190 protein-coding genes, 2 tRNA genes, 3 rRNA genes, 8 pseudogenes, 1 CRISPR repeat array and 2 riboswitches (2 of these 206 only partly in view) are annotated in these 230686 nt (G+C 70.9%); of the genes and pseudogenes, 99 read left to right on the top strand and 104 right to left on the bottom strand.

Going from position 1 to position 230686, the window contains the following annotated elements; all coding sequences use genetic code 11:
- On the top strand, positions 1 to 2198 hold the 3' portion of the coding sequence (locus OG875_RS17450) for a helicase C-terminal domain-containing protein (protein WP_330175149.1). Its footprint begins 376 nt before the window's first position; only the last 2198 of its 2574 coding nucleotides appear in the window; its start codon lies beyond the left edge, outside the window; it ends in the stop codon at positions 2196 to 2198.
- A 150-nt stretch (positions 2199 to 2348) separates the two neighbouring features.
- On the opposite strand, the gene OG875_RS17445 is transcribed toward OG875_RS17450, so the two are convergent.
- Complete coding sequence (locus OG875_RS17445; protein ID WP_330175148.1) at positions 2349 to 3233, bottom strand: VanZ family protein; 885 nt, start codon at positions 3231 to 3233, stop codon at positions 2349 to 2351.
- Between the two features lie 208 nt (positions 3234 to 3441).
- Here OG875_RS17445 and OG875_RS17440 point away from each other — a divergent pair, with 208 nt between their 5' ends.
- Positions 3442 to 5085, top strand: coding sequence for a DNA repair helicase XPB (locus tag OG875_RS17440; RefSeq protein ID WP_330175147.1), 1644 nt, complete (start codon positions 3442 to 3444; stop codon positions 5083 to 5085).
- 332 nt (positions 5086 to 5417) lie between these two features.
- Here the strand turns inward: OG875_RS17440 and OG875_RS17435 are convergent, their stop codons facing one another.
- Positions 5418 to 5627 (bottom strand): hypothetical protein, encoded by a 210-nt coding sequence (locus tag OG875_RS17435; protein WP_330175146.1) that lies wholly within the window; start codon positions 5625 to 5627, stop codon positions 5418 to 5420.
- Positions 5628 to 5858: 231 nt separating this feature from the next.
- Positions 5859 to 6130: direct repeats of the CRISPR family, unit length 28 nt; unit sequence CGGAACACCCCCGCCCGTGCGGGGAAAA.
- Positions 6131 to 6650: 520 nt separating this feature from the next.
- On the opposite strand from OG875_RS17435, the gene OG875_RS17430 reads away from it, so the two are divergent.
- Together OG875_RS17430 and OG875_RS17425 are read left to right on the top strand one after the other, a co-directional pair.
- Positions 6651 to 8717, top strand: a complete 2067-nt coding sequence (locus OG875_RS17430) for a HelD family protein (RefSeq protein ID WP_330177780.1) — start codon at positions 6651 to 6653, stop codon at positions 8715 to 8717.
- Between the two features lie 14 nt (positions 8718 to 8731).
- Entirely contained in the window at positions 8732 to 9598 is an 867-nt protein-coding gene (locus OG875_RS17425; RefSeq protein ID WP_330175145.1) for a signal peptidase II, read from the top strand.
- A gap of 86 nt (positions 9599 to 9684) precedes the next feature.
- Here OG875_RS17425 and OG875_RS17420 read toward each other — a convergent pair whose 3' ends face one another.
- Both OG875_RS17420 and OG875_RS17415 read right to left on the bottom strand, forming a co-directional pair.
- On the bottom strand, positions 9685 to 10389 hold the full coding sequence (locus OG875_RS17420; protein WP_330175144.1) for a copper homeostasis protein CutC: 705 nt from the start codon (positions 10387 to 10389) through the stop codon (positions 9685 to 9687).
- A gap of 254 nt (positions 10390 to 10643) precedes the next feature.
- On the bottom strand, positions 10644 to 10883 hold the full coding sequence (locus OG875_RS17415) for a hypothetical protein (protein ID WP_330175143.1): 240 nt from the start codon (positions 10881 to 10883) through the stop codon (positions 10644 to 10646).
- Between the two features lie 158 nt (positions 10884 to 11041).
- Between OG875_RS17415 and OG875_RS17410 the strand changes: the two genes are divergently transcribed.
- The 6 genes and pseudogenes from OG875_RS17410 to OG875_RS17385 all read left to right on the top strand — a co-directional run bounded on the left by OG875_RS17410 (position 11042) and on the right by OG875_RS17385 (position 21698).
- Positions 11042 to 13408, top strand: a complete 2367-nt coding sequence (locus OG875_RS17410) for a heavy metal translocating P-type ATPase (protein WP_330175142.1) — start codon at positions 11042 to 11044, stop codon at positions 13406 to 13408.
- A gap of 195 nt (positions 13409 to 13603) precedes the next feature.
- Positions 13604 to 17194, top strand: a complete 3591-nt coding sequence (dnaE, locus tag OG875_RS17405) for a DNA polymerase III subunit alpha (RefSeq protein WP_330175141.1) — start codon at positions 13604 to 13606, stop codon at positions 17192 to 17194.
- A gap of 243 nt (positions 17195 to 17437) precedes the next feature.
- Positions 17438 to 18277, top strand: a pseudogene (locus OG875_RS17400) (ThuA domain-containing protein); the annotation flags it as partial.
- Between the two features lie 330 nt (positions 18278 to 18607).
- Positions 18608 to 19438, top strand: a pseudogene (locus tag OG875_RS17395) (YihY/virulence factor BrkB family protein); the annotation flags it as partial.
- A 90-nt stretch (positions 19439 to 19528) separates the two neighbouring features.
- Entirely contained in the window at positions 19529 to 20227 is a 699-nt protein-coding gene (locus OG875_RS17390) for an HD domain-containing protein (RefSeq protein ID WP_330177779.1), read from the top strand.
- Positions 20228 to 20357: 130 nt separating this feature from the next.
- Positions 20358 to 21698 carry a Cmx/CmrA family chloramphenicol efflux MFS transporter gene (locus OG875_RS17385; protein WP_330177778.1) on the top strand — a complete coding sequence of 447 codons (1341 nt, stop codon included), beginning with the start codon at positions 20358 to 20360 and terminating at the stop codon, positions 21696 to 21698.
- A gap of 577 nt (positions 21699 to 22275) precedes the next feature.
- On the opposite strand, the gene OG875_RS17380 is transcribed toward OG875_RS17385, so the two are convergent.
- Together OG875_RS17380 and OG875_RS17375 are read right to left on the bottom strand one after the other, a co-directional pair.
- On the bottom strand, positions 22276 to 22545 hold the full coding sequence (locus tag OG875_RS17380; protein WP_330175140.1) for a DUF4031 domain-containing protein: 270 nt from the start codon (positions 22543 to 22545) through the stop codon (positions 22276 to 22278).
- A 9-nt stretch (positions 22546 to 22554) separates the two neighbouring features.
- Positions 22555 to 22953: a hypothetical protein gene (locus tag OG875_RS17375; RefSeq protein WP_330175139.1), complete on the bottom strand. Its 399-nt coding sequence runs from the start codon at positions 22951 to 22953 to the stop codon at positions 22555 to 22557.
- A gap of 108 nt (positions 22954 to 23061) precedes the next feature.
- On the opposite strand from OG875_RS17375, the gene OG875_RS17370 reads away from it, so the two are divergent.
- From OG875_RS17370 to OG875_RS17360, 3 genes and pseudogenes are all read left to right on the top strand, one after another.
- Complete coding sequence (locus OG875_RS17370) at positions 23062 to 23979, top strand: MurR/RpiR family transcriptional regulator (RefSeq protein ID WP_330175138.1); 918 nt, start codon at positions 23062 to 23064, stop codon at positions 23977 to 23979.
- Positions 23980 to 24100: 121 nt separating this feature from the next.
- On the top strand, positions 24101 to 25063 hold the full coding sequence (gene murQ / locus OG875_RS17365; RefSeq protein WP_330175137.1) for an N-acetylmuramic acid 6-phosphate etherase: 963 nt from the start codon (positions 24101 to 24103) through the stop codon (positions 25061 to 25063).
- 73 nt (positions 25064 to 25136) lie between these two features.
- Positions 25137 to 25235, top strand: a pseudogene (locus tag OG875_RS17360) (Uma2 family endonuclease); the annotation flags it as partial.
- A 385-nt stretch (positions 25236 to 25620) separates the two neighbouring features.
- Here the strand turns inward: OG875_RS17360 and OG875_RS17355 are convergent.
- On the bottom strand, positions 25621 to 26412 hold the full coding sequence (locus OG875_RS17355) for a helix-turn-helix domain-containing protein (RefSeq protein ID WP_330177777.1): 792 nt from the start codon (positions 26410 to 26412) through the stop codon (positions 25621 to 25623).
- Positions 26413 to 26556: 144 nt separating this feature from the next.
- Here OG875_RS17355 and OG875_RS17350 point away from each other — a divergent pair, with 144 nt between their 5' ends.
- Entirely contained in the window at positions 26557 to 28158 is a 1602-nt protein-coding gene (locus OG875_RS17350; protein ID WP_330175136.1) for an NCS1 family nucleobase:cation symporter-1, read from the top strand.
- Positions 28155 to 28889 carry an aspartate/glutamate racemase family protein gene (locus tag OG875_RS17345; RefSeq protein ID WP_330175135.1) on the top strand — a complete coding sequence of 245 codons (735 nt, stop codon included), beginning with the start codon at positions 28155 to 28157 and terminating at the stop codon, positions 28887 to 28889. Before OG875_RS17350 ends, OG875_RS17345 begins: the two co-directional genes overlap by 4 nt.
- Before the next feature lie 195 nt (positions 28890 to 29084).
- Here OG875_RS17345 and OG875_RS17340 read toward each other — a convergent pair whose 3' ends face one another.
- A complete protein-coding gene (locus OG875_RS17340; protein ID WP_330175134.1) occupies positions 29085 to 30083 on the bottom strand; it encodes a superoxide dismutase in 999 nt (332 codons plus the stop codon).
- 136 nt (positions 30084 to 30219) lie between these two features.
- Between OG875_RS17340 and OG875_RS17335 the strand changes: the two genes are divergently transcribed.
- Both OG875_RS17335 and OG875_RS17330 read left to right on the top strand, forming a co-directional pair.
- Positions 30220 to 32145, top strand: coding sequence for an erythromycin esterase family protein (locus OG875_RS17335; RefSeq protein ID WP_330175133.1), 1926 nt, complete (start codon positions 30220 to 30222; stop codon positions 32143 to 32145).
- Positions 32146 to 32210: 65 nt separating this feature from the next.
- On the top strand, positions 32211 to 32453 hold the full coding sequence (locus tag OG875_RS17330) for a hypothetical protein (protein ID WP_330175132.1): 243 nt from the start codon (positions 32211 to 32213) through the stop codon (positions 32451 to 32453).
- A 122-nt stretch (positions 32454 to 32575) separates the two neighbouring features.
- On the opposite strand, the gene groL is transcribed toward OG875_RS17330, so the two are convergent.
- The 4 genes from groL to thrC all read right to left on the bottom strand — a co-directional run bounded on the left by groL (position 32576) and on the right by thrC (position 36941).
- Complete coding sequence (gene groL, locus OG875_RS17325; protein ID WP_330175131.1) at positions 32576 to 34201, bottom strand: chaperonin GroEL; 1626 nt, start codon at positions 34199 to 34201, stop codon at positions 32576 to 32578.
- 457 nt (positions 34202 to 34658) lie between these two features.
- Positions 34659 to 34862 (bottom strand): cold-shock protein, encoded by a 204-nt coding sequence (locus tag OG875_RS17320; RefSeq protein ID WP_005315736.1) that lies wholly within the window; start codon positions 34860 to 34862, stop codon positions 34659 to 34661.
- 359 nt (positions 34863 to 35221) lie between these two features.
- A complete protein-coding gene (locus OG875_RS17315) occupies positions 35222 to 35497 on the bottom strand; it encodes a ubiquitin-like small modifier protein 1 (protein WP_330175130.1) in 276 nt (91 codons plus the stop codon).
- Between the two features lie 85 nt (positions 35498 to 35582).
- Positions 35583 to 36941: a threonine synthase gene (thrC, locus tag OG875_RS17310; RefSeq protein WP_330175129.1), complete on the bottom strand. Its 1359-nt coding sequence runs from the start codon at positions 36939 to 36941 to the stop codon at positions 35583 to 35585.
- Between the two features lie 15 nt (positions 36942 to 36956).
- Positions 36957 to 37085, bottom strand: a riboswitch (SAM riboswitch).
- Positions 37086 to 37202: 117 nt separating this feature from the next.
- Here thrC and OG875_RS17305 point away from each other — a divergent pair.
- Genes OG875_RS17305 through OG875_RS17295 form a run of 3 tightly spaced genes read left to right on the top strand, consistent with a single transcriptional unit; the run spans position 37203 to position 39893 of the window.
- Entirely contained in the window at positions 37203 to 38219 is a 1017-nt protein-coding gene (locus tag OG875_RS17305; protein WP_330175128.1) for a glucosyl-3-phosphoglycerate synthase, read from the top strand.
- Between the two features lie 47 nt (positions 38220 to 38266).
- A complete protein-coding gene (locus OG875_RS17300) occupies positions 38267 to 38410 on the top strand; it encodes a hypothetical protein (protein WP_330175127.1) in 144 nt (47 codons plus the stop codon).
- 58 nt (positions 38411 to 38468) lie between these two features.
- Positions 38469 to 39893 carry an alpha,alpha-trehalose-phosphate synthase (UDP-forming) gene (locus OG875_RS17295; protein WP_330175126.1) on the top strand — a complete coding sequence of 475 codons (1425 nt, stop codon included), beginning with the start codon at positions 38469 to 38471 and terminating at the stop codon, positions 39891 to 39893.
- 95 nt (positions 39894 to 39988) lie between these two features.
- Here OG875_RS17295 and otsB read toward each other — a convergent pair whose 3' ends face one another.
- The 3 genes from otsB to OG875_RS17280 form a co-directional block, all read right to left on the bottom strand.
- Positions 39989 to 40831: a trehalose-phosphatase gene (gene otsB, locus OG875_RS17290; protein WP_330175125.1), complete on the bottom strand. Its 843-nt coding sequence runs from the start codon at positions 40829 to 40831 to the stop codon at positions 39989 to 39991.
- Between the two features lie 49 nt (positions 40832 to 40880).
- On the bottom strand, positions 40881 to 41099 hold the full coding sequence (locus OG875_RS17285; RefSeq protein ID WP_330177776.1) for a DUF3263 domain-containing protein: 219 nt from the start codon (positions 41097 to 41099) through the stop codon (positions 40881 to 40883).
- 615 nt (positions 41100 to 41714) lie between these two features.
- Complete coding sequence (locus OG875_RS17280; protein ID WP_330175124.1) at positions 41715 to 42935, bottom strand: ABC transporter substrate-binding protein; 1221 nt, start codon at positions 42933 to 42935, stop codon at positions 41715 to 41717.
- A gap of 301 nt (positions 42936 to 43236) precedes the next feature.
- Here OG875_RS17280 and OG875_RS17275 point away from each other — a divergent pair, with 301 nt between their 5' ends.
- The 3 genes from OG875_RS17275 to OG875_RS17265 all read left to right on the top strand — a co-directional run bounded on the left by OG875_RS17275 (position 43237) and on the right by OG875_RS17265 (position 46532).
- Positions 43237 to 44169: an ROK family protein gene (locus tag OG875_RS17275; protein WP_330175123.1), complete on the top strand. Its 933-nt coding sequence runs from the start codon at positions 43237 to 43239 to the stop codon at positions 44167 to 44169.
- Positions 44169 to 45356: an N-acetylglucosamine-6-phosphate deacetylase gene (gene nagA / locus OG875_RS17270; protein ID WP_330175122.1), complete on the top strand. Its 1188-nt coding sequence runs from the start codon at positions 44169 to 44171 to the stop codon at positions 45354 to 45356. Before OG875_RS17275 ends, nagA begins: the two co-directional genes overlap by 1 nt.
- 255 nt (positions 45357 to 45611) lie before the next feature.
- Complete coding sequence (locus OG875_RS17265) at positions 45612 to 46532, top strand: 1-phosphofructokinase family hexose kinase (protein WP_330175121.1); 921 nt, start codon at positions 45612 to 45614, stop codon at positions 46530 to 46532.
- A 236-nt stretch (positions 46533 to 46768) separates the two neighbouring features.
- Here the strand turns inward: OG875_RS17265 and OG875_RS17260 are convergent, their stop codons facing one another.
- The 3 genes and pseudogenes from OG875_RS17260 to cdgB all read right to left on the bottom strand — a co-directional run.
- Complete coding sequence (locus OG875_RS17260) at positions 46769 to 47767, bottom strand: CBM35 domain-containing protein (RefSeq protein ID WP_330175120.1); 999 nt, start codon at positions 47765 to 47767, stop codon at positions 46769 to 46771.
- 293 nt (positions 47768 to 48060) lie between these two features.
- Positions 48061 to 48582 (bottom strand): annotated as a pseudogene (locus OG875_RS31005) (GGDEF domain-containing protein); the annotation flags it as partial.
- 147 nt (positions 48583 to 48729) lie between these two features.
- Positions 48730 to 49956, bottom strand: a pseudogene (cdgB, locus tag OG875_RS31000) (diguanylate cyclase CdgB); the annotation flags it as partial.
- Between the two features lie 604 nt (positions 49957 to 50560).
- Here cdgB and OG875_RS17250 point away from each other — a divergent pair.
- The gene (locus OG875_RS17250) at positions 50561 to 51130 is read left to right on the top strand and encodes a flavin reductase family protein (protein ID WP_330175118.1); all 570 of its coding nucleotides are present in this window, start codon (positions 50561 to 50563) and stop codon (positions 51128 to 51130) included.
- 264 nt (positions 51131 to 51394) lie between these two features.
- Here OG875_RS17250 and arfB read toward each other — a convergent pair whose 3' ends face one another.
- Positions 51395 to 51826, bottom strand: a complete 432-nt coding sequence (gene arfB / locus OG875_RS17245) for an alternative ribosome rescue aminoacyl-tRNA hydrolase ArfB (RefSeq protein WP_330175117.1) — start codon at positions 51824 to 51826, stop codon at positions 51395 to 51397.
- Between the two features lie 234 nt (positions 51827 to 52060).
- Between arfB and OG875_RS17240 the strand changes: the two genes are divergently transcribed.
- On the top strand, positions 52061 to 52636 hold the full coding sequence (locus tag OG875_RS17240) for a TerD family protein (RefSeq protein ID WP_330175116.1): 576 nt from the start codon (positions 52061 to 52063) through the stop codon (positions 52634 to 52636).
- Between the two features lie 464 nt (positions 52637 to 53100).
- Positions 53101 to 53598 (top strand): hypothetical protein, encoded by a 498-nt coding sequence (locus OG875_RS17235; protein ID WP_330175115.1) that lies wholly within the window; start codon positions 53101 to 53103, stop codon positions 53596 to 53598.
- A gap of 391 nt (positions 53599 to 53989) precedes the next feature.
- On the opposite strand, the gene OG875_RS17230 is transcribed toward OG875_RS17235, so the two are convergent.
- Positions 53990 to 54736, bottom strand: coding sequence for a pentapeptide repeat-containing protein (locus tag OG875_RS17230; protein ID WP_330175114.1), 747 nt, complete (start codon positions 54734 to 54736; stop codon positions 53990 to 53992).
- A 154-nt stretch (positions 54737 to 54890) separates the two neighbouring features.
- On the opposite strand from OG875_RS17230, the gene OG875_RS17225 reads away from it, so the two are divergent.
- The gene (locus OG875_RS17225) at positions 54891 to 56120 is read left to right on the top strand and encodes an NAD(P)-binding protein (RefSeq protein WP_330177775.1); all 1230 of its coding nucleotides are present in this window, start codon (positions 54891 to 54893) and stop codon (positions 56118 to 56120) included.
- Positions 56121 to 56416: 296 nt separating this feature from the next.
- On the opposite strand, the gene OG875_RS17220 is transcribed toward OG875_RS17225, so the two are convergent.
- Both OG875_RS17220 and OG875_RS17215 read right to left on the bottom strand, forming a co-directional pair.
- Positions 56417 to 57010, bottom strand: coding sequence for a hypothetical protein (locus OG875_RS17220; protein WP_330175113.1), 594 nt, complete (start codon positions 57008 to 57010; stop codon positions 56417 to 56419).
- Between the two features lie 160 nt (positions 57011 to 57170).
- Positions 57171 to 57653 carry a GNAT family N-acetyltransferase gene (locus OG875_RS17215; protein WP_330175112.1) on the bottom strand — a complete coding sequence of 161 codons (483 nt, stop codon included), beginning with the start codon at positions 57651 to 57653 and terminating at the stop codon, positions 57171 to 57173.
- Between the two features lie 157 nt (positions 57654 to 57810).
- Between OG875_RS17215 and OG875_RS17210 the strand changes: the two genes are divergently transcribed.
- Positions 57811 to 59205, top strand: a complete 1395-nt coding sequence (locus OG875_RS17210) for an NAD(P)/FAD-dependent oxidoreductase (protein WP_330175111.1) — start codon at positions 57811 to 57813, stop codon at positions 59203 to 59205.
- Between the two features lie 347 nt (positions 59206 to 59552).
- On the opposite strand, the gene OG875_RS17205 is transcribed toward OG875_RS17210, so the two are convergent.
- Together OG875_RS17205 and OG875_RS17200 are read right to left on the bottom strand one after the other, a co-directional pair.
- Positions 59553 to 59987, bottom strand: coding sequence for a hypothetical protein (locus OG875_RS17205; RefSeq protein WP_330175110.1), 435 nt, complete (start codon positions 59985 to 59987; stop codon positions 59553 to 59555).
- A 409-nt stretch (positions 59988 to 60396) separates the two neighbouring features.
- Positions 60397 to 60876, bottom strand: coding sequence for a TlpA family protein disulfide reductase (locus OG875_RS17200; protein ID WP_330175109.1), 480 nt, complete (start codon positions 60874 to 60876; stop codon positions 60397 to 60399).
- Positions 60877 to 61979: 1103 nt separating this feature from the next.
- Between OG875_RS17200 and OG875_RS17195 the strand changes: the two genes are divergently transcribed.
- From OG875_RS17195 to OG875_RS17180, 4 genes are read left to right on the top strand one after another with little or no spacing between them, the layout of a single operon-like run.
- Complete coding sequence (locus OG875_RS17195; RefSeq protein WP_330175108.1) at positions 61980 to 63083, top strand: PLP-dependent cysteine synthase family protein; 1104 nt, start codon at positions 61980 to 61982, stop codon at positions 63081 to 63083.
- Positions 63080 to 64468 carry an MFS transporter gene (locus OG875_RS17190; protein WP_330175107.1) on the top strand — a complete coding sequence of 463 codons (1389 nt, stop codon included), beginning with the start codon at positions 63080 to 63082 and terminating at the stop codon, positions 64466 to 64468. The genes OG875_RS17195 and OG875_RS17190 overlap by 4 nt, the downstream gene beginning before the upstream one ends.
- Positions 64392 to 64760 carry a BlaI/MecI/CopY family transcriptional regulator gene (locus tag OG875_RS17185; protein ID WP_330175106.1) on the top strand — a complete coding sequence of 123 codons (369 nt, stop codon included), beginning with the start codon at positions 64392 to 64394 and terminating at the stop codon, positions 64758 to 64760. Before OG875_RS17190 ends, OG875_RS17185 begins: the two co-directional genes overlap by 77 nt.
- On the top strand, positions 64757 to 65659 hold the full coding sequence (locus tag OG875_RS17180; protein ID WP_330175105.1) for a M56 family metallopeptidase: 903 nt from the start codon (positions 64757 to 64759) through the stop codon (positions 65657 to 65659). Before OG875_RS17185 ends, OG875_RS17180 begins: the two co-directional genes overlap by 4 nt.
- On the opposite strand, the gene OG875_RS17175 is transcribed toward OG875_RS17180, so the two are convergent.
- The 3 genes from OG875_RS17175 to OG875_RS17165 form a co-directional block, all read right to left on the bottom strand.
- On the bottom strand, positions 65656 to 66693 hold the full coding sequence (locus OG875_RS17175) for a C40 family peptidase (RefSeq protein ID WP_330175104.1): 1038 nt from the start codon (positions 66691 to 66693) through the stop codon (positions 65656 to 65658). The genes OG875_RS17180 and OG875_RS17175 overlap by 4 nt on opposite strands.
- A 261-nt stretch (positions 66694 to 66954) precedes the next feature.
- On the bottom strand, positions 66955 to 67683 hold the full coding sequence (locus OG875_RS17170; RefSeq protein ID WP_330175103.1) for a DUF1775 domain-containing protein: 729 nt from the start codon (positions 67681 to 67683) through the stop codon (positions 66955 to 66957).
- A gap of 25 nt (positions 67684 to 67708) precedes the next feature.
- A complete protein-coding gene (locus tag OG875_RS17165; RefSeq protein WP_330175102.1) occupies positions 67709 to 68404 on the bottom strand; it encodes a hypothetical protein in 696 nt (231 codons plus the stop codon).
- 163 nt (positions 68405 to 68567) lie between these two features.
- Here OG875_RS17165 and OG875_RS17160 point away from each other — a divergent pair, with 163 nt between their 5' ends.
- Positions 68568 to 68975: a hypothetical protein gene (locus OG875_RS17160; protein WP_330175101.1), complete on the top strand. Its 408-nt coding sequence runs from the start codon at positions 68568 to 68570 to the stop codon at positions 68973 to 68975.
- Between the two features lie 1037 nt (positions 68976 to 70012).
- On the opposite strand, the pseudogene OG875_RS17155 reads toward OG875_RS17160, so the two are convergent.
- A pseudogene (locus OG875_RS17155) lies at positions 70013 to 72273 on the bottom strand (N-acetylmuramoyl-L-alanine amidase).
- 499 nt (positions 72274 to 72772) lie between these two features.
- Between OG875_RS17155 and OG875_RS17150 the strand changes: the two are divergent.
- Both OG875_RS17150 and OG875_RS17145 read left to right on the top strand, forming a co-directional pair.
- Entirely contained in the window at positions 72773 to 78793 is a 6021-nt protein-coding gene (locus OG875_RS17150) for a DNRLRE domain-containing protein (RefSeq protein ID WP_330175100.1), read from the top strand.
- 111 nt (positions 78794 to 78904) lie between these two features.
- Positions 78905 to 79273, top strand: a complete 369-nt coding sequence (locus OG875_RS17145; protein WP_330177968.1) for a hypothetical protein — start codon at positions 78905 to 78907, stop codon at positions 79271 to 79273.
- A gap of 150 nt (positions 79274 to 79423) precedes the next feature.
- Here the strand turns inward: OG875_RS17145 and OG875_RS17140 are convergent.
- The 4 genes and pseudogenes from OG875_RS17140 to OG875_RS17125 all read right to left on the bottom strand — a co-directional run.
- Positions 79424 to 79559 (bottom strand): annotated as a pseudogene (locus OG875_RS17140) (IS5/IS1182 family transposase); the annotation flags it as partial.
- Between the two features lie 99 nt (positions 79560 to 79658).
- Complete coding sequence (locus tag OG875_RS17135) at positions 79659 to 80588, bottom strand: transposase family protein (RefSeq protein ID WP_330175099.1); 930 nt, start codon at positions 80586 to 80588, stop codon at positions 79659 to 79661.
- A 62-nt stretch (positions 80589 to 80650) separates the two neighbouring features.
- Positions 80651 to 81472: a hypothetical protein gene (locus OG875_RS17130; RefSeq protein WP_330175098.1), complete on the bottom strand. Its 822-nt coding sequence runs from the start codon at positions 81470 to 81472 to the stop codon at positions 80651 to 80653.
- A gap of 313 nt (positions 81473 to 81785) precedes the next feature.
- Positions 81786 to 81859 (bottom strand) — tRNA-Thr (locus tag OG875_RS17125).
- Positions 81860 to 82065: 206 nt separating this feature from the next.
- Here OG875_RS17125 and OG875_RS17120 point away from each other — a divergent pair.
- The 3 genes from OG875_RS17120 to OG875_RS17110 all read left to right on the top strand — a co-directional run bounded on the left by OG875_RS17120 (position 82066) and on the right by OG875_RS17110 (position 84635).
- Positions 82066 to 83199 (top strand): ABC transporter ATP-binding protein, encoded by a 1134-nt coding sequence (locus OG875_RS17120; protein WP_330175097.1) that lies wholly within the window; start codon positions 82066 to 82068, stop codon positions 83197 to 83199.
- 258 nt (positions 83200 to 83457) lie between these two features.
- Complete coding sequence (locus OG875_RS17115) at positions 83458 to 83880, top strand: hypothetical protein (RefSeq protein ID WP_330175096.1); 423 nt, start codon at positions 83458 to 83460, stop codon at positions 83878 to 83880.
- A 38-nt stretch (positions 83881 to 83918) separates the two neighbouring features.
- Complete coding sequence (locus OG875_RS17110; RefSeq protein WP_330175095.1) at positions 83919 to 84635, top strand: nucleotidyltransferase family protein; 717 nt, start codon at positions 83919 to 83921, stop codon at positions 84633 to 84635.
- Positions 84636 to 84953: 318 nt separating this feature from the next.
- On the opposite strand, the gene OG875_RS17105 is transcribed toward OG875_RS17110, so the two are convergent.
- From OG875_RS17105 to OG875_RS17075, 7 genes are all read right to left on the bottom strand, one after another.
- On the bottom strand, positions 84954 to 86759 hold the full coding sequence (locus OG875_RS17105) for a DoxX family protein (RefSeq protein ID WP_330175094.1): 1806 nt from the start codon (positions 86757 to 86759) through the stop codon (positions 84954 to 84956).
- A 165-nt stretch (positions 86760 to 86924) separates the two neighbouring features.
- Complete coding sequence (gene rlmB, locus OG875_RS17100; RefSeq protein WP_330175093.1) at positions 86925 to 87875, bottom strand: 23S rRNA (guanosine(2251)-2'-O)-methyltransferase RlmB; 951 nt, start codon at positions 87873 to 87875, stop codon at positions 86925 to 86927.
- Positions 87876 to 88258: 383 nt separating this feature from the next.
- On the bottom strand, positions 88259 to 89677 hold the full coding sequence (gene cysS, locus OG875_RS17095; protein WP_330175092.1) for a cysteine--tRNA ligase: 1419 nt from the start codon (positions 89675 to 89677) through the stop codon (positions 88259 to 88261).
- 289 nt (positions 89678 to 89966) lie between these two features.
- Positions 89967 to 90374 (bottom strand): PPOX class F420-dependent oxidoreductase, encoded by a 408-nt coding sequence (locus OG875_RS17090; RefSeq protein WP_330175091.1) that lies wholly within the window; start codon positions 90372 to 90374, stop codon positions 89967 to 89969.
- 202 nt (positions 90375 to 90576) lie between these two features.
- Positions 90577 to 91134: a 2-C-methyl-D-erythritol 2,4-cyclodiphosphate synthase gene (ispF, locus tag OG875_RS17085; RefSeq protein ID WP_330175090.1), complete on the bottom strand. Its 558-nt coding sequence runs from the start codon at positions 91132 to 91134 to the stop codon at positions 90577 to 90579.
- Positions 91124 to 91870 carry a 2-C-methyl-D-erythritol 4-phosphate cytidylyltransferase gene (gene ispD / locus OG875_RS17080; protein WP_330175089.1) on the bottom strand — a complete coding sequence of 249 codons (747 nt, stop codon included), beginning with the start codon at positions 91868 to 91870 and terminating at the stop codon, positions 91124 to 91126. The genes ispF and ispD overlap by 11 nt, the downstream gene beginning before the upstream one ends.
- A gap of 676 nt (positions 91871 to 92546) precedes the next feature.
- Complete coding sequence (locus tag OG875_RS17075; protein WP_003953493.1) at positions 92547 to 93029, bottom strand: CarD family transcriptional regulator; 483 nt, start codon at positions 93027 to 93029, stop codon at positions 92547 to 92549.
- A 771-nt stretch (positions 93030 to 93800) separates the two neighbouring features.
- Between OG875_RS17075 and OG875_RS17070 the strand changes: the two genes are divergently transcribed.
- Complete coding sequence (locus OG875_RS17070; RefSeq protein WP_330175088.1) at positions 93801 to 94550, top strand: DUF461 domain-containing protein; 750 nt, start codon at positions 93801 to 93803, stop codon at positions 94548 to 94550.
- A gap of 341 nt (positions 94551 to 94891) precedes the next feature.
- Here the strand turns inward: OG875_RS17070 and OG875_RS17065 are convergent, their stop codons facing one another.
- On the bottom strand, positions 94892 to 95572 hold the full coding sequence (locus OG875_RS17065) for a response regulator transcription factor (protein ID WP_030353388.1): 681 nt from the start codon (positions 95570 to 95572) through the stop codon (positions 94892 to 94894).
- Positions 95569 to 96831 carry a sensor histidine kinase gene (locus OG875_RS17060; RefSeq protein WP_330175087.1) on the bottom strand — a complete coding sequence of 421 codons (1263 nt, stop codon included), beginning with the start codon at positions 96829 to 96831 and terminating at the stop codon, positions 95569 to 95571. The genes OG875_RS17065 and OG875_RS17060 overlap by 4 nt, the downstream gene beginning before the upstream one ends.
- Before the next feature lie 277 nt (positions 96832 to 97108).
- Here OG875_RS17060 and phoU point away from each other — a divergent pair, with 277 nt between their 5' ends.
- From phoU to OG875_RS17045, 3 genes are all read left to right on the top strand, one after another.
- Positions 97109 to 97789: a phosphate signaling complex protein PhoU gene (phoU, locus tag OG875_RS17055; protein WP_330175086.1), complete on the top strand. Its 681-nt coding sequence runs from the start codon at positions 97109 to 97111 to the stop codon at positions 97787 to 97789.
- Positions 97790 to 97977: 188 nt separating this feature from the next.
- Positions 97978 to 98127 carry a hypothetical protein gene (locus OG875_RS17050; RefSeq protein WP_330175085.1) on the top strand — a complete coding sequence of 50 codons (150 nt, stop codon included), beginning with the start codon at positions 97978 to 97980 and terminating at the stop codon, positions 98125 to 98127.
- A gap of 461 nt (positions 98128 to 98588) precedes the next feature.
- Complete coding sequence (locus OG875_RS17045) at positions 98589 to 99515, top strand: phosphotransferase family protein (RefSeq protein ID WP_330175084.1); 927 nt, start codon at positions 98589 to 98591, stop codon at positions 99513 to 99515.
- An 11-nt stretch (positions 99516 to 99526) separates the two neighbouring features.
- On the opposite strand, the gene OG875_RS17040 is transcribed toward OG875_RS17045, so the two are convergent.
- A complete protein-coding gene (locus tag OG875_RS17040; RefSeq protein ID WP_330175083.1) occupies positions 99527 to 100912 on the bottom strand; it encodes a helix-turn-helix domain-containing protein in 1386 nt (461 codons plus the stop codon).
- Positions 100913 to 101198: 286 nt separating this feature from the next.
- Here OG875_RS17040 and OG875_RS17035 point away from each other — a divergent pair, with 286 nt between their 5' ends.
- A complete protein-coding gene (locus OG875_RS17035; RefSeq protein WP_330175082.1) occupies positions 101199 to 101747 on the top strand; it encodes a bifunctional DNA primase/polymerase in 549 nt (182 codons plus the stop codon).
- Between the two features lie 778 nt (positions 101748 to 102525).
- Here OG875_RS17035 and OG875_RS17030 read toward each other — a convergent pair.
- Positions 102526 to 103287, bottom strand: coding sequence for a phosphoglyceromutase (locus OG875_RS17030; protein ID WP_330175081.1), 762 nt, complete (start codon positions 103285 to 103287; stop codon positions 102526 to 102528).
- A gap of 145 nt (positions 103288 to 103432) precedes the next feature.
- Here OG875_RS17030 and OG875_RS17025 point away from each other — a divergent pair, with 145 nt between their 5' ends.
- A complete protein-coding gene (locus tag OG875_RS17025) occupies positions 103433 to 104818 on the top strand; it encodes an MDR family MFS transporter (protein WP_330175080.1) in 1386 nt (461 codons plus the stop codon).
- On the opposite strand, the gene OG875_RS17020 is transcribed toward OG875_RS17025, so the two are convergent.
- The 3 genes from OG875_RS17020 to mshA all read right to left on the bottom strand — a co-directional run bounded on the left by OG875_RS17020 (position 104804) and on the right by mshA (position 108741).
- Positions 104804 to 106660, bottom strand: coding sequence for a glycoside hydrolase family 55 protein (locus OG875_RS17020; protein ID WP_330175079.1), 1857 nt, complete (start codon positions 106658 to 106660; stop codon positions 104804 to 104806). The genes OG875_RS17025 and OG875_RS17020 overlap by 15 nt on opposite strands.
- Before the next feature lie 160 nt (positions 106661 to 106820).
- The gene (locus OG875_RS17015) at positions 106821 to 107405 is read right to left on the bottom strand and encodes a YbjN domain-containing protein (RefSeq protein WP_330175078.1); all 585 of its coding nucleotides are present in this window, start codon (positions 107403 to 107405) and stop codon (positions 106821 to 106823) included.
- On the bottom strand, positions 107398 to 108741 hold the full coding sequence (gene mshA / locus OG875_RS17010) for a D-inositol-3-phosphate glycosyltransferase (protein ID WP_330175077.1): 1344 nt from the start codon (positions 108739 to 108741) through the stop codon (positions 107398 to 107400). Before mshA ends, OG875_RS17015 begins: the two co-directional genes overlap by 8 nt.
- 303 nt (positions 108742 to 109044) lie before the next feature.
- Here mshA and OG875_RS17005 point away from each other — a divergent pair, with 303 nt between their 5' ends.
- The 3 genes from OG875_RS17005 to OG875_RS16995 all read left to right on the top strand — a co-directional run bounded on the left by OG875_RS17005 (position 109045) and on the right by OG875_RS16995 (position 113319).
- Positions 109045 to 110013, top strand: a complete 969-nt coding sequence (locus tag OG875_RS17005) for a class I SAM-dependent methyltransferase (RefSeq protein ID WP_330175076.1) — start codon at positions 109045 to 109047, stop codon at positions 110011 to 110013.
- 447 nt (positions 110014 to 110460) lie between these two features.
- The gene (locus tag OG875_RS17000) at positions 110461 to 111645 is read left to right on the top strand and encodes a C40 family peptidase (protein ID WP_330175075.1); all 1185 of its coding nucleotides are present in this window, start codon (positions 110461 to 110463) and stop codon (positions 111643 to 111645) included.
- A gap of 354 nt (positions 111646 to 111999) precedes the next feature.
- Entirely contained in the window at positions 112000 to 113319 is a 1320-nt protein-coding gene (locus OG875_RS16995; RefSeq protein WP_330175074.1) for a PP2C family protein-serine/threonine phosphatase, read from the top strand.
- Positions 113320 to 113807: 488 nt separating this feature from the next.
- Here OG875_RS16995 and OG875_RS16990 read toward each other — a convergent pair whose 3' ends face one another.
- The 5 genes from OG875_RS16990 to OG875_RS16970 form a co-directional block, all read right to left on the bottom strand.
- Positions 113808 to 114149, bottom strand: a complete 342-nt coding sequence (locus OG875_RS16990; protein WP_330177774.1) for a DUF2516 family protein — start codon at positions 114147 to 114149, stop codon at positions 113808 to 113810.
- Between the two features lie 141 nt (positions 114150 to 114290).
- Positions 114291 to 114947: a hypothetical protein gene (locus tag OG875_RS16985; RefSeq protein ID WP_330175073.1), complete on the bottom strand. Its 657-nt coding sequence runs from the start codon at positions 114945 to 114947 to the stop codon at positions 114291 to 114293.
- Between the two features lie 17 nt (positions 114948 to 114964).
- On the bottom strand, positions 114965 to 115465 hold the full coding sequence (locus OG875_RS16980) for a helix-turn-helix domain-containing protein (RefSeq protein ID WP_330175072.1): 501 nt from the start codon (positions 115463 to 115465) through the stop codon (positions 114965 to 114967).
- 197 nt (positions 115466 to 115662) lie between these two features.
- Entirely contained in the window at positions 115663 to 117126 is a 1464-nt protein-coding gene (gene istB / locus OG875_RS16975; protein WP_330175071.1) for an IS21-like element helper ATPase IstB, read from the bottom strand.
- Positions 117127 to 117436: 310 nt separating this feature from the next.
- On the bottom strand, positions 117437 to 118384 hold the full coding sequence (locus tag OG875_RS16970) for an SDR family NAD(P)-dependent oxidoreductase (protein WP_330175070.1): 948 nt from the start codon (positions 118382 to 118384) through the stop codon (positions 117437 to 117439).
- A 108-nt stretch (positions 118385 to 118492) separates the two neighbouring features.
- Between OG875_RS16970 and OG875_RS16965 the strand changes: the two genes are divergently transcribed.
- The 4 genes from OG875_RS16965 (at position 118493) to metG (ending at position 122975) form a co-directional block, all read left to right on the top strand.
- Positions 118493 to 119155, top strand: a complete 663-nt coding sequence (locus OG875_RS16965; protein ID WP_330175069.1) for a TetR/AcrR family transcriptional regulator — start codon at positions 118493 to 118495, stop codon at positions 119153 to 119155.
- Positions 119156 to 119221: 66 nt separating this feature from the next.
- A complete protein-coding gene (locus tag OG875_RS16960) occupies positions 119222 to 119656 on the top strand; it encodes a VOC family protein (RefSeq protein WP_330175068.1) in 435 nt (144 codons plus the stop codon).
- Between the two features lie 182 nt (positions 119657 to 119838).
- Positions 119839 to 120768, top strand: a complete 930-nt coding sequence (locus tag OG875_RS16955) for a GNAT family N-acetyltransferase (RefSeq protein WP_330175067.1) — start codon at positions 119839 to 119841, stop codon at positions 120766 to 120768.
- 479 nt (positions 120769 to 121247) lie between these two features.
- Positions 121248 to 122975: a methionine--tRNA ligase gene (gene metG, locus OG875_RS16950; RefSeq protein WP_330175066.1), complete on the top strand. Its 1728-nt coding sequence runs from the start codon at positions 121248 to 121250 to the stop codon at positions 122973 to 122975.
- A 97-nt stretch (positions 122976 to 123072) separates the two neighbouring features.
- Here metG and OG875_RS16945 read toward each other — a convergent pair whose 3' ends face one another.
- Positions 123073 to 124125 (bottom strand): slipin family protein, encoded by a 1053-nt coding sequence (locus tag OG875_RS16945; RefSeq protein WP_330175065.1) that lies wholly within the window; start codon positions 124123 to 124125, stop codon positions 123073 to 123075.
- Positions 124126 to 124275: 150 nt separating this feature from the next.
- Positions 124276 to 125046, bottom strand: a complete 771-nt coding sequence (locus OG875_RS16940; protein WP_330175064.1) for an SAM-dependent methyltransferase — start codon at positions 125044 to 125046, stop codon at positions 124276 to 124278.
- Positions 125047 to 125980: 934 nt separating this feature from the next.
- Between OG875_RS16940 and OG875_RS16935 the strand changes: the two genes are divergently transcribed.
- Entirely contained in the window at positions 125981 to 127228 is a 1248-nt protein-coding gene (locus OG875_RS16935) for a DUF4037 domain-containing protein (RefSeq protein WP_330177773.1), read from the top strand.
- Here OG875_RS16935 and OG875_RS16930 read toward each other — a convergent pair.
- A complete protein-coding gene (locus tag OG875_RS16930; protein WP_330175063.1) occupies positions 127181 to 128434 on the bottom strand; it encodes an epoxide hydrolase family protein in 1254 nt (417 codons plus the stop codon). The two genes, OG875_RS16935 and OG875_RS16930, sit on opposite strands and share 48 nt — an antisense overlap.
- 113 nt (positions 128435 to 128547) lie before the next feature.
- Between OG875_RS16930 and OG875_RS16925 the strand changes: the two genes are divergently transcribed.
- Positions 128548 to 129300: a GNAT family N-acetyltransferase gene (locus OG875_RS16925; RefSeq protein ID WP_330175062.1), complete on the top strand. Its 753-nt coding sequence runs from the start codon at positions 128548 to 128550 to the stop codon at positions 129298 to 129300.
- On the opposite strand, the gene OG875_RS16920 is transcribed toward OG875_RS16925, so the two are convergent.
- The 3 genes from OG875_RS16920 to OG875_RS16910 all read right to left on the bottom strand — a co-directional run bounded on the left by OG875_RS16920 (position 129279) and on the right by OG875_RS16910 (position 131136).
- Entirely contained in the window at positions 129279 to 129869 is a 591-nt protein-coding gene (locus tag OG875_RS16920) for a GNAT family N-acetyltransferase (RefSeq protein ID WP_330175061.1), read from the bottom strand. The two genes, OG875_RS16925 and OG875_RS16920, sit on opposite strands and share 22 nt — an antisense overlap.
- 295 nt (positions 129870 to 130164) lie before the next feature.
- Positions 130165 to 130698, bottom strand: a complete 534-nt coding sequence (locus OG875_RS16915; RefSeq protein ID WP_330175060.1) for a GNAT family N-acetyltransferase — start codon at positions 130696 to 130698, stop codon at positions 130165 to 130167.
- 72 nt (positions 130699 to 130770) lie between these two features.
- A complete protein-coding gene (locus OG875_RS16910) occupies positions 130771 to 131136 on the bottom strand; it encodes a hypothetical protein (protein ID WP_330175059.1) in 366 nt (121 codons plus the stop codon).
- 151 nt (positions 131137 to 131287) lie between these two features.
- On the opposite strand from OG875_RS16910, the gene OG875_RS16905 reads away from it, so the two are divergent.
- The 4 genes from OG875_RS16905 to OG875_RS16890 are packed head-to-tail and all read left to right on the top strand — an operon-like array spanning position 131288 to position 133328.
- The gene (locus OG875_RS16905) at positions 131288 to 131641 is read left to right on the top strand and encodes a hypothetical protein (RefSeq protein ID WP_330175058.1); all 354 of its coding nucleotides are present in this window, start codon (positions 131288 to 131290) and stop codon (positions 131639 to 131641) included.
- Positions 131638 to 132648 (top strand): hypothetical protein, encoded by a 1011-nt coding sequence (locus OG875_RS16900; protein WP_330175057.1) that lies wholly within the window; start codon positions 131638 to 131640, stop codon positions 132646 to 132648. Before OG875_RS16905 ends, OG875_RS16900 begins: the two co-directional genes overlap by 4 nt.
- The gene (locus tag OG875_RS16895; RefSeq protein ID WP_330175056.1) at positions 132645 to 132893 is read left to right on the top strand and encodes a hypothetical protein; all 249 of its coding nucleotides are present in this window, start codon (positions 132645 to 132647) and stop codon (positions 132891 to 132893) included. The genes OG875_RS16900 and OG875_RS16895 overlap by 4 nt, the downstream gene beginning before the upstream one ends.
- 48 nt (positions 132894 to 132941) lie before the next feature.
- The gene (locus OG875_RS16890) at positions 132942 to 133328 is read left to right on the top strand and encodes a roadblock/LC7 domain-containing protein (RefSeq protein ID WP_330175055.1); all 387 of its coding nucleotides are present in this window, start codon (positions 132942 to 132944) and stop codon (positions 133326 to 133328) included.
- Between the two features lie 220 nt (positions 133329 to 133548).
- On the opposite strand, the gene OG875_RS16885 is transcribed toward OG875_RS16890, so the two are convergent.
- The 4 genes from OG875_RS16885 to OG875_RS16870 all read right to left on the bottom strand — a co-directional run bounded on the left by OG875_RS16885 (position 133549) and on the right by OG875_RS16870 (position 138411).
- Positions 133549 to 135087 (bottom strand): carboxylesterase/lipase family protein, encoded by a 1539-nt coding sequence (locus OG875_RS16885; RefSeq protein ID WP_330177772.1) that lies wholly within the window; start codon positions 135085 to 135087, stop codon positions 133549 to 133551.
- 53 nt (positions 135088 to 135140) lie between these two features.
- A complete protein-coding gene (locus OG875_RS16880; RefSeq protein ID WP_330175054.1) occupies positions 135141 to 136394 on the bottom strand; it encodes a GNAT family N-acetyltransferase in 1254 nt (417 codons plus the stop codon).
- Positions 136395 to 136657: 263 nt separating this feature from the next.
- Positions 136658 to 137680, bottom strand: a complete 1023-nt coding sequence (locus tag OG875_RS16875; protein ID WP_330175053.1) for an asparaginase — start codon at positions 137678 to 137680, stop codon at positions 136658 to 136660.
- A 50-nt stretch (positions 137681 to 137730) separates the two neighbouring features.
- Positions 137731 to 138411 carry an RsiG family protein gene (locus tag OG875_RS16870; protein WP_330175052.1) on the bottom strand — a complete coding sequence of 227 codons (681 nt, stop codon included), beginning with the start codon at positions 138409 to 138411 and terminating at the stop codon, positions 137731 to 137733.
- A gap of 146 nt (positions 138412 to 138557) precedes the next feature.
- Here OG875_RS16870 and dtd point away from each other — a divergent pair, with 146 nt between their 5' ends.
- On the top strand, positions 138558 to 138995 hold the full coding sequence (dtd, locus tag OG875_RS16865; protein WP_330175051.1) for a D-aminoacyl-tRNA deacylase: 438 nt from the start codon (positions 138558 to 138560) through the stop codon (positions 138993 to 138995).
- A 145-nt stretch (positions 138996 to 139140) separates the two neighbouring features.
- Here the strand turns inward: dtd and ygfZ are convergent, their stop codons facing one another.
- From ygfZ to OG875_RS16850, 3 genes are all read right to left on the bottom strand, one after another.
- Positions 139141 to 140121 (bottom strand): CAF17-like 4Fe-4S cluster assembly/insertion protein YgfZ, encoded by a 981-nt coding sequence (ygfZ, locus tag OG875_RS16860; protein WP_330175050.1) that lies wholly within the window; start codon positions 140119 to 140121, stop codon positions 139141 to 139143.
- Between the two features lie 21 nt (positions 140122 to 140142).
- Positions 140143 to 140643, bottom strand: coding sequence for a Fur family transcriptional regulator (locus OG875_RS16855; protein ID WP_330175049.1), 501 nt, complete (start codon positions 140641 to 140643; stop codon positions 140143 to 140145).
- Positions 140644 to 140767: 124 nt separating this feature from the next.
- A complete protein-coding gene (locus tag OG875_RS16850) occupies positions 140768 to 141340 on the bottom strand; it encodes an FABP family protein (RefSeq protein ID WP_330175048.1) in 573 nt (190 codons plus the stop codon).
- 330 nt (positions 141341 to 141670) lie between these two features.
- On the opposite strand from OG875_RS16850, the gene OG875_RS16845 reads away from it, so the two are divergent.
- Positions 141671 to 142033: a DsrE family protein gene (locus OG875_RS16845; RefSeq protein WP_330175047.1), complete on the top strand. Its 363-nt coding sequence runs from the start codon at positions 141671 to 141673 to the stop codon at positions 142031 to 142033.
- A gap of 104 nt (positions 142034 to 142137) precedes the next feature.
- Here OG875_RS16845 and OG875_RS16840 read toward each other — a convergent pair whose 3' ends face one another.
- From OG875_RS16840 to OG875_RS16810, 7 genes are all read right to left on the bottom strand, one after another.
- Positions 142138 to 142410 (bottom strand): DUF3099 domain-containing protein, encoded by a 273-nt coding sequence (locus OG875_RS16840; protein ID WP_330175046.1) that lies wholly within the window; start codon positions 142408 to 142410, stop codon positions 142138 to 142140.
- A gap of 142 nt (positions 142411 to 142552) precedes the next feature.
- Positions 142553 to 142840, bottom strand: coding sequence for a DUF1416 domain-containing protein (locus OG875_RS16835; protein ID WP_330175045.1), 288 nt, complete (start codon positions 142838 to 142840; stop codon positions 142553 to 142555).
- A gap of 74 nt (positions 142841 to 142914) precedes the next feature.
- Entirely contained in the window at positions 142915 to 143754 is an 840-nt protein-coding gene (locus tag OG875_RS16830) for a sulfurtransferase (protein ID WP_330175044.1), read from the bottom strand.
- Positions 143755 to 143907: 153 nt separating this feature from the next.
- On the bottom strand, positions 143908 to 144015 hold the full coding sequence (locus tag OG875_RS16825; protein ID WP_330175043.1) for a putative leader peptide: 108 nt from the start codon (positions 144013 to 144015) through the stop codon (positions 143908 to 143910).
- Positions 144016 to 144738: 723 nt separating this feature from the next.
- The gene (locus OG875_RS16820; protein ID WP_330175042.1) at positions 144739 to 145485 is read right to left on the bottom strand and encodes an LmeA family phospholipid-binding protein; all 747 of its coding nucleotides are present in this window, start codon (positions 145483 to 145485) and stop codon (positions 144739 to 144741) included.
- Between the two features lie 163 nt (positions 145486 to 145648).
- Positions 145649 to 147040, bottom strand: a complete 1392-nt coding sequence (locus tag OG875_RS16815; RefSeq protein ID WP_330175041.1) for a hypothetical protein — start codon at positions 147038 to 147040, stop codon at positions 145649 to 145651.
- 10 nt (positions 147041 to 147050) lie between these two features.
- Positions 147051 to 147305: a MoaD/ThiS family protein gene (locus OG875_RS16810; protein WP_330175040.1), complete on the bottom strand. Its 255-nt coding sequence runs from the start codon at positions 147303 to 147305 to the stop codon at positions 147051 to 147053.
- A 389-nt stretch (positions 147306 to 147694) separates the two neighbouring features.
- On the opposite strand from OG875_RS16810, the gene OG875_RS16805 reads away from it, so the two are divergent.
- The gene (locus OG875_RS16805) at positions 147695 to 148537 is read left to right on the top strand and encodes a response regulator transcription factor (RefSeq protein WP_330175039.1); all 843 of its coding nucleotides are present in this window, start codon (positions 147695 to 147697) and stop codon (positions 148535 to 148537) included.
- 292 nt (positions 148538 to 148829) lie between these two features.
- Positions 148830 to 149852: a LacI family DNA-binding transcriptional regulator gene (locus tag OG875_RS16800; protein ID WP_330175038.1), complete on the top strand. Its 1023-nt coding sequence runs from the start codon at positions 148830 to 148832 to the stop codon at positions 149850 to 149852.
- A 52-nt stretch (positions 149853 to 149904) separates the two neighbouring features.
- On the opposite strand, the gene OG875_RS16795 is transcribed toward OG875_RS16800, so the two are convergent.
- Positions 149905 to 150096 carry a hypothetical protein gene (locus OG875_RS16795; RefSeq protein ID WP_330175037.1) on the bottom strand — a complete coding sequence of 64 codons (192 nt, stop codon included), beginning with the start codon at positions 150094 to 150096 and terminating at the stop codon, positions 149905 to 149907.
- A 96-nt stretch (positions 150097 to 150192) separates the two neighbouring features.
- Positions 150193 to 151023, bottom strand: coding sequence for an oxidoreductase (locus OG875_RS16790; RefSeq protein ID WP_330175036.1), 831 nt, complete (start codon positions 151021 to 151023; stop codon positions 150193 to 150195).
- A 174-nt stretch (positions 151024 to 151197) separates the two neighbouring features.
- Between OG875_RS16790 and OG875_RS16785 the strand changes: the two genes are divergently transcribed.
- From OG875_RS16785 to OG875_RS16775, 3 genes are all read left to right on the top strand, one after another.
- A complete protein-coding gene (locus OG875_RS16785; protein WP_330175035.1) occupies positions 151198 to 152250 on the top strand; it encodes a S1C family serine protease in 1053 nt (350 codons plus the stop codon).
- 241 nt (positions 152251 to 152491) lie between these two features.
- Positions 152492 to 153322: a response regulator transcription factor gene (locus OG875_RS16780; RefSeq protein ID WP_330175034.1), complete on the top strand. Its 831-nt coding sequence runs from the start codon at positions 152492 to 152494 to the stop codon at positions 153320 to 153322.
- Entirely contained in the window at positions 153319 to 154734 is a 1416-nt protein-coding gene (locus OG875_RS16775; protein ID WP_330175033.1) for a sensor histidine kinase, read from the top strand. The genes OG875_RS16780 and OG875_RS16775 overlap by 4 nt, the downstream gene beginning before the upstream one ends.
- A 24-nt stretch (positions 154735 to 154758) precedes the next feature.
- Here the strand turns inward: OG875_RS16775 and OG875_RS16770 are convergent, their stop codons facing one another.
- The 6 genes from OG875_RS16770 to OG875_RS16745 all read right to left on the bottom strand — a co-directional run bounded on the left by OG875_RS16770 (position 154759) and on the right by OG875_RS16745 (position 158894).
- Positions 154759 to 155319, bottom strand: coding sequence for an ester cyclase (locus OG875_RS16770; protein ID WP_330175032.1), 561 nt, complete (start codon positions 155317 to 155319; stop codon positions 154759 to 154761).
- 409 nt (positions 155320 to 155728) lie between these two features.
- A complete protein-coding gene (locus tag OG875_RS16765; RefSeq protein ID WP_330175031.1) occupies positions 155729 to 156676 on the bottom strand; it encodes a phosphatidylinositol-specific phospholipase C in 948 nt (315 codons plus the stop codon).
- Positions 156677 to 156842: 166 nt separating this feature from the next.
- Positions 156843 to 157049 carry a hypothetical protein gene (locus tag OG875_RS16760; protein ID WP_330175030.1) on the bottom strand — a complete coding sequence of 69 codons (207 nt, stop codon included), beginning with the start codon at positions 157047 to 157049 and terminating at the stop codon, positions 156843 to 156845.
- A 165-nt stretch (positions 157050 to 157214) separates the two neighbouring features.
- Positions 157215 to 157589, bottom strand: a complete 375-nt coding sequence (locus OG875_RS16755; RefSeq protein ID WP_330175029.1) for a hypothetical protein — start codon at positions 157587 to 157589, stop codon at positions 157215 to 157217.
- 245 nt (positions 157590 to 157834) lie between these two features.
- Positions 157835 to 158029: a DUF397 domain-containing protein gene (locus tag OG875_RS16750; RefSeq protein WP_330175028.1), complete on the bottom strand. Its 195-nt coding sequence runs from the start codon at positions 158027 to 158029 to the stop codon at positions 157835 to 157837.
- A gap of 13 nt (positions 158030 to 158042) precedes the next feature.
- Complete coding sequence (locus OG875_RS16745) at positions 158043 to 158894, bottom strand: Scr1 family TA system antitoxin-like transcriptional regulator (protein WP_330175027.1); 852 nt, start codon at positions 158892 to 158894, stop codon at positions 158043 to 158045.
- 196 nt (positions 158895 to 159090) lie between these two features.
- On the opposite strand from OG875_RS16745, the gene OG875_RS16740 reads away from it, so the two are divergent.
- The 6 genes from OG875_RS16740 (at position 159091) to OG875_RS16715 (ending at position 163676) form a co-directional block, all read left to right on the top strand.
- Positions 159091 to 159552 (top strand): ATP-binding protein, encoded by a 462-nt coding sequence (locus tag OG875_RS16740; RefSeq protein WP_330175026.1) that lies wholly within the window; start codon positions 159091 to 159093, stop codon positions 159550 to 159552.
- A 284-nt stretch (positions 159553 to 159836) separates the two neighbouring features.
- Positions 159837 to 160091: a hypothetical protein gene (locus OG875_RS16735; RefSeq protein ID WP_330175025.1), complete on the top strand. Its 255-nt coding sequence runs from the start codon at positions 159837 to 159839 to the stop codon at positions 160089 to 160091.
- Positions 160092 to 160335: 244 nt separating this feature from the next.
- Positions 160336 to 161664 (top strand): histidine--tRNA ligase, encoded by a 1329-nt coding sequence (gene hisS / locus OG875_RS16730; RefSeq protein ID WP_330175024.1) that lies wholly within the window; start codon positions 160336 to 160338, stop codon positions 161662 to 161664.
- Between the two features lie 47 nt (positions 161665 to 161711).
- Positions 161712 to 162332, top strand: a complete 621-nt coding sequence (locus OG875_RS16725) for a hypothetical protein (protein WP_330175023.1) — start codon at positions 161712 to 161714, stop codon at positions 162330 to 162332.
- Positions 162333 to 162799: 467 nt separating this feature from the next.
- On the top strand, positions 162800 to 163318 hold the full coding sequence (locus tag OG875_RS16720) for a helix-turn-helix domain-containing protein (protein WP_330175022.1): 519 nt from the start codon (positions 162800 to 162802) through the stop codon (positions 163316 to 163318).
- Complete coding sequence (locus OG875_RS16715) at positions 163311 to 163676, top strand: DUF4180 domain-containing protein (RefSeq protein ID WP_330175021.1); 366 nt, start codon at positions 163311 to 163313, stop codon at positions 163674 to 163676. Before OG875_RS16720 ends, OG875_RS16715 begins: the two co-directional genes overlap by 8 nt.
- 85 nt (positions 163677 to 163761) lie before the next feature.
- On the opposite strand, the gene OG875_RS16710 is transcribed toward OG875_RS16715, so the two are convergent.
- Both OG875_RS16710 and OG875_RS16705 read right to left on the bottom strand, forming a co-directional pair.
- The gene (locus OG875_RS16710) at positions 163762 to 164316 is read right to left on the bottom strand and encodes a carbonic anhydrase (RefSeq protein WP_330175020.1); all 555 of its coding nucleotides are present in this window, start codon (positions 164314 to 164316) and stop codon (positions 163762 to 163764) included.
- A 290-nt stretch (positions 164317 to 164606) separates the two neighbouring features.
- Positions 164607 to 166439 carry a bifunctional metallophosphatase/5'-nucleotidase gene (locus OG875_RS16705; protein WP_330175019.1) on the bottom strand — a complete coding sequence of 611 codons (1833 nt, stop codon included), beginning with the start codon at positions 166437 to 166439 and terminating at the stop codon, positions 164607 to 164609.
- A 152-nt stretch (positions 166440 to 166591) separates the two neighbouring features.
- On the opposite strand from OG875_RS16705, the gene OG875_RS16700 reads away from it, so the two are divergent.
- The 12 genes and pseudogenes from OG875_RS16700 (at position 166592) to pstB (ending at position 179526) form a co-directional block, all read left to right on the top strand.
- Positions 166592 to 166990 carry a hypothetical protein gene (locus OG875_RS16700; protein WP_330175018.1) on the top strand — a complete coding sequence of 133 codons (399 nt, stop codon included), beginning with the start codon at positions 166592 to 166594 and terminating at the stop codon, positions 166988 to 166990.
- A gap of 38 nt (positions 166991 to 167028) precedes the next feature.
- On the top strand, positions 167029 to 167949 hold the full coding sequence (gene mshD, locus OG875_RS16695; protein ID WP_330175017.1) for a mycothiol synthase: 921 nt from the start codon (positions 167029 to 167031) through the stop codon (positions 167947 to 167949).
- Positions 167950 to 168095: 146 nt separating this feature from the next.
- Positions 168096 to 168479, top strand: a pseudogene (locus OG875_RS16690) (GntR family transcriptional regulator); the annotation flags it as partial.
- Positions 168480 to 168670: 191 nt separating this feature from the next.
- Complete coding sequence (locus OG875_RS16685; protein ID WP_330175016.1) at positions 168671 to 169594, top strand: ABC transporter ATP-binding protein; 924 nt, start codon at positions 168671 to 168673, stop codon at positions 169592 to 169594.
- Positions 169591 to 170622 carry a hypothetical protein gene (locus tag OG875_RS16680; RefSeq protein ID WP_330175015.1) on the top strand — a complete coding sequence of 344 codons (1032 nt, stop codon included), beginning with the start codon at positions 169591 to 169593 and terminating at the stop codon, positions 170620 to 170622. The genes OG875_RS16685 and OG875_RS16680 overlap by 4 nt, the downstream gene beginning before the upstream one ends.
- A 437-nt stretch (positions 170623 to 171059) precedes the next feature.
- Positions 171060 to 173291 (top strand): RNA degradosome polyphosphate kinase, encoded by a 2232-nt coding sequence (locus OG875_RS16675; RefSeq protein ID WP_330175014.1) that lies wholly within the window; start codon positions 171060 to 171062, stop codon positions 173289 to 173291.
- A 58-nt stretch (positions 173292 to 173349) separates the two neighbouring features.
- Positions 173350 to 174372, top strand: coding sequence for a CHAD domain-containing protein (locus tag OG875_RS16670; RefSeq protein WP_330177771.1), 1023 nt, complete (start codon positions 173350 to 173352; stop codon positions 174370 to 174372).
- The gene (locus OG875_RS16665) at positions 174369 to 174824 is read left to right on the top strand and encodes an NUDIX hydrolase (RefSeq protein ID WP_330175013.1); all 456 of its coding nucleotides are present in this window, start codon (positions 174369 to 174371) and stop codon (positions 174822 to 174824) included. Before OG875_RS16670 ends, OG875_RS16665 begins: the two co-directional genes overlap by 4 nt.
- Before the next feature lie 561 nt (positions 174825 to 175385).
- The gene (pstS, locus tag OG875_RS16660; protein WP_330175012.1) at positions 175386 to 176525 is read left to right on the top strand and encodes a phosphate ABC transporter substrate-binding protein PstS; all 1140 of its coding nucleotides are present in this window, start codon (positions 175386 to 175388) and stop codon (positions 176523 to 176525) included.
- A 99-nt stretch (positions 176526 to 176624) separates the two neighbouring features.
- Entirely contained in the window at positions 176625 to 177626 is a 1002-nt protein-coding gene (gene pstC, locus OG875_RS16655; protein WP_330175011.1) for a phosphate ABC transporter permease subunit PstC, read from the top strand.
- Positions 177623 to 178696, top strand: a complete 1074-nt coding sequence (gene pstA, locus OG875_RS16650; protein WP_330175010.1) for a phosphate ABC transporter permease PstA — start codon at positions 177623 to 177625, stop codon at positions 178694 to 178696. The genes pstC and pstA overlap by 4 nt, the downstream gene beginning before the upstream one ends.
- A 53-nt stretch (positions 178697 to 178749) precedes the next feature.
- Entirely contained in the window at positions 178750 to 179526 is a 777-nt protein-coding gene (pstB, locus tag OG875_RS16645) for a phosphate ABC transporter ATP-binding protein PstB (RefSeq protein ID WP_330175009.1), read from the top strand.
- 367 nt (positions 179527 to 179893) lie between these two features.
- Here pstB and OG875_RS16640 read toward each other — a convergent pair whose 3' ends face one another.
- Together OG875_RS16640 and OG875_RS16635 are read right to left on the bottom strand one after the other, a co-directional pair.
- On the bottom strand, positions 179894 to 180892 hold the full coding sequence (locus OG875_RS16640; RefSeq protein WP_330175008.1) for an inorganic phosphate transporter: 999 nt from the start codon (positions 180890 to 180892) through the stop codon (positions 179894 to 179896).
- Between the two features lie 5 nt (positions 180893 to 180897).
- Positions 180898 to 181518 (bottom strand): DUF47 domain-containing protein, encoded by a 621-nt coding sequence (locus OG875_RS16635; protein ID WP_330175007.1) that lies wholly within the window; start codon positions 181516 to 181518, stop codon positions 180898 to 180900.
- 212 nt (positions 181519 to 181730) lie between these two features.
- On the opposite strand from OG875_RS16635, the gene OG875_RS16630 reads away from it, so the two are divergent.
- Positions 181731 to 182111: a metal-sensitive transcriptional regulator gene (locus OG875_RS16630; protein WP_330175006.1), complete on the top strand. Its 381-nt coding sequence runs from the start codon at positions 181731 to 181733 to the stop codon at positions 182109 to 182111.
- Between the two features lie 234 nt (positions 182112 to 182345).
- Here the strand turns inward: OG875_RS16630 and OG875_RS16625 are convergent, their stop codons facing one another.
- Positions 182346 to 182555 (bottom strand): hypothetical protein, encoded by a 210-nt coding sequence (locus OG875_RS16625; RefSeq protein ID WP_330175005.1) that lies wholly within the window; start codon positions 182553 to 182555, stop codon positions 182346 to 182348.
- Between the two features lie 105 nt (positions 182556 to 182660).
- On the bottom strand, positions 182661 to 183494 hold the full coding sequence (locus tag OG875_RS16620; protein ID WP_330175004.1) for a hypothetical protein: 834 nt from the start codon (positions 183492 to 183494) through the stop codon (positions 182661 to 182663).
- Positions 183495 to 184107: 613 nt separating this feature from the next.
- On the opposite strand from OG875_RS16620, the gene OG875_RS16615 reads away from it, so the two are divergent.
- Positions 184108 to 185718: an FAD-binding oxidoreductase gene (locus tag OG875_RS16615; RefSeq protein ID WP_330175003.1), complete on the top strand. Its 1611-nt coding sequence runs from the start codon at positions 184108 to 184110 to the stop codon at positions 185716 to 185718.
- Between the two features lie 112 nt (positions 185719 to 185830).
- On the opposite strand, the gene OG875_RS16610 is transcribed toward OG875_RS16615, so the two are convergent.
- The 4 genes from OG875_RS16610 to OG875_RS16595 form a co-directional block, all read right to left on the bottom strand.
- The gene (locus OG875_RS16610; RefSeq protein WP_330175002.1) at positions 185831 to 186589 is read right to left on the bottom strand and encodes a phosphatase PAP2 family protein; all 759 of its coding nucleotides are present in this window, start codon (positions 186587 to 186589) and stop codon (positions 185831 to 185833) included.
- Between the two features lie 336 nt (positions 186590 to 186925).
- Positions 186926 to 187948: a C40 family peptidase gene (locus OG875_RS16605; RefSeq protein ID WP_330175001.1), complete on the bottom strand. Its 1023-nt coding sequence runs from the start codon at positions 187946 to 187948 to the stop codon at positions 186926 to 186928.
- A gap of 135 nt (positions 187949 to 188083) precedes the next feature.
- Positions 188084 to 188452 carry a hypothetical protein gene (locus tag OG875_RS16600; RefSeq protein WP_330175000.1) on the bottom strand — a complete coding sequence of 123 codons (369 nt, stop codon included), beginning with the start codon at positions 188450 to 188452 and terminating at the stop codon, positions 188084 to 188086.
- A 215-nt stretch (positions 188453 to 188667) separates the two neighbouring features.
- Positions 188668 to 190533: an alpha/beta hydrolase gene (locus OG875_RS16595; RefSeq protein ID WP_330174999.1), complete on the bottom strand. Its 1866-nt coding sequence runs from the start codon at positions 190531 to 190533 to the stop codon at positions 188668 to 188670.
- A gap of 1007 nt (positions 190534 to 191540) precedes the next feature.
- Between OG875_RS16595 and OG875_RS16590 the strand changes: the two genes are divergently transcribed.
- From OG875_RS16590 to OG875_RS16565, 6 genes are all read left to right on the top strand, one after another.
- Positions 191541 to 191840 carry a hypothetical protein gene (locus OG875_RS16590; RefSeq protein WP_330174998.1) on the top strand — a complete coding sequence of 100 codons (300 nt, stop codon included), beginning with the start codon at positions 191541 to 191543 and terminating at the stop codon, positions 191838 to 191840.
- A gap of 285 nt (positions 191841 to 192125) precedes the next feature.
- On the top strand, positions 192126 to 193007 hold the full coding sequence (locus tag OG875_RS16585) for a hypothetical protein (protein ID WP_330174997.1): 882 nt from the start codon (positions 192126 to 192128) through the stop codon (positions 193005 to 193007).
- Positions 192997 to 194337, top strand: a complete 1341-nt coding sequence (locus tag OG875_RS16580; RefSeq protein WP_330174996.1) for a hypothetical protein — start codon at positions 192997 to 192999, stop codon at positions 194335 to 194337. Before OG875_RS16585 ends, OG875_RS16580 begins: the two co-directional genes overlap by 11 nt.
- Positions 194334 to 195899 (top strand): SCO6880 family protein, encoded by a 1566-nt coding sequence (locus OG875_RS16575; protein ID WP_330174995.1) that lies wholly within the window; start codon positions 194334 to 194336, stop codon positions 195897 to 195899. The genes OG875_RS16580 and OG875_RS16575 overlap by 4 nt, the downstream gene beginning before the upstream one ends.
- A 94-nt stretch (positions 195900 to 195993) precedes the next feature.
- The gene (locus OG875_RS16570) at positions 195994 to 197442 is read left to right on the top strand and encodes an ATP-binding protein (RefSeq protein WP_330174994.1); all 1449 of its coding nucleotides are present in this window, start codon (positions 195994 to 195996) and stop codon (positions 197440 to 197442) included.
- 5 nt (positions 197443 to 197447) lie between these two features.
- On the top strand, positions 197448 to 199157 hold the full coding sequence (locus OG875_RS16565; RefSeq protein WP_443079127.1) for a type VI secretion protein: 1710 nt from the start codon (positions 197448 to 197450) through the stop codon (positions 199155 to 199157).
- Between the two features lie 4 nt (positions 199158 to 199161).
- Here the strand turns inward: OG875_RS16565 and OG875_RS16560 are convergent, their stop codons facing one another.
- The 5 genes from OG875_RS16560 to OG875_RS16540 form a co-directional block, all read right to left on the bottom strand.
- A complete protein-coding gene (locus tag OG875_RS16560; protein ID WP_330174993.1) occupies positions 199162 to 199782 on the bottom strand; it encodes a GNAT family N-acetyltransferase in 621 nt (206 codons plus the stop codon).
- A gap of 384 nt (positions 199783 to 200166) precedes the next feature.
- A 5S ribosomal RNA gene (gene rrf / locus OG875_RS16555) occupies positions 200167 to 200283 on the bottom strand.
- A gap of 80 nt (positions 200284 to 200363) precedes the next feature.
- Positions 200364 to 203486, bottom strand: a 23S ribosomal RNA gene (locus OG875_RS16550).
- Between the two features lie 306 nt (positions 203487 to 203792).
- Positions 203793 to 205316, bottom strand: a 16S ribosomal RNA gene (locus OG875_RS16545).
- Together the 16S, 23S and 5S rRNA genes form the textbook arrangement of a ribosomal RNA operon.
- A gap of 606 nt (positions 205317 to 205922) precedes the next feature.
- Positions 205923 to 206465 (bottom strand): MarR family winged helix-turn-helix transcriptional regulator, encoded by a 543-nt coding sequence (locus OG875_RS16540; protein ID WP_330174992.1) that lies wholly within the window; start codon positions 206463 to 206465, stop codon positions 205923 to 205925.
- Between the two features lie 166 nt (positions 206466 to 206631).
- Between OG875_RS16540 and OG875_RS16535 the strand changes: the two genes are divergently transcribed.
- Positions 206632 to 207915, top strand: coding sequence for an MFS transporter (locus OG875_RS16535; protein WP_330177769.1), 1284 nt, complete (start codon positions 206632 to 206634; stop codon positions 207913 to 207915).
- A 33-nt stretch (positions 207916 to 207948) separates the two neighbouring features.
- Here OG875_RS16535 and OG875_RS16530 read toward each other — a convergent pair whose 3' ends face one another.
- Both OG875_RS16530 and OG875_RS16525 read right to left on the bottom strand, forming a co-directional pair.
- The gene (locus tag OG875_RS16530) at positions 207949 to 209739 is read right to left on the bottom strand and encodes an ATP-binding SpoIIE family protein phosphatase (protein ID WP_330174991.1); all 1791 of its coding nucleotides are present in this window, start codon (positions 209737 to 209739) and stop codon (positions 207949 to 207951) included.
- A 137-nt stretch (positions 209740 to 209876) separates the two neighbouring features.
- Positions 209877 to 211391: an NAD(P)/FAD-dependent oxidoreductase gene (locus OG875_RS16525; protein ID WP_330174990.1), complete on the bottom strand. Its 1515-nt coding sequence runs from the start codon at positions 211389 to 211391 to the stop codon at positions 209877 to 209879.
- 324 nt (positions 211392 to 211715) lie between these two features.
- Here OG875_RS16525 and OG875_RS16520 point away from each other — a divergent pair, with 324 nt between their 5' ends.
- Together OG875_RS16520 and OG875_RS16515 are read left to right on the top strand one after the other, a co-directional pair.
- Positions 211716 to 212546: a helix-turn-helix domain-containing protein gene (locus OG875_RS16520; protein ID WP_330174989.1), complete on the top strand. Its 831-nt coding sequence runs from the start codon at positions 211716 to 211718 to the stop codon at positions 212544 to 212546.
- 418 nt (positions 212547 to 212964) lie between these two features.
- Positions 212965 to 214959: a sigma-70 family RNA polymerase sigma factor gene (locus tag OG875_RS16515; RefSeq protein ID WP_330174988.1), complete on the top strand. Its 1995-nt coding sequence runs from the start codon at positions 212965 to 212967 to the stop codon at positions 214957 to 214959.
- 252 nt (positions 214960 to 215211) lie between these two features.
- On the opposite strand, the gene OG875_RS16510 is transcribed toward OG875_RS16515, so the two are convergent.
- Entirely contained in the window at positions 215212 to 217308 is a 2097-nt protein-coding gene (locus OG875_RS16510) for an asparagine synthase-related protein (RefSeq protein ID WP_330174987.1), read from the bottom strand.
- A gap of 581 nt (positions 217309 to 217889) precedes the next feature.
- Between OG875_RS16510 and OG875_RS16505 the strand changes: the two genes are divergently transcribed.
- From OG875_RS16505 to OG875_RS16490, 4 genes are all read left to right on the top strand, one after another.
- A complete protein-coding gene (locus OG875_RS16505; protein ID WP_330174986.1) occupies positions 217890 to 219422 on the top strand; it encodes a sporulation protein in 1533 nt (510 codons plus the stop codon).
- Between the two features lie 364 nt (positions 219423 to 219786).
- Positions 219787 to 221079, top strand: a complete 1293-nt coding sequence (gene lhgO / locus OG875_RS16500) for an L-2-hydroxyglutarate oxidase (protein ID WP_443079125.1) — start codon at positions 219787 to 219789, stop codon at positions 221077 to 221079.
- A 346-nt stretch (positions 221080 to 221425) separates the two neighbouring features.
- On the top strand, positions 221426 to 222166 hold the full coding sequence (gene trmB, locus OG875_RS16495) for a tRNA (guanosine(46)-N7)-methyltransferase TrmB (protein WP_330177768.1): 741 nt from the start codon (positions 221426 to 221428) through the stop codon (positions 222164 to 222166).
- A gap of 179 nt (positions 222167 to 222345) precedes the next feature.
- Positions 222346 to 223755 (top strand): PrsW family intramembrane metalloprotease, encoded by a 1410-nt coding sequence (locus OG875_RS16490; protein ID WP_330174984.1) that lies wholly within the window; start codon positions 222346 to 222348, stop codon positions 223753 to 223755.
- Positions 223756 to 223805: 50 nt separating this feature from the next.
- On the opposite strand, the gene OG875_RS16485 is transcribed toward OG875_RS16490, so the two are convergent.
- The 6 genes from OG875_RS16485 to OG875_RS16460 form a co-directional block, all read right to left on the bottom strand.
- The gene (locus OG875_RS16485; protein WP_443079124.1) at positions 223806 to 224870 is read right to left on the bottom strand and encodes a M23 family metallopeptidase; all 1065 of its coding nucleotides are present in this window, start codon (positions 224868 to 224870) and stop codon (positions 223806 to 223808) included.
- A gap of 11 nt (positions 224871 to 224881) precedes the next feature.
- Positions 224882 to 225036, bottom strand: a riboswitch (cyclic di-AMP (ydaO/yuaA leader).
- Between the two features lie 275 nt (positions 225037 to 225311).
- Positions 225312 to 226490 (bottom strand): PP2C family protein-serine/threonine phosphatase, encoded by a 1179-nt coding sequence (locus OG875_RS16480; protein ID WP_443079123.1) that lies wholly within the window; start codon positions 226488 to 226490, stop codon positions 225312 to 225314.
- A 765-nt stretch (positions 226491 to 227255) separates the two neighbouring features.
- Positions 227256 to 228002, bottom strand: coding sequence for a MerR family transcriptional regulator (locus OG875_RS16475; RefSeq protein ID WP_330174983.1), 747 nt, complete (start codon positions 228000 to 228002; stop codon positions 227256 to 227258).
- 137 nt (positions 228003 to 228139) lie between these two features.
- Positions 228140 to 228213 (bottom strand) — tRNA-Met (locus tag OG875_RS16470).
- A 100-nt stretch (positions 228214 to 228313) separates the two neighbouring features.
- Positions 228314 to 228511: a hypothetical protein gene (locus OG875_RS16465; RefSeq protein WP_330174982.1), complete on the bottom strand. Its 198-nt coding sequence runs from the start codon at positions 228509 to 228511 to the stop codon at positions 228314 to 228316.
- A gap of 49 nt (positions 228512 to 228560) precedes the next feature.
- Entirely contained in the window at positions 228561 to 228773 is a 213-nt protein-coding gene (locus OG875_RS16460; protein WP_330174981.1) for a hypothetical protein, read from the bottom strand.
- 331 nt (positions 228774 to 229104) lie between these two features.
- Here OG875_RS16460 and OG875_RS16455 point away from each other — a divergent pair, with 331 nt between their 5' ends.
- Positions 229105 to 229311, top strand: coding sequence for an antitoxin (locus OG875_RS16455; protein WP_330174980.1), 207 nt, complete (start codon positions 229105 to 229107; stop codon positions 229309 to 229311).
- Between the two features lie 249 nt (positions 229312 to 229560).
- Here OG875_RS16455 and OG875_RS16450 read toward each other — a convergent pair whose 3' ends face one another.
- Entirely contained in the window at positions 229561 to 230250 is a 690-nt protein-coding gene (locus OG875_RS16450) for a DNA-binding response regulator (protein WP_330174979.1), read from the bottom strand.
- Between the two features lie 67 nt (positions 230251 to 230317).
- On the opposite strand from OG875_RS16450, the gene OG875_RS16445 reads away from it, so the two are divergent.
- Positions 230318 to 230686, top strand: the beginning of a protein-coding gene (locus tag OG875_RS16445) for an aldo/keto reductase (protein WP_330174978.1). The gene runs 474 nt beyond the window's last position; only the first 369 of its 843 coding nucleotides appear in the window; it begins with the start codon at positions 230318 to 230320; the stop codon falls past the right edge of the window.

Genomic DNA, 230686 nt, shown 5'->3' with positions numbered 1-230686 from the left:
TCCGCACGGCCCGCGAGATCCTGGCCCCGTCGCCCGGCCACCCGTCCCCGACCGGGCTCGGGCCGACCGTCGCCGAGGCCACGGCGGGGATGTCGCCGGGCCGCCTCCAGGAGATCATCACCACCGCCGGGCTGCCCTCCACGCACGACCCGGTCTCGGCGGTCGCCGCGCTGACCACGCTGTTCACCGACCGCACCCGGATGGCGGCGCTCCTCGACACCGCCCCGTCCGAGTCGCTGGCCGTGCTCGACCGGCTGGTGTGGGGGCCGCCGTACGGCGAGATCACCTCCAAGCCCGCGCCGCCCGTGCAGTGGCTGCGGGACCACGGGCTGCTGCTGCCGACCTCGACGCGCACCGTCGTACTGCCGCGCGAGGCCGCGCTGCATCTGCGGGGCGGGCGCGCGCACCGGCACACCGAGCCGGAGCCGCCGGAGATCCTCCCGCACCCCTCGGCGGTGTCGGTGGCCTCGGCGGCGTCGGCCGTGCCGGGGGCCTCGGCGTCCGCCGGCCGTCCACAGGTTGTGGACAGCGCGGCGGCGGCGCAGGCGTACACGGCGCTGGAGACGGTCGAGGAGCTGGCCCGGGAGTGGAACGAGGGCGGCCCGAACGTCCTGCGCGCCGGTGGCCTCTCCGTACGGGACCTCAAACGCACCGCCACCGCCCTGGACGTCACCGAGCCCGTGGCCGCCTTCTGGGTCGAACTCGCCTACGCGGCAGGGCTGTTGGCGGCGGACGGACAGGCGGACGAACGGTACGCGCCGACGCCCGCCTACGACGAGTGGCCCGACCTGCCGCCCGCCGAACGGTGGGCGCGGCTGGCCGCCGCCTGGCTCACCGCCACCCGCACGGCGGGCCTGGTCGGCAGCCAGGACAGCAAGGGCCGTACGCTCGCCGCCCTCGGCCCCGATCTGGACCGGGGCAGCGCGCCGGAAGTACGGCGCCATGTGCTCGACCTGCTCGCGAGTCTCCCCGAGGGCACCGCGCCGGACGCCGAGAGCGTGCTCGCCCGGCTGCGCTGGGAGCGCCCGCTGCGCGGCACGGCGGCGAACCGGCCCGAGGACCTGCGGGCGCGCGTCGCCGCCTGGACGCTGAACGAGGCGGAGATGCTCGGAGTCACCGGCCGGGGCGCCCTGTCGTCGCACGGCCGCGCGCTGATCGCCGAGACGCCCGGCGGAACCGGGGGCACGGCGGTCCCGAAGCCCGTCTCCCGCGCGGGAGACTCCGGCGCGGAACTCTCCGTGGGCGGTCTGCGCGCCGCCCACGCGCTCGCGCCCCACCTCCCCGAACCGCTCGACCACGTACTCCTCCAGGCCGACCTGACGGCCGTCGCCCCCGGCCCGCTGCTGCGCCCGCTGGCCGAGACGCTGTCCGTGCTGGCCGACGTCGAGTCCCGGGGCGGCGCCACCGTCTACCGCTTCACGCCCGCCTCCGTACGCCGCGCGCTCGACGCCGGGCAGGCGGCGTCCGACCTGCACGCCTTCCTCGCGGCGCACAGCCGTACGCCGGTGCCGCAGCCGCTCAGCTACCTGATCGACGACATGGCGCGGCGCCACGGGCATCTGCGGATCGGCTCGGCGTCGGCGTACGTGCGCTGCGACGACGAGGCCGTCCTGGAGGAGATCCTGGCCGACCGGCGCTCGGGCGCCCTGCGGCTGCGCCGTCTCGCACCCACGGTCCTCGCGACCCAGGCCGACCCCCGGACACTGCTGGAAGGGCTGCGCGCGATGGGCCTGGCGCCCACCGCCGAGTCCCCCGAGGGCGATGTCCTGGTCACCCGGGCGCACGCGCACCGCACCCCGCCGCGTACACCGCCCGCCCCCGTGCCGGACGGCCCGCCGGTGCCCGCGCCGACACTGCTCGGGGCGGCGGTACGGGCGATCCGGGCGGGTGACCAGGCGGCCAACGCCGTACGCGCGACGCTCCCCGACCCGGTCACCTCCACGGCGCCGACGGGCGGCGAACTGCCGCGCACCGCACCGGCGGAGACGCTGGCGACGGTGCAGGCGGCGGCGCTGACGGGCTCGGCGGTCTGGATCGGGTACGTCAACGCGGAGGGCGCGGCGAGCCAGCGCGTGATCGCGCCGGTGCGGGTCGAGGGCGGTTTCGTGACGGCGTACGACCACACGGCGGACGAGGTCCGCACATACCCGCTGCACCGCATCACGGGAGTGGCGGAACTGGCGGACGACCCGGCGTAGGGCGCCGCCGGGAGAAGGGGGCCGGGAGGGCCGGGAGGACCGGGTCCGGGAGGCCCGGGAGGCCCGGGTCCGGGTCCGGGTCCGGGTCCGGGTCCGGGTCCGGGTCCGGGTCCGGGTCCGGGTCCGGGTCCGGGTCCGGGTCCGGGAGGGCTACTTCCGGAAGCGCCCGGCGAGGGACGAGCCGGCCTTGGCCTTGGGAGCCGCCTTGGTGCCCGCCTTGGCCTGCGCGGCCGTCGTCTTCGCGGACGCCTTCGTGGATGTCTTGGCGGACGCCTTGGCGGGCGTCGTCTTCACGGACGGGGCCTTCTTGACGAACGGCCTGTTCACGAAGGGCCTTTTGGCGGCGGTCTCCTTGGGAGCCGCCTTCCGGGCCGTGGTCCGGGTACCCGTCGCGGGCTCGCGCCGTACCGCCGACCGCACCCGCTCGCTCCACGGCGCACGCCCGCCCGCGTCCGTGACGACACCCGCGCGCCGGGCCTTCTTCTCGGCCACCCGCTCGCGCTCCCGCTCCTCCTCGCGCTGGGCCCGCGCCTCCAGGGACCGGAACCCCAGGGTGTGGAAACGGTGGCTCAGCCGCCGCCCCAGCAGCAGATACGCGAGGAACGCACCGCTCGTGTTCATGATCACGTCGTCCACGTCGAAGGCCCGGCCCTCGACGACCGCGCCCTGCGCCAGCTCCACCACGATCATCATGGCGGCGGTCAGCGCGATGACCCGCAGCATCCGGAACCTGCGCGGCACCAGCACCGGCAGCAACAGCCCGAACGGCGCGCCCATCAGCACATTGCCGCCGACCTGCTTGCACGCGGCGAGGAACGTGTAGTCCTCGGCGTACATCCGCAACGAGTGCCCGGGGCGCAGATTGGCCCCGGCTATCTCCGACGAGGCGGGCGACGGGGTGAGCGTCAGGCTCGCCAGTACGACGGCGAACCCGGCGAGCAGGATGAGCGCGACAGCGAGGATGACCACCCGCAGCACGGCCCCGCCCCACGACGTACTCCAGTCCGCCCCGCCCCGCCCTGCCCCATCCCCCACACGCGCGCTCCCGCGCCCACCGTTCCGTCCCGCTTCAGCCGCCATACGCCCCGCTTTCCCCGGCCGGGGCCACCTACGCACGCAGACGCGGCCGGGTGCGGGATGTCCGTGGGCGCGCGTGCGGGTGAGGTGCGGGTCACTTCCGTGCCGAAGACGGCCGCGATGCGCGACACTGGTCGTTTGGCCGGTGCGGAAGGGATGCGGGTACGTGAACGGACCTCTGATCGTCCAGAGCGACAAGACGCTGCTGCTGGAGGTGGACCACGACCGGGCCGACGCCTGTCGGCGGGCCATCGCCCCGTTCGCGGAGCTGGAGCGCGCGCCGGAGCACATCCACACCTACCGGCTGACCCCGCTGGGGCTGTGGAACGCCCGCGCCGCCGGGCACGACGCCGAGCAGGTCATCGACGCGCTGGTGGAGTTCTCGCGCTATCCGGTGCCGCACGCGCTGCTCGTGGACGTCGCCGAGACCATGGCCCGGTACGGGCGGCTCACCCTCTCCAAGCACCCCACCCACGGGCTCGTGCTGACCAGCACCGACCGCCCGGTGCTGGAGGAGATCCTGCGGTCGAAGAAGGTGCAGCCGCTGGTCGGCGTACGGATCGACCCGGACACCGTGGCCGTGCACCCCTCCGAGCGCGGGCAGATCAAGCAGACACTGCTGAAGCTCGGCTGGCCGGCCGAGGACCTGGCCGGGTACGTGGACGGCGAGGCGCACCCGATCGAGCTGGACGAGCGGGAGTGGGCGCTGCGCCCGTACCAGAAACAGGCCGTCGAGGGCTTCTGGCACGGCGGGTCCGGGGTGGTCGTCCTGCCGTGCGGCGCGGGCAAGACGCTCGTCGGCGCGGGCGCGATGGCGCAGGCGAAGGCCACGACGCTGATCCTCGTCACCAACACCGTCTCCGCCCGGCAGTGGAAGCACGAGCTGATCCGGCGTACGTCGCTGACCGAGGAGGAGATCGGCGAGTACAGCGGTACGCGCAAGGAGATCCGCCCGGTCACGATCGCGACGTACCAGGTGCTCACGGTGCGCCGGAAGGGCGTCTACCCGCATCTGGAGCTGTTCGACTCGCGCGACTGGGGCCTGATCGTCTACGACGAGGTGCATCTGCTGCCCGCGCCCGTCTTCAAGTTCACCGCCGACCTCCAGGCGCGGCGCCGGCTGGGGCTGACGGCGACGCTCGTACGGGAGGACGGCCGTGAGTCGGACGTCTTCTCGCTCATCGGGCCCAAGCGGTTCGACGCGCCGTGGAAGGAGATCGAGGCGCAGGGCTACATCGCGCCCGCGGACTGCGTCGAGGTACGGGTCAATCTGACGGACGGCGAACGGCTGGCGTACGCGACGGCCGAGCAGGACGAGAAGTACCGGTTCTGCGCGACGACCGCCACGAAGCGCAAGGTGACGGAGGCGCTGGTCCGCAAGCACAAGGGCGAGCAGACACTGGTGATCGGCCAGTACATCGACCAGCTGGACGAGCTGGGCGAGCATCTGGACGCCCCGGTGATCAAGGGCGAGACGAGCAACGCGCAGCGGGAGAAGCTGTTCGAGGCGTTCCGGCAGGGCGAGATCTCGGTACTGGTCGTGTCGAAGGTGGCCAACTTCTCGATCGACCTGCCGGAGGCGACGGTCGCGATCCAGGTGTCGGGCACGTTCGGGTCCCGGCAGGAGGAGGCACAGCGGCTCGGCCGGGTGCTGCGTCCGAAGGCGGACGGGCACGAGGCGCGGTTCTACTCGGTGGTGGCGCGCGACACGATCGACCAGGACTTCGCGGCGCACCGCCAGCGCTTCCTCGCGGAGCAGGGGTACGCGTACCGCATCGTGGACGCGGACGAGTTGCTGGCGGGCGGCTGAGGGAATCGCGTACGCCAGGCCGGCGGGCGCCCGGGGGTGGTACGGCTCCGGGCGCGGACGCGAGCGACGGTTGCGGGTGCCGGGACGCCGACCCTTGCTGCCACCAGGGCGGTCGCGCTCCGCGCTCGGGCGGCACGAACCGGAAGGTCCCGGCCGCGAGCCGCGAAGCCGAGCGCGACAGCCGCTGCCGTACGGGCCCCGGCCTTCCGCGAACAGGAAGCCGAGCCTCCGCACGCACCACAGTCGGTGGTGGGACCGACTGCGGGGTGTCCGGGGGGACGGCGACGGCGCAGCGGGACGGGCACCGGCCAAGGCGGCGGCGGTTCGCCGACTCAGCGCATGACGCCCGCCTCCTCGCCGTACTCCCCCAGCACGGCCACGGTGAACGCGGCGCCGACGAAGACCTTGACGGCTCGCAGCGCGTTGCCCACCGGATGCGGGGTGTGCGCACCGGAATGAGGCTCGGACCCGAGCGCCGTCGCCCCGCTGCGCGCGGGGCGGACGTGCCCGGAGGGAATCGGGGTGAAGGTCGCGGTACTCATATGTCCATGGTCCTGCGCGGGCGCCGCAAACGCGTCGGTCCGGGGTGGTAATCCGGGACGCCGTTCGCTACGACTCCAGGGATAGGGGATCCCTTAGGGCATCCCCGAGAAGGCGTACGCCTCCGTCCCCCCGAGGAACCGGGGTCCGACGGAGACGGGCGCGCGGTCGTGAGCGTTGTTCGTCCATGTCGGGTGGGCGGGGTGCCGGTCTTGACGGGGGCGCCAGCGGGGAGGGACAGCCCCGCGCGAGCGGGGAAAACCATGTTCCGGCCGCAGTCCTCGCCTCCCCAGGCGGAACACCCCCGCCCGTGCGGGGAAAACGGTGCCTGCCTCGGTAAGAGCGCGCAGGATCTCGGAACACCCCCGCCCGTGCGGGGAAAATCTCGGCACCATGCAGAGCGCCACCCGCCGCAGCGGAACACCCCCGCCCGTGCGGGGAAAACCTTGACGATTTGCGCGCGCACCTCGTCCAATTCGGAACACCCCCGCCCGTGCGGGGAAAACCCTTCGTGACCTGCGGCCCAGCCGGGGCTTTGCAGTTCCTTCGCGTGAAACTGACGGACGCCGTTCGTCAACCCGTCGAGCGTAACCCGTGCAGTGGTCGCCGCAGCGGATGAACAAGACCGGCGCCCGCCCGACTCGCCTCACCCGCAGGCCAGTTGGGTCTGCCCGGCAGTGGACGGTGGCGCGCGCGTCTCCGAGTCCTGGTCGGGGTCCGCGCCGTCGGGGCGGGAAACCCGTTCGCCCGCCCGCCGCCCCGTGGCTACACTCTCCCTCTTCTCCCCGCCTCCCTCCGAGGAGCGGCGCCGGCCGGTCGGAAACCGGGTGGCCGCCCTGACGTGATCCACCGCCGACGCCTCGCCGCCACCCCCGCTCCAGCCCGGGTCGCGGCCCGTCGGCCTGCGTACATCCGGAGGCACCACCGTGTCCGCGCACGACCCCGCACCAGACCACCACCGGGCCGACGACCCGCTCGCCCGTGAGCGGGCCCATCTCGACGCCTCCCGCTCCGCGCTCCGCGCCATGCGCGAGGACGTGCAGGCCCTCGACATCCGTGACGTGACGGCGAACTGGGTGAACGCCGCCGTCCTCGAAGCGCAGATCGACGACCGCATCAAGGCCCTCGCCGACCTCTCCCACACCCCGCTCTTCTTCGGCCGTCTCGACTATCTGCACGCGGTCGGCGCCGCCGAGGCCGAGGGCGCCGAGGGCGAGCGTTTCTACATCGGCCGGCGGCACGTCCACGACGCCGGCGGCGACCCCATGGTCATCGACTGGCGCGCGCCCGTCTCCCAGCCCTTCTACCAGGCGTCCCGGAAGAACCCGCTGGACGTCGGGCTGCGCCGCCGCTTCGGCTACACGGCCGGGGAGCTGACCGCGTACGAGGACGAGGACCTCTCCGACCCGGCGAAGGCGGACACGCCGCACGCCGGCAAGCTGCTCCAGGCCGAGATCGAGCGACCGCGCGTCGGGCCCATGCGGGACATCGTCGCGACGATCCAGCCCGAGCAGGACGAGATCGTCCGTTCCGGGCTGGGCGGTTCCGTGTGTGTCCAGGGCGGTCCCGGCACCGGAAAGACGGCGGTCGGTCTGCACCGGGTGGCGTATCTGCTGTACGCGCACCGGGAACGGCTGGCCCGCACCGGCACCCTCGTCATCGGGCCGAACGCCTCCTTCCTCCACTACATCGAGCAAGTGCTCCCCGCGCTGGGCGAGTTGGAGGTCAAGCAGGCGACGGTCGACCAACTGGTCGCGTCGGCGCCCGGCCAGGTGCGGGTGCTGGGCGCGGACAGCGCGGAGACGGCGGTCGTCAAGGGCGACGCCCGGATGGCGCGGGTGCTGCGGCGGGCGGTCCGTTCGCACGTCACGCTGCCGACGGAGCCGGTCGTCGTGGTGCGCTGCTCCCGGCGCTGGCGCGTACCGGCGTACGAACTCGAAGAGACCGTAAGGGAGTTGCTGGACCGCGACATCCGTTACGGCGCCGCGCACGACGCCCTGCCGCAGCGCATCGCGCACGCCGTGCTCGTTCAGATGGAGAGATCCGGTGAGGCGCCCGACGACCGGGTGCAGGACGCGGTGGCCCGCAACCCGGCGGTGAAGGCGGCCGTGAAGGCGATCTGGCCGGCCGTGGACCCGGCGAAGCTGGTGCTGCGGCTGCTCTCCGACGCGGACTTCCTCGCCGCGCACGCGGAGGGGGTGCTGACGGCGGACGAGCAGAAGGCGCTGCTGTGGGCGAAGCCGCCGCGCGGCGTGAAGGCGGCGAAGTGGTCGTCGGCGGACGCGGTGCTGATCGACGAGGCGAACGACCTGGTGTCCCGCACGCATTCGCTCGGCCATGTCGTCCTGGACGAGGCGCAGGACCTGTCGCCGATGCAGTACCGGGCGGTGGGCCGACGCTGTTCGACCGGGTCGGCGACGGTGCTCGGGGACCTGGCGCAGGGCACCACGCCCTGGGCGACGGGGAGTTGGGCGGAGGCGCTGGCTCATCTAGGCAAACCGGACGCGGTGGTGGAGGAGTTGACGGCCGGCTTCCGCGTACCGCGTGAGGTGATCGCGTACGCGTCGCGCCTGCTGCCCGCGATCTCGCCGGGGCTGACGGCGGTGGCGTCGGTCCGTGAGTCGCCGGGCTCGCTGGAGGTACGGCGGGTCGAGGCGGCGGAGGGCCCGGACACGGCGGACGGGGCGGAGGACGGTCCGGACACGGCGGTCGGTCTGGACGCGGCGGTCGTCGGCGCGTGCGTGGAGGCGCTGCGCCACGAGGGTTCGATCGGCCTGATCACGGCGGACGCCCGGGTCCCGGCGCTGGCCGCCGCGCTGACGGCGGCGGACCTGCCGTATCTGGAACCCGGGCAGGAGACGACCGCTGCCTCCCGCCTCACCCTGGTCCCGGCGTCGCTGGCGAAGGGCCTGGAGTACGACTACGTCGTCCTGGACGAGCCGGCGGCGGTGGTGGCGGGCGAGCCGGACGAGCGGACGGGCCTGCGCCGTCTGTACGTGGCCCTGACCCGCGCGGTCTCGGGCCTGACGGTCCTCCACGCCTCCCCGCTCCCCCGCCAGCTGGACTCCGCGTGGGCGGGATCCGGCGAGTAGGCGACACTGTCGGGGTGAACGCGAACGAGGAGCCCGGGGCGGAGACGGCGGCGGACGTGACGGGGACGGACGTGCCGACGGCGGACGTGGGGGCAGGTGCGGGGGCGGCGGCGCACGGCCCCGGGGCTGACGGGGCTGACGGGGCTGACGGGGCTGACGGGGACGGTACGGCCACCGGCGCCCCGCCCGCACCGGAGGCCCGGAGCCAGGACCGGGGCCCGGAGGACCGGGGCCCGGACGGGGACCCGGACCGCCCCCACGCCCTCGGTTCCGTCCGGCGGCCCTTCTGGATCGCTCTCGGCGTCGCCCTCGCGCTGCTCCTCGTCGACCAGGGCACCAAGTGGTGGGCCGTCGGGGCGCTCGGGGACGCCCGGTCGATCTCCGTCATCGGCGACGTCATCCGCTTCTGGCTCGTCTACAACCCCGGCGCCGCCTTCTCCATGGGCACCGGCGTGACCTGGATCTTCACGATCTTCGCCGGGGTCGCCGTCGTCGGCATCGCCTGGTACGCCCGGCGCGTGCGCTCCACCCCCTGGGCGTACGCCCTCGGGCTGCTCCTCGGCGGCGCCACGTCGCACTTCGGCGACCGGCTCCTGCGCGAACCCTCTTTCGGGCACGGCCATGTCGTCGACTTCATCGACTACGCGGGCTTCTTCGTCGGCAACGTCGCCGACATCGGGATCTTCGCGGGAGCCGTCGCCATCGTGGTGCTCTCGTTCAAGGGCATCGAGGCGGACGGGACAGTCACCCCCGCCCGCCCCGACGACCGGGCGGAGGCAGACACGGCGAACGAGACGGACGGGACAGGCGGGACGACCGGGACCGGCAAGACCGGTGAAACCGGCGCGGCGGGCGCTCCGGGCGCCGACCTCCCGGCGTAACCCGCGCCCCGTGCGCCCCGCGCACCCGCTCCGTCCCGCCCGCGTCCCCCGCCGGCCCCGCGCAATCCGCGTAACCCGGACAGGGCCTACGCGTCGATCGCCTCGCGCCACTCCCGTACCGTCGCCTCGTCCACCGGCGCCTCCCAGCCGTTCGGCCGTGCCGCGCCGCCGATGTGGAACGCGTGCAGGCCGCCCGCCCGCAGCCGGGGCAGATGGTCGAGGCGCAGGCCGCCGCCGACGAGGAGTTCGGGACCGTAGCCCGGTTCGTCGTCGGCGGCGGACGCCGCCTCCGCCAGCAGGACGGGGATGCCGTCGTCCACGCCGTTCGCCGAACCGGCCGTGAGATACGTGTCCAGGCCCGGCAGGTCCGCCAGCCGCTTGCGCAGCTCGTCACGGTCGGCCGCCCGGTCGATCGCGCGGTGGAAGGTCCAGCGGCACGGGTCCAGCTCCGCGACCAGCCGTTCGACGGTGACGAGATCCGGGTTGCCGGCCGGGTCGAGGAAGCCGAGCACGAACTCGTCCGCCCCCTCCATCCGCATCGCGCCCACGGCGTCCACCAGCGCGTCCACGTCGTCCGGGGTGCCCGCCGCGAACCCGTCCTGGAGTCTCAGCATCACGCGCAGCGGAATGTCCACCGAGGCGCGGATCTTGGCGAAGGTCTCGACCGGCGGGGTGAGACCGTCCGCCGCCATGTCGGTGACCAGCTCAAGGCGGTCCGCCCCACCCGCCTGGGCCGCGACGGCGTCCTCGGCGTCGAGGGCGATCACCTCCAGGACTGCACGCTTGCTCATGGGAACCCATTCCGTTCGGGAAGCTGGTCGAGAGGAGACCTCTATAGGTCTAGTCCAATAGCCAGCCTACGACGTCGCACGGCGCGACCGCATCACTACGCCTACCCCCACACGACATCACCGATCGCCGCTCCGCACGGCGAAGGCCACGTTCCGCCCCTCCCCGTCACGATCGTGGTGCCCGTCATGCCCGTCGCGCCCGAAATCCGGGAGAACGGCGCCCGTACGCCTCGGATCACTCGTGCGGCAGGCGCTCAGTGCGCCGTCGGCGCCGCCTCACCCCTGCCGTCACCCCCGCCCTCGCCCTCCCCGCCGTGCCGCTCCTCCTCGTGCACCGCGGGCGGCGGCTTCTCGGCGACCACGGGGTCCATCGCCGCCCCCACCCCGTACGCGACCCCGAACACCGCGACGAGCACGGCGGCGTACGCGGCGATCCTGACTCCGGTGTTCGACAGCCCAATGTTCGACCGTCCGGCGTTCGCCTTGACATCCATGGTTCGAAGATACCCCTAGGGGGTATAAAGTCAACCTCGGAGAACCGAGGAACTACCCTTGCCCGGGATAGGGGCGAGGGGTATACCGGAACAGGGGAAGATACCTCCCAGGGGTATGACGAACTCCCGGGAGCCCCGACACGGAGGAGACACCAGTCATGAGCACCGCCCGGACGACCGACACATCCGCCGGCACCCCCGGCGCCCCGGCCGCCGCCACGGCCGACGTCGAGCTGGCCATCGGTGGTATGACCTGCGCCTCCTGCGCGGCCCGTGTCGAGAAGAAGCTCAACCGCATGGACGGCGTCGAGGCGACGGTCAACTACGCCACGGAGAAGGCCAGGGTCAGCTACGCGCCCGGCGCCCTCTCCGTACGCGACCTGATCGCCACCGTCGAGGCGACCGGCTACACGGCGGCCGAGCCACCCCCGCCCCGGCCGGCCCGCCCCACCCCGCACACCGGCCCGGACGGGCGGGAGCAGGACGGGCGGGAGCAGGACGGGCGGGAACAGGACGGGCGGGAACAGGCCGAGCCCGACCAGGCCGACGACGGGCTGCGCCCCCTGCGCCAACGGCTGATCACGGCCGTCGTACTGGCCGTGCCCGTCGTCGCGATGGCGATGATCCCGGCCCTCCAGTTCGCGTACTGGCAATGGCTGTCCCTGGCCCTCGCCGCCCCCGTCGTCACGTACGCCGCCTGGCCCTTCCACCGCGCCGCCTGGACCAACCTCCGGCACGGCGCCGCCACGATGGACACGCTGATCTCGGTCGGTGTGTCGGCGGCGTTCCTCTGGTCGCTGTGGGCGCTGTTCTTCGGCACGGCGGGCACGCCCGGCATGACCCACGCCTTCGAGCTGACCGTCGCGCGCGGGGACGGCGCGGGGAACATCTACTTCGAGGCGGCGGCGGGCGTCACCGCCTTCATCCTGGCCGGGCGGTATTTCGAGGCCCGCTCCAAGCGCACGGCGGGCGCCGCGCTCCGGGCGCTGCTGGAGCTGGGCGCCAAGGAAGTGACCGTGCTGCGCGACGGCCGTGAAGTGACGCTTCCGACGGGCGAGTTGGCGGTCGGGGACAGGTTCGTCGTACGGCCCGGGGAGAAGATCGCGACCGACGGCACGGTGGTGGAGGGCACGTCCGCCGTCGACGCGTCGATGCTCACCGGCGAGTCGGTGCCGTTGGAGGTCGCCCCCGGCGACGGGGTCACGGGCGCCACGCTCAACGCGGGCGGCAGGCTCGTGGTGGAGGCCACCCGGATCGGGTCCGACACGCAGCTCGCCCGGATGGCGCGCATGGTGGAGGACGCGCAGAACGGCAAGGCGGCGGCCCAGCGGCTCGCCGACCGGATCTCCGCCGTCTTCGTGCCCGTGGTCATCGCCCTCGCGCTCGGCACGTTCGGTTTCTGGCTGGGCAACGGTGCGGGCCTGACGGCCGCGTTCACGGCCGCCGTCGCCGTACTGATCATCGCCTGCCCCTGCGCCCTCGGGCTCGCCACCCCGACCGCCCTCATGGTGGGTACGGGGCGCGGCGCCCAGCTCGGCGTCCTGATCAAGGGCCCCGAGGTGCTGGAGTCGACGCGCGAGGCGGACACGATCGTCCTCGACAAGACCGGCACCGTCACCACCGGCCGGATGGCCCTTCTCGGGGTTCACCCGGCCACGGGCACCGACGCGGACGAACTCCTGCGCCTGGCGGGGGCGCTGGAGCACGCCTCGGAGCACCCGATCGCCCGCGCGGTGGCGGCGGGCGCGGCCGAGCGGGTCGGCGCTCTGCCGGGAGTCGAGGACTTCACGAACGTCCCCGGCCTCGGCGTCCGGGGCGTCGTGGCGGGCCGCGCCGTCGTCGCGGGCCGGGCGAAGCTGCTGGCCGAGTGGGAGATCCGGCTCCCCGAGGAGCTGGAGAGCGGGCGGCGGGCGGCGGAGGCGGCGGGCCGTACGGTCGTCGCGGTGGCCTGGGACGGCGAGGCGCGCGGCATCCTGGAGGTCGCCGACGCCGTCAAGGAGACCAGCGCCGAGGCGGTGCGCCGGCTGCGCGCCCTCGGGCTGACGCCGGTCCTGCTCACCGGGGACAACCGGACCGTCGCCGAGGCGGTGGCGAAGGAGGTCGGGATCGACGAGGTGATCGCCGAGGTCATGCCGGAGGAGAAGGTCGAGGTCGTCAAGCGCCTCCAGGCGCGGGGCGCGTCGGTCGCGATGGTCGGGGACGGGGTCAACGACGCCGCCGCGCTCGCCCAGGCGGACCTCGGACTGGCCATGGGCACGGGGACGGACGCCGCCATCGAGGCCGGTGACCTGACCCTGGTGACCGGCGATCTGCGTGCCGCCGCCGACGCCATCCGGCTGGCCCGCCGGACGCTCGGCACGATCAAGGGGAATCTGTTCTGGGCGTTCGGCTACAACGTCGCGGCGATCCCGCTCGCGGCGGCCGGGCTCCTCAACCCGATGATCGCGGGCGCGGCCATGGCCTTCTCGTCGGTGTTCGTGGTCGGCAACTCGCTGCGGCTGCGGGGCTTCAAGGCGGCGGGCTGAGGGGGCGGACCGGGAGCGGGACGGGAGCCGGACCGGCGCGGGACGAGACGCGGACCGGGGGGCCCGCGGGCTCGGAGCGGCCCGGGGGACGTCTCCGTCGATCACGCCGGCGGACACCCCCCGGGCCGCTCCCCGGCGGGGCGCCGAGGGATAGGGTGGGGGCTTCCCCAGACCTGCCTCGGAGGTGCCTTCCCGGTGGCTGACAGCTTCGTTCACCTGCACAATCACACCGAATACTCGATGCTGGACGGTGCCCAGCGGCTGAAGCCGATGTTCGCCGAGGTCGCGCGGCAGGGCATGCCGGCGATCGCGATGAGCGACCACGGCAACATGTTCGGTGCCTACGAGTTCCAGCAGGTGGCCAAGGGCTTCGACGGTGTGAAACCGATCATCGGGATCGAGGCGTACGTCGCCCCCTCCAGCCGCCGGAATCGCAAGCAGGAGTTCTGGGGCCCCGGCGGAGTCCGGGCCATGTCGGACGACGGCGAGGGCTCGAAGGACGTCTCGGGCGGCGGCCGGTTCACCCACATGACGATGTGGGCGCGGAACGTCCAGGGCCTGCGCAACCTGTTCTACCTGGCCACCGAGGCGTCGTACACGGGCCAGTTCCCGGCGGGCAAGCCCCGGATGGACATGGAGCTGATCTCCGAGCACGCCGAGGGGATCATCGGCACCACCGGCTGCCCCTCGGGCGCGATCCAGACCCGGCTGCGGCTGAACCAGTACGCCGAGGCGCGCGAGGTGGCCGCCTCGTACCAGGACATCCTCGGCAAGGAGAACTACTTCCTGGAGCTGATGGACCACGGCCTGGACCTCGAACGCAACGTCCGCGCCGACCTGTTGCGGCTGGCCAAGGATCTCGACATCCCCCTGCTGGCCACCAACGACGCCCACTACGTGCTGGAAGAGCACGCGGACGCGCACGACAACCTGCTGTGCATCGGCGTCGGCAAGAACAAGGACGACCCGAACCGGTTCAAGTTCAACGGCAGTGGCTACTACCTCAAGACCGCCGCAGAGATGCGGGAGTTGTTCTCGGAGCTTCCCGAAGCGTGCGACAACACCCTGCTGATCGCCGAGCGGATCGAGTCCTACAAGGAGGTCTTCGACCCCGAGGACGAGATGCCGCAGTTCCCGGACGTCCCCGAGGGCGAGACCCAGGAATCGTGGCTGCGCCGGGAGTGCGTCAAGGGGCTGGAGATGCGCTACGGCACTCCCCTGCCCGACGAGGTGACCGAGCGGTTCGAGACCGAGATGAAGGTCATCGGCCCGATGGGCTTCAGCTCGTACTTCCTCGTCGTCGCGGACATCTGCCGGTACGCCCGTGACAACCGGATCCCGGTCGGCCCCGGCCGAGGGTCCGCGACCGGCTCGATCGTCGCGTACGCCACCCGTATCACCGAGCTGTGCCCGCTGGAGCACGGTCTGCTCTTCGAGCGGTTCCTGAACCCGGAGCGCATCAACCCCCCCGATGTCGACCTCGACTTCGACGACCGCCACCGCGACCGGATGGTGCGGTACGTCGTGGAGAAGTACGGCGACGAGTACACCGCCATGGTGAACACGTTCGGCAAGCTGAAGGCCAAGAACGCGATCAAGGACACCTCGCGTCTCATGGGCTACCCGTTCAGCCACGGCGAGCGCATCACCAAGGCCCTGCCGGCCGATGTGATGGGCAAGAGCATCCCCCTGGACGGCATCTTCGACCCGAACCACCCCCGCTACGGGGAGGCCGGCGAGATCCGGGGGCTGTACGAGAACGAGCCCGACGTCCGGAAGGTCATGGACGGCGCCAAGGGCGTCGAGGGCCTGATCCGCAACACCGGTGTCCACGCGGCGGCCGTCATCCTGTCCAAGACCAGGCTGACCGACCGTATCCCGCTGCACATGCGCGCCAAGGACGGCGTGAAGATCACCGGCTTCGACTATCCCAGTTGCGAAGACATGGGCCTGGTCAAGATGGACTTCCTGGGTCTGCGCAACCTGGGCGTCATCGACCACGCGCTCCAGAACATCCGGGAGAACCGCGGCGTCAGCATCACCACCGACACCGTCCCCCAGGACGACCAGCAGCCCATCCCGCTGGACGACCCGACGACGTACCAACTCCTCGGCCGGGGCGACACGTTCGGCGTGTTCCAGCTCGACGGCGGCGGCATGCGCACCCTGCTGAAGCTGATGGAGCCGACCCGGTTCGAGGACATCGCGGCGGCCCTCGCCCTGTACCGGCCGGGCCCGATGGCGGCCAACGCGCACACCAACTACGCGCACCGCAAGACCGGCCGCCAGGAGATCGAGCCGATCCACCCCGAACTGCGGGACGCCCTGGAGCCGATCCTCGGCAACACCTTCCATCTGCTGATCTACCAAGAGCAGATCATGGCCATCGCCCGGCAGCTCGCCGGCTACACCCTCGGCGGCGCCGACCTGCTGCGCCGCGCGATGGGCAAGAAGAAGCCCGAGGTGCTGGCCGCCGAGTGGGAGAAGTTCCACGGCGGCATGCGGGACAACAAGTACTCCGAGGAGTCCATCAAGGCCCTCTGGGACGTCATGCTCCCGTTCTCCGGCTACGCCTTCAACAAGTCCCACACCGCCGGATACGGGCTGGTGTCGTACTGGACCGCCTACCTGAAGGCCAACTACCCGGCCGAGTACATGGCGGCGCTCCTCACCTCCGTCGGCGACGACAAGGACAAGGCGGGCGTCTACCTCGCCGACGCGCGCAAGCTCGGCGTGCAGGTACTGCCGCCGGACGTCAACGAGTCGGTGGCCAACTTCACCGCCGTCGGCGACGACGTCCGCTTCGGTCTGCGCTCGGTCCGCAACGTCGGTGAGAACGTCATCGAATCGCTGGTCGCGTCCCGCAAGTCGAAGGGCAAGTACGGCTCGTTCCCCGACTTCCTCGACAAGGCGGACATCGCCGCGCTCAACAAGCGGGCCGTCGACTCCCTCATCAAGGCCGGCGCCTTCGACTCGCTGAACCACTCGCGCAAGGGCCTGTCGGCCGTGCACGAGGACGCCATCGACTCGATCATCCCGGTCAAGAAGCAGGCGGCGATCGGCCAGGACGACCTCTTCGGCGACATGGGCGGCAGCGACGACGGCGCCCCCGTCTTCGGCCTCGACTTCAAGATCGACGAGGGCGAGTGGCCCCGTAAGCAACTCCTCGCCGCCGAGCGGGAGATGCTCGGCATGTACGTCTCCGCGCACCCGCTGGACGGCACCGAGCACATCCTGTCCCGCGCCCGGGACACCACGATCAGCGAACTCGTCGGCTCGGGCCGCACCGAGGGCGTGGCTAAGCTCGCCGGCCTGATCACCAGCGTGGACCGGCGGATGACGAAGCAGGGCAACCCGTGGGCCATCGTGAATCTCGCCGACCGTGACGGCGAGATGGAGATCCTGTTCTTCCCGGCCACCTACACGCTCGTGCAGCACGCGCTGATCCCGGACAGTGTGGTGTCCGTACAGGGCCGTCTCAACGACCGTGACGGGGCGGTCAGCATCTTCGGCCAGGAGATCGAGGTGCTGGACGTCTCGTCGGCGGAGAGCGGCGGCAAGCCGCCCGTACAGCTCCAGCTGCGGGCGCACCGCGTGAACGAGCCGACCGTTCAGGAACTGAAGAGGATCCTGGGCGCGCACAAGGGGGACAGTCCGGTACGCCTCCAGGTGCGCACCCCGGAGAAGACGGTCGTCTACTCCCTGGGATTCGAAGTCGATCCGGGCTCGGTGGCCTCGGACATCAAGGGGACCCTCGGCGCGGACGTCTGGATCGGCGTGGTGTGAGGCGGTCCCCGTTCGCGGGCGGGCGTGAGTGAGTGAGCGGCGTGCACCGGCTCCCGGTGCACGCCGCTTCGTGTCCGTTCTGCTTCGCGTACGGGGCGCTTCACCGTTCGTGCCGCTTCGGGTCCTGGCCACTTCGTGTACGGGGCGCCCGGACACCCTCGGCGCCCTCTGTTGCCTTTCCTTCCCATCTGTCATATTCATGACAACCCCCATGGCAACCCCCACTCAGGAAGGGACCGTCACGTGCTCACCGGGACACGTTCCACGAGACACCCGCTCCGCCTGCTCCTGCTGCTCGCCGTCCTCCTCTGCCTGGCCGCGCTGCCCACCACCGGCCGTACGGCCTCCGCCGCCCCCGCCGGGGAGAAGGCGGCGGACTTCAAGGTCCTCGCCTTCTACCAGGGCACCTGGGACGCCGCCCACATCAACTTCGTCCAGGAAGCCAACAGGTGGTTCCCCCAGACGGCGGCGGCCAACAACTTCACCTACGAGTCGACCAACAACTGGAACCGGCTGACCGGCACCGGCCTCCAGGGCGTCGACGTCGTCCTCTTCCTCGACGACCTGCCGCAGAGCGCCGCCCAGCGGTCGGGCTTCGAGAGCTACATGCGCGCCGGCGGCGGCTGGATGGGCTTCCACGTCGCCGCGTTCACCACGGGCGCCCAGCAGTGGCCCTGGTACCACAACCAGTTCCTGGGCAGCGGCAACTTCCGCTCCAACACCTGGGGTCCGACCACCGCCACACTGCGCACCGAGAACACCTCGCACCCGGCGCTCGCGGGTGTCCCGGCGACCTTCACCTCGTCGGTCAGTGAGTGGTACAGCTGGTCGAACAACCTCCGGTCGAACCCGTCCATCAAGGTCCTGGCCTCGGTCGACCGGTCGAGCTTCCCGCTCGGCACGGACCCCAACCAGTCCTGGTACAGCGGCGACTACCCGATCCTGTGGACCAACAGCGACTACCGCATGCTGTACGCGAACTTCGGCCACAACGCCATGGACTACGCCACCAACACCGGCCTGTCCTCCACCTTCGGCAGCGCGACACAGAACCGCTTCCTGATCAACGGCCTGAAGTGGCTGGCCCAGTGATGACCCGCTGAGCGACCGTGACGGGTTTCCGGTGCGGGTTCCCGAATCCGGTCGACGGGGCGGGGCCGGTGGCCATGACGGTCACCGGCCCCGCCCCCGGACGCTCGACCGGCCCCCGCCCCCGGCCGTTCGACCGGCCCGGCCCGGCCCCCGACCGCTCGCTCCCCGACCGCCTCGCTCACCGGGCGTCCACTCCCCGGCGGGCCCGACACCACGCGCGCGCCGCACCGGTGTGCCGCGTCGAAGCTCCGTCGCAGGGCACTCTGAGGGGGAGGGCAGCACACCGGGCCCGACCACCACGCACCCCACGGGGAGACCAGAGTGCCCACGTCCCGCCCGGCACACGCCTGGTGGCCCCCGCATCCCTCACGTACCGGGAAAGCCGGGCGCGCCCCGCGCGACCCCCGCCGCTACGCCCGCGCGCTCCGGCGCACGCCCATCGCGCTGTGGCGGGACGACGCCACCGACTCGGCCGCCGCCCTGACGTACTACACCGTCCTGGCGATCATCCCCGCCCTCCTGGTGACCGTCGCCTCCATCGGCCTCGCCGGTTCGGACGCGACCGGTGAGCTGGCGAACCAGATCACCTCGCTCGTGCCCGCCCAGTCCCGTCAGCTGATCCGCGACGCGCTGGACCAGATGACGCACCAGCGCACCGCGGCCTGGCTGCTCACGATCTTCGGCGCCGTCGGCGCGCTCTGGTCCGCATCCAGCTACCTCGGCGTCTTCCGCCGGGCGCTGCACCGGATGAACGGCGCCGTCGACCACCGCCCTCCGTGGCGGACCGCCCCGCGCATCGTGATCACGGCGTGCGCGCTGCTCGCACTCCTCGTCACGAGCGCCTTCACGCTGGTCCTGACCGGTGACGCGTTCCACCGCATCGGTCCGGCGCTGGGTATCGGGACGACGACGACCGTGCTCTGGTCGGTGCTGAAGTGGCCGGTGCTGCTGGCGCTCGCCGCCGTGCTGGTCCTCATCGTCTTCCGTACGGGCCCGCCCGGCACCCGCCATCTGCGCCGCGCGCTGCCCGGCGGCATGCTCGCGGTGCTGCTGTGGCTGCTGACGTCGGCGGGATTCGCGCTGTACGCGTCGCACTCGGGGACGTACAGCAGGCTCTACGGCTCGCTCGCGGGCAGCGTCGTCTTCCTCGTCTGGCTGTGGCTGTCGAATCTGTCGCTGGTGGCGGGCGCGCAGTTCAACGCGGAACTCGCCGCGGGGGCCGGGCGGCTACGCTCGTCGTCCATGGCAGGTACGGCAGCGGTTCACGGCACCCCCGGCGACGGCATCCCCGAGGACGACACGCGCGACGACGGCGGTCTGCGCGCCCGCTGGCTGCGCACCCTCGGCGCCGTACGCGACAGCGACACCCCCGACCCGGCGCCCTACGCCGAGAACCTGCTGACCCGGTGGTCCGAGCCCCGGCGCAGCTACCACACCACGGATCATCTCCTCGCCGTCCTGGAGCACATCGACACCCTCGCCCCGCACGCCGACGACCCCGAGGCCGTCCGTCTCGCCGCCTGGTTCCACGACGCCGTCTACCGGCCCGAGCGCTCCGAGAACGAGGAGCGCAGCGCCGTCCTCGCGGTGCGCGCGCTCACCGAGGCGGGCGTGCGGGCCGGCGTGACGGAGGAGGTCGCCCGGCTCGTCCGGCTCACCGTCACCCACGATCCCGCGCCCGGCGACCACAACGGCGAGGTGCTGTGTGACGCGGATCTCGCGATCCTGGCGGCGGAGCCGGAGACGTACGCGGCGTACACCCGTGCCGTACGGGAGGAGTACAGCTTCGTCCCGGACGACGCCTTCCGGGCGGGCCGGGCCGCCGTACTGCGCCAACTCCTCGACCTGGAAAGGCTGTTCCGTACGCCGCACGGTGCCGCGGCCTGGGAGGAACGGGCTCGGGCCAATCTCGCGGCCGAGCTGGAGACCCTCGGGAACTGAGACGCGCGCGGGCGGCCTCCCGCCCCGGAAGCCGGTGCCGGAGGCCCGCGCAGGAATGACGAGGCGGGGCCCGGTGGTTGTAGGGGTCATGCCGGACCCCGCTCTCGTCACGCCGCCCAGCCGCGCCCGTATGCCGCTCGCCGTCTACATCCTCGGGCTCTCCGTCTTCGCCCTCGGGACCAGCGAGTTCATGCTGTCCGGGCTGCTGCCGCCCATCGCCGACGACATGGGCGTCTCGATCCCACGCGCCGGCCTGCTCATATCCGCCTTCGCGATCGGCATGGTGGTCGGCGCCCCGCTGCTGGCCGTGGCCACGCTGCGGCTGCCGCGCCGTACCACCCTCGTCACGCTGATCTCGGTCTTCGGCCTCGGGCAGGTCGCGGGCGCGCTCGCGCCGAGTTACGAGGTGCTGTTCGTCTCGCGTGTCGTCAGCGCGTTCGCGTGCGCGGGTTTCTGGGCGGTCGGCGCGGCGGTCGCCGTCGCGACCGTGCCGAAGTCGTCGCGGGCCCGCGCGATGGCGGTGATGATCGGCGGACTGTCGATCGCGAACGTGCTCGGCGTACCGGCGGGGGCGTTCCTCGGTACGCATCTGGGCTGGCGTTCCGCGTTCTGGGCGGTGGGGGCGGCGTCGGCGGTGGCGCTGGTCGGCGTCGTGACGCTCATCCCGCGCATTCCGCTGCCGGAGCGGAAGCCGGAACTGCGGCGGGAGTTGCTGATCTACCGGGACCGCGAGGTCTGGCTGGCCATAGCGATCACGGCGCTCGCGGCGGGCGGGGTCTTCTGCGCGTTCTCGTATCTGGCTCCTCTGCTGACGGACGTGGCGGGGCTCGCGGAGGACTGGGTGCCGACGGTGCTCGGGCTGTTCGGGGTGGGCGCGCTGATCGGCACGATGATCGGCGGCCGGGTCGCGGACGCGCATCTGTTCGGTGTGCTGCTGAGCGGGGTGCTCGCGTCGACGGTGCTGCTGGCCGTGCTGGCGGTGTCCGCGTCGAGCCCGGTGGCGGTGGTGGCGCTCGCCCCGGCGCTGGGTTTCTCGTCGTTCTTCACGGCGCCCGCGCTGAACGCGCGGATGTTCAACGTGGCGGCGGCGGCCCCGGTCCTGGCGGGCGCGACGGCGACATCGGCGTTCAACCTGGGCAACACCGGGGGTCCCTGGCTGGGCGGCACGGTGATCGACGCGGGGCTGGGCTTCGCGTCGACGGCGTGGGCGGGCGCCGCGATGATGCTGACGGCGGCGGGGCTGGTGGCGCTCGCGATGCGGCAGGAGCGTGCGGGGACGCGGACGCGGCTGGTGGCGGGGAGCGGGGACGCACCGTCGGCCAAGGGCGGCAAGGCCGGCAAGGCCAAGTACGCGGACCCGGGCAGGGGCGCGGACGGCGCGGCGGTGGACAAGGGCTGGGACGCGGAGGCAGACGCGAAGACGGGGAGGGCTGCGGACACGGAAAGGTCGGCACCGACGCCGCACGCCTGACGGCCCCGACCGGCCTGCGCGGACCCTGGGCGCCGGCCTGCTCAGGCCCTCGGCCTGTGCGGACCCCTGGCCCCGGGCCGTTTCGGGCTCCTGGGCCCGGTCACGCCCACGACGCATTCAGGCCCTCGGCCTGTGCGAGCCCTGCGTCCCGGGCCGTACAGGCTCCGGTGCCCGGTCAGGCCCACGACCCATTCAGGTCCCCGGCCCTGTGCGGCCCCCTCGCCCCGGCCGTTCAGGCTCCCCTGCCTGGTCAGGTCCACGACCCGTTCGGGCGAGCGGCCTGTGCGGGCCCCCGGCCCCGGTCAGGTCCCCGGCCCGTTCAGGCCACCGGCCCGTTCAGGCCACCGGCCTGTACGGACCCCCGGCCCAGGGCCGTACAGGCTCCCGGGCCCGGTCAGGTCCCCGACGCATTCAGGTCCCCGACCCGTTCGGGCCACCGGCCCGTGCGGACCCCCGGCCCAGAGCCGTACAGGCTCCCCTGCCCGCTCAGGTCCCCGACGCATTCAGGTCCCCGACCCGTTCGGCCCCGCCCCCGGTGGCGGTGGTCCCGTCCCCCCGGCCCACCGCACGCGTCCCCTCACCCCCCGGCCCACCGCTTCCGTCTCCGCAGCCCCGCCCGGGTCAGCCGCCCCACCAGTTCGCGCGACCCCACCTCCACCGCGCCCGCGCGCACCGCGTCGCCGTAACGGTGCTCCGGCACGTCGTAGTGGTCCCGCTCGAACGCCCGCGCGGGGCAGCCGATCCCGGCCGCGAACGTGTGCAGTTCCTCGTACGAGACGTCGCTCACCAGGTGGGACCAGAGCCGCCCGTGCCCCGGCCAGGTCGGCGGATCGATGTAGACGGTCATCCGGTCACCTCACCCGGTCCCCAGAACAGCGCCCAGGGACCCCACCGGAGCCACCACCACCGCCGCCTTGCCGCACACCCAGTGCGGATCGGCGCCCAGTTCCGGCTCCACCTCCAGCGCGTGCGGCCCGCCCTCCGCGGCGAGTTCGGTGCGCGACTCGCCGCAGACGGGGCAGAGCGGCCACCGCCCGTGGGTCTCCAGGAGGGCGTCCTGCACGTCCTGGGCGACCAGCCCGGCCACGTACTCGATCCCTTCCGGCCACTGCCGCACCCACCACCGCCGGTGCGACACGGCGTCCTCCACCAGTGAGACGACCTCGGGCCGCGCGACGTCACCCGCCGCGAGATCGGCGAGGACCAGGGCGCGTGCGGCGTGCAGCGCCTGTTCCAGGGGGTTCATGTCTTCCATGCACCCATTGTCGTACGTGCCCCCGCCGCGCCCGGCCCGCGACAGCCCGCCCCGTCCAGGACCACCCGCGCCCTTGACCGGACCACTGGCTGAAATTATCTTTCAGGCGTGACCAGTGACGTGAAGGAAATTTACAACGGCGAGGCTCCGCCGGCCCCCGCCGCCCTCGCGGCCAAGGTGCGGACCCTCGCGCCGTCCATGACGCGCTCCATGCAGCGCGTCGCCGAGGCCGTCGCCGCCGATCCGGCGCGTACGGCCACCCTCACCGTCACCGGCCTCGCCGAACTCACCGGTACGAGCGAGGCCACCGTCGTCCGCACCGCCCGCCTCCTCGGCTACCCCGGCTACCGCGACCTGCGGCTCGCCCTCGCCGGGCTCGCCGCCCACCAGGAGTCCGGCGCCGCCCCGGCGGTCACGGCCGACATCGCCGTGGACGACCCGATCGCGGACGTCGTCGCCAAGCTCGCCCACGACGAGCGGCAGACCCTCGCCGACACGGCGGCCGGACTCGACACCGTCCAGCTGGGCGCGGTCGTCACCGCCTCCGCGAACGCCCGCCGCATCGACATCTACGGCGTCGGCGCCAGCGGTCTCGTCGCCCAGGACCTCGCGCAGAAGCTCCTGCGCATCGGCCTGATAGCCCACGCGCACAGCGATCCGCACCTCGCCGTCACCAACGCCGTCCAGCTCGGGCCGGGCGACGTGGCCATCGCGATCACGCACTCCGGCTCCACCGGGGACGTCATCGAGCCCCTGCGCGTGGCGTTCGACCGGGGTGCCACGACGGTCGCGATCACGGGCCGCCCGGACGGCGCGGTGTCGCAGTACGCGGACCACGTGCTCACCACGTCCACGGCCCGCGAGAGCGAGCTGCGCCCGGCGGCGATGTCCAGCCGGACCAGTCAACTCCTCGTCGTGGACTGCCTGTTCATCGGCGTGGCGCAGCGGACGTACGAGAAGGCGGCGCCCGCGCTCTCCGCGTCGTACGAGGCGCTGGCCCACCGCCACGCGCCGCGCACCCGCTGACCCGCGTACTCCGTTCGCGCCCGCTGATCCACCCCTTCTCCCCCCGCACCCCTTTGTGCCCGGCCTGCCGGTCCGCCGGCCCGCCGGTTCCGTCCAGCTCGCCAGAAAGAGCCGCCTCCCCATGACCTCCACGCCCAGCGACACGTCCCCGTACGGCGAACTGCGCGCCGAACTCGCGACCCTCACCACCGAGGCGTTCCGCCCCGAACTCGCCGAGATCGACCGCCGGTCCACGGAGGAGATCGCACGTGTCATGAACGGCGAGGACCAGTCCGTCCCGGCCGCCGTGGCCGCCCAGCTCCCCCGTATCGCCGCCGCCATCGACGCCACGGCCGAGCGGATGGCACGGGGCGGCCGGCTGATCTACGCGGGCGCGGGCACGGCCGGCCGGCTCGGTGTGCTGGATGCCAGCGAGTGCCCGCCCACCTTCAACACCGACCCGTCGCGGGTCGTCGGCCTCATCGCGGGCGGGCCGGGCGCGATGGTCACGTCCGTGGAGGGCGCGGAGGACTCGAAGGAACTGGCGGCGTCGGACCTGGACGGTCTGAAGGTGGACGTGAACGACACGGTCGTCGGCATCTCGGCGTCCGGCCGCACCCCGTACGCGGTCGGCGCGGTCGAACACGCGGGCGCGCGCGGCGCGTTGACCATCGGTCTGTCCTGCAACGCGGACAGCCCACTGGCAGCCGCCGCCGAGCACGGCCTGGAGATCGTGGTGGGCCCCGAACTGCTCACGGGCTCCACGCGGTTGAAGTCCGGCACGGCGCAGAAGCTGGTCCTCAACATGATCTCGACCATCACGATGATCCGCCTCGGCAAGACCTACGGGAACCTGATGGTCGACGTCCGCGCCTCGAACGAGAAGCTGCGGGCCCGCTCCCGCCGCATCGTCGCACTGGCGACGGGCGCACCGGACGACGAGATCGAGTCGGCGCTGGAGACGACGGGCGGCGAGGTGAAGAACGCGATCCTCACGATCCTCGCCTCGATCGACGCCCGCACGGCGGCGGCCCTTCTGAGGAACGCGCACGGCCACCTGCGCGTGGCACTCGAAGCGGCGCGGGGCGCCGGCCCGGCGTCGTAGGCGGTTCGTGGGGCCCCTCGGTCGCCCGCCCTGAGCGGCAGGCGTGGTCAGCCGGGAAACGCGGCGGTGTCCAGGCAACGCCCGCGACGACCGGACCAAGAACTACCGGGCGTACGTCCGCGCGCTCGTTCCGCTGTACCCGCTCATCGACCGGTTCGACACACGGGGACCACCAGATCGGGCACACAGAGCTTGTCGACCGGCGCGATGGGTACGCCGAGGGTCCGGTAGATCTCCAGTTCCTCGGAAATATCTCGGTTCGGCGTGCGCTGCGCCTTGGCCGCGATGCCGTAGTGGTGCGCTGCGGCGGCGGTACCAAGACGATCTGCCCTTCATCGATCTCCGCGCGCCACGCGTCGGGCACGTCCGGTTCACGCCACGTCTCCAGCAGGTGTTCCCACGGGCGGAACTCGGATGACGGGTCCTTCTCGACCATCGCGGCCCCGCCGTGGTCCACCAGGAGGCGCAGGTCGCCGGAGGTGTGCCGGCCGCCGCCCCGGCCCTCCTCCGTGCGGAAGTGGTGCCGGGCATGACCGAACGGCCATGCCGAAACGGCTTCAACGGTGGACGATCAGCCACGTCGCGACCGCCGTCACGCTGTCCGACCGGTTGCCGATGAGGTGCGGGCGGTGGCAGGGGTACGTGATCGAGTCACCGGCGGCGAGGGTGACCGTCTCGGTGTCCGCCCCGGCGGACGGCGCGACGCCCGGCACGGCATCGGCCCCTGCGCCCGGCGCGGTGTCCGGCACGGTCAACGGGCCCAGTTCGATGGTGAGTTCGCCCCGCGTGACCGTGCCCACCTCGTACCCGTCGTGGCGCAGGAACTGGCCGTGCGCGTTCGAGACCGAGCCCGGCGGATAGACCGACTCGAAGAACTCGACGTCCGGCGTCGGCGCGGGTGACAGCCTGCGGAAGGTGACTCCACCGTCGAGGAGGATCGGGTCGACCTCCCCCGAGCGGCGGATCGCGAGGCGCCGCTCGACGGCGGGAGCGTCGTCCGTGTCGAACACCGCCGCGAGCGGTACGCCGAGCGCCGAGACGTACGCGATGAGCCGGCTCACCGAGGGCCGCATGGTGCCCAGTTCGATCTGCGACACCGCGCTCGCCGAGATGCCCAGCTCCCGGGCCAGCGCGCGCAGCGACTTCCCCGAGCGGAGCCGCAGTTCGCGCAGCCGCAGCCCGAGGCGTTCGGAACTGACCGCGTCCACCCGCGTGTCCGGCCCCGCAACCGGCTCCACACCAGGCTTCGTACCGGGCTCAGCACCGAACTCCGCACGCAACTCCGCGCCGAACTCCGGACCGGGCTTCGTACCGGAGGACCCCGGACCCAACTCCCGCGGCTCGCCCACCAATTGCGACACATCCTTTACACGGCCGAAAAACATCGCCAGGTGTCAAGTGCTAGCTTGACGCACCCTGTTAAGGAATGACTTAACGGCCCCGGTTGAAAGCTCCTGCCGCCCCACGCTACTCCAGCGCCCCCGGAGGCATTCATGGCCGAGAACACCGCAGCGCCGACCGTTCCACCCGCCCCGCTCCCCCCGAACGCGCCGCCCCGCTACGACCCCAGCCTCACCAACGACGACCTCGCCCCCGTCAAGAAGCAGTCCTGGACCTCGTACAACATCCTGGCGTTCTGGATGTCCGACGTGCACAGCATCGGTGGGTACGTCACCGCGGGCAGCCTGTTCGCGCTCGGACTGGCGAGCTGGCAGGTGCTGTTCGCGCTCGTCGTCGGCATCCTCATCGTCAACGTCTTCTGCAATCTCGTCGCGAAGCCGAGCCAGGTCACGGGCGTGCCGTACCCGGTGATCAACCGCGCGGTCTTCGGTGTCGCCGGGGCCAACATCCCCGCCGTCATACGGGGGTTGATCGCGATCGCCTGGTACGGCGTGCAGACGTACCTCGCCTCGCAGTCGCTGATGATCATCTTCCTGAAGTTCTGGCCGGGCTCCGCCTCGCTGAACGACGCGACCTTTCTGGGTCTGAGCGCCCTCGGCTACCTCTGCTACGCCATCCTCTGGGTCGCCCAGGCCGCCGTCTTCTGGCGCGGCATGGAATCCATCCGCCGCTTCATCGACTGGGCCGGGCCGGCCGTCTACGTCGTCATGATCGTGCTGGCGGTGTACCTGGTGAGCGAGGCGGGCTGGTCGAACATCAGCTTCAACCTGTCCGAGGGCGAGAGCCTGGGCTTCGGCGCCTCGATCCCGGTCATGCTCAGCGCGATCGCGCTGGTCGTCTCGTACTTCTCCGGACCGATGCTCAACTTCGGCGACTTCGCGCGCTACGGGAAGTCGTTCGACGCCGTCAAGAAGGGCAACCTGCTCGGTCTGCCGGTCAACTTCCTCTTCTTCTCCCTGCTGACCGTGGTCACGGCCTCCGCCACCGTCCCGGTCTTCGGCGAGCTGATCACCGACCCGATCCACACCGTGGAGCGCATCGACACGGCGTTCGCGATCCTGCTCGGCGGGCTGACCTTCGTCATCGCGACCATCGGCATCAACATCGTCGCCAACTTCATCTCACCGGCCTTCGACTTCTCCAACGTGAGCCCGCAGAAGATCAGTTGGCGAGCCGGAGGCATGATCGCGGCGGTGGGTTCCGTACTGCTCACGCCGTGGAACTGGTACAGCGACCCGGAGGCGATCCACTACACGCTCGGGCTGCTCGGCGCGCTCATCGGGCCGCTGTTCGGCATCCTCATCGCGGGCTACTACGTGATAGGCCGTCAGCACGTCGTCGTGGACGACCTGTTCACGCGTTCGCCGGGCGGACGCTACTGGTTCCGCGGGGGCTACAACCCGAACGCCGTCTGGGCGACCGCCCTCAGCGGGATACCGGCGATCGCGTCCGTCCTCGTCCCCAAGCTGCTGCTCGACCTCGAACTCAGCACGGTGGACCTCACCGAGGTCTCCGACTACAGCTGGTTCATCGGCTGCGGGCTGGGCTTCCTGGCGTTCGTCGCGCTGGAGCGGCGATCGCCGCAGATCGTGGTGGAAACGATGGACACGGTGGACGAGACCCCGGACTCGGGCCCCGGCCCGGAGCCGGACGAGGACGAGGACCGAAATACGGGCCAGGTGTCGGCCCGATGACACGCATCCGGGTGATCAACCCCAACACCAGCCAGGGCATGACGGACACCATCGGCCGGCACGCGAGGGCCGCCGCCGCGCCGTCGACCGTCGTCACCGCCACCGGCCCGGCGATGGGGCCGGAGTCCATCGAGAGCCACTACGACGAGGCGCTGGCAGTCCCCGGACTGCTCGCGGAGATCGCGGCGGGCGAGGCGGCGGGCGACGAGGGATACGTCATCGCCTGCTTCGGCGACCCGGGCCTCGACGCCGCCCGCGAACTGGCGGCCGGTCCGGTGGTCGGGATCGCCGAGGCCGCGATGCACACGGCGGTACTGCTCGGCCGGAGCTTCAGCGTCGTGACCACCCTGCCCCGGACCGCCGGGCGCGCCTGGGACCTGGCACGCCGCTACGGCTTCGCGGACGCCTGCCGGGGTGTGCACGCGTGCGACATCCCCGTACTGGACCTCGACGACCCGGCCCCGGTCACGGTGCGCACCGTGACCGAGGCGTGCGCGGCGGCAGTGGCCGAGGACGACTGCGACGTCCTCGTCCTGGGCTGCGCGGGTATGGCCCCGCTCGCCCCGGCCCTCACCCACGCGACCGCCACCCCGGTGGTCGACGGCGTGGGCGCGGCGGTGAAGCTGGTCGAGTCCCTGCTGTCACTGGGCCTGCGGACGAGCAAACGGGGCGAGTACGCGACGCCACCCCCGAAGAAGTACTCGGGCCTGCTGGACGGCTTCGGCCTCTGACCCGGCCTGCGGATGCGGATGCGGATGCGGATACGCACGTGTGCGTGTGCGGGTGGACGGGCGGCTGCCGGGGGACAGCCGTCACCCGTCGGCCCCCGAACGACGCTCTGTGCCACTGAATGCCGCTCAACGCCGCTCAATGCCGCTGAGCACGACGGTCGGCGTACCCCCCGTACCGCCCGCGAAAGCGAATCCTCAACGCAGCGGTACGGCGATGGCGTTGTACGTCGTCTCCGGGGTCGGGGTCGTCGTGAAGCGGGCGTTGACGAGGTAGAGGCGGTCGCCGAGGCGGGCCGCCGTCGTCGGGACGTCGAAGCGGGGGTCCGTGATCGAGCGGCGGAGGGTCGCCGTGCGGGCGCGGGGGTCGAGGTCGAAGGCGGTGAGGAGGTTGAGCCGGTTCTGGACCACGTACAGCGTGCGGCCCACCCGCACCAGCCCGTCGCCGTTGAGGACGTCGGACGCGCCGCGCAGGGTGATCAGCGTGGCGTGCCCGGTCTTGGGGTCGACGCGAAAGAGCTTGCCCGCCGGGCCGTTGACGACGATCAGCGCGCGGCCGTCGGGGGTCGTCTCGATGCCGTTGGCGCTGATGCCGGTGGGCGCCTGCTCCCATTCGCCGCCGAGCGGGACTTCCCGGAGATCGCCGCGGCGCCCGCCGCGCCCGCGCGGGACGGTGTAGAGGACAGGGGCGTACGAGTTGGTGAACCAGGCCCGGTCGCCGTACAGGATCACGTCGTTGACGAAGCCGGTGGTCGTCGGCCGGTATGTGGCGGTGAGCCGGTTCGTACGGGTGTCGAGGACCCGGATGGAGCCGCTCACGCCGCCCGAGATGTGGAGCAGGCCGTCGTGGTCGAGCTTCAGGCCGGTCGCGGCGCCGCCCGTCGCGCCCGCGAGGACGGTACTGCCCTCGCCGGTCCGCAGGTCGGCGCGGTGGATCGAGCCGTCGGCGAGGGAGCCCACGTAGGCGTACGGGCCGCTGCCGATGGCGATGCCCTCGGGGCGGAAGCCGTCGGGCAGCGGGAACTCGGTCGGCCAGGACGGGTGCCCGGGACGACCGGGGCCGGGGCCGCCGGGGCGTGTCGGGCGGGTGTGCGCCGCGGCCGTGCCCGCGCCGGCCGCCGTGGCGGCGAGCGCGAACGTGGCGGCGGCGCCGCCGAGCAGGGACCGACGCGAGGGACTGGGGGGTGTCAGGGACATGGTCTGGAGCCTCCGGGGCTTCGGGGGTGCCTGGGGACAGGGACAACTCCGGTGCGCTATGCGCACGTAACGCACCGCACCCGCCGCCGAGTTCCCCGCGCGGAGTCGGACGGGGTCCGGATGTAGCCTCGGCGGCATGGCAGCGAATGATCGGGAGACCGTGTCCGACGAGGTGTCCCACGACGGGTCCGGCGAGGTGACCGGGGCGGTGTCCGGCGAGACGCCCGACAAGGCGGCCGACGCGGCAACCGGCGGAGTGACCAGCGAGACGCCCGACAAGGTGACCAGCGGAGTGACCAGCGAGACGCCCGACAAGGCGGCCGACGCGGCAACCGGCGGAGTGACCAGCGAGACGCCCGACAAGATGGCCGACGCGGCAACCGGCGGAGTGACCAGCGAGACGCCCGACAAGGTGACCAGCGCGGCGACCGGCGGAGTGACCAGCGAGACGCCCGACAAGGCGGCCGACGCGGCAACCGGCGGAGTGACCAGCGAGACGCCCGACAAGATGGCCGACGCGGCAACCGGCGGAGTGACCAGCGAGACGCCCGACAAGGTGACCAGCGCGGCGACCGGCGGAGTGACCAGCGAGACGCCCGACAAGGCGGCCGACGCGGCAACCGGCGGAGTGACCAGCGAGACGCCCGACAAGGTGACCAGCGCGGCGACCGGCGGAGTGACCAGCGAGACGCCCGACAAGGTGACCAGCGCGGCGACCGGCGGGGTGACCGATGAGGTGACCACCGGCAAGGCATCCGTCAAGACGTCGGTCGAGGACTCCGACGAGGTGACCCGGTGGCTGGCGGCCCACGCCGTACCCCTGACCGGGGGCCTCTCCGCCGGTACGCCGGCCGACGATCTCCGGTCGCTCAAGGGGGTTCTCGACGGCGTACGGATCGTGGGGCTCGGCGAGTCGACCCACGGCACGAGCGAGTTCTTCCGGCTGAAGCACCGGCTGCTGGAGTACCTGGTGACGGAGCTGGGCTTCACGACGCTGGCCATGGAGGCGAGCGCGTCCGCCGGGCCTGCCGTCGACGCGTACGTGCGGGGCGGGGTCGGCGACGCCGCGCAGGTCCTGACCGGGCTCGGGTTCTGGACCTGGCGCACCGAAGAGGTCCTGAGCATGTTCGAGTGGATGCGCGTGTACAACGCGGGGCGGCCGGAGAGCGAACAGGTCCGGTTCGCGGGCATCGACCCGCAGCGCTCCGGGGACTCGCTGGCCGTACTCGAAGCGTTCCTGACCAGCGTGGCGCCCGAACGGCTGCCCGACCTGCACGCCAGGCTCGGGGTGCTCGCCACCGCCTATCCGGGCTCGCGCCCCGATCCCGAGCAGCGGCTGATGCGTGAGGCGGTGAACCTGCTGGAGGCCGTACGCGAGTACGAGTCCACCCCGGCCGGTGCCGTCGCGGTGCGGCACGCACGGATCCTGGTGCGGGCCGCGGACCTGGTGACGCGCGGCGGACAGCACGCCGACCCGGAGCGCACGGTCGCCGCCGCCCGTGACCGGTACATGGCCGAGGCCGTCGGGGAGATCCTGACGGACCCCGCGGCCAAGGTGGTGCTCTGGGGCCACAACAGCCATGTCGCGAAAGGCCGTTCGTCCACCGAGGCCGGCGCGCCGCCGCTGGGCGAGCATCTGCGCGAGGGGCACGGCGACGCGTACTACGCCCTCGGGCTGCTCTTCGGCGAGGGCACCTTCCGCGCCCACCGCCTCTGGCCCGGCCCGTGGAGCGGCGTCGGCGGCCTCACCGGCCGGACCGCCGAGGGCAACCCCCTGGGCGCGCCCCCGGCGACCTCCCTGGAGGCCCGGCTCGCCACCGCCACCCCCCACGACCACCTGCTGGACCTCCGCCCGGCGACGGCGGAGGACGCGCCCCGCGCGGTTCGGGAGTGGGCCGCCGCGACGCACGAGACCCGTGAGTTCGGTGCCCTGGTGACGCGCTGGTTCTACCGCCGCGAGACCACCCCGGTCCGCCCGTCCCACGCGTACGACGGCCTCGCGTACGTCACCCGCTCGACGGACTCCCACCCGATCCCGCCGTACCGGGCCCCGGAGTCGTAAGGGTCGGTCACCTCTGCCGCCGGACGGGCTACTCACGCGGTCAAGTGGGCTCCACACCAGGGGAGATGACTTTTCGTCACCGAGTTGCGACACACCGTGTCGACGGTCTAGCGCATCCGGATAACGAACATGACGTCCCCGTCTATCTCCTGATCGACTGCGACGCCAACGAACTGGTCGTCTTCACCAACCCGCAGGCGAGCGGGTACAAGGCCAGCATCGCCCACCCCTACGGCGCCGCCGTCAAGCTCCCCGACCCCGTCGGCATCACCCTGGACACCGACGAGCTCAAGAACTACGCCACCTGAGCCCGCACCGGACTCGCACCGGAAACGCCCCGAGGGCGGCGCCCCCTTTCGGGAGTGCCGCCCTCGGTTCGTGCGTGTGCGTGTGCGTATGCGCTACGCCATGAACCACCGATCCGTCAGGATCAGAAGTCCATGTCACCGCCCGGCATGCCGCCCGGCGCGCCGCCCGCGGCGGCCTTCTCCGGCTTGTCGGCGATGACGGCCTCGGTGGTCAGGAACAGCGCCGCGATGGACGCCGCGTTCTGAAGCGCGGAGCGCGTGACCTTCGCCGGGTCGATGATGCCCTCGGCGATCATGTCCACGTACTCGCCGGTCGCGGCGTTCAGGCCGTGACCGATCGGCAGGTTGCGGACCTTCTCGACGATGACGCCACCCTCGAGACCACCGTTGACGGCGATCTGCTTGAGCGGAGCCTCCAGCGCGAGCTTGACGATGTTCGCACCCGTCGCCTCGTCGCCTTCGAGCTCAAGCTTCTCGAACACCGAGCCGGCCTGGAGCAGAGCCACGCCACCACCGGCGACGATGCCCTCCTCGACGGCGGCCTTGGCGTTGCGCACCGCGTCCTCGATGCGGTGCTTGCGCTCCTTGAGCTCGACCTCGGTGGCGGCACCGGCCTTGATGACGGCCACGCCGCCGGCCAGCTTCGCCAGGCGCTCCTGGAGCTTCTCGCGATCGTAGTCCGAGTCCGAGTTCTCGATCTCGGCACGGATCTGGTTCACGCGACCGGCGACCTGCTCGCTGTCACCGGCACCGTCGACGATGGTGGTCTCGTCCTTGGTGATGACGACCTTGCGGGCACGGCCCAGCAGGTCGAGACCGGCGTTCTCCAGCTTGAGGCCGACCTCCTCGGAGATGACCGTGCCGCCGGTGAGGATGGCGATGTCGTTCAGCATCGCCTTGCGGCGGTCACCGAAGCCCGGGGCCTTGACGGCGACGGACTTGAAGGTGCCCTTGATCTTGTTGACGACGAGGGTGGAGAGCGCCTCGCCCTCGACGTCCTCGGCGATGATCAGCAGCGGCTTGCCCGACTGGATGACCTTCTCCAGGAGCGGCAGAACGTCCTTGACGCTGCCGATCTTGGAGTTGACGATCAGGATGTACGGGTCGTCGAGCGACGCCTCCATACGCTCCATGTCGGTGGCGAAGTACGCCGAGATGTAGCCCTTGTCGAAGCGCATGCCCTCGGTGAGCTCAAGCTCGAGACCGAAGGTCTGCGACTCCTCGACGGTGATGACGCCTTCCTTGCCGACCTTGTCCATCGCCTCGGCGATGAGCTCGCCGATCTGGGTGTCGGCGGCGGAGATGGAGGCCGTCGAAGCGATCTGCTCCTTGGTCTCCACGTCCTTGGCCTGCTCCAGGAGCGCACCGGAGACGGCCTCGATGGCCTTCTCGATGCCGCGCTTGAGGGCCATCGGGTTGGCGCCGGCGGCCACGTTGCGCAGGCCCTCGCGGACCAGCGCCTGGGCCAGCACGGTCGCGGTGGTCGTACCGTCGCCGGCGACGTCGTCCGTCTTCTTGGCGACTTCCTTGACCAGCTCGGCGCCGATCTTCTCGTACGGGTCCTCGAGCTCGATCTCCTTGGCGATGGAGACACCATCGTTGGTGATCGTGGGGGCGCCCCACTTCTTCTCGAGGACGACGTTACGGCCCTTGGGGCCAAGGGTGACCTTGACGGCGTCGGCGAGCTGGTTCATCCCGCGCTCGAGACCGCGCCGTGCCTCCTCGTCGAACGCGATGATCTTGGCCATGTGAAGTGGTCCTCCCGGACAGGGGGTGGATTTCTCCGGACCGTGCCAACGCCCGCGACGGACGGCCCGAGAGCCCTGCGGTTCCTTCCCCACAGGGCTTCGGGCCTCGTCGACCCGGTCCATAAGTTGTCACTCTCACCTGCAGAGTGCTAACGCCAATGATTAGCACTCGACCCCCGAGAGTGCAAGCGACTCCCGAGGGACCGCTGGTCGGACTCCCGTGCGCCCCGGGCCCGACGGGGGCCGCGGCGCGCACGGGAGTGCCCTGCCGTCGGGACGGACCCGGACCCGGCAGCGCCGTCCGGGCCGGCGGCACGCACGCGAGGAGCCGTGGCGGGGTGGACACCCGCGCGGCGGAGGCAGCGGCCGGCGACGCACGCGCGAGGGGCCCGTATCCCTGGTGGGATACGGGCCCCTCGTCGGTGTGTGCGTGCGTCGGTGGCCGATCGCGCCGAGATCAGACGGCGAGCTTGACCATGTCCGCCTGCGGACCCTTCTGGCCCTGCGAGATCTCGAACTCCACTCGCTGACCTTCTTCAAGGGTGCGGTAGCCGTCCATCTGGATCGCGCTGTAGTGGACGAATACATCCGCACCACCGTCGACCGCGATGAAGCCGTAGCCCTTCTCCGCGTTGAACCACTTGACGGTGCCCTGAGCCATGCCCAACTCCCCTATTACTGGCCCCTGCGCGGGACCGCACTTCGCGCCGGAACGCGTCGACCGCGGCTGAATGTATCTGCCCAACTGCCCTCTGCAACAGGGCAATCGGACGAGAATTCTGGGCATGGCGGAATACGCGAAGGGGTGAATTGCCGGGCCATCAGGGGCAAGTCGGGCCGGGCATAACGCAAGAAACTGCGCAAATGACGTCCGTACTTCGACCGCATCTTGTCCCGAACTCATATGCTCGGGGCATGGGCGGCGGCGGGCCTACCCCAACTGTACCGCGTTCAACCTCATGGAATTGCCCCCTCCGCTTCTCTCGCGGAGGGGGCAACACCGTTCACCGTGCGTGCCGTTCAGCCGCCGGCGACCGCCGGGATGATCGAGATGCCGGCGCCGTCCGGCGTGGCGGTCTCCAGGCCCTGCTCGAACCGGACGTCGTCGTCGTTGACGTACACGTTGACGAAGCGCCGGAGCTTGCCTCCGTCGTCCAGGACGCGGGCGGCGATGCCCGGGTGGTTCGCCTCCAGGGACTCGATCACCTGGGACAGGGTCGCGCCCTCGGCCGGAACCTCGGCCTTGCCGCCGGTGTACGTACGGAGGATGGTCGGAATACGGACGTTCACACTCATCGGTTACTGCCTTCCGGGAAGTGACGGAGCTGGCGGAGCGGACTGCGGGCGGCGTCCGGGGACCGGACACCGGGCGTCGTGAGGCTCAACGCGCCAGACCCGCGTCACGGAACGCGTCGAGGCTCGGCGGAATCGTCGCGGTCGGCCCGGTCGTGGGCGCCACGGCGTCCAGCGTCTTCAGCCCGTCACCCGTGTTCAGCACGACCGTCGTGAGCGCCGGGTCGAGCAGCCCGCTCTCGATGAGCTTGCGCGTCACCCCCACGGTCACCCCGCCCGCCGTCTCGGCGAAGATCCCCTCGGTGCGCGCGAGCAGCTTGATCGCGTCCACGATCTGCTCGTCGTCCACGTCCTCGACGGCGCCGCCCGTGCGGCGGGTGATGTCCAGGACGTACGGGCCGTCGGCCGGGTTGCCGATCGCCAGCGACTTGGCGATCGTGTCCGGCTTCTGCGGCCGTACGACGTCGTGACCGGCCTTGAAGGCGACCGAGACCGGCGAGCAGCCCTCGGCCTGCGCGCCGAAGATCTTGTACGGCTTCTCCTCGACCAGGCCGAGCGCGATCAGCTCCTTCAGCCCCTTGTCGATCTTCGTCAGCTGGGAGCCGGACGCGACGGGGATGACGAGCTGGTCGGGCAGCTTCCAACCGAGCTGTTCGCAGATCTCGTACGCGAGGGTCTTGGAGCCCTCGCCGTAGTACGGGCGCAGGTTGACGTTGACGAAGCCCCAGCCCTCGCCCAGCGGGTCCCCGATCAGCTCGGAGCAGAAACGGTTCACGTCGTCGTAGTTGCCCTTGATGCCGACGAGTTCGCCGCCGTAGATCGCGGCCATCACGACCTTGCCCTGCTCCAGGTCGTGCGGGATGAACACGCAGGAGCGGAAACCGGCGCGGGCGGCGGCGGCGCCGACGGCGCCCGCGAGGTTGCCGGTGGAGGAGCAGGAGAGCGTGGTGAAGCCGAAGGCGCGGGCGGCCTCGACGGCGATGGCGACGACACGGTCCTTGAAGGAGTGCGTCGGGTTGCCGGAGTCGTCCTTCACGTACAGCCCGCCGGTCACGCCGAGTTCGCGGGCGAGGTTGTCGGCCCGGACGAGCTTGGTGAAGCCGGGGTTGATGTTGGGCTTGGACGCCACGTCGGCGGGGACGGGCAGCAGCGGGGCGTAGCGCCAGATGTTGTCGGGACCGGCGGCGATGCGCCTCTTCAGGTCCTCGGGGTCGCCCGTCGGCAGGTCGTAGGCCACTTCGAGCGGGCCGAAACAGCTCTCGCAGGCGAAGATCGGGCCGAGTGCGAAGCGTTCCCCGCATTCGCGGCAGGAGAGGGCGGCGGCGGGTCCGAGGTCGACGGTCGCGGCGGCGGGGGCGTCGGTGGCGGGGGTGTCAGTGCCGTCGGCGGCCCGGGAGGCGCTCGGGGAGGCGTTCTGAGAAGTGTGGTGAACAGTCTGCGCAGCCATGAAGGCGAGGCCCTTTCCTCATCTTCCTCGCGACGCATCTCGCCGCGAGACGGAATTGGCACCTTCCCCACCGTGACCTCGCGGTCGGCGGGAGGGTTGCCGGGGCTTCAACGGGCCGTTTCCCTCTGCCCCTCTGGATGAGCGGTATTCGATTGTCAGCGTGACGACCCCCGGCATGCGACGGTCATCCGCGTTGTTCAAAACTGTAACCGAACCCCTGGACGGTTGAGACTCTCGTCCGATCCGCGAGATGGAGATCACGTGCTGCAAGAGGTGGAGCGCTGGCTGGACCGGCGGTCCTGGTCGGCGGCGGACCGGCCGGTGGACCGGCTGGTCGCCGCCAAGAAGGGTGCGCAGGTCAGCGTGGTGCTCCCGGCACTGAACGAGGAGGCGACGGTCGGCCGGATCGTGTCCGTGATCCGGCACGAGCTGATGGCGGGACCCGTGCCGCTGGTGGACGAGCTGGTGGTGATCGACTCGGGGTCGACCGACCGTACGGGGGCGGTCGCGGCGGCGGCCGGGGCGCGGGTGGTGCACCGGGACGACATCCTGCCGGGGCTGCCGGCCGTGCCGGGCAAGGGCGAGGTGCTGTGGCGCTCGCTGCTGGTGACGAGCGGCGACATCGTGTGCTTCGTGGACGCGGATCTGCGGGACTTCTCGGCGGCGTTCGTGTCGGGGACCGTGGGGCCGCTGCTGACCGATCCGGACGTGCAGTTCGTGAAGGCCATGTACGACCGGCCGCTCGGCGACGGGCCGCTCGCCGACCGGCCGCCGGGCGAGGGGCCGCTGGGCGACGGGCCGGGGCGGACGCGCCGGGCGGGCGAGCTGCCGGGGCAGGGCGGCCGGGTGACCGAGCTGGTGGCGCGCCCGCTGCTGAATCTGCACTGGCCGCTGCTGGCGGGGTTCGTACAGCCGCTGGGCGGTGAGTACGCGGTACGGCGCTCGCTGCTGGAGCGGCTGCCGTTCCCGGTGGGGTACGGGGTGGAGCTGGGGCTGCTGGTGGACGCGTTGCACACGGTGGGGCTGGACGCGCTCGGCCAGGTCGACGTGGGGGTGCGCCGGCACCGGCACCAGGACGGGCAGGCGCTGGGGCGGATGGCGGCGGCGATCTACCGGACGGCGCAGCTGCGGCTGTCGCGGGGGCATCTGGTGCGGCCGGAGCTGACGCAGTTCGTGCGGGGCGAGGCGGGCTTCGAGCCCCGTACGTACGCGGTGGACACGGAGGAGCGTCCGCCGATGCGGGAGATCGCGGAGTACGAGGCACGGCGCGCCGCCTGACCGGCCCATTCGTATGATTTGCCTATATTTAAACTAGTCTGCCTGGCATGTCGATGACTGCCCTGGCCACCGCCGCGACCGCGCTGGGCCTGACCTCGGAACAGCTCTGGCTGCTGGGCGGTATGGCGCTCGCCCTGGTCGGGGCGGGGGTGGTGGCGCTGGCCGCGGCGCGCGGCCGGGACCGTGGCTGATCCTCGCCGACCTGAACCGTACGTTTGAGCGTTTCCACGACGGGCTAGGTTTCGCCACATGGTCTCCGCGCACGCCGCCCAGGTCCTCGTCGCGTCCAACCGCGGCCCCGTCTCGTACACGCTCGGCGAGGACGGCGCCCTCAGCGCCGGGCGGGGCGGCGGCGGTCTCGTCTCCGGCCTGTCGGCCATCGGCCCCGACACGGACGCCGTGTGGGTCTGCGCAGCGCTCGGCGACGGCGACCGCGAGGCCGTCCGGCGCACGGGCGGCCGGCTCGACACCGGGGACACGGGCGGGCAGCGCGTACGGATGCTGGGCATCCCGCCGGAGGTGTACGCGGACGCGTACAACGGCGTCGCGAACTCCACGCTCTGGTTCGTCCACCACCTGCTCTACCAGACCCCGCTGGAGCCGGCCTTCGGCCCGGAGTTCCGGGCGAAGTGGGCGGCGTACGAGACGTACAACCGCGCCTTCGCGGAGGCCCTGGCCGACGAGGCCGCCGACGGCGCCGCCGTACTGATCCAGGACTACCACCTGGCACTGGTGCCCGGCATGCTCCGGGCGCTCCGCCCCGACCTGCGGATCGGGCACTTCACGCACACCCCGTGGGCGCCGGTCGACTACTTCCGGCTGCTGCCGGACGACGTGGCGCGCCAGCTGCTGCGCGGGATCCTCGGCGCCGACCGCGCCGCGTTCCTGACCCACCGGTGGGCCGACGCGTTCACCGCCTGCTGCGACGAGCTGCTGGGCGGGACGGGCAAGACCCGGATCGGGGTGCACGGGCTGGGCGCCGACGCGGACTTCCTGCGGGAGCGCGCGCACCGGCCAGACGTGGACGAGCGGCTGGCCGAGCTGCGGGCGCAGATCGGGGAGCACGAGGGGACGCCGCGCCGCACGGTCGTACGGGTGGACCGTACGGAGCTGTCGAAGAACATCGTGCGCGGCATGCTCGCCTACCGGCAGCTGCTGGCCGACCGGCCGGAGTGGCGGGAGCGGGTGACGCATGTGGCGTTCGCCTACCCGTCCCGGCAGGACCTCGCAGTCTACCGCGACTACACGGCGCGGGTCCAGGAGGTCGCCGACGAGATCAACGCGACGTACGGCACGCCCGGTTGGACGCCCGTGGTGCTGCACGTCAAGGACGACTTCGCGCGCTCGCTGGCCTCCTACCGCCTCGCGGACGTGGCGCTGGTCAACCCGATCCGCGACGGCATGAACCTGGTCGCGAAGGAGATCCCGGTCGTCTCCGAGAACGGCTGCGCGCTGGTGCTGTCGCGGGAGGCGGGCGCGTACGAGGAGCTGGGCGAGGACGCGCTGGTGGTGAATCCGTACGACGTGAGCGCCACGGCGGCGGCGCTCCACGAGGGGCTGACGATGAACGCCGACGACCGGGCGGCCCGGACGAAGCGCCTGGCCGCCGCGGCGACGGCGCTGCCGCCGCAGCGCTGGTTCCTGGACCAGCTGGACGCGCTGCGGGAGGGCTGAACGCGCGGGCGTGCCCCGGGCGCCCGTGTGGCGGGCGGGCCGGGGTCTCCCGTGTTTCGAGGGGCCGGACCTGCGGGGGAGGGGAGTTCGGTGGCTCAGAGGCGGGCCGCAACGGCCGCGAGGAAGTCGGTCAGTGCCTCGGGGCCGGGAAGCACGAGGTCGGCCTTCGCGGCGAGTTCGGGCACCTCTCCCGTACCGCTGCACAGGAGCAGGCCCGGACGGCCCTTCGCGCGCAGGGAGTCGACCGCCGCGAAGGCCGGGAGGTCGCCGAGGTCGTCGCCGCCGTAGACGACCGTCTCGGCTCCCACCTCGCGTACGTACTCCGTCAGGGCCACGCCCTTGTCCATGCCGGGCGGGCGCAACTCCAGGACCAGACGGCCCGGTTCGAGCATCAGGCCGTGCCGGTGCGCCAGGTCGGCGAGGGGTTCGCGCAGGGCCTCGAAGGCGCCCTGGGGGTCGGCGGCGCGGCGGGTGTGGACGGCGACCGCGCGGCCCTTCTCCTCGATCCACGCGCCGCGCGACGCGTCGAACTGTTCGAGCAGGCGCGGGAGTTCGTCGCGGGCGGCGTCGACGCCGGGGTGCGGTTCCGGGGTGCGTACGGTGCCGGTGACGGCGTCCCAGCGTTCGGCGCCGTAGTGGCCGAGGACGACGAGGTGTTCCAGGCCGGGGACACCGGCGAAGCCGCCGTACCGTACGGCGACCTCGGCCGGGCGGCCGGTGATCACCGCGACGGACGCGACGTGCGGGGCGAGTGCGACGAGCGCCGGGACCGCGCCGGGGTGGGCGCGGGTCTGTTCGGGGTCGGGGACGATGTCGGCGAGCGTGCCGTCGAAGTCGAGCGCGACGACGGCCTTTCCGGGCCGGGCGAGAAGCGCGGCCAGGCCGTCGGCGCCGGCGGGGGTGACGGGGGTCGGCAGGGGGTTCGGGTGGCTGCCCATGCGCCGACCCTATCCGCGTACGGCTCCGGAACGCGGCCGGAACCTCCGCTCAGCGGCGGGCGCGGCGGTCGTCCCTGATCCGGCGCAGCCGGTTGACGGTCACCGGGTCGTGGGCCAGGGCCAGCGGGTCGTCCAGGAGGACGCCCAGCAGCTGGTAGTAGCGGGTCGGCGACATGCCGAGCCGCTCACGGATCTCCCGCTCCTTGGCGCCGGGGCCGGGCCACGAGCGCCGCTCCACGGCGAGGACGGCGCGATCCCGCCCGGTCAACTCGGCCGGGCCGGCTTCCTGTTCGGGGTCCGGTTCCTGCTCAGGGGCGGCTTCCCGTGCCGGGAGGGGTTCCTGTTCAGGGGCGGGGGCGGGTTCCGGTACGGACACGGGGTCCGGTGCGGCGGCGGGCGCGGGGTCGCGTACGGCGGCGGGCTCGGGGTCCGGTGCGGGCGCCGGGTCCGGTACAGCGGCCGGCTCGGGCCCGGATTCCCGTGCGGGCTCGGGCTCGCGTACGGCCGCGCGCTCCGGTGCGGGCTCCGGGTCCGGTACAGCCACCGGCTCAGGCCCGGATTCCCGTGCGGGCGCAGGCTCGGATTCCCGTGCGGGCTCGGGGTCGCGTACGGCCGCGCGCTCCGGTGCGGGCTCCGGGTCCGGTACAGCCACCGGCTCAGGCCCGGATTCCCGTGCGGGCGCAGGCTCGGATTCCCGTGCGGGCTCGGGCTCGCGTACGGCGGCCGGCTCCGGGTCCGGCCCGGTGACGGCCTGCGGGGCCGGGACCGGTACCGGCGCCGGTACCGGCTCCTGTGCGGCGGCGGGCTCGGGCCGAGCCGCGCCGGGGCCCGGCTCCGGCGAGGCCCCGGGCCCCGGCGTGGATACGGTCATAGACGCGTCACGCTACTCGGAGTTCTCCGCCTTCGTCGCGTCCCGGCCTATCCTCGCCAGGATCTCCGCGGGCGCCGCGCCCGGCCGTACCGTCTTGCCGATGTTCTTCTTGACGTCCTCGCTGACCCCCGCCCACGACGTCTTGCCGAACGGGTACAGCTCGGAGGTGGGCAACGCCTCCAGGAACGGGCGCAGTTCCTCGTACTGATCGTCCGTCACCATCGCCTCGGAGGCGCTGTAGGTGACGGGCAGCAGGTCGTACTGGCCGACGAAATCCATCACGTTCCTGTCCTCGAACGCGAAGTCGAGGAACGCGCCCGCCTGTTCACGCTGGCCGGGCTGCTTGAACGCCATGATCCAGTCGGCGACACCCATCGTCGCCTTGGACCTGCCGGTGGCACCGGGCATCGGCACCATCCCGATGTCGACGCCCGCCTTCTCGGCCTCCTGCATCAGCGTCGGATGCCCGTTGAGCATGCCGACCTTGCCGTCGGCGAACGCCTCGAAGGCGTCCGCGCGGTCGAGTTCACCGGGCGCGACGGGGCCGGTGAGGCCCTTGCCGACCAGTTCCTTCTGGAGCCACTTGACGGTCGCGACGTTCGCGTCCGAGTCGAACGCGTACGAGCCGTCGACCGGGTCCGTATAGCCGCCGCCACCGCTGAGCAGCCACATCATCGTCTCGGCCTGTGCCTCCTCGGCGCCGAGCGGCAGGGCGAACGGGGTCGGTACGTCCTGCGCCTTGAGCGCCTCGGCGCCGGCCCTGATGTCGTCCCAGTCCTTCGGCGCGGAGAGACCGGCCGCCGCGAAGAGGCCCTTGTTGTAGAAGAGCAGCCGGGTGCTGGCGACGAACGGCATGCCGTACTGGGTCTGTTCGACCTTTCCGGCGTCGGCGAACCGGGAGATGAAGTTGGCCTGTGTCGGGATGGAGAGCAATTCGTCGACGCCGTACAGCTCGTCCTTCTTCACATAGTCGGCATAGGCGCCGATCTGTGCGATGTCGGGGGCCTCGCCGTCCCGGACCATCTTCGCGACGTCCGCGTCGACGGTCTTCCAAGAACGGACGTCGATGTCGACCTGAATGCCCGGGTTCTTGGACTCGAACTCCTTGGCCAGGCCGTTCCAGTACGTCTCCGAACTGTTGGCGGCGCTGTTGCCGTAGTCCGCCGCGACGACCCTGAGGGTGACCTCCTTCGCCGCCCCGGAGCTGCCGCATCCGCTCAGCACGACTGTCATGCCCAAAGCGGCCAACGCCGCCGTATGCCCCAGGAAGCGCTGCTGCACAGCCTTTTCCCACCCTTGCTTTTCGTTCGGCCGTCGGACACGGCGTGTTCTCTGCTCCCGGTCGCTCCCCCGCGACGTCCTGCCTTGACGAGGGGCGATTTTCCACGACGGGTCCACGGGGGTCCACACCGTTGTCATCTCGCTTCGGCAACGTCCCGTACCCCGGAGGTTTGAAAGAAGGCTTTGTATGGGTGGGCAACAATCCCGCACAGTGGACTAGACCTTTCTTGGGTTTTCGCGCGAGAATGCCTTTGTGAGACACGTCATCGCCCTGGATGTGGGCGGCACCGGTATGAAGGCCGCCCTCGTCGGGACGGACGGCGCGCTGCTGTACGAGGCGCGCCGGGCGACCGGCAGGGAGCGCGGTCCCGACGCGGTCGTGGAGACCATCCTCGGCTTCGCGGCGGATCTGCGCGCCCATGGCGTCGAGCACTTCGGCGTGGGCGCGGTCGCCGCCGGGGTCGCGGTGCCGGGCATCGTCGACACCGGGCGCGGGATCGCCCGGTACGCGGCGAACCTGGGCTGGCACGACGTACCGCTGCGGGATCTGCTCGGCGACCGGCTGGGCGGCGTACCCGTCGCGCTCGGGCACGACGTACGCACCGGCGGGCTCGCCGAGGGGCGGATCGGGGCGGGCCGGGGCGCGGACCGGTTCTTCTTCGTGCCGCTGGGCACCGGCATCTCGGGCGCCATCGGCATCGACGGCGCCATCGAGGCGGGCGCGCACGGCTACGCGGGTGAGATCGGGCATGTCGTGGTCCGCCCCGACGGGCCCGTGTGCGGCTGCGGGCAGACCGGCTGCATGGAGACGATCGCCTCGGCGGCGGCCGTGACGCGCGCGTGGGCGACGGCCTCCGGTGACCCGGAGGCGGACGCGGCGGACTGCGCGAAGGCCGTCGACTCGGGCGACCCGCGGGCGCTGGCCGTCTGGGCGGACGCCGTGGACGCGCTCGCCGCCGGACTGGTCACCGCGCTCACCCTGCTCGATCCCCGACGGCTGATCATCGGTGGCGGACTCGCCGAGGCCGGGGAAACGTTGTTCGCACCCCTGAGGGCCGCGGTCGAGGAGCGGGTCACGTTCCAGAAGCTGCCCGAGATCGTCCCGGCGGCCCTCGGGGACACCGCCGGATGCCTGGGCGCGGGGCTGCTCGCCTGGGATCTTCTCTCGACGGAGGTATCCGCCTGATGGCCGCACGCGCCGAAAGCACGGTTCTCGCCGACAGCACGGTCCTGACCGGTGCCCGGGTGGTGCTGCCGACCGGGGTCGTGGAGAACGGACGGGTGAGGGTCGAGGACGGCCGTATCGCCGAGGCGGGCCCGGCGCCCTCCGTGGAAGGCTGCCCCGGGGAGCTGGATCTGACCGGCCACTGGGTGGTGCCCGGCTTCGTGGACATGCACAACCACGGCGGCGGCGGCGCCTCCTTCACCTCGGGCAGCGCGGACGAGGTCCTCAAGGGCGTCCGTACGCACCAGGAGCACGGCACCACCACGCTCGTCGCCTCGACCGTCACCGGCGAGATGGACTTCCTCGCCCGGCGCGCGGGATTCCTCTCCGAGCTGGTCGAACAGGGCGATCTGGCCGGCATCCACTTCGAGGGCCCGTTCATCTCGCCGTGCCGCAAGGGCGCGCACAGCGAGTCGCTGCTGCGCCACCCCGACCCGGCCGAGGTCCGCAAGCTCCTCGACGCGGCCCGTGGCACGGCCCGGATGGTGACCCTCGCCACCGAACTGCCGGGCGGCATCGACTCCGTACGGCTGCTGGCCGAGCACGGCGTGATCGCCGCGATCGGGCACACGGACGCGACGTACGAGCAGACCACCGTGGCCATCGAGGCGGGCGCGACGGTCGCGACGCACCTGTTCAACGCGATGCCGCCGCTCGGGCACCGGGCGCCGGGGCCGATCGCCGCGCTGCTGGAGGACGAGCGGGTCACCGTCGAGCTGATCAACGACGGTACGCATCTGCACCCGGCGGCCCTGGAACTGGCCTTCCACCGCGCGGGCGCCGACCGGGTCGCCCTCATTACGGACGCGATGGACGCGGCCGGTTTCGGCGACGGGATCTACCAGCTCGGGCCGCTGGAGGTCGAGGTCAAGGAGGGCGTGGCGCGGCTCGCCGAGGGCGGGTCGATCGCGGGCTCCACGCTCACCCTGGACACCGCCTTCCGCCGCGCGGCCACGGTCGACCGGCTGCCGGTCACCGACATCGTCCGGGCGATCTCCGCGAACCCGGCAAGGCTCCTGGGCCTGGACGACCGGGTGGGTTCCCTGGAGCCGGGCAAGGACGCGGACCTGGTGATCCTGGACGCGGACTTCGCGGTGGTGGGGGTTCTGCGCCGGGGCGAGTGGGTGGTCAGGCCCCAGCTGGGGTGAGGGTCGCGGGCGGGAGTGTCTCCCGTGGCGGAGTGCGACTGGCCGTCCTCGGCCGCGTGCCGGATGTCGCGGGCCGGGCGAGACTGTACGGACACGGCCCTGGGCCGGGCGCTCCGCATCGGCGCGTATCAGCGTGACCGGTGCGACGGGCGAAGAGTCGGGCGTTCGGCGGGAGTGGCGCGTCCGGTGTGACCAGGGCCGGTCCGGAGCGGCCGGGGCGCGCTCCCGGCACATCCGCGAGGGAGGCCGTGGCGCATGATCCTGACCGTCACACTCAACACCGCGCTCGACATCACCTACCGGACCGCCGCCCTGACCCCGCACACCACCAACCGTGTCACCGAGGTCTCCGAGCGCCCCGGCGGCAAGGGCGTCAACGTGGCCCGGGTACTGGCGGCGCTCGGGCACGAGACGGTGGTGACCGGTTTCGCGGGCGGCCGTACCGGGGACGCGCTGCGCGAACTGCTCGCCGCCGAGGGCCCGTCCGACGCGCTCGTACCCGTCGCGGGCACCACGCGCCGCACGATCGCCGTCGTGGACGAGTCGACCGGGAACACCACCCAGCTCAACGAGCCCGGCCCGGTCGTCACCCCCGCCGAGTGGGCCGGGTTCCTCACCTCCTACAGAGGGCTCGTCGCCGAGGCGGACGCCGTCGCCCTGTGCGGCAGCCTGCCGCCCGGCGTCCATGTCGGCGCGTACGCCGAACTCGTCCGGGTGGCGCGCGCGGCGGGCCCGCCGGTCCTGCTCGACACCAGCGGCGAACCGCTGCGCCGGGGCATCGCGGCCCGCCCCGACCTCGTGAAGCCCAATGCCGACGAACTGGCCCGGCTCACCGGCTCGCGCGAACCGCTGCGGGCGACCCGTGACGCGCGCAGACGCGGCGGCCGGAGCGTGGTCGCCTCGCTGGGCCCGGCCGGGATGCTGGCCGCGACCCCGGACGGCACGTGGCGGGCGGCCCCGCCGAAGGCCGTACGGGGCAATCCGACGGGCGCGGGGGACTCGGCGGTGGCCGGGCTGCTGTCGGGGTACGTGGAGCGGCTGCCGTGGCCCGAGAGGCTCGCGAGGGCGGTGGCTCTGTCGGCGGCGACGGTGCTGGCACCGGTGGCGGGCGAGTTCGACCGACGGGCGTACGCGGACCTGCTGCCGGGAGTCGTCGTGACGGAGCAGGTGACGTGACGAGGCGGGTGCTGTGACGGGGCGGGGCGGGGCAGGTGCTGTGACGGGCGGGCTCCGGTCTCGCCGTGCCGGGCGCCGGGCCGAGGACGCTCGGCGGCCGAGGCAGCATGTTCTCACCCGTGACATGCCTCGTCCCCGGACATGCCTCGTCCCGGCTCGCGAGGCGATGACCGGGACGGGGGTGACGGCGTACATGACGTCGATCAGTTCAGAAGTTGATCAGCCGATCGAACTCCTCAGCGGGGCGGCGAGACTTCCAGCCAGTCGAGGATGGCGTCGCACTGGTTGCCCTGCTCACAGGAGATCTTGATCTCGTTGGTGCCCTTCTGGAGGTTGACCGGCGCCCAGGTGGTCTGCCAGTTCTTCTCCCAGTTCGGGTCCGTCGAGTTGATGAAGTTCTTGAGGCCGAGCGGCGAGGTGTTGGCCTTGCCGTTGACCGTCAGCGTCGCGTTGGCGTCCTTGGCCGGGATGGCGTAGCGCACGTTGAGCGCGTACTCCCCGGCCTCCGCGATGTCGGCGGTCCAGGTCACCGAGGCGCCGACGGCGTTGAAGCCGGTCACATACGCGCCGCCCGAGCCCTTCGCGCCCTTGATGTCCTTCGCCAGCACCGCCGGGGAACCCAGCTTCAGCGTCGCCGCGTCCTGCTTCGGAAGCTCGATCGGCTTCTGCTCGGGCTCCGGCTTCGAGCCGGCGTCCTCGCTCGGTCCGGTCGTCTCGGGGGCCGTGGGGCCGCCCGAGGGGGTGCCTCCCGCGTTGTCGCCGTCGTCGTTGTTCGACATCAGCGCGACCGTGATTCCGATCACGACGACCGCCACCACGGCGACGGCGCCGATCAGCAGGCCCTTCGTGTTGGGTCCGCCGCCGCTGCCGCGACCGCCCCCGCCGCGCTGGGCCGGGACCGCGCGCGTGCCGGCGCCACCGGTCGAGGGGGACGCGTACTGGGTGTCGGGGGACTGGCCGTAGGGCGCCTGCTGCCCGTACTGCTGCTGCCCTCCGTACTGAGGCTGCTGCCCGTACTGCTGCGGCGGGACCTGCGCGCCGTACTGGCGCTCACCGACGGTCCTGACCTGGTTGTACGAAGTTCTCGGCACACCTGGCTGGGACGCGGGACCGGGGTAGCCGTAGCCGCCGCGCCGGGCCTGCGCCCCGTTCGCGGCTGTCTGTCCGTCCTCGTACAGATAGCCGAACGGATCGTCGTCCTCGGGCGTACTCGTGCCGTTGTTCCCGGCCGTCATCCCTGGGTCACTCCTCGCCATCTCGCCAGCGTCGCCGACCGGCCGAGCCTACCTCGATTGGACAAGCATACGGACGGCCCTCGGCCGTCGTGGGCGGTTGGACAGTCCCGTGACGAACGTCGCTCGACATCGGCGAACAGCCGTACAGAGACCTGCGTCACGGCCGCCCCGGCGGCCCCGTACAGGGAGGAGGACCAGGGACTTCGAGGGCCTCGCCGGCTCGGAGACCGCGGCGGTCCCGGGCGTCCTGAGAGGTCTCGGGGGTCCCGTGGATCCCGGAGACCGGGCGGGCGCTAACCCGCCCGCCGCTGCACCGTCTTCCGTGAACGCTTCTCGATGTACATGCGCTGGTCGGCGGACTTGAGCACTTCCTCCACCGTCATCCCGCAACTCGCCCAGCCGATGCCGAAGCTGGCGCCCACCCGGACCGCCCTGCCGTCCACCCTGATGGGCGGGATGATCGCGTTCCGCAGCCGCACGGCCAGGTCGGCGGCGTCCGCCGCGCCGAGCCCGTCGGCCAGGACGACGAACTCGTCACCGCCGAGGCGCGCGACGGTGTCGCCGTCCCGTACCCCGGTGTTGAGCCTGCGGGCGACCTCGATGAGGACGGCGTCGCCGGTGTTGTGGCCGAAACGGTCATTGATCGACTTGAAACCGTCGAGGTCGCAGAAGAGGACGGCGAGACCCTTCGTCCCGTCGTCGGGGTCGGAGCCCGGCGCGACGGTGTGCACATGGTGGTCGAGGGGCGCGACGGCTGCGGACTGCTCGTAGGCGTCGCCGGGATAGGCGCGTCCGCCGGCGGATCCTCCGTAGGAGTCGAAGGGCGACTCGTACGGTTCGTACGCCTCGTAGGAGTCGTGGGGCGGGTACGTCCCGTGGCCCCCGCCGCCGGTCACGGGCACGGGCGCGTACGCGGCGCCGCTGCTCCCGTGGAAGCCGGGGCCCTGGCCGTACGGCACGACACCGCCCTCGTCGTGGGCGCCGTGGCCCGCATGGGCTCCGTGGGTTCCGTCCGCGCCGCTGTAGCCCCCGCCGTATCCGCCCGCGTACTCGCCGAACGCCCGGTCCACGGTCTGCGCGTCCGACTCGCGCCCCGTGGGCGCGCCCGGCCGCTCGCAGAGCCGGGCACTGAGGCGGGTGCGCAGCTCGGCGCTGTTGGGAAGGCCGGTCAGGGAGTCGTGCGAGGCGCGGTGGGCGAGCTGGAGTTCGTTGCGCTTGCGCTCCTCTATGTCCTCGACATGGGTAAGGAGGAAGCGGGGCCCGTCGGTGGTGTCGGCGACGACGGAGTTGCGCAGCGACACCCATACATACGTGTTGTCGCGGCGGGCCAGTCGCAGTTCGGCGCGACCGCCCTCGGCCGAGGTGCGCAGCAGGGTGCCGACGTCCTCGGGGTGCACGAGGTCGGAGAAGGAGTAACGGCGGATCGCGGAGGCGGACCGGCCGAGGAGCCGGCACAGCGCGTCGTTCGTCCGCAGCAGCCTGCCGTGCTGGTCGCCGCCCATCTCGGCGATGGCCATGCCGCTGGGCGCGTACTCGAACGCCTGCCGAAAGGATTCCTCGCTGGCACGCAGCGCCTGCTGCTCGCGCTCCAGGCGGACCAGCGCGCGCTGCATGTTTGCTCGGAGGCGGGCGTTGCTTATCGCAATGGCGGCCTGGGATGCGTACATCTGGAGCGCCTCGCGGCCCCAGGGGCCCGGACGGCGCCCGCCGCGCGGCCGGTCGACGGATATGACCCCGAGGAGCTCCCGGCCGCCTCCAGGGGCGTACATGGGCGCGTAGAGGCGGTCCTGGGGGTGCCACTCGTCCTCGAAGCGCGGATCGGGTCCCTCGGTGTACCACTGCGGGACGTCGTCCTCCAGCAGGATCCAGCCCTCGGTGTGCGGGATGTACCTCAGCTCGCCCCAGCTCTCGCCCATGCTGAGCCGGCGTTCCCAGGAGGCGCGCGCGCCGACGCGGCCGGTGATGAAGGCTTCCGCGGAGGCGTCTCCGGAGAAGGCGGCGACCACGAGGTCACCGTCGCCCTGGACGAGATTCACACACGCCAGCTCGTAGCCGAGGCCCTTGACTATGCCGTCGGCAACTGTCTGGAGCGTGTCGGCCAGGCTGCGCGCGGTGTTGAGCTCGCCGACAACGTCATGCAGTTGTCGCAGGGTCGCAAGGCGGACGTACGGCTCCGACTCGGTCTCCATCGTTCGCTCTCCCCGAGACCTCGACAGCAACTCCAGAATTCTTATCGGCTCGCTCGATGCGGTATCACGGCCACTGAATCACAGGGAGCTGTGCAGTCGGTACACAGGGTCAACAATTCTTGCGGCCTGTGAGCCAAGTCACATATGGGGAGGGAGAGTTGGGTGGGGGCATGGGAGCGCTCCAGAGCTTTCATGAACGCAAATATCGAGGTCGGAGAGGTGGGGCGGGGGGCGCGCGGCCGGGCGTATTCACCGGGCGCCCGGGGGCGTGCGAGGACGTGCGGCGGGGTGGAAACGAGGTGCGGGGAGGGCCGGCGCGGGCTCGCCGCGAGGCCGACGCGGGGCCGACGCGGGGCCGACGCGGGGCCGACGCGGGGCCGACGCGGGGCCGACGCGGGGCGGGAAAACGGGTCGATTCCGGGGGGAGCACGGGTCGATTCGGGTGGAGGTGCGAGGTCGATCCGGGTGGCGTGCGGGGTCGACGCGGAGCCGACGAGGGGTGGTCGGGAGACGGCCGCGGAGTCGAACAGGCGCCCGGTCCTAGGTCCTGGCTCGTTCCGTGGCCCGATGCGGAAGCCCGACCGCCGGGGCTAGCGTGGACGACGTGCCGCAGAAGACGACCGCCCCGCATACCGACGTCCTCCTCCCCCATCCTGAGGGGGTGAGCAACGACGAGTTCCGTGCCGCGCTCTCCCGGCTGGCCGCCGGGGTGGTGCTGGTCACCGCGCACGACCCGGACGACGGGCCGAGAGGCGCGGACGCGGGTATGACGGCCACGTCCTTCATGTCCGTCTCCCTGGACCCGCCCCTGGTGGTGGTGAGCCTGCGCACCGGCTCCCGGATGGACGACCTCCTGGAGGAGCAGCCGATGTGGGCGGCGTCGATGCTCTCCGAGCACCAGGTACGGATCGCCGGCCGCTTCTCGATGAAGGGCCGGATCAGCGACAGACTCCTCTTCGAGGACCTGCCCCACCGGCGCGGCGAGGTGAGCGGGGCGCCGCTGATCGAGGGCGCGCTGACGGTGCTGGAGTGCCGTACGGAGCAGCGGATCGTGACGGGCGACCACACGCTGGTGGTGGGCCGGGTACTGACGGCGGCGGTGCCCGGCGGGTCGGGGGACGCGGGGCCGCTGGCGTACTTCCGCGGGAAGTACCGGCAGTTGGGACACGGCTGAGGGGCGGGGTGGCGGGGGCGGGGCCTTCGCCCACGGCCTGGCGCGGCCCCGTCGGCGGGCCCGGCGGTCCGGTCCGGTGGTCCGGGCGTGGACCCCGGTTGTCCGAGCCTCGGAGTCCGGCCGGCGAGCGCGACAGTCCGATCGGCACTCCTGTGTCCCGACCAGCCGAAACGGGTGTCCGATCGGCGGCCCGGCCGGTCGGGAGTCGTCCGACCGGGAGCCCGACCCGGTCGGGAGTCGTCCGTCCGCGAGTCAGCCGCGAGGCTACGTCCAGTCGCGGCCGTTGCGCCCGCGCTTGGTCTCCGCGCGCTGCTTCTTCTGGCGCAGCCTGCGCTCGTTGATGCCACGCGGGATCTTCGTGGCCCGGCGCGGCCGGGGCGGCGGGGCCGTCGCCTCGGCGAGGAGCGAGGCCATCCGGACCAGGGCCGTCTCGCGGTTGCGCCACTGGGAGCGGTGCTCGGAGGCCCGTACGCTCACCACGCCGCCCACGAGCCGCCCGGCCAGCCGCTCCAGCGCGCGTTCTTTCCAGACCGGCGGCAGCGCCTCCGTGGCGGCGAGGTCGAACCGTAGCTCCACCTGCGAGTCACTGGTGTTGACGTGCTGCCCGCCGGGCCCCGACGAACGCGAGAAACGCCACATGAGCTCGGCCTCCGGCAGGGAGACGGAGCCACGGATGACATGCGGCGACCCGGACATGTGTTCATCGTCCCGTGTCCGCCCGGACAAATCAAAGGCGTTACGGGCCGGCGTCGGCCGACCCGCCGGGGTCGGCCGACCGCGGACCTTCCGAAGACGGCCGACAATCCCGCCACAAGAAACGGCGTCCGAGGAACCTCTGGGTCCTCCGCCCGCGTTATGGCGGGTAACGGTAGCTTCGGGAGCAGATCGAAGCCCGCACCCGTGCTCGCAGAGAATGAAAGGGACCATCCCATGGCTGTAAGCCTGTCCAAGGGCGGCAACGTCTCGCTCACCAAGGAGGCACCGGGCCTGACAGCCGTCACGGTCGGCCTCGGCTGGGACGTCCGCTCCACCACCGGTACGGACTTCGACCTCGACGCCTCGGCGATCGCGGTCAACACCACCGGAAAGGTCGTCTCCGACAGTCACTTCGTCTTCTTCAACAACAAGCAGACGCCGGACCAGACCATCGTCCACACCGGCGACAACCGCACCGGCGAGGGCGCGGGCGACGACGAGGCCATCAACGTCAACCTGGCGGGTCTGCCCGCCGACGTCGACAAGATCGTCTTCCCCGTCTCCATCTACGACGCGGTGACCCGCAGCCAGAACTTCGGCCAGGTCCGCAACGCGTACATCCGCATCGTGAACCAGGCCGGCGGCGCCGAACTCGCCCGCTACGACCTGAGCGAGGACGCCGCCACCGAGACCGCGATGGTCTTCGGTGAGCTGTACCGCAACGGCGCCGAGTGGAAGTTCCGCGCCGTCGGCCAGGGTTACGCCTCCGGCCTCGCGGGCATCGCCACCGACTTCGGTGTCAACCTCTGAGTCGGGTGATCCCGAGTCACTGACAGCCCATCGAGGGGCCTCCGGCCACGTCCGGGGGCCCTTCGGCGCGTGGTGTGGCCGTTCGAGCGCCACGTGTGCGCCGTTGCGCCACGTGGTGTGGCCTTCGAGCGCCACGTGATGTGCCCTTCCGCGACGTGGTGTGCCCTCCGTTCGCCACGTGTGCGCCCTTCCGCGACGTGGTGTGCCCTCCGTTCGCCACGTGGTGTGCCCTCCGGCGGTACGGGCGCAGCAGGCCCCTCACGCCCGTCACACGTACGGCCACGTGTCCGGGCACACGGGCACCGCGCGCGCTCACGCGCTCCGGCACAGGCACGGATACGCGCACGCGCCCGAGGTGAGCGCGGGCGGGGCCCGGCCCGTTTCCCGGGGTGGGCGCAGGCAGCGCGCAGCCCGTTTCCCGGGGTGGGAAAGCGTCCGTGCGGGGCCGTGACACCATCGGGCGCGTGCTCGACATCGGCTACTCCCTCTCCCGTCGCTTCCCCGATCCGCCGCAGACCGACTACCGCCGCGTGGACGTGGCGGCTCTGCGCCACGATCTGTTCTGCGGCGACGTGTACCTCGCCGACACCAAGGCCGACCGCGAGGTGTCCACCGGCTGGGGCTGGGTACCGGTGCTGGACTTCGCCTGGGCGCTGTGCGACATCGTGGAGCAGCTCGACCGCGACCCGCGCGGCAGCCGGTCGGCCCAACGGCAGTACGCGGAGCTGGACTTCACCGAGTCGACGGACCGGCTCCTCTTCGAGCGGCGGTTCGGCTGGGTGGACGTGACCGCCGACTGGATGCCCGTCGACGAGGCCCCGCTCACCTTCGGGCACCGGCTGCTGCGCCGCGAGTCCCGCGACTTCCTGCACGACCTGCTGGCCGACCTCGGGGACATGCACGAGGGCCTGATGGACAATCCGGTGGTCTGGGATCTCCAGGCCCGGTTCCCCCGGATCTGACCGCCCGTCCGCACCCGCTCTCCGATCTGCTACGACCTGATACGACCTGCCGGGAACTGAGCCGACATCACCTCATGTGGGAGCAGATGGCCACCCCCCTCATGATCCCGCCGGAAGTTTTTGGATTGACAGGTGTACATGCGTGGACCCCGGGCAGACGCACTTCTGCCGGGACGCCACCAAGAACCAAATACGAGGTTCGCCCCCCACATGGCTGAGCCCCCGGCAGCACATTGAAGACCCCGACCCTCCCCCCCACGGTCGGGGTCTTCCGCTGTCCCGCTCCGGCCTCCCCGCCGCTGTCCCCGGGCCCCCGCCGCGTTTCCGCCGCCCCGAACGCCGCGACCGGCACACCGCCCCGGACGCGCGCCCGACGCCGGACGCCGGGGCTTCAGCCGCCCGGCGCGTCCTCCACCCGTACACCTATCTGGGCCGCGAACGCGGGCGCCAGATCGAGCAGTTGCGCCGTACTGATCACCGCGCCCGCCAGCCGGTCGAAGCCGCGCGCGATACCCAGCTCGGCCACCGTCCGCAGGTCGACGTCCTTCATCCGTACGCCGCTGAAGTCCGCCTCCCTCAGAACACAGTCACGGAACTCGACGCGCTCCAGTGCCGCTCCCCCGAAGTCCGGCTCCGCCAGGACGCAGCCCTCGAACACCACGTCCTTCAGCTTCGCCTCCCGCAGATTCAGATAGTCGATCTTCCCGCCCCGGATCAGCACCCGCTCGAACACGGCGCCGTGCAGCTGCACGCCCCCCAGCCGCGCGTCGACCACCTCCACGTCGCGCAGCGAGGCGCCCGCGAGGTTCGTGCCGACCCCCCGGATGCCCGTGAGGACGCTGTCGATGAAGCGGGCCCGGCCCAGCTCCGTACGGTCGAGCCCGCAGTCGCGCAACGCGCAGTCGATGAACCGGGAGCCCGCGCCCACCTGGTCCGCGAGATCCAGGCCGCCGAGCTCCTGCCCGTCGTACTCCCCGTCGGGCTCCAGCCCGCCCTCGTACGGCGCCAGAGGGGGCAGCCGGACCTCCGGCCGCCGGGGCGCCGCGATCCTGGCGGCCGTCCCCCTCCTGCCCGCTGATCCCGTTGCTCCCGCTGAATCCGCGGATCCCGCCGTTCGCGCTGTCGTTCTCCGTGCCATGCCCCCATCGTGACGTATGCCACTGACAACGCCCCGGCTGTCCCGGCTCCGCGCTGTCACACACCGTCCCCGGGCTTCGTCATTCCCCCGGACACCCGCGCGCCCGAAGACCGTGGACGCGCGCATCGTGAACGAGCGAGGGGACACCGCGCACATGGACCACATCACCGTCGTAGGAGGCGGCTTCGCCGGGCTCACCGCGGCGATCTCGGCGGCCGAATCGAGCGGGTCGGGCAGGTCGGGCAGATCCGGCGGGCCGGGTGCGTCCGTTGTCCGGGTGACCGTCCTCGAAGCCCACCGCACCCCCGGCGGACGGGGCCGCGCCTCCGAGGGTCCGTACCGCGCCCACGAAGGCCCGCACGTCTTCTACCGGCACGGTCCGCACTGGGCCTGGCTCCGGCGGCGCGGCCTCCTCGGGCCGATCGCGCGCCTGCCGGTCCGCGAGGGGGCACGTCTGCGTTTCCACCGGGGCGGTGCCCTGCGCCGGACGCCGCCCCCGGGGCTGGTCAGGGCGAGCCGCGGCCGGGCCGAAGAGGCGCCCGTCGACATCGACTTCCACACCTGGGCCGCCGAACGGCACGGTCCCGAAGCTGCCGTGACCGCGGCCCGTTACGCCGCCGTCGCCCTCTTCCACCACGACCCCGGCTCCCTCTCCGCCGCCTTCGTCCAGGAACGGCTCCGGCGGGCCGCCGCCCTTCCGCCGGAGGCGCGGAACCCGGTCGGCGGCTGGAGCCGGGTCGTCGACCGGATGCGCGCGCGGGCCCGGGACCTGGGCGTACGCGTGGAGACGGGCTGCCGGGTCCACGCCCTGCCCGAGCACGGGCCGGTGATCGTCGCGACCTCGCTCGGCGCGGCCCGGCGGCTGCTCGGCGACGAGGGCCTGCGGTGGGAGAGCGGGCGCACGGCGCTGCTGGACCTCGCGCTGACCACGCGCGGGGGCGACCCGTTCGCCGTCTCCGATCTCGACGCGCCGGGCTGGCTGGAGCGGTTCACCGCGGCGGACCCGTCGCTCGCGCCGGCGGGCGAGCAGCTGCTCCAGGGCCAGTTCCCGGTCGGCCCCGGCGAGTCCGGCGCGGTCGGCGTCGCCCGCGCGGAAGGGCTGCTCGACCTGGGCTTCCCCGGCTGGCGCGAACGGGCCCGGTGGCGGCGCCAGTCACTCGCCGACGGCCGTACGGGAGCGGTCGACCCACCGGGCACCACCTGGCGCGACCGGCCGCGTATCGACCGGGGCGACGGCGTCTTCCTCGTCGGGGACCAGGTCGCGGCGCCGGGGGTGCTGTCAGAGGTGTCGTTCAACAGCGCCGTCGAGGCGGCGACGCTCGCGCTGCGCCGGATCGACGCGGTACGGCTCCGTGCCGCCCGGCGGCCGTACGGCACGGCCTGACCCCGCCACCCCACCCCACGCCCAACACCCTCTCGGCCCCGGATTCCCTTGGTCTCACGTCCGCTTGAGGTCGGAGGCTGGCTCCCGTCACCGAACACCCCGAGGAGGCGGGGGCCTGGACCCGCTCCGCCCGAACCGGTCGCTCCCCCGATCGGCCCGGCTCCGCCCCCCGGCCCGGCTCCCACCACGACGCCGGCGTCCCGGCTCCACCCACCCCGACCGCTCAGCCCTCACCGCTCAGCCCTCGGCCCTCACCCCTCGCCTCACCTCGCCCTCGTTCTCGTCCTCGAACCCGGTCACTCCCCCGACGAGCCGACGGCATCCGTCTCGTCCAACCGAGCGTCCGACTGCGCGTCCAACCGCTCGGCTAGCCGGTCGAGACCGCCCCTGACCAGCTGCCCGTACCCGTCGTCGCCCAGCGTCCCCACCGCGTCCCGCCCGCGCGCCAGCTGCTCCCGGGCCAGGGCGGGCTCGCCCAGCCGCCGGTACACGTCCCCCAGGTTCAGATGCAGCGACGGGTAGAACGCGGCGACCGGGCTCGTCACCCCCGCGCTCTCCGCGCGCTCGTCCGAGACCCGGCCGGCGGCCTCCAACGCACGCAGGTCCCAGACCAGTTCCTCTTCCGGGTCGTCCTGGACATCGGCCATGTAGTGGGCCAGCGCGCATATGTGGAACGGGTCCCCGTCCGCGCCCGTCCGGTCCCAGATCCCGGCGAACACCCGCCGGGCCGCGTCCCGTTCACCACGCTGTCCCAACTCCATGCCCCGCCCGATCTCGGCCATCACCGGATCGGGCTGCGGGACGGTCCCGTCCCGAGCCTCCTCGCCCGCAACCGCCCCGGCCTGAATCGCCCCGCCCTGAACCGCGTCGTCCCGAATCGCCTCGGACACGTGTGTCCCCCCAAATATCGACGGCATCCGCACTCGTCACCGACCGTAGCGGCACCCACTGACAATCCCGCCGACCATCCGCCGCCGCCCCCGATCACCCCCACGATCACGCTCCCGACCGCGCCCCGCTCACACCGGCGCACACCTGCCCGCGCCCCGCTCACGCCCCGCTCGCGCCGCCCAGCGCCGCCAGCTCCCCGTCCGTCAGCCGGAACACCGTCCACCCGTCCTGCGGCCGGGCCCCCAGCGCCCGGTAGAACGCGATCGACGGCTCGTTCCAGTCCAGCACCGACCACTCCAGCCGCTCGTACCCCCGCTCCACGCAGATCCGCGCCAACTCCCCCAGCAGCGCCTTCCCGTGCCCGGCGCCCCGCGACTCCGGCCTGACGTACAGGTCCTCCAGGTGGATGCCGTGCACCCCGCGCCACGTCGAGAAGTTCAGGAACCACAGGGCGAACCCCACCGCCGTGCCCTCGTCCGTCTCCGCGAGGTGCGCGTACGCGGCCGGCCGCTCCCCGAACAGCGCCTCGCGCAACTGCGCCTCGGTCGCCCGTGCCTCGTCGGGGGCCTTCTCGTATGCCGCGAGTTCACGGATCATCGCGTGGATCACCGGAACGTCCGCGGCCGTCGCCGTACGAATCATGACCGCAGCCTGCACCTTCGGCGGCCACCGCGCCAGCGGCGCCCGGCCCACGGCGGCCGGGCCCCGCCGCAACGCCCCGCCCCGCCCCGTGACACCTGGAGACGGAGACACCTGGCGGCCTGGACACAGGGACGACACGCGGTGTACGAACGGCCTCATGAGCAGCACCACCAACGGCGGCATCTCCTTCTGGTACGCCCAGGACGGCATACCCGCCCCCCGCGAACCACTCTCCGGCGACACGACCGCCGACGTCTGCGTCGTGGGCGGCGGCTACACCGGCCTGTGGACGGCGTACTACCTGAAGAAGGCGGTGCCCTTCCTCAACATCACCGTCCTGGAGAGCAGGTTCTGCGGCTACGGCGCCTCCGGGCGGAACGGCGGCTGGCTCTACAACGGCATCGCGGGCCGCGACCGCCACGCCCGCAACCACGGCCACGACGCCGCCGTACGCCTCCAGAAGGCCATGAACGACACCGTCAGCGAGGTCATGCGCGTGGCCGCCGAGGAGTCGATCGACGCCGACATCCACCGGGGCGGCGTCCTCGAAGTCGCCTACACCCCGGCGCAGTTGGCCCGGCTCAAGGCGTTCCACACCGCCGAGGTCGCCTTCGGCGAGACCGACCGGACACTCCACGGGGCACGCGAGACGGCGCGGCGCGTACGGGTCGCCGGAGCGGTCGGCTCCGCCTGGACCCCGCACGGGGCCCGGCTGCACCCGGTGAAGCTCCTCAAGGGCCTCGCGGCGGCCGTCGAGGCGCTCGGCGTCACCATCCACGAGTCGACGCCCGTCACCGAGATCAAGCCCAAACACGCGATCACCCCGTACGGCACGGTCCGCGCGCCCTACGTCCTGCGCTGCACCGAGGGATTCACCGCCACGCTGAAGGGCCTGCGGCGCACCTGGCTGCCCATGAACTCCTCGATGATCGCCACCGAACCACTGCCCGCGAAGGTCTGGGACACCATCGGCTGGGAGGGCCGCGAAACGCTCGGCGACATGGCGCACGCGTACATGTACGCCCAGCGCACCGCCGACGACCGCATCGCCCTCGGGGGCAGGGGCGTCCCGTACCGCTACGGCTCCCGCACCGACAACGACGGCCGCACCCAGCCCGCCACCATCGACGCCCTGCGCGACATCCTGGTCCGCCTCTTCCCCACAACGGCGGGCGCCCGTATCGAACACGCCTGGTCGGGCGTCCTCGGCGTCCCACGCGACTGGTGCGCCACGGTCACCCTCGACCGCGCCACCGGCCTCGGCTGGGCGGGCGGCTACGTGGGCTCGGGCGTCGCCACGTCGAACCTCGCGGCCCGCACCCTCCGCGACCTGATCCAGCACGACTCGGGCCAGTCCGGCCCCACGGACCTCACGACGCTGCCCTGGGTCAACCACCAGGTCCGTACCTGGGAACCGGAGCCGCTGCGCTGGCTGGGAGTCCGCACCCTCTACGCGGCCTACCGCCGGGCGGACCGCCAGGAGTCCACGTCCCACACCCCCACCACCACCCGCCTGGCCCGCACGGCCGACCGCATCGCGGGCCGCCACTGACGACGACCCGCGCTCACCGCTCACGCGCTCACGCGCTCGCCGGGCGCCGGGCGCCGGGCGCCGGGCGCCGGGCCTACGGTGATTGCCCGGCCGGGAGCGGCAGTCCCGGCCGGGCCGGTTTCTCCTCCGAACCGAGCCCCGACGGGCGGGCACGCCGGTTGATCCTTCTGATCGCGGCTTGCCTACCAGGAGATTTCATTTCGTGCCGCCCGTTCAACGCGCGCGAATCGGGTCGCGACGTTGCCGTCAGTCACCTCGGGGTTCGATTCGTCAGCGTCGGCTTGTTTCTTTGGAACGTGCGAGAGATCAGGCTCACCCGTTCACCAGAAAGGGCCGCTCGCTGGTTCTCAGGTGGCGATGTTGTAGTTTCCGGAGCAGGTGAGACCGTCGCTGTTGTTGCCGATGCAGGCGAAGAGAAGCTCGCCCTGGTTCTCGGGCAGGTCTCTGTGCGCGGTGTCCGTGTAAGGGGAGCTGTGCCCCGCCGTGTTCGCTATGAGGTACGGGTTCACCGTGTTGATGTACCCGGAAACGCCGTGACCGTCCGCCTTGGAGTCGGTGGCTGTCAGCGTGTCCCCGTTGGCGGTCCACTTGATGGTGCCGGCGGTGGTGCCACCCGTCTTGATCACGATGGTGCGAGAGCCGTCGCTCTGCAAGGCACCGGCCTCGAACGTGGCGGCGGGACCGGCGGACGCAGGACCGGCGCCGATCGTCAGGGCGGACCCCGTCATGAGAACAGCGGCGGTGAAGACGACTGCCACGCGCTTGCGAAAGGAAGTACTCATTCTTCTTCTCTCCCATAAGTCGTTGTCGATGATCAAGCAAAGCGATCGTACTCGGACCGACTTACAGGAGGCGATGGAATTAAAACAGCCAACAATAGTCTCGATTTAGATGTTTGCATGCCATTGTGAGGGAGCTCTCAATAAGTTCCTCCGGCTTCGGACGGCCGCCTCCAATCGGCTAGGAGACGGCACCCTCACCACCTGTCGACGCGGCAGCCGGCATCGGCAGCGCGCACGAACAGGATGTCGCCAGCGGGTCGGCCCGGTCGGTGACGCCCACACCCCCACGGAAACGGTTTCCGGTCTCCGATCACATTTCGGCCGGCCACCCGGCAAGCAAAAAGCAACGTCCGGCGGACGACACGAACGGCGAGGCGGAGGGAAGAAATCCAATCAAGGGGCAGCCGGTTCAGCCTTCCTTGACCACAGGGTCAATCATCTTGCGCAGCCGGCTGTCGTCGACTCCGCCGAATTGCCTGGCCGATATCTTTCCGTTTCGATCCACGACAACCGTCGCCGGGAGGCCCTGAAGATTTACCGTACCCTTGGGGAATCCGGAAAGGATGATCCTTCCCTCCGGATCGTAGAGACTGGGATATGAAATATCAAAGTCTTCTTCGAATGCGATGGGCAGAGACCTGTCATTGTCGCGGGTGTTGATGCCGATGAACTGAACGCCCTTCGGCTTCATTTCCTTGGCGACTTTGTTGAGATACGGCGCTTCGGCACGACAAGGCGGGCACCAAGAACCCCAGACATTGATCACGACGACCTTGCCCTTGAAGTCGACAATGTCAAGGGGATTTCCTTGAAGGGTCTCGCCCTTGATCAGGCCGACGGGCTTTCGTTCGCCCTTGGCAACCCTTGAAACGCCGTCCGTGCTCACCACGTAGTTCGTCCCACCTCCGCCCCCGGATTCACCACTGCCGCAAGCGGACAGGGAAGAGATTCCCAGAGTGACGGTCACAGTCAGTGCAACTGCGCGAGCAGCGGGCCGGAGAGTCATGTGCCGAGTTTCCCACGGGCCCACCACGTACGTGAGTTGGGGTGAATGAGAGCGGGGTCAACGCCGGACAGCAACCTGCGCCCCGTCTCGGGAGGGACCGTCGATGTCCCGCACCGGTTTCCCACGTCCCAGAGGTCTGCGAGCAGGATCAACGGGCTCACGGACATGATCAACCGTGCGGGCAGGGAATGCCCGCGGCTGAAACTGGTGCGGGTGGGCCGGCCAGTCCTCGACGACCATCCGGCGCCGAAGTTGGGCCGGCGTTCGACGCGTCCGCGCGCCGAGGCAGTTCAAACGACCTGAAGCAGGGGTGGTTGAGTTCTCATGTGGTGATGGACAAGGAAAGCGGCCGCTTCGGCCACTGTCGCACTCGATCGGCCTTTCGGGGCGGCGATGCCAGTCCTCCAGGTTGGCCCAAGGTAGCGTTCCGATCACTGTGCGGAGTTCTTCGTGGTGGTGGCGGGTGGAGCGCGGCGGATGGGTGGTCACCCTGGTGGCCGCGGCCCTGACCGCCCTGCTCACTGGCATGTGCGACAGCGGCGGACATCACCACCCGGCGAGGGTGATGTCGGAGCGTTCGACTTCAGCCGCGGCGAACACCAGCGAGCCGTCCGTCAATTGTCCTGACAGGAACGGGGCGCACTGCGCTCCCGCTCCTGAGCAGCACGTCGCCACGGAGGTCGAGGAGCGACGCCCCCTGGGCGCGCTCGCCGCCGACTCGGCTCAATGCCGGACCACATTCCCCCCGGTCACGGACGCGTCGAATCCGTCCCGGCGCGGTCCTCCCGCGACAACCGGTCAAGACGTACTGCGGCGCGGGTGCGTGTCCCGCAGGTGACAGGCATCAGTCGCTCCTGAACGTGGTGTCACGCCCACCGCGCGAGCGGCCTCCGGCCACCCTCTCCCCCCGCAGGGACGACGTCGCGGGACGGCACACGCTGTCGCTCCTCGGCGTCGTGCTCCGTCGCCCGAAGGACAACCCCACCATGACCGAACTGTCATGCCCTTCTCCCGTGATGTCGTCACCCGGCAGCGTGCTGGGGGCGGTAGGCAACACCCCCGTGCTCTGGGTGGACGAGCCCCTTCCTTCCGTCCGTGGCGGGTTCTGGGCCAAACTCGAAGGCTTCAATCCGGGCGGCATCAAAGACCGGGCGGCCCTGTACATGGTCGACCGGGCACGAGAGCGCGGCGACCTCCACCCCGGCGCCCCCATCGTGGAGTCGACATCAGGCACTCTCGGCCTCGGCCTGGCCCTCGCCGGAGTGCTGTACGGCCACCCCGTGCATCTGGTCACCGATCCCGGTATGGAGCCGATCATGGAACGGATGCTGGCGGCCCACGGCGCCACTCTCTACACGGTGGACCAGCCGCACCCTGAAGGCGGCTGGCAGGAAGCCCGCCGGGTCAAGGTCGCCCAACTCCTCGCGGAACACCCCCGGGCGTGGTCGCCGGACCAATACCACAACCCCGACAACGTGGCCGCTTACGGAGGGCTGGCGGACGAGCTCGACGGACAGCTCGGTCCCATCGACATCCTGGTCTGCGCGGTCGGCACCGGGGGCCACTCCGCGGGCGTCGCCCGCGGCCTGCGCCGCCGCACACCGGGTCTGCGCCTTGTCGCTGTCGACACGATCGGATCCACGATCTTCGGGCAGCCTGCCCGCACCCGTCTCATGCGCGGTCTCGGCTCATCGATCTACCCCCGCAACGTCGACTACGGGGCGTTCAGTGAGGTCCACTGGGTCGCCCCCGGCGAAGCGGTCGCCTCGGCACGGCGCCTGGCGGCCCGGCAGTTCGCCACCGGTGGCTGGAGCGTCGGGGCGGTCGCGCTGGTGGCGGGGTGGCTCGCTCGTACGCAACCCCCCGGCACCCGGATCGCCGCCGTCTTCCCCGACGGACCGCACCGCTACTTCGACACCGTTTTCAACGACGACTACTGCCGGTCCCACGGCCTGCTGAACGTGGACGTTCCCGCAGGGCCCGAGACCATCGAGAACTCTGCCGACCGCGAGGTGGACCGATGGACGCGCTGCGCCCACATCACTGACCCGGTCGGCTTCCTCGTCACCCCCGTCGGAGCCGTCAAGTGACATCCACCTGGCGGCAGGTCCGCTCCTTCGACCCCGCGGTGCGGCTGCTGCTGATCAACCAGCTCACCATCAACCTCGGCTTCTACATGCTCATGCCCTACCTCGCCGCCCACCTGTCGGCGACGCTGGCCCTGGCCGCCTGGGCTGTCGGTCTCGTCCTCGGTATGCGTAACTTCTCGCAGCAGGGCATGTTCCTCGTCGGCGGCGCCCTGGCCGACCGCCTCGGCTACCGGCCATTGATCATCGCGGGCTGCGCACTGCGTACGGTGGGCTTCGCCGCCCTGGCCTTCGCCGAATCCCTACCCGCCCTGCTCGCGGCGTCTGCTCTCACCGGACTCGCCGGCGCCCTGTTCAACCCTGCCGTACGCGCCTATCTCGCCGCGGCGGCCGGTGAGCGGCGCGTCGAGGCATTCGCCCTGTTCAACGTGTTCTATCAGGCCGGAATTCTGCTCGGCCCGCTGATCGGACTGGCGCTGACCATCGTCGCGTTTCCCGTCACCTGTCTGGTGTCCGCTGTCCTGTTCGCCGCCCTGACGCTGCTTCAGGTGCGTCGGCTGCCGACCTGCGGGACCGTTGCGGAGGAGGACCGGCCGACGCTGGGCGTGCAGGCCGCCACAGTGCTGCGCAACCGGACGTTCTGGCTGTTCTCCGCCGTCATGACCGGCTCGTACGTCCTTTCCTTCCAGATCTATCTCGCCCTGCCGCTGGAAACGCGGCGGCTGGCGGGTGACGGCACCCTCGGGACCGCCGCCACCAGCGCGTTGTTCGTCGTGTCCGGCCTGGTCGCACTCGGCGGACAGATGCGCATCACCGGCTGGTGCAGACGCGCCTGGACATCCGAGCGGTGCCTCGTCGCCGGACTCGCGCTCATGGGTGCGGCCTTCGTGCCTCCCATCCTCAGCTCCGGACAGAATCCTGTCTCTTCCGTGGCCCTGACCGTGGTCCACCTGTTGCCGCTGCTCGTCTGCGCCGCGTTCCTCGCGGCGGCGACCGCCGTGCTCTACCCGTTCGAGATGGACACCATCGTCGCGCTGTCCGGCGGCCGGTGGGTCGCCACCCACTACGGCCTCTACAACACCGTATGCGGGATGGGCATCACCCTGGGGAACCTCGTCACGGGAGCGGTGTTGGGGGCTGCCCGCGACGTCGGCCTCGCCGCCCTGCCCTGGGCCGTACTGTCCCTCGTCGGCGCGGGCTGTGCTCTCGCCGTGGCGGCGCTCGCCCGCAGCGGACGACTGAGCGCCGGAGAGCCCGTCTACGATGAGCGCGCGAACGAAGGCGCGGACGACAGCGGAAGGGACTCCGGCGGTGCGGTGGTTGGGGGATCTGGAGGCCGAGATCATGGACTGTCTGTGGAAGTGGGGAAGGCCCGCCACCGTCCGTGAGGTCGTCGACGACATCAACACGCGCCGGCCCGCCGCGTACACGACTGTGATGACGGTGGCCTCGATCCTCCACAGCAAGGGGTGGCTGACCAGGAAGAAGCAGGGCCAGGCATGGCTCTACACCCCGGTGCGCAGCCGGGAGGCGTACTCGGCCGCCCTGATGGAGGATGCGCTCGGAGCCAGCGAGGACCGCCCGGCCGCGTTGGCGCACTTCGTGGAACGCATGTCGGACGAGGAAGTGGCCGCGCTGCGCGAGGCGTTGCGGGTCGTTGATCGCGACGTCGAGCGGTGAACGCGGCTCCCGCACTTCTCGGGTACGCCGCCGCTGTCGGCGTACTCGCACCTCGCGTGATGCTGCGCGGCGGGTGGCCGCACCGGGCACCGGTGCTGGCGGCCGCCGTGTGGTTCGCGCTCGCCGCCTCATTCTCCGTGTGCGTCTCGCTCGCCGCACTGCACCTGGCGACGCCGGGCGCCCACCTGCACGGCATCCTGTATTCGTGCGGTGCGGCCCTCGGCGTCGGCCCGCCCGACGCCGACGCGGTACGGCGCCTGACGGTCGTCGTCTCGGTGGCCGTACCGGCGGCTCATGCTGCCGCCTTCGCGTATCACCTGCTGCGGGCCCGCACGGCCCGCACCCGGCACCGCAAGATCCTGGACAAGGTGGGACGGCCGTCGGCGAGGCTGGGTGCGACGGTCCTCGACCACGCGACCCCCACCGCTTACTGTCTGCCGGGCCACGGCGCCAGGATCGTGGTGAGCAGCGGAGCTGTCGCGCTGCTGTCCGACGCGCAGATCGCCGCGGTCGTGGAACACGAACGGGTCCACGTCGCCGGCCGTCACCACCTCCTTCTCGCGGCGGCACGCTCTTTCGCCGTCGTGTTCAGAGGTGTGCCGCTGGCCCGGCAGGTGGGGGAGCAGATTCCCCTGCTGCTGGAGATGGCCGCCGACGACGGCGCCCTGCACGTCCACCCGCAACAGACCCTGGTCACCGCCATGTTCGAGATGGCATCGGCGGGCACGGTCCCGAAGGGCGCGCTGTCGGCCGGGGGGCGCACGGTGCACGTACGGCTGCGCCGGATTCTTGCGCCGGCACGGCGTACGCATCCCGCGTTCCGGGCCGTGGTGGCCGGCTCGGCCATCCTGATGCCGCTGATGCCGCTGCTGGTCGCCTGCCCTCCGGGACTGGCTTAGAGGCGTACGCCCCACATGAACGGCATGCCGCTGCGCGCGATCGACTCGTAACGCACCTGGGCGCCGGGCTTCGGGGAGTGGAGGATCTGGCCGTTCCCGGCGTAGAAGCCGACATGGCTCAGGTCGGTACGCATGATGATGAGATCGCCCGGCTTGAGCGCGCTCAGGGAGTTGATCCGGGTACCGACATTGGCCTGGGCCTGGGAGGTGCGGGGGATCGAGACGCCGGCCTGCTGAAACGCCCAGGACGTCAGTCCGGAGCAGTCGAAGGAGTTCGGGCCGGTCGCTCCCCATACATACGGCATGCCGACCCGGCTCTTGGCCGCTGCGAACGCCGACGCTCCGCGTTGTGACCCGCTGGCCTCGTTGCCGAGGTCGACACGGTCGCTGTCGCGGTTGATCCGCTCTTCCTTGGCTTCTCGCTCCGCACGTTCCGCGGCCGTCAGCGAGTTGAGGAGCGTCTGCGCCTTCGCCAGCTTGTCCTGGATCTCCTTCTTCTTGCTTCCCAGTTCCTTACGAGTGTCCTGAAGCGCCTTCAACTGTTCGCCGGCACGTGCCCGCCGCTGTTGCAAGGAGTGCTGCTGGGAGAGGTACTGCTGGAGAGTCTCGGCTTGCCGGTCGCCCAGTCGGTCCATGACCGACGCCTTGTCCAGATAGCTGTCCGGATCGCTGGACAGCATCAACTGGAGCGAGGGATCAAGACCGCCGCTGCGGTACTGGGCGGTGGCAACCGAGCCCAGGCGGTTGCGGAGTTCGTTGAGACCGTCCTGGCGGCGGGCCGCCGCGTCCTGGAGGTTCTCAACCTGCTTTTCGAGCTTGCCGGCCTTCTCCTTCGCCCCGCTGTACTTCTCCGTGGCCTGGGTCGCCTCCTCGTAGAGGCGGTCGATCTGTGCCTGGACGCCCTTTGCGTTGGGGTCGGGAAGCGGGTCGGCGGAGGCCGACTGCGTGGACAGTGCCACAGCCGCGGCGGCGGTCGCGGTGAGCACGCCCGCGTACGCGGGGTTCGGCTGCTTCGGACGACGGTGGGACGCCACTGGGGCGAGCTCCTTCTTCCTCGGCCGCTGCCGGATGAACAACTCAGTTGTTCTCCCGGGCTCCGCGCGGGCGCGACGGATTCGGCGGCGCCTTCACCGCCGACCCGAGCGGGCGATCGACCGTACGAAGGCTCGATCAGCATACTAAGCGCCTTAGTGACTCGACTCCAAGCGCGGGCCGATCGGCGCCCGCGCGGGGGCGTATACCCGACGAGAGACGTGCCGGGGCACGACATACGCCGCGCCCCGCCACGCCAGGGCTCAGACGCTGCGACGTGAGCGGCGCACCCACCAGATCGCGGCTCCTGCGGCCATCACCACGACGACGGCGATCACGGTGCGAAGTGCTCCGCCGCCACCGGAGCCCTCGTCCTTCGCCCCGGCCTCGGAGGAAGCCGACGCAGTGGCTTCGTCGCTCGGGCCGGAGGCCGCTGACGACGGCGCGCCGGTGCTCGGTTCCGGCGTCGGACTTGCTGCGATCGGCTCGGCGCCAGGCGCAGCCTCCTTCAGCTCCAGTACCGGCGCCGGGTTCTCCACCTGCTGTCCTTCGCCGGGTACTTCGATCCAGCGGGAGATCTTGCCGTCGCCGTAGGTCTCGACGGTCTTGAAGGCCAGCGACTTCGCGTCCGGCAACTGACGCACGCTGATGCTGTGTTCGGCGTCCGTCCCCGCGGTCAGTGCCGCACCGCCCACGGTGTAACCGTCGGCCGTGGCCAACAGCTTCCACCCCTTCGGGGCCTCCTTCAGCGCGACGGTGTCAGGCGTGATGCCCTTCGGCAGCACGATCCGCAACTCCTTGATGCCGGAAGTGTCCGATTCCGCCTCGGAGACGAACGACAGCGTGACGTTCTCGGCCAGCGCCCTGCTGTCCGATGCGGTTACCTCGGCGTGCGCGGCGGCCTGCCCCGTCCCGGTCGCAATCGTCGAAATGGTCGCGACGGCCAGGACGCCGAAGCGTCGGCCGACGGTGGAAAAACGTGAAGCGTTCATGAGGGTCTCTCTCCGTACGAGCGGATCAGGCGCGACGGGCGCGATCCGCCGGGTTCAGGGGAACGTCGCGTACGCGGCCTTCCGGTGGACCTCGCCGGATCAGCACGTGAGAGAGAACGGCTCGCGCCGCGGACTGCCGGTACGTCACCAGTGGCGGCCCGTTCAAGGGCAAACGCAACGGGCGAGGCGTGAGCCCACCACGGCCGACCGCGGTGGCGACCGCCACCACGAGCGACCCGCCCCATCGGCCCACATCGTGCGGAAGGCTGGACAGCCGATGATCGGCGCGGTGCATGAGGACCGCGACAGAAACGGCCGTCAGGAGATGCACGGCCAGCACAACCACGGTGCTGTGGTGCGCCGCGTACCCCGCGCCCGCGCCGCTGTGGATCTCACCGTGTGGAGCGGGAACAGGGCCGTTGGACGACGACAGCACGGTATGCAGGACACTTTGCGTGAGCGCCGTCGCCGCGGCCACAGGCCACCACGAACAGGCCCTGCCCGCCCCGGCGGAGACCGCGGCCATCACGGCCACCGACACCACGAGCAACCGGAGCCAGGGCACCGGATCCTCCGACGCGAAATGGTGACCGACCGCCGCCAGAACAACGCTGGTCCCCGTGAACACAGCAGCACGAAGCCATCGTCCCACCCACCATTCCTGTGGGGGACGAGGCTGCGCGGTTCCTTCGGCCTTGGCCATACCGCGCACATCATCCATCGCTCAGCACTGTCCGCCTCGCCAACCGCACCAGTTGACGCGTCGGAGTGAGCATCGTTCTCGACGATGAACGCCGGGCCCGGCAGCCACGTACCTACCCCCACATCCCGCCCGCAGGAAGGCAACACCGGTGCCGGCAGCCCGCGTTCGTCCCGTACGCTCCATGACCGCACTCGCCGTGTCCCTTCTGCTGCCACTCCTGGCCATGGGGTGCTCGGCGGACCCCGCCGGCAGGACAAGCTCCCCGCCCCCGAAAGCGACTGCCACACCCGCCGCCTCGGCCGCCCCCGCGAACATCGAGAAGATCGCGTCCATGACCGACTGCGCGCCTGAGATGCGCGCGGACGCCGAGGAACTCCGCCAAGCGGTGTGCGTCACCGCAGAGGGCAACTGGATCGTGACGACCTTCCCGACGGAGAAGCTCAAGCTGACGTGGCTCGACACTGCGAGCATGTACGGGGGCACCTACCTCGTCGGCCCGAAGTGGGCCATCGGTGCCGAACCACAACTACTCGAACGCCTCCGCCCGAAGGTGGGCGGCGAGCTCCAAAAGCTGCGCGGCATGAGTTGAGTCCCGAGTACTCCGCCGGCCCTACCGTCCACCAGCGCGCCGGGTCCCGGATTCTCGGTACGCGGAAGCGGACCGGGCGCCCTCACGCAGCCTGGCGCGACGTTGTCCTCGTCGAGCGCCGTGGTCCCACCATCACGTAGCCGTCATCAACGGGGCGCCGCCCCGCGGGCCGAAAGCGCTGGTCGGCGCCGGGCGGGATCTTGCCGCACGTCCGTCCGCCGTTCGTCCACGGGCAACGATCATGGCGCCCCGGGAGGGCACCCATGCGGCTCTCAATGATCTTGAGATGAACAAAGCCCCAGGTCACAGTGACAGTGCCCCGGGGCTTACAGAGCCCCCTGTCGGATTCGAACCGACGACCTACGCATTACAAGACCGTGAGCGATCATGTTGCGTGGTGCCGCCTCGTGCTGCCGAGTGACGTTTTTTCTGATCAGAGCATGTACGGCCTACTGGTCCGCGCTCTCTCGTGTCGCATTGTCCAAGGGCATCTGTCCACTGGTTGTCCACCAGAGTGAGCCGCGACGGGCACTTCAGGAGCTCCAGCGGTGGCGACCCGCTCTCCCAGCCGGACCAGTTGGCAGTTTTCGGGCCTGGTTGTAGCAACCGCACAAGTCCCCGCTGTTGCTCGTCTTGCCGATACCCGCGCAGCTCTCTCCTCGCAGGTCCTCACCGCCTCACTGATCTGGCGGGGTTGGGGAGCGAGCGCCCGTGGACGGGCAGCGGTCTGAGCGGCGCTGATCGCCCTTGCGGGCAGCTCGGCCTGGACTCGCACCAGTTGAGTTCGGTGGCCCCGGGTCTGGACATGAGTGAGTTCCGGGTTCGGTGTGGATCCCGACGCACTGTGCGTCGGCCGGCCGTGCGGATCGACCGCCGCGCCGCCCTTGCCCTCGCCCCACAGCGACGCCCAACTCAACGACACCTCCAGGCCCGCACCCGGCACTTCGCAGCACTTCGTCCCGCCGATCAATCGATCGGCGGGACGAAGAAGAGGAACGAATTCCCCTGTCCGGAGCCCTCCCTGGCGTCTACGCCGGTTACTTGAGGTAGACGAGTCCGTCTGTGGTGACGGCAGGTCGGCCGGCGGTGCCGACCACGACCACCTTGACGGTGTGTTTGGCGCTCGCGGTCCAGGTCTTCGTCCAGACCGCGTCCCGGTACTTGGTGGCGGCGGACTTCAGGTCGACCGTCGCGGCCTTGACTCCGTCGACGTAGACGTACGCCTGTCCGGACGTGCCGGCGCGGGAGACGACCCAGGCCGCGGACTTCCCAGTGAACGTCCAGGTGAGGCTCGCGTTCTTGGACGAGCTGGAGAAGGACTTGCCGCCGAGGTAGCTGCTGGAGGACTTCGTCGTCCAGCTGCCGGACTTGGTGGCCGATGTCTCCGGGAGGATGGTCGGAGTCGCTGACACGGAGGCGGAGGCGGAGTTCCCGGCCTGGTCGTTCGCCGTCATCTTCCAGGTGCTCGCCGCACCGGACTTGGCGGTGTGTGCGGCGCTGTAGGTGGTCGGGCCGTAGGTCTTGGCGGCGGGCGTGGTCAGACGTACGTCCTGGAGTGAGGCGCCGTCCGTCGCCTTCCAGTTCAGTGTCACGGGGACCGCGGCGGTGTTGACGGTGCCCGTTTTCAGGACGAGGGCGGGCTTCGTCGTGAAGGTGGGGGCGGTCGTCTCCGCCACGACGTTCGCTGTCGCCGTGGTGCTTGTCCTGCCGGACTGGTGGACCGCCCGCACGGCGATCTTGTGGCTCCCGGCGGCGAGATTGGTCTTGGCGGAGGTGGCACCGCTCGCGGCGGTGGCGGCGACCTTGCCGTCGACGAGGAGCTCGTACTGCTTGACCAGCGCGCTGGGTGTGGTGGCGGACCAGTTCACGGTGACGGCGGACTTGGTGTAGTGGGTCGTTCCCGAAAGGCCCGTACCGGTGACGGACTTCAGCGCCAGTCCCGCGACAGGTCCGCCGGCCCAGGAACGGATCGTGGAGAGCTGGTTGTAGAAGGCGTCTCCGGGGCACTGCGTATTGTAGCCGTCCCGGTGACCGTGAATCGTCGGGAGCGCCAACCCGGCGCCCTTGGACCAGGTCTTGCCCGTGTAGCTGCGACCGCTGTCACCGGCCGTGAGAGTGGTGGTGCCGGTGGGGGAGACACCGTACTGTCCGAGCTTCCAGGCGGCGACGCGGGCCACCGAGATCATCGCCGCCTGCGGCGGAGCGACATCGGTGTACGTGCCGAGGACGGATATGCCGGTGGTCTCGGCGTTGAAGCCGTAGGCGTGCGCTCCCATCACGGGGAGGTCGACGCCGCCCTTCCGGCCCTCGTAGATCTTGCCGCACTTGTCGATGATGAAGTTGTAGCCCACGTCCTTCCAGCCCAACTGCTGGACGTGGTAGGCGTAGATACCGCGGACAACGGCGGGGCCCTGCTCGCAGGTGTAGGTGTTGGACTCGGCGGTGTGGTGCACGACCACCGCCTTGATCTTCCCGCGGGAAGGTAGCCGGGTTCCTCGGGGCTGATCGACTCGTCCGCTCCCCAGCCGGCCCGGTCGATGACGGGCGGCTTCGGCGCGGTCGAGGGTGGTGCCGACGGAACCGACACCGTGGGTGTGGGGCTCACCGTCACTGAGGCCGATGGCGACGGTGTTTCGCTCGTCGGGGACGTGGTCGCGGACTCACTCGGTGACTCGGCGACCGGAGGCGGCGTGGTGATAGGTGACTCGCTCACCGCCCCGTCCGGGGAAGGCGTGGGCGACACGGAGTCGCCCGGCTCGGGCACCGACTCGGCGGGCGTGGGCTCGTCACTCTCCGTGCCCTTCGCGCCCGCCGCGCTCTCCGCGACGGAGAAGGCGGCGGGATCCATGCCGGTGACCTTGCCGGTTCCGGGGTCCACCATGTCTAGGCGCAGTCCAGCTGGCAGGGGCACGGTGGTGCCCGCGCCGGAACGCACCCGTACCTCCACCGCGTTGGACGCCCCGACCCAGGCCGGCTCGGTGCCGCCGCGTGCGGCTCCGGATTCACCCTGACCACTGTCGGCGTCCAGCCGCAGCCACGCCGACCACTGCCCCGAGTCACTCGCACGGGTACGGGCCTCGACAGTGCCCGCGATGTGAGCGCCAGGGTCGGTCCAGGTCACTCCCAGCATGCTGAACGGACCGGCGTCCCGCCGCACCAGCGACGCGCTGCGCCCACCGTCCGCCGATGCCAACTCGACAGTCTCCGCCCGTACTTTCACCGGGCCGGGCTCGCCGCCGGCAGCTGTGGGGTGCCCGTCGCCGCCGGTCACCCCCCGCAACACCAGCACTCCGGTCAGGCCCGCTACGGCTGTTGCCGCTGTCACCCATATACGACGCCGCGTCACGCGGCCACCCCGTTTTCAGTTTCGCGCCGACAACAGTCCGAGAGGGAAACGCTGTTGGTGCGATTCATGTAATGCCCCTGAGCGGGAACGTACACCGCCGCAAGATGGATTCTCCACATGGATTGGCCGAAAGAAGACTTTTTCAATCAAAATATGTCAGGCGGGTAAGTTTACCCGACCGACATGACCATTGTCACAGGACTGACTACATCATGTGACGCCCCAACTATGCTTTTCACATTGGTTCATGATCTTTTGACGCTCGTTACGTTCACATAAGCGCCACAGATGTGGCACTTCGATGGAGTAAAGAGACAGAGGACTCATGACAGTTCATAGACCTGAGCCCCACGAGCGAGGGCGGCTGTGGTCCGGGAAGAGCCTGCGCCACATTGCGGGCGTTCTCTCCTTGGCACTGGCTGTAACTCTGCTCGATACCACGAGCATCGCGATGGCCGACGTCTCCACCGCGTCGAACAAGTCCGTACCGACGCAGGCAGTCGACATTCCGTCCGCGCGCGTGGCGGCGAGACTGGCCGGCAAGCGCGTCGAGGCCCTCTCCGAACGCACCGAGACCTCCACGACCTGGGTCAACAAGAACGGCTCACTCACGACCGAACTGGCAGCGGGCCCCGTCCGGTTCGAAGACCCGACCAGCGGCACCTGGCGCGATGTCGACCTCAACCTTGTCGGCGCGGACGGCAGTGTCGCGCCCAGAGCGCACCCGCGGGGTCTGAGACTGGCTGGAAAATCCGGTGGCCCCGCGGCATCCCTCAAGGCCGCGCAGGCGTCCACAGCCGTCGATCTGGTCACACTGGGCGCGGGCGACGAGCAGATCACCCTGCAGTGGAAGGGCACGCTGCCCGAGCCGAAGCTGGACGGGGCGCGAGCCGAGTACGTCAATGCCGTGCCCGGTGCGGACGTGGTCGTCGAAGCGACCCGGACCGGCTTCGAGCAGTTCGTCGAGATCAAGAAGCGCCCGGTGGAGAATCGTTTCTCCTACACACTGCCGCTCAAGGCCAAGGGTCTGAAGGCGAAACAGCAGCCGGACGGCAGCGTCCTGTTCACGGACAAGAAGAACAAGACCAAGGCCGTCATGCCGGCCCCGGTCATGTGGGATGCCACCGTCGACCCGGCCTCCGGCGAACACACCCGCCGGGTGAAAGTGGCGATGAAGGCCGAGCACAAGGGCTCGACCGTCAACCTGGTGGTCACCCCGGACGTCGGCTTCCTCGCCGACCCGAAGACCAAGTACCCGGTGACGGTCGACCCCTCGACCTCCACCCTGGGTAACGTCTTCGACACCTACGTCCAGCAGGGCGAGACCGTCGACTGGTCCAGCGACGTCGAACTCGACCTCGGCAACCCTGGCACCACGAACCCCAACGGCACACCGCGCACCGCGCAGTCCTACATCTCGTGGAACACCTCACCCGTCCAGGACGCACTGGTCCTCGACGCCAAACTGAGTCTGTGGAACTTCCACTCCGGCAACATCCCGGCGTGCACCGCGCAGCCCTGGGAAGTCTGGTCCTCAGGAGCGGCCTCCACGTCCAGCCGCTGGACCAACCGACCGGCCATGACGGCAAAGAAGGCCACCTCCACCGAGACCCGCGGCAACACCTCGTGCACCAGCCAGCCCGACGGCTGGATCAACGCCGATGTGACGGCCCTGGTACAGGAGTGGGCCTCAGCTCAGGCCACCCGGGGCCACATGGGCCTGCGCGCCACGGACGAGAGCGTCACCACGCAGTGGAAGCGGGTCAACTCCGCCAACGCCGCGTCCAACCCGCCAAAGCTTGTTGTGAATTACAACTACCGGCCCCGCACCGGCACCAAGCAGGAAGCCGGCCCGCCCTACTTCACCAACGGCGGCGCCTACACGGTCAACACCGTCACCCCGACGCTGCGTGACACCTTCGTCGACGCCAACGGCGACAAGGTCAACGGCACCTTTCAGATCTTCGACAGCGTCACCAACACCCAGGTCGGCAACGTCATTGTCTCCCCGTTCGTACCGTCCGGACAGGTCGCCTCCGTGACCGTCCCCGCCGGGGTGCTGACCAACGGCAAGACCTACCGCTTTCGTACATCGCCATACGACGGGGCGCACTACAACGAGGATTGGTCCGCGTGGAAAACATTCACCGTAGACACCACAGCCCCCTCGGCGCCGACCGCGATCACATCGACGGACTACCCGTCGAACGCCTGGGTCAAGGGCGCCGGCCAGGCCGGCACATTCACTGTCACCCCTCCCCCCACGGACCAACAGTGGCTGGAGTGGTCCTTGGACGGCCAGACCTGGACCAAGGTGACCACCAACGGCTCTACGGCAGCCAAGAACATCTCCGTCAATCCGCCACGCGACGGCAATCACACTCTGCAAGTGCGGACCGTGGACAAGGCAGACAGTAGGTCCGAGCCTTTCACCTACGATTTTCACGCTGGTCCAGGCGGGTTCGCCCAGCCCTTGGAAGGACAGCGCACGGCCCGCCGTCTGCCGCTGGTCGCCGAGGCCGACGCAGCCAAGTACAACAATGTTTCGTTCTCCTGGCGCCGCTCCGCCGCAGACGCGTGGGTGGTGATCCCCGCTGGGGATGTCACCAAGGACGGTGCAACCCTGTCCACCTGGCCGGTGCCGCTGACCGGTGGCAAGAACGCCGCTTTGGTCTGGAACACTACCAACACCGTCGACCCGGACGGCAGCATCGAGATCAAGGCCAACTTCACCGGCCCCAACTCAGCCGTCGGCAGCACCGACCCGCTGACCGCAGTCGTGGACCACGCCGCAGATGATGCCGCCACCGAGGAAGTGGGCCCCGGCACGTTGAATCTGCTCAGCGGCGACTACACCCTCACCGCCACAGATGCGTCCGCCTTCGGACTCACAGTGGAGCGCACCGCGTCGTCCCGCAACGGAGTTACCGCCGGGCAGGCGCCAATCTTCGGCCAGGAGTGGATGAGCGGCACTGTGGCCGAGCTGTCGGGCTCGGCATACAGCCACGTGAGCAAGGTGTCCGACACCGTGGTCGATGTGGTCACACTGGACGGTGATGCCATCCACTTCACCGCCGCAGCAAGCCAGAACGGCTGGACTGCCGAGCCCGGAGCCGAGTACCTCACACTGACCGGTTCCACGTCGGACACGTTCACGCTCACCGGCGACGACGGCACCATCACCGTGTTCACCAAGCCAGCCGGAGCCACAACCTGGCAGGTGTCCAGCTCCAAGAACGACGGCCAAGCCGACTCCACGACATCAATGGACTCCGAAACGGTCACTGTCGGCGGAAAGCAGCTGGCACGCCCCACCTGGGTGTATGCCCCAACCTCGGCCACCACGGTGGCAGCCTGCAGAGCCGACCACACCACCCAGGCGTGCCGGGCTGTCGAGTTCGTGTACGCCGCCTCGACCACCGCCACCACCAGTGCCTTCGGTGATGTGTCGGGTCAAGTAAAGGAGCTCCGGCTGTGGTCAACCGCGCCCGGTGCCACCACGGCAACTGCGAAATCGGTTCAGACGTACCTCTATGACAGCTCAGCCCGACTGCGCCAGGCTTGGAACCCGCAGATCTCACCTCTGCTGAAAACCGAGTACGCATACGACAGCAGCGGCCGGGTCAACAAGCTCACCCCGCCTGGAGAGTTGCCGTGGACCTTTACCTACGGCAACGCTGGCTCCAGCAGCGCGGCCGGCGAGGGGATGCTACTGAAGGCATCCCGTCCGGCCCTCGCGCAGGGCAGTGCGGCCACCGTATCCGGCGAGGCCGTCAACTCTGTCGTCTACGACGTGCCGCTGACCGGCACGGCAGCCCCGAATAAGATGGGAACCGCAGACGTCAGGATGTGGGGGCAGAGCGCCGCGCCGGTGGACGCGACAGCTGTCTTCCCTGCGGACACCGTTCCCGCCTCGCACGTCGGCAGTGCCCTGACTGCTGCCGACTACAAACGTGCGAGCATCAGCTACCTGGACGTCTCCGGACGCGTGGTGAACGCGGTCGCCCCCGGGGGACGCATCGCCACGACCGAGCATGACCAGTTCGGCAACACCGTGCGCGAACTGGGCGCCAGAAACCGTGAAACGGCGATTGCCAACGGCGCCGCCAACACGGCGGCCCGCGCCGAGCTGGGTATCGCTGCCCTACCTCCAGCCGAACGAGCGTATCTGCTCTCCACCAAGCGCATCTTCGACACGAAGGGAACTCGCCTGCTGGAGGAGTTCGGGCCGCTCCGTCGGGTCGACCTGAGCGCTGACCTGAAAACCGGTACCACGACTCTGGTCGCGGCTGGCACCTCGGTGACGGCGCGCGCCTGGACGATCTATGGCTACGACGAGGGGCGCCCGACCGACGGCAGCGCCGTCATTCGCGACCAGGGAACCAAAGTCACCGCCGGCGCCGAGGTTCGCGAACACCCGGGCGTCCAGGGCGAGACCCGTGTCGTGCAAACGGTTTACGACTGGGCCAGAGGCTTGCCGACGAAAACCGTCGAGAATCCGGGCGGCCTGGCAATCACCACCACGACCGAATACGACACGCAGGGCCGTGAGACCAAGCGCATCGCGCCAGGCAGCAGCGGAACCAGCGCAACCAGCCGGGTGACAACCTACTGGTCCGGCACCGGCACCGGCACCTGCGCTGGCCGGCCGGAGTGGGCCGATCTGGTCTGCTCGACGGGCCCAGCCGGGGCAATCACCGGCGGTGGCTCCAACCCCGCGCAGTTGCCGGTCAAGACCTCCACCTACGACTGGTGGGGGAACGCAGCAAACACAACCGAGGCCGCCTCGGGCTCTACTCGCACGACTACCGTTGCCACCGACAACGCCGGACGCACCACCTCAGTGAGGATCACCGGAGGGGTCGGCACGGCCGCTCCTGAAGCCACCACCACCTACGACGCGGTCACCGGCCGAATCATCAAGACCGTCTCGCCAACCGGCGGGACACTCACTACCGCTTACGACAAGCTCGGCCGGGTCATCTCCTACACCGACGCGGATGCGGGCACCAGCACCACCGAGTACGACATGCTCGACCGCAAAGTCAGGGAAAGCAACAACATCCCATCGTCGGCTACTTACACCTATGACCACAACGCCGAACCGCGGGGCCTCGCCACCAAGGTGGTTGACTCGGTGGCCGGTACCTTCACTGCGGCCTACGACGCGGACGGCGACCTAGTCGAGGAGAAGCTGCCCGGCGGCTACAGCCTGGCCCAAACCATCGACGCGGAGGGCAACGCACTTGAGCGAACCTACACCCGCGACAGCGACGGCATCCTCGTACAGTCCGACACCGTTAACCGCTCCATCTACGGTCAGGTGATCTCGGACGCGCAAGTCACCGCGCAGAACTACCGATATGACGCGGTCGGGCGTCTCACGTCGGTCGAGGACACCGCCGAGACAGTGTGCACCACCCGCACCTACACATTCGACGCCCGCGCCAACCGCAAAACCCTTACCAGCGCCACAGGAACCCCCGGTACTGACTGCCCCTCATCGGGAGGCTCCACCATCAACTACACCTACGACACTGCCGACCGTCAGGTCGACAGCGGTTACACCTACGATGCCTTCAGCCGCACCACCGCCAAACCAGGCGGTGTCACTCTGGGGTATTACAACAACGACATGATCAACCAGGAGACCGTCGGCACCAAGCGGCAGACCTGGCAGCTCGACGGGATCCAGCGCGTCCGCTCCTGGAACATCGAGACCAACAGTGGCGGCACCTGGACTCCGACCGAGTCGAAGGTCAACCACTACGACTGCGGATGTGACACTCCCAGTTGGGTCTCCGAAGACAACCAGGGCAGCGTGACACGCTACGTCGAATCGCTTGGCGGAGGCATCACCGCCACAACGAGCAAGACCGGCGACGCCACCCTGCAACTCAGCGACATTCACGGTGACATCACCCTCCAGCTGCCTCTCGACACCAATAAAGCCCCCACCGTGACGGACACCGATGAGTACGGCAACATCCGCGCGAGCAGCACACCCGCGCGGTACGACTGGCTCGGGGTAGAGCAACGCTCCGGCGACACTCTCTCCGGACTGATGTTGGTGGGCGCACGGGTCTACGACTCCACCACGGGCAGGTTCCTCCAACTGGACCCGCTGTCTGGCGGCGGCGCAAACGCCTACGGCTACCCCCCCGACCCGATCACCATGTTCGACTTGGACGGCAAGGGCTGGTTCTCCTGGGGGCGCGTCATCCGGATCGGCGCATGCGTGGGCTCCATTCTGTGGGTCCTCGGCACCGCTTACTTCGCTGCTGCCAAGATCCGCCGGATCTGGCAGGTGATCAGGCGTTGGGGCGGCATCCGGGCCGCTGTGACCCGTGTAATGCGTGAGCGCACCCGATACCTACGCGGCAGACGCCTGGCACAGATGATGGTCACCGCAGGTTCGGCGCTCCTGGGTATCGAAAGCGTCTACGAGAAGTGCATCAAGGCGAAACTGTAGACACGGGCGTGCGGCGCACCGACGTCCGCACCACTCACTGTGGCGCCTGTCACTAGAGTCTCCTCCGGCCGAAACCCTCCCCGGCCGGAGGAGACTGATAGAAGGATCTTTATGACATCACCAAATCCCCTCCTGATCGTGCTCATGCTGCTGTGGACAGTTGTCGCCGGAGTGGCGCTGATCGCCTCGATCGCGCTCTCCGCCCAGGGCAAACGGCGGGAGGCAGAGTTCGTGGCTTGGAATCCGTTCGGCACGGACTACCTGATCGCCGCGGCAGCTGCGATAGCTGGCTACGCGGTCGCTGCGGTCGCCGCAGACCACTTCTCGGCCGCTAGTGCCGGCTTCAGCGTTCTGTGGCCCGCCATGGCTGCTACGGCCCTCTCTTATGTGGCGGCAAGGCGCAGACCCTCCTGGCCTCTGTGGGCCAGCGCGGTCTTCGCGGCTTTGGGCGCCGGGCTGTACGGTTTCCTGCCAATGTGACCCGCTCGCACCAGAAGGGCGGGCCTATACAGACCGACGTCGATAACTGCGCGCAGCTCTGCCCCACCACCTGAAGTGGTGGGGCAGAGTTCTGCCCGGATGGACAGGTCAACCTCGTCACCGCAACGCGCCGCCGTGATCGTGATCAGCCAAGCCCCACGGCCGGCCCCGCCGGGCCCATTCCCACCACGCTCCCGCACGACCCTCAGTAGCCGGTCGAACTGCCGCATCCGCAGCCCGGTGAACGTTTCACCCACAACGGCTCAGCCCGCAACACCCCACCCATACAGAAGAAATACCCGCCCCACAGCCTTCTGCAACACGCTTTACGAGCTCGTGCATGGTTGGCGGTAGCGCGTCGAGAGCCGAGGGTCGGGGGATGTGTTCACGTTCGCGTACCGCTCGCCGTGGCGACCTGCTGGTGCGAGAGCAGTCCGGCGACGGATTGGATGATGTCGCTCATGTGCTCGCGGCGGCCGTGGTGGCGGGCGAGGGATCGCCAGTTCTTGAGGTGGCCGATGCCGTGCTCGACCTGGATACGTCGTGAGGAGTGGGCCTTGCGCTGAGGCTCGTGCATCTCCTCGTACCAGTCCGGGGCGTTCTTCTTGAACTTGCGATGCGGCGGCGTCACCACGCGCCCGCCGGTCTGCGTGCCCAGTCCCTGATAGCCGGCGTCCGCCAGGATCTCCACGGCCGGTCCCTCGGTGAGGAGCCTGACCAGGCCCAACTTCCGGGCATGTGTGATGTCCGCGCAGCTGGCCGGCTCGGCCGGGCTGCAGAACAGCAGCCGCCCCTCGGCGTCCGTGACGACCATCGACTTGACGGCGTTTTGCTTGTTCTTCCCGGAGATGAACTTCTCCCGGTCCTTGCGCCCGGCGGCCGGACAGCGCACCCGGACCTCGGTCCCGTCGATGATCCCGGTGCCGCCGTCGGTACCGAGGTGATCGATGACCTCGGCGAGTGTGCGCAGCCGATGGCCAGGGGCGATCGTGCAGCCGCGCACGGCCAGCAGGGGCCGTACTTCACCGATTGCGCGCGTGATGGTGGAGCGGTCGACACCGAACCAGCAGGCCAGCACGTCGTGCGTGGCACCGTGGCGGAGGTGCACCAGTGTGGCCAGCAGTCGGTCGACGAAGACCAGTTTGTGCCTGGCCCCGGCGCCCACGGCGCGACGACGAGAGCGCGCGGCGAGTGCCGCCTGGTGACGCTCGTGCCACAACGGACCGATCTCAGCGACGAGTTCAGCGATCACGTCGGGCGTCAGCCCGGTGATGCGCTTGCTGCGGATGATTGCCGCACGAGCCCGATTCCCCACCACACTCACCATGATCAACGATCACGGTTCCGATGCGCTACCGCCAACCATGCACGAGCTCGTTAGACGGGCTTGTCGACCACTGTCAGCAGCGCGGCGGCAATGCTGATCAGTGCCTTCGCCTCGTCCGCGCCGTACTTGAATTCGGAGGTGACAGCGTCCTTGTGGACCGAGGCGCTCGTCTGGTCTTCTACGGCAAGCCGGATCCCAGCCCAGCGTTCATCCTGGGAGCGCTGGCGCCTGTCCTTGTTGCCCGGCCATCCCCAGCCGCTGTGATCCTTGATCCACTCCAGGGTGCGGCGGGCCTCCAGGATCGCTCCGTCGATGTCGTCCTCAAGGAGTCGACGCCGTGCGGACCGCAGGTGCTGAGCCGCCTCGGCCCTGGGGTCGTCCTCCAACGGAAAGGGCACCCGCATCTCGAAGGCGACCGAGGGACCGAGAGCGTTGATCTGATCAATCCAGCGGCTCTTGGCAACGCTGAGATGCAATACCTCGGTCGAACTACCGGGGTAGCCGACCGCCTGGGGCAGCGTCCCCGTCACCTCCAGCTCCATACGCAGGTCTCCCTCACGGGCCTCGTTGATCGCGTGGAGCTGAGGGGCGGTGATCAAGAACTTCAGGACAGGGCGCTCGATGCCGGTCTCGGGCGTAAACGGAAGCATCTCCGTCACCCGGCTGATGAGAGTTCGCTGGTACGAGCCCTGGATGCCGTAGAGGTCGGCTTGCAGCACGAGGAACCTGCCGGCCTCCTTGGCAGGCGGGGCTTTGACGTCCAACCCCATCTGAAGGCAGATCGTGCCCATGCCCCCGAGGAGGAGGACGCTCTCCTCCCGGACGACGAGGGTGAAGTCCCCGACCCCGGCATCGAAGCCCATAACGTTCACGACCAGCTCCCCTGTAGCGATCTTCCCGGCCGACTCTCCATCAGCCGCCGTCGCGGCTTCCTCGATTTATGGGAACCCTCCACAACAGCCCTGCTGCCAGCAGCCCGACGCGCACCGCATCCCAGCCCCATCGCCACTGGTGGGATGGCCCGGCTTCCCACGCGCCTGCTTGTCCACCGCTCTGCACGCCCTCTGCACGCGTGTCCACCGGCGGCCCCAACCGCAGTCCGCCGAGCCGGTCGAGCGCTACGGCTCAAGGCAAAGAACAAGAAAAAGCCCCAGGTCACGACGAGTGAGTCCTGGGGCCTTCCGGAGCCCCCTGTCGGATTCGAACCGACGACCTACGCATTACAAGTGCGTTGCTCTGGCCAGCTGAGCTAAGGAGGCGCGCGGGGCAACTATAACCGGCGTCGATCACCGGGCCGTCGGGAATTCCGTCGTGGTGCGGCTACTGACAGACGGCGCGCCACGGGGTACCGTCACCCCAAAGTTCATCCAGGTGGACTAGACCCATCCTCCGCCCCACGGCGGGGGAACCATTCCTTTACTCGGATCGTCCGGCACGTTCCTGCCGGTGAAGGGGCCGTATCACCATGGCTACTGTTCAGTTCGACAAGGCGACCCGTGTGTACCCGGGTTCCACCAAGCCCGCCGTCGACCAGTTGGAGCTCGACGTCGCGGACGGCGAGTTCCTCGTACTCGTCGGGCCCTCCGGCTGCGGCAAGTCGACCTCCCTGCGCATGCTCGCCGGTCTTGAGGACGTCAACGGCGGCGCCATCCGCATCGGTGACCGCGACGTCACGCACCTGCCGCCCAAGGACCGGGACATCGCGATGGTGTTCCAGAACTACGCGCTGTACCCGCACATGACGGTCGCCGACAACATGGGCTTCGCGCTCAAGATCGCCGGCATCAACAAGGCCGACATCCGTAAGAAGGTCGAAGAGGCCGCGAAGATCCTCGACCTCGTCGAGTATCTGGACCGCAAGCCGAAGGCCCTCTCCGGTGGTCAGCGCCAGCGTGTGGCGATGGGCCGCGCGATCGTGCGTGAGCCGCAGGTGTTCCTCATGGACGAGCCGCTGTCGAACCTCGACGCCAAGCTCCGTGTGTCGACGCGTACGCAGATCGCCTCGCTCCAGCGCCGCCTGGGCATCACCACCGTGTACGTCACGCACGACCAGGTCGAGGCCATGACCATGGGTGACCGGGTCGCCGTGCTCAAGGACGGTCTGCTCCAGCAGGTGGACTCGCCGCGCAACATGTACGACCGTCCCGCCAACCTCTTCGTCGCCGGCTTCATCGGCTCCCCGGCCATGAACCTGGTCGAGGTCCCGATCACCGACGGCGGTGTGAAGTTCGGCAACAGCGTGGTGCCGATCTCCCGTGAGGCGCTGTCCGCGGCGGCCGACCGGGGCGACAGCACGGTCACCGTCGGTGTGCGACCCGAGCACTTCGACATCGTCGAGCAGGGCGGCGAAGCCGCGAAGTCGCTGTCGAAGGACGCCGACGGCCCGGCCGGTCTGGCCGTCACCGTCAACGTCGTCGAGGAACTCGGCGCCGACGGTTACGTCTACGGCAGCGCGCAGGTCGGCGGCGAGCACAAGGACCTCGTGGTCCGCGTCAACGGCCGCGCCGTTCCCGACAAGGGCGCCACGCTGCACGTCGTGCCGCGTTCGGGCGAGACCCACGTGTTCGCGTCCTCGACGGGTGAGCGTCTCAGCGACTGACCCGACGAACGTACGACGGCCCCGCACCTCGGTGCGGGGCCGTTCGTTTGCGTCCGACACTCCCCGACACTCCCCGGCGCCCCCACCGCACCCCGGGAATCGCTCCGCCGGCCCTCCGCCCGACCGGCCAAATACCCCGGCACATCGGCCATTTCGATTCGCGTTCGTCAACACCCGAATCGAAAAGACCCGTCGAACCATCCCTCACCCGAGTGACTAAATGTCGCCAAATCATCACTGAGCGCTACGCTCGCCTGCGTGACTCACACAGCCCGCCGAATCGGCCGATCTCTCGCCCTTGTCCTGCCCGTCGTCCTCGTGCTCTCCGGGACCCTCGCGGTCGCGACCGTCCCCTGGGCGGCCAAGAGCTCCGAGGCGCAGATCCTCACCGCCTCCTCGGACAGCGCCTCCGTACGCGCCAAGTCCCGCGCCCCGCACGACGTCCTCCGCGACAAGCTGCTCGTGGAGCTCCAGGAGAAGGACCCGGGGATCGCCCTCACCCACCTCCAGCGCCAGGTCGAGGAGCGCCCCTCGCTCGCCAAGCACTGCATGTCCCTGGCCCGCGCGCTCGGCCGCGCCGCCGTCGCGCACTACGGTCCCACCCGCGCCCAGTCGTTCTCCCGCCCCGTGTGCGACACCTCGTTCGCCTACGGGGTCTCCCAGCAGACCGCGGGGAACTGAGCACCGGCCCCCCGACCGCCCCGCCTATCGTTCACGGCATGCATACGTTTCCGACGCAGGCCGTGGTCCTCGCGGGCGGCCAGGGGTCGCGGCTGCGCCCGTACACCGACGACCGTCCCAAGCCGATGGTCGAGATCCCCGGCACAGGGACCCCGATCATCGGCCATCAGCTCGCCTGGCTGGCCGCCGAGGGCGTCACCGACGCCGTGGTCTCGTGCGGCCATCTCGCCGAGGTGCTCCAGGAGTGGCTGGACGCGTCGGAACTCCCGCTGCGTGTCACGACCGTGGTGGAGAACGAGCCGCTGGGGCGCGGCGGCGGCCTCAAGCACGCCGCCGCACGGCTGCCGGAACCCGGGCAGCCCTGGTACGCCACCAACGGCGACATCTGGACCCGTTTCTCGCTGCGCGAGATGGCCGCGTTCCACGCCGAGCGCGACGCCACGGCGACGCTCGCCCTCGCCCGGCCGCGCATCCCCTGGGGCGCCGTGGAGACCGACGAGTTCGGCCATGTCCTGGACTTCATCGAGTCGCCGCCGTCGCCCTATCTGATCAACGCCGGTGTGTACGTGTTCTCTTCGGCCTTCACGGACCTGCTGCCCGAGCGGGGCGACCACGAGCGGACGACCTTTCCCCGGCTGGCGCGCGAGCGGCGGCTGGCGGGCTTCCCGCTGCCGCAGGGCGCGTACTGGCGGGCCATCGACACCGCGAAGGACCTCACCGAGGCCGCCAAGGAACTGGCCTCCTCGGGGAGTTGATCCGTTGGGGGCCCTCGCGCCGTCAAGGCATTGAGGCGTTGAGGCGCTGAGCAGTCGAGGGCGGCGAGTTGGTGCGGCGTTCGCACCGTACGTGCGCTCCGTGGGCCGGATCCCCGGCACCGACACTCCCCGGAAGCCCCCGGCAGCCCCTGAGAGGTCCTGTGCGGGCCGCAGCCGTGCGGGCGCGGCTCCCACGACTCCCGGAGCCGTAACAGGCGTCTCAGGCCCGTAGGCGGGCCCACAGCGTGTACGAGGGCGGCCACCCGGTCCCACCGGGTGGCCGCCCTCGTATGTGCCTTCTTCGGCTTCCTCGGCTCCTCAGCCGAGCAGGCCGCCGATCGGGTTCTTGGCGCCGCCGGCGCCGCCGGTGGAGGAGCCTCCCCCGCCGCCACCGCCACCGCCGCCGCCCGTGGTGCCGCCGCCGTCGCCCCCGCCGGTCGTGCCGCCGCCCTGGCCGGCGCCGCCCGTCGAGCCGCCGCTCGTCGCGGGGCCCTGGCTGCTCGACGGCGGGGGCGCCTGCTGCGAGGTCCCGGGAGGCGCCTGGCCCGTGCCCTGCGACTGGCTGGGCCGCCCGCCCGTCGACCTGCGGTCCGGCTCGCCCGCCGGGGTCTCGCCGGGCGCCGACCGCTCGGCCTCCGGGCCGCTGGTCCGGCCGGCCGACGGCGCGGCGCTGCCGCCGCTCCGCCGGGCCTCGCCCGTGGGCTCACCGGACGCGCTGCTCCCGCCGGACTTCTGCGGAAGCGGCGAGCCGGGCAGCTGGTTGACCGGGTTGTTCGGTCCGGGCACGGTCACCATCTCCGAGGACCGTACGGCTCCGCCGAGGATCGAGCCGACGAGCAGCGTCAGGCCGATGACGACGGTCGCGACGACCGCGCCACGCCGCAGTACCCGGCGCCGCAGGTCCCTGAGCGGCGTGCGCGGACCGAGCTTGCGCCATGCTTCGCCCGCGAGGCGGCCGTCCACCGAGTAGACGGGCGCGCCCGCGATGATCAGCGGGGACCAGGCGGCCAGATAGATGATGTCGGGCGCGTCGTACGCGGGGACGGTGCGCCAGCTCACCGTGAGGATCAGCGCGGCCGAGAGCAGCGCGCCGAAACAGGCCGCGAGCCGCTGCCACAGACCGAGGACGGTCAGCACACCGGCGAGGACCTGGAGGAACGCGACGCTCAGCCCGGCGCCGACGGGGTGCGAGAGGGCGAAGTCGCGCAGCGGTTCGGCCAGGGCCCACGGCTGGAGCGAGGTGAGCCAGGTGACCATGGAGCCGCGCTTGCCGCCGTCGAAGTAGACGGGGTCGCAGAGCTTGCCCATGCCCGCGTAGATGGAGATGAGCCCGAGGAAGACGCGGAGCGGCAGGAGCACCACTCCGAGGTTCATGCGGCGGCCGGGGTAGTAGGCGTGCCGTACGGCGGCCTCGGAGGCCGAGAGGTCGTAGCGCCGTCCGCGCGGGTCGCCGTCGTGGTGTCCCTCGTAGCCGCGGCCTTCGCCGTACCGGCCCTCGGCGCGCTCGTACTCGTACTGCTCGTCGTCGCGGTCGTCGTGCGCGCCCCGGTGGCGCGCCCCGTACGTGTCGGCCGTGTCGTACGGGTCGGCCGTGCCGCCGCCGTACGTGTCGGACTCCGGCGGGGCGTCGTACGCGCCCACGGCCCGGCGCATCGGCGGCAGCAGCGGTCCGTCGGAGCGCGGCCCGCCGGGCTGCGGAACGCGCGGGGTCGGCATGGTGTCCTCGCCCAGGCCGATCCTGGGGATGACCTGGGTGGAGCCGGTCGCTCCCCCGTCCCCGTAGGGGCCGCGCGGGCCGTCGGCGAGGCCCGCCGCGCCGGCGGTCACGGAGGAGTTCCGTACGGCCTGGAGGAGCCCGGTGGCTCCGAGGTCGCCCGGTGCCGACCTGCCGCTCCACACGACGGGGGCCCGGCGGCGCGCCGCGCCTCCGCCGCCGCTCATCGCGGGAATCCGCGCGGTGTCCGCGATGGCGCGTGCGGGGCTGGGGCGCTGACTGGATGCGAGCCTCACCCGGAAACTGGCGTGGTTCACGATGACCTGCGCGGGATCGCAGTCCACCTTGACCATGCTCAGCGGGGGCTGTTCGTCGAACCCGGGCCGGGGCGTTCTGGTGTCCACACTCATCTAACCGAGTGACTTGTGTTTAGGACACTGCCTTGACAAGCCCGGAAATGTCCGAGGCCCGTCAAGAGTGCCGGGATGGGGACATCCGTACGAAGGTGCCCCCATCCGGCGGGGCGGACGGCCGGGTGGCCGGGTGCGTGGAGGGTGCTCGCGCGGGCGGGGTGCTCAGGCGCGCCTGCGGGCCGCCTCGTACAGCACCACGCCCGCCGCGACACCGGCGTTCAGCGACTCGGCGCCGCCCGGCATCGCGATGCGCACCCGGAAGTCGCAGGTCTCGCCGACCAGCCGGGACAGTCCCTTGCCCTCGCTGCCGACCACGATCACGACCGGGCCGCCGAGCGCCGGGAGGTCCCCGACCTCGGTGTCGCCGTCCGCGGCGAGACCGACGACGGTCAGACCCGCCTTCTGGTAACTCTCCAGCGCCCGCGTCAGGTTGGTGGCACGCGCGACGGGCGTACGGGCGGCCGTGCCGGCCGAGGTCTTCCACGCTCCGGCGGTCATCCCGGCGGCGCGGCGCTCGGGGACGACGACGCCGTGACCGCCGAAGGCGGTGACGGAACGGACGACGGCGCCGAGGTTGCGCGGGTCGGTGATGCCGTCGAGCGCGACGATCAGCGGGTCCTCGCCGTCGTCGAACGCGGCGGCGGCCAGGTCCTCGGGGTGCGCGTACTCGTACGGCGGGACCTGGAGCACCAGGCCCTGGTGGTTGAGGCCGTTGGTCATGCGGTCGAGTTCGGCGCGGGGGGCCTCCATCAGGTGGATGCCGCCGCGGTCGGCCGCGAGCTGAAGGGCCTCGCGGACACGCTCGTCGTTCTCGATGTACTGCTGTACGTAGAGCGTCGTCGCCGGGACGCCGTCGCGCAGGGCCTCGAAGACCGGGTTGCGGCCGACGACCAGCTCGCTGCTGCCCTTGCCGCCGCGACGGGCGACCTGGCGGCGGGCCGTGAGCTTGGCCTTGGCGTTGGAGACGCGGTTCTTCACATGGCCCTTGCGGGCGGACGCGGGCGGGGTCGGGCCCTTGCCCTCCAGGCCGCGGCGCCGCTTGCCACCGCTGCCGACCTGCGCGCCCTTCTTGTTGGACGTGCGGCGGTTCCTGCGTTGGCTGTTCCCGGCCATGACCTACCTGTTTCGTTGCTCTCGTCGGTGCGTGAGGACGTCACTTCGCTCACGTGAGTGTGCAGCCCCGCGGCCGGACAGCACAATCGGGGCCCGGCCGGGGCCCGGTGACCGGGCACACCCGGCGCCTCTTCCTCAGGAGGAAGCCACGCCTCTTCAGGAGGAAGCCACGCCATTCTCCTTCACGAGGCCGTGGTGTCGGTCCCGAGGGGCGGGCGCCACGGCCCGGCGTCGGTCCGGAGGGCGGACGCCCGGTGTCCCGTCCCGGCAGGCAGACCTCACGTACGAACGGAGGGCGGGCCGCCGCGTACCGACCCGATCAACGGGACGGGACGCGCGGGCCGTGACCCGGGGCCGGACGCGGGACAGGACGGGCGACCCGCTCAGCGCGGGCCCAGCGTCCACCTCGGCCCGGCCGGGCCGTCCTCGATGACGAGTCCGGACTGCTGGAGCTGGTCACGGATGGCGTCGGCCGCGGCCCAGTCCTTGCGACCGCGCGCCGCCTCGCGCTGGTCGAGCACCAGCCGTACGAGGGTGTCCACCACCCCGTGCAGACTGTCCCGCCCGTCGGAGCCGTCCTCGCCGGCGCCCGCGCCCGTCCAGTGCGCGTCCAGCGGGTCCAGGCCGAGGACGCCGAGCATCGCCCGGACCTCGGCGAGACGGGCGACCGCCGCTTCCTTGTCGTCGGCGGCCAGGGCCGAGTTCCCCTGCCGGACCGTGGTGTGGATGATCGCGAGGGCCCCCGGGACGCCCAGGTCGTCGTCCATGGCCTCGGCGAAGGCGGGCGGGACCTCGTCCGCCGGTTCGACCGTGTGACCGGCCAGTTCGATGGCGCGCTGGACGAAGCCCTCGATCCGCCCGAAGGCGGACTCGGCCTCGCGCAGGGCCTCCTCGCTGTACTCGATCATCGACCGGTAGTGCGGGGTGCCCAGGTAGTAGCGCAGGACGATGGGCCGCCACTGCTTGACCATCTCGCTCACCAGGACCGAGTTGCCGAGCGACTTGGACATCTTCTCGCCGCTCATGGTGACCCAGGCGTTGTGCACCCAGTAGCGGGCGAAGTCGTCGCCGTACGCCTTGGCCTGCGCGATCTCGTTCTCGTGGTGCGGGAAGATCAGGTCCAGGCCGCCGCCGTGGATGTCGAAGGCGCTGCCGAGGTACTTGTGCGCCATGGCGGAGCACTCCAGGTGCCAGCCGGGCCGGCCTCGGCCCCACGGCGTCTCCCAGTCGGGCTCGCCGGGCTTGGTGGCCTTCCACATCGCGAAGTCGCGCGGGTCGCGCTTGCCGGTCTCGCCGTCGCCGGAGGGCTGGCGCAGATCGTCGATGTCCTGGTTGGAGAGCTGGAGGTAGCCGGGGAAGGACCGCACGTCGAAGTAGACGTTGCCCTCACTGGCGTAGGCGTGACCGCGCTCGATGAGGCCGCGCATCATCTCGACCATCTCGGGGACGTGACCGGTGGCGCGCGGCTCGTAGGTGGGCGGCAGGCAGCCCAGGACGTCGTAACCGGTGTTGAAGGCGCGCTCGTTCTCGTACCCGATGGCCCACCAGGGGCGGTGCTGCGCGGCCGACTTGGTGATGATCTTGTCGTCGATGTCGGTGACGTTCCGTACGAAGGTCACGTCGTAGCCGCGGTGGGCGAACCAGCGCCGCATGATGTCGAAGTTGAGCCCCGACCTGATGTGCCCGATGTGCGGCGCGGCCTGCACGGTGGCGCCGCAGAGGTAGATCGAGACACAGCCCGGGACGAGCGGGGTGAAGTCACGGGTCTGCCGGGCGCCGGTGTCGTACAGCCGAATAGTCACGCGACAAGGGTAGTGCGCCGGAGCCGGTGCCCCGGGCCCCTTGGGGACACGGGACACCGAAGCGTGACGTCGCGCGCGCCGGACGGCCCTCGTCAGACGCTTCGGAGGGGTGCGGGAGGGCCGCCGGGCACTGTCCGTCATCGGTCAGCGACGGGGCGCGCGCGGGGCGGGGCGGCCGGCTCGGCCCTCCGCCCGTGGCCGCCCCCGCCACCCCGGGCCCCGGTCACCCCCGCACCCCGGCCGCCCCCGCCGTTCTCGGAGCTCTCGCAGCTCTCGCGGTCCTCCGAGGTCAGATGCTGCCGACGACCTTGCGGGGCGTTATCCGGACGACGACGCGCGGGTCGTCCTGGGCCGCGTTCGGGTTGAACTCGCCGTACGTCTTGCCCGTGTACTTCACGGCCAGTTCGTCGATCAGCTCCTGCCCGCCCTCCGTGGTGAGGGTGGCCGTGCCGCGGATCTCCGCGTAGGAGTACGGCGCGTCGAAGGGCTGGAGCAGGACCGTCACCCTCGGATCCCGGCGCAGGTTCAGCTCCTTGCGGCGGCCGACGGTGGTCGAGACGAGGAGGTCGTCGCCGTCGCGCTTCACCCAGACCGGTGAGACCTGGGGGCTGCCGTCGGGCTGGACGGTGGCGATGGCGACGAAGACCGTGCTGTCGAGGAGCCCTTTGAGGTCGTCGGAGAGAAGAGCGTCTGCCATGGCTGGTGCCTTCCTGAGGAGGAGGTTCGGTTCGCCGCAGTGCCCGTACCCCGGCGGGGACGGACGCACGTACGTGACCCCGAAGGGCGGGTGTACGACCCGGCACGCGCGCGGCGCACCCGGCGATGCTTCCTCAACGGACGGCGGGCCCAAGGTATTTCGGGCCACGCCGTCGGGCGGGCAGATCGCCCGGGGCGGCAGGTCAGCGCACGCGGACGAGCAGCGCCGTGGCGATCGCCGCGAGACCCTCGCCGCGCCCGGTCAGCCCGAGTCCGTCGGTGGTCGTGCCGGAGACCGAGACGGGTGCGCCGACGGCCTCCGACAGCGCCTTCATGGCCTCGTCGCGCCGCTTGCCGATCTTCGGCCGTACGCCGATGACCTGGACGGCGACATTGCCGATGGCGAACCCTTCGGCACGGACGATCCTGGCCGCTTCTTTAAGGAGGGTGACACCGGAGGCGCCGGACCACTCGGGCCGTGAGGTCCCGAAGTGCGCGCCGAGGTCGCCGGCGCCGGCCGCGGAGAACAGCGCGTCGCAGGCGGCGTGGGCGGCGACGTCGCCGTCGGAGTGCCCGGCGAGCCCGAAACCGTCGTTCCCGGGGCCGTCCCACAGCAGGCCGGCGCACCACAGCTCGCGCCCCGCCTCGAAGGCGTGGACATCCGTACCGATGCCGACGAGCGGCAGACCCGCGACGAGCGCCGCGTCCCCCGGCGCGTCGCCGGGCCGGTCGGAGGCCGGGCGGGTGGACTCAGTAGCCATCGTTGGCCCTCCTGCGGGCGAGTACGGCCTCGGCGAGCAGCAGGTCCAGCGGCCGGGTCACCTTGAACGCCTCGGCGTGGCCGGGCACGACCACGACGGGCTCGCCGAGCTGTTCGACCAGCCCGGCGTCGTCGGTGGCGCCCTGCCCGGTGAGCGGCACGGTCAGATGCGCGCGGACGAGCGTGTCCCGGTCGAAGCCCTGCGGGGTCTGTACGGCGCGCAGTCTGGCCCGGTCGGGCGTGGCGACGACGGGCTCGGGCTGGTCCTTCCCGGCGGGCTCGACCTCCTTGACGGTGTCGGCGAGCGGCAGCGCGGGGACGACGGCGGGCGCCCCGGCCGTCACGGCCTCGACCACCGCGTCCACCGTCTCGACGGGCACGAGCGGCCGGGCGGCGTCGTGGACGAGGACGGTGGCGATGTCGTCCGGCAGGGCCTCCACGCCGCGCCGTACGGACTCCTGGCGGGTCTCGCCGCCGGGCACCACGAGGTAGTCGGTCCGGGCGGGCAGCGAGTGCTCGCCGAGGAGCAGTTTCACCGCCGCGCTCTCCTCGGGCGGGGCGACCACGACCACGAGGGAGACCGAGCGGGAGGCCGCCATGGCGCGGACCGCGTGGACCAGCATCGGGGTGCCGCCCAGGGTGCGGAGCGCCTTGGGGGCACCGGGGCCTAGCCGTATGCCGCGGCCCGCCGCGGGGATCACGGCGGCGGTGCGGTGTGGTCTCGATTCGTCTGGCATCGGTTGCACTCCGGCAGGTTTGTTTCCTCGGCCGACATGGGTATGGCCTCAAACGTGCCGGGCGCGGCGCCTTGACCGGACCCTTCCGTGACACTGGTTGAGACCAGCTGCGCCAGCTGCCCCGGGCCCGGCACGCCAGGATCGGGCACAGGCGTATGTGCCCGAAGCGGGTACCGATACGGGGACTGCGGGGAATTCGGTTGGCGTGACGGGCTGTCACGACCGGGTAGATCTTATGGCCAGATCGGCTCGGTACCGAGAGATTCCGCAGGTGGATTCCCACGGTGACGGGCGTGGCGCGAGGTGTGAGCCGCGTGAGCCGTGAGGTTCGCCGGTCGTCCCACCGGGCGTCGCTCGTACGTCACGCCGTACGGGCTTGTCGTCCGGGCTCCGGGGCTCGGACGTTGTCCGGATTCAGGCGTCCTCGTGCCTCAACGTCGTCGTGGGCCTCGGACGGCAGCGCGTACCGACCGGACATGCCACAGTGCCCGGGGACACAGCAGGGGTTTGCTGCTGGTCGGCGGGCACCGCGGCATTGGCGCGACGGATCGTTGCGTGATCCTGCGTCCTGCTGCATGGTCCTGCTTCACGCCCGGTCGCTGATCGGCGCTCGTGCGCGCGCGTGACGCGCACGTCGGTCGCACCGGCCGGCCGGGACGTCCGGGTCAGGACCCGGTCAGGACGCGAGGACCTCGTCGAGCAGAGCCTCGGCCTTGTCCTCGTTCGTGTTCTCCGCGAGAGCCAGCTCGCTCACCAGAATCTGGCGCGCCTTGGCGAGCATGCGCTTCTCACCTGCGGAGAGTCCACGCTCTCGTTCCCGACGCCAGAGGTCGCGGACCACTTCGGCGACCTTGATGACATCGCCGGAGGCGAGCTTCTCAAGATTTGCCTTGTAGCGCCGGGACCAGTTCGTCGGCTCTTCCGCGTACGGCGCCCTCAGCACCTCGAAGACCCGGTCGAGTCCATCCTGACCGACCACATCGCGCACTCCGACGAACTCCGCATTGTCCGCCGGGACACGAACCGTCAGGTCGCCCTGGGCGACCTTGAGCACCAAGTAGGTCTTGTCCACACCTTTGATCTGACGAGTTTCGATAGCCTCGATCAGCGCGGCCCCGTGATGGGGATAGACCACGGTGTCGCCAACCTTGAACGTCATGTGACAGGTACCCCTTCCGTGGCTATCCAGAGTAACACGGGAACGGCCTCTTCTGAATGGCGTTTTCGCAGGTCAGGGCGCTTCTCGGGGCTTGACAACAGCAATAGGAACGTGCTGCGGGCGGCTTGCGGAACCGGGTATTCGCAGGTGGGAGCGGTTGCGAAGCCGGACGGAAACACGGCCGCCACATCACCCCGACCGCCCCCACGGCGGGTCGAACATCCCCATTTGTCCGATTCGGCAGGTGGCTCTTCCCATGCTCCGTTCGGATGTCGGTCACACGTACGACCTGAAGTGCGAACTCAATCCGAATTGATCACCGGAGCCCTCGCGGGCGGATTTCCGAAGCCGCCGGGAGCTATTCGTAAGGAATGTGTGTCGGGCCGGGGAATTGATCACCGTGCTTATGTGAACGGCGTACAAAACATGCGGTGGACACGCACTTCCGCCGGTCTTCCGCCCGTACTTCCGTGCCCCCGCGCCCGTACTTCCGTCCGCGCTCCGCCCGTACTTCACTCCCGGCTCCGCCCCTACTTCGCTCCCGGCTTCGGCCGTCGTCCGTCCGCGCTTCGGGGGTCTTCCGGCCGTACGCCCGGCGCCGGGCGGCCGTTGAGGGCGGGTCGGGTGCGGGGGCGCGACGGGGGCTCGGTAACCTGGGCCCGCTGAAGCACTGTTGGCCCACCCCCGGTCCGCGGCCCCGCGGTCCGTCCGTAGGTCAGTTCGCAGGTCCGCCCGTAAATCCGCCCGTACGTCCAAGGAGTTGCCGCCGCCGTGAGCCGCAGCCTTCGACGCGGCACCCTCGCCGCGTCTGCCATCGCGTTCTCGATCGCCTCGCTCGCCGCGTGCGGTGCGGGCAACAACGCGCAGACGCTCGGCGTCCGACCTGACAACGCGTCGACCTCGATCGGCGGGATCAGCATCCAGAACGCCACGGTCGTGACCCGGCCGGAGGCCGCCGACAAGGGCACGGCCGCCGTGACGGCGAAGCTCTTCAACAACGGCCGTACCGCGCAGACCCTCGACGCGATCACGCTGCCGGACACCGGCGCCACCGTGACGATCACCCCGGCCAAGGGCGCCGGACCGCTCAAGGTGCCCGCGGGCGGCTCGATCCTGATCGGCGGCGACGGCAACGCGTCCGCCGTGATCCAGGGCGGCGACGAGCCCGCCCGCAACGGCGACGCCCAGCGTGTCGTGTTCCAGTTCAGCGACACCGGCGACATCGCCCTGGACGCCTTCGTCGTCCCCGCGACCGGCCCCTACGAGAGCTTCGGCCCGAGCGCGGCGCCCAGCCCGTCGGCGTCGGCCGGCGCGTCGGAGGAGCCCGGCGGCACGCCGTCGGAGGGCGCGTCCGGCGCGCCCGAGGGCGAGGAGTCCCCGGCCGGTGAGCCCACGGACGGTGAGTCCGAGGCGCCCGCCGGCGAGGAGGGCACCGTCGAGGGCGCGGACCAGGGCACCGACCAGGGTGAGCAGTCCACGCCGACGGACGCCGCGTCGGCGTCCACGGACCCGGAGCACTGACGCGGACCCCCGGCCGGCGGACCCGGGCACGGGGCACTGACGGCACGCCGACGCGGCCGTCGTACGCGCGCAGGTGCGTGCGTCACGGTGGTGCTCGGTGGTACGTCGGTCCCCGCCGCGTACGCACGCACGTACGTAGGCATGCGGGTAGGCACGTACACAGGCATATACGTGGGCGCGCGCGTCGGTACGCGCGTGTTCGGGCGCCGTACCGGATTCCGGTGCGGCGCCTCGTACGTACTACGACCCCCGGCTTCCCCCGTACCTGCCCGGAAGGGCGACCCGCAGGCTCCGACCCGCCCGGTCCACGGCTCTCGGCCGCGTCCCCGTCCGGCCCGGGTTTACGGCTCGAACTTGTAGCCGAGGCCGCGCACCGTCACCAGATAGCGCGGCGCCCCCGGATCGGGCTCGATCTTCGCGCGCAGCCGCTTGACGTGGACGTCGAGGGTCTTGGTGTCCCCCACGTAGTCCGCGCCCCACACCCGGTCGATCAGCTGCATACGGGTCAGCACGCGGCCCGCGTTGCGCAGCAGCATCTCCAGGAGGTCGAACTCCTTCAGCGGCAGGTCGACCTTGCCGCCGGAGACCGTCACGACATGGCGGTCCACGTCCATCCGGACCGGTCCCGCCTCCAGCGCGGCCGGCGTGACCTCCTCCGGCTCTCCCCTGCGGCGCAGCACCGCGCGGATGCGCGCGACCAGCTCACGGGAAGAGAACGGCTTGGTCACATAGTCGTCGGCTCCTATCTCCAGGCCGACGACCTTGTCGATCTCGCTGTCCTTGGCGGTCACCATGATCACCGGGACATTGGACTTTCCGCGCAGCTGGCGGCAGACCTCGGTGCCCGGCAGGCCGGGCAGCATGAGGTCGAGGAGGACGAGGTCGGCGCCGTTGCGTTCGAACTCGTCGAGCCCCGCGGGCCCGGTGGTCGCGATGGCGACCTCGAAGCCTTCCTTGCGGAGCATGTAGGAAAGAGCGTCGCTGAAGGATTCCTCATCCTCGACGACGAGCACTCGGGTCACGGAAGGACCTCCGGGGCAGGGATCTCATTCGATGGGTCAAGATCGTTGACGTCGTGGTCGTAGCGGCGCTGGGCGGCATCGTCCGGGCCGGTGGGTGTGCGGTCCCGTGCGGCGCCCGCCTCGGGGAGCCTCAGGGTGAAGGTGGAACCCTGGCCTTCGGAGCTCCACAACGTGACTTCCCCGCCGTGCGAGGCGGCCACGTGTTTGACGATGGCCAGGCCGAGGCCCGTACCACCGGTGGCCCGTGAGCGTGCCGGATCGACGCGGTAGAACCGTTCGAAGACGCGCTCGCGGTCCTTCTCGGAGATGCCGATCCCCTGGTCGGTGACGGCTATCTCGATACGTTCCCCGCCGGGCTCGGTCACACGCCGGGCCGCGATGCCCACACGGGTGCGGGCCGGGGAGTAGTTGACGGCGTTCTCGACGAGATTGCCGAGGGCGGCGGCCAGCTGGCCGCGGTTCCCCCAGACTCGCAGATCGGCGGCGCCTCCGGCGGCCATGGTGATCTGCTTGGTGGAGGCGGCGTGCCGGGACCGGTCGATGGCCTCGGCGACGAGTTCCTCCACCCGTACCGGCTCGGCGTCCTCCAGCGGGTCGTCGTTCTGCACCCGCGAGAGGTCGATGAGTTCCTGTACGAGATTGGTGAGCCGGGTCGCCTCGATCTGCATACGGCCGGCGAAGCGGTGGACCGCCTCGGGGTCGTCGGAGGCGTCCATGACGGCCTCGGACAGCAGGGACAGCGCCCCGGTGGGGGTCTTGAGCTCATGGCTGACATTCGCCACGAAGTCGCGCCGGACCGCTTCGATCCTGCGGGCCTCGGTGAGGTCCTCGACCAGCAGCAGCACGAGGCGGGAGCCGAGCGGCGCCACCCGGGCGGAGACGGCCAGGGCCTCGCCGCGGCCGGTGCCGCGCCGGGGCAGGTCCAGTTCGACCTGGCGTATCTCACCGTCCCGTCGGGTGTCACGTGCCATGTGCAGCATGGGATCGACGGCCAGTTTGCCGCCCCGGACCAGGCCCAGCGCGTACGCGGCGGAGCTGGCCTTGACCACCGAGTCGCTCTCGTCGAGGACGACGGCTGAGGAGCGGAGCACGGAGAGTACGGTGTCGACACCGGGGGGGAGCCCGGCCTCCGTATGGAGTGAGCTGCGGCTGGGCCTGGCCTGGTCGCGCTCGCTCCAGCGGAACGCCAGCATGGCGATCACGCCGGTGCATGCCCCGGCGATCGCTGCCAATGCGGCGACTGCCGCGTTCACGTCCATGCAGCCAGGTTATGCGGGTGGACCGACACTCTCCCAGACGTACAAGTGTCTCCTCGGACACTCGTCGCCCAGAGTTCACCGTGGGGAAAGTACCGGTTCATTTGGGAGGGAGTATCCGGACTCCTGGCGGGCCGAACGTGGGAGCGTGGGGGTCCGAACGGCCCCCGACCCCTGGCGGCGCATGACCGTCCGTACGACGGGCACAGCGTGGTCCGGGGCCTTTCGACGTACTCGGACACCCCCGGACCACCAGCAGGAAATCCAGAGAGGGACACCCATGCGGGACGCGTACCACGAGGAACTTGACTCGATCGGCGAGGGACTGGTCGAGATGGCCCGGCTGGTCGGGTCCGCGATCGGGCGCGCCACCACGTCCATGCTGGACGCGGACCTGAAGCTCGCCGAGAGTGTGATCGCCGCCGACCAGAAGGTCGACGACCTCCAGCACGACCTGGAGGCCAGGGCGATCGCCCTGCTGGCACGGCAGCAGCCGGTCGCCACGGATCTGCGGATCGTGGTCACGTCGCTGCGGATGAGCGCGGACCTGGAGCGCTCGGGCGACCTGGCGCAGCACGTCGCGAAGCTCGCGCGGCTCCGCTTCCCGGTCAACGCCGTGCCGCACGACCTGCACGCGCCCATCCTGGAGATGGGGCAGCTCGCGCAGCGGCTGATGGCGAAGGCGGCCGAGGTCATCATCACCAAGGACGTCGACCTGGCCCTTCAGCTGGAGCAGGACGACGACGAGATGGACCTGCTGCACCGGACGCTCTTCCAGCACCTGATGGACGACCGCTGGAAGCACGGCATCGAGACGGCGGTGGACGTGACGCTGCTGGGCCGGTACTACGAGCGGTTCGCCGACCACGCGGTGTCGGTGGCCAAGCGCGTGGTCTATCTGGTGACGGGTGAGCACGCGGACGAGCTCCAGCAGGCGGATTCGCCGGTCGAGGGCGCCTGAGCGATCACTCCCGGGTCCGGCCGCCCCGCCGGTCACTGGGGTGTCGTACGAGGGGGGCGCGGGGGGCGTGCCGGCGTCGCGCCGGGGGACGTCTGCGCACATGCGCCGTTGATGCGCCCGCCACGGTGGGGATGCAATGGGCGCAGACGTCACCCCGTACACCCGTGCATCCCGTCGAGGAGGAACCCATGGCCCAGTCCCCCATGACCGACACGCGGCAGAACGCGCCCGTCGAACGGATGCGACCGCCGCTCCTCGGTGCCTGCGGCTGCGGCTCCGGCTGCGGCTGCGGCTGCCAGTCCGGCTCGCCGTGCGCCTGCGGCGGCAGCTGCGGCTGACCTTGACAAGGGCCCGGTCCGGTGGTGGACGCCCACCCGGACCGGGCCCTGCTCAGTGGGCGGGGCAGAGGCCCTTCGTTCCTGTGTGCCGGGGCCTCTGCGGTGCCTACCGCTTCTTCCGGATCTGGCGCTTCTTCGCCTTGGCTTCCTTTTCCTTGCGCTGTGCGACCCCGTAGGACGACCAGGGGCCTTGGTGCTTGGCGCAACGAGACGTGCCGATCACCGCGCGGTTCCGGCATGCCGTTCCTGCCAGGGTGCGGGCACCACACCTGGATTGCGTCGTTGCCATTCCGTACCTCCTGCCGAAGCTCCGGGTACCTCTCCGTATCTCACGCACGCTTCCATCCGTCGAACGGTGGCGGTAGGCGCATACGCGACACACGGGTGCACGCGCCGTCGCTCCAGCCATCGGTCACCACCTGTGGTGGTGCGCCTCTGAAGCGGCGAGTAGCGTCGGGCGCATGATCTCGGAGGAGGGTGAATGGGCGGCTGCGTGGCGGGAGTTCACCACGGAGACTGCTGGTGCGGCGCTCCGTGAGGCGTGTGCCGTGGCCGGTATGGACGCGTCCGGGGCTGAGTTGCTGCGTATCGGTTCCAACGCCGTGTACCGATTGGCGTCCGCTCCCGCCATCGCCCGTGTCGCGCGGGACGCCGACGCGTCGGGAGAAGCGGAACGTAGTGTCGCCGTGGCTCGCTGGCTGGAGAAGGAGAACTTCCCGGCCACCCGGATACTGGCGGACATCAAGCAGCCGTTGGCCGTCGGCGGCGGGGTCGTGACCTTCTGGGAGAGCGCACAGGAGCACGAGGAGTACGCGACGGTCGCGGAGTTGGCCGACCTGCTGAAGCTCCTGCACGGTCTGGACGAACCGGAGTCGCCGCGCCTGCCGTACGCCGATCCCGTCACGAAGCTACGAACGTCGCTGAGCGTGCTGCGTGGGGTGGCGGCCGACGACGTGGCATTTCTGCGCGAGCGTGCCGGACAACTGGGCAAGGCCTACGAGCGACTGGACTTCGCCCTGCCCTCCGGAGTGATTCACGGCGACGCGAACATCGGCAATCTTCTGCGGCACCGGGACGGCCACGCGATCCTGATCGACCTCGACGGCTTCGCCCTCGGCCCTCGTGAGTGGGACCTGGTCCTGACGGCGATCTACTACGAACGGTTCGGCTGGCATACGAGGGAGCAGTACGAGTCCTTCGTCCACCTGTACGGCTTCGATGTCATGCGCTGGCCGGGCTACACGGTCCTGGCGGACGTTCGCGAGCTGATGATGGTCCTGTGGTTGGGCAGGCGGGTGCCGGTGAGCGAGAAGTCGGCGGCGGAGTTCGCGCAGCGTGTCGAGACCCTGCGTACAGGGGGCAGTCGCAAGCAGTGGAGTGCCTTCTGAGCAGCCGGACTTCAGGCGGCGGCGGTGCGCTTGGTCGCCGCCCACAGACGACTGCCGCCCGCCTGCTCCGTGAAGCCCCGCAGTGTGGCCGACCGCCCCAGCGATTCGAGATGTCGGCGGAACTCCGAGAGGTACGCGACGCACCTCGCTGACTTGAGCTGTTCCCCTATGTCGAGTGCGTCGAGAGCCACCCGGCACGCCTCCTCGGCGTCCCCGGCGTGCAGGTGAGCGTCGGCGAGAACCATCGTGGCGAAGAAGTCACTGCGGACATGGCGTCCACTCATAGCGTTCTCTGCGGAGGCCACGGCCTCACGTGCACGGCGGACGTCCCGAAAGCAGTGCGCGGCTTCCGCCGCCAGTTCCGTGTCGTTGAAGTAGGTGATCCACTCTGGTTCGTCCTCGTGGTCGGCACGGTCGAGGGCTCTGGCGGCTTCGCTGAGCGCCGTTTCGGTGGCTCGGCAGTCACCGGTACGGGCCAGAGCTCGGGCTTCCATGGCGTGGAACTGGGCAAGCAGAGTCGGTGTGGCCACTCCAGAGATTCCCATCAGGGCCGCACGGGCAAGGGTCGCGCCGTGGGTGTAGCGGCCGAGGAAGGTGGCCTGGTGGCTCATGGCGGACAGGACGCTGCCCGCGAGACGACGATCGTTGCTGTCCTGGGCAAGTTTGAGGGCTTGGAGGAAGTAGCGCTGGGCCAGACCGTGGTGGCCGGCGTCGTAGGACATCCAGCCGGCGAGCAGAACGGCTTCCGCGACTGTGGAGAACAGCGCGCGCCCCACCGTTTCGGTGTAGTGGCCGGTGAGCAGCGGTACGACATCCCGGCTGAGGTACTGGATGACGGACTGGCGTGCGTGACCACCACCGAACTGGTCGTCGAGTCGGGTGAACACGTCGATGGTCGCTTTGACCACGGCTACGTCCGTGAGCCCGACTCTCGGACTCTGATCACTTCTGGGTTCGGGCAAAGACGCTTCGGGAGCGACCAGCCAGCGGAGGGACGCGTCGCTCCAGGCGGGCTCGGACGGTTCGGCCCGGAGCAAGGGCTCGTACCCGTTCAGGTCGGCACGCCACAACCGATCCACGGTGGCGATGGCCGCATCCGTGCCGACGGGATACACGGCGTCCAGCAGGGCGACGTCGTGACCGGTGAGATGACTCAGCCCGAGCTCAGTGGCGGACAGACCGAAGACCTCGCAAAGGAGCGAACCGTAGAACTCGTCGGGCGTGCTGTGCCCGTTCTCCCAACTCGCCAGCCGGCGCTTGACGCTGGCATCGGTCGGCAGCGCTTGGCCGTGTCGCGCCGCAACCCGTCGTAGCGTGCTGACCAGTCGAGTCTGACTCCAGCCACGGCGTAAGCGGGCGTCACGCACGACGAAACCGACCGGCCGCACTGCCTCCACGCGTCATCGCCTCCCGTGAGTGCGGGGCACGGGCGCGGCGCCCGTGCTGCCTACCGAATGTACGCAAGCGGCAAGCCCTTTGAGTACGTTCCGTGCGCATCAGCGTGCCGAAAGTGACCCCGATGACGGATGACGCGCCCCCACTCACCTCGTCATCCCCCGTCACCTCTCGTCATCTGCCCCGCTCGGCGTGGGCGCGGGAGTCTGGTCGCACTGCGACCAAACGGGTCGGTGAAGGGAAGTTCAGACCGAGGTGGATGACGTGCAGAGGATGACGAGGCGGGGCATGGAGTGGTTGTCCTCAGTCGCGGACGACCCGGAACTGTGCCGCGAGCACTGGGCGGACGACCCGAGGCGGCCCTATGCACTGCCGACGGGTGTCGCCTTCGATGCCGTGGTGACCGAACAGCGGCTCGGCGTCGAGACGTTCGACCAACTGGAACGTCGCGGGATGCCCGTCGGACCGGTGCTGGCCGACCGGGCCGGGCGTCAACTCGGCTTCTTCCTTCCGCCGAAGTCGAAGGACCGCTTCGAGCGGGCGATCGCGCGGGAGACGGAAGCCCCGCCGACGTACCGCTACCTCCAGCGCGAGTCATTCATCGTCGTACCGGGACCGATCTCCCTCGCCGGCGACCGCTACCAGTGGCTTCGCGCACCCCATCACCCTCCCGAGCCGAGCCCTTTGCGGACGGTCTCTCTCGCGGTGATGCTGGTTGCCTCGGCGGCGTTGATGGAACGGGCGGACTGCTACGGGGAGGAGTACAGCGACGCTGGCGCCGGTGAAGTGGATGGTTTGGTCCCTGAGAAGGGGCCGGTAACGGGCCCTGTCGAGTAGCCACGGCTTCCCTGCCACTCGGCATACCGAGCGATACGCACAAGGGATACGGACCACCGAGTAGCTCTTGGCCACGTAGAAGTCGCTACCAACGGTTGTCCGGCAGGGACAGATCTCTCATGCGTGGTTGGTCGTGGCGAAGACGTTCTCCGAAGCAGAAGAGATCCAAGTTCGCCGATCTCGCACAAGCTACACAAGTTACCTGTGAGAGATTGGTCCAAAATCTAGTTACCTCTAGATAGCTCTAGAAAGCTCTGGATAGCTCTAGAATGACCGAGGACCCGGATCCGGCTGCAACCAGATCCAGGCCCTCGTGCAGTCAACGAGCCCGGTCGCTCACCAGTAGACCGGGCTCGCTGCATGTACAGCGTCCGGTCCCGACCGTTCTCGCGCGTGACTCGCTCATCGAGCGAGCTGCACCACGCCGGTAGCGATGGTCACCAGCAGGCCGACGCCCGCAAGCCAGACCTGCCACTTCTCGGGCCCGGTCCACTTGCGAGGCGTGTCCTCCTCAAGACTCACCTCTACCACCTCCCCTTCATCCTCCAACCGACCCGCTTCTCGGGCCGGAGCCTGGAACTCGCTTGTCAGCACGTCGAGTTCAAGGGAGGTTCAGTTGAGGTGGCATCAGCATACCCATCACATCGACACCCGCCGAGGCCCATTGGGGGGTTGACAACAGCCCCGAAAAACCATTGCAAGGTTGGGGACGGTCAGTGTGCAGCAAGGGGCCCCAACCACGAAGAACTCGCGGCAAGGGCCCCTTGATCGTTGCGCGTTACTTCTTCTTGCCCTGGTTCTTGACCGCCTCGATCGCCGCCGCCGCCGCGTCCGGGTCGAGGTAGGTGCCGCCCGGCTTGAGGGGGCGGAAGTCGGCGTCCAGTTCGTAGGCGAGCGGGATGCCCGTGGGGATGTTCAGGCCCGCGATGTCCGCGTCCGAGACGCCGTCCAGGTGCTTCACCAGCGCGCGGAGGCTGTTGCCGTGGGCGGCGACCAGGACCGTACGGCCCGTCAGGAGGTCCGGGACGACGCTGTCGTACCAGTACGGGAGCATCCGGACCACGACGTCCTTCAGGCACTCCGTGCGCGGGCGCAGCTCCGGCGGGATCGCCGCGTAGCGCGGGTCGTCGCTCTGGGAGAACTCCGTGCCGTCCTCCAGCTCCGGCGGCGGGGTGTCGTACGAGCGGCGCCAGAGCATGAACTGCTCCTCGCCGAACTCCGCGAGCGTCTGCGCCTTGTCTTTGCCCTGAAGTGCGCCGTAGTGGCGCTCGTTCAGGCGCCAGGAGCGGCGGACCGGGATCCAGGAGCGGTCGGCGGACTCCAGCGCCAGGGTGGCGGTGCGGATCGCGCGCTTCTGGAGGGAGGTGTGCAGGACGTCGGGCAGCAGGCCGGCGTCCTTCAGCAGCTCACCGCCGCGTACGGCCTCCTTCTCGCCCTTGTCCGTGAGGTTGACGTCCACCCAGCCGGTGAACAGGTTCTTCGCGTTCCATTCGCTCTCGCCGTGGCGGAGGAGGATCAGCTTGTACGGTGCGTCGGCCATGGGGCCGAGCCTAATCGAACGATCCCGGTCGACGCCCGCCGTCAATTGACTGGCGGCCGGGCGACCCGCGTCGGTAAGTTGCCGTTGGCCGATCGGCCACTTACCGGGTCAGTACGGGTCCGCAGGACCCCCAGGGGGTTCGCACATGTCCGTCGCCGGGCTGAGACGGGCCACGGGTGAGAGCGTCAGACGAAGTGTCTCGGGGCTGCCCCGTGAGTTCTGGTGGCTGTGGACGAGCACGCTCGTCAACCGGCTCGGTGCCTTCGTCGCCACCTTCATGGTGCTGTATCTGACCATGGAGCGCGGCTACTCGGCGTCGTACGCCGGTCTCGTCGCCTCGCTCCACGGCCTCGGCGGAGTCGTCTCCTCGGTCGGCGCGGGCGTGATGACCGACCGGCTCGGGCGGCGGCCCACGCTGCTGATCGCTCAGTCCTCGACCGCCGCGTCCGTGGCGCTGCTCGGCTTCATGCAGGACCCGGCGGCCATCGCCGCCGTCGCGTTCCTGGTCGGGCTGACGTCCAACGCCTCGCGCCCGGCCGTGCAGGCGATGATGGCGGACATCGTGAAGCCGGAGGACCGGGTGAGGGCGTTCTCCCTCAACTACTGGGCGATCAACCTCGGGTTCGCGATCTCGTCGGCCGCCGCGGGCTTCGTCGCCGAGTACAGCTATCTCGCCGGATTCCTCGGTGAGGCGGCGATGACGCTGGCCTGCGCCGTGCTGATCTTCCTCAAACTCCCCGAGTCACGGCCGGGACGCGGCCCGGAGGGCGGGAAGATCGAGCCGGCGGTCGGGATGCGTACGGTCCTGGCGGACGGGCGCTTCATGAGCGTGGTCGGGCTGTCGTTCGTCGTCGCGCTGGTCTTCCAGCAGGGCTTCGTGGGGCTGCCGGTCGCGATGGGCGCGGGCGGGTTCAGCAGTTCCGACTTCGGCCTGATCATCGCGTTCAACGGGGCGCTGATCGTGGTGCTCCAGATCCCGGTCACCCGTTTCATCGAACACCGCGACACCCGGCGGCTGCTGATCCTCTCCTCGTTGCTCGCGGGCTACGGCTTCGGCCTCACCGCTTTCGCCGGGTCGCTGGCCGTGTACGCCATGGCGGTCTGCGTGTGGACGCTGGCCGAGATCGTCAACGCGCCTACGCAGACCAGCCTCGTGGTCCGGCTGTCACCGGTCCACGGGCGGGGCCGCTACCAGGGCATGTACACGATGTCGTGGGCGGTGGCCGGTCTCGTCGCGCCGCTGATGTCCGGGTTCCTGATCGACCACTACGGTCCGGACTGGCTGTGGGGCACGTGCGCGTTGCTGGGGACGGTCGCGGCGGGCGGGTACTGGCTGCTGATGCGGGGGCTGCCGGTGGGCGGCGTGGACGCCGGGTTCGAGTCCCGCGCGGAGCCCGGTCCCGGCTCTGCCGCCGGCTCTGCGTCCGGCTCTCTTTCTGGTTCTCCTTCCGGCTCTCCTGGCGATTCTCCTGAGGAGGCGATGCCGGAGAGCGGGCCCGTACCGGACGTGGCGAAGTCACCCGCGCCCTGACCGCCGTCCGGGAAGCTTCAGGGCGCGCTGCGCCTCGTACAGATTGCTCGGGCGCATGTCCTGCGGTCTGCCGTACGACTCCAGCCGTGCGTGCAACTCGCCCTGGAAGTCAGGTACGTCGATCTGCCCGAACTCGCGCACCTCGCTGATCCCGGCCGTCGCGCTGTACGGGGCGATCCCGTCGATCCTGACCAGCCCGGCCCGTTCGTTGAGCACGGTGACGTTCCAGTGCGTGAACCGCGCGCCGTAGAGCGGTCCGGCGGACGCGTCGCCGCCGTGCGTGCCGTTGTTGTCGAGCGTGATCTCCGTACGGAGGTTGGCGAACGGCAGGCCCCGGTGCGTGTCGAAGGTGCCCATCTCCATCACGCCCCGCGACCAGACGTTGTAGCTGGACAGGCCCTCGACGTTGATGCCGTGCAGTTGGGTGCCGGCCGGCGCCGGGACGGTCCGGGCGGCGATGAAGAAGTCCTCGATCAGGTTGTCGTGCGACGCCTCACGGCAGAAGTACGGATGGTGCGAGCCGCGCCCCTCGACACGGGTGCGCCGCAGGGTGCAGGCGGAGGCGGCGACGAGGCCGAAGCCGTTGTCGGCGTTCCGGACGGTGACGTCGTCCGCCCAGCAGTCGTACGCGCACTGGAAGGTGACCCCGTTGTGGCCCTTGTCCAGCAGGTGCGGCGACTGGGGCGTCTCGACGGCTTCGAGCGTCAGCCCTTCCACCCCCGCGCCGGTGAGCGGTGTGACGAGGGTGGTGATCAGGGTGTTCCACTCGGGACGGAGGTCCACGGGAAGCGGGCGTTCCAGGGTGAGTTCGCGTCCTCTTACGGAGGTGACGCGTACGGGCCACTCGTACGGCACGTAGCTCAGCAGCTTCGACTTGTCCGACCAGTCGTACGACTCCGTCCCCGGGCCGCCGCCCGACATGTGCTCCAGGAGCGTGTGATCGGCGTCGTCGGAGACCCGGAAGAGGACGATCTCGCCGCGCCTGATCCGCGACGCGTCCGCCACTCGCACGGTGCGGTCGCCCCGGCGGGCGGGCGCGACGGCGGTGAGGGGCTCGAACTCGGTGCGGTCGTTGCCCGTCCAGCCCTCCACCGGCCACTTCTTCGCTCTGATGGAGTCGATGAGGGAGCCGAGACGCGCCTCTGGGGCGAGCCAGATGAGGCCGCCCGCCCAGGACCAGCTCGACTTGTCGCCGCCGAAGCGGCTGCCGTAGGGGCCGATCAGTTCGGTGAGGTTCTTCGTCGCGAGGAGGGTGGTGCGCCCGCTGCCCGCGCCGCGCAGCACCACGCCGCTGTGCGAGATGCGGATGATGTCGTCGACGCGGTAGGTGCCCGCCGGGACGAGGACGGTGCCGCCGCCGCGCCTGCCCGCGTCGGCGAGGGCCCGGTTGATGGCGGGGGCGGCGTCGGCGGAGCCGTCGTTCCGGGCACCGTACGCGCGGACGTCGGCGACCACGCGGGGACGCGGGAGGCGGTCGGAGCCGGCACGCTGTCCGGCCCGGCCGACGTAGGGGATCTGGGGGTGGCTGAGCGGGGACGCCGCGAACTCGCGCCAGAGCGGGGAGAGTCGGGGGGACGTGCGTGCGGAGGAGGTACGCGGGGCGGGCGGGGCCGGTGAGCCGTACGGGCCAGGGGTCCGGGTCGCGGCGGCGGCCGGGCCGATCCCCGCGCCGGTGCCGAAGGCCGTGGCTGTCGCACCGGCCGCCACGGCGACGGCGCCGGCGAGCAGCCCCCGTCTGCCGAGGTTCGGTCGGTCCTGCCGGTCCGGTTGGTCCTGCCGGTCCAGTTGGTCCTGCCGGTCCGGTTGTCGGTTCCGTCGGTCCAGTCGAGCGTTCCCCACCATCTCAACCTCCACATATGTGAACGGAGTTCAGGTCTGCGGTCAGCGTGAGCATGCCACGGCATGGCGGGAGGAGGGAAGAGTCGTGCATGAGTAGGCCGGTTGGCGGCCAGAACCGGGTGCCGAGAGGGTGGAGCCGGTCAGTTCGCGGTTGTCGAACCGGTCAGCTCGACGGGTGCTGGGTCAGATGTGTGAAGGCTTCGAGGTTCCTCGTGGACTCGCCGCGCGAGACGCGCCAGGCGTACTCCTTGCGGATCGCGCTCGCGAACCCCAGCTCCAGCAGCGTGTTGAAGGACCCGTCGGCCTCTTCGAGTACGGAGCCGAGCAGCCGGTCCAGTTCGTCCTCGCCGACGGCGGACAGCGGCAGCCTGCCGGAGAGATAGATGTCGCCGAGCCGGTCGACCGCGTACGCCACCCCGTACAGCTTGAGGTTCCGCCCGAGCAGCCAGCGGAGCACGGCCTCGTCGTTCTCGTCCGGGTGGCGGATAACGAAGGCGTTGACGGAGAGGGAGTGCCGGCCGACACGCAGGGAGCAGGTCGTGGAGAGCTTGCGGGTGCCGGGCAGCGTGACGACGAAGGAGCCCGGCTCGGGGCTCTCCCACCCCAGGCCCGAGTCGCGCGCGGCCGAGGTCAGCCAGCGGCGCACCACGTCCGCCGCATCCTCCTCCACAGAGGTGGAGGTGGCACCGTCGGTCCCGTTCGCTGCGGGTCCGGTCACGTTCGCTGCGGCTCGCGTGTCGTCAGCCATGGTGCGAGCGTACGCGACCCCGGTGATCATGCACGGCGGCCGTGTAGACGTCCGCCGTCGCCGACGCCGCGACGTCCCAGCCGAACGACCGCGCGTGCCGCGACGCCGCGCGCCCCATGCGGTCGACCAGTTCGGGCCCGTCGGCGAAGCGGGCGAGCGCCCCGGCGTACGCCTCCGGCTCGTGGCCCGGGATCAGAAAGCCGGTGTGCCCGTCGCGTACGGCCACCGGAAGCCCGCCCACCGCCGCCGCGACGACCGGGGTCCCGGCTGCCTGCGCCTCGATGGCGACCAGCCCGAAGGACTCGCTGTAGGAGGGCATGACCAGCACGGAAGCCGCCCGGAACCAGTCCGCCAGGCTCTCCTGCCCGACCGGCGGCCGGAACCGTACGACATCGGCGATCCCGAGCCTGGACGCCAGCTTGTGCAGTTCCTCCGGCCGGGCCAGCCCGCTGCCGCTCGGGCCGCCCACCACCGGGACCACCAGCCGTCCGCGCAGCGACGGGTCCCGGGCCAGCAGGACCGCGACGGCGCGCAGCAGGACGTCGGGGGCCTTGAGCGGCTGGATACGGCCCGCGAAGAGCGGGACGAACGCGTCCTGCGGCAGCCCGAGCCGGGCGCGCGCGGCGGCGCGGCCGTCGGCCGGGCGGAAGACGTCCAGGTTCACCCCGGGGTGGACGACCGCGACCTTGGCGCGCTCCGCCTCGTAGAAGCGGGCGAGTTCGTCGGCCTCCTCGGCCGTGTTCGCGATCAGCCGGTCGGCGGCGCGCACGATCTGCGTCTCACCGATGACACGGGCGGCGGGCTCGGGGGTGTCGCCCTCGGCGAGTGCCGCGTTCTTGACCTTGGCCATGGTGTGCATGGCGTGCACGAGCGGGACACCCCACCGCTCGGCGGCGAGCCAGCCGACATGGCCGGAGAGCCAGTAGTGGGAGTGGACGAGGTCGTAGTAGCCGGGGCGGTGGCCTGCCCACGCCTGCATCACGCCGTGGGTGAACGCGCAGAGCTGCGCGGGCAGTTCCTCCTTGGCCAGACCCTCGTACGGACCGGCGTCCACATGCCGTACGAGTACGCCCGGGGCCAGCTCCACGGACGGGGGCAGCCCGCCGGTGGTCGAACGGGTGAAGATCTCGACCTCGATGTTGACGGCGGCCAGCCGTTTGGCCAGCTCCACGATGTAGACGTTCATGCCGCCCGCGTCGCCCGTGCCCGGCTGGTGCAGCGGGGAGGTGTGGACGCTGAGCATGGCGACGCGCCGGGGTTTGCGGGGGTGGCCCGGGATACGCAGCCGGGGTGGTGACACCAGGGTGCCGGCAAGCCTGGACACGTACTGGCTCACGTCGACGGACCTCTCGCTCGGAGCATGGCGACAAGAGGGCAGGGGGACCCTCCGGTACGCGGCAACGCCGGAATGCGCTCTTTCATTTCCGGTTTTGCCGAACCATTACCGTTGAGGGCTCAACCGTCGGCGCGACTTTCGGGTACCCGGCGGCGCATCTGCCACCGCCTCGTGTCCCACCGCCCGCGTCCCACCACTCGTGTCCTGCCGCCCGCGTCCTGCCGCCGCCTCGGGCTCGCTGCTTCCCCAGGAGATTCACGGCCTCCTTCTTAGGAGGTTCACGGCCTCGTTAGGCTCACCCGCATGGCCGCGCGCCCCTCCCCTTCCCCTTCGCCCCGCCGCCCCGAGGGCACGGTCACGCGCGGCACGACCAACCCGAACCGGCTGCGCCGCATGGACCGCTGGATCGCCGCCGTCCACGGGCCCGTCCTGCGCCGCTCCGCCGATCCCGTCGCCGTCGACCTCGGGTACGGCGCCGCGCCCTGGACGGCCGTCGAACTGCTGCGGCGGCTGCGGGCGGCCGAGCCGCGCACCGAGGTGGTCGGGGTGGAGATCGAGCCCGCGCGGGTCGCGGCGGCGCGTCCTTATGAAGAGGACGGGCTGCGCTTCGTACACGGCGGCTTCGAAGTACCCGTACCGGGCGACGTGCCGAAGGACGACGCGAAGTCGGGCCACGCGCGGGCGGGCGACGCGCGGGCGGGCGACGCGCGGGCGGGCGACGCGCGGGCGGGTGGCTCAGCGCCGGGGGGCGGTGGCTCGCCGGCGGGGAGCCGTGGCCGCAAACCGGTGCTGATCCGGGCGGCGAACGTCCTGCGGCAGTACGAGGAGCGCGAGGTCGCGGCCGTCTGGACCCGGCTACGCGCGCGGCTCGCGCCGGACGGCCTCCTGGTGGAGGGCACGTGCGACGAGATCGGGCGGCGTCATGTCTGGGTCGCCCTCGGTACGGAGGGTCCGCGCACGGTCACCTTCGCGGCCCGGCTCGCCTCGCTGGACCGCCCCTCGGACCTGGCGGAGCGGCTGCCGAAGGCGCTGATCCACCGCAATGTGCCGGGCGAGCCGGTGCACGCGTTCCTGCGGGACTTCGACCGGGCGTGGGCGGCGGCGGCCCCGTACGCCCCGCTCGGCGCGCGGCAGCGGTGGGTCAGGGCGGTGACGGACCTGTCGGCGGACTGGCCGCTGGCCGGGCCCGGGGCGGGCGGCGGCCGGAGCAGATGGCGGCAGGGGGAAGTGACCGTGGAGTGGGCGGCGCTGGCGCCGGGCCCGGAGGCGTAGCGGGGTCCGGCGGCTCCTGCTCCGAGCCGGGGCGTGAACTCGTACGCAGGTGACGGGGTCGGAGCCAAGCCGGAGTCCGAGCCGGAGTCCGAGCCGGAGTCCGAGCCATATCCGTACCCGTAAGCGTCTCCGTACCCGTACCCGCACCCGTATCCGTCTCCGTCTCCGTCTCCGCAGGGCGGACGCAGACGAAAGGGACGCGGCCAAGGGAACGTCGGCGGCGGTCCGTTCGTCACTGACTGGTGGGAAGCGATCGTCGGACGGTCGGCCCGCCCTCTGTCGTTCTGAGGGTCGGCATGACACGATCACGTCGGAGGAGAACGGTTACTGACAGTAAGTCGGATGTGTTCGGTCCCTAGTGGCCAGGTACTCACAGGGACGTCGTAGCCGAAGAGGGCCGTAGTCGCACAGAGTTGTCGTCACTGACAGCTGTCCGGAGGGAAGCTTGTGAACCGACGCCGTTGCGTCAGAGCCGCGATCACGGTCGTGTGTGCTCTGTCGGTCCTCACCTCACCGGTGTTGCTGAACCAGGCGTACGCGGCTCCCGCGCCCCCTGAGTCACCCGCATCCCCCGCCTCACCCGCGTCCCCGGCATCGTCGGCCCCGAAGACCCCGCCGGTCGACCAACCGATCGCCCCCCGCCCGTTCGACCGGACGCTCCCGCCGGGCGCCGACGACCGGACGCCGGCGGCGAAGGACTCGAAACTCGAAGCCGTACGCCGGAAGCTCGACGGGCTGTACGGCAAGGCGGCCTCGGCCACCGACGCGTACAACCTCGCCGAGGTGCGCGCCGGCAACCAGTCGGCCGAACTGGTCAGGCTGGCCGGCCGGATGGTCGACGGCCAGGTCCGGATCGACCGGCTCAACCGGCAGGCGGGCGCGGCGGCCCGCGCCCAGTACCGCGCGGGCGGACTGCCCCCCGAGGCCCAGCTGTTGCTGACCGACGACCCGCAGCTCTTCCTGGACGGCGCGGGCCGGCTCCAGCAGGGCCAGAAGGCCACGAAGGACCTTCTCGGCCGGATGACCGAGGCGCAGAGGGACTTGACCGCGTACACGGAGAAGGCCGGCGCCGAGTGGGTCAGGCTCGAAGCGACCCGCGTGAAGCAGCAGAAGGCGAAGCAGGAGATCGGCCGGCAGATCAAGGCCGCCGAGAAGATCGAGTCGGGGCTGGAGCGTGAGGAACGCGACCGGCTGCTGATGCTGGAGCAGGAGGACGCGGCCAAGGCGCAGGCGGCCTGGCTGGGTTCGGGCGCGCTCAAGGACATCAACGCCGAGGCGAGCGACCGGGGTCGGCAGGCGATCGCGTACGCGACGGCGCAGATCGGCAAGCCCTACGTGTGGGGCGCCGAGGGCCCGTCGTCGTTCGACTGCTCGGGGCTGACGTCGGAGGCGTGGCGGGCGGCCGGACGGACCATCCCGCGCACCTCGCAGGAACAGTGGCGGCTGCTCCCCCGCGTCCCGCTCTCGCAGATGCGCCCCGGTGATCTGATCATCTACCAACAGGACGCGAGCCACGTGGGCATGTACGTGGGCGACGGTTCCATCGTGCACTCGCCCCGGCCGGGGCGGCACGTGACGCTGACCGGAGCGGGGTCGATGCAGATCCTCGGCGTCGTCAGGCCGGACAAGTAACAACGAGCGAGTGACGACGAGCCCGTAACGACGGGCAAGTCGACGACAGGCGAGTGACGACGGGCGCGACGGGGCCGGCGGTCGCGCCGCGCTCAGGAGCGACGGCTCGGCCCGCGACGGGGCCGGGGCGACGGGTCCCCTCCCACGTGATGTTTGTCATGTCCGTTTCGAGCCGCTGAGGCGTCCGGATCGTGCCGGATGCGTGGCGGGAAGCGGCATATGACGCGGGATCTTCCCGGCGCGGCGTTCCTTACGCCATTCCTATCCGGCGGCGGCTACCGCTAGGGTCCCCGTCGTTGAGGCGTCGACCGGCGTCACACGTGTGCCCCGGGGGAGGGAAGGACTCACAGACCGATGGACGTACCCGTACCCGTACCGGTGCCGCGTCAGCGCGCCGGCTCGACAGTCGCGAGTGCGCCCGCCCCGGAGAACACCGGCGACGCCCCGGAGACCTCCGGCAAGGCCGCCGACCTGACGCTCCTGGTGATCGAGGACGATCCCGCGGGCACCTTCAGCGCACCGGAACTGCCCGCCGCGGGCGGCGCCCGGGTCCGCGTCCGCACCGCGCGCAACCTCACCGAGGCCGAGCGGCTGCTCACCGACGACATCCACTGCATCCTCGTGGATCTCGCGCTGCCCGGCCGCGACGACGGTGACGGCGACGGCCTCGCGCCGCTCAAGCACGTACTGCGGCTCGCACCCCGCCACGCCGTGCTGGCGCTGGCGGCGGAGGGCGACGGCGAGCGGGCGGCAGCGGCGGTACGGGTGGGCGCCCAGGACTTCCTCTTCCGTGACGAACTGGACAGCCGGCTGCTGAGCCGGGCCATCCGCTACGCCGTCGAACGCAAACGCGCCGACATCGCGCAGCGCCAGCTCACCGAGTCCCGGCTGAGAGCCCAGGAGAACGCGCGGCTGGAGCGCGGACTGCTGCCCACCCCGCTCCTCCAGGGGTCGAATCTGCGATTCGCGTCCCGCTACCGGCCGGGCCGGTCCCGCGCGCTGCTCGGCGGCGACTTCTACGACACGGTCCGGACGCCCGACGGCACCGTTCATGTGATGATCGGCGACGTCTGCGGCCACGGCCCGGACGAGGCCGCGCTGGGCGTCGAGCTGCGGATCGCGTGGCGGGCGCTGACGTTCGCCGGGCTCAGCGGGGACGTACTGCTCTCCACGCTCCAGAAGGTCCTGGAGCACGAGCGGGAGAGCGAGGAGATTTTCGCGACCCTGTGCACCGTCGACATCGCGCCGGACGGGCGGCGGGCGGGGCTCTGTCTGGCCGGGCACCCGTCACCGCTGGTCGTCCGCGCGGGCCGGGCGCCGGATCTGCTGGCGTACGACGAGGGCGGCCCGGCGCTGGGGCTGCTGCCGCGCGCCCGCTGGCCGCGCCGGGAGATCGCGCTGGGCGAGGCCTGGAGTCTGATGATGTACACGGACGGGCTGATCGAGGGCCGCGTCGGCCCGGACACGAGGCAGCGGCTGGGCCAGGAGGGCCTGGTCGCACTGGTCGGCCGGCTGCTGGCGCGAGGGCTCAGCGGGGAGGATCTGCTGGAGGCCGCGGTGTCCGAGGTACGGGAACTGAACGGCGGCGAGCTGACGGACGACGTGGCCGTGCTGCTGCTGGACCGGGTGCGGGTGGGCGACCGGCTGCCGGGGGCGACGGCGGTCGCCGTCTGAGACGTCCGGGACGTCTGAGCCGGACAGACGACTGGGACGGACGACTGGGGCGTTCGGGCGGGCGCGGGCCCGGTCAACGCGCCGGGCTCGTTGCTCGTTCACTTCGTACGGCGGAGGCCCGCGTTCACCTCGTACGGAGGCGGGTTCCTACGCTCGCCTCGTACGGCGGAGGCCCGGGTTCCTACGCTCGCCTCGTACGCGGAAGGGCCCCGCGCTCACCTCGTACGGCGGAGGCCCGGGTTCCTACGCTCACCTCGTACGGGGCGGAGGCCCGCGTTCACCTCGTACGGAGGCGGGTTCCTACGCTCGCCTCGTACGGCGGAGGCCCGGGTTCCTACGCTCACCTCGTACGGGGCGGAGGCCCGCGTTCACCTCGTACGGAGACGGGTTCCTACGCTCACCTCGTACGGAGGCAGGGCCACGCGCTCACCTCGTACGAACGGGCGCCGCGTTCATCTCGTCCGTCACGGCCCCGGATCGGGCTTGCCTCACCGGCCGCCGTTGTAGGGCCCGTACGGCCCGTCGCTGCTGGAGCCGCCGCGCAGACCGCGGCCTCCGCCACCGCCACCGACCTGCTTGATCGCGGGCCGTACGTCGACGAAGTACACGATGATCGCGATCAGCCCGATGATCGGCAGGAAGGAGAGCAGCGGGAAGATCAGGCTCACCACGAGGGCGATCGCCAGAATGATCAGCCAGAACGGCTTCGTCTGCTTCCCCGCCGCACGGAAGGCGTCCTCGCGCCGGATGAACGCGTCGATCAGTGCGAACAGCCCGAAAACGGTCACTGGGACATTCAACCAAGCCACGAGCCCGTCAAAACCGGCCATCAACACGCTGCCCACACCCTTTCCGTCCGAATCCCGTGCCAGCAAGGTACCCGTACAACGGACCGGACACCGCTGTGGTGCCCGGTCCGTTACGCGCGCTCGTCGCCCGCTCCGCTTTGCCTGTTGCCGTGTGCTGATCGCCTACTTGCTCGCGGGAGGCGTGGCCTTCTTCGCGGCGGCCGGCTTGTGCGCGCCGGTCGACTTGCGCGCGGCGGGCTTGGCGGCGCCGCCCTTGGGCTCGCTCTTGGCCGTGGACTTCGCCTGGGCGGGCTTGGCGGGAGCCGGCTTGGCGGCCTGCCGGGCCGCCGGCTTCGCCACGGGCTTGGCCGACGGCTTCGTCGCGGGCTCGGGCTCGACGGCGATGGCGATCTCCGTCATCTCGTCGGCGGCGTCGCCCCGCCAGGCGCGTACGGACTGCTCGCCGCGCTCGGCGACCTTCTCGTACGTCTCCCGGGCCCTGACCGCGTACTCGGCGGCCACGCCGACACCGCGCAGCGCCAGGTCCTGGGCGGTCTCGCCGAGCTTCTTCAGGTCGGTGTCGAGCGACCCGAGCACCTCGCTGACCTTCGACTGAACGGTCGTCTGCGCCTCCTTGGCACCCGAGGCGACCTTGTCCTGGACGAGCTTGGGGTCCGTGTTCCGTACGGCGTCGATACGGCCCGGCGCCTCGGCGCGGAGCTGCTCGATCAGTCCGGGCACCTTCTTGGCCTGCTCGACGGCGAGATCCGCCGTACCGGCGGCGAAGTAGAGGGGGGTCGGGTCGCTGAGCGTCTTGCGCAGGTCATCGGCGATGGCCATGACTGTGGTCCTCCGGATCAGTGTGAGGGTGGGGTGACATCGGTACCGCCGGCCGCCCCGGGTGTGTCCCCGCCGGTGTCCCCGCCCCCGGTACCGGCGCCCTTACCGGCCGGTCCCGCGGTCACCGTCGTTTCCGTACTCTCGGCGCTCTCGGAGCCCTCGGCGCCGAGTCCGTTCTCCTTGCGGAAGGACTCGTAGATCTGGAGAAGCACCTGCTTCTGCCGCTCGTTGATCGACGGGTCCGCGAGGATGACGCCGCGCGTCTCCAGCTCCTCACGCTCCCGCTCACGCTCGTCGAGCATCCCGGCCTGCACGTACAGCGTCTCGGCGGAGATCCGCAGCGCCTTGGCGAGCTGCTGAAGGATGTCCGCGCTCGGCTTGCGCAGGCCGCGTTCGATCTGGCTGAGGTACGGATTGGACACCCCGGCGGCCTCGGAGAGCTGCCGCAGGGACAGCTGCGCGTTGCGCCGCTGCTCGCGGAGGTACTCACCGAGATTGCCGACGTTGAGTGATGCCATGCCCCCACACTGCCCACCCTTGCTAACTTTTGCAAGCACTCGCTTGCAAAAGTGTTCCGCTCCACATGCCAGGACGAGCCGGACGGGCGGGCAGGCCGGTCGGCCGCGACCGGCCCCGTGGCGACGTTGGACTCGATCGGCTGATGGACCCGTCGGACTCGATGGACTCGAGGAGCCGGGTCAGCCTGGCGCAGGCTTTAACGGGTGGCCGGGGACGCGAAGCGGAAGCCGCCGTGGGCGCGCATGCGGTAGTTGTCGCCCTCGACGCTGATGATCTCGGAATGGTGGACGAGGCGGTCGATCACGGCCGAGGCCGTCGTGGTGTCGCCGAGGACGTGGTCCCAGCCGCCCAGGGGCTTGTCGCTGGTGACGATCAGTGAGCCGCGCTCGTAGCGGTGTGCGGCGAGGCAGAAGAGGAGCTGGGCCTCTTCGGACTGGAGGGGGAAGTAGCCCAGTGCGTCGACGATCAGGAGGGGGTACCGGTCCAGCAGGGCCAGTTCCTCGGTGAGGCGGCCCGCCGCCTTGGCGACGGTGAGCCGGGCGACCCATTCGGCGACGGTGGCGAACAGCACCTGGTGGCCGGCCTGGCAGGCGCGCGTGCCGAAGGCGACGGCGAGGTGGGTCTTGCCGGTGCCGGGCGGGCCGAGGAGGACCACGTTCTCCTTGGCGGTGATGAAGTCCAGCTTGCCGAGCATCGCCACGGCCTCCCGGTCGAGCGACCGGGGGTAGTCGTGGTCGAAGTCCTCCAGCGTCTTGGGGGCGGGGAAGCCCGCGGCGCGGATACGGGACTCGGCGCCCGGACCTCCGCACGACGAAGCCGAAGCCGGCTTCGGCGCGGGAGTTGGCCTCGCCGCCGAGGCGGAAGGCGCCGCCCGCCCTGCCGACGTGGCGTCGTCGTGCCACCCGGCGGACGGCTTCGGGATCAGCGGCAGATTCCCTTCTCCGTGGCTGTCCGCGTGACTGTCCGCGTGATCGTTCACGTGACCGTCCGTGTGACTGTTCGCATGGCCATCGCCCTTGTGGCTACCGGCCTTGTGGTCACCGCACCCGCGAGCGCTCTTCCGCGACTCCAGCATGGGTCCCGACATATAGGCCAGAATCGCGGCGGACAGGATGAAGGCCATGTGAATCACCGTCCCCCACAGAAGCGCGTGCCGGGAAGTGTGGTGCACGTCGACGAACATCTGTAGCAGATGGACGGACGAAATGCCCACGATGGCCGTGGCGAGCTTGACCTTGAGCACGTTCGAGTTGACGTGCGAGAGCCATTCCGGCTGATCGCGATGGCCTTGGAGGTTGATGCGCGAGACGAACGTCTCGTAGCCGCCGACGATCGTCATGATGAGCAGGTTGGCAATCATCACGACGTCGACCAGTTTGAGAACGGCGAGCATGACGTACGTCTCGTCGGCGTGACCGTTGATGACATGAACGATTAATTTCCACAGCTCGTTGAAGAACTTGTAGACATAGACGCCCTGCGCGGCGACCAGGCCGAAATAGAGCGGGGCCTGGAGCCAGCGGGTGGCGAAAAGCGCGTATCCGAGCGCCGCGGGCGCGAAACTCGCGGCGTCCCTCGGGTCGCGGAACGGGCCCGGGGCCGGAACCGGAAGCGGAGTGGAAAAGCTGTGGTCGTGGCCGGGCGTGACATGACTGGGCAACGCTTCTCCAACGGCTGCGACGACGGGAGGCTCCATCATTCTGATGGAACCCCGCCAAAAATTCGAATTCGTGCACTCGTTGGGATGAATAGAATTTCCTTACGACAAGAGCCAGTTCCCCATTTCCACAGTTGCGCGCCACGCACACATCGCATGCACATCACGCGCTGTTTTCCGGAGAGTGAACGGAAGCCCTTGGGCAATAGGAATGGGAGCCGCATTGCGCCGTCGGCGAAGGGGATCGGTGCCGAGTTCTTGAGGGCGGCCGGCACGAGCGCCGCCGTCACGATGCAGCCGGCGCCGGCGCGGGCTACGTCGTGACGGCCGATCCGGAGGGCGACGAGTCCTTCGTGGACGGAACGACGGGGAACCGCACCCCCGTGAGGTCCTCGGAGACGGCCCACAGCCGCTGCTGGACGTCCACCGCGTACGACGCCGGGCTGGAGGTGACCAGCCGGGGGTGGCCCATGACCTCGTTGCGTCCGCCGGGGCCGTAGTACTGGCCGCCGAGCGTGGCGGGGTCGGTGGCCGCGCGCAGGGTCGGCAGCGCGCCCATCGCCGCGGTCTGGGTGATCAGCGGCGCGAGCCAGGTGAGCGGAAGCCGGAGGGCGGCGGGGCTGTTGCGGGCAAGCTCGGTGCTGGAGATGCCGGGGTGCGCGGCCAGCGCGGCGGTGGTGCCGTGCGCGGCGAGCCGGCGTTGCAGTTCGTACGTGAACATCAGGTTGGCCAGCTTGGACTGGCCGTAGGCGGCGGCCCGGCCGTACGACCGCTCCCAGTGCAGGTCGTCGAAGTGGATCGCGGCCCGGATGCGGTGGCCGACGCTGCTGACCGTCACCACGCGCGAGCCGGGTACCGGCAGCATCCGGTCCAGCAGCAGCCCGGTGAGCGCGAAGTGGCCGAGGTGGTTGGTGCCGAACTGCAGCTCGAAGCCGTCCCGGGTGGTCTGCTTCGGGGTGTACATCACGCCGGCGTTGTTGATCAGCAGGTCGATCCGGTCGAACCGGGCCCGAAGCGCCGCCGCCCCTGCCCGGACGGAGTCGAGCGAGGTCAGGTCCAGCTCCTGCACGGTCACCTCGCCGGCCATACGGGACGCGGCCCGCCCGCCCTTCTCGACGTCGCGCACGGCGAGCACCACGGAGGCCCCGCGCTCGGCGAGCGCCTTGGCGGTCTCGTACCCCAGTCCGGTGTTGGCACCGGTCACCACAGCCACCCGCCCGCGCTGGTCCGGGATGTTCGCCGTCGTCCACTTCTCGCTCATGTCGGGCTCCCACTAACTAAAGTACCGAAGGTATCTTGTGCCGACGACGCTAAAGTACTTTCGGTACGTTGTCAACGTACCGCAGGTACCTAAGTTAGGCTGGTGATCGTGACGTTCCAGCGGGCCCGAACCGAAGAGCAGCGGGAGATCCGCCGACGGGCGATCCTCGACATGGCGTCGGCGATGCTCGACGAGATGCCGGTGTCCGCCGTCACCCTGAACGAGCTCAGCCGCCGGGTGGGCCTGGCGAAGCCCAACGTGCTGCGCTACTTCGAGTCCCGCGAGGCGGTGCTGCTGGAACTGCTGGACCGCTACCTGCGGGAGTGGCTGACGGAACTGGCGGGCGAGCTGGCCGCCGGCGTCGACGAGAAACTGCCCATGGCCGGGCGGGCGGCGGCGGTGGCCGAGATCCTCAGCCGCTCACTCTCCGGCCGCACGGTGCTGTGCGACCTCTTCGGCGCGCAGGGCGGCGTCCTGGAGCACAACGTCTCCGTCGAGGTCGTGGCGCGCTACAAGCGCGGCTCCCTGGAACGCCTGACGACCATGACCGCCCTGATCCGGAAGTACCTGCCGGAGCTGGGCGAGGACGCGACACTGTTCAGCCTCCAGACCATGGTCCTGGCCGGCGCGCTGTCGGCGTACAGCACACCCCCGCCCAGCCTGCTGGCGGCCTACCGGGCCGAGCCCGACCTGGCCCGCTTCCACCTGGAGCTGAACGACTCCTTGAAGCTGGCCCTGACGGCGACCCTCCTCGGCGTACTGCCCCGCTGACCCGCGTCCCGGGCGGTGTGGGGCGCCCCGGTTCCGGTGGGTGGGGCGCGCCACTACGGTGGGCCGATGGCATCGATCAAGGAGTTCCAGGTCACCTTCGACTGCGCGGACCCCGAGCGCGTCGCCCGCTTCTGGTGCGAGGTGCTGGGATACGTCGTACCGCCGCCGCCGGAAGGGTTCGCCACGTGGGACGAGTACGGCCGCTCCCTGCCGCCCGAGCGTCAGGGTGCGGGATTCGTCTGCATGGATCCCTCGGGGGACGGCCCGCGCATGTACTTCCAGCGCGTTCCGGAGGGCAAGGTCGTCAAGAACCGGCTGCACCTTGACGTACGGGTGGGCACGGGGCTCGAAGGTGAGGAGCGCGTCGCCGCGCTTGAGGCCGAGTGCACACGGCTGGTCGCGCTCGGCGCGGTGCGCGTACGGCTGCTGCGTGCCGACGGCGTCAACGAGTCGTGCCTCGCGATGCAGGACATCGAGGGGAACGAGTTCTGTCTCGACTGAGGGGCCCCGAATCGTTTCTGGGCTGATCCCGGGCGCCGTGAAGGTCTCCTCGGAACCGGTCCCGGGGCCGTGAACGTGTCCTCGGGATCAGGTCGCGGGGCCGTGAACGTGTCCTCGGGATCAGGTCGCGGGCCGCGACGGAAAACCGTTGAACGCTTCGGCGGCGCGCGACATCATGCGGCATGCGACCGGACGACTGGTACCTCACCGACGACATCGGCGACTTCCTCGACCGGGCGGGCGGCTTCCTGCGCTCCCGGCCCGGCATGCACGTCATGCAGCTGACCTGGGCCGAGAGGGTGCGGACACGGGGGGCGGGGGCGTTCGGGGCCGAAGCTCCCCTCTTCGGGCTGCTGGAGCGGAACGGCGAGGTCCACGCCACCTTCTACCGGCTCGCGCCGCGTGGTTGCGGGCTCTCCCCGCTCACGCCCGAACAGGCCGACTCCCTCGCCGCCCGCCTGGCCGCCCTGGGGCAGCCCCTCCCCTCCGTCAGCGCGGACCACGGCACGGCGACCGCTTTCGCCGACGCCTGGCAGCGGCACACCGGCGCGGCGCCGAAGCTCCGCGACACCCGGCTCGTTCTGTACCGCCTCGGCACGCTCACCCCGCCGCGGCCGCCGCCCGCGGGCCGGGGCCGGGTCCTGGGCGAGCGCGATCATGAGCAAGTCATGTTCTGGTGCGGCGAGTTCGCCAAGGCCGTCGGGGAGGACGTCTCCATCGACGCCACCACCTGGGCCGGTACCCGTTTCGCCGACAAGCGCTACACGCTCTGGGAGACGCCGGACGGAACTCCCGTCTCAGTCGCGGGCATGAACCCCCTGATCGGCGGCCAGATCCAGGTGGACATCGTCTACACCCCGGCCCGGCTGCGCGGTCACGGCTACGCGGCGGCCGTGACCGCGGAGGTGAGCCGGGCCGCGCTGGCGGCGGGCGCCCGGGACGTCGTCCTGTTCGCGGACCGGTCGAACCCCACCAGCAACGCCCTCTACCGGCGCCTCGGCTATCGCACGCTGGCCGACTGGGCGGCGTACGACTTCTCGCACGACGCGGCGCGGCCCGGCCGCCCTCTCGCCGGGCCAGCCCGTCCCGCCCGGCCGACCCGTCCCGCCTGACCCGCCCGACCCGCCCGGCCAGCCCCTCCCAGCTGACCCGCCCGGCCCGCCTGACCCACCCGGCCCGCCCGCCCGCGCCGTGGGCGGCACGGCCCGGCCCGCTGCCTGACCCGTCGCCGCCTGCCGCGCCTGACCCGCCTGACCCACCCGGCCCGCCCGCCCGCGCCGTGGGCGGCACGGCCCGGCCCGCTGCCTGACCCGTCGCCGCCTGCCGCGCCTGACCCGCCTGCCGCGCGGGGCGGGCGCGGGGCGGGGCCGTAGGAACCGGGCCGCCCGCGCGTGCCGGGACCGCCCCGCCGGCCCCGCGCGCGCGGGCCTCGCCCGGATTCCGGGAACCCCCGTGAACGTACAATGAGGGCCGCTCAGCCGTCCGGGACTCGCTTGGCCGCCTGTCCCCGACGGCTGTGCGCGTTTCGCACCTCCCGGTCTGCCGCGGCCCCCGCCGCCGGCGTCGTACGCACGGAATGGAGCATCCGAGGATGGCTCGGCACCTGGTCACCAGCGCCCTCCCCTACATCAACGGGATCAAGCACCTGGGCAACATGGTGGGCTCCATGCTTCCGGCGGACGTGTACTCCCGGTACCTCCGCCGGCGCGGTCATGACGTCCTCTACATCTGCGCCACCGACGAGCACGGCACCCCCGCCGAGCTGGCCGCCAAGGAGCGGGGCCTGCCGGTGGACGAGTTCTGCGCGCAGGCGCACGAGGCGCAGAAGGCCGTGTACGACGGTTTCGAGCTGGCCTTCGACTACTTCGGCCGCAGCTCCAGCGCGCAGAACGTGGAGATCACCCAGCACTTCGCGCGACGGCTGAACGAGAACGGCTTCATCGAGGAACGGGCCGTCCGCCAGGTGTACTCGCCCGCCGACGGCCGCTTCCTGCCCGACCGCTACGTCGAAGGGACCTGCCCGCACTGCGGTTACGACAAGGCCCGCGGCGACCAGTGCGAGAACTGCACGCGTGTCCTCGACCCCACCGACCTGATCGCCCCGCGCTCGGCCATCAGCGGCAGCACCGACCTCGAAGTACGGGAGACCACACACCTGTTCCTGCTCCAGTCCAAGCTTCAGGGCGAGGTCGAGGCGTGGATCGACGAGGTCGGCGAGGACTGGCCGCAGCTGTCGTCCTCCATCGCCCGCAAGTGGCTGACGGAGGGGCTGCACGACCGCGCCATCACCCGCGACCTGGACTGGGGTGTGCCCGTACCGGCCGACACCTGGCCGGAGCTGGCGGCGGAGGGCAAGGTCTTCTACGTATGGTTCGACGCCCCGATCGAGTACATCGCCGGGACCAAGGAGTGGGCCGACGCCGCACCCGCCGGTGAGGTCCGCGACTGGAAGTCGTGGTGGTACGAGGCCGACGGCGGCGCCGACCCGGTGCGCTACACGCAGTTCATGGCCAAGGACAACGTGCCCTTCCACACGGTGATGTTCCCGGCCACGGAGCTGGGCGTACGCGAACCGTGGAAGAAGGTCGACTACGTCAAGGGCTTCAACTGGCTCACCTACTACGGAGGCAAGTTCTCCACCTCGCAGAAGCGCGGCGTCTTCACCGACCACGCGCTGGACATCCTGCCCGCCGACTACTGGCGTTACTTCCTCGTCGCCAACGCCCCCGAGTCGGACGACTCGTCCTTCACCTGGGAACACTTCGCCGCGACGGTCAACAAGGACCTGGCCGACACCCTCGGGAACTTCGTCAACCGCGTCCTGACCTTCTCCCGCAAGCGGTTCGGCGACGAGGTGCCGGCCGGGGGCACGGCCGGGCCCGCCGAGGCGAAGCTGGGCGAGGACATCGCCCGGCTGCTCGCGGAGTACGAGGAGCAGATGGAGCGCCTCCAGTTCCGCAAGGCGGCGGCGGCGCTGCGCGCCCTGTGGTCGGCGGGCAACTCCTACCTGGAGGAGAAGGCCCCCTGGCTGGAGATCAAGACCGACCCGGAGGGCGCGGCACTGACCCTGCGTACGGGGATGAACCTGATCCATCTGTACGCGGTCGTCTCCGAACCGTTCATCCCGGCGACCAGCAGGTCCATGCGCTCCGCCTTCGCGCTCGCCGACGACACCGCGGCCTGGGTGAGCGCGGGGCAGGCGGCGGCTCTGGACGCGGTGCCGGCCGGAACCGGATTCACGGTGCCGCCGGTGCTCTTCGGCAAGATCAGCGAGGAGGACCTGGAGTCCTACCGGAGCCGCTTCGGGGGCGGCGGCTGAGCCGCGGGCGCGTGACGAACGCGAGGGCCTGAAACCGTGTCGGTTTCCGGCCCTTCGCGTGTACTGCCCGCCCGGACGGGGGCACCCCGCTGTGAGCTCAGGCGGTCTGCTTCCGCTGCTTCGTGTCGCGCGGCGAGGACGTGTCGCCCCGCGGAGCCGTACGGCCATCCGATGCCGTGCCACCCTCCCGTGCCGTATCGCCCTGTGGAGCCGTACCGCGCTCCGGAGCCGCGGTGTCGCCTTGCCGAGCCGTACTGCCCTGCCGAGCTGTGTCGTCCTGGCGCTTCGCGTCGCGCTGTTGCTCCGCGTCGCCGTCGCCCTGCTGCTTCACGTCGTGCCGCGGGACCGTACGGGCCACCTCCGTGACCGCGCCGACCGCGCGTTCCGCCTCGGCGGGAGTCGCGCGTTCCAGGAAGCGGAGGAGTTCGACCGGGAAGGGCAGGACCAGCGTGGAGTTCTTCTCGGCCGCGACCGCCACGATGGTCTGGAGCAGCCGCAGTTGGAGCGCGGCGGGCTGGTCGGACATCTGCTGGGCCGCCTCGGAGAGCTTCCTCGACGCCTGGAGCTCCGCGTCCGCGTTGATCACCCGCGCGCGGCGCTCACGGTCCGCCTCGGCCTGCCGGGCCATCGACCGCTTCATGGTCTCCGGCAGCGACACGTCCTTGATCTCGACCCGGTCGATCTGCACGCCCCAGCCGATGGACGGGCTGTCGATCATCAGCTCCAGTCCCTGGTTGAGCTTCTCGCGGTTCGAGAGCAGATCGTCCAGATCGCTCTTGCCGATGATCGACCGCAGTGACGTCTGTGCCATCTGGGACACCGCGAACCGGTAGTCCTCGACGCGGATCAGCGCGTCCGGGGCGTCGACCACCTGGAAGTAGATCACCGCGTCCACCCGCACGGTGACGTTGTCGCGCGTGATGCCGTCCTGGGCGGGGACGGGCATCGTCACGACCTGCATGTTGACCTTGCTCAGCCGGTCGACGAACGGGACGATCAGCGTGAATCCCGGCCCCCGGACGCCCTCGCGCAGCCGGCCGAGCCGGAAGACCACGCCGCGCTCGTACTGTTTGACGACCCTCGAAGCCGACAGCGCGAAGATGGCGCACACGCATATCGCCGCGATGACCGCGATGACCACTGCCTCCATGACGGACCCCTGACACAAGAGCGATATTTGCCCCGATTGCCCCTGTTTCAACGATATGCCTTGCCGATGTGTCCTGGCGGAGACGACGGCCGAACTGCCGGCCCTCGACCGTTCCGACGGGTCCGACGGGTCCGACGGGCCTGACGGTCCTCAGGGCTTGCGCGCGACGAGTCCCCACTGGTCGACGGGTTGGGGCGACGGTTCGGCCGGGCGCCAGAGCGAGACCGGGCCGACGGGGCCGAGGAGTTCCAGCCCGGCGGCCGTGATCTCCAGTTGCTCGGCGGTACGCAGGTAGACGGGTGGTCCGCCGCCCGCCGCGTACGCCGCCGCAGCGGCCCGCATGTCCGGGGTCTCGATCGAGTCGCAGGTGGCGAAGTAACTGCCGGACGGCACGGCGCCCATGTACCGGTGGGCCAGTTCGCCCGCCTCGGCCGGGTCCTCGATGTGCCCGAGCATGGAGATCATCAGGACCGCGACCGGGCGGTCCAGGTCGAGGGTCTTCGCGGCCTCGCCGAGGACCCCCGGTACGTCGCGGACATCCGCGTCCAGATAGCCGGCGACGCCTTCCGGGGTGCCGAGGGACGCGAGCGCGCGGGCGTGTTCGATGACGGTCGGGTCGTTGTCGACGTACACGATCCGCGCGCTCCGCTCGACGGCCTGCGCCACCTCGTGCGTGTTCGGGTCGACGGGGAGGCCGGTGCCCAGGTCGAGGAACTGCGTGACGCCCGCCCGTACGGCGTGGTCGACCAGCCGCCGCAGAAAGGCCCTGGACGCGCGGGCCGCCGCGGGGACGACGGGGAAGCTGTGGCCGATCGCCTCGGCGAGGTCCTTGTCGGCCTCGGTGTAGATCCGGCCCCCGCTCAGGCAGCACCAGGTGCCGGCCGAGGAGGGCCCTTTCGGCTGTAGGTCGGGCTCACTCATCAGAGGGCTCACTTCACTGTCGGTCGATCCGTCGGTTCGCCGGGCGCTCTCTGCCAGGGTCGCCGAGGTCGGTCCTCAGGTCCATGACCGCGCGGTAGGTCTCCGTCACCGTCGGTGCTGACGCGCGTGGCCCTCGCCTCGTGCGGGCACCGTACGGGCGGCCTTCCGGGACGGACCTACGGGCGGCCGTACGGGAGGGCCTCACCAGCCCGCCGTACGAGCGGGCCTACGAGCGCCCGACCTCCCTCACGCGTCGAGGACCGCGATCTCCGTCCCCCGCAGCCGGTCCGGGTCCGCGACGATGTCCATCCCCGTGATCACCCCGTCGCCGATCGTGAAGGCGAGCACCAGGAACAGCCGCCCGGTCGGCCCGCAGGACCCATCCGCGCCGAGCGCGCCGAATGCGCCGTGAAGGCTCCGGGCTGCCGTGGACGACGCTGCGGGCGGCCCACCAGTCCACGACCTGGCCCTGACCCTGGCGAGCACCATGGCGCAACTGCCGGTGCTGCCGGTATTGCCGGTATTGCCGGTCCCCGGCGCCGTCCGGTTGCAGCCGGTCGACGCCCGCGGCGTGGCGGACCGGCTGGTGCCCCTGCCCCTCGGCGCCCCGTCCGGCCGGGTCGCCGACCTGGCGGGCCCGACGGTGTGCGGGCTGGACGACCTGTGCCGCGGCTACCTCCACGCACGCGGCAAACGCCGCCCGTCTCTGCCGCTCCCCCTCCCGGGCAGGATCGGCCGCGCGTACCGCGCGGGGCACAACCTGACCCTCACCGGCGCCGACACCGGGAAAGCGCACGTAGGAGGACTTCCTGGCGGAGCGGGTGGGGACGGGGGCGGGGAGAAAGGCGGGGGCGCGCTGGACGGGCGGCACCCGCCGGGGCGGCGGTGCACGAATTCGCTCGCCGACACCCCGCACCTTCGGCAGAGTGGCCGGATGAACAGCCCTCACGCCCGTCGCCCGGCCGCCTTCCTCCCCGGTCTGGACCTGTCCCGCGTCCTGTACGAGGAGGCGGTACGACCCCTCCTCGACCGCGAGCGTCCCGGACTGCGGTACAGCGCCGCGCGGGTCGGATCCGGCTCCGAGGTTCTGGGGTTCGACTCCGCCCGGTCCGCCGACCACGAGTGGGGACCCCGGCTGAGTCTCTTCCTCGCGCGGGAGGATGTCGCCGCGCACGGGACCGAGTTGCGCGCGCTCCTCGCCCGGCGGCTGCCGAAGCACGTACGGGGCTGGTCCACGCACTTCCACCACGACAGCGCCGAAGACCCCGTCGGGCGAATGGAGTTGACGGACGGCCCGGTGGACCACCGGGTCTCGGTCGGCGATCTCGACGGCTGGCTGACCGGTCATCTGGGTCTGTCCGCCCCGCACACCGCATCCGGCCCGGGCGTCGCGCACGCCGCACCCGCCCCGTACCTCGCGGGTGGCGCGCATGTCACGCCGACCGTGCGTGACTGGCTCGCGATGCCCCAGCAGCGCCTCGCCGAGGTGACCGGTGGCGCGGTGTTCCACGACGGACTCGGCACGCTCGGTCCGGCGCGGGACCGGCTGGCCTGGTATCCCGATCAGGTCTGGCGTTATCTGCTGGCCTGCCAGTGGCAGCGGATCTCCCAGGAGGAAGCGTTTGTCGGCCGGTGCGCCGAGGCGGGAGACGCGCTCGGCTCGGCGGTCGTCGCGGGACGGCTGGTGCGCGACCTGATGCGGCTGTGCCTGCTGCTGGAGCGTACGTACGCCCCCTACAGCAAATGGCTGGGCAGCGCCTTCGCACGGCTCGCTGTCGCCGGTGAGCTGACCCCGTCGCTGACGGGTGCCCTGGCCGCGACGGCGTATCCGGAGCGGGAGCGGCATCTGTGCGATGCCTACGAGTGCGTCGCCGCGCTCCAGAACCGGACGGGACTCGCGCAACACGTGGACCCGGCGCGCAGGCCGTACCATGCCCGGCCGTTCCAGGTGCTGCACGCGGATCGTTTCGCCCGAGCGCTCGCGGCGACCGTCACCGACCCCGTACTGCGCGGTCTGCCGCTGACGGGCGGGGTCGACCAGTGGGCCGACTGCACGGACTTCCTCGCGCTGAACGGCCCCCGGCGCGCCGCCGTCGATGCCGCCGTCGACGGCCCGGCGGCGGGCGGACCCCGGTCAGTGGCGCAGAGTGCGGAAGAACTCCCGGATGTCGGTGGTCAGTAGCTCCGGTACCTCAAGTGCCGGGAAGTGGCCGCCCCGGTCGTACGACGTCCAGCGGGTGATGTTGTTCGTCCGGTCCGCGATGTGGCGCAGGGGGATGAAATTGTCGTGCGGGAAGTCGGCCAGGGCCGTCGGGACGGGGGACGGGGCGGGTGGTGAACCCCAGTAGGCGGCGTGCGCCCGCTCGTAGTAGAGGCGGGCGGAGGAGCCGGCGGTGGCGGTGAGCCAGTACAGCATCACGTTCGTGAGCAGCCGGTCGCGGTCGACCGCGCCGAACGGGCGGCCGTTCGTCGTGTCCGTCCACTCGTGGAACTTCTCGGCGATCCAGGCCAGTTGGCCGACCGGTGAGTCCGTCAGGCCGTACGCCAGCGTCCCCGGGCGCGTCGACTGGATGTCGGCGTACCCCTGGCGTTCGCGGGCGAACTCCCGTGCCCGTTCCCAGGACGCCCGTGTGCGCCCGCGCTCGGACGGGCTCAGCGGGGCCAGTTCGGCGCCCGTCGGTTCGTGGGTCGCGCCTCCGCCCGGCAGCAGGTTGAGGTGTACGCCGATGACCTCGCCCGGCCGGAGGCGGCCCAGTTCGCGGGAGACGGCCGCGCCCCAGTCACCGCCCTGGGTGCCGTACCGCTCGTAGCCCAGCCGCCGCATCAGCTCGCCGAACGCCGACGCCACCCGCCGGAACTCCCAGCCCTTCTCGCGCGTGGGCCCGGACAGGCCGAAGCCGGGGATGCCCGGCAGCACCAGGTGGAAGGCGTCGGCCGGGTCGCCGCCGTGCGCGCGGGGGTCGGTGAGCGGGCCGGCCACGTCGGCGAACTCCACGATCGAGCCGGGCCAGCCGTGCGTCATGATCAGCGGGATCGCGTCCGGCTCGGGTGACCGGACATGGGCGAAGTGGATCCGCGCGCCGTCGATCGTGGTGGTGAACTGCGGCCACTCGTTCAGCTCCGCCTCGGCGGCACGCCAGTCGTACGTGTGCCGCCAGTGGTGCGCCAGCGCGCGGAGCGGGGCGAGCGGGATGCCGTACGCCCACCCCGCGCCGGGCAGTTCGTCGGGCCAGCGGGTGCGGTCGAGGCGGTGGTGGAGGTCGTCCAGGTCGGCCTGCGGGATGTCGATCCGGTAGGGGATGACGGGGCCGGAGGGTGCGGAGGTCGAGACTGAGGGCGGTTCAGCGGCGGAGGGCGGTTCGGAGGCGGAGGGCGGTTCGGAACTCATGGCTGGGCATGCTAGTTCGGGCCTTCGGCGGCCCCGGAGAAGTCGGTCGCGCCGCGTGCGCTTGCGGCCTACCGTTCCGACGTATGGACCACGACTCCGGACACGCTCGAACCGTGGCGCGCGCCCGCGCGTTGTGGACCGAACTCGCCGGTGTCCCGGTCGGGTTCGGCACACCGGCCGGTGTCGCGGTCGCGCCCGGCTCGCTGCTCTGTCCGCCCGGCTGGGCCGGGATCGTACGGATCGGGGACGCCGCCCTCGTCACCGCGCCGGACGCGCGCACCGCCGGGGCGCTGGGCGAGGCGGTGCGGAGGCTGTCGTACGAGGAGCTGACCGACCCGGTCCGGCTCGGCAAGGCCCTGAGCGGTACGGCGCCGGTACTCGACGTGCTGGGGCCCGCCGCGCTCTTCTACCTGGACCGGGACACGTACCCGGACGGGAACACCCTCCCGCCCGCCGCCGCCCCCGCGGAGACGAGCGACGATCCCGCGTCCTACGCCGCGCTGCTCGCCGCCGCCGGGCCCGACGACGCGGGCGAGAGCGGCCTGGACGAGATCACGTCACCCGCGTTCCTGCTCCGCGATCGCGGGCACGACGGCGGGAGTGACGGTGGCCGGGGCGGGGGCGGTGACGTGATCGCCGCCGCCGGGTACGTGACCTGGCCGCGCTCCGTCGCCCATCTCAGTGTGCTGGTCGCCCCGCACCGGCGGGGCCGGGGTCTGGCCGGGACCGTCGCCTCGGCGGCGGTGTCCCACGCGCTCGACGACGGTCTGCTGCCGCAGTGGCGGGCCCGCCCGTACGCGTCCCGGCGGGTGGCCGCGCGGCTCGGGTTCCGGGAGCTGGGGGCTCAGCTCAGCGTGCGGATGTAGTGCGTGGCGGGGCGGCCGTCGATCTCGCTCTCGCCGGTGGCGGTGAACCCCGCATGTTCGAGTACGGCGCGCGAGGCCGCGTTGTCGTGGTGGGCCGCCGCGCGCAGCGTGGTCAGCCCGTACGTCTCGGCGGCCAGGGCGCAGACCTCCCGCACGGCCTCCGTCGCCAGGCCCTTGCCCGCCGCCTTCTCCGCGATCCGGTAGCCCAGTTCGGCGGAGCCGTCCGCCACGTCCACCAGGTTCACCCGCCCGATCACCTCGTCCGCCGTCGTGCCGTCGCCGCTCACCAGGACGTGGAAGTAGTGCAGCCCGGCGGCCTGTTCGGTGAGCAGATCGCCGAGCCGTTCGGCGAAACGAGCGAAGTACGACTCGCCCCGGTCGCGGACCGACACAGCGAAGTACGCCCGGTTCTCGTACTCGAAGGCGAGCAGCGCCGGGGCGTGGTCGAGACGAAGAAGCTGAAGTGCGGGCGCGGGTGCCTGGTCGCCGTCGTTGTCACGGTCACGGTCACGGTCGTTGTCGAGGTCGTTGTCGGGGGCGGTTCCGTGGGCGTGGTCGAGTGCGGGCATATGCGGACGCTACCCGGCCATGGCCGGATCATGGCCCCGCGTCCGGCGCCGTACACCGGTTCGGACCGCGTACACCGCTCACCCCGCTCAGAAGGGCAACTCGTCGCTGTGCAGCACGTGCAGCCGGGACACCGCCCTGGTCAGCACCACATACAGCCGGTGCGCGCCACGCTCCTCAGCCGCCACGATCGCGGCCGGTTCGACCGCCAGGACGTAGTCGTCGGCGCGCCCGGCCGACCGCCCACGCTTCCGCCCGCGTCCCCGCCGCCCGCCGTCGCCCCGTCCATCGAGACGCTCAAGCCGCGTATTCGGTGAGGTCGATGAAGTGGACGTGCAGCGCGAAGCCGAACTCCGGGTGCTTCGTCTCGTGGTCGTAGGTCATGCCGAGCTTGCGCATGACGTTCTCCGACTCCTCGTTGCCCAGCCGGTTGATCGCCACGACACGGTCCAGATTGCGGTCCTGGAGAGCGAACTCCAGGACCGCGTGTGCTGCTTCGGAGGCGTACCCCTGTCCCCAGAACGGCGCCCCCAGCCGCCAGCCGATCTCCACGTCGGGGAGCACCTCGGGCAGGAACTCGGGTACGGAGAGACCGGTGAAGCCGATCAGTTCGCCCGAGGCGAGGAGTTCGACGGCGAACAGCCCGAAGCCCTCGTCGTCCCACTCCTCCTCCCAGCGCTCGATGTCCTCGGCCGTCTCTTCGAGGTCACGGACCGAGCCGTCGCCGATCCACCGCATGACCTGCGGGTCCGCGTTGATCTCGGCCATCGGGACGAGGTCGTCGTCGGTCCAGCGGCGCAGCAGGAGGCGGGGGGTACGGATCTCGGTCATGGCACCCATCCTGTCAGGGAAGCCACCCGTGACGATCCGGGGCCGGGCGCGCATCCGGGGCCAGGCGCGCCGTCAGACCTCCAGCTCGGCCTCGATGCGCTTGAGCGCGTGGCGGGCCAGCGCGAGGTTGCCCCGGCCGCGGTCCAGCGCGAGGTACAGGAAGAGGCTGCCGCTGCTGCTCACCATCGGGCGTATCAGGTGGTACTGCTGCCCGAGCGTGATGAGGATGTCCTCGATCGTGTCGTTCATCTGAAGCGCCGCGAGGGTGCGCGCCTTGGACCGTACGACCTCGGTGTTGCCCGCCGCGGCCACTTCCAGGTCGAGCCCCTGGCCGCCGCCGAGGGTACCGAGCGACATGCCGCTCTCGTAGTCGACCACGGCCACGCCGATGGCGCCGTCCACGGTCATGGCTTCCTTGAGAGCTGTTTCGAGGTTCATGCCTTGCCCTGCCTTTGACTGTTTGGTGACTGTTTGACCCTTGACCGGCGACCGATCGGAAAAATACAACTAGACGACCTGTCCTGACACTTTGAACTTAAACTACTGTGCTTTCTGTCATCTTGTGAAGCATTAGTGAAGAGGGGGACGAGTGTCATCGCTCGAAGCTTCCCTGGCCCGGCTGCTCTCCGCACCGGGCGTCGACGCGGTCGCCCTCGTCGACGCGGTGACGGGTCTGGTCTACGGCCAGGCGGGGCCGGGAGAGGTCGACGGCATCGAATGCGGCGACTTCGCCGCGCTTGTCGGTGACATCCTTCATGTCGCCGGCGCCCAGGGGGAACTGGAGAGCATCGTGGTAACCAGCACACGCCATCACTACGTTCTGCGCACCGTGCCGAAGCGGGGGGATCCCGTCCTTCTGGCGGCCACACTGGAGCGGGAGCAGAGCAATCTGGCGCTGACCCTGCACGAGTTGGGCGTCTACGCGACGGGGGCGATGGCGTGAGTCCGCGCTCCGGGCGCCCGCACAACGTGCCCGCGCTGCTGAACTCCCTGCACCAGGACGCGTACACCGGCGTGGTGCGGCTGACCGGCTCGCCGGGCGGGTCGATCCATCTGCGCGAGGGCCTGGTGATCTCGGTCGAGACGCCGAACGCTCCGGGTGCGGAATCCATTCTGCTCAAGTCCGGCCGGATCACCGACGCGGAGTGGGCGTCCGCCCGCGCGGCGGCGTCCGCGTCCGGCGGGGACACCGGCGGCACGGGCGCGGGCGCCACGGGCGCGGGCGGCACCGGCGCGGGCGGCACCGGCGCGGGCGGCACCGGCGCGGGCGGCACCGGCGACACGGGCACGGGTGACACGTGCACGGGCGGGGACGATCAGGTGCGCGGGGGCGACCAGGTGCGCGGGGGTGAACGCGCGCGTGCGGGTGAACGCGTGCGCGAGGGCGGCCTGAAGGCGGAGCTGGCGGCCCGTGGGCTCGTCGGACGGGAGGAGTTCGAGGTGGTCTGCGCCGCCGCGGTCTTCGACGGCGCGTTCGCCCTCGCGCTCAGTCCGCCCGGCGAGTGGGAGCTGGACGAGCCCGGCCCGTACGTCGTCACGGGAGTCGCCGTCGACCCGGCGCGCGTCACCGCGGAGACGACACGGCGGATGGCCGTGCTGGCCGGCCTGTGGGGTCCGCCGTCGGAGTTCGCCCGCACCCGCATCCGCCAGGCGGGCGCGGCCGTCTCCCGCGTCCAGCCCCGCCACGCCGCGCTGCTGAGCGCGGTGAACGAGCGGCGCACCCCGCGCGACATCGCCTTCGCCGTGGGGCGCGGACTGTACGCGGTCATGCTGGATCTGAGCCGTATGCAGGCCCTCGGGCTCATCCGCCGCGACACGCCCGCCCCGGTGGGCCGGCCCAGCACCGCTCCCCGCTCCGTCGACGCGCAGCCGCCGCCCGCCACCGGCGGGGCGCCGCTGCCCCGGCGCGACCCGGGGAACCACCACCCGGCCCGCCCGGGTGTCCTGTGAGTACGCGCCGGCGCAGGGCCGCCCGGCGCCGCCGTCTCGCCATGGCGTGCGCCCTGAGGACCGGCCGGCGGACCCCGGTCCGGGCGCTGCCGCCCCCGCTGCCCCGGCGCGACTGCGGGCAGCCGCCGGCGGTTCCCGGACTGCCGGGGCTTCCGGGACTGCCGTACGCCGGGGACCTCGCCAAGTCCTTCCCCGATCTGGACCTGTTGCGCCGGGTCCGGGCCGGCCTCGACGGCCTGTCCTGACCACAGGCGGGCATGTTTTCCGTGCACACCACGACCGCAAGGAACGCCATGGACGACACCCGCACATCCGATGCCCTCGTCGAGGTTCTGACCACCCTGCGCGACACGGTCGCGGGGGTCGGCGAGAGCGTCATCTCGACGGGTGACGGTCTTCTGGTCGCCGCCGACGCCGACGCGGTCCACCCCGAGTCGATCGCCGCGCTGGCGGCGGCGGCCCTCGGCGTCGGCCGCCGGCTGGCCGAGCAGGCCAACACCGGCCCGCTGCGGGACGTGGTCACCCGGTGCGCCGGGGGCCACATCATGGTCCTGGCGATCGGCGACCGCGCCCTCCTCACCCTGGTCGGCGACGAGGGCCTGGACATCGTCGGCCTCCAGCGCGTCATCCCCACGACGATCGAGCAGTTGGAGAAACTCCTGGCGGCGGACGGCGGTTAGGACCCGTCGTCCGGATCGGGCCGGATCGGTGAGCGCCCGCCGCGTCAGCGGCCGATGTCACGTCGGTGCCGGGGATCGCTGGGCGTGGGAGGGACCCATGGCTCCCTCCTGCGGTGGCAACGCGGCGAGCTGTGGTTCGGATCTTGCCGGGCACGCGATCCCGGCAAGATCCGAACCACAGACCGTACGGCCTGTCCGGCGGACGGAATTCCTTCGTTCCTCAGGGGTGCAGGCGCGCGTAGTCGGCCGTGCGCCACGCGGCACGGAAGGCGTCGTGCGCGTCCGCACCTTCCGCGCCGTCCGCCGTGCCCGCGCCGTCCGCCGCGCCCGCCGCGTCCTCGCCCCAGATCCGTACGGTGTCCGCCGCCCCGTCCGCCGTCAGCGACCGCCAGCCCGGATATCCGGTCGCGGCGAAGTCCGCCCACGCGCGGACCATGCGGCGTGACAGGTCGTGGTCGGCGGCCGTGGGCGGGCCGCCGATGAGGAAGGCGGCCTCCGGGACGTCCAGGGTGCCGAAGGCGAAGGGGACGTCGGCGCTGTGCCAGGGGCGTACGACTCCGCCCGCGTCGGCGCGCCGCCGGGCGAACCGCGCCAGATACGTACGATGGCCCGCGCGGGCGTGCCGCTCGGCGAGGCGGCTGCTGTACTCGCCGAACGACATGTCGCCGTGGATCGCGAGATGCACGTCGCGTACGGGCGCGCCGGGCATCAGCTCCCGGTAGGCCGGTACGAGCGTGTCGGGCAGCCCGAAGTCCCTTGCGAAACGCTCCAGTTGCGCGTCCGTGGTGAGTCTCTCGCAGCCGCCGACCGCGTCGACCAGCCAGTACTCCTCGGTCGTGTGGCAGACCAGCAGGTCGACCTCGGCGCGGCCCTCCGCCGCCACGGCGAGCGGATCCGCGGGCAGGACGTCCCCGTCGGCGACCGGGCCGTACAGCACGGGGTCGTAGCGGCGCGCCCCGGCCGCCGGGTTCCCCCGCAGCCGGGCGACGACCCGGTCGGAGGCACGGACCAGGTCGTACGGGGAGGCCGCCAGCAGCCCCCCGGCATCGGCCGGGACCCCGGCGGCCTCCGCCACCAGGCGCGTCGTGTCGGCGGCCAGTCCCGGCGAGTACACCGGACCGACCGCGCTGTGGACGACGGCCCGGTGGAACAGCCCGCGCGCCCGCTCCATCACCGTCAGACAGGCGACGGACGCCGCCCCCGCCGACTGCCCGGCGACCGTGACCCGGGCGGGGTCGCCACCGAAGGCCGCGATGTTGTCGCGCACCCACTCCAGGGCGGCGATCTGGTCCAGCAGCCCCCGGTTCTCGGGGAACGCGCGCCCGGAAGCAGAGTCCGGAACATGGCCGAACCCCTCGAAGCCGAGGCGGTAGTTGAGCGTGACGACGACCAGCCCGGCGCGGGCCAGGGCCGTACCGTCGAAGTCGGGCTGGGCGGCGGAACCGAAGGTGTACGCGCCCCCGTGGATCCACACGAACACCGGCCGCGCACCGCCGCCGCTCCCCGTCCAGACATTGAGGCTCAGCACGTCCTCGTCGCCGGGTTCCCACGCGGGCATGCCGGGCAGCGCGGCGGACTGCGGCGCGACGGGTCCGAATGGGTCGCTGTCCCGCGCCCTCCGCCACGCGTCCGGGGGCCGGGGCGCGGCGAACCGCCCCTCCCCGAACGGCGGCGCGGCGTAGGGAATCCCGAGCACCGCGAACACCCCGTCCTCCGCCCGCCGCCGCCCCCGTACGAGCCCGCTCCGAGTCTCGAACATCTCCGTCGTCTTCACGCGCGTACCTTTCGCAGCTGCCCTGGGCGGCGGATTCGTCAGAAGGTCTCCGGGCACCACGGTCGGCGGGAGGTACGGAACAACGCGTCCGCGCGGGAGGCCGCGCCCGCCGTGTTCTCCGTCAGCGAGCCCAGCGCCGACAGGCGCACCGCCGACTCGTCGCCCAGGTAGAGCGCGCCCAACTCCCGTACGTCCAAGGTCAGATCCGGCGTCTCCGTGGTGGGGGCGCAGCTGCTGCCCGAGGCGTCCGTGTCCAGGCGGTAGCGGCCCGCGGCGAGGGACGCCGGGTCGCGGACGTCCAGGACCAGGGTGCCGGAGTTCGCGTACGTACGGGACTCCAGCGCGCGTACGGTGTCCAGGATCCGTACCCACAGGAAGTCCGCGTGCGTGACGACCCTGGCCGCGCGCGGGTCCGGCAGATAGTGGGGCAGCAGGTCGTCGGGGGCGCGGTAGCCGGTGCGGACCGTGGTGATCCAGTCGATCGAGCAGACGTAGCGCCACAGCGCCCGCTCCGCCGCCGTCGTCACGGCGATCGCGTCCACCACGGTCACCGTGTTCAGCGGCTGTTTCCCGTCGCCCCACCTGTCGTCGGCCCGGTACGTCATGAGGCCCTCGACCTCGCCCGAGGCCGACCGGTACACCACATGGAACGGCTCGGTCCAGGGGGCGGCGGGCACGGACACCACGCCGGTGAGCAACTGCCACCAGCGCTCGTCGCGGGTGATCACGCCGTGCCGCCGGGCGCGCATCCGGTCGTGCAGGTCGGGGCCCAGCTTCCGGACGTCGCCGGCGTCGACCAGATCGACCCGGCCGCCGTCGGCGTCGTCCGGCTGCCCGGAACGGCGCGGGTCCAGGCCCGCGCGCGGCACGTCGATCGCCCAGTCGGTGAGCCAGGTCGCCGGGCCGAAGCCGTACCGCCCGTAGATCGGATACTCCGCCGCGATCAGCGTGGAGACGATGTCGCCGCGCTCCTTGGCCTCCGCCAGATCCGCGCGGATCATGCGGCTGAGCAGGCCCCGGCGGCGGTGTGTGGGCGAGACGGTGACGTTGGAGATCGCGTTGGCCGGCAGGGGCGCGCCGCCGACGGCGGTCAGTTCCTGCGGGAAGGAGCGGTACGTCGCCACGCAGCGGCCCTCGTCGAACGCGCCCAGGACGCGGTGTCCGGCCACCTGCACCCTGCGGTTCGCGATCTCGTCCTCGCCGGCCGAGGGCGGCCTGAGGAAGCCGGTGTTGAGGGCGCGGAGCCAGTCGGGAAGGTCGGAGTCGCTGATCGCGCGCACATCGAGGGCCATGCTCCGTACGCTAAACACCGGGCGGCGGAATGTCCTGCGGATTTACGCCGGCCCGACCGCGCCGACCAGGAACGACGGCCCGGCCGCCGACCAGGGAACGGCGACCCGGACGCCGACCAGGAACGACGGCCCGGACGCCCGACCGGCCGCGTCGACCCGGCCGCCCGGCAGGCCACGCCGCCCGGCCGTCCCCGCAGGTGAACCCGCAGGCGAACCGGCAGGCGAACCCGCAGCGGAAACGATCCTCCCGGCGAGGGACCCGGTCAGAAGACCGCCCGTACCTCGCCCACCTCCGCGTCGCCCCCCAGCAGCGGCGCCCGCCCGATGCGGGACACCACCGGTCCCTCGACACCCAGCAGCCTCAGCGCCCGCGCCAGTACCGGCCCCAGCGCGCGGATGCCGCCGTCCTCGATCTTGAACGCCAGCGCGCGGCCGTCGGGCAGCGCCACCGCCTGTACGGCCTCGGCGCCCATCTTCGACAGCGCGCCCGGCACCTCGCGCATCAGCCAGGTGTCGGCCCTGCGCGTACCGGCGACGTACTCCGGGTGCGCGCGCATCGCGTCCGCGACGCGGCGCTCGGCCGTGCCGGGCTCGGCGAGGACGAAGTGACGGAAGCCACGGGCGAGTCCGGTGAGGCTGATCGCCATCAGCGGGGCGCCGCAGCCGTCCGTACCGACCGCCGCGACCGGCTCCCCCGACGCCTCCTCGACCACCTCGCCGACGAGCCGCTGCAAGGGGTGGGACACCTCCAGATACGTACCGAGCGGCCACCCGTTGCGCACGCAGGCCGCGAGCATCGCCGCGTGCTTGCCGGAGCAGTTCATGGTCACCCGGTCCCTGACCCGCCCGGCCGCCAGATACGCGTCGGCCTCGGCCCGGTCCAGCGGGAGATCGGCGGGGTTCAGCAGATCGTCCGCCGTCAGCCCCGACTCGGAGAGCATCTTCTGTACGAGATCGAGGTGGAAGTCCTCGCCGGAGTGGCTGGCCGCCGCCAACGCGAGGCGCTCACCGGACAGTTCGGCACCGGCCCGCAGCACGGCGGCGGCCTGGAAGGGCTTGTTGCTGGAGCGCGGGAAGACCGGCGCGTCCGCGTCGCCGAGGGCGAACTCCACCCGGCCGTCCGGGCCGAGCAGGACCAGCGAGCCCCGGTGCAGTCCCTCCACGAAGCCGGACCGTACGACCTCCGCGAGGACGGGAGAGACCGAACCCCCCGCGGTCGTCGTTCCGCTCGTGCCGGTGCTCGTGCCGGAACTGGTGCTCGTGCTCGTGGATCTGCGCGTCGTCATCGAACGGGCCTTCCGGGAGGCGAGGACCGCTCCGGAAGGCAGCCACGGCATTACGTGAGCAGGTCGTCTACTTGGGCTTCGCCCTCACGGTACCTGCGCGCGATCTCCGCGCTGCACTCGTCCACCGTCCGCTGGAGAAGGTGCCGCCGCTGCGAAACCTGGTGTTCATGCCGGACCAGCCGCCCCATCGCGGCCCCCAACTCCTCGTCCGTACGGGCCTGGAGGTCGGACAGCTCCACCTCGGCGAGCGCCTCGGCGGCGAGCAGCCGGAACTCCTCGTTCCGGGGTGTGGAAAGAGTCACATGCCGGGCCGACGACCGGTGGAGCGACGGGGTGTCCGCCAGGATCTCGGACAGCCGGTCGACCACCAGCGCCGCCACGACCGGTGTCCCGGGCGCCGCCCGGCGGCCCAGTTCGGCCCGCAGGATGTCGATACGGCCCTGGAGCAGCCGGCGCAGATAGCTGAGATCGGCCTCGTCCCGCGTCGCGTCCCGCCGCAGCGCGCGCAACTCGGGGAGCCCCAGGGCGTTCTCACCGCCCGGCGGCCACGGAGCGGGAGCCCCGACGGCCACCGCACCGCCGCCCGCACTGCCCGCGCCGAAAGCCACCGCGCCCGCGCCCGCACCGGCCACGCGCGCACCGGCACCGACACCGGCCACGCCCCTGCCGGACGTCGTACCGCCGGTGACCCGTGCGGGACCGGACGACTGCCCGGCACCAGTTGTGCTCATGCGCGCCTACTTCCCCTCGCTCCGCCTGCGTGCATGGTGCCACCCCCGCGCCCGCGAACGCAGGCGATCTGCACCCGTTCGGCCCTGGATGGGCGTAGGTCGGGCCCCGGACAGCCCTGGTGGCGGGGGTCGGTAGGTTGGCGCTTATGCGAGCAGTGGTGCAGAGGGTCGACGGCGCGAGCGTCGCCGTGGTGACGGAGTCGGGGACCGAGACGGTCGGCGAGATCGTGGGCGAGGGCCTGTGTGTGCTGGTGGGTGTCACCCACGAGGACACGAAGGAGAAGGCGGCCCAACTCGCCCGCAAACTCTGGACGCTTCGCATCCTCGCGGACGAGAAGTCCTGTTCCGACGCGAACGCCCCGCTTCTGGTGATTTCTCAGTTCACCCTCTACGGGGACGCCCGCAAGGGCCGCCGCCCGACCTGGAACGCGGCGGCGCCGGGAACGGTCGCCGAGCCTCTGGTGGACGAGGTCGTGGCGTGCCTGCGGCAGCTCGGGGCGAGGGTCGAGACGGGCCGGTTCGGGGCGGACATGCGGGTCTCGCTCACCAACCACGGCCCGTTCACGGTGCAGTTGGAGATGTGAGCCCGGCGCGGACCGGTGCCACGCGGACCGGTGCCACGCGGACCCGTGCAGCGCGGAGCGGTGCCGCCCGAACCGGTCGCGCGAGGACCGGTCGCGCGGCGGAGGGGTGCGCGAGGGACCGGTGCGCGACGGAGGGGTGTGCGGCTCAGGCCGGTACGACCACTTCCTGCGCCGCCGCCGTGTCCCCGGCGATCAGCTCCGCGTCCAGCGGCACGCTCCGCTTGACCAGGGCCAGCGCGATCGGCCCCAGCTCGTGGTGACGCGCCGACGTCGTGATGAAACCGAGCTGGCGGCCCTCCGCGCCGTCGGCGGCGAGCCGTACGGGCGTCCCGTGCCCCGGCAGCAGCACCTCGCTGCCGTCCAGGTGCAGGAAGACCAGCCGGCGCGGCGGCTTCCCCAAGTTGTGGACGCGCGCCACCGTCTCCTGGCCCCGGTAGCAGCCCTTCTGAAGATGGACCGCGCCGCCGATCCAGCCCAGCTCGTGCGGGATGGTCCGGTGGTCGGTCTCGAAGCCCAGCCGGGGCCGGTGGCCCTCGACGCGCAGCGCCTCGTACGCGAGGAGCCCGGCCACCGGGCCGTTCTCACGGGCGTACGACTCCAGCCCGGCGCGCGGCAGGAAGAGATCACGGCCGTACGGGGTCTCCCGCACGACGGTGCCCTCCGGCACCTCGGCGATGGACCCGGCCGGGACGTGGACCACGGCGATGTCGTCCGTACGGTCGGCGACCTCGACCCGGTAGAAGAACTTCATCGACTCCAGGTACCCGATCAGGGCCTCCTGGGTGCCCGGCTCGACATGCGCCCACACCGTCTCCCCGTCGTCCACGAGATACAGCGCGTGCTCGATGTGGCCGTTCGCGGAGAGGATCAGCGCCTCGGTCGCCTGCCCGGCGGGCAGTTCGCTGACGTGCTGGGTGAGCAGCAGATGGAGCCAGCTCAGCCGGTCCGAACCGGTGACGGCGACGACACCCCGGTGCGAGAGGTCGACCAGGCCCTTGCCGTCGGCGAGGGCGCGTTGCTCCCGGAACAGATCGCCGTAGTGGGCCGCGACACCTTCGTCCACCCCTTCGGCGGACACGGCACCGGGCAGGCTGAGGAGCGGGCTGATCGTCGGCTGTCGCTGCATGACGACAAGCGTACGACTCTCCTACGCCGCGCCGCCCGACCGGGACTCGTCATCGGTCCCGGATCCGCCCCCCGGACTCCCGGCGTCGGCGGCCCGGCTCTCGGCGCCGGCCGTACAGCTCTCGCACCTGCCGAAGATCGCGAAGTGCTTCAGGTCGGTGCTGAAGCCGTAGGTGTCGCGGAGCATGTCCGTGAAGCCGGCGGCGACCGAGACGTCCGCCTCGATGACATCGGTGCAGTCGCGGCAGACCAGATGGATGTGGTGGTGCCGGTCCGCGAGGTGGTACGTCGGCGCCCCGTGCCCCAGGTGCGCGTGCGAGACGAGGTCCAGCTCCTCCAGCAGCTCCAGCGTCCGGTACACCGTGGAGATGTTCACGCCGGACGCCGTTCTGCGCACCTCGGCCAGGATGTCGTCCGGTGTCGCGTGCTCCAGGGTGTCGACGGCTTCGAGGACAAGCTGGCGCTGCGGGGTCAGGCGGTAGCCGCGCTGCCTCAGGTCACTCTTCCAGTCGGTGCTCACCACGGGCCCAGTGTAGGCAGCACGGCCGGGAGTCGTACGCCGAAGCGATACGCGGTACGGGACACCCGTACGGGAATGGGCACGGGGCGGGCGCCCGCCCCGGCCCCGTTCCCGCCTCGTTCCCCGCCTACTTGAAGAACGCGATGCCGTCGTCCGGCAGGTCGCCGAGGTCCTTGGCCCAGGCCGCGACCTGCTCCGGGGTGACGACCTTCTTCAGATGGGCCGACATGTACGCGCGCATCGGCACCTCGGGGGTGGACTTCTCGCCGACCCACATCAGATCGCTGTTGACGTAGCCGTAGAGCCTCTTGCCCCCGTTGTACGGGCCGGCCGACGCCGTGCGCGCGACCGCGTCCGTGACGAGGTCGATCTGCGGCTTCTGGTCGGCGAGCTCCCCGTACCAGATCTCCACGATGCCCTGGTCACGCACCATGACGACCTCGACCTTGCGGTCCTTGTCGATCCGCCAGTAGCCGGACTCGGACTCGATGGGGCGCACCTTGTTGCCCTCGGCGTCCAGCGCCCAGGTGTGCGAGACGTACTCGACGAAGTCCCGGCCGTCGTGGCTGAAGGAGACTTCCTGGCCGAAGTTGGCCTTCTCCTCGCCGGGGAAGTCGAAGACACCGACGCCCTCCCAGTCACCGAGGAGGAAGGCGAGCGGGACAAGGTCCGGGTTGAGGTCGGACGGGATCTCGATCATGAGCGGCTCAGGCGATCTGTAGGAATGCGGACGGGCGGGCGGGCCGGCCGGGCGACGGCGGGCGGGAACTGACTCAGTGCTGGCCCTGGTACAGCTTCTTCACGACCAGCACGGAGAACGCCAGGATGGCCACGGCGATCAGGGCCAGCAGGGCGGAGAAGAAATCCTCAAGCACGGGGTGCTCCTCAGAGCGTCGGGGCGGTACGGGCCGCTCCCAGCCTAATGGGTGGGAACCGGCCGCCGACTGCGAGCCTCGGCCCCGCGGCCGGTCCGCGCGCCCGCGCGCCCGGGGCCCCGGAGGCCGTACGCCCGCGCACTACAGTTCGGGGCATGGCGAAGAAGCTCGTGATCAAGGTAACCGCCGGCGCCGACGCCCCGGAGCGCTGCTCGCAGGCATTCACCGTGGCGGCCGTCGCCGTCGCGAGCGGGGTGGAGGTCTCCCTCTGGCTGACCGGCGAATCGGCCTGGTTCGCGCTGCCCGGCCGGGCAGCCGAGTTCGACCTGCCGCACGCCGCGCCGCTGCCGGACCTGATCGAGTCGATCCGGTCGGGGGGCATGATCACGCTCTGCACCCAGTGCGCGGCCCGCCGCGACATCACGGAACAGGACGTCCTGGAGGGCGTACGCATCGCGGGCGCCCAGGTCTTCGTCAGCGAGGCCCTCGCGGACAACACCCAGGCACTCGTCTACTGACCCCGGCCGCCGTCGTCCGCCCGGTCGCGCGGCCCTCGGCTGCCCGGTCGCGTGGCCGTCGGCTGCCCGGCTGTCTCGTCCGCGTACGGACGGGGCGCACGGCGTCATTTCGGCGGGGGCGGAGGCTTCTTCTTGCCGTCCAGTTCGTCCCACCACTCGTCCGACTTCGGATCGCCCGACGGATCGTCCCACCAGCGGTCGTCCCGGCCCCGTACGTTCGCGGTCATCGCCGCGATCGGGGGGATGACCATCGCCACCACGCACATCGCGATCGCCGCCGGTACCGACCACAGACGCACGAACGCCCAGGCGCTGACGAACAGGGCCAGGCAGACGCCCATCAGCACGAAGTAGCGGCGACGGCGTCGCGTGTACATACGGGGAGTTTACGACGGTACGGAGGGCCGCACCCGGTCACGGGAAGCCTTCCGGCCTCCCGGAGGTGCGGCCCCCGTACCCGTGCTTGTCCGTCGCCCCGGACCGGTCGCCCTGCGGCCTGTCGCCCCGGGGCCCGTCGTCTCAGACGGCGATGGCCACCTCGGCCAGCCCGCCCGGCTGCGCGACGACCGTACGGTCCGCCGTGGCCCCCGGCACGAGCGCGCGCACGGTCCAGGTGCCCTCGGCCGCGTAGAAGCGGAACTGTCCGGTCGCCGAGGTCGGGACCTCGGCGGTGAACTCTCCGGTCGAGTCCAGCAGGCGTACGTAGCCGGTGACGGGCTCGCCGTCACGGGTCACGGAACCCTGGATGGTGGTCTCACCGGGCTTGATCGTCGAGGCGTCCGGGCCGCCGGCCTTCGCTCCGCACATAAGGGATCTGTCCTCCGGGTCGGGGGTTGGGATGGGTCGGGATGGTCGAGAGGATGACAGTGCCGGCGGGGCGGTTACTTCGCGGCGCCCAGCTCGATCGGCACGCCGACGAGGGAGCCGTACTCGGTCCACGAGCCGTCGTAGTTCTTGACGTTCTCCTGGCCGAGCAGCTCGTGCAGCACGAACCAGGTGAGCGCCGAGCGCTCACCGATGCGGCAGTAGGCGATGGTGTCCTTCGCCAGGTCGACCTGCTCCTCCTCGTAGAGGGCCTTGAGCTCGTCGTCCGACTTGAAGGTGCCGTCGTCGTTGGCGTTCTTCGACCACGGGATGTTGCGGGCGCTCGGCACGTGGCCGGGGCGCTGCGACTGCTCCTGCGGGAGGTGCGCCGGGGCGAGCAGCTTGCCGCTGAACTCGTCGGGCGACCGCACGTCGACCAGGTTCAGGCTGCCGATCGCGGCGACCACGTCGTCACGGAAGGCGCGGATGGACTTGTCCTGGGCCTTGGCCTTGTACTGCGTGGCCGCGCGCTCGGGCACCGCCTCGACCAGGTCGCGCGAGTCCAGCTCCCACTTCTTGCGCCCGCCGTCGAGGAGCTTGACGCCCTCGTGGCCGTAGAGCTTGAAGTACCAGTAGGCGTAGGACGCGAACCAGTTGTTGTTGCCGCCGTAGAGGATCACGAGGTCGTCGTTGCCGATGCCCTTCGCGGACAGGAGCTTCTCGAAGCCCTCCTGGTCCACGAAGTCACGGCGCACCGGGTCCTGGAGGTCCTGCTTCCAGTCGATGCGCACGGCGTTGCGGATGTGGTTCTTCTCGTACGCCGAGGTGTCCTCGTCGACCTCGACGATGACGACCTTCGGGTCGTCGATGTGGGCCTCGACCCAGTCGGCGTCGACCAGGACGTCGCTGCGGCTCATGTTGTTCTCCTCCGGGGCAGTGTGCGGCGGGTGGTGCGGGCTGCGGCGGCCCCTTCCGGGCACGGGGGCGCGGCGGGCTGCGTACGGCACAGGATGGGCCCTGACGTGGTCGAAGGGCCGGGAGAGCCGGCGGAACGGACGGACGTGTTCCGCTCAGGCGGTGCGACAGAGCATGGCGGCGACGCGGCACAGGTCGACTGCCCGCCGCTTCGTGAGGTTCGCCTGTCCCCGCTGCTGGAGACCGCTGATGTGGCACTGCATACGGGCAATCGTAGGGACGGCGGCGGCGCGATGTCACCGACGTGTCGAATGGTGAGACGCGATCGTCCGGAATGCGGGACGGAAGGGCGCTCCGGGTGACCGGGAGCCGGTCCGGATCCCTCTCGTACCTCTGTTCCATCTACGGGATGGACATCCGCGTCTCACGATACGGGTGGGAGCCCGGTGGGCCCGGGGGTCCGGCGAGGGGCGGGGGTCCGGCGAGGGGCGGGGGTCCGCGAGGGGTGGCGGGCGAGGCTCCGGCGAGCGGCGGGGGTCCGGCCAGGGGTGGTGGGCCGAGGCTCCAACGAGCGGCGACCGCCGGGCCGGCCGTGCGGAGCCGGGCCGGCCGTGCGGAGCCGGGGCGGGCGTGGGGAGTCGGGGCCGACCGTCCGGAGACGGGCCCGGCCGGTGCGGAGTCGGGGCGGTCGTGCGGAGCCGGGGCCGACCGTCCGGAGACGGGCCTCCATGCCCATTCGAGCCGACCGTGCCGAGCCGAGCCGAGCCGATCGTGCCGAGCCGGGGCGGGGCGGGCGTGCGGAGCCGGGCCGACCGTGCAGAGACGGGGCCTCCATGCCCATTCGAGCCGATCGTGCCGAGCCGGGGCGGGCGTGCGGAGTCGAGCCGATCGTGCCGAGCCGGGGCGGCTCGCCGCGTCTGCCACGTCTGCCGCGTCTGCGCGTCTGCCAACTGAGTCGGTTCAGCCGGTTCAGCCGGTTCAGTCGTTCAGCCCGTCAGGCTGACGTCCTTGCCCGTGCCCGAGAACCGGAGTCCGTTCTCCACCATGGTGATCTTGTCCAGCTCGACCGTCGACGGCATGCCGTCGATCTTGAGGTCGTAGTCCACGACGTCCTTGAGCCTGCCCTGGAAGCCCGGCACCGGCAGATCGGGAAGTTCGTCGGCGCGCAGCCGGACCGTGTCGCCGTTCTCCATCGAGACCGTGCTGTATGTCGTGAAGTCGTCCGACAGCAGGCCCTTGAACGCGTCCGGCACGTCGATGCCCGCGCCCTCCACCAGATCGCCCAGCGGCCCCGAGACCTTGACCTGGCCCTTGGCGGCCCGCTCCGGCCCCGCGTAACCGACCGTCGCGCCCTTCGGCGCGGACTTGGAGAGATCCGCGTACGAGATCAGCGCCGAACCCTCCGCGCTGCCCGCCACCGCCGACGAGAAGGTGCTGTTCACCGTCACGTCACGCAGTTCGGCCCGTACCTCGGTCACCTCGACCTCGCGGCCCTCGGCGGTCGCGGTGATCCCGCCCATGCTGATCTCGATCTCGTCCAGCGAGCCGCCCAGGACCTGGGTGAGGAAGGGGAAGCCCTTGACGGAGACGCTGGGCTCGCTGCTGAGACCCTGGCTGCTCTTGATCTTGCTCGCCGCCTCGGTCTCGGCGAAGTGCACCGCGGCCCGGTCGGCGGCGACGAACAGCCCGCCGAACAGCACGACGAGGACCAGCAGAATTTTCAGTGCGCGCATCGCTCGGTGTCCCCCACCCTGGTCGTGCCAAGCCCCCATGACGACCGCGAGCCTAGCGGCAGCGCCGTCGGGCCCCGGTCCTACTGATCGAACTCACGCCCGATGGCGGGGTGACAACTGTCACGGCCGCCCGGCGCCGACCGCGCCGCCAGAGCCGCCCGCGTCAGGCCAGCGCCCGGCCCAGCAGGTGGATCAGGGGCACGGCGACCGTCAGCGGCAGTGCCACACCGGCCGTCATGTGCACGAAGCGCGACGGGTAGTCGTAGCTGGCCGCCCGCAGCCCGATCAGCGCGCCGACCCCGGCCCCGAGGCCGAGCAGCGCGCCCTGGCCGCCGAGGTCCGTCAGTCCGCCCGCCAGGTATCCGGCACCCGCCCCGGCCGCGAGCGCGGCCACGACCGAGACGACGCCCGGCAGCGGCAGCGCCCGGACGACGGTCGCGGCGGCGACCGCGAGCGCGCCGACGGTCACGGCGTCCGGCTCGGACGCCAGGACCCCGGTGGCGATGATGGCGAGCGCGGCGGAGACGGCCGTGGCCATCAGGCCCTGCATCCGCTCGTCGGCGCCCGCGTAGCTGCGCAGTTGCAGGACGACCGTGAGCAGCACCCAGCCGCCGAGGGTGCCGAGGATCGCGGCGAGCGCGTGGTCGTCGCCGACCCCGAGCACGGCGGCGTCTGCGACGAGGGCGCCGGCGAAGGCGAGCGCGATGCCCTGACGGGCGGGCCACATGCCGTTCAGCCGGAACCACCCGGCGGCCGTGACGGCCTGGAGGACGACGAGCGGAACGAGCAGCGCGTACGGGCCGAGGGCCGCGCCGCCCGCGAGCAGCAGGCCGAGTACGGCGGTCAGCCCGGCGGGCTGGATGCCGGGCGGGATGATCGGCGACCGGCCCTCGGCGCGGGCGCGCTGGGCGTCGGTGACGCGGGCGTTGCCGAGGGTGGTGGGCGGGCTGTAACCGGCCGTGGCGGAAGGACCGGACATGGCGGAAGGGCCGGGGGCGGCGGGTGAGACCGGTGCGGCGGCGTGACCGGGCGCGGGTGCGGTGGCCGGTGCCTGTGCCGGGGTGGTGGCCGGGGGCTCGTACGGCGCCGGGCCGGAGGCCGGGACCTCGGGCGGGAGCGGGTACGCGCCGGACTGCCGCGGCAGATACGCCGTGTCGGCGGCGGCCCCGGGCGACTGGGGATGCTGCGGGTGCTGAGGCTGCTGGTACGGCTGAGGCTGGTAGGGCTGCTGTTGCGGGTGCTGAGGCTGCTGGTAGGGCTGCTGGGGCTGTTGCGGGTGCACGGGCTGCTGGGGCTGGACCTGCGGCTGGTACTGCGTGTCCCAGGTCTGGCCCTCCCAGGTCTGCGCCTCCTGCCCGCCCGCCGTCTCCCGGTACCCCGGCGCGGACGGCCCCTGCGGCTGCTGCGGATACGCCTGCTGGGGGTACCCCTGTGCGTGGTCCCCCTGCGGCCGGACCGGTCCCGGTACGCCGTACCGCTGCTGCCCGTACGGCCCGGAGTCGTAACTCCCGCCGTAACTCCCCTGCCCCTGCTGGTCGTACTGGTCGTCGCTCATGCTCTGCTGTTCACCCTCCTGCGAACGGCGGGAGCACTTCGACCGTGCCGCCCTCGGCAAGCCGTACGGTCTCATGCCCGCGGGTCCCCACGGGATCGCCGTCGACCAGGAACGAGCACCGCTGGAGCACACGGACCAGCTCACCGGGGTGTCTGCGGCGCGCGGCGGCGAGCGCCTGCGCCAGGTCGTCCGCCGCGTAGGGCTCCTCGGGGACCCCGGCAGCCGCCTTGGCGGCGGCCCAGTAGCGGATGGTTCCCGCTGGCATGGCGCACTCCTCCCGCAATTTCTCGGCAATTTTCCGGTCGGTTTCCGTCGGCTCTCCATGATGGCCGATTCCCAGCCGTGCCTTGCCATCCACGCCCTTCACGGAGGTCCGCGAAGCAGGCCGGAAAGGCGATGACCCGCTGTCCTTCCCCTCTGACGGAGAGCACATGTGGGCTATTCTGCTCCGGAAGAGGATCCGGGCAATGTAGCCCCCGGGTCCTTTTGCGCTTTCCGACCCCAGGGCGCGGGACGGGGAGCGGTGCCACATACGCCCCCGCTCCCTCCGGGTGCGGGAGGTGCCCCCTTGCAGGGACCGAGGAGGAACCACGTAATGGGCGAACCAACCACGCAGACACCTGAAGACTGTCCGACCGGGGCGGGTGAGCGGCGATGAGTTCTCTGCTGCTCCTCACCAACGCCCTCCAGCCGTCGGCCGAAGTGCTGCCGGCTCTCGGACTCCTTCTGCACCACGTCCGGGTGGCCCCGGCAGAGGGCTCGGCCCTCATCGACACCCCCGGCGCGGACGTCATACTGATCGACGGCCGCCGCGATCTGCCCCACGCGCGGTCGCTCTGCCAGCTGCTGCGGTCCACCGGACCCGGCTGCCCGCTGATCCTCGTGGTGACCGAGGGCGGTCTCGCCGCCGTCACCGCGGACTGGGGCGTCGACGACGTGCTGCTCGACACCGCCGGCCCGGCCGAGGTCGAGGCCCGGCTGCGGCTGGCCACCGGGCGCCGCCAGCTCTCGACCGACGACTCCCCGATGGAGATCCGCAACGGTGATCTCTCGGTGGACGAGGCGACCTACAGCGCGAAGCTGAAGGGACGGGTCCTGGACCTGACCTTCAAGGAGTTCGAGCTGATCAAGTACCTGGCGCAGCACCCCGGCCGGGTCTTCACCCGGGCGCAGCTGCTCCAGGAGGTCTGGGGCTACGACTACTTCGGCGGTACGCGGACGGTCGACGTCCACGTGCGGAGGCTGCGCGCGAAGCTCGGCCCCGAGCACGAGTCGCTGATCGGGACCGTACGGAACGTCGGTTACCGCTTCGTCGTGCCGGAGAAGGTCGAGCGCGCGGCGGAGGAGGAGAAGGCGAAGGCGATCGCCGCGGCCGCCGCGAAGGCCAAGGCGTTCCGCCCGGACCGCGAACCGGACGGCGGAGCCGAGCACTCCCCCGACACCTCGCGCGCCCCGGAAGCCGTACGGCCCGCCGGACGCCAGGCCATGTCCGGGTAGTCCCCGCCCACCGCGCGACGCCCGCCACGCCTCACGGTGTCGCCCGGCACGCGACACCCGGCACGCCTCGCGGTGTCGCCCGGCACGCGACACCCGGCACGCCTCGCGGTGCTGTCGGAGCCGGCCACGTACGCCCCCACGTACGCCCCGTACGGGACCGGTCCTCCGCCGTGCGAACGCACGCGCCGACGGGGGTGCCGGCCGCTCCGCGGGTGGTGCGCGCCCCGCCCCCCCGGGCGGACGGCGCCACTCCCCGGACACGGCCTGGGCAACCCCACGTAGACTGCCGCGCGTGGCCAAGGTGACGCGGGACGACGTGGCACGACTGGCGGGAACTTCGACCGCGGTCGTCAGTTACGTCATCAACAACGGACCGAGGCCGGTTGCCCCGGCCACGCGCGAGCGTGTACTCGCCGCGATCAAGGATCTGGGCTACCGCCCGGACCGGGTCGCGCAGGCGATGGCGTCGCGGCGGACCGACCTCATAGGAGTGGTCGTGCCCGACGCGCGGCAGCCCTTCTTCGCGGAGATGGCGCACGCGGTCGAGCAGGCCGCCGCCGAGCGCGGAAAAATGGTGCTCGTCGGCAACTCCGACTACCGCAACGAACGCGAAGTCCACTACCTGCGCGCCTTCCTGGGCATGCGGGTGTCCGGACTGATCCTGGTCAGCCAGGGACCGAGCGAGCGTGCCGCGGCGGAGATAGAGGCGTGGGACGCCCGCGTCGTGCTGCTCCACGAGCGGCCCGAGGGCATCGACGACGTCGCGGTCGTCACCGACGACATCGGCGGCGCGCAGCTCGCCACCCGGCACCTGCTGGAGCACGGCCACCCGTACGTGGCGTGCCTCGGCGGCGTCGAGTCGACACCGGTCGTCGGCGACCCGGTCACCGACCACGTCGAGGGCTGGCGACGGGCGATGAAGGAGGCCGGGCTCTCGACGGAGGGGCGCCTCTTCAAGGCGCTCTACAACCGGTACGACGCGTACAACGTGGCACTGACCCTGCTGGCGGGCCCGGACCGGCCCCCGGCGATCTTCTGCTCCACCGACGACCAGGCGATCGGCGTCCTGCGGGCGGCACGCGAACTGCGGATCGACGTCCCCGGCGAACTGGCGGTGGCCGGCTTCGACGACGTCAAGGAGGCCGCGCTGACCGACCCCCCGCTGACGACGGTCTCCTCGGACCGCCCGGCGATGGCCCGCGCGGCCGTGGACCTGGTCCTGGACGACGGCCTCCGAGTCGCCGGCTCCCGCCGCGAACGCGTCCGCCAATTCCCCTCGGCCCTGGTAATCCGCCGCTCCTGCGGCTGCTTCTGAACGAGCCGGCGGGGGTCATACCCCGGCGGGGCGCTGACGCCCGTGGGGTTCGTCAACCGGCGATACGGGCGGCCCTCTCGCGGAGTTCTTGCGCCTCGCCGACGCCATTGAATCGCCGCAGGCGGACACTCATGTCCCGAAGGGCCGCCTGGACCTTTACGGAGCGGATGCCGTCGGCACTGTCGAGGAAGTCGCCCCAGGTGGTCAGGGCTCCGTCCACGTCGCCCCGGCGGAGCCGCACCACGCCGAGATCGGCCAGGACGATGGCACGAGTACGGTCCCCCGGTGCCGGTGGCGCCGAGGGCTGTGCCGAACAGAGCGGCTGACCAGCGTCCCGCGCTCAGCGCGGCCGGCCCGTGGCGCGGGAGATCAGGGTGTCGAAGGCGCGGTCGGGCAGGATGGCCTTCAGGGCGATGAGCGGGCGGGCGCCGGAGCCGGTGGGGTAGCGGGTCTTGGGCCGGCGGGCCGTGACGGCCTTGGCGATCGTGTCGGCGATGACCGTGGGCGGGGAATTGCGCTTGGCGAGGGCCTCGGAGCGCAGGGAAGCGGCCGTCGCCTTGGCCGGCTTCGCGTAGGCGCCCACGCCGGAGGACTCCTCCAGTCTGTCGGCGGTGTTGCCGCTCCATTCGGTGGCGACGCCACCCGGCTCGATGACGACGACGTCGATGCCGAAGGGCTTGGTCTCCAGACGCAGGCAGTCGCTGAGGGCTTCGAGGGCGAACTTGGTGCCGTGGTACCAGCCGCCGAACGGGGTGTAGATCTTGCCGCCCATCGAGGTGATGTTGACGATGGTGCCGCCGCGCTGTGCCCGCATCTGGGGAAGGACGAGCTGGGTCAGGCGGAGGGCGCCGAAGACGTTGACGTCGAACTGGTAGCGGGCCTCCTCCATGGAGACGTCCTCGATGGCGCCGTACGAGCCGTATCCGGCGCTGTTGACCAGGACGTCCACGCGTCCGGTCTCGGCGATGACGCGGTCGACGCCCGCCCGGAGCGAGTCGTCGTCGGTGACGTCCATGGCCATCGGACGGATGCCGCGGTCGGCGAGTTCGTGGAGGCGCTCGGTACGGCGGGCGGCTCCGTAGACGGTGTAGCCGAGGCTGTCCAGCTTCAGGGCGGTGGCCTCGCCGATGCCGGAGGAGGCGCCGGTGACGAGGGCGGTCTTGGCAGGCATGGCGGAGTCCTCACGGATAAGCGGAACGGGCCCTTCCTGACTCACCCTGAGCCGTGATCCACCCTCGTGCAACCGGCCGGTTCCGGGCGCCTTTATATGGGACATACGCGGTTCTGTCGGGCTTCTCAGGGCGTCTTCAGACGGCTCTCATCCAGGGGGCGGATGGTCGGTGGCATGACCGAGAATCAGCGTCGCAGCGGCGGCGAAGACGTGAATCAGCAGAACTCCGGCAGCGGACCCGGCTACCCGCCGCCGCCCGCGTACGCCCCCACCACCACCTGGGGTCACACCGCTCCGGCCCCCGTGCCCGCGCCCGGCTCCGGCCCCGGTCATGCCCGCCGCCCCAGCCGCCCCGTCGGGCTGCTGCTCGCCGCCGCCGCGATCGTCGCGGCCGTGGTCGGCGGTGGTACGGCCGCGCTGACGGAGACGCTGACGGACCACTCCACCGCGACCGGGAGCAGTCCCGTCAGCGGCACCACCGTCTCGCAGAGCAGCAAGGGCACGGTCGCGGGCGTGGCGGCGGCCGTCTCCCCCGCCATCGTGGAGATCCAGGCGTCGTCCGCCTCGGGCCGGTCCACCGGTTCGGGTGTGGTCGTCACCGCCGACGGCGAGATCATCACCAACAACCACGTCGTGGCGGGCGCGGACACCGTGAAGGTGCAGCTGAGCACCGGCAGGACGTACACCGCCGACGTCGTCGGCGCCAGCCCCGGCAAGGACCTCGCGCTGATCAAGCTCCAGGGCGCGAGCGGCCTCAAGACGGCGGTCCTCGGCGACTCCGACAGCCTGCGGGTCGGCGACCAGGTCGTGGCGATCGGCTCGCCCGAGGGTCTGACCGGCACCGTGACCAGCGGCATCGTCTCCGCCCTCGACCGGGACGTCACCGTGTCGAAGGAGCAGGGTCAGCAGCAACAGGAGCAGGGCGGCAGCGGCGACGACCAGTGGCCGTTCGAGTTCGGCGGACGGCAGTTCAACGGCGACACGGGCTCCTCCACCACCACGTACAAGGCGATCCAGACCGACGCCTCGCTGAACCCCGGCAACTCCGGCGGTGCGCTGATCAACATGAACGGCGAGATCGTCGGCATCAACTCGGCCATGTTCTCCGCGAGTAGTGCGAACGGCGGCGACGGTTCCTCGGCGGGCAGCGTCGGCCTCGGCTTCTCCATCCCCGTGAACACGGTCAAGGCCGACCTGGGCGCGCTGCGCGCCGGGAACGGCGGCTGAGGCCGGCCACGCGCCCCGCGTGCGACGCTGACGTCCGGGAGTACGCGGGTACGCGGGTACGCGGGTACGCGGGTACGCGGGTACGCGGGTACGCGGGTACGCGGGTACGCGGGTACGCGGGTACGCGGGTACGCCAGTATCAGCGCCTCCCGTGACCGAAGCGGAAGCCGAGCCGTGACGGTATCCGTACCCGCAGGCCCAGACGTGACCGCAGCCGTTCACCCACAGGAAGAGCGACGCCATGAGCCCCGCCGAAGGCGATCCGCACCGTGTCCTGATCGTCGACGACGAGCCCGCCGTCCGTGAGGCGCTCCAGCGCAGCCTCGCCTTCGACGGTTACGGGACCGAGGTCGCCGTCGACGGTGTCGACGCGCTGACCAAGGCCGCCGCCTATCAGCCCGACCTGATCGTGCTCGACATCCAGATGCCGCGCATGGACGGGCTGACGGCGGCCCGGCGGCTGCGCGCCACCGGTTCGACCGTGCCGATCCTGATGCTCACCGCCCGCGACACCGTCGGTGACCGGGTCACCGGGCTCGACGCGGGCGCCGACGACTATCTGGTGAAGCCGTTCGAGCTGGACGAGCTGTTCGCCCGGATCAGGGCACTGCTGCGGCGCAGTTCGTACGCGGTCCGGGCGGGCGGCGAGGCCCCCAAGGACGACGCGCTGGCCTTCGCCGATCTGCGGATGGACCTGGCGACGCGCGAGGTCACGCGCGGTACGCGCCGGGTGGAGCTGACCCGTACCGAGTTCACGCTGCTGGAGATGTTCCTGGCCCACCCGCGCCAGGTGCTGACGCGGGAACAGATCCTCAAGGCCGTCTGGGGCTTCGACTTCGAGCCCAGCTCCAACTCACTGGACGTGTACGTGATGTATCTGCGGCGCAAGACCGAGAGCGGCGGCGAGCCGAGGCTCGTGCACACGGTGCGCGGGGTGGGTTACGCGCTCCGCGCCGACGGCGGCGGCACCCCGACGGCCGGCGGCAGCCCGACCACCGGAGGCCCGACCACCGTGACCCCGACCACCGGGGGTACGACGCCCGGGGGCCCGGGAAGCGGAGGCCCCCAGTGACCCCCCTCGCCCACCGCCTCCGTACGCTCCCCCTCCGCTCCCGCCTCGCGATGCTCGTCGCCGTCGCCGTCGCCGTCGCCGTCGCGGCGGCGGCCGTCACCTGCTGGCTGCTGACCCGCGCCCAGCTGGAGGCGGAGCTGGACAACTCGCTCCGCAACACCTCCGCCCCCGCCGGCCTGGTGCAGGGCGCCCTGGGCCGGTGCGCGCTGGGCCAGAGCCCCCCGGAGACGGCCGATCCCGGCTTCGCGTACGTCCAGGTCGTCGCCGACAACGGCAACCGGTGCGTCGACGCCTCCTCGCAGCCGGTCACGGTCCAGGCCTCCGACGTGGCCGTCGCGCGCGGTACGCAGCAGGAAGCCCTGCACGACTCCACCACCGAGGACGGCGCCCCGGTCCGCGTCCACACGCAGCGGGAACCCTTCGGCCCGGCGGGTTCCCTGGTCACCGTCTCCGTCTCCCGCCCGCTCGGCGAGATCGACTCCTCCCTCAACCGGCTCGCCCTGCTGCTGACCGCCGTGGCGGGCATCGGTGTCATCGGCGCGGGCGCGGCCGGGCTGTGGATCGCCAGGACCGGTCTGCGCCCGGTCGACGGGCTGACGCGCGCGGTCGAGCACGTCGCGCGGACCGAGGACCTGAGCCTGCGCATCCCCGCCGAGGGCGAGGACGAGATCGCCCGGCTCTCCCGCTCCTTCAACTCCATGACGGCGGCGCTCGCCTCGTCGCGCGACCGTCAGGCGCGGCTGATCGCCGACGCGGGCCACGAGTTGCGTACGCCGCTGACCTCCCTGCGTACGAACGTGGAGCTCCTCGCCCGCAGCGAGGAGACGGGCCGCGCGCTGCCCCCGGAGGACCGTACGGCGCTGATGGCGTCGGTGAAGGCGCAGATGACGGAGCTGGCCTCGCTGATCGGCGACCTCCAGGAGCTGTCCCGCCCGGACGCCCTCGCCCCGGGCCCGCTCCAGGTCGTCGCGCTGCACACGATCGTCGAGAGCGCCCTGGAACGCGCCCGGCTGCGCGGACCGGACCTGACCATCGAGGTGGCGTTGCACCCCTGGTACGTACGGGCCGAACCGGCCGCGCTGGAGCGGGCGCTCGTCAACGTCCTGGACAACGCGGTGAAGTTCAGCCCGCCGGGCGCGGCCGTGGAGGTCGCCCTCAGCTCCCGGGGGGAGTTGACGGTACGGGACCACGGCCCCGGCATCCCGGCCGACGAACTGCCGCACGTCTTCGAGCGGTTCTGGCGCTCCCCGTCGGCCCGCGCGCTGCCGGGCTCGGGCCTGGGCCTGTCGATCGTGGCGCGCACCCTCCAGCAGACGGGCGGCGAGATCGCGCTGAGTCCGGCGGCCGGCGGTGGCACGGTGGCCTCGATCCGTATCCCGGGCGCGTCGACCCCGCCGCCGACAACTCCCTGACGGACGGCGCCTGTTGGCGGCGGGTCAGTCGGTGAGGTCCGGCTCGGTGGTGTCCAGCAGCCTCGGGTCGGGCTCCGAACCGGCCATGGACAGCGCACCCTTGACGGCCTTCGCGAGCGTGAGCAGATCGCCGGGCTTCCGTTTGTCGAGGCCGCCGACGAGCTGCTTGAGGATGGTGAGCTGGTCGAAGTAGACGCGCTCGGTGACGAGGTTCTCGTTCTCGTCGAAGACGAAGTACGCGGTCATGCGGGTGCGATGACGGCCGCCGGTCGGCGGTATCTTCCCCAGCGGCCCGTTGTGGGTCCCCAGCAGCCAGAACTCCACGATCACGGCGTCGTGGCTGTGGCGCAGCGCGATCAGCTCGTGGTCCTGGTCGGGGAAGGCCACGCGCGTGTCGTCGTAGTAGTCGCGTACGTCGCTGTCACCGTCGTGGACGAGCATCTGCGCGATCAGTTCGTAGTGCGGATGCGGGAACGTCGACAGGGTCGCGTCCCAGTCCTGCCGCACCTCGTCGCGGAAGTGGTCCAGGACGAGCTTCTCCCGGGCGCGCAGTACGTCCTCGGGGGGCAGGGTGAATCGCGACATCGCTGTGTCCTCTTGTCCGTTCGGGGCCCTCGGGCCCTGGGGCGCTCGTCTGCTCGGGCGCCCGCCGGGCCGGGGCGCGCGGGCCGCTCTGCCGGGCCGGTCCGTCGCCTCGACGTCGGACCGGCCCGGCACGGCGTCGTCCCCCGCGCCGTATGCGGCGGGGATCGGATCACCGGGGAGAGCTTCCCACCCGTGTTGCGGGGAACGGGAGTTGGGCCCACGCCCCGGCCCCCGCCCGTACGGCGGGGAGCCGGAGTCGGCCTACGCGCCGGCCCCCGCGATCAACCCGGCCGGGCCGGGCGCGGGCCCTGCTCCCGGCCCGGCCGACGGGAGCAGGGCGCAGGGCGCGGGCCCCCGGCCCGGCCGACGGGCACCGGCCTGCCCCGGCCTGCCCCGGCCTGCCCCGGCCTCAGCCGTTGTGCCGGATCAGCGAGTCCACCAGCCCGGCCCTGGTCTCCGGGAAGTCCAGCGGCACGATGCCGAGCCCGCGCCACCCGGCGCCCTGGGACCCGTCGAGCAGCGTGTGCACCTGCGGGTTCAGCCGGTCGGAGTTCCAGCGCGGCGGCAGCAGGGCGGCCGTACTGACGAAGTTGATGAACTGCTTGCCGGGCTGCGTCGCCGCCTTGCGGAAGTGCGCCTCGATCTTGGGGTACTTGGCGCCCGGCTCGGCCTGGTAGTCGTCCTGGATGTCGAACAGGCCGCCGTCCCCGTACCGCACACCGGGCAGCCCGCCGTTGTCCGCGAGCAGCACGACCTTGCCGCGTGCCTCGCCGAGCGCGGGCAGGTTGCTGTCGAGCCGGAAGAGGGACCGCCAGCCCTTCCCGTCGAGATAGGTGTCGAAGATGCGCCGGAACTCGGCGTCGCTCTCGGTCGAATACTCCTGCTTGAGGCGCATCAGGACGGTCTCGGAGGGGTGCGCGCGGAGGAAGTCACGGCAGGCGGTGAGGACGTCGTCGAAGTTGAGGTTCTGGTAGTACGCGGCGTGATGGATCGGGAACGCGTTCTCGAACGCCCGGCACCGCACGTCCAGGAACCGCACACCGCTGTTCAACTGCTCGGCGATGGTGGTCCCTTGGCACGCCACCCACAGACCGCCGCTGCGTGCGCCGGAGTTGTGGGTGCCGGGGAGGGTCAGTCTCTGCACGGGGGTGGAGTCGCCGATTCCGGCGAGCCAGTCGGCGGGGGCGAGTACGCGCCGTGTCGTGGGGCGGAGCGTCTTCGCGGGCGGCGCGGTGGCCGCTGTGGCGGAGCCCGTACCGACGAGGGCGGTGGCGGAGAGCGCGAGGGCGCCGGCGAGCATTCCTCGGCGCGCAAGTCCAGTACTGGTGGGGGGAGTTGTGCCGCTGTCTGTGACCATGCGCCGAAGTATGGCGTGTACGCGACACAATCCAACAGACCCGAACAGGGCGCGCGCGGTGGCGCGGGGGCCGAAAGACCGAGCGCCGAAAGACCCGGGGCCCGCCGATCTGCGGACCCCAAGCCCTGCTGTCAGTACTGCCGGTGCTGCCGGTTACGGGTGGGGACTACTTGTCGCCCCCACCGCTCGGGGCGGGGTCGCGTGGCGCCTCGGGAGGCTTGGGGCCCCCGTCGTGCTTGCCGCCGTCGTCCGCCGCAGCCGCCATGGCCGGGACTCCGAGGGACACGTCCAGCGGGTGGCGGAACGGGACGCCCCGCCACTCCTCCGCGTCCGGCGTGCGGGTCTCGTACGTATCGACAGTCTGCGCACTCATGTGCGGACCTCCTCTTTCGCGAGAGGTCACGCCGCCGTACCGTCGACGGCGCGACCGGCGTGCCGCGAGGCGTGAGCCTCGCGGGTTCGGTCATCCGCCCCGACCACTCGACCTGTCCAGGGTTCTCACCGGTCGGGGCGGACGCTTTTCACCGGGGCCTCGGCCTCATCGGGCCGGGCCACCGTGGGAGGCCCAGGGCAGGAGGGACGCGCGCTTCCCGTCGAAGGCCGGGTACGGCTGCACGGTCCACTCCCACCACCGCCCCTCACCGCTGAGCGAAAACCCGCACGCCTCACCCCGGTGCAGCGCCGCGACGGCCCCCAGGGACCCGCCGAACCCGGTCCACCGCAGGGCCCGTTCACGCTCGGCGGGCCCCAACTCGTCCGCGAGCGCGCGCACATCGACCCTGATGGCACGGATCGCCTCGGCCGGATCAGCCACGGAGCGCCGCGACACGCGGGAGCGGCTGTCGGCGTCGAGCGACTCGTACACGGTCCGCTCCAGCCAGAACGCGGCGAGCGGCCGATCAGCACAGGGCATGCCGGAACCTCCTGAGTGTGTCGCGGAAGCCGCCCCCTGCCTGCCGCCGGCGTGACGAGCGGGTGAGCAGGGGGCGGCCCTTCGTATCCCTCCCCGACTGGCGCAGAAGCGGGGAGCGATGCCTCGAAGTTAGCGTTTGCTGCGACTTGGTATCAAGCGTTTACCTCTAACGAGTGATACAGAAACAGCCAACGGGCGGCCTCACCTGCGCCGGTGAGAGCCGCCCGTCATGAACACGCCGCGCGTCAGGCGAAGTTGTCGAACTCGCCCTCCTTCGCACCATCGAGGAACGCACGCAGCTTGGCTCGGGTGGTGTGGATGACCACGCCAGGGTTGTCGCTCTCCCGCATCAGGATCTCGCCGCCGTGCTCGGCCAGTTCGAGACAGTTGTTACCGTCGGGGCCAGACGATTTGGTCGACTTTCGCCACTGAATGTCCATGGTTCTCACGCCTTCATACTTGTTGTGCGATTCCGCGAATGAAGTCTCGTGAACGCTCGGGATCGAGCGAACGCTCCTCGATCCGGTCCAACACAGCCCGATAGTTCGCAAGACGCGTCTCAGCATCCAGGAACGCGGGGCCGGTCGGGGTGTCCGTCTGGACCGTGTCGAGCTGCGGAACAGGACCGTAGACGTATTGTGTCGAACTGCCGCTCTCGGGGAAACCGCCGGCCGCGAACGGGATGACGCGGACAATGACGTTGTCACGCTCGGACTGATTGAGCAGATATTCGAGTTGGCCCCGCGAGACGTCGGAACCACCGAAGGTCATCCGCAACGCCGCCTCGTGGATCAGGAAAGTGCAGTTAGGCGAGTCCTCCCGGTCGAGCACATCCCGTCGCTTCAGCCGATGCGAAAGGCGGCGACGCTGGCTCGACGAACTGAACGGCGGTACGACTTCCGCAAATACAGCACGTGCGTAGTCCTCGTTCTGCAACAGCCCCGGCATGTAGACGATCTGCACGCACCGGATGGCGACGGCGTGGTGCTCCAACTCGGCAAGGTCGAGCGCACCGCTGGCAAGGTCCTCCCGATAGTCCTCCCACCAGCCGTTTATGCGCTCCGCCGCCATCGTGGCGAGCGCGTCCACATAGGCGGCGTCGGGGCACGCGTAGTGGCCGGCCCAGGCACGTACGCGCTCCGGACTCACACCGAACCGGCCGGATTCGGTGTTGCTGATGGTGGTGCGGTCCGTGCCCAGAACTTCAGCCGCCTGGGTGATGGAAAGGCCCGTGTGCTCCCGGATCTTGCGAAGCTCGGCACCCAGTCGGCGCTGCCTCGCCGTAAGTGCCTTCCTTGGTGCCATCGGCCTCTCCTCACAGTCGCGCCACAGTCTGACCTGCGGCCCCATCACAATCCACTCGCTACACATAATAGTTGACCTGGTACCACAAGTGATGGACAGGGGGGTACTGTCCCTCTCAGCACCGCGCTCCGCACCAGCGGCCCGAAGCGCCGCCGCACGTGTGCGCCCAAGTCCGGACCCCATGTTGGGAGACGACATGCCCACCCCCACCCTCACCCCCGTACCACCTCCACCTTCGCCCCCGCAGGGCGGCGAGACGTACCGCCTCACCGTGCCGAACACGGCCAACGCGCCCAAGATCGCGCGGGAGTTCCTGGCCACCCTGCTCCACGTCAGCAGGCACGACGCTCTCGCCGACGACGCGCGGCTCTGCGTCACCGAGTTGGTCACCAACGCGCACCGGCACACGCGAACTCACCTGATCGGAGTAACCGTCGCGGTCAACCGGAAGCAGGTCGCGGTCTACGTGACGGACGACATGCCCTGGTCCCTGCCGGTACCGAACCTCACCCCCACCGAGCAGGAACTCGGCTGCGGACAGGGCGTGTTCCTGCTGGACCGGCTCGCCGAGACGTGGGGTTCGACCATCTACGGGGGACCGAGCCCCAGCTACAAGGCCGTCTGGTTCACCCTGGCACGGCCGGAGATGCCCTCGTGACGACCACAGCCATTGCCGCAGCCGCCCAACTCACCGGCCCGGAGCGCGACTTCATACTCGTCGCTCTCGTCCTCGGCGCGATCGCCGCCGGACTTCTGACCAGTTGAGCCGACCCACCGGCGGAACACGCACACCCGGGGAGGGGGCGGCGCCCCCGGATCCGCCTCCCTCGTCGCCGTTGGGGCGCGGGTGCGCGCTCTTGATCACGTTCACCTACTCTTCACATCCGGCCGGAAGAGTCCGGCCGATGGCCGCCACTGAGCGGCGTTCCGAGGGAGGTTCGCGTGGGTACGGCGATCGGCTTGTTCGTGCTGGGGACAGGCGGTGCGGTCTGGGGAGGCAGGTATCTCTTCAACGTGCGCGGCGCGGCGGACAAGGCCGCCGAACGGGGCAACGCCGTGAGGGCCGCCCGGGCGACGGGCCTGGAGCTCGCCGAACCGCAGATGGGCCCCTGGTACTTCAAAATCATCGGAGGCATCGTGATGCCCGTCGGCCTGATGCTCAGCATCCTCAGCATTGTCCTCGCCGTCACCGAATGACCGCTGCCGCACGCATGTGACCGGCTCCGGGCCACTGTGGCCGAGCCCCGCCGCGCCTGTCGATGTCGGATCGGACAGCTCGGAAGTGGTACGTCCCCCGGCCCGGACCGGGAGCACAGCGAGGCGCCCGTGAACCTGCGGTCGGCGGGCCGCAGCGGGCCGCGTACCCGGCCGAACTCGCGAGCCAGGCCGCGTCTTCGGCGAGTTTTGCCCTCGACAAGCGAGTTCCGGAACTATGGATCGCATGGCCTCTTTAAAGCAGTTCGATCCCGCGTCCGGGACCCGGGATTTCCTCGCAGCCGAATTCGAGAAGCGTGAGCGCGCCTTCGCGACCATCCGTTCGGTGTTCGCCGGCTTCGGCTTCCAGCCGCTCCAGACACCGGCCTTCGAGCGTCTCGACGTGCTCACCGGCAAGTACGGCGACGAGGGCGACAAGCTCATCTTCAAGATCCTCCGCCGTGGCGAACACGAAGCGAGCGGGGAGGCGGATCTCGCGCTGCGGTACGACCTCACGGTTCCCCTGGCCCGCGCCTCGGCGGCGTACGGCAGCCAACTCCCCATGCCGTACAAGCGATACGCCATCGCTCCGGTCTGGCGGGCGGACCGCCCCGGGAAGGGAAGGTTCCGGGAGTTCGTCCAGTGCGACCTCGACATCGTCGGCTCGTCGTCGCCGCTGGCCGATGCCGAAGTCGTCGTAGCTCTCCACGATGCCCTCACGGCACTCGGCGTCCCGGAGTTCCGCTTCCTGGTGAACTCCCGGCACGCGCTGTTCGGCCTGCTGGAGGCGTACGACGTCCCGGAGGACCTGGGGCCGGGGGCACTCATCACCCTCGACAAGCTCGACAAGCTGTCTCCGGAGGCGGTCGTGGGCGAGTTGGTGTCCAGCCGCGGCCTGTCGCCCGGCATCGCGGAAGGGCTGGTGGAGGACCTCACCGCCCCGGATTCGGTCGAGCGTGTCACGGCGCGGCTGAAGTCCAGCGAGACCGGACAGACCGGCCTGGCGGAAGTCGAACGCCTGCTGGAACTGACCAAGGACGCGATCCCCGCCGAGCGAATCGGATTCACGCCGAATCTCGTACGCGGGCTCGACTACTACACCGGCATCATCTTCGAGGTGGTCGCCCCGGGAACGCCCGGCTCGATCGCCTCCGGTGGGCGGTACGACCGCCTCATCGGAAACCTCGGAGGCAAGGATTCCCCCGCGTGCGGTGGCTCACTGGGCATCGAACGCATCCTGCCGCTGCTGGCGGAGACGGACGAGGCGCCCTACTCACAGATCGACGTGGCGGTCACGATCATGGGTGAGGAACAGTCGGCCGACTGCTTCCGGCTGGCGGCGCGGATCCGCCGCACCGGAGTCCGCACGGGCGTCTATCTCGGGTCAAGTGGGAAGTTCGCCAAACAGATGAAATGGGCCGGGGATCAAGGGGCCCGATTCTGTGTGATTTACGGCGCAAACGAGCGCGAGGCCGGTACGGTCACGCTGCGGGACATGAACAGCGGCGAACAGACCCAAGTCCCCTTCGACCAGGCTGCCGAGGAACTCGCACGGCAGTGCGCACCATCCAACTGACGCCCGGCGGAAGACCCCCGCCGACGACTCGTCCCAAGGAGGAGCGGATGGGAACGCAAGGCGACCGCATCTTTCGGATCACCGCCGAGCGGGGGTTCCCTGATCCCTGGCTCAGCTTCGGGGACTCTCTGTGCGACGAGGCAGCGCTGAGCACAGAGTTGACCCGTGCCATCAGTCGCGCTCGCAAGGAACCCTCGGACCAGACACACGCGGGTGTCGATCGGTTATTCCAGGCGAAGGCGGCGAATCTTCGTCATTGTGCGAGCATTCTCGACCAGGTGCTCGACGACTACGACGCGTCCGGGATGTGGGGCGACCTGGACGAGCGAGCGGGAAGGCTCGACATCGCGGACGTCCTGGAGACATGGAGCCGGACACAAGCTCTCCACCCGTTCCCCGTTGTACTCAGAAGCCTTGAGTTCAACTGGGGTTACATGAAGGAGCACGGCGTCCGGTCCTTCTACGAGATGACTCGGGGTTACGTCTCGCGCCTTCAGGCGAACACCCTCCGCTGGCAGGAAGCCTGGAACGGTGAGGTGACCTCCGGCGTCGTGGACCGCATCACATCCATCGAGTGCGATCTCGCCAGCATCGAGGCTCCGATGCACTGTGACGTGTGCAAGAAGACGATCACCGCACTTCTGTATCTGGACGAGCCGCAAGCCTGACTCGTCAGGCACGGAGCGCACATCGGCTTCGGCCCAACAACGTTGGGCCGAAGCCGCCGGATTCGCGCCCTGGGGGCCGAACTCCACGGCCACAGCGTCCAATGCCGAGTGAGCCCCGGGATGAGCTTCCGGTTGGCGGCGTACGCCGTACCAGCTGCCTGTCACCGGGCGGTCGGCGCCGGGCGGCGAGATCGCCGATCGGTCTGGACCCCGGTGTCTGACGTCGCCGGTCGATGTCGGCCCGGCTCTGGCCCGGAACCTTCCGGCGACCGGCCAACTCGCGCCCGTCACGGTCGGGGGCCCGATCCGGCACTGAGGCACCGCCCGGCGCCGGTTCGACCCCCGTCCGCACAGGCCCCGGCCATGGCAGCGACCCGGCACCGCGCGTACCGAAGGCGAGTTCCTCATCACTCCTTATTTTCCTCTTCAGCCGAAGACGACGGTAGTTTGAGATAATATTCGTGCGTATGGAGAGTGACGATCGTGAGCTCTACTCCGTCGGCGAAGTCGCCGAGCGGCTGGGGCTTCATGTGCGGACCGTGCGGAACTACGTGCGGGACGGGCGGCTAAAAGCCGTGCGGATCGGCAAGCAGTACCGGATCAGCCGGGCCGACTTCGAGGCGCTGACCAGGGCTGGGGAGTCGGTTGGGGAGTCGGCGGGTGAGGAGCCGGCCGGGGCCAAGCCGCCGCCGTCGCGGCGAGGGCGGTACGTCGAGGTGTCGAGCATCGTGCAGATCGACTCGGTCGGCCCGGACGCGGCGAGCCGGCTCAGCACGTTCGTCACGGCGAGCGCGCAGTCCGCGCGGGGCGGCGCGGCGCACTCCCTGCGTATCCAGACCGTGTACGACAAGGAGCGGGCCCGTATGAAGATCGTAGTGCTGGGCGAAGCCGCCGAGACGGCGGATCTGCTCACCCTGCTCGACAGTGTGCTGGGGCCGGGCAACGACCTGCTGCCCGGCGAGGGAGAGGGAACCGACCGTGGCTGAACCGCTCGTGACGTACCACGGCGTGCCGGTGCTGGTGCTCGACGCCGACGGCCCGCCGATCGCCACCGTGCAGGACGCGCTCGACCTCCTGGTCAGCTCGTCCTACGCGGGAGCGGACCTGGTCGCGGTGCCGGCCGGGCGGTTCGACGACAGTTTCTACGACCTCAGCAGCGGCCTGGCCGGGGAGATCCTCCAGAAGCTGGCCAACTACCGGCTGCGGCTGGCAGTCGTCGGGGACATCTCGCACCATCTGCGGGCCAGCAAGGCCCTGCCCGACCTCGTACGCGAGTCGAACCGTGGCCGGGACGTCTGGTTCGTCCCGGATCTGGGTGAACTCATCGCCCGGCTCGGCCGGTAGGGCGCTCGTCCGGAGCCGTCTCGCCGAGGCCGCGGTTGCCGCCGGTGACCAGGGCGGCGGAGTGGCCGGGGGCTGTGGGGCGGGGTCAGCCCGGCGGGGCCGGGGGCGGTGGAACCTGAGCCGGCGGGACGACGACCTCGACGGCTCCGGTCGCGACGTCGTACACAAGGCCGGCGACCACGTAGCGGGGCCGGTGGACGGCCCGCCGGACGATCTCGACGTCGGCGCGTACCGAGCCGTACGGGTCGCCGACGGACATGGCGCCGAGGGCGTCGGCCGAGGTCTCGAAGTACGCCGCGAGCACGTCTTCGTACGGCACGAGGCCCGCCATGCCGCAGTCGGTGTGATGGAGGATCACGAGGGTGAAGTCCCCGTCCGGCGCGTTCTCCGGGTGGACCTCGTTGACCTTGTTGAGCGTGTTCATGGCGCGCAGCGTCGCGGGAGTGACCCGGCCGCCCGGATTGCGGATCACGACGGCCTCGCCGCGTGCGAGACCGACGATGTACGCGGGGTCCACCCGGGGGTCCACACAGCCGATGATCATCATGTCGCCGGTGGACTTCATCGACAGGGGGCCGTCACGGAACTCCCCCGTGACGAAGTCGGCGTTGCGCCGGACCAGTTCGGGGATGTCGGTCACGACGACTCCAGATCCTCGGGCGGGGGCGGGGGCGGGGCGTGGCACGGGGGGACGACCGGGCCGGCCAGGCCCATGCCGGCCGCGCCCGCCCCGGGCCATGGTCACCCACCCCCCACGGCGGCCCGCCGACCGACGCGCCGACGCGCCGCGGGTCCCTCCTCCTGCCGCCGGGCACGACGAAGGGCGGCGGGACGTGAATCCGTCCCGCCGCCCTGGGTGTCCCCGCACGCAGTGGCCTACGTACTGGTGACCGCTATGTGGTGACCGCTGTGCGGTGACCTTGGTGACCGCTACGAGATGATCGTGATCCGGCCCGTCGCCGGCGGCGCCAGCGGCGCGGTGGCCGTGGAGTTCGCCGCCAGGTAGGCGTTGAACAGGTCCAGGTCGGACGGGCCGACCAGCTTGTTCGTGCCCTGGCCCAGCGCCGCGAAGCCGTCGCCGCCGCCCGCGAGGAACTCGTTCATCGCGACGCGGTAGGTCTTCGCCGGGTCCAGCGCCTCGCCGTTGAGCTTCACCGACGAGGTGACGATCCGGTCGGCGCCGGTCTTGGTGTTGTCCAGCGTGTAGGCGAGGCTCTTCGAGATCTGGAGGATCTTGTTGGAAGCCGCGTTGGCGCCGCTGACCTGCTGCTGGAGCGCGGTGATGATCTGCGCGCCGGTGAGGTCGACCACGTTCATCATGTTGGTGAACGGCTGGACGGTGAACGCCTCGCCGTACGTCACCACACCGTTGCCCTCACTGCCGGAGGCGGTGTAGACGAGGTCGGCGCGGATACCGCCCGGGTTCATGAACGCGAGCTGGGCGCCGCCCTTGTCGGCCGGGGCCAGACCCGCGAGCTGGGCGTCGGCGATGACGTTGCCGAGCGGCGTCTCGGGCGTGGTGGCGCCGCGGCCGTTGATGTCGGCGGAGATGAAGCCCTGCGGGGCGCCGGCGATCGGGGCCGCCGTCTTGTTCCAGCGGGCGATCAGGTCGGTCATGTCCGTGGCCTTGGCCTGGTCACGGGAGACCACGTGGTTGGCCGACTGCACCTTCGTACGGACGATGTCCTTGGTCCGCAGGTCGTAGGTGAGGGTGGTGTCCGTGTAGACCTTGCCGAACGACGAGGCCGACGTGACCATGCGGTCGTTGCCCGCCGGGTCCGGGACGGTGCACGCGTACGCCTGGTGCGTGTGACCCGTCACCAGCGCGTCGACCTTGGGCGTGATGCCCTTGGCGATCTCCACGATCGGGCCCGAGATGCCGTCACCGGGGCCGGGGCTGTCGCAGTCGTAGTTGTACGAGCTGGAGGCCGGGGCCCCGCCCTCGTGGATGAGCGCGACGATGGACTTGACGCCCTGGCGGTCCAGCTCCTTGGCGTACTTGTTGACGCTTTCGATCTCGTCGTGGAACTTCAGGCCCTTGACGCCCTCGGCGGTGACGATGTTCGGGGTGCCCTCCAGGGTCACGCCGATGAAGCCGACCTTGACGCCGTTCTTCTTCCAGACGGTGTACGGCTTGAGGACCGGCTTGCCGGACTTCTCGTACGTGGTGTTGGCCGCCAGGTAGGGGAAGTCGGCGCCCTTGAACTTCTTGCCCGTCTCGTAGCAGCCGGCCGTCGGGTGGCAGCCGCCGTTCTGGAGCCGGGACAGCTCCGCCATGCCCTCGTCGAACTCGTGGTTGCCCACGGAGCTGACGTCGAGGTCCATCTTGTTGAGCGCCTCGATGGTGGGCTCGTCGTGGAACAGGCCGGAGAGCAGCGGGCTCGCGCCGACCATGTCACCGGCCGCGGCGGTGATGGAGTACGGGTTGCCCTTGCGCGCGGTGCGCAGGGAGCTGGCCAGGTACTCGACACCACCGGCCGGGACGGCCTTGACCGTGCCGTCGGCCTGGATCTCGTTGACGTTGCCCGAGGAGCCGGCCGGCGCCTCCAGGTTGCCGTGCAGGTCGTTGAAGGACAGCAGCTGGACGTCCACGGTACGGGGCTTGGAGTGCCCGTGACCGTGGCCGCCGTGCCCGTGACCGTGACCACGGTCGTGCGCCCCGGCGGCGGGGGCGGCGGCGGCGAGCGCGCCTATGGTGGCAAGTCCGGCCACGGCGGCGAGCACACGCCGGGCCGCACGATTCTTCTGCGGTGTCGCTGACATCGATCCCCTTGTTACTTCCGCGTCTGAGAGCTGTGTGAGGAGAACAGCTGCGACGGGCAGCCTAAGTTCCACGCGCGTAGAGCAACAGGGGTGTTCTGGTTACGACCTGGTTGCCAATGCCCGTCAATGGGCAGACGTCACAACTCACCCGTATGGCGGACATATACGCGCAGGAACGTCACCGCACATCTGAACGACGGAAGTGTGTACGCCATGAAAGCACCAACACGGCGAACGCGGCCGTCCCCGCCCAGGCGTCCGAACTGCCGCAGGGCTTCTTCGAGTTGGTCGACGACCTGAAGTCCCTGGTGCGTGGCGCGCACGCGCGGGCGCAGCTCAAGGTCAACACCGGGATGATCCAGATGCGTAGCAGATGGCGCGCACCTGGCCGGAGCAAAATGTCCAACAAGCTGTTGGACGATTGCCCTGGGGCCATGCCGGGTGCCGACGACCTGTCCCGGGTCGCCGACAAGGTCCCGCGCTCCCGGGCGGGCACGGGGCGATCCACCGAAGGGGTCCCGCTCCCCGAGGCGGACGCCGGGCGTCGGTGAAACCCGGGAACGCGCGCCCCGCGCCGTACCCTCGACGCATGACTGATACGGGAGCCCTCGACGCGAGCCGACAGATCGAGACCCTCGACGCCCCGACCCCTGAGCAGGCGCGGGACGTCCTCGCGCTGCTCGACGCCGCCCGGCGGTCCGACGGGGTGCAGGCCGTGTCCGAGCAGGGGCGGTTGCAGTTGCGCGGGGGCGCGCGCGCCGGGGTGCGGCACTTTCTGCTGACCGTGGGCGGGGAGCTGCTGGGGTACGCCCAGTTGGAGGACACCGACCCCGTGGAGGCGCCGGCCGCCGAGCTGGTCGTACATCCGTCGTACCGGGGGCGCGGGCACGGGCGGGCGCTCGGGGCCGCGTTGCTGGCCGCGTCGGGGAAGCGGCTGCGGGTGTGGGCGCACGGCGGCAAGTCGGCGGCCCGGCATCTGGCCCAGGTGCTGGGGCTGAGCATGTTCCGTGAACTGCGCCAGCTGCGGCGGCCGTTGGAGCCCCTGGGCATCGCCGAGCCGGTCCTGCCCGCCGGGGTCACCGTCCGTACCTTCGTGCCCGGCGAGGACGACACCGCCTGGCTCGCCGTCAACGCCGCCGCCTTCGCCCACCACCCCGAGCAGGGCGGACTGACGCAGCGGGACCTGGACGACCGGATCGCCGAGCCCTGGTTCGACCCGAAGGGCTTCTTCCTCGCCGAGCGGGACGGCCGGCTCGTCGGCTTCCACTGGACCAAGGTGCACACCGCCGAACAGCTGGGCGAGGTGTACGTCGTCGGCATCAGCCCCGACGCGCAGGGCGGCGGGCTCGGCAAGGCCCTCACCGCGATCGGGCTGCGGCACCTGGCCGCGCAGGGCCTGCCGACCGCGATGCTCTACGTCGACGCGGACAACACGGCGGCCGTGACGGTCTACGAGCGCCTGGGCTTCACGACGCACGAGGTGGACCTGATGTACCGCACGGAGTCGTAGGCGCGCCGCCGGAGTCGCGGGGGCGCCCGGCAGAGCCACGGGGGCGCCGCGGGGCCCGGCCGAAGTCCCCGTAGGGGCGGTGGAGTTGACACCGCCCCTTCTCTCTCCCATGCTTTCACTACTTAACTAGTGAAAGGGTGCTGCGGGTGATCGAGTACCACATCGACCGGCGCAGCGGCGTCTCCACGTATCTCCAGATCGTCCAGCAGACCAAACAGGCCCTGCGCCTCGGACTGCTCAGGCCCGGCGACAAACTGCCCACGGCCCGTGAGGTGGTCGAGGCCACGGCCATCAATCCGAACACCGTCCTCAAGGCGTACCGCGAACTCGAACGCGAGGGCCTGGCCGAGGGACGGCGCGGGCTCGGCACCTTCGTACGCGCCACCCTCGGCGGCGACTCCGCCGACCACCGCGCCCTGCGCGGCGAGCTGCGCGCCGAACTCGTCGCGTGGGCCGAACGCGCCCGCGCGGGCGGGCTGGAGAAGGACGACCTGACCGCGCTTTTCACCTCCGTCGTGGACGAACGCTTCACCTCGGTCGTGGACGAACGCTTCACCTCCGTCGTGGACGAACGCTTCACCTCCGTCGTGGACGAACGCTTCACCTCGGTCGTGGACGAGGGCCTCACCGCCGCCGCCGACGCACACGCCGCCACCGAGCGGCGGAACAGCGACCGGGACACGGACCGGTCCAGCCACCGGGAACAGAACGGGGAACTCTCATGACAGCCGCGGCGATCGAAGCCTCCGGCCTCGGCAAGCGCTACCGGAGAAAGGGCCGCTGGGCCCTGCGCGACTGCTCCTTCCGGGTGCCCGCCGGACGAATCTGCGCCGTCGTCGGCCCCAACGGCGCGGGCAAGTCCACGCTCCTCGCCGCGGCGGCCGGGCTGCTGCCGGCCGGCGAGGGCGTCGTACGGGTCCTCGGCGAACGCCCTGCCGAGGCCCGCGAGCGGATCGCCTACGTCGCCCAGGAGAAGCCCCTCTACGGGCAGTTGACGATCCGCGACACCCTGCGCATGGGGTACGAGCTCAACCCGGGCCGCTGGGACGGGGACACCGCCGAGCGGGTCGTCGCCGACGGCCGCCTCGACCCCGGCGTACGGGTCCGGTCGCTCTCCGGCGGCCAGCGCACCCGCGTCGCGCTCGCCCTCGCGCTCGGCAAACGGCCCGAACTGATGCTGCTGGACGAGCCGATGGCCGACCTCGACCCGCTCGCCCGCCACCAGCTCATGGGCACGCTCATGGCCCAGGCCGCCGAGCACGGGACCACGGTCGTGATCTCGTCGCACATCCTCACCGAGCTGGAAGGCACCTGCGACTACCTGCTGCTGGTCGACGGCGGGCGGATCCGCCTCGGCGGCGAGACCGAGGACCTGCTGGCCGCGCACCGGCTGGTCACCGGGCCCGTACGGGACCTCGCCCCGCACACGGTCGTCGAGTCCCGCACGGTGGGCCGGGGGCTGACCGCGCTGATACGCCCCGACGGCCCGGTCGACCCGGGCTGGGAGACCGCCGAACCTTCCCTGGAGGACCTGTTGCTGGCCCATCTGCGCTCACCGGGCGCGCCCGTGCTGCTGACCCCGAGCGCCGAACGGGACGGACACGCGACGGCGACGGCCCCGACGGCCCCGGCGGTGACGGCATGAGCGCGCTCCTGGAACGGCCGCCGACAGCGGCCCCGGCACCGTCCCGCAGGGGACTGCGCGGTCCCCTCTGGGTCTCCGTACGCCAGCACCGCACCGCCCTGCTCATCGCCGTCGGCGCGGCCGTCGTCGGCACGCTGACACTGCTCGCGTTCCGGATCTGGGCCGGGAACGCGGCGGAGAACTTCGCGGCGACGGGCTGTTCCGTCTCACACGGCACACGCGCGTGCAATCAATCGGCCCGCGACTTCAGCGACGCCATGTTCGGCGTGGGGCAGCTGACTCGGTACGGCAGCCTGGTCCTCCAGCTGCTGCCCGGGGTGCTCGGCGCGTTCCTCGCCGGTCCCGTCGTCGCGCGCGAGCTGGAGTCGGGGACGTACAAACTCGCCTGGACCCAGTCCGTCGGCCCGACCCGCTGGCTCGCCTCGAAGCTGCTGCCGGCCGTGGTGCTCGTCCTGCTGTTCGTGCCGCCGCTGACGGCTGCCCGCGCGTGGGTGGCGTCGTGGATTCCGGAGTACCTCGCACCGCACTGGTTCGAGACCCGCGAGTACGTCGCGCTCGGCACCGTCCCCGTCGCGTACGCCCTGCTCGGGATCGCCCTCGGCGCGCTGATCGGGCTGCTGGTGGCCCGCACCGTTCCCGCGATGTCCGTCGCGGTGCTCGGGCTCGGCGGAATCATCCTGGTCCTGGACAACACCAGGCGGCACTTCTGGCCGTCGCGGAGCGCCACCGGCCCCCTCGACGGCCGGCCCCTGGCCATCGGCGACGAGTCCTGGATGCTCGACGGCGGATGGATCACGGCCGACGGGGAGCGCTGGAACAGCCTTCACGAACGTCTCCGGCCGTGCGACACCGCCGTCCGCGACGGACTGGCCTGCGTCCGGGAGCTCGGCGTCACCGGCCACTACGTCGACCACCACCCCGCCTCGCACTTCTGGCCCCTCCAGCTGGTCGAGACGGGAATCGTGCTCGCCCTCGCCGCCGGGTGCGCCTTCGCCGCGTTCCAGGTGGTGCGCCGACGCCACGGGTGACCTCCGGCCGGGCGCCCGCCGGGTCCCGCCCGAGGCCGTACGGCTTCCGGGGTGCCGCCCGCCGCGGGGAAGCGGGCGGCGCCCCGGGGGCCGTGCCGCCCGGCGGCACGGCGCGGGCCGGTACCGCGCCGTACGCCGGGCGGCCCGGCCCCGTCCGTTCACCTGTGTGTTCCCCTCGTACAGCCGCCCGACAGACCGCGCCCCGCCGTGCCCCGCCCGGCGTCCGGCCCCGCCTCCCGCCCCCGTGGAGCCCCGCCCCGCTTCCCTGCACGTCATCCCGCCGTTACCGGCCATTCAGACGGGGTTGCGAGTCTCTGGGAATGCAGCCCGCTGTGCCCCCCACGCCGAACGGCCGGTTCCGCGTCACCCCCGGCGGCTTCCTCGCCCCTGCCGGTTCCGACGCGCCCGTCGCGCCTTCGGCGCGGAACAATGGAGGTATGAGCCAGCAGCCTGCCGAGAGCCCGGTCCACCCGCAGCCGTCCGTCGGGTCCATCGCCGCACACCGGCCGCACACGATCGCCGCCGCCGTGTCCGACCTGGAGCCCGATCTCGACGCGGATCTCGACGCCTACGAGCAGGACGACGACGACCGGCAGGGCGGCGGCACGCTGCCCCAGGGCCGCTTCCTCGACCGCGAACGCAGCTGGCTCGCCTTCAACGAACGCGTGCTGGAACTGGCCGAGGACCCCGCGACCCCCCTACTCGAACGGGCGAATTTTCTCGCGATCTTCGCGTCCAACCTGGACGAGTTCTTCATGGTCCGCGTGGCCGGTCTCAAGCGCCGGATAGCGACCGGTGTCGCCACCCGATCGGCCTCCGGGCTCCAGCCCCGCGAAGTCCTCGACCTGATCTGGACCCGGTCCCGGGAGCTCATGGCACGGCACGCCGCCTGCTTCCAGCAGGACGTGTCCCCCGCGCTCGCCGACGAGGGCATCCACCTGATCCGCTGGGGCGACCTCACGGAGAAGGAGCAGGCCCGCCTCTTCACCCTGTTCCGGCAGCAGATCTTCCCCGTCCTGACGCCGCTGGCCGTGGACCCCGCCCACCCCTTCCCGTACATCTCCGGCCTCTCCCTCAACCTCGCGGTCGTCGTCCGCAACCCCGTCAGCGGCCACCGCCACTTCGCCCGGGTCAAGGTCCCACCCCTGCTGACGCGCTTCCTGGAGGCGTCCCCGCAGCGGTACGTGCCGCTGGAGGACATCATCGCGGCGCACCTGGAGGAGCTGTTCCCCGGGATGGAGGTCCTGGCGCACCACATGTTCCGGGTCACCCGCAACGAGGACCTGGAGGTGGAGGAGGACGACGCGGAGAACCTCCTCAAGGCGCTGGAGAAAGAGCTCATGCGGCGCCGCTTCGGCCCGCCCGTGCGGCTGGAGGTCGAGGAGTCGATCGACCCGTACGTGCTGGACCTGCTGGTGCGCGAGCTGAAGGTGTCGGACGCCGAGGTGTATCCGCTGCCGGGGCCGCTGGACCTGACGGGGCTGTTCGGGATAGCCGCGCTGGACCGGCCGGAGCTGAAGTTCCCCAAGTTCATCGCGGGCACGCACCGCGATCTCGCCGAGGTGGAGTCGGCTTCGGCGCCGGACATATTCGCGGCGCTGCGCGAGCGGGACGTGCTGCTGCACCACCCGTACGACTCGTTCTCCACCTCCGTCCAGGCGTTCCTGGAGCAGGCGGCGGGCGACCCGGACGTCCTGGCGATCAAGCAGACGCTGTACCGGACGTCCGGCGACTCCCCGATAGTCGACGCGCTGATCGACGCCGCCGAGTCGGGCAAGCAGGTCCTGGTCCTCGTGGAGATCAAGGCCCGTTTCGACGAGCAGGCGAACATCAAGTGGGCGCGCAAGCTCGAAGAGGCCGGCTGCCATGTCGTGTACGGGCTGGTCGGGCTCAAGACGCACTGCAAGCTCTCGCTGGTGGTCCGGCAGGAGGGCGAGACCCTGCGCCGCTACAGCCACGTCGGCACCGGCAACTACCACCCGAAGACGGCACGGCTCTACGAGGACCTCGGACTGCTCACCGCCGACCCGCACGTCGGCGCGGACCTCTCGGACCTCTTCAACCGGCTGTCGGGATACTCCCGGCGCGAGACGTACCGGCGGCTGCTGGTCGCACCCAAGTCCCTGCGCGACGGGCTGATCACCCGGATCAACAAGGAAGCGGCGCACCACCGTTCGGGCCGCCCCGCGTACGTCCGCATCAAGGTCAACTCGATGGTCGACGAGGCCGTGATCGACGCGTGCTACCGGGCGGCGCAGGCGGGCGTGCCGGTGGACATCTGGGTACGGGGCATCTGCGCCGTGCGCCCCGGCGTGCACGGCCTGTCGGAGAACATCCGGGTGCGCTCCGTCCTCGGCCGCTTCCTCGAACACTCCCGGATCTTCGCCTTCGGCAACGGGGGCGAGCCCGAGGTGTGGTTCGGCAGCGCCGACATGATGCACCGCAACCTCGACCGCCGTATCGAGGCGCTGGTACGGGTCACCGACCCGGCGCACCGCGCCGCCATCACCCGGCTCCTGGAGAGCGGCATGGCGGACACCACCTCCTCCTGGCACCTGGGCCCGGACGGGAACTGGACCCGGCACTCCGTCGACGCGGACGGACAGCCGTTGCGGCACGTACAGGAAATGCTCATTGACGCCCGGAGGCGCCGGCGTGCAGCACCATGAAGCAGACACCGCCGGCTCGGTCGGAACGGCCCGCCCGGCCCGCCCCGCCCGCCCCGCCCTGCCCGACCAGCCCGGCGACGCGTTCGACGCGACCGCGGGGCAGGTGCTCGCCGGGTATCTGAACGCCCGGTGCGGGGACTTCCTGCGCAGCCTGCGGGGATACGGCGAGAGCGGGTCGGACACGGCCGCCGCCGAGGAGGCGGCGTCGGCGCTGCGCTGCTCGGCGCGGCGGATCGCGGGCACCCTGCACACGTTCCGGGTCCTGCTCGACCCGGCGTGGGCGGACCAGCTCCGTACGGAACTGGGCTGGCTGTCCGGGACCCTCGCGCAGGAGTACGCGTGCACGGCCCGGCTCCACCGGCTGGTGTCGGCGCTGGCGCGGCTGTCGGGGGCGGCGGCGGTACCGGCCGGCCGGGGCGGCGGGGCCGGCGCGGGTGGGACGGCGGCCCCGGGGGCACTGACCGTCGGGGCGTCGCGCGCCGGGGCGCTGCTGGAGCGGCAGCTGACCCTCCAGCGCACGCGGTCGCACTCGGCGGCACTCCAGGCGCTGGGCTCGTCCCGCTTCCACGCGGTGGCCGACGCCGTCGCCGTACTGGCCTCCGAGGTACCGCTGGCCCCGGTCGCGGGGGCGCCGGCGGCCGAGATCCTGACGGGGCCGGCGGGCGCGGCCGAACGAAGACTCCTCGACGCGGTGTCCGCGCTGCCGCTGACGCGCGCCGCGCACCCGTACAACGCGGAGGCCCTGGTCCACGGCCTGGCCACGCCCGCGGACGGCGAGGCCCAGGACGCGCCCTGGCACCAGGTGCGGCTCCTGCTCCGGCTGCACCGGTACGCCCAGGAGGTCCGGCCCACGGGCGCCGCCCCCGACCCGCTGCTCGCCGACGCGGGCCACGCACTGGACCGGCACCGGGACGCGGCCGAGGCGGCGGCAGCCGCGGCGAACGCCGCCCGCACCCCGCGTATCGCCCCGGCGACGGCGTACGCGCTCGGGGTGCTGCACGCGGACCAGCGCCACGAGGTGGAGGCGGCGCGCTACGACTTCCAGCTGACCTGGCAGCGAAGGGCGGTGACCGCGCCATGACGGGAACGGGCGGCATCCGTACGACGGGCACGGCACCGGTCCTCGCGGCGGGCTGCGTGCTGTGGCGGAAGTCGCCGTACCGCGCGGACGGCACCGAGATCTGTCTGGTCCACCGGCCGAAGTACGACGACTGGTCGCATCCGAAGGGCAAGTTGAAGCACGCGGAGGACGCCCTGGCGGGGGCGCTGCGCGAGGTGCTGGAGGAGACGGGGCACCACTGCGCGCCGGGCGCCCGCCTCGGCACGGTCAGCTATCTGGCCAACGGCCGCCCCAAGGAGGTCGTCTACTGGGCGGCCGAGGCGACGGAGGGCGCGTTCGTGCCCAACGACGAGGTGGACCGCGTCCTGTGGCTCCCACCGCCCGTGGCCCGGACCCGGCTGACCCAGCCCCGCGACCGTTTCCTCATCGACGCGCTGCTGGACTCGCTGCCCGCGTCCCCCGACGGGGCGTGACGGCCGGACTCCCCGGCGCCCCGCGCCACCGCGACGGCGGCCGCCCCCGTCACCGGGCCGACGGCGTACGCCTCCGCACACGGCACGTAGGACACATACGGCGGCCCACCGGAGCACGGCAGGTACGGCAGGTACGGCAGGTACGGCAGGTACGGCAGGTACGGCGGCCGACCCGAACGCGGCACGCGCGGCGCACACCTCCGCACCCGCACGCACGGCGGCCCAACCGAACACGACACGGGCGGCGGCCGACCCGAACACCGCACGCGCGGCGGCCGGTCCGGGCCGGGGCGGCGGGCCCGGTCCCCGGTGCCTGACCCCATGAGGCGCACTTTCTCGGTGGGTACGCCGTGTCGGGACGCGCGCGCGGCCGGGGCCGCACCAGGCTGACCGTCACGGTTCACCTCCCGTTCACTCCCACCCGTCGGCCACTTCACCTGATCTGCCTAATTTCGGCCTTACACGGTGACCGGTACACCGCCGGACTCATCACATGGACGCACGCCGCCGTAGAAGTACATATACCCGTACACAGGCGGCTTCTGGAAGGAATTACCCGAAGTGAAGCTTCAGCGCAAGAACCGGCTGCGCGCCACCGCGCTCGGTGCCCTCGCCGTCTCCGGCGCCCTGGTTCTCACGGCGTGCGGCTCGGACGACAACACCGCGGACCCCAGCACCGGGGGCGACACCAAGACCGCCGCCACCTCCACCATCGAGTGCGACGACGCCAAGGGCCAGATCCTTGCCGCCGGTTCGAGCGCCCAGAAGAACGCGATGGACCTCTGGGTCAAGAACTTCCAGCAGGCGTGCTCGGACGTGGAGATCAACTACCAGCCCATCGGTTCCGGTGGCGGTATCACCAAGTTCACCCAGGGCCAGGTCGCCTTCGCCGGCTCCGACTCCGCGCTCAAGCCGGAGGAGGTCACCGCCTCCGAAGAGGTCTGCACCGGCGGCAAGGGCATCAACCTGCCGATGGTCGGCGGCCCCGTCGCGATCGGTTACAACCTGCCGGGCGTCGACAGCCTGATCCTGGACGGCCCGACCCTCGCCAAGATCTTCGACTCGAAGATCACCAAGTGGAACGACAAGGCGATCGCGACGCTCAACCCCGACGCGAAGCTGCCCGCCACGGCGATCCAGGCGTTCCACCGCTCGGACGAGTCGGGCACCACGCAGAACCTGAACAAGTACCTCAAGGCCGCCGCCGCGTCCGACTGGGGCTACGACGACAGCTCGAAGTCCTGGGAGGCCAAGGGCGGCCAGGCCGCCAGCGGCTCCTCCGGCGTCGCCTCCAGCGTCAAGGAAACCGAAGGCGCCATCGGCTACTTCGAGCTCTCCTACGCGACCGCCAGCAGCCTGAGCACGGTCAAGGTCGACACCGGCGCGGGCGAGCCCGTCGAGGCCACCACGGAGAACGCCTCCAAGGCGATCGCCGCCGCCAAGGTCAAGGGCACCGGCAACGACCTGGCCCTGGAGCTGGACTACGCCACCAAGGCCGAGGGTGCCTACCCGATCATCCTGGTGACCTACGAGATCGCCTGTGACAAGGGCAACAAGCCCGAGACCCTGCCGGGTGTCAAGGCGTTCCTCAACTACACCGTCAGCGACGAGGGCCAGAAGGTCCTGAGCGAGGCCGGCTACGCGCCGCTCCCGACCGAGATCGCCGCCAAGGTCCGCGAGATCGTCCCCACCCTGTCCTGACCCCCGGACGTGGCCGGCCCCCAGTCGGGGGGCCGGCCACGTCTTCCGGTGCACCGCCGCCAGGAGCCGCGATCCGGCTCAGCAGACCGGAGAAGACGCATGGAAACAACAGCTCTGCCCACGAACTCCCCACCACCGCCGCCGTCGCTCGACAACTCGGGCGCCCCCAAGGCGAAGAAGCAGCTCGGCGACCGGGTCTTCCTGGGCCTGTCCCGGGGCTCCGGCATCACCCTGCTTGTCATCATGGCCGCCATCGCGATCTTCCTGTCCTGGCGCGCGGCCATCGCGATCTCCGACGACGAGACGAACTTCCTCACCACCTTCGAGTGGAACCCGCAGGGAGACCCCGTCTCCTTCGGTATCGCCGTCCTCGCCTTCGGCACCCTCGTCAGCTCGATCATCGCCATGGTGATCGCGGTCCCGATCGCCATCGGTATCGCGCTGTTCATCTCGCACTTCGCGCCCCGCAGGCTCGCCGTGCCGATCGCGTACCTGGTCGACCTGCTGGCAGCCGTACCGAGCATCATCTACGGCCTCTGGGGCGCCGTCTTCCTCGTCCCGTACCTCGACGGCCTGAACAAGTGGCTCGACGAGTACTTCGCCTGGACGTACATCTTCGACAAGACGAACGAAGGCATCCCGCGCAACCTGTTCACCGTGGGCATCCTGCTGGCGATCATGATCCTGCCGATCATCACCAACGTCATACGTGAGGTCTTCCTCCAGTCGCCGAAGATGCACGAGGAGGCCGCCCTGGCCCTCGGTGCCACGCGCTGGGAAGTCATCCGCATGTCGGTCCTGCCCTTCGGCCGCTCCGGCATCATCAGCGCCTCGATGCTCGGCCTCGGACGCGCGCTGGGCGAGACGATCGCCGTGGCCGTCGTCCTCTCGCCGAGCTTCCTGCTGTCGTTCCACCTGCTCGACGCGGGCGGCGGCACCTTCGCGCAGAACATCGCCGCGAAGTTCAACGAGGCCAACGAATTCGGCCGGGACGCCCTCATCGCCTCCGGTCTCGTCCTCTTCATCATCACCCTGCTGGTCAACGGCGCGGCCCGCGCGATCATCGCCCGCCGCAAGGAGTACTCGGGGGCCAACGCATGAGCCACACCCTTCAGGACCAGCGCCCCAAGGCCCCGGTACCCCAGGGCTCGCTCTCCCGGGCCCGGATGCCCCGGTGGTCGCCGTTCGCGATCGCCGCCGGCGCGCTGGCCCTGGGCTGCCTCATCGGCGTGACGGCAGGACTCCACAGCAAGATCCAGTGGCTCCTGCTCGCCGCGCTGATCTTCATCGGCGGGACCTACCTGATCACCGCCAGGGTCGAAGGCCCCCGGCAGGGCAAGAACCAGGTCGCCACCAGCCTCGTCTGGGTCTGCTTCCTGCTGGCCGTGATCCCCCTGCTCTCCCTGGCGTGGACCACGATCAGCAAGGGCTCCGGAGTCGTCGACGGGTACTTCCTGTCCCACTCGATGAGCGGACTCCTCGACACGGACCCGGGCGGCGGCGTCTACCACGCGCTGCTCGGCACCATCGAACAGGTCGCGATCGCCACCCTGATCGCCACGCCGATCGGTCTGCTCACCGCCGTCTACCTCGTGGAGTACGGACAGGGCAGGCTCTCCCGCGCCGTCACCTTCTTCGTGGACGTGATGACCGGTATCCCGTCGATCGTGGCCGGTCTGTTCGTCCTCTCGGTGTGGATCGTGATGCTCGACTTCGGATTCTCCGGATTCGCCGGCGCCCTGGCGCTCGCGATCCTGATGATGCCGGTGGTCGTACGCTCCACCGAGGAGATGCTGAAGCTCGTCCCGAACGAACTGCGCGAGGCGTCCCTGGCACTGGGTGTGCCCCAGTGGCGGACGATCCTCAAGGTGGTCCTGCCGACCGCGATCGGCGGCATCACCACGGGCGTCATGCTCGCGGTGGCACGTATCACCGGTGAGACCGCGCCCGTACTGCTGCTCGTCTTCGGTACGAAGCTCATCAACCCGAACCCGTTCGAGGGCACCCAGTCGTCACTGCCGCTGTACGTGTACGAGCAGTACTCGGTCGGCACCGACGCCTCGGTCGCGCGCGCCTGGGGCGCGGCACTCGTCCTCATCGCGTTCGTCATGCTCCTCAATCTGGTGGCTCGCTCGATCGCCCGCTGGAAGGCTCCCAAGACCGGCCGCTGAGGCCCCGAAATCCGGCTCCGCCGAGCGGGGTCACGCAGAAAGCAGTGATTCACATGGCCAAGCGAATCGACGTCAGCGGCCTGACCGCGTACTACGGCTCCCACCGTGCGATCGACGACATCTCCATGACCGTCGAGCCCCGCTCCGTGACGGCCTTCATCGGCCCGTCCGGCTGCGGCAAGTCCACGTTCCTCCGCACCCTCAACCGCATGCACGAGGTCACGCCCGGTGGCCGCGTCGAGGGCAAGGTCCTGCTGGACGACGAGAATCTGTACGGCGCCAACGTCGACCCGGTCGCCGTGCGCCGCACGGTCGGCATGGTCTTCCAGCGGCCCAACCCGTTCCCGACCATGTCGATCTTCGACAACGTCGCGGCCGGTCTGCGGCTCAACCGCAAGTACCGCAAGAGCGAACTGGCGGACGTCGTCGAGCGGTCCCTCAAGGGAGCCAACCTCTGGAACGAGGTCAAGGACCGCCTCAACAAGCCCGGCTCCGGCCTCTCCGGCGGCCAGCAGCAGCGGCTGTGCATCGCCCGCGCGATCGCGGTCGAGCCGGACGTCCTGCTGATGGACGAGCCGTGCTCGGCGCTCGACCCGATCTCGACGCTGGCGATCGAGGACCTGATCGGCCAGCTCAAGGAGCGCTTCACGATCGTCATCGTGACGCACAACATGCAGCAGGCGGCCCGGGTCTCGGACCGTACGGCCTTCTTCAACCTGTCGGCCGTGGGCCAGCCCGGCAAGCTGATCGAAATAGACGAGACGGAGCGGATCTTCGCCAACCCGTCCGTACAGGCCACCGAGGACTACATCTCGGGCCGCTTCGGCTAGACCCCGGCACCCCAAGCCGTCCTGCGGTGCTGCATGGCGGTGCCACCGCAAGACGAACGGCCCGCCCCCTTCTCGGGGGGCGGGCCCATTCGCGTGGGTGGGGGGGTGGGGGTGGAGTGGGGGTGGAGGAGTTACGGGAGGCGGGAAGCGGAAACGGGATCAGGGGGGTACGGCGACCGCCCCGCCCGCTCAGCCGAACGCCAGGTTCACAATCCAACGGTGCTCACCCGGGGGACAACCCCCGAACCCCCGGCCGAAGGCACCCACCCCGGCCCCGCTCAGCCGAACGCCAGATTCACAATCCAACGGTGCTCACCCGGGGGACAACCCCCGAACCCCCGGCCGAAGGCACCCACCCCGGCCCCGCTCAGCCGAACGCCAGATTCACGATCCAGAAGCAGACCGCCGCCACCAGGGCAGCCGCCGGCATCGTGATGAACCAGCCCAGGATGATGTTCTTCGCGACGCCCCACCGCACCGCGTTCACGCGCTTCGTCGCGCCCACGCCCATGATCGCCGACGTGATGACGTGCGTCGTGGAGATCGGCGCGTGGAAGATGAAGGCCGAACCGAACATGATCGACGCGCCCGTCGTCTCCGCCGCGAACCCCTGCGGCGGGTCGAGCTCGATGATCTTGCGGCCCAGCGTCCGCATGATGCGCCAGCCGCCCGCGTACGTACCCAGCGAGAGCATCACCGCGCAGGCCACCTTCACCCACACCGGGATCTCGTCGCCCTGGCCCTCCACATCGGCGATGACCAGCGCCATCACCACGATGCCCATGGTCTTCTGCGCGTCCTGGAGCCCGTGTCCGAGCGCCATGCCGGCCGCGGAGACCGTCTGGGCTATCCGGAAACCGCGTTTGGCCTTGTGCGGGTTGGCGTTCCGGAACATCCACATGATGCCGACCATCACCAGATAGCCGATGACGAGACCGACGATCGGCGACAGGAACATCGGGATGACGATCTTCTCCAGCACCCCGGTCCAGATCACCTCCGTCCCGCCGGCCAGCGCCGCGCCCACCATGCCGCCGAAGAGCGCGTGCGACGAGGAGGACGGCAGTCCGTAGTACCAGGTGACCAGATTCCAGACGATCGCCCCGACCAGCGCGGCGAACAGGATGCCCATCCCGCGCTGCCCGTGCGGTGTGGCGATCAGACCCTCACTGACGGTCTTCGCGACCCCTTGGCCGAGAAACGCCCCCGCGAGATTCATCACCGCGGCCATCAGGAGCGCCGCACGCGGGGTCAGGGCCCGCGTTGACACCGATGTCGCGATCGCGTTCGCGGAGTCGTGGAAGCCGTTGGTGTAGGTGAAGCCGAGCGCGACACCGATGGTCACGATCAGCGCGAAGGTGTCCACGAGGTTCAGGACTCCTTGACCGCGATCGTCTCCACCGTGTTCGCGACGTGTTCGAACGCATCGGCGGCTTCCTCAAGCACATCCACGATCTGCTTGAGTTTGAGGACCTCTATCGCGTCGTACTTGCCGTTGAAGAGGTGGGCGAGGAGCTTGCGGTGGATCTGGTCGGCCTGGTTCTCCAGGCGGTTGACCTCGATCCAGTACTCGGTGAGATTGTTCATCGTGCGCAGGTGCGGCATCGCCTCGGCGGTCAGCTCCGCCGCCCGCGCCAGCACCTCGATCTGCTGCTCGACGCCCTTGGGCAGCTCCTCCACCTGGTAGAGGACGACCAGGTCGACGGCCTCCTCCATGAAGTCCATGATGTCGTCGAGCTGCGAAGCCAGGTTGTAGATGTCCTCGCGGTCGAACGGCGTGATGAAGGAGGAGTTGAGCTGATGGAAGATCGCGTGCGTGGCGTCGTCCCCCGCGTGCTCCGCCGCCCGCATCCGTTCCGCGATCTCGGCACGGGCGGAGGAATCCGCTCCGAGGAGTTCCATGAGGAGCTTGGAGCCCGTGACGATGTTGTCCGCGGACGCGGCGAACATGTCGTAGAAGCTCGTCTCCCTGGGGGTCAGACGAAAGCGCACGGGTGATCCTCGGGTTACATCGGATTCGGTCAGGGGTGATGCTAAGCGCATCATCCGGCCACGGGTAACCCGCGTCCTTCAGTGTGCTGCATCGGACACGACCATCATGACGTGCCCCTGCCCCTACGCGGGCGACTGGGTATCATATACCTACCTGGGGTATTTACTCCCATAATGGACATTTCATACGAACCCCTCACCTGGAGGACGCGATGACGACCACCGAGGCGGCCGGCGCGGCGACCGGCGACGCGACCTCCGCCACGGCCACCCCGGCCGCCGACGAGATCGTCACCGATCACGACCGGGGAATCCACGGCTACCACCAGCAGAAGGACGAACACCTCAAGCGGCTGCGCCGGATCGAGGGCCAGATCCGCGGCCTCCAGCGGCTCGTGGACGAGGACGTCTACTGCATCGACATACTCACCCAGGTCTCGGCCTCCACGAAGGCACTCCAGTCCTTCGCGCTGCAACTGCTGGAGGAGCATCTGCGGCACTGCGTCGCGGACGCGGCGGTCAAGGGCGGGGACGAGATCGACGAGAAGGTCCAGGAAGCCACGAAGGCGATCGCGCGCCTGCTGCGGACCTGACCCGGGCGTCCGGCCCCCTGGGGCTTCCGTCCTCGCAGGTCGTGCGAGCGGGTCGTGCGAGCGGATTGTGCGAGCGGATTGTGACCTGCGGGGTACGGGTGTCCGGGCGACGTACCCCCCGCCCCACGGACGACTCGCCGCCGACCTGACCCGGGGACCTTCCTGGGGACGGAACCTGCCGCGTACGACCCTCCTACGGACGATCACGCCCCGGGGACCCGCGCCTGCCGGTGCTCAGCACCGGCAGGACGATCTCTCGGCGTGGTCCGCGCCCGACCGGTCCGTGCCCGCCCGGTCCGCGCCCACGTTCAGCACCTCGTCGATACGGTCGGCGCTGAGCCGGTCCCCGTCCGCGGCCGACGCCGCGATCATCAGCTCTCCGCAGAGTTCGATCTCGGCGAGGGCCACGTGGTCCTGGACGGTGGGCGTGCGCAACGGAGCCACGTGCGTTCACCTCTTCCTGCCGGTGTCGTCCTCCTGGCGGTGTCGACTGCCGACTCCCCAGGGTAAGGAGGATGAGGCGTGACGCGCATGGCACGTCCGGACCATTTACACCGTGATCTTCCCGGTGAAGATCTGGTCCTTCGGGGGGAGCCGCACCCCTACGGGGACCCCGAACTCGTACAGCAGCGTGGTCGACGCGACGGCGACCGTACGGCCCTGATTCCGGTAACTGAACTGGTGGCGGACCTTGCGCAGCCGCCCCTCGTCGTCCAGATAGACGTCGAACGGCACGACGTCGTCGGCGAATCCGCGCGCCGCCGCCGCCAGCGCCTCGCGCGCGTACGGCGCCGCCCGCTTCGCGGCCCGGCCGATATCGGTCACGCCCCGGTAGTGCGTCACCCGGACTCCGGCCAGCTCCTCCTCGCCGACGAGGACCACGTCCTTCCCGGCGCGCAGCAGTTCGGCGGCGGTCAGCGGATCGGTCGCTCCGCCCGTGACCAGATTGCCGTCGGCGAGGGTGGTCGAGTCGAGCATCACCCACTTGTCGTCGGGCACCCCGGCGCCGCGGTTCTTCATGTAGAGGGCGGCGGGAGCAAGCAGTTCGGAGATCGGCCGGTGCGCGTCCGCGCCCGCCGGGTCCGGGGGAAGGACGACCGAGAGATGCCCCATCCGCTTCCGGAAGTCGTACCGGCCCTCGCCCCTGATGGTCACGCGCGTCCCGCCCGTCGCCATCACCAGCGAGGTCCGGGCCTTGGAACTGCCCGCCTCCACCAGCGAGTCGGCCGACCGCAGGACGGCCGCCGGATCACCGGTGGGCCGGTCGTCGGCCGCGGCACCCTCACTCCCGGAGCATCCCGCCGTCCCGGTCACGACCCCCGCCACCGTCACGGCGGCGGCGACGACCGCCACGCCCCTGCGCCGCCTGTGCTGCTGCACCATCGCCTGCCAACCCCCAACGCCCTACCGTTGCTTGCCGTCGTCCGTCGTCCGCCGTCGTTGACCGTTGACTTTCTGGACCTTCCACGACCGTTGACCTTCGTGGACCTTCGTGGACCTTCGTTGACCGTCGTTGCCCGCTGACCGCCGACCGTTGTTTCCCACTGCTCGCACTGCTCGCACTGCCCGCACTGCCCGCCGGCCGCCGTTCGCCCGCTTCGGGCATTTGGTGCTCTTCGCCTGTTCGCCGCCGCCCGTCCGGAAGTGGTCCGTCCCGACAGCCCCGGCCCGATCCCGACAGCCCTGTCCCGATAACGACGTTTGGCGCGTGCCGTCACGCACGGGTCGTCGGCGGGGAACGTACGCACGAGTACGGTGAAAACGTGCGCGAGCAAGAAGCCCCTGACCCGCCCACCCACTCCCCCCAGCTCTCCGCAGTCGCCCCGGACGGCCCCGGCACCCACCGCGTGTCGACCGTCGAGCGTGGCTCGTTCGCGCTGGCGCGCTGCACCTGCGGCTGGTCAGGACCGGCCAGGCGCTCCCGCGACCGTGCGAGAACCGATGCGGCCTCCCATCACGGGGCAGACTGACCTCACCGAGACCCGGGAGGCGTCCGATGGAACGGCGCGCATTGCTGGCGGGCGCACTGGCCGTGACCACGGCGGGCGTGGTGAGCGCCTGTACGGGTGGCCGCGCGGACGGTCCGCCGGGCGCCACGGCGAACAAACCCCCCGCGTCGCGCGGCACTTCCCCCGCGTCCCCCGCCTCCCCGTCCACGACCGCTCCGGCCGGACCGCCGCGCTGGGGCGCGCTCGCGTCGGGCCTGGACGGGCGCCTCGTACGACCGGGCGACGGCGCGTACGACACGGCCCGCCAGCTCTACAACACCCGCTTCGACCAACTGAAACCGGCCGCGGTCGCGTACGTCGCGGGCGAGGACGACATCCGCGAGTGCCTGGCCTTCGCCCGCGCCCACGGCACACCCGTCTCGATCCGTAACGGCGGCCATTCCTACGCCGGTTGGTCCAGCGGCAACGGGCGGCTCGTCATCGACATCTCCTCGCTCGACGGCCTCGGCGACGCCGCGTCGGACGGGGTGATCGGCGCGGGCGCGAAGCTCGTCGACGTCTACGGCGCGCTCGCCCGGAAGGACCGCACGATCCCCGGCGGCTCCTGCGCCACGGTCGGGATCTCCGGTCTCACCCTGGGCGGCGGGCACGGTGTCGTCTCCCGCGCGTACGGGCTGACCTGCGACAGCCTCGTCTCGGCGACACTCGTCACGGCCGACGGCAGGCGGCTGACCGCCGACGCCGAACACCATCCGGACCTGTTCTGGGCGTTGCGGGGCGCGGGCAACGGCAACTTCGGCGTCGTCACCGAACTCCGCTTCCGCACCCACCCCGCCCCGGACGGCGTCACCGCACACCTCAACTGGCCCTGGTCCAAGGCCCGTTCGGTGGTCGCGGCCTGGCAGGAGTGGGGCCCCGACCAGCCGGACGAGATCTGGTCCTCGCTCCATCTCGCGGTCGGCGCGGGCGGCGGGGCCGCCGACCCTACGGTCTCGCTGTCCGCCTTCACCCTCGGCACCGAGTCCGACCTCAGGAACGCCGTCGACCGGCTCGCCGACCGCGCGGGCTCCCCGGCGAGCCTGGTCGCGCTGCGCCCGCGCGGCTACGAGGAGTCGATGCTGGCGTTCGCCGGCTGCGCCGGGCTGAGTGACGAGCAGTGCCGGCTGCCGGGGACGACTCCGGGGCGGGGGAAGGACGGCGTACTGCGGCGGGAGACGTACGCGGCGACCTCCGACTTCTACGACCGTTCACTCCCGTCCCCGGGCATCGGCACGCTGCTGGCGGCCGTCGAGGACTTCAGCCGTATCGAGGTCGCCGACGGCGCGGGCGCGGGCACGATCACGCTGACCGCGCTCGGCGGCGCGATCAACCGGGTGGACCCGCCGGCCACGTCCTTCGTGCACCGGGGCTCCCGGATGCTCGCGCAGTACGTGGCTTCCTGGCGTCCCGGCACGCCCGGCACCAGACAGCGGGCATGGCTGAGAACCAGCCAAGATTCGCTGCGCCGGTACGCATCGGGCGCGGCGTACCAGAACTACACGGACCCGGACCTGACCGACTGGCGCACGGCGTACTACGGCCCGGCGGCGGGACGGCTGAAGACGGTGAAGGAGCGGTACGACCCCGACCGCCTGTTCCACTTCCCGCAGGCGCTCTGAACTTCCCACAGGCGCTCCGACCGGCCTCCGACGCGCCGACGACTGCCGGCGGCCCTTCCGACGGCGGCCCTGGCGACGGCTTCCGACAGCCTCCGCCCCGGTCCCGGTTTCCCTACGCGGCGAGGTTGTTGTCGTCGGGCCGGGGCTCGGGGATGCCGAGCGGCCGGGTCCCCGGCTCGTCCCCGGTGTCCGGGCCCGAGCCCGCGGCCACGGCGTCCGACTCGGCGCGGTCGGCGTCACGCGCGGCCCGTGACCGGACGAGCGACCCCGCCCGGCGCGACCGGCAGACCGCGGATACCAGTGGGGTGAGCAGCGCCAGGGCGAGCGGCGCGAGGAGCAGCACCACGGCCGTTCCGAGGGCGAACCCGCCGATCACGTCGGTCGGGTAGTGCACGCCCACGTAGACGCGGCTGAAGCCCTCGACGAGCGCGAGCCCGATGGCGGCGAGGCCGAAGCCGCGGTGGGCGACGAAGATGCCGACGCCGAGGGCCATGGCCAGCGTGGCGTGGTCACTGACGAAGGAGAAGTCGGTCCGGGCGGGCGCGAGGACGTCGAGCCCCCGGTGGTCCACGAAGGGCCGGTCGCGGGCGACGAAGTCCCGGATCGGGATGTTGACCAGCAGCGCGGCCCCGGCGGCGAGCGGCGCCCACAGCAGCCCGGCTACGGCGGCCACGGAATCCTCGGCCGCCCCGCGCCGACGCACGCTCCACCAGCACCAGAGCAGGAGAAGGACGAGCCCGACGACGATTCCGTACTCGCCGGCGTACCGCATGCCCCGGTCGAACCAGCCGGGTGCCGACCCGGCCAGGCCGTTGATGTCCTGGAGCAGGCTGACATCGGGGTTCGACCCATCGATCGCGAGTCCAGCCATCTGCCGCGGCCCCTTGCCTTGTCTTGCCTCGTCGCCCACGACGGCACGCCTTCGGGCGTGTCGTTCCCACCAACCCCCGTGGTGCTTGCGGTCAGTGCTGCGCGATCAACGCCACAGCATCAGTCCAGGGAACGGCCTCATACCCCCGCAGGTTCCAGTCTTCACCGGACGATCTCCAGGACGTTATCGAAGAGTGACACATCGTCCCAGCTCAGAGGGGTGAACGAACGGGTAATTCCGGCCATGGGCCTCCTGGAATCGCCCGGACTCCACCCTTCCGGGTGTCAACTCCTGGCCTCTCCCGCATCCGGCCGAACCGACGCACTGTCAGCCGTTCTACGCACCGGACCGCCGCCCGGCGGGCAGATCGGTCGGCAGCGATTTCGCGCCGTCCTCGGTGACGCGGGTGGCCCCGAAGTAGTCGGGCGTATCGATCTTGTCGAACCGGATCACCGCGCCGGTGTACGGAGCGTTGATCATGTACCCGCCACCGACGTAGAGCCCGACATGCCGGATGGCCCGCGAGTTGGTGAGATCGTCGGAGAAGAACACCAGGTCCCCGGGCATCAGCTCGTCGCGCGACGGGTGCTTGCCCGCGTTGTACTGATCGTTGGCCACCCGCGGCAGCTCGATCCCCACGGTCCGGTAGGCGGCCTGCGTCAGCCCCGAACAGTCGAACCGCCCCTGCTGCTCGGGCGTCCCGTTGCCGCCCCACAGATACTTCGTGCCGAGCTTCTGCTGCGCGAAGTAGATGGCGGCGGCAGCCTGCCGCGAGGGCTCGACGCGGCCGACGGGGCGGGCGAAGCTCTGCTGGAGGGTGGTGATGACCTTCACGTAGTTCTGGGTCTCGCGGTACGGCGGGACACCGCCGTACTTGATCACCGCGTACGCGCCCGCGTTGTACGCCGCGAGCATGTTCTTCGTCTGATCGCCCGGCACATCGTCGACATACCCGGCGAGTTTGCAGTCGTACGAGGCGGCCGACGGGATCGCGTCGTTCGGGTCCCACACATCCCGGTCGCCGTCCTTGTCCCCGTCGACGCCGTGCGCCGCCCAGGTGCCCGGGATGAACTGCGCGATGCCCTGCGCCTTGGCCGGACTCACGACATCCGGGTCCCAGCCGCTCTCCTGGTACAGCTGAGCGGCGAGCAGCGCCGGGTTGATCGCCGGGCAGAGATTGCCCCACTGCTGCACCAGACGCTGGTACTTGGCCGGCACGGCCCCCTTGGCCAGCGCCACCGCGCCGCCTCCACCACCGACGAGCCCGGCGGCGGCGGAGTACGTACCGACGACGAGCAGCGCGACGAAGCAGAGACTCAGCCCCAGCCCGACCACACCCGCCACCCAGAATCTACGCACCCCTCAACCCTCCCCCATCCGGCCAACGACCACCGCTATTTTCCCGCCTGTCGTGTCGGTGCTATTCGGACATGCATCCACGGGAACGACTGTGCCACAGGGGCGGCCGGAAGGTCAGGGCGAACTGACGGGCGCTCAGGCGCGGGGTGGGGGCGCGTCCACGGACCAGAAGTCGTCGCGGACGTCGGGACGCTGGGGGTACCCGCCCTCGCGTTGGGGGGTGTTCGGCCGGGTCAGGGGGTCGGCGACGTCGGACTTGGCGAAACACGGCGTCGTGATGGAGAAGAAGAACTGGCCTTCTCCGGCGACGGCGATCCTCATACGAAATCCGTCGGGCGTGGACGCATACATGGCGGGCAACTCCTCACTCGCCCGTACACCGGTGACCTGGTAACCCCGAGCCTTCCAGTTGCGCTCCACCACACCGAGCAGGCTGCCTCGTCGTTCCCTGGAGACGACGGTCATCACGGCGATCCGCCGCTTCACCGAACCGGTACCCGCCATATCACGGCACTCGCTGTCGTGCGACGGACCATGATTCCACCGGAGTGCGGGTCTGATTCCGTCCAGTGTTTCCCCCATGATGGAGTCAGCCTTGATCGCGGCTTCTTGCATATTCACACCCGACGCCTTCCCTTCTCCGTCGCTTTCCCCGAAGGGACCCGTGCATCCCGGTGCCAATGCGACCAGGAGTAGCGCGCCGATCGCTCGAACACCCCTCATCGACGCTCCTGACCCGTGACCAGGCGGCCCTGACCCGCAATGATCAGGGCGATATTGTCCGCTGATTCCTCGTCCTTCCCCGGATCGAAATAGTTGGAGTGCGCCCGCACCCCGCCCATCTCCAGAACCGGATGCGGCCCGTCATCCACCCTGAATCTCCTCGCTCCGAAGTCCTCGTGCGCCGGGTCCGTGCCGAACCAGATCTCGCTCTTCGCCGTCTGCGCGTCCTGTGCGACGAACGCCATCACCGCGCCACCCGCCGCCCCGGCCGCCGCGCCCACCGGTCCGCCCAGGGCCGCGCCCACCGACGCCCCGCTCAGGGCGCCCATTCCCAGGCCCTGGGCCTCGGCCTTCGCCGGCATGCGGGTCACCGGGTCGTTCTCCGCCGCGCCGACATAGACGTGTCCCCTGCCCACACCCAGCTCCTCCGCGGAATTCGCGCCCGTTCCCGGGCTGCCCACCAGAACAATGTCGTCGACACCCGGAATACCCCCGTCGTGCTGCGCCGCCTGGCCCACGGTCAGAGAACCGTACGAATGGCCCACCGCTGTCAGATGCGGATTCTCGTGCTCGTTCGTCGCCTCGATTCCCGCCATGAATTCGCGGTACGCCGACGCCCCCGCCTCCGCGTGACCGGTGAACATCACGTCCGTGTTTCCCGTGATGTCGTCCACGGACAGCTGCGGCGCGTCATAGCCGAGCCACACGATCGACGCCGTGGACGTGTCGTACTCCAGTGCGCCCACCATCGTGTCCCTCGCCCGCCTCAGATCGTCCTCCGCGAATCCGGCGTCGAGTCCCGTTCCCAGCCCCGGCACATAGGCCGACACGTTCCGCGCCGTGTCCGGATTCCCGTACGACACGATCGCCCGGCCGTTTCCCTCGTCCCCGATGCCCAGCAGAAACATGGGCGGATGCCCGCCGGCCCGTAGTTGCTCGTCGATCGATCGCAGCCCCGCCAGCATCGTCCGCGATCTGTCGTCGTCCAGTCCCTCCAGCCTGCCCATGAGCAGTGCGAGGTTGTCGCGGTTCGCCGCGTCGCGGACCGTCGCCGGGATGCCGTCGAGGTTGCCGATGAGGTCCGGGTGGACCGCCAGGTACTCCTCCCGCTGCTCCGCCGTCAGGCCCCGCCACCACGCCAGGCGTTCGGCCGCCGTCCCGTCGCGCGGGATCGCGTCCCGCAGGTAGTCCGCCGTCAGCGCGCGCACGGCCGTGGCGTCGGCGCTCGTGTCCGCCCACATGGCGCCGGTGACGGTCAGCCCGTCCCGCGCGGTCAGGTTCCGCAGCGTGCGCGCGTACCGCGTGTCGGTCTCCGCCGCCTCGCTCACCGCCCGGGCGATCCGGTCCGCGACGGCCTGTGCCTTCGCCGCGAGCGGGTTCGGACCGGTGAGCCCCGGTGGCGGGGCGGAGACCGGATACGCCTGGCCCGACGCCGTACCGCCCCTCAGCTTCTGCTTCGTGAGCGGGTCCTCGCCGGCCTCGGGGTAGCTCACGGACCCGTCCGGCCCCACCGTGAACCGCAGCGCGGCGGCGTCGTCCAGCGCGTCCCGCAACCGCCGCTGCGAGCCCCGCAGGTCCTGGGCGAGGCTGTTGAGCGTCGTGCGGACCAGCCCGCACTCCGTGTAGATGTACTGGAAGTTCCGCGACAGCGCCCGCAGGCGTCCCACCGCCGCCCGCGCCGCCTCGCCCTCCTGAGTCGCGGTCAGCCCGGCGAGGAGTTGCTTGTCGATCCGGTCCCGGGCGGCGTCCGCGCGGTTGCTGGCCCTGCCCCAGCCGTCCGCCGCGTCCTCCAGCCCGGCGCAGCCGACGTCCCGTAACTGCGTCCAGGTGAGCCCTCCGAGCCCACCACCACTGCCCCTCACCGCCCGGCCCTCACACCACGGCCGACGTCTGCTCCGACGTCCGCTCCGGCGCCCGCCCCTGGGCCGACCCCCACGGCGTCAGGGCCCACATCAACCCCCACGTCAGGGACCGCGTCGAGCCCCACCAGTCCCGACCTCACCGCCGCGTCCCGCTCACCCTGCGTCCTCGCCACCGCCCGCAGCCGGCCCGCCAGAGTCCCGCACTCGTCCCGGGCTGCCTCGATGCGCCGTTCCCATGACGTACGTACGCTCCCCAGGACCGCGACCGCGCTCAGCCCCTCCCCAGACCCCGCCACGCCCTCGTGCGCCGTTTCGAACTCCGCGCCCAGGCGCGCCAGCTGGGTACGCATCACCTCGGCCCCGCCCGCCGCCCGGGTCCACGGCCCGTCGCTGTGTCTCAGCCGCTCCCCGCCGCCCCCGCCCGACGACCCCGCTCCCGGCACGGGCCCCGCACCCGCCCCGTCAGGCCCGTCGACCAGTGCCCGCAAACCGCCCGAATCGCCCGCCATGCCACCCGCCCTGTCCTCTGTTGTCCGGGATGCCGGGTGGCACTGTCCCAATCCGGAGCGGGCGAAAGGCGCGGGGAAGGGGGAGCGAAGGGACCGCCGCCGGGCCCCGGAACGGCCGGAGGCCCGTTCCCCGTTGGCATCGGACGCCCTCGGCAACAGCCGGGCGTCCCACGCGGGTTCACCCGTACGGTGGGCCCCGCTCGCGCCCTCGGGTGGCGCACGGATGGCGCACGGACGCAAAACCTCGGCGGGGTCAAGGGTGCACAACGCCAATCATTGCCCGGAGTCACTCTCCGTGATACACAGAGTGACCGTGCGCGTATGCGCCTTCACCGGTTCATGACGCAGGTCAGGGCGACCGGGTCGGTCAAACGTGCGGGGATCGGGTAAAGAGACCCGCCAAGTGGGCTTACGAGGCCGGTTCCATCAGCGAAGATAGAAGGCGATCCGTGCCGCCGGGCGCGGGCACTTAACAACCCAACAGGGGCGGTGAGTTGCATGGACGAGAAGGGCGACATCAACACCATCATCGGTGGTATCGCTCCGAGCTGGGGGCCCTTCGGGAACCTGGGCACCGAGGCTCGCATCATTGTCGAGGTGGTGATGGCCATCGCCATCCTGCTCTGTCTCGCCATCGCGATCTGGGGTGCCGCCAAGCAGCGTATCGGCGCGACCGCGCTGCGGGACACCTTCAGCGCGGAGCAGGGCAAGGGGCTGATCGTCGCCGGGCTGACCGGTGTCTTCATCATCGGGTCCCTCGGGACGGTCTTCACGATTGTGTACGGCATGGCTGTCTAGCGCCGCGCATCGGGCCGGCCCGCGCCGGGTACGCCTGTCCCGTACACCGGCCCCGGGCCGCACCGCGTCCCGTCAGGCCGAGAGCCCGTCAGCCCCGTCGATCCCAGCCCACCCTCGACTCCATCCGTCCCCTCACCATCCGTCCGTCGCGCCCATCCGCCGAGGTTGCGTCTCCCTGATGTCGAGTCACCACACCGCGCCCGCGCGGAAACCAGCGCTACCGTCGTACGCGGTACCGCGAGCGGAACTGCACACGGTCGAAACGGTCGAGGGGACGGACGCGGCATGAGCTTCGGTGACGAGCACGGCGGCGGCCACGGGAACGACCCGGGCCGTTCGACGGACGACGGCTTCGGCCGGACGGGCCAGACGCGCACGCGTCTGCCGGACGGCGCGGGCGACGACTACGGGTACGGCGGAGTCGGCGCCCGCCGCCCCCAGCGCAGCTCGCGCTCGCTCATCGCGGTGGTGGGCGTCGTGGTGCTGCTGATCGCGGCCATCGCGTTCGCGAACCGCGACGGCGGCGACGACTCGGGCGGATCGGGCACCACCTCCGGCGGCGACAACGCACCGGGCGCGGAACCGACGGCGGCGTCGGGGGTGAAGCCGGTGACCGGCAAGAACGGGGGCATCCCCTCGGGCTTCGCGCAGGACGAACAGGGCGCGGAGAGCGCGGCGGCGAACTACGCGGTGGCGCTGGGGTCCGACGGGATGTTCAACCGGGCCAGCAGGCACCTGATCGTAGACACGGTCTACACACCTGCCGCGGCCAAAGAACTCAAAGGGCCGCAGGACAAGGCCTACTCACCGGAGTTTCTGACCAAGCTCGGTCTCGACGCCAACGGAAACGCCCCCCGCAACAGCACCTTCATCTCCCGGACGGTTCCGGTGGGTACCAACGTGGAGAACTTCGACGGCGGCAGCGCGAGAGTCTCGGTCTGGTACACGGGCCTGATCGGGATGTCCGGTCCGAATTCGACCGACCCGGTCAGTACGACATGGAAGACCTGGACCTTTGAACTGCAGTGGGTGGCCAACGACTGGAAGGTCGTCGCCGATACCCAGGAGGACGGCCCGGCACCGGTTCCCGGCGACATCGCCGCTGCGACCGCCGATGAGATCAGCAAGGCTGTTGACGAGTACGGAGGCTTCACCTATGCGAGGTAGCTACGGCATCCGTGTTCGCTCGGTCGTCACCGCGTTGGTGACCTTGCAGGCGGGAGTGTTTCTGCTCGCGACGCGCGCGGCAGCGGCACCCAGTCCCTCGCCGTCCCCGAGCGACGATCCCTGCGATCTCCTGATCGGCCCTGCCAAGGAGTACTGCGACACCGGCGACGCCGGCAGCCGCAGCAACTCCCCCCTCAACGACCCCGCCAGCTCCCTCGACCCCCTCACCTCCCTCGCCCGCGGCTGCGCCGACGCCGCCGCGTGGACCGTGGACACGCTCTCCAAGGCCGTGAAGGAGACCGCCACGGTCGACTTCACCAACGCCGCGTTCCTCTCCCAGTACGCCGTCGTCTTCGCCGCCGCCACCATCCTCACCCTCGTCCTCTGGCTCCTGGCCGTCGCCAAGCGCGCCATCCGCGGCGTCCCGCTGACCACGGCCATCTCCGAGGCCATCGGCTTCCTCTGGCTCACCGTCCTCGCCTCCGCGTTCACGCCGCTGATCCTCTACACCCTTGTCTCCGCCACCGACGGTGTCACCGAGGTCATCGCGGGCGGGACCAGCGGTGAGACCGACGTGTTCTTCGGGACGTTCTCCGAGGCCCTGAAGAAGGACGCCGAGATCGGCGGCGGCCCGATCATGCTGATCGTCGTGTCCCTCGTGACGATCCTCGCGGCCAGCATCCTCTACCTGGAGTTGTTCATCCGGGCGATCCTGCTCTACGTCGGCGCCCTTCTCGGCGTCGTCGTGTACTCCGGGCTCGTCGACAAGAACATGTGGGGCCACGTACGCCGCTGGGCCGGGCTCATGATCGCGGTCATCATGGTGAAGCCCGTCATCGTGATCGTCCTCGGTCTCGCGGGCGCGCTCACCTCCGACGACGGGCCCGACTCGTTCTCGGCCGTCGTCTCCGGGCTCGCCATCATCCTTCTCGCGATCTTCGCCTCCGCGATGATCTACCGCTTCGTCCCCGGCTTCGGCGACGAGATCGCGAGCGCCCGCAGCAACGCCAAGCTGTCCACCGACGGCGGCCGGGCCGCCGCCGTGATCAGCTCCCCCGCCGGTGTCGTCTCGCAGGGCATCAAGACCCACAGCGGCCGAGGCGGCGGTGGCGACAGCGGCGGTGGCGGGGCCAGGCCGTCCAACCCGGTCTCCGGCGGTGTCGCCGCCCACAGCAGCCGCCCGTCGTCGGGCGGCGGGGGAGGCGGCGTCCCCTCGCCCACCTCCGCACCCCGCTCCAGCAGTCCCACCAGCGGCACCCCCCACAGCAGCCGCAGCAGCCACGGCCATCGCGGAACCGGTAACAACAGCACAGGAGGTGGAGGGCGTTGACGACTCAGTCCCATCCGATCGCGCCCCGCCGCACGTATCTCATCGGCCGCGCGCGGCCGAACGCGATCGTCGGCAAGAACCGTGAGACGGGCGAGATCGCGCTGATCATCGCCGGCGCGTTCCTCGGCATGATGAGCGGACTCGTCGTCCCCGTCCTGTCCCTGCGGATCGTGACCCTGCTCGGGTTCCCGCTCCTCGCGCTGGCCGCGGTGTACGTCCCGTACAAGCACCGCACCCTCTACAAGTGGTTCGAGATCAACCGCAGCTTCAAGCGCACCCTGCGCAACGGCACCACCTACCGCTCCGTCGCCATGGAGTCCGGCACGCTCGCCGACGGCCGCGAGGTCGAGATCGGCCCGCCGCCCGGCATCGGACGGATCAACTGGCTGGCCGCCCCCTTCGGACCCGACGAGATCGCCGTCCTGCTCCACGCCGACCGCCGCACCGTCACCGCCGCCATCGAGATCGAGGGCCCCGGCGTCGGCCTGCGCGACAGCGAGGACCAGGAAGCCCTCGTCGACCGCTTCGGCACGCTCCTCAAGCACGTCGCCAACGGGGACGGCTTCGTCACCCGCCTCCAGATGCTCGCCCGTACGCTCCCCGCCGACCCCGACGCGCACGCCAAGGACGTCGCCCAGCGCGGCGACTCCGGCTCGCCGGGCTGGCTCCAGGAGTCGTACGACCAGCTCCAGTCCATGGTCTCGACCTCCAGCGAGCAGCACCGCGCCTACCTCGTGGCCTGCATGCACTACACCCGCGAGCTGGCCTCCGAGGGCCAGGCCATGGCCCGCGCCGCCCGGCAGGCCGCCGGTGGCAAGCGCCGCGGCCGGGGCCTCGACAAGGACGCCGGTCTCGCCGTCGTCATGGCGCGCGAACTCACCGACATCTGCGCCCGTCTGGCGGAGGCCGACATCCGGGTCCGCCAGCCGCTCGGCCAGGCGCGGCTCGCGTCCCTCGTGCACTCGATGTACGACCCGGACCACCCCATAGACCACATCCAGGCCATGACGAAACGAAACGCCTGGCCCGCCGAGCTGGACGCCATGGAGCCGACGTTCCTCCAGGCGAAGACCCGCGAGTCGTCCACCCGCGCGCCCTGGTGCCACTCCACGGCCTGGGTGAAGGAGTGGCCGATGACCCCCGTCGGCGTCAACTTCCTCGCCCCGCTGCTCGTCCACACACCCGACGTCATCCGTACGGTCGCGGTCTGCATGGACCTGGAGCCCACCGAGGTCGCCATCGAGCGCATGCTCACGGAGAAGACAAACGACGAGGCCGACGCGAGCCGCGCCGCCAAGATGAACCGCACCGTCGACCCGCGTGACATCGCCGCCCACGGCCGGCTCGACCAGCGGGGTGAAGATCTCGCCAGCGGGGCGGCGGGAGTCAACATCGTCGGGTACATCACGGTGTCGTCCCGCTCACCCGAGGCCCTGGCCCGGGACAAGCGGACGATCCGGGCGTCGGCCGGCAAGTCGTACCTGAAGCTGGAGTGGTGCGACCGCGAGCACCACCGGGCGTTCGTCAACACCCTGCCGTTCGCCACCGGCATCCGCCGATGACCGCCGCCCGGAAGCCGAGCAGGCCGAGCAGCCGGAGACACACCACACGTACGCCGACCGTCCGGAAGCCGACCGCCGCTGATAGGGGCCTGTGATGCGAGATCCCATGTCCGCCTTCACGGACGCCTTCACCAGCTTCCTCTTCGGGAAGGTGGAGACGACCCGCCTCCCGGTCCGTACGTCGACCGGCCAGGCCCAGGCCGTCTATCTGCCGACCGCCGCCCCCGGCCTCGGCGACTCGGGCGTCATCATCGGCCGCGAGGTCTACAGCGGCAAGGGCTACATCTACGACCCGTTCCAGCTGTACGGCCAGCAGCTCCCCGCGCCGCACTGGCTGGTCCTCGGCGAGTCCGGCAACGGCAAGTCCGCGCTGGAGAAGACGTACGTCCTGCGGCAGCTGCGTTTCCGCGACCGCCAGGTCGTCGTCCTCGACGCACAGGGCGAGGACGGTGCCGGCGAGTGGAACCTCATCGCGCAGCAGCTGGGCATAACCCCCATCCGGCTCGACCCGATGGCGGCCCTGGACGGCGGCATCAAGCTCAACCCGCTCGACCCGGCGATCACCACGACCGGCCAGCTCGCGCTGCTCCGCACGATCATCGAGGTCGCGATGGGGCACGGCCTGGACGAGCGCTCGGGCTTCGCGCTCAAGGTCGCGCACGCCTATGTGCACGCCACGATCGTGGAGCGTCAGCCCGTCCTCATGGACATCGTGGAGCAACTGCGGCACCCGGAGCCCGAGTCGGCCGAGGCGATGAACGTGGACATAGACGACGTACGGGCCTGGGGCCTGGACGTCGCCCTCGTCCTGGACCGGCTGGTCGACGGTGACCTGCGCGGCATGTTCGACGGCCCGACGACGGTCGGCATCGACCTGGACTCGCCGCTCATCGTCTTCGACCTCTCGCACATCGACCGCAACTCGATCGCGATGCCGATCCTTATGGCGATCGTCGGCGTGTGGCTGGAGCACACCTGGATCCGCCCCGACCGGAAGAAGCGCATCTTCCTGGTCGAGGAGGCGTGGCACATCATCAACTCGCCGTTCGTCGCGCAGCTCTTCCAGCGGCTTCTGAAGTTCGGCCGCCGGCTGGGTCTTTCGTTCGTGGCGGTCGTCCACCACCTCTCCGACGTGGTCGACGGCGCCGCCGCCAAGGAGGCCGCCGCCATCCTCAAGATGGCGTCGACCAGGACGATCTACGCGCAGAAGGCCGACGAGGCGAGGGCCACCGGTCAGGTGCTCGGGCTGCCGCGCTGGGCGGTCGAGATCATCCCGAGTCTCACGCCGGGCATCGCCGTGTGGGACGTCAACGGCAATGTGCAGGTCGTCAAACACCTGGTCACCGAGGCCGAACGGCCGCTGGTGTTCACCGACCGCGCGATGACGGAGAACAGCCAGGCGTCCGACGCGGCAGACGCGGCCGACGCCCTGAGCGACGGTCTGCCGGACCATGTGCGGGCCGCCGAATGGGAGGCGGAGCAACGCGCGATTCTCATGGAGCAACAGAGGCTGAACGCGTCCTCCGAGTCCACGGTGGCGTGAGGGGCATGACGGCGGCACCCGATCCCGATCCCCACTCCGGTGCTGACCCCCGCTCCGGTCCTGATCCCCGCTCCGGCCTTGCTTCCCGTCCCGGTCCCGGTCCCCGCCGCCGTCCGGCCGGCGGCGACGCCGGGCAGCAGCAGCGCGGGGTGTCGGACGGGCTGATCCTGGGCGTACTGGGCTTCATGCTCGGGGTCACGCTGTTCGCGTGGACCGCGACGGGCCTCGCGGCGCTCTTCGCGCGCGGCTCGTGGCCGGACTCGGTGACGTTCATGCGTACGCCCATGGCGGTACGGCAGTTGGTCTCGTCCCCGCAGGACCTCCCGGCGGCCTGGCCGGACACCCCGCCGGGCGAACTCTCCGGGTACGGCCTCTTCTGGGGCCTGTTCATCGGCGAGCTGATGGTGGCGGCCGTGCTGGCGGTGTTCGTGCTGGGCACGGTGGTCCGCTGGCGCGCCTCGCGTGCGGTACGGCTCCGGGAACGCGAGCGGGCGCACGAGGACGCCCGCGAGGACGCCCGTGAACGCGCACAGAGGCAGGTACGGGACCAGGAGCGGGACGAGGAGCGCGCGCGGGCGTACGAGCAGGCACAGCCGCACGAACGGGCCTCCACGAAGGCGGCGCCGGCGACGCCCGAGCCCGTACCCCGCACACCCGTCCAGCAGCCGCCTCCGCCACCCGCCACCCCGGTCGAACGGGCCCCCGCCCACCTCACCGAACCTCTGCCCCTCCCCGCGTACGCGCCCCCGGCAGCCGTCCCCGCCCCCCGCACCGCGCCGTACACCCACATCCGCTACGGGTCCCCCCACGTCCGCCGCCCCGCCGCCGTCCAGGCCGTCCAGGACGCCGAGGGCCCCGCGCTCGTCGTCACCTCCGACCCCACCCTCTGGGCCGAGACGAAGGACGCCCGCGCGAAACTCGGCCCCGTCCTCGTCTACGACCCCGGCCACCTCTGCGACACCCCGGCCCGCCTCCACTGGTCCCCCACCAGCGGCTGCGAGGACGCCGCCACCGCCACCGCGCGGGCGGTCGCGCTGCTCGCCCCCGTACGGCCCCTGGCGCGCCTCGACGCGGCCATGGCGGACACCGCGCAGACGCTGCTGCGCTGCTGGCTGCACGCCGCCGCGGTGGACGGGCGGCCGGTCCGGCAGGTGCACCGCTGGGCGCAGGCCGGCAACGCCCACGAGGCCGTACGGCTGCTGCGCACCCATCCGAAGGCCGCCTCCGGACTCGCCGGGCTGCTGGAGTCCGCGCTCACCGCGCATCCCGAACGGCGGGAGATCGCGCAGCAGTTGACGACCCGTGCGCTGGCCTGCCTGTCGTCCGTCCACATCCGGGAGGCGTGCACACCGAATCGCGCCGACTCCCTCGCGCTGGATTCTTTTGCCGCCGAGGGGGGCACGCTTTATGTGGTGGGTGAGCCGATCGAAGATCCGCGCACCCGTCCGGGAGCGATGCCGCTGCTCACCGCTCTCACCTCGCACGTGGTCGAGCACGGCCGCCGCATGGCCGCACGGTCATCCGCCGGCCGGCTCGACCCACCAATGACCCTGGTGCTCGACGACGTGGCGGCGGTGGCGCCGCTGCCCGCGCTGCCCGATCTCCTGGCCGACGGCGACGGACAGGGGCTGCCCGCGCTGGTCCTGCTGCGCTCCCGCGAACAGGGCAGGGACCGCTGGCCGGACCGCTGGCCGCAGCACGAACTGCCCGCCTGAGCAGTCAGGCCCGATCGCGCGGGGAGTCCCCCGGCCGCGTCACGGTGAGTTCCAGCTCCCGCGCGGACGGGTCGCTCTCCACGGGCACGGTCACCCCCGTGGGCTCGAAGCCGAGCTTGGCGTACGCGGCCCGTGCCCGCCCGTTCCGCTCGTCCACGTGCAGCCGTACCCGCTCCACCCGGGGCTCCTCCAGCGACCACGCCCACCCGGTGGCCGCGTCGAACAGCTCCTTCAGCAGCCCGGTGCCCCGGTGATCCGGCCGTACGTACACCCCGACGAGATGCGCCTGGTCGCACTCGCCCGGCACCCCGAGGACACCGGCGGAGCCCTTCGGCTCGACCAGCACCACCACCGCGCCGACCCAGACGCCGTCCGCCGTCTCGGCGACGAAGTGCCGGGCCGACGTGCCCCGCGCCGACTGCTCCGCCCGCTCACGCCAGAAGGAGTCCGGGCGGCCGACGGCGTTCTCGTAGGTGTCGAGATAGGCGACCGGCGCGGCCGGATCACGCAGCGCCTCCAGCCGAAGCCGCTTCGCCCTGCCCCATTCGTCGGCACGGACGGCCCGCACGGTGCGTGGGGTCTTTCCAGGAGTTACGGCGCGCTGCGCGCGATCGACCGGGTTCATCACACGATCCTCCGCGCCGGCCCCCGCCCGCGCCAAACGAGTTTCCCCTGTGCCTCCCTGCTGGGCAGTCCCCTCCCCGTGGGGGCGGCCCGCTAGCCGGAGAGCGACCGGGCACTGCCCCTCCAGTCCTCCCTGACGAGCTTCGCGGCGGCGGCCCTGCTGGGAATCGTCCACGGTGAAGACACATGTGGGCCGCGTACTGGCGAAAACGGGCTCCCACAACGGGCTCCCGCGACCGCGTCCAAGCGGTCATCCTGGCCTACGAGGCGAGACTGGTCCGCCCGTCGTGAACGACCCTGCATTTCGTTGTGGACGCGGAAATGTTTTTGGACGCAGAAATGCCTCAACCCCCGGCCATGGGCCGGGGGTTGAGGCAGAATGATTGTTCGGCGGCGTCCTACTCTCCCACAGGGTCCCCCCTGCAGTACCATCGGCGCTGAAAGGCTTAGCTTCCGGGTTCGGAATGTAACCGGGCGTTTCCCTAACGCAATGACCACCGAAACACTATGAAACTGTTGAACAACCGGGCGAAAACACAGTCATTCGTTGTCTCAGAACTAACACAGTGGACGCGAGCAACTGAGGACAAGCCCTCGGCCTATTAGTACCGGTCAACTCCACACCTCACAGTGCTTCCATATCCGGCCTATCAACCCAGTCGTCTACTGGGAGCCTTACCCCATCAAGTGGGTGGGAGTCCTCATCTCGAAGCAGGCTTCCCGCTTAGATGCTTTCAGCGGTTATCCCTCCCGAACGTAGCCAACCAGCCATGCCCTTGGCAGGACAACTGGCACACCAGAGGTTCGTCCGTCCCGGTCCTCTCGTACTAGGGACAGCCCTTCTCAAGACTCCTGCGCGCGCAGCGGATAGGGACCGAACTGTCTCACGACGTTCTAAACCCAGCTCGCGTACCGCTTTAATGGGCGAACAGCCCAACCCTTGGGACCGACTCCAGCCCCAGGATGCGACGAGCCGACATCGAGGTGCCAAACCATCCCGTCGATATGGACTCTTGGGGAAGATCAGCCTGTTATCCCCGGGGTACCTTTTATCCGTTGAGCGACGGCGCTTCCACAAGCCACCGCCGGATCACTAGTCCCGACTTTCGTCCCTGCTCGACCCGTCGGTCTCACAGTCAAGCTCCCTTGTGCACTTACACTCAACACCTGATTACCAACCAGGCTGAGGGAACCTTTGGGCGCCTCCGTTACTCTTTAGGAGGCAACCGCCCCAGTTAAACTACCCATCAGACACTGTCCCTGATCCGGATCACGGACCCAGGTTAGACATCCAGCACGACCAGAGTGGTATTTCAACGACGACTCCACAACCACTGGCGTGGCCACTTCACAGTCTCCCACCTATCCTACACAAGCCGAACCGAACACCAATATCAAACTGTAGTAAAGGTCCCGGGGTCTTTCCGTCCTGCTGCGCGAAACGAGCATCTTTACTCGTAGTGCAATTTCACCGGGCCTATGGTTGAGACAGTCGAGAAGTCGTTACGCCATTCGTGCAGGTCGGAACTTACCCGACAAGGAATTTCGCTACCTTAGGATGGTTATAGTTACCACCGCCGTTTACTGGCGCTTAAGTTCTCAGCTTCGCCACACCGAAATGTGACTAACCGGTCCCCTTAACGTTCCAGCACCGGGCAGGCGTCAGTCCGTATACATCGCCTTACGGCTTCGCACGGACCTGTGTTTTTAGTAAACAGTCGCTTCTCGCTGGTCTCTGCGGCCACCCCCAGCTCACACTGCAAGAGTGATCACCAGAAATGGCCCCCCTTCTCCCGAAGTTACGGGGGCATTTTGCCGAGTTCCTTAACCATAGTTCACCCGAACGCCTCGGTATTCTCTACCTGACCACCTGAGTCGGTTTAGGGTACGGGCCGCCATGAAACTCGCTAGAGGCTTTTCTCGACAGCATAGGATCATCCACTTCACCACAATCGGCTCGGCATCAGGTCTCACCCTCAATAAGAGACGGATTTGCCTATCTCTCGGGCTACACCCTTACCCCGGGACAACCACCGCCCGGGCTGGACTACCTTCCTGCGTCACCCCATCGCTTACCTACTACCACCTTGGTCCGACGGCTCCACCACTCCCCTTTGCCCGAAGGCTCCAGGACGGCTTCACGGTCTCAGCATCAGAGGATTCAGTACTGGGCGTTTCAAAGCGGGTACCGGAATATCAACCGGTTGTCCATCGACTACGCCTGTCGGCCTCGCCTTAGGTCCCGACTTACCCTGGGCAGATCAGCTTGACCCAGGAACCCTTAGTCAATCGGCGCACACGTTTCCCACGTGTGTATCGCTACTCATGCCTGCATTCTCACTCGTGAACCGTCCACCACTGCCTTCCGGCGCGGCTTCACCCGGCACACGACGCTCCCCTACCCATCCCAGCGGGCGTTGGCCCTCATGCTGAAATGACACGACTTCGGCGGTACGCTTGAGCCCCGCTACATTGTCGGCGCGGAATCACTTGACCAGTGAGCTATTACGCACTCTTTCAAGGATGGCTGCTTCTAAGCCAACCTCCTGGTTGTCTCTGCGACTCCACATCCTTTCCCACTTAGCGTACGCTTAGGGGCCTTAGTCGATGCTCTGGGCTGTTTCCCTCTCGACCATGGAGCTTATCCCCCACAGTCTCACTGCCGCGCTCTCACTTACCGGCATTCGGAGTTTGGCTAAGGTCAGTAACCCGGTAGGGCCCATCGCCTATCCAGTGCTCTACCTCCGGCAAGAAACACACGACGCTGCACCTAAATGCATTTCGGGGAGAACCAGCTATCACGGAGTTTGATTGGCCTTTCACCCCTAACCACAGGTCATCCCCCAGGTTTTCAACCCTGGTGGGTTCGGTCCTCCACGACCTCTTACAGCCGCTTCAACCTGCCCATGGCTAGATCACTCCGCTTCGGGTCTTGAGCATGCTACTGAGACGCCCTGTTCGGACTCGCTTTCGCTACGGCTTCCCCACACGGGTTAACCTCGCAACACACCGCAAACTCGCAGGCTCATTCTTCAAAAGGCACGCAGTCACGACTGACAGCACAAGTGCTGCCAGCGACGCTCCCACGGCTTGTAGGCACACGGTTTCAGGTACTATTTCACTCCGCTCCCGCGGTACTTTTCACCATTCCCTCACGGTACTATCCGCTATCGGTCACCAGGGAATATTTAGGCTTAGCGGGTGGTCCCGCCAGATTCACACGGGATTTCTCGGGCCCCGTGCTACTTGGGAAATACGCAAGAGAGCCGTACAGATTTCAGCTACGGGGGTCTTACCCTCTACGCCGGACCTTTCGCATGTCCTTCGCCTACCTGTACGGTTTCTGACTCTCCGACCAGCCGGCAGACTGATCAAGTGCACTCCCACAACCCCGCATGCGCAACCCCTGCCGGGTATCACACACATACGGTTTGGCCTCATCCAGTTTCGCTCGCCACTACTCCCGGAATCACGGTTGTTTTCTCTTCCTGAGGGTACTGAGATGTTTCACTTCCCCTCGTTCCCTCCACATACCCTATGTGTTCAGGTATGGGTGACAGCCCATGACGACTGCCGGGTTTCCCCATTCGGACACCCCCGGATCAAAGCTCGGTTGACAGCTCCCCGGGGCCTATCGCGGCCTCCCACGTCCTTCATCGGTTCCTGGTGCCAAGGCATCCACCGTGCGCCCTTAAAAACTTGGCCACAGATGCTCGCGTCCACTGTGCAGTTCTCAAACAACGACCAACCACCCGCCACCCCACCCTGTACAGGACGAGTTCACCGGGGCCGGCAACTGAAGACACAACCACGACGGCCGTACCCTCAGACACCCAACAGCGCGCCCGGCCCAGCCCTTCACGATCACCCGTTCCACGCCGAAGCAGTACTGGGGACAACCATGAAAAACTGTGCCGAATAGTCAACGTTCCACCCATGAGCAACCAGCACCGGACGTTCGCCGATGAACTGGCCTCTGACCAGGCGAACCTGGTGAGAAGTGCTCCTTAGAAAGGAGGTGATCCAGCCGCACCTTCCGGTACGGCTACCTTGTTACGACTTCGTCCCAATCGCCAGTCCCACCTTCGACAGCTCCCTCCCACAAGGGGTTGGGCCACCGGCTTCGGGTGTTACCGACTTTCGTGACGTGACGGGCGGTGTGTACAAGGCCCGGGAACGTATTCACCGCAGCAATGCTGATCTGCGATTACTAGCAACTCCGACTTCATGGGGTCGAGTTGCAGACCCCAATCCGAACTGAGACCGGCTTTTTGAGATTCGCTCCACCTCACGGTATCGCAGCTCATTGTACCGGCCATTGTAGCACGTGTGCAGCCCAAGACATAAGGGGCATGATGACTTGACGTCGTCCCCACCTTCCTCCGAGTTGACCCCGGCGGTCTCCTGTGAGTCCCCATCACCCCGAAGGGCATGCTGGCAACACAGAACAAGGGTTGCGCTCGTTGCGGGACTTAACCCAACATCTCACGACACGAGCTGACGACAGCCATGCACCACCTGTACACCGACCACAAGGGGGGCACCATCTCTGATGCTTTCCGGTGTATGTCAAGCCTTGGTAAGGTTCTTCGCGTTGCGTCGAATTAAGCCACATGCTCCGCTGCTTGTGCGGGCCCCCGTCAATTCCTTTGAGTTTTAGCCTTGCGGCCGTACTCCCCAGGCGGGGAACTTAATGCGTTAGCTGCGGCACCGACGACGTGGAATGTCGCCAACACCTAGTTCCCAACGTTTACGGCGTGGACTACCAGGGTATCTAATCCTGTTCGCTCCCCACGCTTTCGCTCCTCAGCGTCAGTAATGGCCCAGAGATCCGCCTTCGCCACCGGTGTTCCTCCTGATATCTGCGCATTTCACCGCTACACCAGGAATTCCGATCTCCCCTACCACACTCCAGTCTGCCCGTATCGAATGCAGACCCGGGGTTAAGCCCCGGGCTTTCACACCCGACGTGACAAACCGCCTACGAGCTCTTTACGCCCAATAATTCCGGACAACGCTTGCGCCCTACGTATTACCGCGGCTGCTGGCACGTAGTTAGCCGGCGCTTCTTCTGCAGGTACCGTCACTTGCGCTTCTTCCCTGCTGAAAGAGGTTTACAACCCGAAGGCCGTCATCCCTCACGCGGCGTCGCTGCATCAGGCTTTCGCCCATTGTGCAATATTCCCCACTGCTGCCTCCCGTAGGAGTCTGGGCCGTGTCTCAGTCCCAGTGTGGCCGGTCGCCCTCTCAGGCCGGCTACCCGTCGTCGCCTTGGTAGGCCATTACCCCACCAACAAGCTGATAGGCCGCGGGCTCATCCTGCACCGCCGGAGCTTTCAACCATTCCCCAGGAGGGGAACAGTATTATCCGGTATTAGACCCCGTTTCCAGGGCTTGTCCCAGAGTGCAGGGCAGATTGCCCACGTGTTACTCACCCGTTCGCCACTAATCCACCCGAAGGCTTCATCGTTCGACTTGCATGTGTTAAGCACGCCGCCAGCGTTCGTCCTGAGCCAGGATCAAACTCTCCGTGAATGCTTTCCCAACCCATTACGGTCGGGTGACACCACGAGAGCGGAACAACCAGTCGGAATAAGACCGGTTGTTCACAGCGTCCTCGCTGTGTTTCATTTCAAAGGAACCACCAACCCAACCCACAGATAACCGTGGACCAGGCCGGGGTATCAACATATCTGGCGTTGACTTTTGGCACGCTGTTGAGTTCTCAAGGAACGGACGCTTCCTTCGGCCCCGTCTCCGGGCCCTCCGGGCTTTCCCTTCGGTCTTACTGTTCTGCTGTTCTACTCTGTCTTGCTGTCTTGCCTGTGTTGCTGTCTTGCGTTTCCGACTCTATCAGAACCTTTCGGCGCCTGATTCCCAGTCAGCGGGATTGTCTTTCCGGCCCTGCGGCCGTTCCGACCTTTCAAACTCTAGCCCGTTTCCCCGCCGTCTCACAAATCGAGTCCCGGTAATCAATTTTCGGCATGCCGAAATGGTTCCCGGTGGAGGGTCACGCTGAGTTTGTTTGCCGCATTCAAACAAGCGGCCGGATGGTGCCGTAGAACCGTTACGGCTCTATGACAACTCGAAGAACCTTACGGAGCGGTCCCCGCGGTGTCAAATCGGCTCCCCGGGCCACCGTCAGTCCAGGTCGGTGAGCCGGCCGCCCGCGTCCGGCTGGGCGTGTTCCACCCGGCGGAGCAGGCGGATCAGCAGTTCTCCCAGTACTCCGCGCTCCTCCCCCGAGAGGTCCTGGAGCAGGTCCTCCTCGAAGTCCGAGGCCATCCGCATGGCCTCCAGCCACTTCGTACGGCCCTCGTCCGTCAGCTCGACGATCACGCGCACCCGGTTGGTCTCGTCCCGGTCGCGCGTGACCAGACCCTCGGCAGCCATGCGGTCGACGCGGTGGGTCATCGCCGCCGGGGTGAGTCCGAGGCGCTTGGCCAGTTCGCCCGGACCGAGGCGGTACGGGGCTCCCGACAGGACCAGGGTCTTGAGGACTTCCCACTCGGCGTTGCTGATGCCGAGGTCGGAGACCTGGCGTCCGTACGCCACGTTCATCCGGCGGTTGAGCCGGCCGAGCGCCGAGACGACCTGCTCCACCTGGGGGTCGAGGTCGTCGAACTCCCGCTGATAGGCGGCGATCTGCTCGTCGAGGCTCGGTTCCGCGGGGCTCTCTGGCATGCCGCGCAGTATGGCACGCCCGTCGTTGGCGTCGAAGTCCTTCGATGTGTATTGTTGAGGTTCTAACTTTAGCTTTGAAGTCTTCGAAGTTCAGGTCTTCCAGTCTTCAGTCTTCGGGCCTTCTTCTTCCGCTTCTTCTCCAAGGCAGGTGAGTGTGACCAGGGTGATGGGCGCCGCGATGCGCCGAATCCAGGCAGGGAACGCGCTGAGCGCGTTCGGGCTCGGGTTCACCGTCCCGTATCTGTATGTGTATGTCGCCCAGGTGCGGGACCTGGGCGCGAGTACGGCGGGGGCCGTGCTGGCCGTGTTCGCCATGGCCGCGCTCGTCGCCCTGCCCTTCACCGGGCGCGTGATCGACCGGCGCGGGCCGGTGCCCGTCGTCGCGGGCGGCGCGGTGCTGGCCGCTCTGGGGGCCCTCGTCATGGGGCTGGCCGGCGACGTACCGACCGCCGTGCTCTCGGCGACGCTGCTCGGTGCCGGTACCGCCGTGATGCAGCCCGCGCTGGCCACGATGATCGTGTGGTGCTCGCCGCCGGCCGCCCGTACCCGGGCCTTCGCGACGCAGTTCTTCCTCCAGAACCTCGGGCTCGGCGTCGGTGGTCTGATCGGCGGGCAGTTGGTCGACGTGAACCGGCCGGGGAGCTTCACCCTGTTGTTCGGTGTCGAGGCGGCGATGTTCCTGGTGCTCGCCGCCATCGCCGGGACGGTCAGGATCCCGCGTACGTCCTCCGCCTCGACCGCGCTTCCCAAAGAGGGCGCCCGCCCCGGAACGGGCGGGACCCGGGCGCTGCTCGCGAACCGGGCGATGGTGCGGTTGTGCGTGCTGGGCTTCGTGCTGTTCTTCGCCTGCTACGGGCAGTTCGAGTCGGGACTGGCCGCGTACGGCACCGAGGCGGCCGGGATCGACCCGTCGGCGCTCGGTATGGCGCTGGCCGCGAACACCGCCGTGATCGTCGTCGCGCAGTTCGTCGTGCTCCGGCTGGTCGAGCGGCGCAGGCGGAGCCGGGTCATCGCGTGGGTCGGGCTGATCTGGGCGGTCGCCTGGCTCGCGGCGGGATACGCGGGGCTGGGGCACGCGAGCCAGACGATGGCGACGGCCGCGTTCGTCTCCACGTACGCGCTGTTCGGGCTCGGGGAGTCGATGCTGTCGCCGACCGTCGCCCCGCTGGTGGCCGATCTGGCGCCGGAAGGGGCCGTCGGCCAGTACAACGCCGCCTTCGCGCTGGTCAAGCAGCTCGCGCTGGCACTGGGGCCCGCCGTGGGCGGGCCGATGGGGGCCTCGCTGCACGGCCCGTACATCGTGACGTTCGTGCTCTTCTCGCTCGGCATCAGTGTGCTGGCGCTGCGGCTGGGCCGGCGGCTCACCCCCGTACAGGACCGGCCGTCGCTCGCGCACGTGTCGCGCGTGGTGGCCGTGCACAAGCCGGAGAGTCTGGCCGCCGCCCGTTGAGACGAGGCGGGTGACGGAGGCGGGCCGGGCGGGTCAGTGGGGCAGGGCGAACTCGCACCAGACCGCCTTGCCGCCGCCCGGTGTCCGGCGCGAACCCCAGGACGAGGCGATCGCCGCGACGATGGAGATGCCGCGGCCCGCCTCGTCCGCCGGTTCGGCGTGGCGGCGCAGGGGCAGATGGTCGTCCCCGTCGGTGACCTCGATGATCAGCCGGCGGTCCGTACGGCGGAGTCTGAGCCGCATGGGCGGGGTGCCGTGCTGGAGGGAGTTGGCGACGAGTTCGCTGGTGGCGAGGACCCCCAGGTCCCGGAGTTCGACCGGGAAGCGCCACGAGGAGAGGACTCCCGAGGCGAACGCGCGGGCGCGCGGGGCGGCCTCGATGCCGCCGAGAAGGTCGAGCGCGGCGTTGTGGAACAGCTCGGCTGCCTGTCCCGTACGGGCGGGGTGCTGGAGAACCAGGACCGCCACGTCGTCGTCGTGCTCGGCCGTGACGCCCATCGCGCGGATCAGCCGGTCGCAGACGACCTGGGGTGTTCCCTGGGCCCCGGCCAGGGCGCGTTCCAAGGAGGCCACGCCCTCGTCGATGTCCTCGCTGCGGCGCTCCACGAGCCCGTCCGTGTAGAGGACGGCGGTGGAGCCGGGCGCGAGGCCGATCGTGCCGGAGGTGTGGATCCAGCCGCCGGTGCCGAGCGGCGGTCCCGTGGGGTCGGCGGCACGCGCGACCGTGCCGTCCTCGGCGCGGACGAGGATCGGCAGGTGGCCGGCCGACGCGTAGACGAGGTGGCCCTCGTTGGGGTCGTGGACGGCGTAGACGCAGGTGGCGATCTGGCTGGCGTCGATCTCGGCGGCGAGTCCGTCGAGCAGTTGCAGGACTTCGTGGGGCGGCAGGTCGAGGCGGGCGTACGCGCGGACGGCGGTGCGCAGTTGGCCCATGACGGCCGCCGCGCGGACGCCGCGGCCCATGACGTCGCCGATGACCAGGGCCGTACGGCCGGCGCCGAGGGTGATCACGTCGTACCAGTCGCCGCCGACGGCCGCGTCCGTACCGCCCGGCTGGTACGTGGCGGCGACGCGCAGGTCGTCGGGCTGCTCCAGCTCCTGGGGAAGGAGCGAGCACTGGAGGGCGACGGCGGTCTCGCGGAGTCTGCGCTGGCTGGCGCGCAGGCGTTCGGCGGCCTCGGCGTGGTCGGTGACGTCGGCGGCGAAGATGAGGACGCCGGAGCGGTCGGAGCCGTCCGGTCCGCCTGGGCTGCCGGCGCCGCCCGATCGCCCGAGGTCGACGGGGGTGCAGGTCACGGTGTAGGAGCCGTCGCGGGCCGGGGTGGCCGAGCCGTCGGCCGGGGTGTGGCCGGTGCCGCACCCGGACGTCTGGACCTTGCGGGACTTGACGGTGCGGGGCGTTCCGCTGCGTGACACCTGTTCCAGGAGAGGCGTGAGGCCGAGCTCGGCCAGTTCGGGGCAGCTCTCGGCCGCCGGTGTGCCCGGTTCGCGGGGGCCGAAGGCGTCGGCGTAGGCGTCGTTGACGTACGCGACGCGGTGGTCGGGGCCGTACACCAGGGCGACGAGGGCGGGGAGTCCGTCGAGGACGTCACGGACGGCGAGTTCTTCGAGCGCGGGGATTCCGGTGGGTCCGCCGTCGGCGCCGCTGTCTCTCGAGGCTCGCTTGTCTCTTCTCTCCCGGCGCTCGCCGTTTCGTTCGAATTCACCACGGGCGGCGGGCACCGCGCTCGCGGAACTCGGCGCGTGCGCCTCTCCAGCGTCCGATCGCATGGCGATGCGGCGCTGCGTACCGGGGAGCCGGGCGCTCCAACGCGTGAAATTCACGGATTTTCATGCCTCATGGTGTCGTTGCCGTTCGCCTGGGCGGGCTGCCGGATCGCTCTCTGCGGAATCACTCTGTGCAGATGTGAACCCACCTATGGTCACACGGTCAGTGTGGCCGACCGCACTGACATGGGACGTCAGACGTCTCTGGGCCGTTCCCCTCCGGCGGCCAGTTCGAATTCCGCCCGAGGGTGTTCAAGGGAGCCGAGGGAGACGATCTCTCGTTTGAAGAGGCCGGAAAGTGTCCATTCGGCGAGGACGCGCGCCTTGCGGTTGAAGGTGGGGACGCGGCTGAGGTGGTAGGCGCGGTGGATCAGCCAGGCCGGATACCCCTTGACCTTGCGGCCGTACACCTGCGCGACCCCTTTGTGGAGGCCGAGCGAGGCGACGGAACCGGTGTAACGGTGCCGGTAGTCGCGTGACGGCTCGCCTCTCAAGGAGGCGACGATGTTGTCGGCGAGTACGCGGGCCTGGCGGACTGCGTGTTGCGCGTTGGGCGCGCAGGTGGCGCCGGGCTCGTCCACCGTCAGGTCGGGGACCGCCGCGGCGTCTCCGGCCGACCAGGCGTGGTCGACACCGTCGACGGCGAGTCCGGCCGTGCAGCGGAGCCGGCCGCGTGCGTCGAGGGGGAGTCCGGCGGCGGCGAGGATCGGGTGGGGTTTGACGCCCGCCGTCCAGACGACGGTGCGGGTGGGGAAGCGGCTGCCGTCGCTCAGGACGGCCACCCGGTTCTCGCAGGAGTCGAGGCGGGTTTCGAGGCGTACGTCGATGTTGCGCGCCCGTAGTTCGCGGACCGCGTACGTGCCCAGGTGGTGGCCGACCTCGGGGAGGACGCGGCCGGACGCCTCGACGAGGATCCACTTCAGGTCGTCGGCCTTGACGTTGTGGTAGGAGCGGGTGGCGTAGCGGGCCATGTCGGCCAGTTCGGCGAGGGCCTCGACACCCGCGTAGCCACCGCCGACGAAGACGAAGGTGAGGGCGGCGTCGCGCAGTTGCGGGTCTCGGGTGGAGGAGGCGATGTCCAGCTGCTCCAGGACGTGGTTGCGCAGGGCGATGGCCTCCTCGACGGTCTTGAAGCCGATGCCGTGTTCGGCGAGGCCGGGGACCGGGAGGGTGCGGGAGACCGAGCCGGGGGCGAGGACGAGTTCGTCGTACGTCATCTCGAAGCTGCCGGGCGGCTCGGGGGCCGGCGCCGGGTCGCGGGGTGCGGCGGTGGCGCGGGGGGCTCGCGCGGGAGCGCCGGCGGTGCGGGAGGGTGCGCCGGTGGTCCCGGAGCGTGGGTCGGCGGCTCTGGCGGCGGCCTCCTCCTCGGACGCGGGGGTGACGAGGGTGACGACGCGCCGGGTGTGGTCGACGGACCGGGCCTCGCCGACGATGATCGTGCAGTCCGGCAGGACGCGGCGCAGCGGCACCACGACGTGGCGCGGGGAGATCGATCCCGCGGCGGCCTCGGGCAGGAACGGCTGGTACGTCATGTACGCGTCGGGCGACACCACCACGACCTCGGCCTCGCCGCGCCTGAGCCGCCGCTGGAGCCGGAGCGCCGTGTACATCCCGACGTAGCCGCCGCCGACGACGAGAACGCGGGCGGGGCGCGGTGATGCGGGGGTCGTCCCCCGGGGGATCTCTGCCTTCACCACCCCATGAGGCATCGGGCTCCGGGGTTTGTCCACAGGCTCGGCAAATTGTGTGACCGGAGGCCCGCTCCGGCCCGATGTGCGCAAATCCCCCTGGGGCGGGGAAGGTTCGCAGGTCAGCGGGGATGGGCGAGGTGGTGGGCGGGTGCCGAATCAGGCATCTTCCGGTCCTTGCTCCGATCGGGGGGCGCTCCGTGCGGAACCACCCCCTTCTGAATTCACCGGGGCTCAACTATGTTCGTAGCTCGACGGGGGCGTCGACCGTGACTGGTCCGTACGGCCCCGGCTGTCAAGGCGGGGAGGTCTCCGGGGGGAGACGTCATTACCGGGGGAACGCTTATGCACATTCAGGATTCTCATTGGCAGGCCGTCGTGTCCGTGGACGGCGGCGGACGTGTGGGTACGGGCGGGTTGAACCGTTCCACACCACTGCGTGTCGACGCACAGCGCAATCTGGAACATGTTCTGCGAGCGGCTCGTGAGGTGTTCGGCGAGCTCGGCTACGGGGCGCCGATGGAGGACGTGGCGCGCCGGGCCCGGGTCGGGGTCGGCACGGTCTACCGGCGCTTCCCCAGCAAGGACGTGCTGGTCCGGCGAATAGCCGAGGAGGAGACCTCCCGGCTGACGGAGCAGGCACGGGCGGCTCTGGGGCAGGAGGAGGAGCCGTGGTCCGCGCTCGCGCGGTTCCTGCGGACGTCCGTGGATTCCGGCGCGGGAAGACTGCTGCCGCCGCAGGTACTGCGGGTCGGGGTGGACGTCGACGAGTCGACGGTCGTTCCGGAGACGGCGGACGGGGCGCGGGTGCCGCAGCAGCGGCAGTCCGGGCAGCCCGATCTGCGGGTCGTCGGTCCCGGTGAGCAGGTGGCGGAGCAGGCCGGTCAGCGTTCGCCGGCGTCCGACGAGCCGGTGGCGACCGCCGGTTCGACGGGGTCGCTGAGCGACGGGCTGGTCGATCCGTCCTCGGGCACGGTCGAACTGCTCGATGTCGTGGGGCAGTTGGTAGAGCGGGCACGGTCGGCCGGCGAGCTGCGGCCGGGCGTGACGGTGGCCGATGTCCTGCTGGTCATCGCTACGGCGGCGCCCGCGCTGCCGGATGCGAAGCAGCAGGCGGCGGCTTCGGCCCGGTTGCTGGACATCCTGCTCGAAGGGCTTCGCTCCCGGGCCGCGTGACGCGGTTCTGAACGGCTCCGAACGGGGTCGGCCGGGTCAGCTGCGGTCGGCTCCGCCGGATGTCGTGGGTGCGTGGGCTCCTGTCTGCTCGTGCCCGCGCAGGTGTTCGTGACGTCAACGTGGCTCTGTGGGGCGGTCGTTGGACGACAGTTCGGCCGTCGGCCCGGCCGCCTCCGCCGTGAGCCCGCGTTCGCGGGTGCCCGCCCGGGGTGCGTCCGGGCCCGCCAGGCTGGAATGTCCTGGTGAACGGCCCGTGCGCCGGGGCCGGTTGACCCTTTCCTCCGCGAGCGCCCGGCGAGGCGCTGTGGGCGTTGCCCGATCACGGACGAGTGGTCGCTGTCAACACGAGCTCGGTGGCGTCGGGCGCTGTGGCACGCTGACCCGGTGTTTCGGGTCTGACGCTACGGGGGCTTCCGTGATGAGTGGTGACGGACGGGGCGAGCCACTGGGTGGCGGCGGTGCCGGCGGTACGGAGACGGGCGGGCCGCCGTCCGGGCAGGTGCCGAGCCAGGGCCGGTCGGGAGGTTCCCCGGGAGCTGGCGGGCCTGTCGGGCCGGTGGTCCCGGTGGTTCCGTCGGCGGCTTCGCCGGGCGGGGCGGTTCCGAGTGTGCCGTCGCAGCGCGGGGGCGGCCGTGGGTCGGCCGCGCCGCATGCGGGGGCGGGGGACGGGGGCGCCGAGGGGCCGGTGGGTGATCTGCCGCCCTCGGACGCCGAGTTGGTGCGGCGGATGCGGAACGGCGACGACGGGGCGTACGAGGAGCTGTACCGGCGCCACTCGGGGGCCGTACTGCGCTACGCGCGCACCTGCTGCCGGGACGCGCACACGGCGGACGACCTGACGGCCGAGGTGTTCGCCCGCACCCTCCAGGCGGTGCGCGGGGGCGCCGGTCCGGAGCAGGCGGTGCGGGCGTATCTGCTGACGACCGTGCGGCGTGTCGCCGCCGCGTGGACGAAGACGGCCAAGCGGGAACAACTGGTCGAGGACTTCGCGGTGTTCGCGGCGGAGTCGGCCCGCTCGTCCGGGATCCCGGACGACGCGAAGCTCGACCTGGGCGCCGATGTGCGCGCCATGCGCGAGGCCGAGCGGTCGCTCGCGGTCAAGGCGTTCCGCAGTCTGCCGGAGCGCTGGCAGGCGGTGCTGTGGCACACGACCGTCGAGGAGGAGTCGCCGAGCACGGTGGCGCCGCTGTTCGGGCTGACGCCCAACGCGACGGCCGTGCTGGCCAGTCGGGCGCGCGAGGGGCTCAAGCAGGCGTATCTCCAGGCGCATGTGAACACGTCGGTGACCACGGCCGGGGACTGCGCGCAGTACGCCGAGCGGCTGGGCGCGTACGCGCGCGGCGGGTTGCGTATCCGGGCCGAGCGCGGGCTGCGCAAGCACCTGGAGGAGTGCGCCCGGTGCCGGGGAGTCGCGGGCGAGCTGGCGCACGTCAACGCGGGGATTCCGGCGGTGCTTCCGCTCGCGGTCATCGGCTGGTTCGCGGCCGGGTATTCGCTCAAGGCGGCCGGGGTCGTGGTCGGCGGGGCGGCGGGCGCCGCCGGGGCGGGTGCGGCGGCAGCGGCCGGTGGCGGCGCGGGCGCGGCCGGTTCGGGAGGAGGCGCCGCCTCGGGCGGGGCGGCGGCCGAAGGGCTGGGCGCGCCGTTGAAGGCCGGGATCGCGGCCGTGACCGCCCTCGCGGTGGCGGCCGGGCTGGTGTGGGCGCTGTCCGGGGACGAGGTCCCCGACCGGCCGGTGGCGAGGCCGCCCGTCGTGGGGCCCCTGCTGCCGGACGCGCCCGCGCCACCAACGAAGCCGAAGCCGAAGCTGCCCGCCGCACCCGGTCCGGTGGCGTCGGCCGCCCGGCCGTCGGCGGCTCCGACCCCGCCGCCGGAGCCGCCGCCCGCCGCGCCGGCGGAGGCGAAGCCCGTACCGCCGACGTCCGAGCCCCCGCCGCCGCCGGTGACCGACCGCCCGGAGCCGCCGCCCGTACCTCCCGCGCCTCGGGAGTACCAGGTGAGCCGGCTCGCGTACGACGTGACGGGGGACGGTTCGGGGCCGGAGGTGCTCATCGGGCAGAGCGGTTGGCTCTGGCAGCGATCCGGTATGTCGGTGGGCGGCACGCGCTACGGGCACGGGGTGTCGACGCACGCGCGGGGTTCGGTGACGATCGCGCTCAACCGGCCGTGCGCGACGTACCGGGCGCTGGTCGGTGTGGACGACATGACGCTCGGGCTGGGGGCGTTGCGCTTCTCCGTCTACGGGGACGGCAGCCGGCTCTGGCGCTCCCCGGTGGTGCGGGGCGGTGACGCGGCGGTGGCGGTGAACGTGGGGATCAGCGGCAGGAAGACGATCCGGCTGGTGGTCGAACCGCACACGCCGTTCGACTCGGTGGCGGTGGCGGACTGGGCGCACTCCCGCATCAGCTGCGCCTGAACCACGGGCGGGGTGCCGGAGGCTGTCCGCGTGTGCGCGAGCTCCCAGCGATGAACCGCCCCGCGGGCGTGTGGAGTCGGGGTGGTCACTTCGTGGCCGCGCCTCCCCCGGCGCGCCCGGCCTCCCTACCGATGCAGGGTCGGCCCGACGCTGTCCGCACCTGCGCGAACTCCCAGCGATGAACCGCCGCGCGGGCGCGCGGAGCCGGGCGGACGCTGCGTGGCCGCGCCTCCCCCGGCGCGCCCGGCCTCCTTACTGATGCAGGGTCGGGCGGGGCATCACGCCGCCCGCAACGGCGCGCTGGCGGGGTGCCGCCGAGCCCGTCCAGCAGGTGCCGCGACGGGACAGCAGGCGTCTGAGCCACAGTTCGGTGGAGACCAGGTCGGCGATGCCGTCCAGCGGGATCGGTTCGCCCTCGGCGGCCTTGCGGAGCGCCTTGCGCACCACGCGGGCCTCGATCAGACCGGCGTCGGCCAGCAGTGGCGCGTCGAACAGGGCCATCAGGTCGTTGACGGCGGCCCGCATCCCGGTGCGGGTCGCGGCGGCCTCCGTCGCGTGCGTCGTGGCGCCCCAGCCCGGCGGCAGGTCGTGTATGCCCGCCCCGGCGAGGACCGCGCGCAGCACGTCGGACCGGGCGCCGGGCTGCACCCGCAGGGACTCGGGGAGCGCCCGGCAGGCCCGTACGACCTGGTTGTCGAAGAACGGCGCGTGCAGCCGCTGGCTGCGGACCTCGGCGGCCTGTTCGAAGATGCGGTGGTCGGCGGCGTGCCGGGCCAGCGCGGCCCGTGCGCGGGCCTCGCCGGGCCGCTGGACGGAGGTCGGGCGGATCGCCGCCGCCGTCAGCCGGACCGACACCTCCGCGAGTGCCTCCCCCGTGAGCCACCGGGCCGCCGGTCCGGGGCGTGACCAGGTGAGCGCGGCCAGGGACGCGCCCAGCGGCCCGTCGGCGGCGGGCGCGTCGCGGTCGCGGTGTGCGGTGGGCAGCCGGGCGGCGGCCTCTTCGAGGCCGGTGCGGTAGGGCGTACGGGCGAGACGGCGGGCCGCGCGGTAGACGGTGAGGGGCACGAACAGCGAGCCCGCCGAGGGGCCCTGGGCCTTGGCGAGCGCGGTCGTCGGCCGCAGCAGGTCGCGGCGGCGCCGGTCGATGAGCAGGTCGGCCAGGCGCGCGGGGTGGGCGTCCAGCACCTCGCGGGCCCCGGCCCCGGTGAAGTGGTCGGCGCTGCCCGCGGCGAGCCGGCGGCGGTGGCGTTCGGCGATGACGAGGGAGGGGCCGGGCTCGTCGGTGAGCGGGCCCTCCAACTCGGCGTAGGGAAGGGCCTCTTCGCCCGCCGCGACGACCACGTGGTGCAGCCGGGGGTTGGAGGCCATGGCGCGGGCGCGTTCCAGTTCGGCCTCGCGACCGCCGGTGGAGAGGTCGTTGAAGGTGACGGCGAGGAGCCGTTCCCCGGCGCCGGTGCCGTGGCCGAGGACGGTGCCGGGGGCGCCGGGCAGTCCGGCGGCGAGCAGGGCGAGGGTGCCGGACGCGCTGCCGCCGGAGAGGTCGGCGCCGATGCCGGGGACGGGCGCGCCGCGTGCCGCGCGCCGGTCGGCGGGGCCCATGCCGGGCACCGGGCCGGGGTCCGGGGGCTGGGTCTCGGGGGCGTGACGGGGCGCCAGGAGGCGGGCGCGTACGGCTTCGACGAGGGCGTCCCGGACTCCCTCGACGGCGCGTTCGGGGTCGGTCTGGGGGGCGGCGACGGCGAGCGAGGAGACCTGTTCGTAGCCGGTGATCTCGCGGGAGCCCTCGCGCAGGACGAGGGCGTGGCCGGGCGGGACGCGCTTGACGCCCACGTACGGGGTGGAGTCGCGCAGCGCCTCGGGGGTCTCGGGGCAGGCGAGGAGCGCGGCCAGGTGCCCGATGTCCAGCTGGGCCTCGATGAGGTCGGCGAGCGGCAGGGCGGCGGTGGCGTACGCGGTGCCGTTGGCCCACGGCGTGTGGAACACGGGTCTCGCGCCCGCCAGATCGCCGGCGACGGTGATGCGGCGGCCGATCTGGGCGACGGCGGTGTAGCTGCCGGGCCAGGCGGTGAGGTGGCGCAGGGCACCGCCGCGCGCCGCGAACAGGCCCAGTTTCAGCTGCTCGTCGGTGGCGCCGCAGCAGCCGAACACGGCGAGCCGGGTGTCCGCGTCGACGCTGACGACTCGGACCTCGTCGTCGCGCCAGTCGCCGACGGCCCACAGCGGATCGGGGTCGCCCCACAGGAGTTGGGAGCCCACGGGGTGGACCGTACGCCCTTCGGAGCGGTCACCGACGGCTCCCGCCGTACCGAAGCTCGCGGCGATACTGCTCCACCCCACCAACCAGCGCATCGCCGCCTCCACAGCCCGTGGATCAAGTGTCGTGCCCGTGCCATCAGTCGTTCGTGAACATGCTGCCACGACAACGGCACACAGGAAGGGCCTCCGGGGCGGAGCGCGAAACGCGAACGTGTCCCCGGCAAAGGACATTTGGGGCGGCGAGGGGTCCGGGGCGGACAGTCGGCATTCAGCCAATCTCCGACCACGGTCCGCCGACAGAACGTCGGCAAACGTACAGTCCGGGAGGCTCCATCGCCTCCCGGACCGAGTCCGCCACCCGCGGGGAAATGAGGCGGCGGTGTCCCCCAGCCCACTGGTTCCAGTACGCAGTGGGCCGACCCACGCAGCACTCATGGAAGCGCTCCCGGCCGCTTTTGGCCAAGAGCGCACGGCCGGGCGCACGGCCACACACCCGGAGCACGTGCGCGTCGGGACGACTGACACGCGTTCTCCCGCACGGACAACAATCCCGCCATCCGGACGTCCGCCCCTTAACGGTAGGGATGCGGCGAACTACGCTGGGTTTACGAATGCCACGGGTTCCTCATAAGAGGGGCCGGCGAGGCGGCCGTCAGTGTGTCGAGGGGTGGCGCATGTCCAGGGAGCTACGCGGGCCGAACGAGAAACTCGGCACCGTTCTCGCCCTCGCGGGAATCAGCAACGCCGGTCTCGCCCGGCGGGTCAACGACCTCGGGTCGCAGCGCGGGCTGACGCTCCGCTACGACAAGACCTCGGTGGCCCGGTGGGTCTCGAAGGGGATGGTTCCGCAGGGCGCGGCTCCCCATCTGATCGCGGCGGCCATCGGCGCCAAGCTCGGCCGCCCCGTACCGCTGCACGAGATCGGCCTGGCCGACGCCGATCCGGCGCCGGAGGTGGGTCTCGCCTTCCCGCGCGACGTGGGCGAGGCGGTGCGGTCCGCCACCGATCTGTACCGGCTGGACCTGGCGGGCCGGCGGGCCGGCAGCGGCGGCATCTGGCAGTCGCTGGCGGGGTCCTTCTCGGTGAGCGCGTACGCCACGCCCGCCTCGCGCTGGCTGATATCGCCCGCCGACTCGTCGGTCGCGCGCGACGCGGCGATGGCCGAGGCGGCACGGAGGGCACACGCGGCGCACGGCGGGCCCCGGCTGACCGGGCCCGCCACCGGACCCGGCGGAAGGCCCGAGACGGGCCCCGGGGGCGCTCCGGGGCCCGACGGCGAGCTGTCCCCGCTGCGCGTGGGCCACAGCGACGTCGCCAAGCTCCGTGAGGCGGCGGCCGACGCCCGGCGCTGGGACTCCAAGTACGGCGGCGGGGACTGGCGTTCGTCGATGGTGCCCGAGTGCCTGCGGGTCGACGCCGCGCCGCTGCTGCTCGCCGCGTACAGCGACGAGGTCGGGCGCGGTCTGTTCGGCGCGACCGCCGAACTGACCCGGCTGGCCGGGTGGATGGCCTTCGACACCGGCCAGCAGGAGGCCGCCCAGCGGTACTACATCCAGGCGCTGCGCCTGGCCCGCGCGGCGGCCGACGTGCCGCTCGGCGGCTATGTGCTGGCCTCGATGTCCCTCCAGGCCACGTACCGGGGCTTCGCCGACGAGGGCGTGGACCTGGCCCAGGCGGCGCTGGAGCGCAACCGGGGGCTCGCGACGGCCCGCACGATGAGCTTCTTCCGGCTGGTGGAGGCACGGGCGCACGCGAAGGCGGGCGACGCCCCGGCGGCGGGGGCCGCGCTGAAGGCCGCGGAGGGCTGGCTGGAGCGCGCGCGGCCCGGCGACGCGGACCCGAGCTGGCTGGGCTTCTACTCGTACGACCGTTTCTGCGCCGACGCCGCCGAGTGCTACCGGGACCTGAAGGCGCCTCGGCAGATGCGGCGTTTCACGGAGCAGGCGCTGTCCCGGCCGACGGAGGAGTTCGCTCGGTCGCACGGTCTGCGTCTGGTGGTGAGCGCGGTCGCCGAGCTGGAGTCCGGCAATCTGGACGCGGCGTGCGCGGCGGGCACGCGCGCGGTGGAGGTGGCGGGGCGGATCTCGTCGGCGCGCACCACGGAGTACGTACGGGACCTGCTGCACCGCCTTGAGCCGTACGGCGACGAGCCGAGGGTCGCGGAGCTGGTGGAGCGGGCACGGCCGCTGCTGGTGGCTCCGGCGTAGCGGGAACGGGGCGCGGGGCGCGGAGCCGGCACGGGGGGCACGGGGGGCACGCGGGCGCGTTCGCAGCCGGCCGGGATCGCACGGAATTGGTCGGAACGCGCTAGAAGTTGACGGAACGCGAAGCATATGACTCAACACCGCACTTCGCTGCGGACCACCCGCAATGCGCGAAACGCACGGACGCACGGAACACTCGGAACGCCATGACCGGTCGCGGCGGATCTCCACGGATCTCCACTGATCACTTCGGACCACCCCGGATCGCGACGTTCGGACGATCATGCGGGACACGCGTGCCACCCCGGTGGTTTAAGGGCATTGTCAGTGGGCCAGTGCACTATCGGGGTGGGAGGTCGCACGCGTGATGAGAGACGGCTCGGGTCAGGTCGAAGGTCACGGCCGCGGTGACGACCGCGGTCGTCGCCACGGACACGACTGCGACGTGCTGGTGATCGGCGGCGGCATCGTCGGTCTCTCGACGGCCTACGCCCTCACCCGCGCCGCCCCCGGCACCCGCGTCACGGTCCTGGAGAAGGAGCCCGGCCCGGCGCGCCACCAGACGGGGCACAACAGCGGGGTCATCCACAGCGGGGTGTATTACCGCCCCGGCTCGCTCAAGGCACGGTTCGCGGTCAAGGGCGCCGCCGAGACGGTCGCGTTCTGCGCGGAGCACGGCATCCCGCACAAGGTCACCGGCAAGCTGATCGTCGCCACCGGCCGGGACGAACTGCCCCGGCTGCACGCCCTGGTCCAGCGCGGCCGGGAGAACGGCATCCCGGTCCGCGAGCTCGGCCCGGCGCAGATCATGGAGTACGAGCCAGAGGTGCGCGGCCTCGCGGCGATCCACGTCGGCACGACCGGCGTGTGCGACTTCGCCGCCGTCGCGGCCCGGCTCGCCGACTCGGCGGCGGCGTCGGGCACGACCGTGCGGTACGGCGCGGAGGTCACCGCCGTCGACCGGCGGGCGTGGGGCGTCGCGGTGCGTACGTCCTCCGGGGAGGTGGTCCGCGCCCGCGCCCTCGTCAACTGCGCCGGGCTCCAGTGCGACCGGGTGGCACGGCTGGCGGGCGACGACCCGGGAATGCGGATCGTCCCCTTCCGAGGCGAGTACTTCGAACTGGCCCGGCCGGAGCTGGTGCGCGGGCTGGTCTATCCGGTGCCCGACCCGGCGTTCCCGTTCCTGGGGGTGCATCTGACGCGCGGCGTCGACGGCACCGTCCACGTCGGGCCCAACGCGGTGCCCGCGCTGGCCCGCGAGGGCTACTCCTGGGCCGCCGTGCGCCCCCGCGAGCTGGCGGGCACGCTCGGCTGGCCCGGCACCTGGCGGATGGCGCGGCGCCACTGGCGTTACGGCGCGGGCGAGCTGCGCCGCTCGCTGTCCCGGCGGGCCTTCGCCACCGCCGTACGAAGATTGCTGCCCGCCGTGACGGAGGCGGATCTGCGCCCCGCGACGGCGGGGGTGCGCGCGCAGGCGGTGCTGCGGGACGGCACACCCGCCGACGACTTCCTGATCCGGCAGGCACCGCGCACGGTGCATGTGCTCAACGCGCCGTCCCCGGCGGCGACGGCCGCGCTCCCGATCGGCCGTGAGGTCGCGAGACGGGCGCTGGTGATGCTCAGGGACACCGACGCGGTCCGGCGCCCGGCGGGTCCGTAGTATCGAAGGCTCCTGTCCGAGTCGGCGGCCCGCCGGCGAGACCGGGAAACGAGACCGGGCGACCTGCCGGGACGCGGCCCGAGCCCGGGGCGACGCCTCGGCGACCCGGACGTCCCAGAGCGAGAAGACCGTGACGCAGAAGAACGTGACCCCGGAGACCCCGGCGCAGGAGATCCCGGCGCAGGGGGACGTGACGCGGGAGAGCCTCGTGCCCGCGAGCGCGACCGGCGACCACGACCACCCCGGGAACGAGAACGCGGACGTGGACGCGAATGTGGACGCGAATGTGGACGCGAATGTGGACGCGGGTGACGGCGTACGCGCCGGCGGCCCCGTCCGGTCCCGGATGTTCCCCGGGGGCACGGGGCCGGCCGCCGACCCCGCCGGATCGCACTTCGAGCGCCGTATCCGCAGCTTCCAGCCGCGCCGCAGCCGGGTGACCACCGGCCAGGCCGATGTCCTGCGGCGGCTGTGGCCCGCCTGGGGCCTGGACATCGACGGGCAGCGGGTCATCGACCTCGACACGATGTTCGGCGGGCTGCCGGTCGTCCTGGAGATCGGCTTCGGAATGGGCGAGGCGACCGCGCGGATGGCCGCCGACGACCCGGCCACCGGGATTCTCGCCGCCGACGTCCACACCCCGGGCCAGGGCAATCTGCTGCGTCTCGCCGAGCGGAACGGTCTGTCCAACATCCGGGTGGCCAACGGCGACGCGATCATCCTGCTCCGGGCGATGCTGCCGCCCGCCTCGCTGGACGGGATGCGCGTCTACTTCCCCGACCCGTGGCCCAAGACCCGCCACCACAAACGGCGGCTGATCCAGCCCGAGTTCCTCACGCTGGCCGCGCCCCGGCTGAAGCCCGGCGCCGTACTGCACTGCGCGACGGACTGGGAGCCGTACGCCGAGCAGATGCTCGACGTGCTGACCGCGCACCCGGCGTTCGAGAACACCGCGCCGGACGGCGGCTACGCGCCACGCCCCGGCTCCCGGCCGCGTACACGCTTCGAGGGCCAGGGCCTGGACAAGGGGCATCGCGTACGGGACCTGCTCTTCCGCCGCGTCGCGGACACGCCACCGGCGCGGTAGCGGACCGGCCGGGCCGTGGGCAGTCCGGATCTTGGGCAGGCCGAGCCGTGGGCGGACCGGGCCGGGCCCCTGGCGCACGAAGGGCCGGAACCGGGCCCGGAGCACGCGACGTCCGTGCCGGGCACCGGCCGGGGCGGGCGCCGTCGCGCGTTGTCAGTGGTGCTCGTTATGGTCATGAGATGTCCGAACCGTCCCGACCGGCCCCCTGGGCCCCGCACGAGCCCGCCGCCGCGCAGTCGGCCGCGTACACGCCCGCGCCCGGGTACGGGTACGGGCACCCCGCGGTCCCGGAGTTCGAGCGGTTCGAGCGGCAGGAGCCCGGGGACCTGTGGGCCGCCGTGCCGGACCGTTCCCGGTGGCGCTACCGGCCGCACCGGGCCCTCTGGCGGCATCCGCTCGTGCGCGCGGGCGCGGTGGTCATCGTCCTCGCGCTCTGCGGCCTGCTGATCCTCTCCCTCGTCCGGGAGCAGACCGGCACCCGCGGCTTCCTCGTCGGCCTCGGTCTGGCGCTCCTGCCCGTGCCGTTGCTGATGGCGGCCTTCCGCTGGCTGGACCGGGTGGAACCGGGGCCCTGGCGGAATCTGCTGTTCGCCTTCGCCTGGGGCGCCTGCGCCGCCGCCCTCGTGGCGATCACGGCGAACTCCTTCGCGACCCAGTGGATAGCCACCGCGACGGCGGATCCCACGGGCGCGGAGTCCCTGGGCGCCACGGTGGTCGCGCCGATCGTGGAGGAGAGCGCGAAGGCCGCCGCGATCCTGCTGATCTTCCTCTTCCGGCGGCGGTCCTTCACCGGTCTGGTGGACGGCGTCGTCGTCGCGGGCTTCACCGCGACCGGCTTCGCCTTCACCGAGAACATCCTCTACCTCGGCAAGGCCTTCGGCGAGGACCAGCAGACCGGCGGCCCCGGCCTCGGGGCCGTGACCGCCGCGACCTTCTTCATACGTGTCCTGATGTCCCCCTTCGCGCATCCGCTCTTCACGGTCCTGACCGGCATCGGCTTCGGCATCGCCGCGCTCGCCACCCGCCGGCAGGCCGTGCGCCGGTGGCTGGCACCGGCGGTCGGCCTGCTGCTCGCCATGGGCACACACGCGCTGTGGAACGCCTCCGCGACGCTGTTCGGCCCGTACGGGTTCTTCGCGGTGTACGGGGCCTTCATGCTGCCCGCGTTCGCCCTGCTGACCTGGCTGGCGATATGGAGCAGGCAGCGCGAACTGCGTACGGTCTCCGCCGAGTTGCCCGCCTACGCGGCGGCCGGCTGGCTCGGCGAGACCGAACCGCTCGCGCTGTCCTCGATGCGGGCGCGCTCGACGGCGCGCAAGGCGGCGGGACGGCTCCACGGCCCCTCGGCGGCACGTACGGTCGCCGAGTACCAGTCGTTCGCGACGGCCCTGGCGTTCCTGCGCCACCGGGCGGGACGGGGCACGATGGGCGCGGACTTCGCCGAGCGCGAGAGGGAGTTGCTGCACCACCTGTGGCAGCGCCGGGAAACGGCGTCGCCCGCGCTGGCTTACGCGGCGCGGGCGACGGGGCGGGTGTGGTCACCGCCGCCGTACATCGACTACGGCGGCTACAACCCGTATCGGAGCTAGAGCACTGTCCGGCGGGTGTCCGGGCGGACACCCGGCCGGTCAGGTGCGCGTCAGGGGTTGAGGCCCTTGCTGCGCAGCCAGCTCAGCGGGTCGATCCCGCTGCCGCCCGGGGTGTGGACCTCCAGGTGCAGGTGCGGGCCCGTGACGTTGCCGGTGGCTCCCACGCGGCCGATGGTCTCGCCGGTGGTGACCTTCTGCCCGGCGGCGACGGTCATCGAGGACAGGTGGGCGTACCAGATCTCCGTACCGTCGTCGAGTTCCAGCACCACGCGGTAGCCGTACGACCCCGACCAGCCGGCCGACTGGACGGTGCCGCCGTGGACGGCCTTGGCGGGCGTGCCCGTGGGGGCCGCGAAGTCCAGGCCCGTGTGCTGGCCGGAGGACCACATGGAGCCGGTCTGGCCGTAGGTGGAGGTCAGCGTGTAGGAGGAGGTGGGGAGCGAGAAGCTGGCGGCCAGCTTCTCCAGGCGCTTCTCTTCGGCCTTGCGCTCGGCGGCCTCCTTCGCCTCGCGCGCCTTCTCGGCGGCTTCCTTCTCCGCGTCGGTCTGCTGCTGCTCGGCCTTCGCCGCCGCCTCGGCGGCGGCGGCGGCCTCCACGCTCGCCTTCTGGGCGGCGTCGGCACCGGCCTGCTGCTGCTCGGCCTGCTGGAGGATGCGGGCGCGCAGCGCCTCGCCGGAGTCCGTGGCGCCCTGCTGGGCGTCCGCGGCGGTGAGCCCGGCGGTGGTGAGCGGGGAGGGGGTCTCGTCGGCGGCGCTGTCGCCGTCGGACATGAAAGACCCGACACCGGGAAGGGACTTGGCGTCGGGGAGGCTGTCCGAGATGGCGTCGGGCAGGGATATCGAGACCGGAGGCTTGTCCTGCGCGGAGGCGATGCCTCCGGCGCCGACCGCGGCGATGACACCGACGCCGAGGACGGTGGAGCTACGGGCGAGAGCGTTGCGCTGCTTGGCGACACGGTGCTTGCCGCGTACGGGACGGACGGTCTCCGCGGTGGGATTCCATTCCTCCCGCTCTCCGTTCACCTCGCCGTCGGCGGGACCGGTACCGGCGAACCGGCTTCCGGGGCCGAAGTGGAGCCGGGCCGAGGTCTCGGAGACAGGGCTGTTTGACGCCACGGGGGCGCTCTCCTTTCCTTCCTTCTCGCCTACCGGGTTAGCTGACGGGTTCGGAGCAGGAAGGTCTCCTACGGGCGTTCTTCACCGCACAAGGCAGCAAGAGGCGCCCGATTCACCCCAATTGGTGGTTCCCCGGTTTCCTTACGGAATTCGGCACATGCGCACGGCGCCGACTCTTTCGACGGCTGGGACAACCGCGCTGCGTTATCGAACGTTAATAGACGACGGGGGCCTATTCCAAGCTGTTCCAGGTGATCGTTCACAGCTGCGGCCTGGACCAACCGGGACACAAGCAGGCGGAATCGGGCGAGTTGATCGTCCTTCGGGCAATGTGCGATCGCCCACTCGAACTGACGGTGCGTCAAATGTTATGCGGAGCGGCGCATATCGACTACGGAGCGTGCCGGGCGCGGGACGGCCGCGTCCGGCGAGGCGGCGATGTCAGGTCGCCACGGGCTCCACGGGGCTCCGTTCCGGCAGCAGATCGACGGGCCGGCAGACCGCCAGCAGCGCCATGTCGTCCGTACGGCCGCCTCCGGTGTGCGCCCGTACGTCCCCGACGATCACCTCCAGCAGTTCGTCCGGACCGGGGAAGACCCGCCCGGCGAGCCGCTGGCGCGGGTCGTAGAAGACCCCCGCGGCGTTACGGGCCTCGGTGAGCCCGTCGGTGTAGAGGAGCAGCGTCGTCCCCGACCGGTACGGGACCTCCTCCGCGAGGTCCGGCCAGGTGCCCAGCTCGCCCATTCCGAGCGGCAGCGCCGGTTCGGTCGGGTCCAGCACAGTCAGCACCCCGTCGGGGGCGAGCAGCAGCGGCTCCGGATGGCCGCGGTTGACCACGCGGACCATGCCGTCGGTGTGCGGGATCTCGGCCAGTACGGCGGTGGTGAACCCCTCGAACAGGTCGATGCCGTCGCGCCGCGTGCCCTCCCGCGCGAGCGCCCGCTCCAGCCGCCGCGCGACCCCTTCGAGCGTCGGCTCCTGCTCGGCGGCCTCGCGGAACGCGCCGATGACGACGGCCACGGTCTCGACGGCGCCCATGCCTTTGCCGCGTACGTCACCGACCACCAGCCGCACCCCGTACTCCGTGTCCTGGACGGCGAACAGGTCACCTCCGATGAAGGCGCCCTCCTCGGCGGCCTCGTAGCGCGCGGCGACGTGCAGCCCGCCGATTCTGGGCGCGGGTGTGGGCAGGACGGCGCGCTGGGCCGCCTCCGCGATGACCCGCGCCGAGGCCAGGCGTTCGCCGCTGCGGCGTACGACACCGTTGATGGCCAGCGCGAGGACGGAGACCGTGAAGACGGTCAGCGATTCGGTGATCGTCTCCAGGCCGCCGGCCGTGCCGTTGTAGACGTGCAGCCCGAGGACGATGGCGACCGAGACGATGCCGACGACGAGGGTGCGCGCGAACGAGAAGAACGGGGCGGCGACCAGGGAGGCCGCGGCGAAGAACGGGGCGGCGGTGAAGGCGGCGGGGGTCGCCTGGTCGAGGACGACTCCGAACGCGATGATCATGAACGGCAGGACCGCCACGACGGGATGCGCCCGCCGGGCGGCGTGCCGGCCGTGCCGCCGGCTGGGCGGGCGGGCGTCGTCTGGGCCGAAGCCCGGGGGGTGCTTCACGGCGGCGGGCGAGCTGTCCCCGAGGAACTCCTCCGGGTCGAAACCGGGCCGGACGGGGTTCGCCGGGCGGGAACCCGACGGACGGTATCCGACGGGGCGGACGGCGGGCGTGGCGGCGGGCGCGCGGACGCCGGAGGGAGGGGGGCCGGGGGAACGGGGGCCCGCGTGCCGGGGCTCCGAGGAGCCGCCGGGGAGGCGGGTGCGGCGGGCGGGAGCGGGGGCGGGACCCGGAGTGGGGGCGGGGGTGAGGGCGGGACCCGGGTCCCGGCCGGGGTCGGGGTCGGTGCCGGCGGGACCGGGGCCGGGGCCGGGACCGGGGCCGGGAGTGGGACCGGGGCCCGGGTCCGCACCGGAGCCGCGGCCCGCGAGACCGGAGCCCGGTTCGGGACCTGGTTCAGGACCCGGGTCGGAACCGGGGCCCGCGCGCCGGAATCCGCGCCGGGCTCTGTCGCCCAGCCCCCGGACCCTGGCCGACAGCCCGGAACGGCGGACGTTCCCCCCGGCGGAACGGGCCCGCTGCCCGCTCTCGGCCGACGTCTCGTCGTCCCCACTGTCTCGCGGGTGCCCCACAGTGGCCTCCTGCCCGGTCCGCCGACGGCTGCGGACGGTACCGCGCTCCTCCCAGGCTGGCTCTTTACGCGCCAGGAAGCCAGCCGCGTCGACCGACCGGGCTATCGACAGGCCCGGACCCGCTCGGACGCGTACGGAGCCCGGCACGGCCCCGTACGGCGCCCCGTACCGTCCCGCGAGGCCCGGTACCGCCCGTCAGTCGGTCAGATGGCGCTCGGCGTACACCGTCAGCGCGTCCCGTACGAGGACGGCGGCGCCCTCCGCGTGCGTGTCGTAATTGCGGCCGAAACGCGGGTCGTCCACGTACATCGCGCCGACACCGACGACGTACGACTTCGAGACAGGCGTGCTGCTCGCCAGCCAGTCGCAGTGCCGGCGCGCGAGGGCCTGAGCCTCCTCGCTGTCTGGGGCGAGACCGGCTTCCTTGGCCCGCCCCCAGTCGCGGGCGATGGCCTCGTGCCGGCCCATGAACTCCCGGCGCTCACTCTCGCTGAGCGCCCGCCACCAGCGGTCTCCCTTGTCGTACGCGTCCCGGCCCCAGCGCTCGGTCACCTCCTGCTCGTACACCGTGTGATCGAAGCCGTCGAGAATCTCCTCGGCCATGAGCTGTTCTCCTCTCTCGGTCTTGTGGAGAGTGGTCCGCACCGATGTGATCAGCCGTCCCACCCGCTCGCGCTCCTGTTCGAGCAGAGTGAGATGGGTACGCAGGGCGGCGGCCGTGTCCTGTTGGCCGTCGAGGATCCCGGCGATCGCGGGCAGGCCGAGCCCGAGCTCCCGCAGCAGCAGGATCCGCTGCAAGCGGACGAGGGCGTCCTGGTCGTAGTAGCGGTAGCCGTTGGCGCCGACCCGGCTCGGGGACAGCAGCCCCAGCTCGCCGTAGTGCCTGAGCGTGCGGCTCGTCGTACCGGCCTTCTTCGCGATGTCCTGGATCGACCACTCCATGACCGGAACGCTAAATCTTGACGTTGCGTAAAGGTCAAGCACGACCGGCCGGGGCGACGACGAGATGAGTGGGGGGATCGATCGGGCACGACGAAGGCCCGGATCCTGTGTGGATCCGGGCCTTCGTTCTCTGCGAGTAGCGGGGACAGGATTTGAACCTGCGACCTCTGGGTTATGAGCCCAGCGAGCTACCGAGCTGCTCCACCCCGCGCCGTTGAGCGCAACACTACGCCATTCCGACCAAGATCATTTCCATTTGCCGGGAGGGCCCGGCGAACACGGGCCGATGCGCGAAGATCCGCCGGGCAGACCTAGGCCGCCTCCACCACATCGGCCCGGACCGCCGCGGCCCACTCGACCAGCAACCGTTGATACGTCTCCTGCTCGACCGGCGACAGCGCCCGGCCCGCACGCGCCCACAGGGCGCGGATCTCCGCGTTGACGACGCCGGCGGGACGGACGGAGGCACGGGCATCCGAGATATCCGAGGTGTCCGGTGAAACTGACATGCCGTAAGGCTACGGCCCGCCACTGACAATCGGCAGAGCGTGTCCCCGGTCACTCGCCGCCGTACTCGTGCGGATGTCCGCCCTGCCACTCCACCCAGGCGGTGTCGTCCAGCAGTTCCCACGCGTCGGGCAGTCCGGCGCGGCGCAGGAATTCGATCAGATGGTCGTCGTTGTGCGCGAGTCCCATGATCCGGCCGCGGACGGTGACGCGCCGGCCGCCCGTCCCGGACGGCCGGTGTACGACGATCGGTATGTCACTCATACGGTCAAGAGTGCGACCACCGGCGCCGGTGTGCAGCATCGGGGGCGGATTTCTGCTCGTTCATCAGTTCGAATTAGGGGGGCTGGCAGCCCTTCCGTACGCTTTGTCGCCGACCAGGATCCGCCCCGTGGTCGCCGCGTCGATGCCCTGTCCCCACCCTGTCGATGTCCTGTCGATGTCCTGTCGATGTCCTGTCGATGTCCTGACGGGTGTCCTGACGGGTCCTGCCGAAGTCCTGTCGCGCCGTGCCGCCGCCCCCGCCGCCGCCCGGATGCGGGATACGGCGGGCGCCCCGATGCTGGGAGGAGCAACCCATGAGGGAGGACGACCCATGTCGATGCTCGACAAACTCAAGGGCCTGGTGAAGGGCCGCGAGGACACCGTCCGCAAAGGCGTCGACAAGGCCGGTGACGCCGTCGACAAGAAGACCGGCGGAAAGTACCAGGGCCAGGTCGACACGGCCCAGGAGAAGCTCAACGAGCAGCTGGGTTCGCGGGAGCGGCCGACGCCGGGCGACAACCGCCCGCCGCAGAGCTGACCCGGGCACCGCCCCACGCGACCACGCCGACGAGGACCCCGGACCGATCCCGCTGATCCGGCCGGGGCCTTCGCGCGTACGGGCCCGCCACCGCAATGCCCCCGCACCGCGACCACCCCACAGCCACCGCCGAACCCCCGGCGACGCCCCGGGCCGACCGCCCGGGCTGTAGTCCCGTACGTCCCGCCGGTCCCCGCGCCCTCGCCGGTACCGCCGGTCCCGCGTCAGCCGTGGCGCTCCACCGGCGCGTCAGTCGTGGCGCTCCGCCGGCGCGACGGCCCCCAGCCCCAGTTCGCCCGCGCGCAGCCCCGCCTGGAAGCGGGAGTCCGCCTCCAGCGCCCTCATCAGGTCCGCCACCCGTCGCCGGTACGTACGCAGGGAGATCCCGAGCCGTCGGGCCGCCGACTCGTCCGTACGCCCCGAGGCCAGCGCCGCGAGGATCTCCCGGGCCTCCGGGCCGAGGTGGGGGACGTCGCCGCGCAGATAGGTGTCGAGCTCCACGGCCGCGTCCCAGATCGCCCGGAACAGCGAGTCGACCCCCGCGACCAGGGTCTCCGACGTCGTCACCGTGTACTCCCGGCCGCCCGGCGCCTCCCGCCCGGCGACGATCATCACCCGCCGGTCGATGAGGATCGTCTCGTGCGGCAGCCCGGACGCGCTGATCCGGACGAGGGCGCCTTCGCCCCGTACGCGCCGCAGATGGGCGCGGGCCTCCTCGTCGGCGAGCGCGACCGGGCTGAGCAGCTTGCGTACGGTGAAGCCCGGCGAGCCCACCGCGCGTATCCGGCCCCCGGCCGCCGCCCTGGCCTCCGGCCGTGACCAGGTCCGCAGATCGCGGGCGGCGCAGACGAACTCGGTCCGCGCGGACGCGAAGAGGTGCCCGGCGCGTGCGACGAGGTCCGCGTCCCCTCGCACCTGAAGCACGTGTTCGTTCCGCATTCCGCCAGTCTGGCACCAAGCTGCCACCGACTCGCCGGTCGCCGCCCACGCCCCCAGCATGGACACCATGACGATCACGACCTTCTCCCTCGGCGGAAACCTGACCATCGACCGGCTCGGCTTCGGAGCGATGCGCCTGGCGATGAGCACCTTCGACGGCCCGGCGCGGGCTCCCGAGAACGGCGTCGCCGTTCTGCGGCGGGTGGCCGAGCTGGGTGTGAACCACATCGACACGGCGGGCTTCTACAACCGAGGAGCCGTACGGGCCAACGAACTGATCCGCACCGCGCTCTCCCCCTACCCGGACGGCCTGGTGATCGCGACCAAGGTCGGCCCGCTGCCCGGCCCGAACGACCTGCCCAGCGGGCAGGCGGCCCCCGATCAGCTGCGCGGCCTGGTCGAGGCGGATCTGCGCGCCCTCGGGCTGGACCGGCTC

Origin of the sequence: Streptomyces sp. NBC_01498 (assembly GCF_036327775.1) — a bacterium.
GTDB lineage: Bacteria > Actinomycetota > Actinomycetes > Streptomycetales > Streptomycetaceae > Streptomyces.
The sequence above is the reverse complement of the archived record's forward strand: the minus strand, read 5'-3'. Positions and strand labels throughout refer to the sequence as shown.

Excerpts from the sequence above, each read along its gene's own strand:
- OG875_RS17105 (WP_330175094.1), bottom strand. The coding sequence starts at position 86,759 with ATGAGTGTGGACACCAGAACGCCCCGGCCCGGGTTCGACGAACAGCCC.
- OG875_RS17060 (WP_330175087.1), bottom strand. The coding sequence starts at position 96,831 with ATGGACGTGAACGCGGCAGTCGCCGCATTGGCAGCGATCGCCGGGGCA.
- arfB (WP_330175117.1), bottom strand. The coding sequence starts at position 51,826 with ATGTCCGGGTCGCCGCATGTCATCCGTGGCTCCGTCTCCCTGCCGGAG.
- OG875_RS16705 (WP_330175019.1), bottom strand. The coding sequence starts at position 166,439 with ATGTCAGCGACACCGCAGAAGAATCGTGCGGCCCGGCGTGTGCTCGCC.
- OG875_RS16580 (WP_330174996.1), top strand. The coding sequence starts at position 192,997 with ATGCGAGGTAGCTACGGCATCCGTGTTCGCTCGGTCGTCACCGCGTTG.
- trmB (WP_330177768.1), top strand. The coding sequence starts at position 221,426 with ATGTTCCCCGGGGGCACGGGGCCGGCCGCCGACCCCGCCGGATCGCAC.
- OG875_RS16520 (WP_330174989.1), top strand. The coding sequence starts at position 211,716 with ATGCACATTCAGGATTCTCATTGGCAGGCCGTCGTGTCCGTGGACGGC.
- OG875_RS16985 (WP_330175073.1), bottom strand. The coding sequence starts at position 114,947 with ATGGCCATCGCCGATGACCTGCGCAAGACGCTCAGCGACCCGACCCCC.
- ispF (WP_330175090.1), bottom strand. The coding sequence starts at position 91,134 with ATGGCTACTGAGTCCACCCGCCCGGCCTCCGACCGGCCCGGCGACGCG.
- OG875_RS17215 (WP_330175112.1), bottom strand. The coding sequence starts at position 57,653 with ATGATTCGTACGGCGACGGCCGCGGACGTTCCGGTGATCCACGCGATG.
- OG875_RS16740 (WP_330175026.1), top strand. The coding sequence starts at position 159,091 with ATGCCCACCCCCACCCTCACCCCCGTACCACCTCCACCTTCGCCCCCG.
- OG875_RS17280 (WP_330175124.1), bottom strand. The coding sequence starts at position 42,935 with ATGACAGTCGTGCTGAGCGGATGCGGCAGCTCCGGGGCGGCGAAGGAG.
- OG875_RS16850 (WP_330175048.1), bottom strand. The coding sequence starts at position 141,340 with ATGATCGAGATCCCGTCCGACCTCAACCCGGACCTTGTCCCGCTCGCC.
- OG875_RS16770 (WP_330175032.1), bottom strand. The coding sequence starts at position 155,319 with ATGTCGCGATTCACCCTGCCCCCCGAGGACGTACTGCGCGCCCGGGAG.
- OG875_RS16760 (WP_330175030.1), bottom strand. The coding sequence starts at position 157,049 with ATGAGTGCGCAGACTGTCGATACGTACGAGACCCGCACGCCGGACGCG.
- OG875_RS16875 (WP_330175053.1), bottom strand. The coding sequence starts at position 137,680 with ATGACGACGCGCAGATCCACGAGCACGAGCACCAGTTCCGGCACGAGC.
- groL (WP_330175131.1), bottom strand. The coding sequence starts at position 34,201 with ATGGCCAAGATCATCGCGTTCGACGAGGAGGCACGGCGCGGTCTCGAG.
- OG875_RS16780 (WP_330175034.1), top strand. The coding sequence starts at position 152,492 with ATGAGCCCCGCCGAAGGCGATCCGCACCGTGTCCTGATCGTCGACGAC.
- OG875_RS17265 (WP_330175121.1), top strand. The coding sequence starts at position 45,612 with ATGATCCTGACCGTCACACTCAACACCGCGCTCGACATCACCTACCGG.
- metG (WP_330175066.1), top strand. The coding sequence starts at position 121,248 with ATGGCTCGGCACCTGGTCACCAGCGCCCTCCCCTACATCAACGGGATC.
- OG875_RS16590 (WP_330174998.1), top strand. The coding sequence starts at position 191,541 with ATGGACGAGAAGGGCGACATCAACACCATCATCGGTGGTATCGCTCCG.
- OG875_RS17075 (WP_003953493.1), bottom strand. The coding sequence starts at position 93,029 with ATGACGTTCAAGGTTGGCGACACCGTGGTCTATCCCCATCACGGGGCC.
- OG875_RS17240 (WP_330175116.1), top strand. The coding sequence starts at position 52,061 with ATGGCTGTAAGCCTGTCCAAGGGCGGCAACGTCTCGCTCACCAAGGAG.
- OG875_RS16880 (WP_330175054.1), bottom strand. The coding sequence starts at position 136,394 with ATGGCCCTCGATGTGCGCGCGATCAGCGACTCCGACCTTCCCGACTGG.
- OG875_RS16805 (WP_330175039.1), top strand. The coding sequence starts at position 147,695 with ATGAGTTCTCTGCTGCTCCTCACCAACGCCCTCCAGCCGTCGGCCGAA.
- OG875_RS16970 (WP_330175070.1), bottom strand. The coding sequence starts at position 118,384 with ATGAGCGAGAAGTGGACGACGGCGAACATCCCGGACCAGCGCGGGCGG.
- OG875_RS17435 (WP_330175146.1), bottom strand. The coding sequence starts at position 5,627 with ATGAGTACCGCGACCTTCACCCCGATTCCCTCCGGGCACGTCCGCCCC.
- OG875_RS17035 (WP_330175082.1), top strand. The coding sequence starts at position 101,199 with ATGGAGTGGTTGTCCTCAGTCGCGGACGACCCGGAACTGTGCCGCGAG.
- OG875_RS17330 (WP_330175132.1), top strand. The coding sequence starts at position 32,211 with ATGACTTTTCGTCACCGAGTTGCGACACACCGTGTCGACGGTCTAGCG.
- rlmB (WP_330175093.1), bottom strand. The coding sequence starts at position 87,875 with ATGGCCGGGAACAGCCAACGCAGGAACCGCCGCACGTCCAACAAGAAG.
- OG875_RS17005 (WP_330175076.1), top strand. The coding sequence starts at position 109,045 with ATGGCCGCGCGCCCCTCCCCTTCCCCTTCGCCCCGCCGCCCCGAGGGC.
- OG875_RS16560 (WP_330174993.1), bottom strand. The coding sequence starts at position 199,782 with ATGAACCCGGTCGATCGCGCGCAGCGCGCCGTAACTCCTGGAAAGACC.
- OG875_RS17295 (WP_330175126.1), top strand. The coding sequence starts at position 38,469 with ATGGTCTCCGCGCACGCCGCCCAGGTCCTCGTCGCGTCCAACCGCGGC.
- OG875_RS16935 (WP_330177773.1), top strand. The coding sequence starts at position 125,981 with ATGAACAGCCCTCACGCCCGTCGCCCGGCCGCCTTCCTCCCCGGTCTG.
- OG875_RS16815 (WP_330175041.1), bottom strand. The coding sequence starts at position 147,040 with ATGAGCGACGACCAGTACGACCAGCAGGGGCAGGGGAGTTACGGCGGG.
- dtd (WP_330175051.1), top strand. The coding sequence starts at position 138,558 with ATGCGAGCAGTGGTGCAGAGGGTCGACGGCGCGAGCGTCGCCGTGGTG.
- OG875_RS17410 (WP_330175142.1), top strand. The coding sequence starts at position 11,042 with ATGAGCACCGCCCGGACGACCGACACATCCGCCGGCACCCCCGGCGCC.
- OG875_RS17110 (WP_330175095.1), top strand. The coding sequence starts at position 83,919 with ATGCATACGTTTCCGACGCAGGCCGTGGTCCTCGCGGGCGGCCAGGGG.
- OG875_RS16870 (WP_330175052.1), bottom strand. The coding sequence starts at position 138,411 with ATGAGCACAACTGGTGCCGGGCAGTCGTCCGGTCCCGCACGGGTCACC.
- OG875_RS17420 (WP_330175144.1), bottom strand. The coding sequence starts at position 10,389 with ATGAGCAAGCGTGCAGTCCTGGAGGTGATCGCCCTCGACGCCGAGGAC.
- OG875_RS16990 (WP_330177774.1), bottom strand. The coding sequence starts at position 114,149 with ATGGCCGGTTTTGACGGGCTCGTGGCTTGGTTGAATGTCCCAGTGACC.
- OG875_RS16510 (WP_330174987.1), bottom strand. The coding sequence starts at position 217,308 with ATGCGCTGGTTGGTGGGGTGGAGCAGTATCGCCGCGAGCTTCGGTACG.
- OG875_RS17170 (WP_330175103.1), bottom strand. The coding sequence starts at position 67,683 with ATGAACGCTTCACGTTTTTCCACCGTCGGCCGACGCTTCGGCGTCCTG.
- OG875_RS17160 (WP_330175101.1), top strand. The coding sequence starts at position 68,568 with ATGACCGCACTCGCCGTGTCCCTTCTGCTGCCACTCCTGGCCATGGGG.
- OG875_RS17050 (WP_330175085.1), top strand. The coding sequence starts at position 97,978 with ATGGCCCAGTCCCCCATGACCGACACGCGGCAGAACGCGCCCGTCGAA.
- OG875_RS16790 (WP_330175036.1), bottom strand. The coding sequence starts at position 151,023 with ATGCCTGCCAAGACCGCCCTCGTCACCGGCGCCTCCTCCGGCATCGGC.
- OG875_RS17225 (WP_330177775.1), top strand. The coding sequence starts at position 54,891 with ATGGACCACATCACCGTCGTAGGAGGCGGCTTCGCCGGGCTCACCGCG.
- OG875_RS16745 (WP_330175027.1), bottom strand. The coding sequence starts at position 158,894 with ATGGCACCAAGGAAGGCACTTACGGCGAGGCAGCGCCGACTGGGTGCC.
- OG875_RS16885 (WP_330177772.1), bottom strand. The coding sequence starts at position 135,087 with ATGTTCGAGACTCGGAGCGGGCTCGTACGGGGGCGGCGGCGGGCGGAG.
- OG875_RS16840 (WP_330175046.1), bottom strand. The coding sequence starts at position 142,410 with ATGTACACGCGACGCCGTCGCCGCTACTTCGTGCTGATGGGCGTCTGC.
- OG875_RS17340 (WP_330175134.1), bottom strand. The coding sequence starts at position 30,083 with ATGTCCCTGACACCCCCCAGTCCCTCGCGTCGGTCCCTGCTCGGCGGC.
- OG875_RS17025 (WP_330175080.1), top strand. The coding sequence starts at position 103,433 with ATGTCCGTCGCCGGGCTGAGACGGGCCACGGGTGAGAGCGTCAGACGA.
- OG875_RS16820 (WP_330175042.1), bottom strand. The coding sequence starts at position 145,485 with ATGCGCGCACTGAAAATTCTGCTGGTCCTCGTCGTGCTGTTCGGCGGG.
- pstC (WP_330175011.1), top strand. The coding sequence starts at position 176,625 with ATGGAAACAACAGCTCTGCCCACGAACTCCCCACCACCGCCGCCGTCG.
- OG875_RS17300 (WP_330175127.1), top strand. The coding sequence starts at position 38,267 with ATGTCGATGACTGCCCTGGCCACCGCCGCGACCGCGCTGGGCCTGACC.
- OG875_RS16455 (WP_330174980.1), top strand. The coding sequence starts at position 229,105 with ATGTCGATGCTCGACAAACTCAAGGGCCTGGTGAAGGGCCGCGAGGAC.
- OG875_RS17030 (WP_330175081.1), bottom strand. The coding sequence starts at position 103,287 with ATGGCCGACGCACCGTACAAGCTGATCCTCCTCCGCCACGGCGAGAGC.
- ygfZ (WP_330175050.1), bottom strand. The coding sequence starts at position 140,121 with ATGCAGCGACAGCCGACGATCAGCCCGCTCCTCAGCCTGCCCGGTGCC.
- OG875_RS17195 (WP_330175108.1), top strand. The coding sequence starts at position 61,980 with ATGACCGAACTGTCATGCCCTTCTCCCGTGATGTCGTCACCCGGCAGC.
- OG875_RS16955 (WP_330175067.1), top strand. The coding sequence starts at position 119,839 with ATGCGACCGGACGACTGGTACCTCACCGACGACATCGGCGACTTCCTC.
- OG875_RS16620 (WP_330175004.1), bottom strand. The coding sequence starts at position 183,494 with ATGGTGCAGCAGCACAGGCGGCGCAGGGGCGTGGCGGTCGTCGCCGCC.
- OG875_RS17045 (WP_330175084.1), top strand. The coding sequence starts at position 98,589 with ATGATCTCGGAGGAGGGTGAATGGGCGGCTGCGTGGCGGGAGTTCACC.
- OG875_RS16980 (WP_330175072.1), bottom strand. The coding sequence starts at position 115,465 with ATGGCATCACTCAACGTCGGCAATCTCGGTGAGTACCTCCGCGAGCAG.
- OG875_RS16615 (WP_330175003.1), top strand. The coding sequence starts at position 184,108 with ATGGAACGGCGCGCATTGCTGGCGGGCGCACTGGCCGTGACCACGGCG.
- OG875_RS16465 (WP_330174982.1), bottom strand. The coding sequence starts at position 228,511 with ATGTCAGTTTCACCGGACACCTCGGATATCTCGGATGCCCGTGCCTCC.
- OG875_RS16490 (WP_330174984.1), top strand. The coding sequence starts at position 222,346 with ATGTCCGAACCGTCCCGACCGGCCCCCTGGGCCCCGCACGAGCCCGCC.
- OG875_RS16565 (WP_443079127.1), top strand. The coding sequence starts at position 197,448 with ATGACGGCGGCACCCGATCCCGATCCCCACTCCGGTGCTGACCCCCGC.
- OG875_RS16600 (WP_330175000.1), bottom strand. The coding sequence starts at position 188,452 with ATGGCGGGTACCGGTTCGGTGAAGCGGCGGATCGCCGTGATGACCGTC.
- OG875_RS17015 (WP_330175078.1), bottom strand. The coding sequence starts at position 107,405 with ATGGCTGACGACACGCGAGCCGCAGCGAACGTGACCGGACCCGCAGCG.
- thrC (WP_330175129.1), bottom strand. The coding sequence starts at position 36,941 with ATGGCTGCGCAGACTGTTCACCACACTTCTCAGAACGCCTCCCCGAGC.
- OG875_RS17315 (WP_330175130.1), bottom strand. The coding sequence starts at position 35,497 with ATGAGTGTGAACGTCCGTATTCCGACCATCCTCCGTACGTACACCGGC.
- mshD (WP_330175017.1), top strand. The coding sequence starts at position 167,029 with ATGACTGATACGGGAGCCCTCGACGCGAGCCGACAGATCGAGACCCTC.
- OG875_RS17020 (WP_330175079.1), bottom strand. The coding sequence starts at position 106,660 with ATGGTGGGGAACGCTCGACTGGACCGACGGAACCGACAACCGGACCGG.
- OG875_RS16960 (WP_330175068.1), top strand. The coding sequence starts at position 119,222 with ATGGCATCGATCAAGGAGTTCCAGGTCACCTTCGACTGCGCGGACCCC.
- OG875_RS16675 (WP_330175014.1), top strand. The coding sequence starts at position 171,060 with ATGAGCCAGCAGCCTGCCGAGAGCCCGGTCCACCCGCAGCCGTCCGTC.
- OG875_RS16940 (WP_330175064.1), bottom strand. The coding sequence starts at position 125,046 with ATGAGTGAGCCCGACCTACAGCCGAAAGGGCCCTCCTCGGCCGGCACC.
- OG875_RS16920 (WP_330175061.1), bottom strand. The coding sequence starts at position 129,869 with ATGCCCGCACTCGACCACGCCCACGGAACCGCCCCCGACAACGACCTC.
- OG875_RS16535 (WP_330177769.1), top strand. The coding sequence starts at position 206,632 with ATGGGCGCCGCGATGCGCCGAATCCAGGCAGGGAACGCGCTGAGCGCG.
- OG875_RS16570 (WP_330174994.1), top strand. The coding sequence starts at position 195,994 with ATGCGAGATCCCATGTCCGCCTTCACGGACGCCTTCACCAGCTTCCTC.
- OG875_RS17210 (WP_330175111.1), top strand. The coding sequence starts at position 57,811 with ATGAGCAGCACCACCAACGGCGGCATCTCCTTCTGGTACGCCCAGGAC.
- OG875_RS17205 (WP_330175110.1), bottom strand. The coding sequence starts at position 59,987 with ATGAGTACTTCCTTTCGCAAGCGCGTGGCAGTCGTCTTCACCGCCGCT.
- OG875_RS16785 (WP_330175035.1), top strand. The coding sequence starts at position 151,198 with ATGACCGAGAATCAGCGTCGCAGCGGCGGCGAAGACGTGAATCAGCAG.
- ispD (WP_330175089.1), bottom strand. The coding sequence starts at position 91,870 with ATGCCAGACGAATCGAGACCACACCGCACCGCCGCCGTGATCCCCGCG.
- OG875_RS16685 (WP_330175016.1), top strand. The coding sequence starts at position 168,671 with ATGACAGCCGCGGCGATCGAAGCCTCCGGCCTCGGCAAGCGCTACCGG.
- OG875_RS16630 (WP_330175006.1), top strand. The coding sequence starts at position 181,731 with ATGACGACCACCGAGGCGGCCGGCGCGGCGACCGGCGACGCGACCTCC.
- OG875_RS16720 (WP_330175022.1), top strand. The coding sequence starts at position 162,800 with ATGGAGAGTGACGATCGTGAGCTCTACTCCGTCGGCGAAGTCGCCGAG.
- OG875_RS16915 (WP_330175060.1), bottom strand. The coding sequence starts at position 130,698 with ATGACCGAGATCCGTACCCCCCGCCTCCTGCTGCGCCGCTGGACCGAC.
- OG875_RS16945 (WP_330175065.1), bottom strand. The coding sequence starts at position 124,125 with ATGGAGGCAGTGGTCATCGCGGTCATCGCGGCGATATGCGTGTGCGCC.
- OG875_RS16680 (WP_330175015.1), top strand. The coding sequence starts at position 169,591 with ATGAGCGCGCTCCTGGAACGGCCGCCGACAGCGGCCCCGGCACCGTCC.
- OG875_RS16910 (WP_330175059.1), bottom strand. The coding sequence starts at position 131,136 with ATGAACCTCGAAACAGCTCTCAAGGAAGCCATGACCGTGGACGGCGCC.
- OG875_RS17320 (WP_005315736.1), bottom strand. The coding sequence starts at position 34,862 with ATGGCTCAGGGCACCGTCAAGTGGTTCAACGCGGAGAAGGGCTACGGC.
- OG875_RS17375 (WP_330175139.1), bottom strand. The coding sequence starts at position 22,953 with ATGGAAGACATGAACCCCCTGGAACAGGCGCTGCACGCCGCACGCGCC.
- OG875_RS17335 (WP_330175133.1), top strand. The coding sequence starts at position 30,220 with ATGGCAGCGAATGATCGGGAGACCGTGTCCGACGAGGTGTCCCACGAC.
- OG875_RS16725 (WP_330175023.1), top strand. The coding sequence starts at position 161,712 with ATGGGAACGCAAGGCGACCGCATCTTTCGGATCACCGCCGAGCGGGGG.
- OG875_RS16450 (WP_330174979.1), bottom strand. The coding sequence starts at position 230,250 with ATGCGGAACGAACACGTGCTTCAGGTGCGAGGGGACGCGGACCTCGTC.
- phoU (WP_330175086.1), top strand. The coding sequence starts at position 97,109 with ATGCGGGACGCGTACCACGAGGAACTTGACTCGATCGGCGAGGGACTG.
- OG875_RS16835 (WP_330175045.1), bottom strand. The coding sequence starts at position 142,840 with ATGTGCGGAGCGAAGGCCGGCGGCCCGGACGCCTCGACGATCAAGCCC.
- OG875_RS16930 (WP_330175063.1), bottom strand. The coding sequence starts at position 128,434 with ATGAGTTCCGAACCGCCCTCCGCCTCCGAACCGCCCTCCGCCGCTGAA.
- OG875_RS17350 (WP_330175136.1), top strand. The coding sequence starts at position 26,557 with ATGGCCGAGAACACCGCAGCGCCGACCGTTCCACCCGCCCCGCTCCCC.
- OG875_RS17390 (WP_330177779.1), top strand. The coding sequence starts at position 19,529 with ATGGCAGGTACGGCAGCGGTTCACGGCACCCCCGGCGACGGCATCCCC.
- OG875_RS16460 (WP_330174981.1), bottom strand. The coding sequence starts at position 228,773 with ATGAGTGACATACCGATCGTCGTACACCGGCCGTCCGGGACGGGCGGC.
- OG875_RS16810 (WP_330175040.1), bottom strand. The coding sequence starts at position 147,305 with ATGCCAGCGGGAACCATCCGCTACTGGGCCGCCGCCAAGGCGGCTGCC.
- OG875_RS17430 (WP_330177780.1), top strand. The coding sequence starts at position 6,651 with ATGCGCGAGGACGTGCAGGCCCTCGACATCCGTGACGTGACGGCGAAC.
- OG875_RS16540 (WP_330174992.1), bottom strand. The coding sequence starts at position 206,465 with ATGCCAGAGAGCCCCGCGGAACCGAGCCTCGACGAGCAGATCGCCGCC.
- murQ (WP_330175137.1), top strand. The coding sequence starts at position 24,101 with ATGACCTCCACGCCCAGCGACACGTCCCCGTACGGCGAACTGCGCGCC.
- OG875_RS16475 (WP_330174983.1), bottom strand. The coding sequence starts at position 228,002 with ATGGAGTGGTCGATCCAGGACATCGCGAAGAAGGCCGGTACGACGAGC.
- OG875_RS17145 (WP_330177968.1), top strand. The coding sequence starts at position 78,905 with ATGACATCACCAAATCCCCTCCTGATCGTGCTCATGCTGCTGTGGACA.
- OG875_RS17380 (WP_330175140.1), bottom strand. The coding sequence starts at position 22,545 with ATGACCGTCTACATCGATCCGCCGACCTGGCCGGGGCACGGGCGGCTC.
- OG875_RS16610 (WP_330175002.1), bottom strand. The coding sequence starts at position 186,589 with ATGGCTGGACTCGCGATCGATGGGTCGAACCCCGATGTCAGCCTGCTC.
- OG875_RS16830 (WP_330175044.1), bottom strand. The coding sequence starts at position 143,754 with ATGAGCCGCAGCGACGTCCTGGTCGACGCCGACTGGGTCGAGGCCCAC.
- OG875_RS16765 (WP_330175031.1), bottom strand. The coding sequence starts at position 156,676 with ATGGTCACAGACAGCGGCACAACTCCCCCCACCAGTACTGGACTTGCG.
- OG875_RS17230 (WP_330175114.1), bottom strand. The coding sequence starts at position 54,736 with ATGGCACGGAGAACGACAGCGCGAACGGCGGGATCCGCGGATTCAGCG.
- OG875_RS16755 (WP_330175029.1), bottom strand. The coding sequence starts at position 157,589 with ATGCCCTGTGCTGATCGGCCGCTCGCCGCGTTCTGGCTGGAGCGGACC.
- OG875_RS17090 (WP_330175091.1), bottom strand. The coding sequence starts at position 90,374 with ATGGCAGACGCTCTTCTCTCCGACGACCTCAAAGGGCTCCTCGACAGC.
- OG875_RS17345 (WP_330175135.1), top strand. The coding sequence starts at position 28,155 with ATGACACGCATCCGGGTGATCAACCCCAACACCAGCCAGGGCATGACG.
- OG875_RS16700 (WP_330175018.1), top strand. The coding sequence starts at position 166,592 with ATGGCGGACATATACGCGCAGGAACGTCACCGCACATCTGAACGACGG.
- OG875_RS16825 (WP_330175043.1), bottom strand. The coding sequence starts at position 144,015 with ATGCAGTGCCACATCAGCGGTCTCCAGCAGCGGGGACAGGCGAACCTC.
- OG875_RS17165 (WP_330175102.1), bottom strand. The coding sequence starts at position 68,404 with ATGGATGATGTGCGCGGTATGGCCAAGGCCGAAGGAACCGCGCAGCCT.
- OG875_RS17150 (WP_330175100.1), top strand. The coding sequence starts at position 72,773 with ATGGCCGACGTCTCCACCGCGTCGAACAAGTCCGTACCGACGCAGGCA.
- nagA (WP_330175122.1), top strand. The coding sequence starts at position 44,169 with ATGGCCGCACGCGCCGAAAGCACGGTTCTCGCCGACAGCACGGTCCTG.
- OG875_RS16665 (WP_330175013.1), top strand. The coding sequence starts at position 174,369 with ATGACGGGAACGGGCGGCATCCGTACGACGGGCACGGCACCGGTCCTC.
- OG875_RS16750 (WP_330175028.1), bottom strand. The coding sequence starts at position 158,029 with ATGGACATTCAGTGGCGAAAGTCGACCAAATCGTCTGGCCCCGACGGT.
- pstA (WP_330175010.1), top strand. The coding sequence starts at position 177,623 with ATGAGCCACACCCTTCAGGACCAGCGCCCCAAGGCCCCGGTACCCCAG.
- OG875_RS16515 (WP_330174988.1), top strand. The coding sequence starts at position 212,965 with ATGAGTGGTGACGGACGGGGCGAGCCACTGGGTGGCGGCGGTGCCGGC.
- OG875_RS17415 (WP_330175143.1), bottom strand. The coding sequence starts at position 10,883 with ATGGATGTCAAGGCGAACGCCGGACGGTCGAACATTGGGCTGTCGAAC.
- OG875_RS16845 (WP_330175047.1), top strand. The coding sequence starts at position 141,671 with ATGGCGAAGAAGCTCGTGATCAAGGTAACCGCCGGCGCCGACGCCCCG.
- lhgO (WP_443079125.1), top strand. The coding sequence starts at position 219,787 with ATGAGAGACGGCTCGGGTCAGGTCGAAGGTCACGGCCGCGGTGACGAC.
- OG875_RS16505 (WP_330174986.1), top strand. The coding sequence starts at position 217,890 with ATGTCCAGGGAGCTACGCGGGCCGAACGAGAAACTCGGCACCGTTCTC.
- otsB (WP_330175125.1), bottom strand. The coding sequence starts at position 40,831 with ATGGGCAGCCACCCGAACCCCCTGCCGACCCCCGTCACCCCCGCCGGC.
- OG875_RS17260 (WP_330175120.1), bottom strand. The coding sequence starts at position 47,767 with ATGACGGCCGGGAACAACGGCACGAGTACGCCCGAGGACGACGATCCG.
- pstB (WP_330175009.1), top strand. The coding sequence starts at position 178,750 with ATGGCCAAGCGAATCGACGTCAGCGGCCTGACCGCGTACTACGGCTCC.
- OG875_RS16890 (WP_330175055.1), top strand. The coding sequence starts at position 132,942 with ATGGACGACACCCGCACATCCGATGCCCTCGTCGAGGTTCTGACCACC.
- hisS (WP_330175024.1), top strand. The coding sequence starts at position 160,336 with ATGGCCTCTTTAAAGCAGTTCGATCCCGCGTCCGGGACCCGGGATTTC.
- OG875_RS16525 (WP_330174990.1), bottom strand. The coding sequence starts at position 211,391 with ATGCCTCATGGGGTGGTGAAGGCAGAGATCCCCCGGGGGACGACCCCC.
- OG875_RS16585 (WP_330174997.1), top strand. The coding sequence starts at position 192,126 with ATGAGCTTCGGTGACGAGCACGGCGGCGGCCACGGGAACGACCCGGGC.
- OG875_RS17385 (WP_330177778.1), top strand. The coding sequence starts at position 20,358 with ATGCCGCTCGCCGTCTACATCCTCGGGCTCTCCGTCTTCGCCCTCGGG.
- OG875_RS16995 (WP_330175074.1), top strand. The coding sequence starts at position 112,000 with ATGGACGTACCCGTACCCGTACCGGTGCCGCGTCAGCGCGCCGGCTCG.
- OG875_RS17120 (WP_330175097.1), top strand. The coding sequence starts at position 82,066 with ATGGCTACTGTTCAGTTCGACAAGGCGACCCGTGTGTACCCGGGTTCC.